This window comes from Metabacillus sp. RB-C-LZQ-3-1 (assembly GCF_058315175.1).
The window spans coordinates 1-230,686 of record NZ_JBZFLI010000005.1; the positions used below are offsets into that span (position 1 = coordinate 1).

A 230,686-nucleotide genomic window follows, 5' to 3' on the forward strand; every position below is an offset into this window, starting at 1 on the left:
ATTCCGCAGTAGCTCAGTGGTAGAGCTATCGGCTGTTAACCGATCGGTCGCAGGTTCGAATCCTGCCTGCGGAGCCATTTTGGAGAGCTGTCCGAGTGGCCGAAGGAGCACGATTGGAAATCGTGTATACGCTAACCGCGTATCAAGGGTTCAAATCCCTTGCTCTCCGCCACTATTTATATCATATATGGCCCATTGGTCAAGCGGTTAAGACACCGCCCTTTCACGGCGGTAACACGGGTTCGAATCCCGTATGGGTCACCATTTTAAATTGATGGCATGTTAAGGACGCGACGGCCTGTTGCAACACATGCACTTGTACGTCCTATACTTTGGAGGATTAGCTCAGCTGGGAGAGCACCTGCCTTACAAGCAGGGGGTCGGCGGTTCGATCCCGTCATCCTCCACCATATAATTTTATTATCGCGGGGTGGAGCAGTCTGGTAGCTCGTCGGGCTCATAACCCGAAGGTCGCAGGTTCAAATCCTGTCCCCGCAACCAAATAAATCAGAATAAATGGTCCGGTAGTTCAGTTGGTTAGAATGCCTGCCTGTCACGCAGGAGGTCGCGGGTTCGAGTCCCGTCCGGACCGCCATTTATTTTGGCTCGGTAGCTCAGTTGGTAGAGCAATGGACTGAAAATCCATGTGTCGGCGGTTCGATTCCGTCCCGAGCCACCTTTTATTTTAAATATAATGCCGGTGTAGCTCAATTGGTAGAGCACGATCGAATAAGCTTCGAAGCAAATGCTTCAGCACACAAATCGAGCTGCTGCTTGAATAATCTCTCTGAGATTTGGGTGACTGGTAAGTAAGATAAACTAAATATTTAAAATTAAATAATACGCCGGTGTAGCTCAATTGGTAGAGCAACTGACTTGTAATCAGTAGGTTGGGGGTTCAAGTCCTCTCGCCGGCACTCTCTTATCTGGAGGGGTAGCGAAGTGGCTAAACGCGGCGGACTGTAAATCCGCTCCTTAGGGTTCGGCAGTTCGAATCTGCCCCCCTCCACCATTTGTTTTTTTATATAATAGATTATGTTTAGGGGCATAGTTTAACGGTAGAATAGAGGTCTCCAAAACCTTTGGTGTGGGTTCGATTCCTACTGCCCCTGCCAATCTTATATAGTGGCGGTTGTGGCGAAGTGGTTAACGCATCGGATTGTGGTTCCGACATTCGTGGGTTCGATTCCCATCAGCCGCCCCATTTATATATCAAAAGAAACTAAGGACTTATCATTTAGATATAAAAAGTACTTAGTTGTCGACGATATTTCGTAATATTTCCTTCAGAAATATTCCAAAATATCCTCTTGCGGTGAGGATTCATGAAGCATAATCGAGGAAGAATTTCTTGAAGCCTACTCAATGGGCTATAGCCAAGCGGTAAGGCAACGGACTTTGACTCCGTCATGCGTTGGTTCGAATCCAGCTAGCCCAGCCATTTTTACTAACACATTTTTAGTTCTATTGCATAGGCTAAACCATATAAATAAAGTAAGATCGCGGAAGTAGTTCAGTGGTAGAACACCACCTTGCCAAGGTGGGGGTCGCGGGTTCGAATCCCGTCTTCCGCTCCATTCCTAAAATGGCGGCATAGCCAAGTGGTAAGGCAGAGGTCTGCAAAACCTTTATCACCGGTTCAAATCCGGTTGCCGCCTCCATTTTAACACCCTTGCCGGGGTGGCGGAACTGGCAGACGCACAGGACTTAAAATCCTGCGGTAGGTGACTACCGTACCGGTTCGATTCCGGTCCTCGGCACCAATTGTACTTAATCCTTTGCCAGTGTGGCGGAATTGGCAGACGCGCACGACTCAAAATCGTGTTCCTTCGGGAGTGTCGGTTCGACCCCGACCACTGGTATCTCTAAGTAAATTTTAAATAATTTATAATAAACGTTACAACTCATAAGTGTTGATTTATCAGCATTTATGAGTTTTTTCTTTTTTATAGAACAAGATAGATGAAGATAGAAATTGATTTAGTTTTACACAGTTTTTACACACTCATTTGTTCGAAGACATTAATGGTTCCTAATTCGTCTCTTTCACGCAATTCCTTAATAACGTGAGTATATTCTTTTAAAGTGGTTTCAATATCACTATGACCTAAACGTTCGCTTACATAATAAACAGATACTTTCTTGTAAAGTAGTACACTTGCATGAGTATGCCTTAATCCGTGCATAGTTATTGGATCAATACCTAGATCACTTAATAAATTTCTTAGTATCTTATTTGCAGCAGTATTGCTTATTACTTTGTATTTAGAACTCGGGCTATGAAATACTAATTGATGTAAATTATTAGGTGTAGAACTAAACAAATTCTTAAAGTGATTCATTGTGATGTTATCAATTTTAATTTTGCGATTGGATTGTTCATTTTTTGTAGGTCCGAACCCTTCAGGACTTCTCTTCATATATCCCCAAGTCTTATTAATTGAGATAGTACTATTATCAAAATCAAAATCATTCCTTGTTAACCCTACTAACTCTCCAAAACGCATGCCGGATGTTAATCCCAAGAGTAACAATGAATAGCTTAGTCCTTTGTCGATCCTCTTCCGTATTTCCTTTAACAGCAATTCACTCTCTTTAAAATTCAAATATTTCTCATCAGGTTTTTTTGCAGGTGTAGTCCATGTCAGTACAGCTTTTCGTGTAAAGTCATGATGAATAATTTGTTCTTCAACGGCATCTCTTACACATGCACGAATATGGGAGTTTACCTTTTCTATGGTTTCCTTTGACTTGTTAGATCCGAATTCGTTTAAAAATTGCTGATAATCATGTCTATTAATTTCTTGCAATGGTTTACTACCAAAATGTGCCTTGATTGCCTTTAGTGTATATGAATAATGTTGCTGGGTAGTAAGTGTTACATTACTTTTATAAAGTTTAAACCATTTGAAAAAATACTCATCAATTGGAACAGGTTTTAAATGAGGTACTATTCCTTTGTGTAACTGTGCCTCAATCTCAGAAGCTGCTATCTTTGCTTCTTTTTTTGTACGGAATCCTCCTCTTCTAATTGGTTTTGATTGTCCATTTATCATTCGACTAACTGTGTATTGGTATGTATTACCTCTTTTTTGAATGCTTGCCATTGATACTCTCCCCTAAATAAGATTTATAAGATAAGAGTGGCCAGCGGGTCATTCTTATCTTAACTAATCTTTGTGAAATTTACTATAGTTTATATAACTTGTAGTTTAGGCAGAAAAAATCCTATGAAAATTCTTATCTAGAAACTCACTCATTTTAATTGCGTGAAAGGACCAAGTTTGACCTTTCGATTTAGGGTAAAAGACAAAACCTCCTGATTCTGCATCAAGGGAATTTCGAAACTTTGATGGAAAAAGAATATTATCTTTGATCCATTCATTTTTGCGGTTAATTCTTTTTTCCAGGTCTTGCATTGACCAATAGACTCCAGACAACTGTTGCTGCTTTAATTCATTTAGTTCAATTTTTGAAATAAGTACTGAATCAGTAGGGATAGGAATGGTTAGATTAACTGATAGTTGTTGCATGTTATGAATCCTCCAAGCTGTATTAAATTATGATGTATTATACTTACCATTTGTTTTACATTGCTTAAAATTCTATTCTAGAGTGATCTATAGTGATTTCAGCTGATCTCTAATGAAAATTATAGCTTCAACATCTGATTTCTACTAATTCGATTAGGGCTAGTTTGCAAGAATGTATGATTATTAGTGAATAAGTGCTTATCAAATATCCCCTCAACTATAATAATCCTTATTTTTTCTTTAAATTCCCTTAAATTTCTGTGAAATACACAATAAATTCCTTATATAGAGAAAAAAATTCAAAAAAATTTTCTAAGGTAGTACCTCATCTATACACCTTCGGCTACTAAAGTTCCTCGCCCCACCCACCTACTATGCTTTGAATTATTGTTTGTTTGAATGGCAAAGTGTGTAGGTTAAAGACTCCTCATTAACGTAAATCATGCACAATGTACAGAGGTAATTCATAGAATTCTGCTGGAATTTAAAAAAGACAAGCAACCTTGATTAGGGTTCCTTGTCTTAAAGGTGGGGTAATACTGCTAAGTTTTAAGTTTAATTTTACTCCATGTCCTGCAGTGTATTAATTGCTTCGGATAATGAATATTCGTTAATGATAATAAATCCAGCAACTTCATCAAAAACTTCCCTTGATGTTTGATTAGAGCAGTTTAGAAGGTTATGCTGCTTTATGAATATATCAGCTTCTTCATCCCAATAAACGGTTGGTTGTGTAAGGTTACTATATAATAGTCAAGGGTGCTCTTTAAGAATATTGCTATCTATTGACTTGTGATAAGTGCTAGTAAGAGTTGTAATGTGGCTTTCTAAGTAGAAAAAATCATAAAATAACTCATCTCCCCAAATATTTTGAAAAAATTCTATTTCTTCTTCCTCCGAGATAGTATCCCCTAAGATTAATAATGATTCATGGATACTTATATCTGTAATTAACAGAATGTTTGCTTCCTGTTCATAATCTTCAGAAGGTAATTCTGCTACAGCTAAATATTTTATATCTTTGCGCCTAATAAGGTTTTGTAGATGGACAATAAATGAATTAAGTTTGTCATGAGCATTTTCATATTTGTTTAAATCCATTCTGAGATGAAAATATGTTTGTAGCTCTTTCTTCTTAAAGTTAGTTAAGAGAAGTCTTTTCAAGAAGATAGTGTTTGCCCTAGGTCCCTTTTCAAACCCCAGCACAGGAGCTCTTTTTTTGCTAACAAAATCATAAACAAATACCTTAGAATTGCAGTTTATTAGTTTTGTTCTTCTTCTAGTCATAGTGACTTATCTCCTTCAAGCCAAGTAATTAGTACACTTTTTGACACTTTGATACGTTTTCCTATATTTATTACATGGAAGTTTCCTGAATGAACAAGCTCATATGCCTGCTTTCTTCCGATTCCTAGCAATTTTTGGACGTCTGATACATTTAGAATGTCTGGATAATCGTTAAATTTCTTGTACATAGTCGTGTAACTCCTTTGCATTCTCAACATAGTATTCTTCATATTTAGATTCCCCGGTATATCGTGATAGATAGGTTTCACCATATTGTTTACTAGCATTGCATTTATAGAGATGGTCATAAAATTCTGGTAGATTTTTAATTTCAAGAGTTATAGGTTGTTTCAGGCCATGTGAATGGAAATATCTTTTATGACCATTAAGTCTGGGGTCTGTGATTCCTTTATTTAGATATAAGGCAATCTTTTTATTATCAACTGCATTTGATGTGGTAATACTTTTGCTGACCCAACCGTGCTTCCAAAGGTCTTGTAAGTCTACTACTGAAACCTCTGTTAGGTTACAGATTAGATGATAATGAATGGTACCTTCACGATTATTATCTTGGAATTCTGTAACACCTAGGTATTTAAAGCGTGGTAGATTATTGGTCTTTAGATAGTAAGTAAGTCTTTTTTTAAAGTCAGTAAACACCTTATTACAGCTTTTGATGTCGGTAACATCTATCTCTTCAGTCGATCTAAATGTAAGAGTGACAAATGCATACTGGTCAGTAAAGTTACACTCTAGTAATCTTCGAATTTTTTTACGTGCACGGTTGATGCTTATTTTTTGGTTGGTTTCGTAATTATCAACACCTCCATTAGAGGAAAGTTTACGCCCTCCAAGAGACTGTTTGATAGTAGGTGGTTGAATAGACTGGTGTGTTATTTCTACTAGTTTGTTGCTGATGTAAGCTTTAGTATATTGTGTGTCCATGTTTCCTCCTTATAAGTTAGGTCTATAGTTTTAGTCAAATTAATCACTATTTATCAAGTTATATTTGTTGAATATTTTTTAATGATGACTAGTACACTGATGTGCTTTCAAAGGATAAGTGTATGGTTTTATTTTATCTCTAGTGATCGTGAAAAAACAAAGTCAGTCTCAAGCTTTACAGGTGCATTACGTTCATTGCAAGAAAGAATTTGGTCGGAATAACTATAGACACTTTCTAATTTCGGGAAATTCCATGCAATTGCTTCAAATGTCTTGATGAAATGAAATGCGTTTCAAAAATTTCAAATATTTACCAATTATTTAAAGCGTAGTATGATGTGTATAAGTAATTTTTTTAACAGTTACAAATGAGGAGGAAAAACAATTGATAGATAAGCCTACAAAGGATCTGAAAGAAAAATCGTTTTTAAGTAAAAATGCAAAAGATGTTAATACTTATCACCTTAATTCTCTATTTGAAGCACAGGATTACGGTGGAGGTCATAGGAGGACTGATTTAAGGAGAGTACCAATTGATAATATAAATAAGGAGTTGAAACTTCTTTTAGAACTACAGGAATCTGAACGGCTTGATGCTATGATGAAAGGTCAATCTTCATTAGAAACTTTGGACAGGGTTTGTTCTGAGATAGATGAATTGAGAAAAACATTACAAAATTTGAAGGCTTCTTATAAACAATTAGAAAGAAAAGAGAAAAAATCTTTTATATCCTATCGAGATTATTTAGACTCTCAAGACTTATCCTGTTTTAAATATCAAATATTGACTGATTTGGTGCAAACACTTATTTCAGTAAACGCTATTTCTTACGACAATTCAAAGGTTTCTGCGAGTGATGCACTTGAAACAATTCGAATCATTACACATTCAGCACTATGGCTCATAAGTGATTTCGGAGGCTACCATGCTATTTTGTCAGAAACTTTAACAAGAAAAGAGATACTAGAGGTATTAAAAATAAAGTATAATTGTCGACTCTTTAAAAATGAATATTCTATAGAGGACTTTTGTGTGGAGTATTGGTTTACAAATTTCTATAAAAAAAGATAGTAACTCGGTATTGGTATACTATCTTTGTACAAATGCTAATTTATGAATGTACATAAAGGATCGTTAAAGTATATCCACTTTTTAAATTAAAACCTATTACAACTTTACTTGGAGTGTTAGTCATGATCGGCTTATCAGCACTTGATAAGGCAAGGCTTTGGCTAGAAAGCGATGCCCGCAGAGGTTCCATGTCATGTTGTAATAGTCTCCCAAACTGTTATCAAGAAAGTGTTAAGATCAATTTGATACATTATTATTTTTTCATTTGTACCTTAGAGTGAGTATAGCAATAGATCGAGTTGTATTTATTTTTATCGTCTCTATTGGTTTGTATTATTGATATTAGGGAGGGAGAAAATGAAAAAAATTAATATTAATCTTAATAGAGATAAGAATAACTATAAAATATTAACGAAATTATTAGTAGTTTTGAGAGCTAAAAAGGTAGCTAGAGAAAATGCAGAACTAATAAATAGTATTATTGATTTAGATAGTTTAGATATTGATCCAAAGGATGTCCCCAAATTAAATAAAGAGGGGTATATGATATTAACACCAGAGAAAAACGAAATACATCGTAAATGGTTAGAGGATGATTGATATACAAGGTCAAATGGAGACTATATTCTGGTATGTATCAAAGTACCCTGCAGCAACTAATTACACCAAATGAAATAGAGAGAGTGCATGATGTGGAGCTTTTGCATTAGAATGTACCTTTAAAAGTGGCAGATTTATGCTGAGTGGTTGCTCTCTTGTCACAGATAACATTATTAGTAGTGTTAAGTCTGCAAACAGACTTTTATAGTACACCGAGCTATTCGAATTTAGTGTAATCCCAAATCCCACATAGCAGATGTAATCTCCATAATAAAGTGAATCAAGGTGTTTGCCTTTACTAAGTGTATACTATCTTTATATATGGTAAAACTTTGCTTGTGATGTCCCAAATTTGTTAACATAACATTCAATTTACTGTTCAGTGTGTTAGATATATTCAATTTATTTAATGAAGGGGACTTAATAAATTGAATATAGTCTTTTGATGATTTGTATGTGTAAAGTTTTAAATGTTTACTTCATTGATTAACATTACTGTTATGTATAATAGGAGTGAGAGCCATGAAAATTGTATATGAACCATGTACGCAAGAGGAAGCAACTCATGTAAGAATTTTAGATGGAGGTATACCTGAATTAAAATATAATGGTATTTATGAATATCTTTACGATGATGATCCTTCAGAGGAAACACATTTTATTACTCAGAGTGGTATTCATTATTATGACTTTGAACTTGTTGTGAAAGTAGAATACATAAAATTGATAATGACATAAAGCCTTTTATATAGTGTTCTTATGTTAGAAATCTATCTATTTTTACTTATACTACTCTGTAAACACTAAGCTAAATCTTGTATTTGGATAATTATGTTTGATAGTTTTATGGCATATTTGTAGCGGGAGGTCAAAGTAGAAATTCTGAATGTGAAGATTTGCTACACTAAGACCAATTTTTGATGTTGTAGGTAAGCTAAATAACTTAAGTCCTTATAATAAAGAATAATTTGCACTAAGATAGTTCGTACTTGTTATGATTACTCTTTCTCCAACTTAATAACCCCTAAATAAATAGAAGGTTTTGAACTTGAACTTTGCCGTTAGGATGGTCCTTTTAAAAAGGGCAGACCTATGCTCGGGTGTTGCTCTCTTCTCACAGATGTCATTGGTGGAATGTCTGCAACTTAACACCGTGTGATTCCTAGCTATACGCTCACCAGATGGAAGCCTCCAGTCTCTCATGGCAGTCTCCCATTTTGATCATCCTTATTTCTTTCTTTTAAAAGAATCTCTACGTGCTTAAAGATTCTTTACAAGAAGGATAATCAAAGGTGTTTTCTTTCACTAAGTGCTCACTATCTTTATATACCGGGAAAACCTGGGGAAATTCTACCTTGGTCGGAAACTGTCGCATAATAGACACATGGTGTTCGTTTGTTTATTCGCAATTATGACACAATTATTTCCTGAATAGTAAACAATTGATTGAAAAAGATCAAATATTTAATATAAAAGATAATAGAGTTAAGAAGCAGTCAATAAAGGTTTTTATATTAAAGATCTAAAATTATGATCCCTATTTTTCTCTCTCCAAAAACGTTCATCATCCAACGATTTTCACTGTTGTAAAATGAGACATACACATCTTTATAGTTACTTATAATTTACTGACTCATCAACTCCTAAAGATAACAATACATTTTCTAATCCTATCCACTGTTTTTTCATATTTAAATTGGAATAACTATCTTCGATATTCACGCTTATATCAAGGTTATCATTGCCTTCTTTGAATGCAATTGCTTCCTCGTTAGTGTTGTTAATATATTGTGAAGCATTCTTTTAATGATAGCTAGCTCTTGATCATGAGTAGCTATACATCCACTTAATATCTATTAATCAAAGGTTAAAAAAATAAGTGTAACAATTAGTTTCTTCATGTTAGTTTCTCCTAGTAAAATGTATTTCTGGGAATATTGTACAATATATAAGAACTGGAATTTGGTAATCGAATCGCTATTAAACAGGTTAGAAATGTTGAGTCAACTTGCGATTAAATTTCCCAAAGTAGATATTATTACTTCATCAAATGGTGTAGTGGGGAAGGTTGGAAAAAAATTGAAGGATACGGAGTAGAAGAATTTGCAAAAGGTTTAGTATTATTTGGTTCCTATGGCAAAGGAACAGCATTTGCTTTAGATACAAGATCAAATGAGACAATTATATTATCAGTTCCCTATATCGGAATGGATTATGGAGGGAAATGCTTACAGATGCTCAGTAAGCATTTTTACTTATTCAATATAACATTAAGTAAATTGAAATTAGTATCTCTTTGAATATTCTGAGTGTTAGAATATTAAAGGGTTAACATGTTTTAGTTCCAGAAATTTCAGAGTTTATTCATGGATATTAAATTGATGGCAGGTGTTTTTTATGGAGGAAATCGGAAAAAAACTCAGTAATTCATATTCAACTGGAGGTGGTGGAACACATTTTGAAAATCGTGTTCAGGCTTCCTTTGTTGTTCTTATGTTAACGGGAGGATATTCACCTTGTTTACCATCTTGGCCAATATACGAAGTCAAATTGCAAGGAAAATATCTAGGTTTTGATACCGATGATCTTATTGTATATGTAAAACAAACTAACCAAGATCGAAAAGCAAAACTAATAGGACAAATCAAACACTCAATAAAAATCACCTTAAATGATAAAGTCTTTGGAGAGGTAATTCAGGCAGCTTGGAATGATTTTAATAACGACAAAGTCTTTAATGAGGGTTTGGATGTGATAGCACTTATAACAGGTCCACTAAGTGCTGTTGATACTGTTCATGTGAGAGGCCTACTAGGACAAGCATATAACTCAAAAGATGAAGAAGATTTCATTGACCGGATATCACTTGGTAAATTTACGAGTAACGATCAAAGAAAAAAACTTGAGGTATTTAAACATCATTTAAGGGTAGCAAATAATGGTGTTGATCTATCCGATAGCCAATTATGGCGCTTTCTAAAAAGTTTTCACTTATTACAATATGATTTGGACATAAAAGGGGTAACACTGTCTCTCCTTCATACCTTAATTGGACAGTTTGCTCATGATCGCAGTGAAGATATATTGGCATTGATAGAAAAGGATATTACATATAGAAGCGAAAATGCAGGTTCAATTACTTTTGAGACAATTCCAGAAAACATTCTTGCAGTCTTTAGCAACCCAATTAAAAGGGTAATTCCTAACGAGTATGTTGAAGTTGATGTAACGGTTGATACTGATTGGAACAGTCATGAATATGCCTCGAAATTAGTTATAGCTAGTCTATTAGGATCTTGGAATGAAAGTCAATCCAATGATAAAGAAATCGTTTCTATCTTGGCAAGAGAAGAGTATTTAGATTGGATAAGTAATCTGAAGGAAATACTGCAATATTCTGATAGTCCGATAAAAATAAAAAATGGCACATGGTTTATTGAAGATCGGACAGGATTATGGGGGGATTTGGGATCTCGAGTTTTTGATGATATGCTAGATAGATTTAAGGCATGTGCAATAACTGTCTTGTCTGAGCGTGACCCTAAATTTGAATTAGAACCAGACCAAAGATTTGCATCTAGTGTATACGGTAAAGATTTAAGATACTCAGATTCTTTACGTAAAAACATAGCTGAGACACTTGCTTTGCTTTCTAATAATTCTCATAATCTAAGAAATTGCTCATTAAATAAACCAGATACAATTTCTGTTGTGGTAGTACGAGAGATTCTTAAAAATGCAGATTGGGTAGTATGGGGAAGTTTAAATAGCATTCTACCGATACTTGCTGAGGCAGCTCCTGAAGAGTTTTTAAGAGCGGTTGAATATTCATTGAATCAGGAAGTATCTCCGTTTGATCAGCTTTTTGCACAAGAAGGACATGGTTTCGGTGGTGCAAACTATTTAACTGGTCTCCTTTGGGGATTAGAAACGCTAGCATGGGATGAAAAATATTTAGTTAGAGTTTCAATAATTCTTGGGGAACTATCATTACGTGATCCTGGAGGAAATTGGGCAAATAGACCAAGAAATTCACTAGTTTCGATCTATCTTCCATGGTTTCCCCAGACCACAGCAACAATAAATAAGCGAAAAGTTGCTGTTAAGACATTATTAATTGAGCTACCAGAAGTAGGATGGGAATTATTATTGAATTTACTTCCGAATCAACGTCAAAACTCCTCGGGTACCCACAGGCCAATTTGGAGGAGAATAATAAATGAAGAATGGACCAATCATGTAGAACGGAAAGAATATTGGGAACAGATAACAATTTATTCTGAAATGGCAATTGATGTCGCAAAAGATGATTATAAAAAAATCACTGAACTTATAGGCTATCTCGATCATCTACCATTACCTTCATTTGAAAAAGTATTAGAATATAGTACAACGAGTGAGATTATTAATAAAGGGGAAAGTGAACGAATTGCTTTATGGACTGAATTAGTAAAGTTTGCACTTAAGCATAGAAGATTTGCAGATGCTAAATGGGCACTAAATACAGATTTAGTTGAAAAAGTTGAAAAATCAGCGAAAAAGATAGCCCCTGAAAATCCCTTATACCTCCATCGAATATTATTTAGTGACCGTGATTCAGATCTTTTTGAAGTAAAAGGTAACTGGAAAGAACAGCAGGAACAACTTGATTTGCGGAGAAGAAATGCAATAAGAGATATTTTTGATTACGGTGGTATAAAGGCAGTCATAAGTTTTTCAATAAATGTAGAATCACCAAGTTTAGTTGGATATGCTCTAGGTAAATTAGAAGACTTGGAAGTCTCAGATAAAATCCTTCCAAATTTGATAGATTCACCTAATGGTGCTCTTATAAGATTTGTGAGTGCTTATGTAAATGGGAGGCAATCAACCAAAGGCAATGATTGGGTAAAAGAAATCAGGATGGATAACTGGACGGAATCACAAAAAGGTCAATTTTTAGGATGGCTTCCCTTTACTCTAGACACATGGGATATTGTGTCGGAGATATTGGGGGATAAGGAGGAGGAATACTGGAATAAAACTAGTGTAAACCCTTATAGTTCTTACGAAGGATTAGATTATGCTGCTAAGAAACTAATTAAGTATGGAAGACCTAATATGGCCATATATTGCCTGCATGCTATGAGTTATAATAAACAAAATCTAGACAATTCTTTAGTTATAACAGCTCTACTTAGCGCACTTTCAACAATGGAGTCTGAATCCTTAAGAAATGCATATTACTACACTGAACTAATAAAAGCACTTCAGGAAAATCCTGATACTCCAACAGATGCACTTTATCAGGTTGAATGGGCATATCTACCTCTTCTTGATAGAGAAGAAGGAATTTCACCAAAGCTATTAGAGGAAAAGTTAGCTTCAGACCCATATTTCTTCTTAGAGATGATTCGTATTGTATATAGGTCCAAAAAAGATAAAAAACCTAAGGAATTAACTACAGAACAAAAAGAAAGAGCTAAGTATGTATATGGTTTATTGGACAGATGGAAAACCTCTCCTGGTGTAAAAAAGGAGGGTAGCTTTTCAAGTGAAGAGTTCAAAAATTGGCTCGAGGTAATAAAAACTGGTAGTAGTGAGTCAGGTCATTATGAAGTTGCATTAAATCATGTAGGAAAGGTTCTCTTTTATTGTCCACCTGATTCAGATGGTCTTTGGATAAATCGCACAGCAGCTGAAGCACTTAATTCCAGGGATGCAGAAAAGATGAGATCTGGTTTTAGTACGAATATATTTAACTCCCGAGGAGTGTATTGGGTCGATCCCTCGGGTTTAGAAGAAAGTAAACTAGCTATAAAATATAGGAAGCTTGCAAATGATATTGAAGATGCTGGATATCACCGTTTTGCATCGACACTTATATCTGTAGCAGAATCATATGATAATGAGGCAATAAGAGTAAAAATTGAACATAAAGAGTAATATGAATCAACCTCTTATGATATGTTGTTTATGTTCGAAATCCTTAGGGAAAACGAAGGCTGGGCTACCTTCACCTAAGGATTTTTCCGACTATGTGAAATTAGAAAGCATTGTAAGCTAACGGGAAAGGATAGTGGAAACAGGATTACGTGGATGGAGCAGTTGTCAGTGGCTTGTTAGTTAAGTGGGTTGTTAATTGAAACAAACCCCCAAAAACAAGTTTTTTAGTGAAAGTTTCCGAAATCGTCTATAATACTTTTTTACCTGACAAACAAATTTGAAGTTACTCGGAAATGAGGATTCTCATATGACACATATTTCCTCTAGAGAAAAATAGAATGAAAATTTTGTTATACTATAAGAGTGGTTATAATTGTGGGGAAAGAGCACTTGCTGCGCAGTACAAGAATACTATGCAATTGAAAATCTATTCACGATCTAAGCGCTATAGAGGAATAGAAGATAAAATAAAAAGAGTAAACCATTTATTTCTAGATTTACTCTTCTTTTAGTGATCGATATAAAGTTGCAGCTGAAATTCCGGTCGCGTTCTGAATCTCTTTTATTGTCATTCGCTTAGACTGATACATGGCAATGGCTTGGTTTAAATTCTGTTGATTAACTTTTGGTCTTCTCCTTTTACGTCCTCGGGCTCTGGCTGCCTTGAGGTCGGCCATTGTACGTTCTCGGATAATGTCTCGTTCAAATTCCGCCAATACAGAAAGCATTCCAAACATAGCCTTTCCTGCAGCAGTACTTGTATCAATCTTATCTTGGATACTTACGAATTCCACTTCTTTTTCTATAAGTACATCTGCAATTTCGATTAGTCGTTCTGTAGACCTAGCTAAACGATCTAATTTGTAAACCACAAACTTATCTCCGGTAGGTAACATTCTTAAAGCTTGCACTAATTCCTCGCTGTTTTCCTTTGCACCTGAAACTTTTTCCTTGAAAATTTCATCACACCCAAATTTATATAGTGCATCTAATTGTAAATCTAAAGACTAATCAACAGTACTGACTCTCGCATACCCAATTATCATAAAATTTCCTCACTTGTTATTTATTCCAAGACATAGATTGTATCAAAAATATCCCTTATTGATACATAGATTTTGAGATAAGTTTGATATGAATATCGTAAAAAAATAATAGATTTACAGTGTTTTTTTTACTTCATCTCAAAAACCATAGTTTTTTAGATTGTATATATGTACTATCATGCTTATAAGGTAACAAGTCCAACATATTTAACTAAGTGCTGTTCATATGTTTTTTGGGTATACATAAACTTAGGAAAAAGTCCCTTGACAAATTACTAATAATATCAAGATTTGATTAAAGTTTAATTAACACAGCTAATGACCTACGAAACTTAATTAAAAACTTAATTGTTTAATTTATGTACTGATGGATATATAAATACAAAAGAATTTCGAAGTACTGTATAGACTTACTTAATTAAACCCATACTGACTAGTAATAAAAAGGGAATAAAAAAATATAATATTAATGGGAAATACTTTGCTAATTTCTTCCTTATAATTAATTAAATATGATAGAATAGGAGTTGATTACTATACATATGGATAAAGGAGTGATTAGAATGAGCTATCGCTTCACTGTTAAAACCACTAATTATGAATGGATAAGTGTATTTAAAAGTTATTATAGAAATGAGCTTAATCAATATACTGAAGAGCATCTAGATCTGAAATTAAGGTTTCAAAATCTCCTTACAAAAGCAAAGGAAGCTTATACATTCGCTAATAAATTATTTGATACCATTCCTAATAGTGAGATAGACCTATACGATGAAGTAGATACTAAATTAAATAATTGTAGATATTTTATGGAATATAAATTTGACGAAAAAGCCCAGCAGCTTATTAAGGGAATACAATTCTCTGAAGATACCTATGAAAGAAATGTGGAAATATTAAATGCATATACTGATGTTACAATTCGAGGATACGAAGAGACTATGCAAGACACTTTAAATCAAGTTGGAAGAATAGTTACAGGTTTGACTGGGTTATTAGACGACTTGCAATTTACTCTTGAACTTAATGGATTGTTTGATCATAAAACACTTAAAAATAGTTCTCCGGAGTTATTAAAGGTGAACCATTTACCAAATGAAAAAGTAAGAAAGGAAATAGCAGAAGTTACTTCTCTTGATAGAAGCTTAAAAGAATTAATTTGTGCTTAGGTATACAGATGAGTTTAGATTCAACCAAATATCAAGAATTAATTAGTAATATAGAAATCCTAGAAGTAAATTTGAAAGATCTTACAGTTAGAAGCGCTGATAATAAATATCAAAAGAATATTGAAATCTCAGCAAAACATGAAGTAACTTCTTTTAAAAGAGAAAATGACCTATTTTTGGTGAAAACAAAATTTGACATTGAGGGTTTTGTAGAAGATCAGAGTGTGTTTAGTATTAACTTTATATTAGAGTTAGTGTATTCATTAGATTCCAGTCTTTCATTTGAAGAACAGTATATTGAATTGTTTACGAAAAATAATGTCCCAGTAAATGCTTGGCCTTATGCAAGAGAATTAGTGAGTAGCCTAACTTTAAGATTGGGGCTCTCTGCTTTAATATTACCTGTTCTAAAGGTATAAATAAGTTATGTCTGCTACAAAAGTGAATAGCGTATTATATAGTCCTAAAAATGGGACATCTTGGGACGATTATAAAATAAGTACATTTATTCAGGACTTGTTAACAATAGTTGAGAAAAATAGTCAATATTTTTTAGTAATAGCAAATATCTTGGAAAGATATAAAGATCCTGATAACGATGAAGAAACTAAGAAAAACAGAAATTTAGATTTAATGAGCATTATTAAATTGTATCCTCAGACAAAGGATAATCAAGAAGAAACACAAAAATTATTAGTTGCATTAGATAATCTTTATTCTAAGAGTAGTCAAGATATTGGAGATATTAGAGGTAAAGTCCTTGAGGCAATAATTTATAAATATGCACCAAGAAATTTTTCTGTATCATCCAACACTGTTAAATGTATAGAGGCAATAATATCTTATGGTGTAGATACAAATGTACTAGGTGGAAATGACTGTGATTTTGATTTTACTTACCATGATAACAATGGAAGTGCATCTACTATACCAGATTACTTTGAATGTAAGGCTACAATAGATGGAATGGTAAAGATAAACGAACCTATGAATCAATTAAAACCCAAAAAACTGAATAAATGGGAATATGCCAAAGGAATTAATAGGGATCTAATAGCTCAGGCAGGTATTAAACCAAATATATACTTTGCGTGTTTTAATTCGAGAACAGAGGATATCCAAAAACATGTAGATAATGAAGGGTATGGTTGTGTCAGTATTTTAAATAATAAAGATGTTTTTAAAATGATAGTTTAATATTTTTCATTAAACTATAAAATACTTCTTAAGTGATTAATACGCCACTTAAAATACTTATACTCAATCAACTCGTGTGTTTCATACTCTACATGTTTGAGAGTAAGGACACATAGAACATCTTGTTAAGTTAATGATAAGAGTCTAAGTGGAGAATTTAGTTATGAATACAAATTTAAATATATTTATATATTTATATATTTAAATTTTAAAGTTGAAGATTTATTTTACACAAATTTTACACATTGCTTCCATAAATCTTATAAATCGAATGTTATAACGATATTTTCGACCCCGACCACTGGTATCTAAAAAGATCTATAATCGTTAAATTTAAAGGCTTTCTAACTATATGTTAGGAGGTCTTTTTTTGTTGTTAAAAAATAATCAAACGAAACAAAATTGTACGAGAAAGGTTGTGTGATATGACTAGGAGAAATAACGTTTTAACCGATATTGATCATGAAAAAATGATTAGATTTTCAAAGTCCTATGTAACAAGTTTTGATGAAGCATTAAGAATATTCCTAAATGATTGCGAGTTACGAAATTTAAGGGAACACACAATTAAATATAATCGAAGTGAATTAGGAATTACTTACAAGTATTTAAGAGAACAGGAGGTAGATACAAATCCTTCAAAGATAACCAGTGTTTATACCACAATAGTAACATAGGAGTCTTAGTGTTATTAACTCGGTATTAAGCATTTCGTTATTCCGTTGTACTGCTCACAAGTAATGTTTTCATTTGTAAATAAGTGTTCATATTCCCCACTAAAAATAATTGAAAAGTCTCGCTTATTCATTTCTAACCTACCTTTTTATTTTTACTTTTAGGAAATATTCTACGATATGCAAGGAATATCCTCCTCTCTATTTCTCTGAGTATCTATAATTTGATAATGGTGTATTGTTTTTAGACTGTTAGTAGCTAAGTCATTATGTTACTTTCAAATAAAGAGTATAAACTGATTGGACAAAAAGGGAGGAAGCCAATGAGTAAAACACCGTCTCAAGGGTTCATGTGTGGCACTCTTCTGAGGATGGCAACAATTATTTTAAGGTTCATGTTCTGCAGCCAAAGAGCCACCAGAAAATTAAAGAATGGTATGAGTCGGATGAACCAGAGAATACCCCTATTTTGTTTTCCGGTGAGGAGCTGGCTCGTAAAAATAGTTTTGTTGAATTTACAAGAATTAAGTCATAATTTGCAATCACAAACCCCAATAAGTAGGATATATATGGTAAAATATAGACTGAAATACTTAGGGGGGATGATGGGTGAAATTAATTAAATTTAGTGTTACGAATTATAAGGTGTTTAAAGATACCTTTACCATTGATTTTTCAAAAGACTCAATTGCTATTTTAACTGGTAGAAATAATACAGGTAAATCTACTATATTAGAAGCTATCAACTGTTTCTTTCAAAAAGCGTCTAAAACAAATGCTATTTCTAATGATTGCTTCTCGGAAGCGAATAAAGAAATTGTACTACAAGCTGTATTTGAGTCTGGTGAAGATAAAGTCACCATCAAAAAGAAATATAACGAGGGAACAGCTCCTAAATTTTATGATGAAACTGATGTTGAAATTAAAGCAAGTCATGAACTGAAAGATAAACTAGATGAGATTTTAAACAATCAACCTTTTTACATAACCCCTGCTATGTTACCAGATGATATTAACGATTTAATTCAAAATATATATTCAGAGATACTTAAAAATAATTTAGAAAAACTTGAGGGAAATGAAGGCAACGCTGAAGAAAAAGAATTAGCGGAAGAGTATGCTCAACTCAAAAAGTCGTACCCAGAGTTTTTAAGAAAACTTAAATTAAATACAGATAGAGTACTTGAACAAGTAAGTGGTGATGTTTCTGATAACTTGAAAACTTTATTTTCAAATGAACATTTATCTTTAAAGGTAGTAGGTGGAGAAAGTAGCGGATTTTCTTCATCTGACATACTAAAGTCTACAAATTCAAGTGTTCATATTGATAATTCAAAGCAAACTGAAATGCCATTATCAAATCAAGGAACCGGCTTGCAGAGGATGAGTTTAATATATCTCATTCAAAACATGATAGAGAAAAAACTTATGGGTGAAGGTGACAATAAGTTATTATTGATAGATGAGCCAGAAGCTTTCTTACACCCAGAAGCGGTTCGAGCACTAAGTCGTTCTCTTTATAAAATTGGTGAAAAAATGCCACTCATGATTTCTACCCATTCACCAATACTTATAGATTTATCAGAGAACCATACGTCTATTCAAGTTTTCCGAGTTGGTGAGAAAGAAGCGATTCAATTATATAAGTCTGAAAGAGACAAGTTTGATGATGATGATATTAAAAATATGAAAATTTTAAACTATGTAGACTCTTATGTGAATGAATTTTTCTTTGCAGATAGAATTATTATTGTTGAAGGGGATACTGAGTATATTGCTTTTAAACATCTGGCAAAGGTAAAGAATGAAAACTTGCATATAATTCGTGCTAGAGGTAAAGATACAATTGGAACCTTGATGAAAATTCTTAACCAGTTTAATTCTAATTATGATGTTTTACATGATGTAGATAATCATAGAAAGCATTCCTCTTCAACATTAAAAGGTCAACTCACGAAGTGTAAAAAAATATTTAAACTTAAAGAAGGCAGTAATATAAGGGTTTTCGGTTCAATAGCAAACTTTGAAAATGCCATAGGTATTGGAGACGTTTCAAATGATAAAAAAACGCAAACTATATATAAAATATTACATGGGACCTCTGATACAGATGAATTTGCTAAAGCTAGACGGATAGTGGGGAATTTATTTGAACAAATAATAAACCGAGATAGTGAGAAAACTTTACATGATGGATTCCGTAGAATAAACAGTGAAGAAGATTATGAGGAATTATTTGCTTTGTTGATAGAACAAAAAATTGATGAAGAAATGGAAGAGAAGAAAAAAGAAGCGGAGAAGAAAAAACAAGAAGAAGAGAAAGTGGTTTCTCAATAATAAGAAGGCTCTACAGTTCATTCATTCTGTAGGGTCTTTTTATTTTTTCTACACACTACAACATAAACTCTAATAATAAGCTGAGGTAGTGTGCTGTAAGCAACAAAAGAATATTATTCTAGTATGCTTCTACTCCATGAAAAAGAGAATGAAAAGTGAGTGGAATTATGAAACGAAGATAAACATCTGACTTTGCGCAAATACATAATAGAGCATTACAAACTCTTGAAGATTTTAGGTCCATCGGTTTAATATCTCATTTGATGCCGCTACCTGAAACTTGGGAAATTAAAAAAATCCAGCTGTATAAAAAATTTGGTAGAGCTCCAATAACTAACGCAATTGCAGAGTTGGAAGATAAGAAGTATTGGGTTATAATTCAATATCGAGAAGGTGAAAAGCCTTTGTAATTGCCCGTGCAACATAAATTAAACGAAACTACCGTACAGAATTCTATCAAATGACATTTACCATGATCAAAAGTTGATAGCAGCAATGGAGGCAGTTTCCTATCGTAAGGATCATTATTTCATTGAACTTGATGAACAAGATTAAATCTAAAGGAGCTAGAAATTGAAAATAAAAGATTTTACTTTAACTACTATTTTTTTATCTATTATATTATTATGTGCTTTTACGCCATTTGGGTTTATACATTTAGGTGTAATTAAGGCGACTATCATTCATATTCCAATCATTATAGCTTCCATTATTTTAGGGCCGAAAATTGGTGCTTTTCTAGGATTTGTGTTTGGAATCACTAGTATTGCAACAAATACTATCGCTCCAACATTACTGTCATTTGCATTTTCTCCAGCAATTCCTGTTTTAGGGACAAGCCAAGGGAGTTTTTGGGCTTTATTTGTTGCAATCGTTCCAAGAGTAATAATTGGTTTTATTCCTTACTATATTTTTAAAGTTGTTCATAAATTTATAACAAAGAAAAAGGCCAGTCAGAAACCGGCTTTCTTTTTAACTGGGCTCCTTACAACTTTTATTCATACCTTTTTAGTCATGGGGTCTATTTCATTATTATTTCAGGATGCTTATGCACAAGCTATTAATGCGGACAGCACGAGTGCAATTTTTAAAGCGGTTTTAACTGTGTTTTTTACAAATGGAGTTGTTGAGGCATTGCTTGCTGCATTTGTAACAGCGACAGTTGTTCCGCCTCTATTTAAGCTATCAAAAGGTAATCGAAAAGAAATGGGTTAGGATTTAATTACCTAGTTCTAATTTTTTAGATGGTAGCTTACTTTACCGGATATAAAAAAGCAGCAAGATTAATAATGTTTAAAATTTTCTATAGTTTGATAAATAGTGCTTAAGCATGGTATAAGTGTTAAAGAATCAAGAATATTTATGCTTTTAATTTTGGGACGAGAGTTTGCTTAGTATCCCATAATGAAAGGATTTGAATTTGAATATGATAGATAATTTTTGGCGAGATTTACCACGTCCATTTTTTGTACTTGCACCAATGGAAGATGTGACAGATGTTGTGTTTCGCCATGTCGTGAGTGAAGCAGCAAGACCTGATGTGTTTTTTACAGAGTTTACAAACACGGAGAGTTATTGTCACCCAGAGGGAAAACAAAGTGTACGTGGACGCTTGACTTTTACAGAAGATGAACAACCAATGGTTGCACATATATGGGGAGATAAGCCCGAATATTTCCGACAAATGAGTATTGGTATGGCGGAACTTGGGTTTAAGGGAATTGATATTAATATGGGCTGTCCTGTACCTAATGTGGCATCCCGAGGAAAGGGAAGCGGTCTTATCCTTCGTCCAGAAGTCGCTGCAGAAATCATACAAGCAGCAAAAGCGGGCGGATTGCCCGTAAGTGTGAAGACAAGGCTTGGTTACACGGAAGTAGATGAGTGGCAGGACTGGCTAACACATATATTGAAACAAGACATCGCGAATCTTTCTATTCATTTGCGTACAAGAAAGGAAATGAGCCAAGTAGATGCTCATTGGGAGCTGATTCCGGACATTAAGAAACTTCGGGACGAGATAGCACCAGATACACTTTTGACGATTAATGGAGATATTCTTGACCGTCAAGCTGGTTTGAAGCTCGCCAGTCAATATGGTGTTGACGGAGTTATGATTGGCCGTGGTATTTTTAAAAATCCATTTGCCTTTGAAAAAGAGCCGAAAGATCATAGCAGTCAGGAATTGCTTGATCTCTTAAGATTGCATCTTGATCTTCATGATAAATATTCAAAAGAATTAGAGCCACGTCCATTTAAAGCTCTTCATCGCTTCTTTAAGATATATGTCAAAGGATTTCGAGGAGCAGGTGAGTTAAGAAATCAATTGATGAACACAGATTCAACAGATGAAGTACGTGCATTGCTTGATAACTTTGAGTTAAAAGAAGATTGATGAGACAGGCAGTCTCCAAAAGTTAGAGTTTATATTATATACTTAATTGGCTGGTGTGAGTGATATGAAACAAAACTCATTCCCGCCAATTTTTTGCTTTTTACGCCTGCCGAAATCTCGGTTACATGTTAAAGATTAGGTATCGACTGCTATGGGGTGGAGATGGTGAAGTGTCTTGATTAATTAGCTAGTGAATCTAATTATTTGATTTTCAGCCAAAGAAGAATTAACCCAGAATACAACTAAGTAGTTACTACTACCTCGATGGTGGAATTAAAGAAAGGGAATTTTGAGTATATTCACCCGACCACTGATATCCTAAACCTATTAAAATGAAGACTTCAACAATTATGTTGAGGTCTTTTTATATTGGAGGTTGTTCTTGTGGAAAGACGTAAAAAAGTAACAGAGTAAACAGAATTATAAAACCCAGCAACACTTGTAACGGTATATTTAATAGAAAGGATGTAATACCGAAGCTCTTGACATAGACTTTGGCAATAAATAACATTGTTATCGAAAGGGGGATTGAATTTGTTTAATAAAATCAAGGAGAAAACTTTAGAACTTGGTTGGAAAAAACTTATTCTTTGGTTGATAGTTTCTGTTATCGGAATTATCAGCTTGATGTTTACCGTTTCCCTAGTATCTTTAATATTAATGCAAAAATTCGATAACAGATATATTGATTCGGAAAAAGCTAAAGCAGAACAAATCAAACAGACTAAAGAAGTAATTGATTCAATTGAAAAACCAGAAGAGAGACCAAAGAAAAATCCTGACATCATTACGCATCCTGAATTCAGCTCACCTCAAAGATTTATAGAATACTACTCCGAAGAATTCTTCAAAGATAAACAATCTGCAGTAGATAAATATGGGGTTATGGTTGCTTATATTAAACATTTTCAAGCAACAGGATCTATTCCGAACCAGTTAAAAGACAAATTTAAAACTCTTGAAAAATACGCAAATGATAAACAGTATGAAAAAGTAAAAGAGTTATTAGAACAGATTAAAAGCGAATTTAAAAAGAGCTAGTCTAATATTTATTAGTTAAAAGTACTTATTTTTTTGATGCTTTTTATTTTCGGTAAATAAATTCCATAATCTATAATGGAAAATAATTTTCTATTCAATACAATTCATTAAGTATCAACTATTGGAGGTTTAGAGAGATATCCAGTGAGAAATGAAAACAATAATAAAAGGTTAGATTGAGCATCCTTTTTTAGGGTGCTTTTTATTTCCTGTAAGTATAGGTGTTTATATTAGCCATATTACATTAGAAGTCAATTACAATTTTTATACCCATATGGATAAAATTTCAAAAATACCTACGAAGGTCTTTAGAATAATAGTAAAATAGCCGATATACAAAATAGATATATATATAGGGGGATATAAATGAAAAGGTTTACAATTTTATTGGTATTATTGTCACTATTATCGATTCAAAACATTGTTGAAGCTCATTCTGGGCGAACTGACAGTTCCGGAGGGCATAATTGTTCTGAAAAATCACAAGCTAAAGGGTTATGTACGGGATACCATTACCACAATGGCGGTGGAGAATCCTCATCTTCAAGTAGTAGTAGTTCTTCATCAAGTTCACCTGCATCTAGCCAGTCTTGGGATAAAGATTGTTCTGATTTTGGTTCATATGAAGAAGTAGTCGAGTATTGGAATTCAAAAGGGTATAGCAAAACAAATGATCCAGAAAAGTTAGATGGATGGGGAAATGCTGTTGATGATGGAATTCCATGTGAAGCTCCAAGTGGATATGACACTTCCAAGATTAATGGCAGTGATGCACGGTTAGCTAAAGTACAAGCTGAAAAAGACAGTTCAAATGGTGAAAAGGAAGGATATACAGCGGGTTTAAATGATGGATCAAACGGAAAAGAAGAGAATCTAAATGTTGATGGTTCAGAAGCTTATGTAGGAAGCTATAAAACTAGTTATCAAAAAGGGTATGCAGAAGGATTGAAACAGTTTGAAGCAGAAAAGAATAAAGCTACTGAAGCTGGACAAGCTCTAGGAAGTAAACAGGATAAGCTTGTAGTTCCAAAAAGCTACCAGAAAAATGAACAATTAAAAACAGCATTTGAAGAAGGTTTTAACAAAGGTGTTGCAATTAGAGATGAAGCCAAAAAGAAAGAGTATGAAGACAAGGGTTACAATGATGGTAAAAAAGATATAAATAATGAGCCAAAAGATATTAAGGATATCTACATAAAGGCATATAAATCTGGTTTTGAAAATGGTCAAATTGAGTTAAAGGATAGTTATATAAAAAAGGGATACGAAGCTGCTTTTACTATGTTAGATTACAAAGAACCAGATTATGAGAATGAAAAATATATAGAATGGTATAAAGAAGGTTTTGAGTCCAACAAAGAGATTAAAAATATTCAAGAAGATGCATACAATCAAGGGTTAAATGGAGAAAAATATTCTGTTCCTAAAACCTATTTGAAGTCGGAAGTCATTTATAAACACTATTATGAACAGGGATATGAAGTTTATGAAGAAGAGAAAAAAGAGGATACTGCTACTACTGTAGGTGGGTTAGGTATTATTATTTTTGGTTGGCTAGCACGTCGTTTTTATGTAGCGAAAAAAATGGTGGGGTAAGGAGGTTTAGAGAATGGGAGTCTATAGATCAATATGTTATAAGGTTGAAGATGCTTTCGTAAAATTAATTACAAAAAAGGAAGAACCTGAGCAAGTTAAAGAAAAGGTAGAAAAGTATAGAATTGAAAAAGAAGCTGGAAAAACACGTAAGAAAAAAGAAACTGCTGAGAAAATGGAGAAGTTAAAAAAGGAACAAGCAGAAAAAAGAGCAGAGAATGAAAGAATTAGACAAGAGAAGGAAGCTAACGAGAAACAAGAGGTTCTTACCTTACTAGCAAAAGTAGTAGATATAGATAACATGAGTTATACTCAGTACGAATTCAATGAGGTAAAAAGAAATAAGCAGTTTTTTAATGCATTATATGAAAGAGTGTTTGAGTCAAATGAGAAGGGACTTACTTTTCTTTTTTGCGAATATGACAAATCCAGCAAGAAGGAAATAAAAGGGTATTTAATTGTTACAAATAAGAGAGTGTTGTTCTTAACAAGGGACTTCAACCACATGGAAAAGTTCCGCTATCAAACAATCATCAATGTTAATTGGTTCAAAGATGGGTTACTTGAAAGAGGACTTCGCATTCAATATGGGAAAAGAAAATTAGAGTTTGATGAGATATTTGATGTGGATCAGATAAAGCGTGTAGGAGACTTAATTTTAAATTTGTCTAGTAAGAAGTAAGAAACAGCAGGTACTTGAAGAGTATCCCTCATTTATCAAAAAGTAGATAAACTTTAATAAGCTATACCAAACCGACAATCTACTTTATAAATATCAACCTTTATTATATAAGGGGAACATAAATGGACAGGTCGTACGGTACAAATTTAGGAAATGTTGGAGAAAATAGCGATGTGCCAATGGTTCAAGTGATCGAACTTTAAAACGCAATTCAAAATCTATTTCCTTCGGGAATGTCTTTTCGACTTGACCACTTATATCTTAAAACTTATGCTCCTTAAGGCCCCAACTACTTTGTTGGGGGCTTTTTTAAATTGAGGAAATGTGTACAAAACAGAAAAGAAATGGCCAAGGCCAACCACGTAATTCCTGTAACTTTGCAAAGAAGAGGAGATCTTTATATTTTATGATCAATCCTAAAACCCTTCAGTTCCCTATTCAATACTCAATACTCAATCCAAAACCCCGCAATATTTAATCCCTTCATTTCATCAACACTTCCATCTTCATTTGCAAGCTTCATAGAACCTTTTGCAAATAAGTAGTAAAAATCATATGAGTAATCTTCAACTGATAAAATTTCCACCTTAGTTGTTAAGGTGTCATCAGAAGTTGTAACAGAAGTCATTTTCACACATTCAAAACTCTGAACACACTGGTACATGTCCTTGCTGCTTATGTAATCTTGGAATGAATTTAGATGGCTGGGAATTCTAAGTATATTAAAAACCAAGAGTATAAGGATAATGAATATGAAATTCCTCCAAAATTGATTTTCTTCCTTTTTGGGTTTTAAACATAGAACCAATCCTATCATGGAATAGAGAGCAATCCACATCACCCAATATATATCATAGATAATGACAATAAAGATGGATATCATTGTTCCGAAGTGCAAGTAGCGGGCTAAGTTTGTGAGTGATTCAGAACGAAATCTGCTCCAGTCGTCTTTTTTAGCTTTAATAAATATTCGATAATAGCACATAATCACAATGATGATCATAAATGCAATATCCATCAAAAAAATCACCTCTATTTATAACTTCCTAATCTTATCTCCTGCCTGTATGATGATGTTCACATATGATGCTGTGCCATTTTCAACATGATTATTTATATTTGAAACATCAATCATCGTCTTGATTTTTACTTGTTTGCTTTCTTTAGCCTCCATGTTTACCCTGAAGGGTGCCTTCATTCCTAAGAGTGAAATCATTTTTGCATCTTCCTCGAATGGATATGTTTCATAAAAATTGATGTAAAATGTCACGTTATTGTTGCTGTTATTCTTAAATGAGAAATTGCATATAGCTTGCATTGTATTGTCAGTAATCATGTCAAAATTGCATTCACTTGTTACTTCTTCATAGGAAATGGCATAGATCCCTGTTGCGAATGTTTTTTGATAAATACCTGCAACGAATAGAGGCAAAATCATAGCTAATACAATGGCAAGCAGAACAAATCGCCCCTTATGCTTTTTTAATGATTTTGAAAGGAAGACAAGGCTGGCGATTAGGAAAAGTAACGAAGTGATTCCAACAACTTGTAATCCATGTGTAGTTTGAATTGGGATATTCAATATTGAGAAAAGTACTCTACCGTATGGATATTTATGTGGAAAAGGAAAATTTAAACTAATTGAAATCACAAAGAGAATTAGAGAAACAAATAGGAGTTTTTTATTCTTTAACATAATAGCCTCTCAGAAATTTAGATTTATAAAAAGAAACTCAAGATAGATCTGTGTTGAGTAGTTCATTTGATTATGTATATTTTTATGGAATAAAAGGGATATTCATTATATTACCACAAATATCCAAATGTGAATTTGACCTTAATGTAAAACGTTGAATTTTCTATATTCAGTCAGGAGTGAGTTAGATGAATCATTAAACTCGAGTCTCATACTCAGTTTGCATCTTGTAAGGAATATCACTAATTTTGAAACTTATAACATTTTTGTACGTATAATAGGAAGAAGTAACATATAACCATGAAAAAGGTGGTCTTCATGAATAGACAAACAGTAAAAACGTTAAAGTGGATTTCAGGTGGACTTGAAGCGCTTTTAGGTATACCAATTATAGGCGGAAGTATTGTAATAGGGTTTGCTTGGACACCATTACTCATTATGCTGGTTTTTCATATCGTAGTATTGGTATTCTCGAATAAGGTTGGAGTTAAAGCGAACGGTAATATCCTCGGAATTGTAACATCAGCTATCGGCTGGATTCCTATTGTCGGTATGATTATGCATATTTTATCGGCGATATTTATTCTTGTGGATGCGGCAAGTAAGGATAAAAATCCGGACATCATCGAAATGAAAGAATAAAGAAAAGCCCCTGCTTTTAAATGAAGAGCTGTACAAAGTTGAAAAAGCAATAATATACTATTACCATCCAATCCTAAGATGTAAAATTCGATGAGAATACCTCATGAATTTTACATCTTTTTTAATATATTGTAATGTTTACTCCAGGACCCATGAAGATCGTATGCTTTAAAAGAGTATATGGAACGAAGGCGTTTGAATATATGTCACATTTATAAACATTAATCAAAGACCAATATATTTTATGGTCTTTTTCATTTGATAAAATAACAACAATGCTTCGTCACAATATGTTCACATTTTTCTGGTAAATCTACGCTCCCTTTCCGTCATTTAACCCTATATAGATGGTGAAAAGAACATTTTCTAAAAGGAAAGGGCAGTGATCAAATATGGCAAAATATCGAATGGTGCGTACTAGTTTTTGGGAGAATCCAATTGTTATAGAAGAGATGACCCAGGAGGAAATGTTATTTTACCTCTATCTCCTTACGAATCCACGTACGACTCAAATTGGAATCTATCGCATTACGAAGAGAAAGATGGCGTTTGATTTGAAGTGTTCGGTGGAGATTATTCAGTCGATAATGGAGCGATTTATCGAGGAATACAAATTGATTCGTTACAATTCAGAAACAAGAGAACTCGCTATTAAATACTGGGGGAAAGATAATCTTCATAAAGGCGGGAAGCCGATAATGGATTGTATTTTTTCTGAATTAAAAGAGGTCGAGGACACCTCGCTTATTTCGTATGTGTTGGAATCTATTCAAAAACAGGAAATTCGTAGTCTTTATGAATCTTTTTGTGAGTCAGAGGATTGCGGTGAAAATGATATAGATAAAGACTCTGAATACGGAGAGGTTGACGATACGTCTGTATCATGTAAAACGTCACGCGGGCAAAAACAAAAAGAAGAAGAAAAAGAAAAACAACAACAAAAACAACAACAAAAAGCTTTTTACTCAAATATAGAGAATCATTCATACATAGAGGATCATTCACAAAGTCAGAAAACAAACGATGCGAAAGAACTCGTTGAGTTTTGGGATAACAATGGATTTGGTTTTTCAAACGTGAATGCAAAAGAGCGGTTGTTAGCTTGGCTAGATCATTCTAGCTTTTTACAACCGAAAGACGTGATCTTAAAAGCTATGAGTATTGCCTGTGCTAATAATAAGCGTAAACTGAACTATGTACTTGGGATTCTGAAAAACTGGGAAAGTGAATCCTTGCTGACTGTTGAAGAAATTGATGCTTATCAAGAGAATCAAAAGCATAGGCATAACCAATCACCAGAATCCATACCTGCTGGAAGGGATATTCCGAGAGGAGTTGATCTTGATATAACGGCAGGTGAAGATTGGTGAGCATAAAGGAGAATCAGCTTAATACCTTTTCAATCCAGAACTAATAAATGGCCAATGATGTCTGATATTCGGGAATCGGGAGGTGTTGAACAAGACGCTGATGCCATTTTTATCCTAAAAATAACGACGCACTCTATTCATATACGTTATATAATCTTTTCCAAATTTTTTGATACACCATCTTTCTTCTGAAAGAATAATCCAATGGGATGATATTTGGAAGATGATTAATAACCCTAACAATATCCATGATTGTGTAAGCAATACACAACCCAAAAAGCAAATGAAATATGCAATGTACATAGGGTTGCGGGATATTCGGTATAACCCGTTTACATTTATCCCATTTATTTTAGGATTAGCATAATTTACTATTGATACCGCGTATAAAACGATTCCTGAAATATAAATGATCAAGCCCGTATAAAACCATACAGAGTCTGTTTTAATTTCGAGTAGTAATAAAAATAATAGGATAAGAAGGGTCGTCATTTGATAAATCCAGTAAGCAAGTTTTTCTTTTCGATGTAATGGAGCAAAGAAAGCTGCACGTTTAGAACCTTCTTTACTTATTGTGCTCATTAGACCATACCTTATGAGTAAAATTGGTATAACTGTCAAAAATGCATTCATTTTATCCCACCTTATTATAGTGGTGTTTATTTGCTACTTTATTTATATTACGATTACGCCAATATATGTAGAAGTTCATTCTAATACTAGTATATTTTGATGGACACAACTTAGTTTTGTTTTGAAATGTTTCACTAGGTTGTGTCCATAACGGTAATAAAAATACAGGCAAACATAAAGGGTCTACATAGATTATTTAATTGTTCCTTTTTATTAATAATTTTCTATTTTGCTCTTTTAAGTACTGCAATTCCATTTTTAAGTATGAAATTTCAGTCGTGATTTTATCAAGTTTTTGAGATAAAGATGAAAGCTCGAATAAGATATCATTAGTGGAATTCTCTTGATTTTGCGTTTCTGCAGTAGTAGTTTCTTGTTCCGTAACTTTAGAAACTGGATTTTTAGCACTCTGATTGACTGCAGCTCGATCCATAATAGAATTTAGGAGGGAATCATTTTTTAAAAGATTTGTTGCTAACTGCATGACAGAACCTAATGATTTTTCATTTTTTAACAAGTTGCTTGCCAGGTTCTTGAAGGCCTCATTGTTTACAGTCTTATTCGTATTCATTACATTTTTCTCATCATTATTTTCATTCATAATTTTACCACCTTTTTAATTAATCAATAGGAAAGCTATGGAACTCCTTTTATATCTTATTTCCATGAGGTGAAAAGTAGTGTGTTACTGTCATAGAAAAGTGAATATTTTTCTTTTAGATCTAAAATAAAAAAAAACCTAGAAGATCATTACATCATCTTCTAGGTTTAAACATACAAGATTAGGAGCTTTACTAATCAGTTACTAGTTTTCTTTTGATTAGCAACCTTGACTAGCAATATCTTCGGCAAGCGCTCTAATCATATCTCCAGTATCTGTGCCTATTAATAAGTCTGCAAGAAGAGCTACAACAATTAGAAGTAAAAACACTAAAAATCTTCCAAGCAGACAAAGAAGAGTACCAAGAGTATCACCAGGGGTTTGTTGAATAGAAACAGCCATTAAACTTTCCCTCCCTCTTTCATTTAGTTTCTATAAGAGGCCTCTTATATCATTCATTCTATGAAATAAAAAATTGAAGTAATAAAGCAAATATAACGAAAATAAAAAAAGGGCAGTCCCAATTTATTAATAAATAGGAAACTAGTTTAGTTTAAACTATGTTTTCTAGTTGAAGGAACCAGCCGATAGAGGTGAAAATTGGGGGAGGAAATTGGAAGTTACATAAATCATTTAGGAAATGAATATGAAAAGGAGAAGGTTTTTAAAAGAGGAAATGGCAAAAGGGGTATTATATCTTGCGTCTGATGATTTTCTTACATGACCAGTAATACCTTAACACTTGATGGTGGATATATGGCGCAATAATGAATAAAGGTTTTTAGAATAAAACCTTTATAGTCTTTTTAATAAGAATTATCAATTTTGAACATAATCATTAAGCTAAAAACCTCTAAATCACCATGGATATTATCTCTAATAATTAGGGTATTTGTACGGCAGATTTCAATGGTATCTTAAAGATAACAATTATGTATCCGCTTTCTTAAAAGTGATAAAACAAAGATAAAGGGGTGGGCTAAAAATGAAATCCGCAGACAGCCTAAAAACAGAAACAAAAGGAGTAGTGTTACACTTTTTAAACAAAGACCTTCCACTAGAGACAAGGGTAAATGACCTCATTTCTCGTTTAACATTAGATGAAAAAGTAGAGTTAATGTGCCAGTATCAGCCCGCTATTCCTAGACTTGGGATTAGGGCGCATAAGCAGGGAACAGAGGCAGCACATGGGATGGCATGGTTAGGGGAGGCGACTTCTTTTCCACAGCCTATTGGGTTAGCTTGTTCTTGGAATTCCGAGCTTATGAAAGAAATAGGAGATGTGATCGGAACAGAGGCCCGTGCTTTTCATAAAAAGAATCCTGAGGTAAATGGGTTAACATTATGGGCTCCAACGGTTGATATGGAAAGAGATCCTCGTTGGGGAAGAACAGAAGAAGCATATGGAGAGGATCCTTATCTTACTGGAAAACTATCAGCAGCGTTAGTGAAGGGAATTCAGGGTGAACATCCTTTTTTCTTTAAAGCTGTGGCAACGCTTAAACATTTTCTAGCTAATAACAACGAAATAGATCGTGGAACATGCTCAGCAAGTATTGATCCAAGAAATATGCATGAATACTATTTAAAGCCATTTGAGCTTCCATTTAAAGAAGGTGGAGCCTATTCTATGATGACCGCCTACAATTCAATAAATGGAACTCCTGCACTTCTTCACCCATATGTAAAAGAAATCGTAAAGGAAAAATGGGGGATGAATGGATTTATTGTCAGTGATGCAGCCGATTTATTAGGGGTCGTAAATGATCATGGATATTATGACAACCATGCTGACTCAGTAGCACATGCGATTAAAAACGGAATCGATAGTATGACAGATGATTTTCATACAACAACACAAGCGATTCGTGAAGCGCTGGAGAGAAATCTGATAACGGAAAATGATGTGGAGCATGCCCTGCGAAATACGTTCAGAGTCCGTTTTCTTCTTGGTGAATTTGATCCTGAAGAACTTAATCCATATGCAAGCATAACAGAGTCTGTCATTTGTGATCCAAAACATAGTGAGCTAGAGCAGCAAAGGAATCGATTGTGTTGCTCAAAAATGACAACAATATGTTGCCATTAAATAAAGAAACATTAAGTAAAGTAGCCGTGATTGGACCATTAGGCAATATCGTTTATCGTGATTGGTATTCTGGGAACCATCCGTACCAGGTTACTCCTTTTGAAGGCATAAAAAAGAAATTACAAGAAAAGAAAGTTTCATTTCATAGTGGAAATGATAAGGTCCTATTCAAATCCAAGGATCAATATATCGGATATAGCAACAAATCAGACAATTCTTTAGTAGCAGATAAAGCTAGTAAGGATGAGGCGGCAAAATTTGAATTATCCGATTGGGGCTGGGATAACTACACGTTAAGAAGCGTAGATAATGGGAAATATTTGACCACAGAAGATGATGTTCATGTTTCAGCATCAGCGGATGAAGTGTACGGATGGTTTGTTAAAGAAGCTTTTCATCTGGTGCCAGGGGAAAACAATGATCTCAAACTAACAACATGGAATCACCAAGCCATTAAACTAGATGAAGAGAATAAATTATTGGTAACAGATTCAAAGGATGTGTCTGAAAGTACTTCTTTTACAAAGGAAGTTCTTGAAAATGGGTTAATAGAAGCAGTAGAAGCGGCCAAAAATTCGGAAATAGCGATTGTTTTTGTTGGAAATAATCCGGTTATCAACGGTAAAGAAGAGATTGATCGTCCTGATATTACGCTAGCTGAATCACAAGAAAGATTGATTAAAGAAGTGTATAACGTAAACCCAAATACGATTGTTGTCATAGTGGGAAGCTATCCGTTTGCGATTAATTGGGTAGAGGAGAACATTCCAGCCGTCCTTTACACATCCCATGCAGGTCAAGAGCTTGGAAATGCGATCAGTGATGTCTTATTTGGGGACTACAATCCAGCAGGTCGATTAAGCATGACATGGTACCGTTCTGTTGAGCAACTGCCTGATTTATTGGATTACGACATTATTAAAGGAAAGCGGACATATCAATATTTTGATGGTGAAGCTTTATACCCATTTGGCCATGGAAAATCGTATAGCGAGTTTGACTATCATGAAGTAAAGCTAAGCTCAAAAGAAATTGAAGCAAACGGAGAAGTAACGGTATCTGTGAAGGTGAAAAATACGAGTGATTTGCCTGGAGATGAAGTAGTCCAGCTATATGTTCATGCAAAACAATCTAGATATAAAAGGCCGCTGAAACAATTAATAGGTTTTAAGAGAACATATATTAGAGCTGGAGAAACAAAAGAAATACAGTTTCAAGTTCCAGCACAACAATTAGCAGTTTGGGATGTGACAAGAGAGAAATATACAGTTGAAACAGGAGCATATACATTGATGGTTGGTCAATCCTCATCAGATATCAAGTTTACAGAGGACCTATTCGTTCAAGGTGAGGTTATCCCTCCCCGTAATTTATACGAAGTAACGCGGGCGGAAAATTACGATGATTACCATGATGTGTTAATTGATGAAGGAGAAAAGGGGAAACATTCTGTTTATGCAAAAAAAGAAGGCTCTTGGATCAACTTTTCTAATGTGAACCTAATGCAAGGTGTTCAATCCTTAGAAGCACGTGTCAAAAATGCATCTACTATCGAAATCCGTCTCGGCAGCCCAGACGGCGACCTAATCGGAACTTTAAAAGCCCATTCACCAACAAAAACATGGTCTACAATAACCTGTACAATTGTTACAGAGAAATTAATTGAAAATGAAGAAATCTACTTCGTTTTCAAAGACTCACTTTTGATCAGCCACTTTCGTTTTATTGCCTAGTTTTAAAGATAAAAGATTCGTAAACAAAACTGTTTAGGTTGATTGGAGGGGAAGGTGCGAGACTCCTGTGGGAGCTGAGACCCCGCAGGCGCAAAGCGTCGAGGAGGCTCACCGCCCGCCCCGCGGAAAGCGAGCATCCTGGAGCTCTAATCAACTGGCACAATACTTATTTCATAGCAACAAAGTTATACAAAGCAGTCTAAAGAAAAGCCCAACAAGCGCATAGATTTCCATGCGCTTGTTACCGTTTAATCGACAGGAGTGAAAACATGCAAAACAATAACCCGATGAGATTATGGTATAAACAACCTGCAAACAAATGGGAAGAGGCGTTGCCAATCGGAAATGGCCGTTTAGGCGGAATGATATTCGGAGGTATCCAAAAAGAACAAATTCAATTAAACGAAGACACCCTATGGTCAGGTACTCCTAGAGACAAAGCCAACAAAGAAACACATCAATACTTGCAAACAGTTCGAAACCTTATTTTTGAAGGAAAATATGCTGAAGCTGAAAAGATCATTGAAACAAACATGGTTGGAGAGGACACGGAAGCCTATCAGCCACTTGGGGACCTCTATATTGAACATCACCTTGAAGGAGAGCCCTCATTCTATGAAAGAGAACTAGACTTAGAGACAGGAGTGGCAACAACCGAGTACAAAATTGGTAACACCACATTCACAAGAGAAACATTTACTAGCATGCCAAACCAAGTCATTGCCGTTCGAATTCAATCAGATCACCAGCCGATTCATATCACGGCATCGATCCACTCATTATTACGTCATACTATCGAAGAAGCAGAGCACAACAAACTGATTGTCCATGGGCGGAGTCCGATCTCTGTCAAAGTCCCCGAAATCATTGAGTATGATGAAACACGTGGATTACAATTTCAAATTCATCTTCAAGCAAATGTGAATGGAGGAACAATCAAGCTTAAAGATGGAAAACTTGAGATTTCAAACACACAATCTGTGACATTATTACTGACCGCAAAAACTAATTTTACAAAGTTTCATCAAGATCCTGACGAGAATATGGATTCAACCTGCAGAAAATGGATAGATCAAGCGGCTCAGATTCCATTTGAAACCTTAAAAGAAGCTCATATCCACGATCATCGATCACTTTTTAACCGGGTTGATCTCAAGCTTGGAAACGCTAAGTGTCGTGACCTGCCAACTGACGAACGATTAGCGAAGTATAAGCAGGAAAAGAACGACCCAGAGCTTGAAGCTTTGTATGTTCAATATGGCAGATACTTGCTTATTACAAGCTCGCGACCTGGAACACAGCCTGCCAATCTGCAAGGGATTTGGAATCCATTTATTCAGCCGCCATGGAACAGTGATTATACAACAAATATTAATACAGAGATGAATTACTGGTTAGCCGAAAGCTGCAACCTAAGTGAATGCCATGAACCTCTCTTTTCAATGATCGAAGATTTGAGTATTTCTGGTGAAAAAACAGCCTCATCCTTGTATGGTGCCAGAGGGTGGGCGGTTCATCATAATGTAGATTTGTGGAGAATGAGCACCCCGTCGTCCGGTCAAGCTTCATGGGCGTTTTGGCCAATGGCTGGAGCATGGTTAACAAGTCATTTATGGGAGCATTATCTCTATACCTTAGACAAACAATTTTTAAAAGAAACAGCGTATCCGCTCATGAAAGGTGCTGCAGAGTTTTGCTTTGATTGGTTGATTGAAAGTCCTGATGGATATTTGGTTACAAATCCTTCTACATCACCGGAAAATAAGTTTTTAACGGCAAAAGGCGAACCCTGCAGCATCTCAATGGCTTCCACGATGGACATGTCTTTAATTAGAGAATTATTCACAAATTGCATCGAAGCAAGCCAGATATTGAACCTTGATGAAGATTTTAGAAATGAACTAAAGAATGCAATAACACGACTTGTACCATTCCAAGTAAATAAAGAAGGTAGATTACAAGAATGGTATAAAGATTTTCCAGAGCATGAGCCTGGCCATCGTCATGTCTCCCATTTGTATGGGCTATACCCTGGCAATCAAATCAATGAAATAGAGACACCTGAACTTGTAGATGCTGCGAGAAAAACATTAGAGTATCGGATTGCAAATGGCGGCGGTCATACTGGCTGGAGCTGTGCTTGGCTCATTAACTTATTCGCAAGACTTCACGATCACAAAAAAGCCCATTCCTATGTTCAGACCTTGTTAGCTCGATCCACACATCCTAATCTTTTTGATGATCACCCTCCATTTCAAATCGATGGTAATTTTGGTGGGGCGGCAGGTATCGTCGAAATGCTGCTACAAAGTCATTTAGGAAAACTGGAGTTACTCCCAGCACTTGCACAAGCTTGGCCAAATGGCTTTATAAGAGGGATTAGAGCCAGAGGCGGATTCATCGTAAATATCGAGTGGGAAAAAGGACAACTAAAGCAAGCGGAAATTCTAGCAACGGTTAAAAGCAGTTTACAAGTTTTCTATAAAAACCAACCTTTACTAGTAGAAAAAGAAGATGGAACACTCCGATCAAATATAGAAGCCATCTCCATGAATGAGAATGAAAGAGTCCTTATTAAACGAAATGTAAGAGAGGAGCTAAACCATGATTAGCACAAAAATACCAAAAATGATTTATGGCGGAGACTATAACCCGGAACAATATGATCGTGAAACAATGTTAGAAGATATGCGGCTGTTTAGAAAAGCAAACATCGATTTTGTACGTGTGAATATTTTCGCTTGGGCTACAAGTCAAAAGGATGAGGTCACATATGATTTTGCATGGCTTGATGAAGTAATAGACACACTTCATCAAAATGAGATCAAAGTAGGGATAGGAACAGGGACAGCGGCACACCCTGCGTGGATGGCTAAGAAATACCCGGATATTCTGCGAACGGAGTTTGATGGAAAAAGGAGAAAGTTCGGAGGCAGACATAACTCATGTCCAAACAGCCCTAATTATCGAAAATATGCATCCTTATTTGTAGAGAAATTAGTTAATCAATATAAGGAGCATCCGGCTGTTTTATTATGGAATATTTCGAATGAATGGGGTGGTGTGTGCTATTGTGACAATTGCGAAAAGGAATTCCGTGTGTGGCTGAAAAAGAAATATGAAACACTAGAGAAGGTAAATAAAGCGTGGAATACGAGATTCTGGGGCCATACGTTTTATGATTGGGATGAAATCGTCGTACCGAATCTATTAAGTGAACATTTCGGTGAAAGGCAAACGATGTTCCAAGGGATTTCACTTGATTATGCTCGTTTTAATTCTGATAGTATGCTAGAATGCCATAAAATCGAATATGAAATCATAAAAAAGGCAATGCCTGATTCAGTTGTTACAACGAATATTATGGGAGCTTACAAACCATTAGATTATCAAAAATGGGCAAAATACATGGATGTCATTGCATGGGACAATTATCCGGGAATTGATACACCGATCAGCTACACGGCGATGAGCCATGATTTAATGAGAGGATTAAAAGACGGTGAGCCTTTCATGCTGATGGAGCAAACGCCGAGTCAACAAAACTGGCAAGCATACAATGCATTGAAACGTCCTGGTGTGATGCGTCTATGGAGTTATCAAGCTATTGCACATGGTTCAGATACGGTATTATTTTTCCAAATGAGACGTTCCCAAGGAGCCTGCGAGAAATTTCATGGGGCGGTAATTGAACATGTAGGCCATGAACAGACAAGAGTATTCCGGGAAGTGGCTGAACTGGGAGAGGAGCTTGTTGAGCTATCTGATACACTATTAAATTCCCGTGTGAAATCAAGAGTTGCGATTTTGTTCGATTGGGATAATTGGTGGGCAACAGAATTCTCAAGCGGACCTTCTGTTTCGTTAAAATATGTAGATGAGGTTCACAAATACTATCAAGCATTATTTAACCAACACATTCAAGTTGATATGATTAGTGTTGATACAGATTTATCAGCTTATGACCTTGTCATTGCTCCTGTTCTTTATATGGTGAAGCAAGGCTATGCTGAGAAAATAGAAAACTATGTTGAAAGTGGCGGGACCTTCCTTACGACGTTCTTCAGCGGGATTGTAGATGAACATGATCTTGTTACACTTGGGGGATACCCAGGAGAACTGCGATGTGTTTTAGGTATTTGGTCAGAAGAAATTGATGCACTTGCCCCAGAACATACGAATAAAATCGTGATGGAAAAAGAGCTTGGGAACTTAAACGGTGAGTACAGCTGTCATCTACTGTTTGATCTCATTCATTCTGAAGGAGCAGAAGTGCTCGCAACTTATGGTGAAGATTTTTATAAAGGAATGCCCGTACTAACAAGACATACATTTGGAAAAGGGCAGGCTTGGTATGTCGCTTCAAGTGCTGATGCTGAATTTTTACAAGATTTAGTTGGTCATATAGCTGAAGAAAAAGGATTTAAACCTGAATTCACAGCACCATCAGGTGTGGAGATTACGGAACGTATCAAAGAAGGCAAACATTATCTTTTTGTCCTAAATCATACGAAACAAGCTGTTCAAGTTCAGCTATCTCATGTATCCGGCTATAACCTGTTAACAAAAGAGCAAGTAAATGAATTAGTAGAAATGCCAGCACACGGGGTGGCAATTATTGAGAGAAAATAAAGACAGAACTAGATGAAAGATCCTTTGCAGAGGTCTTTCATCTAGATGGTAGAAAGATGTTATTGCACAACAAAATGTTTACGCTTACAATGAAATTTATCCCACTCTCAACGGGCAGTAATCCGCCTCTCAAGCTTCTGATTTTACAAAGTAGGCAGGTGGGGACAACTGCCCGTAAAGGTCCGATTGGTTCAACTAACCATCAGTGGTGGATGAAGAAAACCCCCCACTGATGGAAGTTTCACTTTATATAAAATTTTAATTTTTTTCAGAAATCGATCAATTATTGGCTGGTGTAATCATGAGATCCCTTATTCACTTCTTTAACGATATGAAAATACAATCAAAAATGGTTGTTTCCTTTATGGTTGCTGTCATGATTCCACTATTAATGGTTGGAATCTTTTTAACACATGAGCTAAGATCAACAGCACTTGATGATGCAAAGGAGCAATCTGCGGCTAATGTTGAACGTGTGAAAAAGCGAACAGCGGAAGCATTGGAAAAGGCGATTTATGTATCAGATAATTTAACGCTGGATCATCAGTTAAAAAGAATTGTCAATACACCGTATCAAACAACACAGGAAGTGTTCATCGCCTATCAGTCTTACACTAGGTTTGCAGAATATAAAGAAACATTTAAAGAAATCACAAACATAAGGTTATATACGAAAAATACAACGATGCTTAATAACTGGGAGTTCATCCCTCAATCACCTGATGACACAAAGCCGTTTTGGTACCGTTCTGCTGAAGAAGCGAATGGGTTAATTGGTTGGTTCTATATATCAGATGAAACACGGAATAATAGGAAGTATTTAAGCTTAGTGCGTAACATTAAGTATTCCAATTACAAATCAAACGCAGTCCTGGTGATTAATATAAGTAATGACTATCTATATGAAATATTAAGTCAGGAACAATCGCCAATTATGGTTGTGGATGATAACAATTATATTGTTGTTTCCAATCGTAAAGAGTATATTGGCAGGAAGCTTGAAAACATAGTCGAAAGTGAAATCCCTTTTGATGGAGCAACAGGTTCTTACAATGGAAAAGTAAATGGTGAGGATTCAGAAGTTTTAATCGATACCTTGCTAACAGAGGATAGCCAGAATGAATTAAAATTTGTTTCTGCTATCCCAAATAAAGCTATTATGGCTGATGCAAACCGATTTGTAAAACATGGCCTTTTGGTGATGGGAATGAGCTTAGTTGTTGCTTTATTATTAATTACCTTTTTTACGAAGATTTTATCAAACAGGATTATCTCGTTAAATAAACAGATAAAAAAGGTTGGCGAGGGAAATTTAGATGCAACCATTCACGTCCAAGGTTCAGATGAAATCGGACTTTTATCAGATCAGATCAATAAAATGGTCACCAATATCAAGGAATTAATAGAAGAGGTTGAAAAGGTCCATATTGAAAAAAATATATTAGAAAAACGCCAGCAAGAAATTAAGTTGAAAATGATGGCTAGTCAGATCAATCCGCATTTTTTATTTAATGCATTAGAGTCGATTCGCATGAAGGCGCATATAAAAGGAGAAAAAGAGATTGCAAGTGTTGTAAAGATATTAGGTAAATTAATGAGAAAAAGCATTTCTGTTACGGGAGAAATGGTTCAGTTAAAAAGTGAAATCGAACTAATAAAATGCTACCTGGATATTCAAAAGTTCCGTTACGGCGACAGGCTTGATTATCAATTAATAATCGATCCTGAATCAGAAAATATATATATTAATCCTCTCATTATTCAACCGCTAGTCGAAAATGCTGTCATCCATGGTCTTGAAAACAAAGAGAAAGACGGAAAAGTGATAATTGAAACAAAAATCATAGATCATTTTTTATATGTTTGTGTCCTTGATAATGGTGTAGGCATGAGTGAGGAAAAGCTTCATTTAATTAAGGAGACATTAAAAAAGGTCGATGATAATCGAGAGAATCGAATTGGACTACTTAATGTTCATCAAAGGTTAATTTTAACGTTTGGAGAGCAAAGCGGCCTTCAGATTGAGAGTAATCCGTCAAAGGGAACGAAGATATGTTTTGTCATCGATACAAGGGGGGATCATCATGTATAATGTGTTAATTGTTGACGATGAACCGATGATTAGAGAAGGGTTAACAACATTAATTCCTTGGACAAGTTATGGCTTCAACGTAATTGATTCTGCTTCCAACGGGAAAGAAGCGCTAGAAAAGTATCATAGCCATCATATTGACCTCATGATAGCTGATATCCGGATGCCGGAAATGAATGGGATTACACTTATTGAAACAATCCGTCAAACGGATAAAGATGTTCATTTTATTATTTTAAGCGGGTACGCAGACTTTGAATATGCAAAAAAGGCGATAAGTGCCAGAGTGACAGGCTATTTATTAAAACCGGTTGATGAGGATGAACTAGTCGAATATTTAGAGAAACTAAAAAAGAAATTAGATCAACAACAATCACTGAACCAGCTAAAAAAAAGCAATCATACACTCCTTAAAAATAAATTTATTTTGTCACTCTTGCAAGAAGAATACTCTGTATATGAACAGGAAGAATTGGATTATTGGCAGCTAACATCAAAGGAATACCAAATCATTTTAGTAAAATTCTTATCTAGCAATAACATAGATATAGAAGAAATCAAACAGGCGCTCGCGCAATCATTTGAACCAGACAGAGGCGCACTTTTTATCAATGACTCAACGATTGGAATGATCGTAAAGGATAGACCAAAAACTCCAGAATCCTCTCAATATCTTTTTGAAACGATTAAAAAGATCATCCATATCTATGACCCAATTATGAGTATGAGTGAAGTCGTTACTAGCATAGAAGAATTATCAACTGCCTATAGGCAAGCAAAGGAGTTACTTGAAAATCATTTCTATTATGAGGAAAAAGCCTTCTTGAACAAGGATTCTAAGCCATTCATAGCTAGACAACAGGTGAGAATGGAAAGTGACGAAGATTATGAAGCGTTATTAGACACTTTTGCTGAAAAGATTTACTTTGCCATTGACATCACCAGTCATAAAGGAATCGAAGAACGTTTAATAGAAATGGCCCAATTACTCGTTAATGAAGGATGCACGGAAGACGAAATAAAAAGATATTACTTCCGATTGATTTCGACTGTATTGAATAAATGCTCCGCCGAAAAACCAGAAATCCAATCTGTTTTGTCAGATGTCTCAGAAGGTATGATGGACATTTATAAACAAATAAATTTGCCGCAACTCATGAAATATAGTGAAAAACTTTTCACAAAAATTATGAGCAGTTTAGAATATGGAGACCAGCATGATCAAATGAAAAGGCTGGAGGACTTCATATTGAGAAATTACCATAAACATCTAAAGCTTGAAATGCTAGCGGAAATTTTTAATTATAATAGCGCTTACTTAGGGAAATTATTTAAAAATCATACAGGTGAATACTTTAATACCTACCTCGATAAAGTCCGCATCGAAAATGCAAAAAAGCTACTTAACAAAGGCTTAAAAGTATACCAAGTCGCCGAACAAGTTGGCTTCACAAATGTCGACTATTTTCATAATAAATTTAAAAAATATGTTGGTGCATCTCCTTCTGCTTATCGGAAGAAAGTGAAGTAGTACTTTGTTAGTTAATGTCCTTTATCGGTGGTATGAAGGGCATTTAAATAATTCTAAAATAACTAGTTGTTCAAAAGAAATCGGCCATTAAAGATGCCGATTTCTTTTATTTTCTGGAGACGTAAAGGTACTGATGTGAATTTTAGCTTTGTTCAAAAGTAAGAAAGGATATGTTTTTACTTAGGTTTTGTGTCTAGCTCCAACGCCTATCAAACATCAGATTATATCCCTGCGATAAGTCAACACCTGTTCAATACGCTTACCCTATTCTTTTATCACACTCGATGTTCCTTCAGTTTGTACAGCATGACGAAGGCGCTAGCGCTTTTCTTCATAATCCCTTTACAAAAGCTCTACAAACTTAATCATTTTTTTACGCTCACTTACTTGGCAACAAGATAGAGTAAAACATGTGGAGTAAAGTCATACGGAGGACTTTAGGTAAGCCACATAATCTAAATTAAAAAGGAGTGTTTTTTAGGTATTCATTTTGTTGAAGTAAATTTATTAGGAGGGACTTTATGATGAAATCAAAGAAAAAAATTGGAGCAATAGTAGCAACCATCACATTTGGGCTAATAACCTCTGTATCTAGTGTACAAGCTTTCTCTGAATCATCCAATCTAGAAAATCATCATCGTAAACCAGAACTTGTTTTTCCTGTGATTAGTGATGTACATATTGATAATGGATCAACTGCTGATATGGAAAAGTTTACATCAGCAATGGATCAATTGAACAAAGTTGCACCTGATCAGGATGCTTTTGTTGTTGTAGGAGATTTGACCGATTACGGATATGCAACAGAGTATGATAAATTTTTCTCTATTTACAATGCAAAGAAACAAGCTGGCGTCAATTCTATGTTTACAATGGGAAACCATGATTATTGGAATGGTTTATCGGTTAAGGATGCCCAAGCTCGCTTTCTAGAAAAAACCGGGATGGAATCAATCTATTATCACGAAGAAGTAAATGGCTATCATTTTATTGCATTAAGTCCTGAAAATAGCAATACTCACGGTTTGTATACCGTTGAGCAAATTAACTGGCTGGCTGAACAGCTGGAAGCGGCAGAAAAAGACAACCCAGGAGAACCGATCTTTGTTTTCCTTCATCAGCATATTAAAGAAACAGTGTATGGAAGTGATTTGTGGGGAACACAGGAAAATAAAGAACTTTTATATAATACATTAAAGGATTATCCTCAAGTTATTACTTTCTCTGGACATTCTCATTACCCGCTTGAAGATCCAAGAACAATTCATCAAAAAGACTTTACATCTGTTGGAACTTCATCGGTAAGTTATTTAGAATTGGAGCCAGGTAAGCTTCAAGGGATTCATCCACCAGGAAATCGAGATATTAGTCAAGGGATGGTTGTAGAGGTCTATAATAATGAAGTTGTTATTAAGAAACGTGATTTCCATAAGGATGATTGGGCAGGAGATCCATGGGTGATCGAATTCCCGGCTAAGAAAAAGGACTTTAAATATACAGAAGACCGTGATCAGAAACATCCAACATTTAAGACTAAAGACGAGGCCTCGATCATAAAGGAGAAATCAACATTAAGAAGTTTAACCATCGAGTTTCCGCAGGCAACTGATAACCTGCTTGTTCATTCATATCATATTAAGGCAAAAAATAAAGCCACTGGTGAAATAGATGCAGACTTCAAAGTATTTTCTGATTTCTATTATGATCCTGTGCCTGAGAAATTAGAGTTCCCAGTGAATGGACTTCAGCCAGGCACTGCTTATGAAATTGAGGTGCAAGCATTGGATTCATTCGGGAATCCAAGTAATACAAATGTAAAAGCTGAAGGAACAACGAAAGCGTTAGAAATGGTTTCAGCACAAGCCTCTCCAGCTTTAATCACGAATGGTGAAGCGACTTCGATTCATGTAAAGATGAAAAATTATGGGAATAAAACTGTAAACGGTAAAATTAAGATTGATGCACCTGCTGGCTGGGCGCTGGAAAATAATGAGGTACTATACGAGCTTACAGGAAATGAAGAAAAAACGTATACTGTCCAAGCTGCACCTTCAGAAGAACTTTCTGGTGCTTCAGAATTAACCATTACAGCTTATGAAGGTGAACAAATAATCGGATCAAAGAAAATCCAAGTCCTAGTAAATATGATGCTTGGCCAAGACTTTGAAAGTTTGCAGACATCATTAAAACCTGCCGTTAATGAGAATATTTCCAGCTCCATTCTTGGGTGGACACAAGAAACTCCAAATGACTGGACGATTACGAATAGCTCTAATATGCCTGCAGGGACAACCGAATGGCAGGGCTGGAGCTTTACAACAAAAGATTTTTGGACAAAGGCTGATGGACAAGATCGTGAAGATTTTGATCTTGGACAAGGTGTTATTGCTGTAGCAGATCCAGACGAATGGGATGATTTTGGTTCACCTGCTTCCAAAGGGTATTTTGATAGTACGTTAACGTCTCCCTCTGTAAAAGTTGAAGGCGGTCAAACCTTATCCTTGGGATTTGCATCTCATTATAAACAAGAAGGAATTCAAACAGCAGAAGTAACAGCAGTTTTTGATAATGGTGAAAAGCAGCAAGTTCTTATTTATGATAACCAAAGCACTTCTGATAATAAAAATGGTCATGTTTTAAATAAGTATGAAGTGAAACCGATACACGTTCCTGAAGGGGTTACGTCTATGAAACTACAATGGAGAATGTATAATGCCAAAAATAACTGGTACTGGGCAATTGATGATATCAGACTCGATGATCAGGTAATTGTTGCACCAAACTAAAAGAGAAATGCGGTACAAGTACTTAAGAGTAGATGGAAGAATTAAACAATAAAGTCAATGACTCATAAGAAAAACTAAAAGGATTGAGTCCTGTACAATACAGGACTCAATCCTTGATAACTGCTTAAAATATTTCTTGCTTTTTTTGTCTCTTAATTTCTAAATGAATCTATTTAACTGTTTGCGTTAACGCCTAATTGACGGAGAATGTCATGTGCATCAACATTGTGATCTTTTCTTAATATTCTTGCCATCTTCAATCCGAAACAGCATCATAAGAGAGAAATTGACGGTATTACCAGTAACAGAAGTCTTTAAATGTCTCATAGTTTTCTTGTTCAATCGTTACATAAGAACAACGAACTAGTTCTTTATTTAGCCTCTACCGGCATTGGTTACCTCAGCTTAAGGTATGTCCGCTTTTATCTAAAATGTGTAAGATTCACCGTCATCTGGTACTAATACATTAGACGTGATACCTTTTTCATTTGCAAAGCTCTTTAATTCATCTCTGGATAATCCCCAGTGGTTTACGGCTTCCATGTGGACAGCAATAATTTTTGCGTTAGGAGCAGCCTTATAAACTTCATAGACATCATCTTTCCCCATAACTAGTGAACCGCCTTCAAGGAATTGATTGTCTCCAGCATTTACGACAACGATTTCTGGTTTGTGTGTATCGATTACTTCTTGAACTGCTTCATACCACACTGTATCCCCGGCAACATATAATGTTTTCTCGGTTTGGTGCTTAAATACAACGCCGCACACTAGTCCAGCAAGCTTTAAGATCTCGCCTCTTCCATGCTCGCCTTTTGTTTTAATGAATTGGATACCTTCAAAGACTGTATCCTCTTGTAAAACCTCTACATTTTTGAAACCAGCCTTTCGAATTTCTGTTGCATCTTCTTCATTTTGGGAAAATATTTTCATCTCTTTTGGCAATGCTTCTTTAGCTGCCTCATCCCAATGATCTAGATGAAGATGTGTCACGATGACTGCGTCAATATCCTGAACAATATTGTCAAGGGAGGTTGGCAAGCTTACCAAAGGATTATTTTGATCTTGTCTTGGTGCATTTGGGAAGGGAGGATAAGCTCCTTTTTCCGCTAACATTGGGTCGATTAAAAACTTTTTCCCTGCATATTCAACAACAATTGTTGCATTGCGAATTTGATGTATATTCATATATATTAACTCCTTTTCATTGAAAATTCCTTTGAACAATGTATATTCTAAACTATGGCCAATATATGGATACATAGTTTAAATAAAGTGTTTTGGACGTTTGACTTTATTTATGAAAGGAGTTAACTAAATGTTAGATAATACGGATCTGCTTATCCTAGATGAACTATCCAAAAACAGCCGGATTAAAATGAAAGAGTTGGGCGAGAAAGTCCATTTGACCGGACCAGCTGCAACGGCTAGAGTGGCAAAACTAGAGGATCACGGCATTATTGAGGGCTATACCATCAAAGTGAACCAAGTCAAATTGGGATTTTATATTCATGCATTTATTACGATCATGACACAAAGCATTTATCACCAGCCATATTTGGCATTCATAAAAACACAAGCGCAATATCTAATAAATAACTATAAAATCAGCGGGGAAGGTTGTTATCTCCTCGAATGCAAATTTCCATCCAATGAGGAAATGAATCAATTTTTAGAGGAATTAAATGAGCATGCAAATTATAAATTATCGATTGTAATTAATAAATAGCACGGAAGACAAAAAAACTGGCCCTAAGGGAGTAACTTATTAGTTTAATAGAACAAGTTCATAAGGTACGATACCGGGTTGAGGTGATATGAATGATCTTAGTAAGTTCTTGTTTAGCAGGGTTAAAGGTAAGGTATAACGGTACACATAGTTTAGATCATAAGATATGTAAACTAATAGAAGAGAATAAAGCAATGACTGTCTGTCCTGAATTGCTAGGAGGTTTTTCCACGCCTAGAGAACCTGCTGAGATAATAGGCGGTAACGGAGAAGACGTATTGGATGGGAAAGCAAAAGTGGTTGAGAAAACGGGCAGAGACGTTACGGATTTATACATTAAAGGAGCTTACGTTACTTTAAAAAAGGCTAAAGAGGTGAGAGCAACAATAGTTATTCTTAAAGAGTATAGCCCTTCCTGCGGCAGTTCAATGATCTATAATGGCGAATTTATAGGTAAGAAAATGATTGGAAACGGAGTCACTGCTGCTTTACTTAAGCGAAACGGAATACAAGTCATTTCCGAAGAACAGTTTTCCGATAAAATCATTTAACATGATTTTCAATTTATAATCCTCCAAAGCAAAAAACTACAAGTGAAATGCCTTAAGCCCTTGTAATTAAGGGACTTAAGGCATTTTTTGTTGCTAGAAGACACGAAAAGGAAAATTATCTGAAACTGTATAAGGATACACATAATAGCCTCAATCAGGCCAGATCGACTATAAAAACAATGAGATTTTTATGTCAAAATATATTGAGTCAGGTTTGATGAAGGAATAGTTATTTGTTTAGAGAATAGCTATTGAGTATGTAATTTATGAAAAAACGTAAAGGGGTTGTTAGTTATGTCATTTAGCCATAAAGAAATTCCTTTTGTCTATTTGAAGGTCATTAAAGCACGATTTGAAGAAATGAAAAGTATTGCTGAAAAAACATTTGAACAGCTTAATGAAGAATCTTTATTTTGGGCACCTAACGAAAATTCTAATAGCATAGCTGTGATCGTAAAGCATATGAGTGGGCATATGGTTTCACGCTGGACTGATTTTTTAATTTCAGATGGTGAAAAACCTTTTAGAGATAGAGATGGAGAATTTGAAAACTCAGTATGTACTCGTGAAATGTTATACCAGATATGGAATAAGGGATGGGATGTTCTTATTGATGAATTAGATTCGCTAAATGAGGAACATCTTCTTCAAGAAATATACATTAGCAATAACCCCCTTACTGTGATAGAAGCGATTGAAAAAAGCATGTACCATTATTCTTATCATATAGGACAAATCGTTTATATGGGTAAACAAATTAAGTCCGATGATTGGAAGAGTCTAACAATACCTAAAAAAATCAAATAAAATAATTTACCTTTGCTTGAACGAAGAGATTACAGGAAAAGGAGTACACATATGAAGGATACCCTAAGAAATCTCAAAGCTTTAGAAGGACCATTTCCCCAATTTGACCCTGCAAATGTTCCTTCAAATCCAAATGAGCTCTTTCAAGAATGGTTTCATCTTGCTATAAAAAATGGAGTTCATGAACCTCACTCCATGACACTTTCTACTATCAATAGTTTTGGGCATCCTGATGCAAGAGTACTTATTTTAAAAGATATGGATGAAGATGGATGGTATTTTGCCTCTAGTTCAACCAGTATGAAGGGACAACAATTGAAGATGAACTCAAACGTTTCTTTAACCTTTTATTGGTCTTTGATTGGCAGACAAGTTCGAATACGAGGAACCTCATTGAGGGTAGGAAAAGAGCAAAGTGCAGAGGATTTTTTAGAAAGAGGGGAAGTTGCACGAGCCATTGCTCTTCTAGGAAAACAAAGTAAAGTTTTGCCCGACAGTAAAGTCTTAGAGGAATCATTTATTAAGCAAATTGAGCGAGTGAAAAGCGAACCGAATACAGTAGACCCTCATTGGTGTTTATATAAAGTAGCAGCAAGTGAGGTGGAATTTTGGCAAGGAGATAGAGAAAGGAAGCATATACGCTTATTGTATCGAAGGGAAAATAACGTATGGATCAAAGAACTTCTGTGGCCATAGTTTACAACAATTTAAGAAATAATATTTGGGACAAATCTCCCGAAAGTTTATTCCATAAAAGGGTGCTTATCCTGAAAAAGGATAACACGTGCAATCCTTCAAGATCAACGTTATTAAATATATAAGGGGGAGAATAATGTTTATACATAAAATTGATGAGGATTTAGCTTTAAAATTGATAGAATTAAGAGATGCCGAAAAGGTTTTTGATTTAACAAATAACTCTAGGGATTATCTTAGAGAATGGCTTCCTTGGCTGGATGCGACAACTAAACTTGATGATACAAAAGAATATATAACTTTGAGTTTAAAAGGTTTTGCTGAAAATAGAAGCATAACGACTGTTATTTTATATAAGGGGCAAATTGTTGGTGTTGCGAGTTATAACTCAATAGATTGGACAAATAAAGTAGCGTATATTGGGTATTGGCTTGGGAAACAGTTTCAAGGAAATGGGATTATGACAAGAGTTGCGAAGGCTTTAACTGATTATGCGTTTAATGAGCTAAAGATAAACAAAGTTGAAATTAGGGCTGCTGTTGAAAATAAGAAAAGCAGGGGGATTCCTGAAAGATTAGGGTTTGTAAACGAAGGGTGTATTAGACAAGCAGAATGGCTGTATGATCATTATGTTGATCATGCTGTTTATGGAATGTTAGCGGAAGAATGGAAAGAAAAATAGATCACTAGATTCAGCAATCAGGCGCATTTCCATTATACGGATCTGCGCTTATTTTCATGAAAAAGAGCGATCATTTTTGAATAAAGAAGTAAAGATTAAATAAGCAAAAGAACATCTTTCATCATTCATTTTACTGTTATAACAAGTTCTTGTATTTCACATTATATGTTTTATAGAGGGAGTGAAGCTTCATTGGTACTTTTATAGAATAATTGCGGACAGAACGGGAGAAGTTTGATAGGTAAGAGTATTTAAAGCAGCGGCTTAAGTGAAAAATTTTCTCTGGGTGCTAGAGGTACAGTGAATAACTGTAGCTAATCAAGATCAACATTATTTGGTTCTAACGGCCGCTGCTTAAGGGAAGTATAAGCATAATCTCTCTTTTAAACCTTCTAAGACTTCTTTGGGTACTTCCCTGACCTTGATATCCCCACCTAGGAAAAGGAGCCAGTTTGTTATTTCGGTCAATTCTTCGGGATTATTCACATTGATAAAAGTCTTTAAAATGGCTGTAGTTTGGTAAGGATTCGTATAGGCTATTGAGACTTTTAAAGGGTGGTATTTTTTGAACTGGGCAATCGCTTTTGGACCAAGTTCAAGGACAAGGTTGATGACTTCTTCCTGCTTACTTAGTTTTTCTGAAATCCTTTTCTTACTTAATCTTTTTGTCGTCTGGTAGGGTTTGATATTTGTGAGATGATCGACAGGAATAATCTGCTTCTTCTCTTCCTTTAAGTCAAAGCCTTCAATCAGCCATAGACCTTTTTCTTGATAAAGGTGCAAGAGATAAATTGGATATGATTTTATTTCCTTCTCTTCCTTAACGGTAATCAATAAATACCGATCCAGAAGTAGGATTTGAATGAGTTTTTCCAGCATGGGGTGGGGAAGATCTGATAATTCAAGTAAGTCAGGATTATTCGGGTTCGTCCCTTCAAATAGCAAGATTTGATTTAATAGAACAAGGTCATCTTGCTGGTTTTCTGAGATTAAGCCGAGTAATTTTTCAGCTAAAGACTGACGGCTCTTTAGATAGGGAAGTTGTTGATTTCTTGTGGCCATAAACGCAATAAAAAGAGCTTTGACCTCATTATCGGTAAAGCGAACTTCAGGAAGGACAGAGTTGTGCATCACAGCATAGCCCCCATCCCTTCCAACTTCAGCGACAAGCGGCATCCCCATGGCCTCGATTTCTTTGATATCTCGAATAGCTGTCGAACGGGAGATGTTAAATTCCTGCATGATTTCAGAAATTGTAAAATGGGCGCGGTTGTTTATATACCGCATGATGGTATTAATACGTTCAACTTTTTTCATCTGGGCTCCTAAACAGTATCATTTTTTGACATGATTTAAGATTATGATATACCTATCAAGTGAATGAGTTCAAATCATTTGATTAATTTTAAAAAAAGGAAGGTTTTGGATATGGCGAATTATACCTTAGAAGAAAAAGACAGCTTTACCGTTTTAGGTTTTGGAACTGAGCTTAAGAGTCATTACACAGACTTTGCCGGCTTAAACAAGGAAAAGGCAGATTTTTGGGAGGCTTTCAGCCAAGATGGAAGGCTTGACGCTTTAAAAGCCATAGCCTCAAATGACTATGTTTTTGCCGTGAACGAAGCGGTGAATAACAAGATGATGCATTATGCCGGCGTCATGACAGAGGCATCGGCACCAGAACTAGGAGAATCTAGACTTATCCAGTTCCCTAAAGGGGAATACCTAGTTGTGAAAGGGGAAGGGCAGACGGCTGATGAATTGAATAATCATCTTGCTGGCATTGCCTTTGGCCAAGTCTTGCCAGAAGCAAAGAATTTTGCCTATGTTGGCGGGCCAAATACATCGGTTGTGATGGGGCAGAGAAACGGTATAGTGTTTGGTGAAATGTGGATTCCTGTTGTGAGGAAATAAAGGATGTGTCCATTTAGAGGTTAAATATTTTGAAGGTTTTTAATATTTGATATTTCTCCTTGAAACAATGAGGAGGATGAGTCAAATGAGCAAAGTTGTTGGTGCGGAAACAACCGCGAAGGTAGAAACCCCGCTCAAAGGAACATTGATTGCATATTGGTCAGTCACATTACTACTCGCAGGATCGATGACGTTAAGTGGTATCGGGCAACTGATGCAATTGGGGGGGAACGTTGAGTTAGTGACGAATATGGGTTACCCATTATACATCACAACTATTCTCGGGATTTGGAAAATACTTGGAGTCATCGCTATCGTCGTGCCACGCTTTCCTCGACTTAAAGAATGGGCTCACGCTGGTTTCTTCTTTTTAATGACTGGTGCGGCTTTGTCTCATGTGTTTGCTAAAGATTATGGTGAATACGGGTTTTATGTTATCCTTCCTCTTTTATATGCTGCACTCAATATTGCTTCATGGGCGCTACGTCCGAAGAGCCGCAAACTATAATGAGGGTTGGACTTTTGGTGAAATGCGGATTCCTGTTGTGAGGAAATAAAGTGATAACCGGAGGGATGGAAATGTCCTATATCGTTGATTTTAAAAATGTGTCTACGGCTGGTTTTGAGTCTTCACCTGTCGTCGAAGCACTTGCTGGTTTACGTGCTAATGAAGCCCGTTACTTTATGAACAAATACAAGCATGAATTTACCGTTATACCAGCTAGTGAAAGCGAGGAGACTCTTGATTATGTGAAGCGAGTTTTAAAAGAAGAACGTGAGATTGAGTTTGCGGCCAAACCTTTAGAAACATCGCGATTTCAAGTGGAAAATATCAAATTTGCCTACGTTTTTTATGAGGACGGTCTTGAGGTCAATGTTATGTATACGGTTGATGACCCTAAAAAGCGGGCAGTTGGTTTTAAGCTTTCTGAGGGAATGGAGGTACCAAAGGAATTAGAAGGGAAGTTTAAGTTTGCCAGACAGAAGTCAAAACTAGCTGGAACAATTCGCGGATCATTTTTTGTGATTAAAGGAGAATATTAGAATAGGCAAAAGCTGAAGTCAAAAAGGAATCCATCCATTTTTTCTTCATTATTGTACTGTTAAACAAGCAAAACCCCTTCAAATAGAAGGGGTTCTTAATGCTTTTTTTTCTCTATCATAACGAATAAAACACCAGTAAGTATTCCTGGGCACAGGAAGATGTTTTGGCAGCCATTAGTTTTATTAAAAAGCATCCGGCAGTGGAAGAAAACACTTAGGATTGTGGGAGACATTGCTTGGCAAGGACTAGTAATTTCTATTGCATTGAAGAAATAAAAAAAGTAAGGAAAGAAGCAACCTTACTTTTAAGAAATGGGGAATTCATTATGCTCCGGAAGAATTAGTGTTAGAAATCACTTTTTCCACTGTGGACTGATAAAAGTATAGGAAGATTGCCAAAAGTACAGTTATAAACCAATAAATGAAAGGACTCATCCTTTTAAATTTAAAAAAGCCTATTCTTTTCCATAAGCCTGCAATAGGGAATGCGTTAATCCAATCCAATACTATGTTTGTTATTAAATATAAAGGAAATGACCCATACGTTAGTTTAAATACCCATAATGTTGATATAAAATGAGCCCCTAAAATATATGTAAAATCAATAGGAGTATTTGGAAACAAAGGGTTTTTATTTTTCCACCATCTTTTTCTATTCGCAATTACGCTAAGAACTATTATAGATAAGTTCGCGAAGCTCGCAACAGGTAAAAAACGGACAAAGGATTTATTACTTAAAAAGGGGACGGTAAACCAGGGGATAATTAACATACTTAAAGCAGCTGCTTTTTTATAATTCATAAGAACCTCCAAACAGAATGTTATAGTAAGTAATATTTCCAGTACTTATATAAAGTATGAAGGAAGGTTCTCTTAAAAGTGATGCCTCAATTCACTTAGACACTGCATTCATAAGTGCTTTTTTACTTTTTTACATATTTAAATAATGGACTGGAAGAATAAAGATAAAATAATAACAAAAATTTTTTGCATTAACAAAAAGCAAGTTTTTGAAGGGAATGATTCTTATGAATGGATTAAAGAAAGATGGAGAAATATCACATAACGTAAGACTAACGGCGCCAGAGATTGCAAATATTTGGACTCAGTTTCAAAATGACTCGATGGCTATTTGTGTGTTTACATACATGCTTAAAATTGTTGAGGATGTTTCGATTCGCCCTATTTTAGAACTAGCTTTAAACTTAGCGAAGGGGCATATTGTAAAGGCTAAGGAATATTTTCAAGCAGAAAAATTCCCTATTCCGCATGGATTTACTGAGGAAGATGTAAATTTAGAAGCTCCTCGTTTATTTTCAGACGAATTTTGTGTAACCTATACCTACATAGCGAGTATTCACGGTTTAGCTGGATATGCTGCTGCATTATCCTGTAATATGCGACGTGATATACGGGATTATTTTGTTCAATGTCAAACTGAAACAATGGAACTTTTTAACCGCTCTCTAGATCTGCTTTTAGAAAAAGGAATTGTGTCAAGACCACCATTTATTAATCCGCCTAATAATTATGAGTTTATAGAGACAACGAACTTCCTGCATGGGATTCTCGGAGGAGAAAGGACATTAAACTGTATTGAGATTAGCAATATTTATTGGGATTTGAAAAAAGCACAGTTGGACAAAGCACTGTGTGTGGGGTTTGCTCAGGTGGCTAAATCGCAAGAGGTTAAGGATTTTTTATGGCGTGGGGTAAGGATAGCGAATAAGCATATTGAAACGCTGGAAACTTTATTGTCTCATGACCAACTACCTTACCCAAAATCAGAAGACTCTGAAGTTACTAATTCAACGATTTCCCCTTTCTCTGATCGTCTTATTATGTACCATAAATTGTTAATAGGGTCTACTCAAATAGGGGTGTATGGAACAGCCTTTGCGACAAGTCAGCGATATGATTTGGGATTACATTTTTCCAGACTTATGTTGGAGCTTGCAGATTTACTGAAAGATGGATATAAGCTTATGATTAAACATAAATGGGCTGAACAAGTCCCATTAACGGATGATCGAAAAAAACTATCTGGACAAAGAAAGGATTTTTTTCAATAAATTCTTTTTTAAAAAGATAAGAAAGTATGTAAATTCTATCTGGTGTTGGTGTCTAGCTCCAGGAGCCAGCGGCTCGAGGTCATAAGTCAAACAGGAATAGAAGGTAAAGAACACCTTCTATTCCTGTTTGACGTATGCTTGTCGCCGATAGGCGGGCGCCTTGCGCTTTTCTATTAACGACTACTTTTAGGGGTTGAATATTTGTTTTCTTAGCTGTTATTAAGAAATTTTGTGAAGAAATGTATTTAAACTGTGCTTTGCTCAATAAGGAGTAAGGCATTTTTTTTATTGACTAACGGTGCAGGATAGTGTTAAAAGGAAGGAGGGCTTTCATAAGGAATCTTCAAAACGCATTAGCTTGTTTATCTCCAATAGACAGGAATGATTGAATGGTGTTTTTAATGAGAGTGAGGTTGATTTGATGAAAAAATATCTGGGCTTGATTTCATTTGTATTGATAATTATTTTTATAATCTTAAGTTTTATTATCCCGCAAGTATTGAATCCCTTACCTGAATCCTTGGACTTATTGTTATTATTACTACTATTGCTGGGTTCATTTTTTACTGCATTTTTTAGTTTGAAAGGATGCTTAAAAACAATTACTCTATCTATTTCTTCTATTGGTATGTTAATTTTATTAGTCGTATTTATTTTCGTTATTAGTCTGATGTTGTTTGGTAATTTTGGGACATAGACAAATTGTTTATACAAAGAAAGGTTTAAGAATACATTTAATGCTTTGCGCCCTTTTTTGGAAAAAAAGTTGACACCCCTGCTACTTGGTGTTACGATATACCTGTAATAAGCAATACTGAATAGCGTGGTTTCCTAATAGCTATTCAGTAAAAATTTCCCTTAGTACTAAGTACTACTGAATATAAGTCAGACAAAATAGGGAGGCTATGAATATGGAGAATTTAACAGAAATGAGGCTATGAGCATGGAAAATTTAACTGAAATGCTGAAAGGTTCGTTAGAAGGCTGCGTATTGGAAATCATCAGCCGCCATGAAACCTATGGCTATGAGATTACCCGCCGTCTGAACGACCTTGGGTTTACCGAAGTCGTGGAAGGGACGGTCTATACCATCCTTGTGCGATTAGAAAAGAAAAAACTGGTGAACATAGAAAAAAAACCGTCAGATATGGGACCGCCCCGCAAATTTTATACACTTAATGAGGCTGGCCGCAAGGAACTTGAATTGTTTTGGAAAAGATGGGATTTTGTATCATCAAAAATCAACGTCTTGAAATCAAACTGACTGCATAAGATATTCTGTTAGATATCATAGGAGTGTCTTGTTCAGCTTTATAAAAAAGGAGGAAAAATAACATGTTGGAAATGTTCAAAAAAATGATTGGTGATAAAAAAGAGTACAAAATGATGATGGCACGGGTTGAAGCCCTGCCAGAGGACTACCAATTTGTATTTAAGAAAATACAAAACTACATGTGGAATTTTTCATCGGGTAACGGGATGGATATGCTGCACATGCAGTATGAATTAATCGAATTGTTCGAAGAAGGTGCAGCGGAAGGCAGACAGGTGCTGGAGATTACTGGGGACGATGTGGCATCCTTTGCTGACGAACTAGTGGCAAACGCTAAAACCTATGTCGCCAAGTATCGCGAAGATTTGAATCAGAGTATCATGAAGCGCTTGGGAAAAAATAAATGAAATAAACTCAATAGATAATACCGACTGAATAGCTGGATACAAATGTGAATGATTACCTTCGTTATTCAGTTATATTTTTAACCTGGTACTAAGTTATACAGATTATCAGTAAGACTGAATAGAGAGGTATAAGCAATCTAGCTCCGCAAGGCTCTTGACCCAATAATGACTCCACTTTGTCTGAATGCGAGCAACCCGCTCACTTATCAGACAAAACTCAGCAATCTCATGATCTCGCAAGAAGCCTTGCTGCACATTTTATAAGGAGGAAAAAAATATGAGTAATGCAGCGATTTCTGTAAAAGGGTTAAAAAAATCTTTTAAAGACAAGAACGTCTTAAAGGGGGTGGATTTTGAAGTGCGGCGCGGCGAAATTTTTGCACTGTTGGGCTCAAATGGAGCGGGCAAGACGACGACAGTCAACATTATCTCGACGCTGATGAAACCTGATGGCGGCGAAGCACGTATTTGCGGTTTTGACGTCCAGCGTCAACCGGATCATGTTCGTCAGAGCATCAGCCTGACAGGCCAGTTCGCAGCTTTAGACGGCATGCTTAGCGGGCGCGAAAACCTGATCATGATCGCAAAGTTGCGGGGAGTTTCCAATCCAGCTCAAGTCGCCGACAATCTGCTTGCAAGATTCAGCCTGACAGATGCGGCCAATCGCAGGGCGGATCAGTATTCAGGCGGGATGAAGCGCAGGCTTGACATTGCCATGAGTCTGATTGGGACGCCAGCAGTCATTTTTCTCGACGAACCGACGACAGGGCTTGACCCCGAAGCGCGGATTGAAGTCTGGGATACAGTCAAGGAGCTTGCCGACGGCGGTACAACCATCTTGCTGACGACCCAGTATTTAGAGGAAGCCGAGCAACTGGCGGACCGTATCGCCATTTTGCATGGCGGAAAAATCATCACGACTGGTACCCTTACCGAACTCAAAGAGATGTTCCCGCCAACAAAAGTGGAGTACATCGAGAAGCAGCCGACATTAGAGGAAATTTTCCTCGCAATCATTGGCAAAAAGGAGGAGATGTAAATGAAAAGCAAAACAGGAGTATTGCTAGGACGTTTAATGCGCAGCATCATGCGCAGCCCGGATACGATTATCACGGTGGCGATTACGCCGATTATGATGATGCTGCTGTTTGTTTACGTATTTGGAGGTGCAATAGAGACAGGTACTGATCATTATGTCAATTATTTATTGCCGGGAATTTTGCTGATGGCTATCGCATCCGGTGTCGCTTACACTTCACTGCGGCTGTTTAATGATGTAAAGAGCGGGCTGATGGCGCGTTTCATTACCATGCCTATCAAGCGCTCGTCGGTATTGTGGGCTCACGTGTTGACCTCGCTTGTTTCCAATGCGCTTACTGTTGTGGTGGTTATTCTCGCCGCACTCTTGATGGGATTCCGTTCCAGCGCCGATATCCTGGATTGGCTCGCGGTAGCTGGGATACTCGGTCTGTTTACGATGGCGCTGACATGGCTAGCGGTCATTCCCGGATTGACAGCGAAGTCTATGGAAGGGGCGACAGCCTACTCGTACCCGCTGATTTTCCTGCCGTTTATCAGTTCGGCCTTTGTTCCAACCGAAACCATGCCTAAAATTGTCCGTGCGTTCGCCGAGAACCAGCCCGTGACTTCAATCGTGAATACAATTCGTGCCCTCTTGTATGAGGGATCTGTTGGAAACGGTATCTGGATCGCGCTTGCCTGGTGCTTTGGCATCATGGTCATTGCTTACTTCTTCGCCAATAAACAATTTAAACGCCAGTTAGGATAAGTACACTATTATGGGATGGCCATTTCATAAGTCAGCAGCTGTGAGGAATGCATTTGCTAAGGTAAGAGGAATAATTAAATAAAAAATGGTTGTAAACTGTGATTTTTTTGTGAATGTATCTTAGGAATTGTAGGTTATCTCCTTCTGATAGAAAGATTTCATTTTGAAGGTAAAAATCAAGCAAACGAAGAAGTACTAAATGGCGTGGGTACTACTGAAACAAAATGATATTCAGGGAGAGGTTTATTGTGGTGGAAGTAAGTGCATTTCCTATACTTGAAACGGATCGATTGATTTTACGACAAGTAACGAAAGATGATGCGAGCAGTCTTTTAAAGTATTTGTCTGATAAAGACGTAATGAAATACGTTGGATTAGAACCATTTAAGTCCATTGATGACGTATTGGATGAGATTTCGTGGTATCAATCAATATTTGAAAAAGGAACAGGGATAAGATGGGGGATTACATTGAAGGACCAAGGCGCGGTAATTGGCAGTTGTGGTTTTCTTAACATGGTTTCAAAGCATTATCGATCTGAAATTGGTGTTGAGTTAAGTAGAGAACAATGGGGAAAAGGAATAGCAAGTGAGGCTTTTGAAGCAGTTATTAGATATGGATTTGAACAGTTAGAATTACAACGGATAGAAGCGTTGATAGAGCCTCCTAATCTACCATCACAAAAGCTGGTAGAAAGAAAGGGGTTTATTAGAGAAGGACTTTTAAGAAGCTATGAGTTTACTCGCGGGAAATTTGATGACTTATATATGTATTCATTGTTAAAGCAAGACTGCAAAATAAAACAATAAATACACTTAAAGTAAAGAGTGCTTGCGTTGAAAAATAGGGTTGCTGCGGCAGCCTTTTTCTTATTTGACTAACGGAACAGGATACTTGAAGAGGGGGAACTGGAATATGATGTTGAATGGAAAGGAGGAGTTTTAGATGCTCCAAGTGAAGATTAGAAGGCCTAGGATTGAGGACATAAAAGAGTTAAATTCATTTTTTAGAACAGTGATTACTGATACGTTTATTAAAGAAGGTTTAGGGGAGAGATTGAGTGATCTTAATGATGAAGTCGAAGTTAAGGAAAAATATTTAAAAAGTGATTTTGAAAGCAATGGTGTGAAACGATATTTTTTGATTGCTTTGGATGGTGATAAAATGATTGGTTCAATTGAATATGGCTCAGCAAGTAAACTCATAAAATATTGTACAAACAACGCTTACAAAGAGCTAATGGAGGTAGGTACAGTATTTGTTCATCCTGACTACCAGAGAATGGGGGTAGGGAATTTACTATTAAATACAATGTATTCTACTTTAAAGGATAAAGGGATAGAAGAATTTTGTTTAGATAGTGGATATATTCATGCACAAAAAATCTGGAAAAAGAAATTCGGGAACCCTAATTATTTGTTAAAGGATTATTGGGGCAAAGGATATGATCATATGATATGGAGAATCAAGGTCAGCGATTGGGTAGGCTGAGAAATAAGAAAATAAGTTTTTCTCTAAAATGAAGACGTGTCATTTTCCTATTTAACCAATTTATGAGTTTGTTAATAATTCTACTTAAAGCATCAGGTGCGATTGTTCAAGAGGAGCAGTCGCTTTTTTACTATTTTCGACAGACATGATTACTTACAATTTCTAAAATCTTTTTATTAAATATTTGCCATTTTAGTGGATAAATTCCTCTTTACCGAGAATCTTAACTATATAGAGATCTGTATTTTGTTTACTAGCGATATCTTTGTTAATCCAAGTTCACTGTGTTGCAGGAGATTAGCTGATTTGAAATATACAGAAAGTGTTCATTAAGGGGGATTTGACAATGAATATAGCCAATGTGTTGACGATTATTGGATTTGTTTTTATTGCGTTGTTTGTATTGTCCTTAATAGTTGTTGGATTATATTTATTTTTTATTGATCGAACACAAAAACAGCATCCGATTCTTCGTAATTATCCAGTCATTGGGAGAGTTAGATACTTTTTGGAGACGATCGGTCCAGAGCTGCGTCAGTATCTATTTAACAATAATGATGAAGGAAAACCTTTTTCACGGAATGACTTTCAACATATTGTAAAAAGTGCAAAGTATAAACGCGATGTGATTGGGTATGGTTCACAACGGGATTTTGAAGCGCCGGGTTTTTATATAAGAAATTCTATGTTTCCTAAATTAACGGAAGAGTTAAAAATGGATCAACATACAAAAGTAACAACAAATAGATACTTGTTGTTAAAAGAACCTCTATTTACACAGAAAAAAGAAGTGTTGGAGAAACATGAATCGTCTGCCTATTTATTGGACGATAAGGATGCTATCGTGATCGGAAAAAATACGAGGCACCCTTTCATTGTAAAAGGACAAATTGGTATGTCGGCCATGAGCTATGGTTCCTTGGGGAATCATGCTATTACTGCACTCTCAGAAGGATTAGGAATTGCAAAAGGAACATGGATGAATACAGGGGAAGGCGGGATTTCTGACTATCATCTAAAGGGCGGAGTAGATATCATTATGCAAATTGGTCCAGGATTATTTGGGGTGAGAGATAGAGAAGGAAATTTCAGCTGGGAAGCATTAAAAGAAAAAAGTCAAATCCCGGAAGTGAAAGCATTTGAAATTAAATTGGCTCAAGGAGCAAAGACACGCGGCGGTCATATTGATGGTGAAAAAGTAACAGAGGAAATTGCGAAGATTCGGATGGTGGAGCCGTTTAAATCGATTGATAGTCCAAATCGTTTTAAAGAATTTAGTGATTTGCCTTCATTATTTCATTTTATTGAACGTATTCGTGAGCAATCCGGGAAACCGGTTGGCATGAAAGTGGTGATTGGAAGTCGTCATGAAGCCGATGAATTGGCAAAAGCAATAAAAGAGACAGGTAAGGGACCAGATTTTATCACCGTCGATGGTGGTGAAGGCGGGACAGGTGCTTCTTATCAGGAACTGGCCGACAGTGTTGGATTACCAATAAAAGCTGCACTGCCTTTAGTAAACAATGCTCTTATACAATATGGCGTTCGTGATCAAGTAAAACTCATCGCTTCAGGTAAACTTTTTTCACCCGATCGAATTGCTATTGCTTTAGCAATGGGGGCAGATCTTGTGAATGTCGCACGGGCATTTATGATTACAGTTGGGTGTATCCAAGCATTAAAATGTGAATCGAATGCTTGTCCGGTCGGTGTGGCAACAACGGACCCCGAATTACAAAAGGCTCTTGTGATTGATGAAAAGAAGCATCGTACGGCAAACTATTTAATTACCATGCGTAAAGGTTTGTTTCGACTAGCTGCCGCCGCAGGTTTGGATTCTCCAGCTGATTTTAAACCGGAGCATATTGTCTATAAAGACGAAAAAGATAAAGTTTATTCATTAGCGGAGATCTATCAATCCATCGTCAAGGCTGAATAGGTAACAACATAAAAACGTAAAAGGGTGTATGAAAATGAAAGTTGCTGAATTATTAATAAAGTGTCTAGAAGAAGAGGGAGTAAACTATATCTTTGGTGTGCCAGGTGAAGAGAATATCGATATTATGGATGCTCTTCTTGATTCAAGGATAGAGTTTATCGTAACCAGACATGAAACGAGTGCGGCTTTTATGGCTGGGACGTACGGCAGGTTAACTGGAAAACCGGGTGTCTGCTTAGCTACTTTAGGTCCAGGAGCGACAAATCTGTTAACAGGTGTAGCAAATGCCAACATGGATCTCAATCCAATTGTTGCGATTACTGGTCAAGCTAGTTTAGATCGCCAACATAAAATTAGTCATCAGTACTATGATTTGATTCATATTTATGAACCTGTGACCAAGTGGAATGCTCAAATTAAAAAGGGAGAAATCGTACCTGAAGTAGTCCGAAAAGCGTTTCAAGTATCGACTCAGGAAAAACCAGGTGCAACCCATATTGATCTTCCGGAAGATGTTGCTGAGATGGAGGTTGACAGTTCTCCATTAAAAGTAACAAGCCATAGTTTATCAGAAGCAGGTGATCAGGTCATAGAAGCGGCAGCAAAGCTCATTGAACAAGCCGAGCGCCCGCTTATTTTAGCTGGTAACGGGATTACTAGATCTAACGCCTCCGAACAATTAAGAGCGCTAGTTGATAAGATGAAAATTCCGGTAGTCCACACTTTTATGGGAAAAGGAGCTCTTCCATGGACAAATGAGCTGAGTTTATTTACAGCTGGCCTAGGAGGGAATGATTACATTACTTGTGGATTTAAAGGATCTGATTTAATTTTAGCTATTGGTTTTGATATTGCCGAATATTCTCCAGTAAATTGGAATCCTGATGGTGCAACCCCGATATTACATATTGATACAGAGGAAGCGGAGACAGATGAAAATTATCCAGTCGAGCTAAACGTACTTGGAGATATAAAAAGGAATTTGCAAAAATTACACCAAGTTCTTTCTCCTAAAGAAAGAGATAATTCATGGGTATCGACTGTTCGCACCAATGCTCTTACTGAGCTGGAGCAATTTAAAAACGACACTAGTTTTCCGGTCAAACCTCAAAAAATCGTAGCCGATTTACGTGCTGTTTTAAAAGAAGAAGATATCGTTATTTCAGATGTTGGTGCACATAAGATGTGGATGGCGAGAATGTATCATACGTATGAACCAAATACATGTCTTATTTCCAATGGTCTGGCATCAATGGGGATTGCTGTTCCAGGAGCAATTGGAGCGAAACTGGCACACCCAGAGCGTACGGTTGTTGCGGTTTGTGGAGACGGTTCCTTTCAAATGACAGGAGCCGAGCTGGAAACAGCAAAAAGACTTAACCTTCCAATTATTGTTTTATTATGGAGAGACGACGGCTATGGCTTAATCGAATGGCACCAGATGAAAAAGTTTAAACGCCCTTCCCATATTAAATTTGGAAACCCTGATTTTGTACAGCTTGCATCATCCTATGGATTTGAAGCATTTCAAATTAAAGAAGCAGAGGAACTTAAACCGACTCTAGAAAAAGCAATTGCAATGAACAAACCAGTCTTAATTGATTGCCCGGTTGATTATCGTGAAAATATGAAATTAACAAAAAAATTAGGAAATATCCATTGCTAAGAAAAAGGAGGATCTAATATGAGGCTTGGTTCCATTATCAATGGTCAAGAGCGAAATGAAAATAATCGGGATACATTAGAGGTAATAAATCCGTATAATCAAGAAAAAGTAGCGGATATAGCCTTAGCAAAAGAAGCCGATCTGAATGAGGCAGTAGAAAATAGCTTTGAAACATTCCATTCCACGATGAAGGAAATGTCTGCTCATCGACGGAGTGACATTTTGCGAAAAGCTGCAGATCTATTAGAAGAAAATGCGGAGGATTTTGCAAATACAATCGTCCAGGAGGCTGGTAAACCAATCAAATATAGCAGGGATGAAGTGAAACGGTCTATACAAGTTATTCGTTTCGCATCTGAACTCGCCAAAAATATTACTGGAGAGGTCCTCCCAATGGATGCTGCCATTGGCGGGGAAAACCGAATGGGACTTGTTAAACGAAAACCATTGGGTGTTGTTGGAGCAATAACTCCCTTTAACTTCCCGCTAAATCTGTCTTTACATAAAATTGCACCAGCGATTGCAGCCGGAAATACGATTGTTTTTAAACCTGCCGAAAAAACGCCGGTTTCGGCATATAAGTTAGTAAAGTTATTTCAAAAAGCGGGACTTCCGAACGGGGTATTAAATTTGTTAATGGGAACAGGGGAAGAGGTAGGAGGCCCACTTGTCACCCACGAAAATGTCCATAAAATTACTTTTACAGGCAGCCTGCCAGTTGGAAGGAAAATTCGTGAAACAGCTGGCTTTAAGAAAGTTACCTTAGAGTTAGGTTCCAATTCTCCAAATATTATTTTCGAAGATGGTCATATTCAATCCGCTGTAACAGGATTAGTAACAGGCGCATTTGCTTTTTCAGGGCAAGTTTGTATCTCGGCACAACGAATCTATGTACAAAAGAGTATTTATGAAAAATTTCTAGAGCAATTTATAAAAGAAACAAAGGCTTTAAAAATTGGGGATCCAACTGAGGAAGAAACCGATATCGGGCCAATGATTGATGAGAAAGAAGCAGAGCGGGCTAAGCTTTGGATTAATGACGCTGTCGAAAATGGCGCGAAAATAGAAGTGGGCGGAGAACAAAACGGGACGATTCTTTCACCGACCATTATGACAAATGTTGATCGTAATATGAAAATAGTCGCCGAAGAAGTTTTTGCCCCTATTGTATCTGTCATTCCGTTTGACACAGAAGAAGAGGTCATTGGATTTGCGAATGACTCCATTTACGGATTGCAAGCGGGTGTTTTCACCAAAGATATTGATCGAGCGATAAGAGTAGCGGATCAATTAGAAATGGGTGGTGTATGGATTAATGAAGTCTCTACCTACCGGCAAGACAATCATCCATATGGCGGCGTTAAACAAAGTGGTATTGGAAAAGAAGGGGTTAAATATGCCATTGAGGATATGACCGAAATGAAATTTATTGGAATAAAATTATCACCAAAGGAATAGGTCCAGATGAGATCAAGTTTTGTCTTAATTAGCGATTCTCAGGAGCAGGGAAAAACACTCCTTTATATGCAATGAAAAACAGTTAAAATGGTAAAAAGCCGATATTAAAGTTCGGCTTTTTTAGATTAAAATCTATTTTATGTTATAAGAATACTTTTCGTCTTTCTAAGCAGTGTAATCCCCTTTTTCCAAGGTGGATCATCTGAATAGGTCAAAACGATATTTTCCTACATAATAGATAAAACTCCTTAATCTGTAGCAGATGTATACAACGTACCTGTTGAACGAATATTTACTCTAGCCTCTACCTTGATCCTTTCTATCCTCAATTCGTCCGAATCTCCTGCCTGATAAACGTAAGATAAGCAACCGCAAAACAAATAAGTGTTGCAGCAACAAGTCCGGTTAGCTGCGGCCAAATTAATAATAGGCTCTGACTTAATGGCAGGGGACCAGCGATTGCACCAGCTGTTTGTTCCATTGTCAACGGTCCCAAGTTACGAACCGATGGTGATAACATGATGGTTGTCGATTCATTAAACAAATAGTTTGGTGATAAGCGCATGAGATTAAGGACTGCACCTTGTCGTTCAAGCGCCTGCGTTACATTCGTTATTTTTTCTGGATTAATGATGGATTTAGATACTAGATTAATGATCATCGAATAGAAAATGTTATAAAAGATCCATACAGCAATACTCGATAAAGCCGATGTTGCTTGGTTTTTAAAGAGTACCGAAAACAAAATCCCTAGGTTTAGCCAAAACGCAATATAGACAATGCAAACGCAAAGAAAGAAAAAGATCCTAAAAAACTCTTCAACCGTTGGCGGAATTCCTAGAATGAGAATACCAAAAGCCATCACCAAAAATCCAAGCGAAAAGAAAAGAAGGATATTTAGTAAAAGAGCTGCTACAAACTTGGCATTAATCAAGTAATCTCTTGGAATTGGCTGTGATAACAATCGGCTTAAAGTGCCTCGATTTCGCTCAGAATTAATGGCATCAAAGCCTAATGCAACCCCAAACAATGGTCCAAGAAAACCCACAAATGTGATGAACGACGGCAATGAACCATCTGATACGGTAAATAGCTTCAGGAATAAAAATAAATCCCCTCCAATTGCTTCTACCTCTTCATCAGCTTGATTAATTGCATCTGATATCGATGTAATGGCCGTGTATAGCGATCCAATACATGCTAATAGAATGATGGTACCTAAAATCAATATTCGCCAGCTTCGAATATAATCGGTGAATTCTTTTCGAACAATGGCCAAGAATGCAGACGGATTTGATTGCTCGACTCCAGCTGTCTCGACAGCCTCTGATTGGGAAGAAAGGAATTTAAGTTTATCTTTTACACTAGCGAGATTCATTCTGCTCACGTCCTTCAAAATAGCGATGATAGATTTCATCCAGACCAAAATATTTATGACTAATATGGGTGAGTGCTGCTCCCGATTCGACGATGATTCTACTAATATCAGCCGAAACATCTCTATCACAGGTTATCTCAAGTCCTGAATCGATTGTTTTAATATGCTTAACGTGTTCGATGGATTGCAGCTTTTCGATTAATCCCTCATTAATAGGTGAGGCTTGAACATGAATGACAAGTGTAGCATCGGGAAATAACTGTTTAGCCAGACTTTCCATACTTCCTTGGGCAAGGAGGTTTCCTTTCACAAAAATTCCAACACGATCACAAATTTGTTGTACTTGATGCAAATGGTGCGAGGATAAGAGAACCGTTATTTTTTCTTCTTTTCCTAATTCCTTAATCATCTTAAGTAATTCTCGTACACCTTCCGGGTCGATTCCTAGTGTAGGCTCGTCAAGTATGATCACTTCTGGATTTTTCATTAATACATCCGCTAAACCAAGACGCTGCTTCATTCCACGTGAATACTTTCCTGTTTTTTTATTCGCAGCCTCCAGTAAATTCACTTTTGTAAGTAAGTATTCCGCTCGTTCTTTTGCTATTTCTTTTGGGATATTGTTTAATTCTGCGGTGTACAGCAAGTTCTCCATACCTGTCATATGCTGGTAAAATCCGATGTTATCAGGTAAATAACCTACTTTACGCTTTACCTCAATCGGTCTTGTTACAGAATCTATACCGCAAACTCGAACGATTCCTGAAGTTGGTTCACTTAATCCAAGCAGCATAAGTATTGTCGTTGTTTTACCCGCTCCGTTAGGCCCAAGTAATCCAAAGATTTCACCCTTTGAAATGGTGAGAGACAGGTCTTTGACAGCGTACTGGTCATCATATTGCTTGCTTACCTGCTCCAGTTCGATGATTGCTTGATCCACAGTTATCTCCTCCCATATTTTTTAACCACATAATAGAAACCAGCTATGACAGCAAGGATAATGATTACCCCGATAACCCCCCAAAGGGTTGATGTTTCCACAGAAATACGAAATTGTCCTTCAGAGGAAGTCTCATTTGCTGATGCAGTAAAAGTGGTGACGTAATCTCCTGCAATTACCTCATCGGATGCTTTAATGGACGCTTTGACTGTCGCTTTTTCACCAGCCGCTAATTCTGGAATGGTACTTGGTTCAAATTTTGCTTCCCAATCAGGTGGTGCAGTTGCTGATAATTTGACATTTGTTAATGGTGCTGTACCAGTATTTTCTACAACTAAGTCTAAAGTTTTTTCACTTCCTGATTGGAGATCTGTACTTAGCTTTCCAGTTGGAGTTGTTACGGCTAAATCATACGAACCAGTAATGACTGCTTCCAGGTTCGTCTTAGCTGATGTTCCTTTCCCGGCAGCTAACATCTCAATTTTATAGGTATCTGCACTTGCTTTTTCCGGAGGTGTGACATCAATCGTGATAGCTGCTTCACTATTTGCTTCGACTGCTACTGAGGTTACATTATCTCCACCAGATTTAAATTGGACTCCCCAGCCTTCAGGTGCTTTTGCCGTTAAAGCATAGGTCTGTTTTTCCGCGGTACGATTTCGAAGTGTTGCGGAATAAGAAAAGGAAGAATTCGTTTGACCTTGCAAATTCGATTGGTCAACTGTTAATTCCGTTTTGAATGTTCCTTTTTCTGCTAATGTGACAAGAAACGGCAGTTCAGATGTTGTTCCATTCTCGTCCTTTGCAGCTAAGGTAAATCGATAGTCTGCTTGGTCAATTTCTAATGGAACAGTGACTTCTAGGTTAATCTGCTGTTCATTATTACCCCGAACAGTTAACTGCTTTATCGGACTTCCGTTTGCAGTAAGGCTATGTGTCCATCCTTCTGGCAAGCCTTCTACATCAAAGGTTACAGTCCTAATGCTTGATTCGTTATTGATGACATCGACAGAATAAGAAATCGTTTCACCTGGAGTTGCCGTAATTCCAGTATACGGAGTATACAATGAAACATTTGCTAGTGCAGGGCTGATCCATGCAAAAGTAGATAGAGTTAGTACCAAAGTAAGTAGAGTGATGGCTTTTTTTACCACCTTCATCATCCTCCTTAAATATTTTTCATTTTTGATACGCAGTAATTTGCAAATTGGATTTGTTTTCTGAGAAATTTTTTAATAAAATTTTTCGTGAAAGTAAAAGATGAATAGAATAAGAGAGTTACATAAGGGGTGCATAACATGGATGATCATCAAAAAAGTCTCCAGTTATTGCAGGATGTCGAAAGTGGAACGCGAGAGGCCTTTGACCGGTTTTATGAGGAGCATATTGAGTTTGTCTTCAATATTGCTCTTCATATTGTCAAAGATCGAGCTGAAGCAGAGGACGTTTGCCATGATGTTTTTCTCGAAGTGTATCAAAAAACGTCCCAATACGAGTCTGCAAGGGGAAGTGTAAAAGCGTGGCTAGCAGTCAAAACAAAAAGTCGTTCACTTGATCGATTACGGAAAAAGAAACCGATCCTCTCTGGGAATCAAGTAGACTTGGAGTTTGGTAGTGAGGAATTAGGGGCTGACCTTCTGGCGTATAAAAAGATGGAGGGAAAAGCAGTACGTGATGCTCTAAAACATATCCCCACTGATCAAAGGGAGGCTATTTATCGTTCTTATTTTCAAGAGGAGTCGCATAAAGAAATAGCGAAAACAATGCAAAAGCCACTAGGTTCAGTGAAATCATTGATTCGTTACGGAATAAATAATTTACGGAAACAAAAATCGCTCTTATCCTGGACTAAATATAGTGGGGGTGGAAACCATAATGAATAATAAAAACCATATTCGTGAAGAGCAATTGATCGATTTTGTCCTCGAAAATACTTCAAAGGAGCTTCAGCAGGAAATTCAGCAGCATATTAATCAATGCAATTCGTGTGCGAAGCAGCTTATGGTTTGGTCCCACCTATTAAATCAACCTAATAGCACCAAGCCGTCCGCAGAACTTAAGAATAAAGTATGGGAGAGTGTCAGGCACCAGCGCCCACTAAACAGGAAGAGAAAAAAGGGATGGGCAGTTGCTATTAGTAGTGTTGCGGCTATTTTTCTTCTTTTTATTGGAATGCTAGATTATTACCAGTCAAATGTGGAAAGCTATGAAGTAGCACGAAATAATGAAATAACCGTTAACACCATTCAAAGTGAACCACAGACTCAACAGATGGCTATCATTCCAGTTGCCGATTACCGTGACATCACGGGTAACGTCTGGATTAATGATGTTACACAGGAAATGCTTTTAGAAGTGGAAGGACTAGCAAACATCTCGAATCGCGACCATCAATTATGGATAATCTATGAAAATAATGAGATAAAGGGAGAAATACTTCCTACAATGGACGGCTCTTCAAGAGTGTTGATAAAAGGAAAAGGTGTAAATAAATTCAAAGTCATAAAAGCAAGCATTGAGCCCCTCGGCGGGAGTAGAGAACCAACAGGACCAGAAACGTTTGTTGTTCCAATAAAAAATAATTGATTAGAGAAAAATACTCTTCTGCAATTAGACTCTTCAATTGAACATGAATGGACTGTTGCAGAACCTGATAATAATGTATCTCTTCCAAATATAAAGTAAACTCAAAAAGTTAGACATATATTTTAAGCAGCTATCAAGGATTGAATTCTAAGGCTCAATCCTTTTAGTTTTGCCTTAATTCTTTTGTTCATATAATGTTATAAGGGAAAAGATTAAAAAGTACAGAAACAGGGGTGGTTCGTGTGAAACTGGCAACAAAAATTATTATTGGTTTAGTACTGGGGGCAATTGTTGGGTTAATGTTAAACATTGTTTCACCTGATTTATTTACAACACTAAATACGTGGTTATTTACTCCGTTAGGGAAGATATTTTTAAATTTAATTAATATGCTTGTTGTCCCAATTGTATTTTTTTCCATTACAATCGGGGTTGCCGGTTTAGGAGACCCAAAAAAGCTGGGTAGAATTGGAGCTAAAACAATCTCATACTTTTTAGTAACCACTGCTGTTGCCATTATAATTGGTCTAACTCTTGCAAGCATGATCCAACCGGGTAATGCAGGAAACTTTGAAACCGAGGGTGTTACATTTGAGGCAAGTGAAGCACCATCAACAGCTGATACATTACTGAATATTATTCCAACAAATCCGATTAAAGCTTTCGCTGAAGGAAACATGCTTCAAATCATTGCATTTTCTATCTTTATAGGTTTTGGGATTACGATGCTTGGGAAAAAAGCGAATTCATTACGAACGGTTGTTGAGCAGGGAAATGACCTCATGATGTATTTAGTCAATTTGGTTATGAAGTTTGCTCCGTACGGAACTTTTGGATTAATTGCAACAGCAGTTGGTAGTCAAGGATACTCAGCAATTAAAGCTATGGGATTATATATGATTGTAGTTGTATTGGCACTTGTTATTCATGCAATTGTTACATACGGGTCTTCCGTTTTCTTGCTAGCCAAGTACAATCCATTAACATTTTTTAAGAAATTTGCTCCAGCAATGAGTGTTGCCTTTAGTACATCGAGTAGTAATGCAACATTACCTGTTTCAATGGAAACGGCACAAAAGGAGCTAAAAGTACCAGAGTCAATTAGTAGTTTCGTTCAACCTCTAGGCGCAACCATTAATATGGACGGAACAGCGATTATGCAAGGAGTTGCAGTCGTTTTTATTGCACAAGTTTATGGTGTAGAATTAACTACAATGGAACTTGTTACTGTTGTATTAACAGCCGTATTCGCAAGTATTGGAACGGCTGGTGTACCGGGAGTTGGATTAATCTTACTAGCGATGGTTTTAAACTCTGTAAACTTACCTGTAGCTGGTATAGGTTTAATTTTAGGTATTGATCGTTTATTAGATATGACACGTACTGCGGTTAATATTACTGGTGATGCAGCATGTGCATTAATTGTAGCTGAAACAGAGAAGAAGCATATGGCAACGAAAGAGGAAAATATATAAAAATAGTTCAAAGAGAGAATGTTAGCCCCAAGGACGTCGGGCTAACATTTTTTTTATTACTTTTTAGGGGAAAGGATAGTTGGTTTCTTCGCCTTGATTCTCTTCATTTCTATTTATCTTTTAATAATCAAGATCATGATGAAGTTCAGTCGCAGGAACTTTAGATTTTGGTATCTGTCCTTTTGCTATTGGATTGGAAACATATTCGAACTGGCCGGTGCCGTCTGGGGCACTTCCTCTTGCCCAAGGGCCTTCACTGGATGCTTCACCTTCTGATAAATCCCAGAATTTATATGCTTCTTCCTGGGCTTCTTTTTCAGCCTCTGGTGGAAATGAAGCTGGTACAACAACACCGTTTTTACTTTCGAGCTCCTCAATTGCTGCTAGCCACTGATATTGATGATACCGATCTCGTGCTAGCATTTTTCGAAATGTTGTACGCACACCTTCATCATTGGACATATGGTATAACCTTGCTACTTGAAGGCGTCCTTGGGATTCTGCATGAAGATTTGAACGCATATCTGCTAATAAATTTCCACTTGCAACGATATATGAACCATTCCAAGGAACCCCATTTGAGTTGGCAGGCAATCCGCCTAGACCACTAACAAGCAGGTGCTGGGGATTAATTCCGCCCATAATAGAAGCTGTTACTGGATCCTTTGCTGCTTCCGCTTGATCCTCTGGAGAAGCGCCATCTAGCAATTGAGAAATTAGGGAACAGAGCATTTCCACATGGCCAATTTCTTCAGTACCTATATCCATAAGCATATCCTTATATTTTTCTTCCCCGCGGCAGTTAAACCCTTGGAAAAGATACTGCATCATAACAGTCATTTCTCCAAACTGTCCACCTAATACTTCTTGTATTTGACGGGCAAGCATGGGATCTGGGCGCTCAACCTTTACTTCAAACTGCAATTCTTTTTGATGTCGAAACAAACGAATCTCCTCCTATGAATTTGAATTGATAGATATTTAAAACGTTGATTTTCTAATACCCGCATTAGTTGCTATAAAACAAATTAGAAAAATTTAAGGAGAAAGAACTAGTAGAGAAATCAGAAGAAATGTAGGGGGGATTTGTTTAGTTTTCAGGTACTATTCCTTCAATAACGATCTTCTATTATGTTGATGAAAAGGGAAAATGCGAAGAAATTCGTGAGAGATCAATCGAGTTGGGAGGACTTAGTTCAACAATGGGGGATGAGTAATGGATAATATTACTATATAAGTTTAAATTTGGTAATTAAGAATGATGAAAAAATGAGTGATTTTAAAACTTTACTATTAATCAGATTAAATGTGGAACTAGAGGATAGTTAAGGGTAGCTAATTATTACATTAGTTCGTAGTTCAATCATCATGCCTTCTTCTTTTTCAAATTCTTTATTTCATTTTTGTTTAGAATTATAATATTTATTAAATGAATAGGGGGAGTAACATGGAAAGTGTCAATCAAATATCATGTGAGAAAAGGTCATATTCTAGAGAGTTTCATTCACACCACCATGAGTATGGGCAATTTCTTTTTCCATTACAAGGTTCTTTAGAGATAAAAACGAAGTGGCAAGAGATAAATCTTAACTCAGATTATTGTTTTTATCTTCCTCCAAGGTTGGAACATAACTATCGATCCCTTGACAGAAATGAATTTTTAATCTTAGATATCCCCTTACAATATTTGCCGTATGAAACAAGTAATATGTTTATCCGGATGGATAAACACTGGGATTCGATCCGCTATTTGCTTTTAGAAGAGTCAAAGAGTAAGGAGAGTACATCCGCTTTAATAGATTTAACTAGATATGTGACTAATAAACTTCAAAGTGCCAATCCTCCTTCTATTGACTATATTCATAAACATTTTAAGGAGTCAATAAGATTAGAAACCTTAGCTAAAATCGAACATTATCATCCAGTATATTTTTCAACATGGTTTAAGAAAAAGACAGGAAAAAGCCTGAAAGATTATATAGCTGAACTTCGTTTGCAAGAGGCTAGAAATCTACTAAATTCAACAGTATGGTCTATTTCAAGAATTAGTGAGGAGTTAGGTTTTGAGAATTCTTCATCGTTTACAAGATGGTTTGTAAAATCAGAGGGAATATCTCCGCAAAAGTATCGACTTCTTAATAAAGGATAAAAAGGATATTAAACTTGGTAAAGAAATTTTTTTGGGAATTTTCTACTATAAGTTTACATATCCTTTTTATTTTTTTTACGAGGTGAGCAAAAGTGAAAGGAAAAGTGGCGCCTTTTTTCATATTACTTGCAGCAATACTCTGGGGGACCACAGGTACAACTCAGGCACTTGCGCCGGAAGCAGCACACCCGATTGCTATTGGTGCTACGCGCTTAGCAGTAGGAGGTCTATTTTTATTATGTATTGTTCTCGTAACAGGAAAATTCAACTTGAAAAATTGGCCAATTAAGACAACTATAGTGGCTTCTGTAAGTATGGCATTGTATCAACCATTCTTTTTCTCTGCAGTAACAATAACAGGGGTGGCCATTGGGACAGTGGTCGCAATAGGCAGTGCACCTATCTTATCTGGATTCATTGAATGGGTTTATTTAAAAAAACGTCCGGATACACTTTGGTGGTGTTCTACATTTTTATCCATTTTAGGTTGTCTCTTGCTTTTTATGAATAAAGAATCAGTTAATGTTGATCCTGTTGGAATATTAATGGCTTTGGGAGCTGGTTTATCGTTTGCTAGTTATACGCTTGTAAGTAGAGAGTTGGTTGAAAAATATTCACCTCTATCAGTAGTAGCGGTTGTTTTCACTCTTAGTGCAATAATTTTATCTCCATTGCTATTTGTCTTTGATATGTCTTGGATGATGAGTGTGCGAGGTTTGAGTGCAAGTCTTCATCTTGGGATAATGGCTACTGGGATAGCATATTTGCTTTTTGTTAAAGGTCTTTCCAATGTCTCTTCATCAACTGCAGTGACACTTGCGTTAGCAGAACCTTTAACAGCAGCATTATTAGGGGTTTTCATATTAGGAGAATCCTTAAACGTAATTTCATGGGTAGGAATTTTCCTCTTACTACTAGGTATTGGATTATTAATTTGGTCGCCAAAAAATTCTGGTATCAAAAAGGAACTTAGGATAGCTCAAAAACATTAAATATTGTAAAAAAGGTGGTTAAATTATTATGGCAAAAATTGAAGATTTTATAAAACTAGATATCCGTGTTGGCACGATCATCAATGCAAGACCTTTTCCTGAAGCAAGAAAACCGGCGATAAAACTAGAAATTGATTTTGGAGAAGAGATTGGGATAAAATATTCATCAGCTCAAATTACGCGTAGGTATTCTCCTGAACAACTTTGTAGACGTCAAGTAGTAGGGATAGTTAATTTTCCACCAATGCGAATTGCAGGGTTTAAATCTGAGGTATTGGTAATAGGTGGGGTTCCGGAAGAGGGGGATGTTGTTCTGTTAAAGCCGGATGAGCCCATTAGGAATGGAACACGTATCTCATAAAACAAAAGAGATTATAATTTTTGGATAAAAGAACACTCACCAGATAAATCGTAAGGTCTATGTAATTTCAAATCCGTCACTTCCCAATGTGTACCGCTGCTATAAGTAATGTAGGTCAAATGAATATAATACGAAATGAGAAAGGTCCTTCATCAGTGGTATGAAGGACTTTTCTATGTAAATCAAATTGAGTTTTGTCCTTCGCAAGATCATTTGTCCCCAGTTTCACTTCACGCCTCTTTTTAAAATTTTCACATGATTTTAAGTGTAATTTGTTAGGTACTTTCTTATTTTTGTATGCGTTATCATTTAGCTATAGATAAGGGGGGGACGGAAATGAAAGCTGTTGTTAAAAATACAGATACGGGTTTAAAAGAAGTGTCCTTACAAAGAAATAAGAAAAGCTTCTGGAAAACATTTGTCCAGCAAAAGTACTTATATATGATGTCTATTCCATTTGTGATATTAGTTCTGATTTTTAATTATTTCCCGTTATGGGGATGGACGATGGCTTTTCAAAACTATAAGCCTGCACGATCATTTTTTGAGCAAGAGTGGGTCGGTTTTGAACATTTTATCCAATTATTTAGTGATGAGAGGTTCTATCTAGTCCTTCGAAATACATTAGGGATGAGCCTGCTCGGATTAACCATCGGCTTTGTAATGCCGATCATTTTTGCGGTTTTAATAAATGAGGTCCGGATAAATTTTTTAAAAAGAACGGTGCAAACGGTTACTTATTTGCCTCACTTTGTCTCTTGGGTCGTAGTCGCTGGAATTGTCACGAAAATGCTATCTATTGATGGCGGTGTGATCAATGAATTACTAGTGAGCTGGGGCCTTGTTGATAAACCGATTCAATTTATGGCTAAGGGTGAGTATTTTTGGGGGATTGTTGTAGCGGCTGATATTTGGAAGGAGATGGGCTGGAATGCGATTATCTTTTTAGCTGCCATCGCTGGAATCGACCCACAATTATACGAGGCAGCAAAAGTAGATGGTGCCGGAAGACTAAGAAGAATTTGGCATGTAACATTGCCGGGTATCCGTCCTACCATTCTAGTTCTTCTTATCTTAAACATTGGTCACTTAACAACAATTGGCTTTGAAAAGCAATTGTTACTTGGGAATCCATTAGTGGTTGACTATGCTGAAGTTTTAGATCTCTATGCACTGAATTATGGGATTGGATTGGGCCGATTCTCTTACGGTACTGCAATCGGGATTTTTAACTCTGTTGTCAGCATCATTCTACTATTTATTGCAAATGGCATTTTTAAACGGTTTGCAAATCAAAGTGTGATGTAAGGGAGGAGAAATCATGGCTAGAAAAATGACAACATTCAGTAGAACAAAACTCAATGATCGAATGTTTGATACATTCATTTATGTATATTTAACCTTAATAACAATCGTGACCCTTTATCCGTTCTTAAATGTATTGGCTGTTTCGTTAAATGAATCGGTCGATACTGTAAGGGGAGGCGTCCATATTTGGCCAAGAGAATTTACTCTCGATAACTATAAAGAAATCTTTAAGTATGACAATTTGATTACCGGGTTTATTAACTCGGCTTCAAGAACGGTCATAGGAACGGTTCTAGGTGTGCTATCATCTGCAATGGTTGCCTACACATTAAGTCGCCCTGACTTTCAAGGGAGAAAGTTGTTCTCTACCATTCTCGTTTTAACAATGTATTTTTCCGGAGGACTAATTCCTGGATACATGTTAATTAGAGATTTAGGGTTAATCAACAGCTACTATGTTTATATTATTCCAGGCATCGTAAATGCCTTTAATATCATCATTGTTCGTTCGTTTATAGACGGGCTTCCGTATTCCTTACAAGAATCAGCGAAAATTGATGGAGCGAATGATTTTACGATTTTTTGGAAAATTATTTTGCCATTATGTAAACCGGTATTAGCAACAGTTGCTTTATTCGTGGCTGTTGGCCATTGGAATTCCTGGTTTGATACGTATCTATATAACAGCATGAATGAGAGTTTAACAACTTTACAGTATGAACTAATGAAAATCCTCCAAAACACTTCAATGGGAAGCACTGATCCAGACGCGATGAAAGGCTTATCAGGTGAACAGTTGAAGAATGTTGTATCACCGGAATCTATTAAAATGGCTATTTCAATGGTTACAATCGTACCAATTTTGGTCGTTTATCCATTCGTTCAGAAGTATTTTGTCCAAGGGATGACGATTGGGGCAGTGAAGAGTTAAATAGCTAAAGAATAAGCGGTTGCCGTGAACTTAGTTTTGATGAAAATTTGTATCGGACTGGTTGATTTCAGCTACAGGGTGCTCGCTTTCCGTGGGGCGGGCGCTGAGCCGCAATCAACCTAAACAAAGATTTCACACATTTTAAGGAGGTGAACCTTGAAGATTTATCTTGTATAAACTGATCATTTTCCTTAAACGATAAAAACATTAGGGGGGACATTTATGAAGAAGCGTTCAATGAACATCATGCTATTTATGTTACTGAGTTTAATGCTTGTTATTTCAGGCTGTAGCAGTAAGGATTCTTCCTCAGAAGAGAGCGATGGAAAAAAGGAGGGTGTAACAGAGCTTACATTATTTAGTGCTGATCCTCATTCACAATGGGATGACATGCAGAGCCCGGTTAGTAAAATTGTAACAGAAAAAACAGGTGTCACATTAAAGCCGGAATTTGATGTAAATGGTGGAACACAAAAAATCGCTTTAATGGTCGCAAGTGGTGAATACCCAGATTTAATCGCTCCAAAGGGTGGAGCTGGTACACTTGTTGAAGCAGGTGCACTGATCGATCTTACAGATTTAATTGAAGAACATGCCCCGAACTTAAAGAAAATTTATGGAGAGTATTTAAGTCGTTTAAAATGGAGTAATGAAGATGAAAGCATCTATATTCTACCTACAGCCGCGATTGATCAAGAATATTTTAGTCCAAGTCATGGCGTAGGATTGCAGCATGCAGTCGTAAAAGAATTGGGATATCCAGAAATTAGAACGTTAAAAGATTTTGAGAACGCTATCAGAGAGTATAAAGAAGCGAATCCAACAATTGATGGGCAGCCTACTCTTGGTTTATCTCTTTTAGCGGATGATTGGCGTATTATGATTTCCACAACGAACCCGGCCTTCTGGTCTACAGGAGCATCAGATGATGGTGAGTTTTATGTGGATCCAAAAACGTATGAAGCAACGTTCCATTATAAACGTCCGGAGGAAAGAGAATACTTCCGTTGGTTGAACCATATGAATGATGAAGGTTTACTTGACCCTGAAAGTTTTGTCCAAAAATATGATCAATATTTAGCGAAGCTATCATCAGGTCGTGTACTAGGGATTATTGATGACGACTGGGAATTTGCTGATGCCCAACGTTCATTACGTGAACAAGGAAAGGCAGAAAGAATGTACGGTTTATACCCTGCAACACTTTCCGAAGATATTAAACATGCAAACTTCCAAAGCGCTGGTTACTTAGCAGGGTGGGGAATTGGGATTTCAGTTGATGCAGAAGACCCTGTAGCAGCCATTAAATTCCTTGATTTCCTAGCATCAGAAGAAGGACAGATCCTACAAAACTGGGGTATTGAAGGAGAAAACCATGAAATTGTTGATGGAAAACGAGTGATTCCTGAAGAAGAAATGAATGAAAGAAATAACAATGCAAATTATGTGAAAGAAACAGGTGTAGGTGTATTAAAAGGATTTGCTCCTGCATATGGAGATGGAGTTGTTGATTCAACAGGTCAAACATATACGATTGCATCACCAGAACAAGTCAAGGATTCATATACTGATGTTGAAAAAGAAGTCCTAAGTAATTATGGAGTTGAATCTTGGAAAGAGCTTTACCCACAAGAAGATGAGTTCCCTGTTAAGCCTTGGGGAGCAGCATTCAACATCACAGTACCGAGTGACTCGGAACTAGCATTAATTGAACAAAGAATATTGGATATCGTGAAAAAACGTATTCCGGAAGTGATTCTTGCTGACCCTGCAGATTTTGATAAACTGTATGACAATTTCTTAGCTGAAATTGATAAAGCAGGTGCAAAAGACGCTGAGAAAATGCGTACAGAATTAATTAAAGAAAGAGTTGAGCTTTGGAATAACTAAAGCAAAATAAGGACGGTATACTGCACTTAATTTAAGGCAGTGTACCGTCTTTTATTAGGTGAGTAAAATCTTGTGTGTAGTTAGATTCGGCTAAATTAGATAGATTTCATTAATAGTTCCTTTTAGTAAGAATAGGATAGATGACATTTATAAAACACATTATTGTCATTCCTGATAGAAAATCAATCTTTCTTAAACGAATACATCATCCAAAAACCGATATCTTCAAATCCAATCCGTTTGTAAATAGCTCCTGCACTCGGATTATCATAAAACAAGCATAATTCTTTATTTTCTTCTAGCAATTGATTGCAAAGCTTTACCATACATTGCGTCGCATATCCTTTTTTCTTATATGCTTCTAAGGTTGCTACACCTACTACCATGGCTGATAGAGAGTTTTCTGCAGCGGTGGATGCTGTGGATACTATTTTTTTGTTTTCCATAATAAAGAATGAACGGGAAACACCTTCTTCTAATCCACGGCGCTTGCGTTCAACAGTAATGATAGAATCACTAAATTCAGGAATGGAATTTAATAATTGGACAAGCTCTTCTGCATCCTCAGGTACTGCTTGTTTTACTAGGGTGGTACTTACATCAGTTGTAACGGGATTTAATTTTGTACATTTAGCATAATATGTTTGTCTTTTTCTTTTTAAACGATGACTTAAGTAGGGTTCTATTTTTTCTGTGACATCTTTTAAACCAGACAACATCGCAAAATCTGGATCACTTAACATAATTTCTGCGAATCCTTTAGCGTTAAAATCTCCTTTCGCATAGGGGATGTAGTTTTCTTGATATTTTAGTAGAACAGCAATTAATTCGTCATTATCATTAAAATCGCCCCAAAGCTTTTGGAAATCCTGTTCATACCCATAGGCCTCAATATCACCGAGTATAAATAAATTTTCAGCTGGTTGTTGCTTTAAGAGTTGGAAGCAATGGGCATGGTCATTTTCCGTTAATCTTCTAATCATTATGAACTCTCCCCCTTAAGGTTAGAAAATTCTAACCAAAAAGAATTTTCCCATATTTTACTTTAAATAGTATGAATTTGGAAGATGGAATTAGAGTATTTTCCTATTTTTATATTTCACAAGGCCGGTAGGAAGGGAAAATCCTCCTCTAAAATCAGAAAATCCCCCTTTTTATTTGAGAAGGGGGATTTCATGTAATCGCTTAATCAAAGGTTAACAATTTGCTGATCTGACACCGCACGGCGGCGTTCAAGTTCTTCACTCATTGCTTTACGCTCACCATCAAGTTTATAGAACCATGTTGCTACTCCAATAAGCACACAAAGAACCAATGGTGTCCAAATAAAGCTTATTTCAATAAATTGCAATGCTGTTGCTGTTTGAGTTGCATTTGGAACATACCCACCAATACTTAATAGAAGACCGATAAAAGCACTAGCAAGTCCCATGCTACCTTTTACGAAGAAGCCTTGGAAAGCAGCGATCATACCGGAAATACTTCTTTTCTTTTTGTATTCAGAGTAATCAATAACATCTGGTTGGATTGCAAATACTGTACCAAAGATTCCGTAGATGCCTAGCCCTGTAATCGCAAGACCTGCAATAAGCATCACAGCAGATGAGTTTCCGAAATAAATCATAAGGTCTCCAACAATATAAATGGCTGTACTTAATAATAAAACGTTTTTCTTAGACATTCTCTTCTGTAACGCTGGTAAGAAAAGTAGCATCGGTAGACCGGATAGAATTCCGAATAAGCCTACAAATGTTAGCCAATCTGTGCGTCCCAGGTTATAGGTGAAGTAATAAATAACTGTTGTATTTCTAATAACAAATAGTGCGAAATAAAGGAAATTTAAAATTAAGAAAATAAATGTTTGATCTGTCATTCCTTTTAAATCTTCTTTAATAGAGGTTTTTCCAGGTTGGACTGTGGGGGGTATAACCTCTTTGGTATTCATAAAGGTAAAAACAAATAGTAGCATCGCAATGACACCATAGATACTCATTGTGATTAGAAATCCTTTTTGCGTATCTCCTTGTCCGAAGAACTCGACTAATGGCATTGTAATAGACATTACTAAAGCGGTTCCAATTAAGGCGCAAACCATTCTCGATGATACTAAAACGTTTCGTTCATGAAGATTTGATGTTAACCTTGGGACGATTGTATTTAAGGGTATATTTACAACCGTATAAGCTGTACATAGTAAGGTATACGTAACATATGCCCAGATGATTTTTCCATTCAAACTGAAATCAGGAACAATAAACGTCATCACTGTAAAGATAGCGAAAGGAAGGGCTCCAATCAGAAAATAAGGCCGCCCTTGTCCCCATCTAGTTTTTGTTCGGTCAACCAATATTCCCATCCCTGTATCTGTTAAAGCATCAACTATTTTTGTCACTAACATTAAAGTACCTGCAGCAGCGGCTGTGATCCCAAAGACATCAGTATAGAAAAACATTAAGTAAGATGCCATTGTACTAAAAACGAGGTTACACCCTAAGTCGCCAACTCCATATCCAATTCTTTTTGTCCATTTATTCATGTAAATCCCATCCCTTTTTCGTTAAGTACATTTAAAAGTTAAGAGAGAGCTGTTAACATTTTCATATCTTGCTTTAAATGTTGATAAACAGATTTATATACTTTGTAATACTCATTATATTTTTCATGATTTTGCTTATTTGGCATAAGCTTCTCATCTAATACCTGCCATTTCTTCACATCATCATATGAGAGAAGACCTGTTCCAATTCCGGCCAGCATCACATCACCCATATTCGCTTCAACGTCATGAACGGGGCAAACAACTGGGTAACCTGTCACATCAGCAAAGATTTGTCTCCATAATGTTGATTTTGTTACACCGCCTGCAAGGAGGATATATTCTCCAAGGTTTTCTCCTGTCGCTTCCATTGCATCACGGAGTGAATAGGCAACCGCTTCTAAAAATGCTCGATAAATATGTGCTTTTGAGTGAGCTAGTGAGAGTCCGACAATTGTTCCTTTTGCATCTGAATCCCAAATTGGACTTCTTTCTCCCATAAAGTATGGCAGGACAATCAACCCTTCACTTCCGGCTGGGATGCTGGCTGCTTGCTCATTTAGCACATCATAGGCATTTTTTCCGCCAGCTTTTTCTGCTTCTATTTCAAATTGACACATTGTTTGGCGGAACCATTTCACAATCGCTCCTGCTGTTGCACCACCTGCAAAATAATAGGACAATCTTTTAGCATCATAAAGATAAGGCCAAACGATCAAATCCTTTCCTTTTACTGGTTGATCAGATATTAAGGCTGCACACATAGAGGTACCAATTGCTGCTGCATAAATACCAGATTCAAAGACACCGAGACCTATATTGGCGGCACCACAGTCGATCCCGCTTGCAATGACTGGCATTCCTTCAGATAAACCTAGTTCTGTTGATGCTTCTTTGGTTAATCCGCCAACAATATCAGTGGATTCTACGATTCTTTCCGGCATCATTGAAAGAGGAATTCCCATTTCATCCATCATTTCTTTTGACCATGTTCTGTTATTCATATCGAAAATACCGCCGATGTTTCCTGCAGAAGAATAATCAATGGCGATTTCACCAGTCAGTTTATAAATGACATAATCATTTGGTGGCAGAAAGAGCCTTGTCTTCGTCCAGTTTTCCGGTTCATTGTTTTTCATCCATAATATTTTCGTATAGCCATAGTAGGGGTCAGCGCCATTATGAGTAATATCTTGCAGCCTTTCTTCGCCAATATGATCTAACACCCACTTTGTTTCTTTATCAGCTCTACGGTCCATCCAAATCATACAAGGTCGAACAGGTTCCATGTTTTCGTCCAGTGGAATTCCAGAACCGCCATAAAGACCGCTAATGGCAATTCCGCGAATGTTTTCTGCTGGAATTCCTGATTTTTGCACAGTATTTTTAATGGACGTTTTCGCTGCATGTAACCACACATCAGGCCATTGCTCAGCCCATAATGGTTTAGGAGTCAAGACATCGTATTCTTGTAAATCCTGAGAAATCAGATTGCCATCTGTGTCCATTAAGATCGTTTTAGTACCAGATGTTCCGATATCTGTTCCAAGTAAGTAATTCATAGATAGTTAGTCTCCTTTACAACAATTCTTTTGGTCTATTAAATACTCGTAAATGCTCCATCTATAACAAAGTCAGAACCTGTCGTAAAGCTGCTTGTGTCTCCTGCAAGATATACACAAATAGATTGAAGCTCTTCTGGTTTACCCATTCGTTTAAGCGGTGCCATTTCATTCCACTGCTCAATCAAAGGTTGTAAGCTAGGGGAATTTAATGTAAGTTCTGTTCCGATATATCCTGGACTGATACAGTTCACTCGTACATTTCTTTGAGCCCATTCAACAGCAAGTGATTTTGTTAGTTGAATAACACCTGCTTTAGAAGCATTATAGGAGCATTGCGGTTGAGGAACATTCACAATATGTCCTGACATTGAAGCAGTGTTAATAATCGATCCGCCACCTTGCTTTAGCATGACTTTTCCTGCTGCTTGTGCCGTTAAAAAGACTCCCGTTAAGTTAATATCGATCACTTTCTTCCATTGATCAAAGGTCATTTCTTCAGCGGGAATATTCATACAAATTCCTGCATTACAGAAGGCAACATCTAAACGACCAAAAGTATCAAGGATTTTTTCGATCATGTTGTCAACATCTTCAGGCTTCGTTACATCTGCTTGAATTGCAATCGCTTTAATTTGATTGTTTTTTTCCAGTTCGGCAGCTGTTTTAACGGCTTCTTCAATATCCAAGTCTACAATCGCTAAATCTGCTCCAGCTTCAGCAAAAGCAGTTGCTACACTTTTACCAATACCTCTTGCGCCTCCAGTGACAAAAATCTTCTTTCCATCTAATCGCATTTTTTCAATAATACCCATTTTAATTGCCCCTCTCAACTTATATAAAATCATTTTGTAAAAACACTTTATAAAATTAATTTATATAATATAGGCTTTTTCTTTTGGCGTCAATACGAACAAAATAAAAAATGACAAGATACATCTTGCCAAAGTTGTTTTTGTATGAACCCGTGTGATATATTTTAAACAAAATTAAAGAAAGTATTTTTATAAAAATATTTTGTATAATGAGGTATTTTCATGGATCAGAGCATCACACTTAAAGATATAAAAAAAGGTAATTATTCATCGATTTACCATCTCATTTATCAAAATGGGAAACTCTCTAAACAAGAAATTGCGAATCTGCTTCATTTGAGTTTACCGACTGTAACTCAGAATTTGGTTCGCTTAGAGAAAGAAAACTTGATAGAGAAAAGTGGGCAGTTTGAATCATCTGTTGGCAGGAGAGCAACAGCGTATGCAATATGTCCAAAGGCTCGGATTAGCATTGGGGTAGAGATTCAAAAAAAGACAGTAAGAATGTTAGCGATAAATCTGCTTGGTGATCCATTTGAGCAAACAGAACTATCACTTGCTTTTTCGAATGAAGAGGTCTATTACAAAGAGCTTAGCCAAGCAGTACAAACCTTTATCCATTCCCTTGATGTAACAAAGGAGCAGGTTCTTGGAATTGGCTTTGCTGTACAAGCCCTCACTTCAATAGATGGACACAGCATTACGTACGGAAAAATACTGAATTGTACAGGGTTGGATATTTCCGTTTTTTCGCAATATCTTGATTACCCTTGTATGTTTGTCCATGATGCGAAGGGGGCTGCAACAACAGAGCTTTGGATGAGAAATGATATTGGGGACGCTGTCTATTTGTCGATTGGTATGCATCTTGGAGGAGCCATTATTATAAATAATCAAATCGAAATGGGAAAAGAAGGTCATAGTGGCACGGTTGAACATATGACAATAGATCCGAATGGTCCATCTTGTTATTGCGGAAAGAAAGGATGTATGGAGACCTACTGCTCAGTTAATGCACTTATAGAAGAAGGTGAATCCTTAGATTTTTTCTTTCAACAACTACGTTCAGAAGAACTTTCCTATGTTGAAAGATGGGAGGCGTTTTTAGATTCTCTTGCCTATTCCATCAACAATATTCACCTTGTCATTAACAGAGAATTTATTTTAGGCGGACATATTTCTCCGTATTTACAACAAAGTGATATTGACCGTCTCCATAAAAAAGTCAATGAAAGAACAGCTTTTCCAAGTAAAGATCCTTTTATCCATATCAGTCGTTCACCTGGAAATGGGGTTCCCATAGGTGCAGCCATACCATTTATTCAGGCGTTTTTAAATAGTATTTAAATGGATGATTAATGTGTTTTCGCTCAATCATATCCTATTAAAAAAGGCTTCGACTATCATGTTGAAGTCTTTTTGTTATGAAGATAAAGGACTTTTACAGTAATATTTTAATTCTTACAACTAATAAAACATTTCAGTAAAACAGTTGATTTTTCTTCCAAATGTATTACGATATACGAAGGGTCATTAGAAAGGATGTCAAAAATTGAGAAATAAAATCATACTAGGATCTATTGCTATCATAATAATTGGTGTTAGTTTGTATTTGTTAAATCCTTCTAAAGATAATGGGGAGTTAGCTGCAGAGCAGGCTCAAGGTTCGACAGGGGCGGACGTAGAGACACTCGCTGAAGTGGACAAGGCATCGGAAGCAACAGAGGCTGTTTCAGAAGAAGATGCTAAAGAACTTGTAGCCAATCAATTCGAATATTTCCAGCAAATTGTCAACGGTAGTTATTTTAAAAACGCTAGAAAAAATGGACCACAAGATAATTACTCGGATAGCTGGGTTACAGAAAGTGTAAAGGAAGAACTCCATCAGCGAGCAGTTGAAATTGATGAGCTTTTACCTGAACAAGTAAATTCTAATGATTCTTTAAGCCAAGATTTGTTACAGGTATTAATTCGGATTAACCAAGCTTCAAGTCCTGTAGAGAGTCAGAAGAATATCTATCATGTATACAAGACGCTTCTTGAACTTCATGTTATCTTGAATAATTATACTCTTGAAGAGGGGATGTTCGACCCTAAAGAAGATTGGGACCAAGTGTTCACTCAAAAAGAAGAAGATGAAGAGGTCAAAAGTGAAGCCGAATTACAGGCTGAGCTTGAAAAAGCCTCAGAAGTTGAGATACCTGAGGAATAAATACAATTTTTTAATTTGGTAGATAAGTAGAGGATGTGCTTCATGCACATCCTCTTTTACTAGTTAAGATCTAACAGCCTCAACTTTCTTTTCTTCGGTTTCTTCCTCATCATTGTTTGTTGTTTTAAGAGGGATTTCCTTTAAGAAAAGAGTCACAATAAAGGCTAATCCTATAATTGCAGCACTCACAATAAATACCGTTGTGAGTGAGGTGTTTAATGCTTCTTTTAGAATCTGGATAAATTGTTCAAAGAACGGTGTCATGTCAGAAGGTAATTCTGTACGAATCCTTTCTAATTGCTCGGAATCCATTAAAACCTGTGGATTTTGCAGTTGTGACATCGTCTCTGCCATTTCTGGCGGTGGAGATGGAATATTTTCTCCTTGAGAGGATGCCGAAAGCTCATTTGCCATCTTGTTCCCCATAACAGAGCCAAGTAATGCAACCCCGATTGTTCCGCCGATTTGCCTGAATGTTTGCATAGCGGAGGTTGCCACTCCAAGATACTTATGACTTACTGCGTTTTGAACAGTAATGTTAAAGACAGGCATATTTACACCAAGACCAATTCCGACAACAATAAGTTGGATGATCAATCTTGTTAAGGAGGACTCCACTTGTAAAGTTGAATTCAAAATGAGTCCGACTGCCATGACGATCAAACCTAGTAAGGCAAAAATTTTATATTTACCTGTTTTCGTAATTAAATTACCAACAACGATACTTGAGATCACCATGAAGATCGTCATAACCATTTCAACAAGACCTGAAACAGTTGCTGATTCGCCTTGCACTCCTTGAACGTAAAACGGAACATACATAATGGTTCCGAACATTCCCATCCCCATTAGCATCCCCGCTATATTTGAAACAGTGAATACGCTGTTCTTAAAAAGATATAGTGGTAAAACAGGACTTTTTGCTTTTAGTTCAATAAAAATAAACGCAATTAGTGAAATAAGCGTCAAACCAAATAAGCCAATGATTTGAAAAGAAGCCCATTCAAACTTATCTCCAGCCCATGTAAAACCTAATAATAACGAGACGATCGTAATAGTTAGGGTAATAGAACCAAGAAAATCGATAGGTTCCTTTTCCTTTGCCTTTTGTGATGGATATAATTTTAAGATTAAAGCGAACGCGAAGAAACCAATTGGCAGGAACACCCAAAAGATCCAATGCCAATCGAAGTTATCGACAATATAGCCGCCTAGGGTTGGCCCAAATAAGCTAGACAAACCGAACATAGCACCGAGTAATCCTTGCCATCTTCCTCTTTCACGAGGGCTAAATAAATCGCCAACAGTTGTAAACGCAGATGACATTATCATTCCTCCGCCAAATCCTTGAAGACCGCGGTACAGAATAAGTTGGATGATGTTGTCAGATGTACCACATAAAAATGCACCGGTCATAAAAATACCGATACCTATTAAAATAAAGATTTTTCTTCCATAAATATCAGAAAGTTTACCAACTAACATCGCAGTAATCGTAGAAGTTAACATATAGACGGTGAATACCCAGTCAAAGTACTCCATTCCGCCAATTTGAGATACGATTTTTGGCAAAGCTGTACCAACAATTGTCATATTCACAGCAGCGAAAAACATCGCAGACATAATGGCAATCATGATCAGAACCTTTTGTCTATGTTCCAAATGTTCCATAACATTCCTCCTCTTTTTTCTATATTTGATATAGGGTGCAGTGCATTAAGTGAATTCTTAGATGTGATGGTTTTAGATTCTCCTAAAAAATGCAGAGGATGCTATTAGATTGTGTTTTAATCAACAAGTATGTATGCATGCATCTCTGACAAAATTTACTAATAGTGACAACCTTGGCATTCTGATATTAGAAGAGATTGTTCACGAAGTCAACAATATTTTTCGTTGCTTAAGAATTTATAAAATTCTTGTACTGTGGATAAGTGTTGGCATCCACCTCCAGCGCCTAGCCCCGAAGCACAGGACGTGCAAGTGTAGTCAATGCGACAGGACGTCGCGATTTTGACTATCTCGAGGTCATAAGCCAATTTAGAATTGAAGGCAAAGAACGCCTTCTATTCTAAATCGTCTTATTTGCCTTAGGCTTTTCAAGGCGCTTGCGCTTTTGTTCCGTACATTTCAATTGTGATGATTTTGAATTAATACACTAGCTCATTCCTTTTTCGAATACTTGAATAACATAATAGAAAAGCTAGAGAAGGATGGAAAGTATGAAGGACACAGAGAGGTTATGGGAGCTTGAACAAAGGATCATTGAATTAGAACAGCAACTTGCGCATTTAGAGGAGTTTCATTCGAATCATCTTGATGAAAATGACGTAAGAGTTGTCGTGGACAAAATATTTATAGAAAAAAAGATTGCTTCACAAGAAGAGATTGACAGCAAAATCGTCAAAAGCCATTTGCAGCTAGTAAAGTGGATTATTGCGACAGGGATTAGTATCGGGGCAGTCATTATCAGTATGATTCGATTTTTTTAATAAAAACTGCTGAGAACCGCTTGCTATCAGTGATTTGACGATAACTGAAAGTCAAGCGTCTCAAGCAGTTAAATACATATGAATTATCTATAGTAATAGTAACCACGGAATGGACCGTTATTAGTCAGGAATGCTCCGCCAAGAAGACCTGCCCCAAAGCCTAAAAGGCCTGTCGTAAGCGGATTAAATGCATAAGCTCCAAAACCAGGACCTCCGAAACCAGGACCTCCGAAACCAGGACCTCCAAATCCTGGCCCATATCCATAACCGGTACCAGGATATCCGCTTCCATAGCCTATACCGCCAAAACCTGGACCCGGGGCTTTATATCCTTTTACAGGATAGCCTTGACCAACATTATAGCCATATCCTGCTCCCGGATACTTATAGTCAGCAGGAACAGGGGTTCCAAATCCACCACCAAATCCATAGCGTTCATTTCTATATCTCATGCTACCATCCTTCCCAAATGTTAAATGCTTTTCTCTGTACTATATGTGGTAATCAAGAGAATTGGGAATGTATTTAGGAATGATGGGCTAAAGTTTAAATTAACGAAAAATGAGATTCGAAAATGGTTTAGAGATAGGATGCAATTAAGTCGGCTTGACCTTTCAGGGTATATTCACCAAACCCATCTGGTAATAGAAAATGGTCACCTTTTTTAAATGAATAGGAAGTCTCCTGGTGAATGAGTTGTCCTTCACCAGCAATGACACTTACTAACTTAAACGGTTTTTGCAGGGTGTGTGTTACTTGGCCCTTCAAACACCATTTTTGAACAGTAAAATATGGACATTCTATAAATGTTGTCACTTCTGCATCATCTATATGTTGTGTGAATGGTAAGACGTCTGTGTGTGAGGATGGTGTTTCTGTTACTTCGATGCTTTTTTGGATATGGAGTTCACGTAAATTTCCTTTAGCATCTTTTCGATTAAAATCAAAAACACGATAGGTTGTATCTGAGTTCTGTTGTGTTTCTAATATAATGGTGCCAGCTCCTATAGCGTGAATCGTTCCGCTTGGTACAAAGAAGAAATCACCCGGTTTTATTTTAACGCGACGGAGAAGATGATCCCATTGGTCATTTTGAATCATACTCGTTAAATCTGCTTTTGAATTAGCATGATGTCCATAAATAATTTCCGCATCATCTTCACAATCTACAATATACCAGCATTCGGTTTTACCTAGCTCACCATTTTCATACTTATTGGCATAATGATCATTAGGGTGGACTTGTACGGAAAGATCTTGTTTAGCATCAAGTATTTTTGTTAATAGTGGAAAACGATCACCTTCTATATTTCCAAACAAGTGCTTGTGGTTTTCCCATAGCTCACCTAATGTTAAACCTTTATAACGGCCATTTTTTACGATACTTTGTCCATTTGGATGTGCAGAAATAGCCCAGCATTCACCAGTTGTATTGGAAGGGATTTCATAATTGAAGCTGGCAAGCTTCGATCCACCCCAAATGCGTTCTTTGAAAATAGGATTAAAAAACAATGGTTCATTATAACTCAAGTTCATAGCCTCCTAGATTGTTTTTAGCAAGCGCTTTCAATACTTAGTAAAATGTATCTATTACCATGGGTAATCTTCTCTCTATACGGAAGGTGTTAGTCTACTAACTTTTCCGAAAAGCCATTTCCAGTCGCCAAATTTTATGGGGTTTATTTATGTTTATTATTCTAGCAAATTTTGTATAAATTTGATATGTATCTTGCAAAACAAAACTACTCTAATGAAAGGTTGAGGTCGTTTTTATATTCAAAACAAATAGATTCTTTTCATGAAGAAGGATAAGTGCTTAGAGAAAATACCTTTTTTCAGTATCTAAAAGCACATGAGGTAAACTAAAAAGTATTTATTAATGTCTTTTAATCAACTAGCAAGGATAATTAAATGAAAATAAGGGAAGCTAATCAAAAAAAGGAATTTTTTACATGATCGGACTTGTAATTGCCATTATTATTTATAATTTTATTGCCTTCAAAACGAATAAACGCCTTACAAAAAATCAAATTTTACATATCTGGCTTTTTACGATTGCTTTGCAGGGGATTGTCGATTTGTACATTGACTGTAAATATTCAGCTTATTGGTATTTTGAAAAAGGAGTGGATTGGACTTCTCTTCCTGCACTTACCTTGCTGATTCCACCTGTAAATATGATGTTTTTAAATTGGTATCCTTTTGGATCAACATTACGAAAACGTGTGATGTATTATTTTTATTGGGTACTATTCATGCTTATTTATGAAATGATAGCTATGCTGCCAGAACCATGGGGTTATTTTCATTATGGGTGGTGGAGCATATGGCATTCCGCATTTGTAGATCCTTTCTTATTAATGTTGGTCTCAAAATTTTATAAATGGGTACGTAAACTTGAAGGAATGAACTAATTCATTATTTATATAGATATTGTACATAAAGGAATAAATGATTTGGCAAGCACAAAAGGATCTTCATTGGAGATCCTTTTTCAATTTTTCATATTAGACCTTATCTTGTGAAAGGAGAGAACATATTTCCTGGATGCTCTCCAATTCTGCTTGAAATGAATAGTGAAAATAATCCAAGAATTAGAAGAAAAGTACCAATATAGAGTGAGTTTATCTCAATAAATGCCCATAAGAATAGATAAAAACTAAAGGTTAAAAATAGCCAGCCCGCAATTAACAAAATGTTTGAATAAACTTCACGCATAGGGTTTCTTCCTTTCTATTAAACTTTTCTTTTATTTTAATTCATTTACAAAAAATTGGAAAGTGTATAGAGTTTACACCAATGTTTTCAATGATAAAAAAAAGGTGGTCATTTACATTTCATTTCGAGGTTTCATATGAAGCCATGTTAGCGATCTGTAAAAATTGTCTAATAAAACATAAATTTGTAGAAAGGAAAAATGAATAAAAATTAAGAAAAAGGAAATAAATTAATAAAAACCCCTTGATTATTCTCAGTACAGCATATATACTAATTAAGTAACTTTTTCCGACTGATGTCGACTTATTTCGACAAATACCTTCAAAATTCATCTTGTTTTTTGAAAAGATATTTGTTATAATTAATAACGTGTTTTGCGGGTGTAGTTTAGTGGTAAAACCTCAGCCTTCCAAGCTGATGATGAGGGTTCGATTCCCTTCACCCGCTCCATTACATATTGCTTGCAACGCAGTGTCTCGTTTCTTAGATAAACGATGCATTGCGTTTTTTATTTATGCAGATAAAAAAGAACTCGCCGCTTAAAGGGAGTTCCTTTGTTTCTTATTTATAGATCTGATAAGAAGCTGTACCGCCATGTATTTGTGTAAACATAGTAGATAATGCTTGTAAAAGTTGATCAGATTCTTCATGATCCATTGAAGGTTGTAAGTAAATAATATGTAGTGCTTGTGTGGCAGTTGGTGTAACAGCAGACCTTTTTGAATCAACATAAGGGCTGCCAAAGGCTCCTTCGTTATCAGATGACAGAAGTTTTTTAGATAAATGAACTTCCCGTTCGTTAATCGCTAGGTAGGAATCCTCATCTGAACCAATTCTGATTGTCACATGACCCGAAAGCTTGTCTAGATCATAAATTCCTAGTGGAATGCGATATTGAAGAGATAGAAAATTATTCAAGTCAACAGCAGAATTAACAGGATGAAGAAATTGTTGTTTTTGCACACGCCGATATAGTGCCTCATTTGATGGACGATATCGGTTAGGGTCTGTTCCTATCGTTTTAAAGATTTTTCGCCATTCACTAATTCCTGGGATCTCTGTGACTTTTTTATCCTCGAAATCAAAGAAAAGCGATTCTTGGAACAATTGTAATCTTCCTTTCAACATTTGCGGGGAGTCACCTACTTGGATATCTTGATAATGTACAATACCAACTTTAAAATCAGGAATGAGTTGTTTTAATTGGTCCTGAACGATAATATCCATCATTTTATACCTCCACAACTTAGTCTAGTTATTTTACCATAGTGTAAGTGGATGTTTCTGTAAATAAGTCTTAATAAAGGAGGGGAAGGGCAATGAATATAGCGATAGAAAAATTAAAAAAAGAAGTAATTGAATATAGTAAAGAAATTGGAATTGATAAAATTGGGTTTACTTCTGCAGATATGTTTGAAGAACTAAAACAGCGTTTAGTGACACAGCAGGAACTAGGCTACCAATCAGGTTTTGAAGAGCCAGACATCGAAAAACGTGTGAATCCAATCAAGCTTTTACCGAAAGCAAGCTCGATTATATCCATTGCTCTGGCCTATCCTTCGAAAATGAAAAATGCTCCTAGAAGTACTAAAGAAGACAGGCGGGGAATTTTTTGCCGAGCTTCATGGGGAAAAGATTATCATGATGTATTACGTGATCGTTTAACAAAATTAGAAGCCTTTTTAAAGGAGAAATTACCTGAAGTACAGGTAAAATCAATGGTGGATACAGGGGAACTTTCTGACCGTGCTGTTGCTGAAAGAGCAGGTATTGGCTGGAGCGGAAAAAACTGTTCGATCATTACACCTGAATTTGGTTCTTATGTGTATTTAGGAGAAATGATTACAAATATACCATTCCCTCCGGATCAACCGATAGAGGATCAATGTGGAAGCTGTACAAAATGCCTTGATGTTTGTCCAACAGGTGCGCTTGTTCAAGGTGGACAGCTTGATTCAACAAAATGTATTGCGTTTCTTACTCAAACAAAAGGGTTTCTTCCTGAACAATATCGGACAAAAATCGGTAACCGAATATATGGGTGTGACACATGTCAAACTGTTTGTCCGAAAAATAAAGGAAAGGATTTTCATTTTCACGAAGAAATGGAGCCGGATCCTGAAATTGCGAAACCAAAGTTGAAGCCGTTATTAACGATTAGTAATCGTGAATTTAAGGAGAAATTTGGCCATATCTCGGGTTCATGGAGAGGCAAAAAACCTTTGCAGCGAAATGCGATTTTAGCTCTTGCACATTTTAAAGATACGACAGCCCTAGATGATTTAATTCACGTCATGCACAACGATCCAAGACCTGTTATAAGAGGTACAGCAGCATGGGCAATTGGAAAGATTGGCGACACCAATACAGAACCTGAATTAAGAAAGGCCTACGAAAAAGAACAAGATGACCAAGCAAAACAAGAAATTCAAAAAGGTTTATCATTTCTAGCTGAAAAAACTAATACGTAAGGTGGAATACTCTATTTGATGTAGATATTCCACCTTATTTTGTTTTTAGGAGGCTCTTTTCTAACGTTTATTTTTAAATAGGATCTTTTAAAAAACAGTTTAGGTTGATTGGAGCGGCAGGTGCGAGACTCCTGTTAGATATGCGGAAGCGCCTTGGTCAGCCTAGGGCAAATAAGACGATTGATAATAGAAGGCGTTTTTTGCCTTCAATTCTAAATTGGCTAGACCCTAGAGGGGCTAGGCGCTGGAGCAAGACAGGTGAGCAGCGGGACAGGTGAGATCCCACAGGCGCGCAGCAAGGAGAAAGCTCACCACCCGGTAAAAGTCCGATCAGTCCCGCTATCCATTAGGATAAAACCCCTAATGGAAGTCTCGCTTTATCTCAGTGGATGCTCCTCTTAGTTTGTACGGCGATGATCAAGGCACTTGCGCTTTTCTATAAGAAACATGACTATTTTCAAATGGTGTCCTCATATCCTGTAATAAATACGGGATATGGTGGTGACCAAAAATGAAACAAATTCTCACAGAGATAAATGAAGCGAAATTACAAATGCTCATAAATGCTAAATATATAAAAAATCAACGAAACGATCAGGAACTGCAAGCCATGGAGAGGAAGCTTCAATCTGCTCAAAAAAGGAAAACGGAAATTATTAAAGGAAGCTCAAAGATCCAAATTATCAATCTAGACAAAAGAACCGAACACTTAAAGGAAGCTACATATGCATGCCACAATAAATGGTTAAATAAGCAAAAGGATTTCTTTTATCTTGAAGAAAGAATCGAATACCGAAAAGCTAGCTTTTATCATGATGAGCTTGTTGACGATCAACTTTTAACGTCTGAAGGAGATAAGGAAGTTCAAGATGTTCCATTGTCAGATGACGCGAGAAATAAGGGATCAGACTTTCTTTATGATCGCTTGGCTGCTGTACAATATGCTGAGCGGTGGTGGAACAGTCAAAATCCTGCATACAAAAACTTTGATGTAAACTGTACGAATTTTATCTCTCAATGCTTGCATGCTGGTGGAGCGAAGATGAGGGGGTATCCTAATCGGTCAAACGGTTGGTGGATGCAATCAAATAATTGGAGCTACAGCTGGGCTGTTGCGCATTCTATGAAGATCTTTTTGTCAAATTCTAAAACAGGTTTGAGGGCAGAAACCGTTCAATCTCCTGATCAGCTTATGCCTGGAGATGTGATTTGCTATGACTTTCAAGGTGATGGGCGTTTTGATCATACTACATTTGTTGTAGCTAAGGATGAAGAGAATATGCCGCTAGTAAATGCACAAACTTATAATAGTCGAATGCGCTATTGGGCCTATGAGGATTCCACTGCATATACGCCGAATATTAAATATGCATTTTTTCGGATTCTCGATGATACCAGTTCGAAGTAACAATGGTATAATGTCTAGTGGATAAATATCTAGAGTGCAAAGACACTATTAATTTTTGTACTTAGATTTGTGTCTAGCTACAGTGCCCAGCGACTAGTGAACTTCACCCTCCTTCTTACGATAAGTCAACATCGAATCGCTAGCGCTCTTCGTGTTTCCTTTTCCTGACATTAAGGGGGAGATAAAGTGAACTGCTTTTAGAAGTGGAGTCGGATAAGTCTCGCTATTCATTAGAGGAAAAAACATCTCTAATGAAAGTCTCGCTGTATCTCATACGGAGTGCTCCAGTTCATACGTCGCTAAACAGGCACTTCCGCTTTTCTAATAGAATCAGATGAGGTGAATAAATTGGCTTTACATGTCGTACTATATCAACCAGAGATTCCAGCAAACACTGGGAATATTGCACGTTCTTGTGCTGCAACAAATACAACATTACATTTAATTCGTCCGTTAGGCTTTTCAACAGATGATAAGATGTTAAAAAGAGCTGGATTAGATTATTGGGAATTTGTTAATGTGGTATACCATGATTCACTTGATGAATTGTTTGAAAAATACGCATCAGGCAAGTTTTTCTTCCTAACAAAATTCGGTCAACAACCACATACAACGTTTGATTACAGTGATGTAGAGAAGGATTATTTCTTTGTTTTTGGAAGGGAAACAACAGGGTTGCCGAAAGATTTAATACAAGCAAATATGGATAAATGCTTACGTCTTCCAATGACAGAGCATGTCCGTTCATTAAACCTATCAAACACTGCTGCAATCCTAATTTATGAAGCATTAAGACAACAAAATTATCCTGGACTATCTTAAAAAATAAAGGAGATTCATTTGTTTGATCTTTAAAAAAGGTCAGACAAGTGAATCTCCCTATTTGTGTTCATTATTTTTTTACGCCTGGCTTTGACTCATAGCCAGCTGTAAAAATAGCCGTAAGGAATGCTAAGCTAACACCTAGAATTAGAATGAAACCCATTGGTTTACCTCCTTGAATTGTTCAGGTTAAGGGCAACATGAAGGACCTATTATGTATAGTTTCCCTCTAATAGCTAGTATTATTATAACGCAATCAGAAGTTGATGTGAATGCGTATCCATTTTTTTCACTGAACTTTTTCCTTCCAATGATGAATGTTAAAGGACATCCTCGCATAAAGTGTATTAATCTGCACGAGTTAGTTTCAAGTACGACCAATGATGAAGGAGGTCCTTATGGATATCTTAAAAAAAATTGAAAAGTACAGGGAAGATGAACAGCGCTTAAAGTGGGAAGGAACCTTCGTAGAATATTTGGATATTGTAAAAGAAAAACCGTGGGTTGCCCAATCAGCACATTCCAGGGTTTACAATATGATAAAAGATGCTGGGATTGAAGAGGTTGATGGGAAACGTAAGTATAAGTTTTTTGATCATCAGCTATATGGATTAGAAGATGCACTTGAAAGATTAGTGGAGGAATATTTTCATCCTGCAGCAAAACGTCTAGATGTAAGAAAGAGAATTTTACTTTTAATGGGACCAGTAAGTGGTGGTAAATCAACATTGGTAACCATGTTGAAAAGAGGACTAGAATCTTATTCTTTAACAGATCGCGGTGCTGTGTATGCCATTAAAGGCTGTCCAATGCATGAAGATCCGCTTCATTTGATTCCACATCATTTACGAGAGGATTTCTATCAAGAATATGGAATCAGAATTGAAGGTAACCTATCACCTCTAAATGTGATGAGATTAGAACAAGAGTACGGCGGGCGTATTGAAGATGTTCGAGTTGAACGGGTATTCCTATCAGAGGATAAACGGACCGGGATTGGTACATTCAGTCCTTCAGATCCAAAATCACAGGATATTGCTGACTTAACAGGTAGTATTGACTTCTCAACAATAGCAGAATATGGTTCAGAATCTGACCCACGTGCATACCGTTTTGATGGAGAGCTGAACAAAGCGAACCGTGGGATGATGGAATTCCAAGAGATGTTAAAATGTGATGAGAAATTTTTATGGCATTTACTTTCGCTTACACAGGAAGGAAATTTCAAAGCAGGTCGTTTTGCCCTAATATCTGCAGATGAACTCATTGTTGCTCACACGAATGAAACCGAATATCGTTCTTTTATTTCCAATAAAAAGAATGAGGCTCTTCACTCTCGGATTATTGTTATGCCAGTTCCATACAATCTGAAGGTCACAGAAGAAGAGCGCATTTACGAAAAAATGATCGGAGAAAGTGATGTATCAGATGTTCATATTGCCCCGCACACTCTGAAGGTGGCAGCAATGTTTACAATCTTAACTCGTTTAAAGGAACCAAAGCGCGGAGACATCGATCTTGTGAAAAAAATGAGATTGTATGATGGTGAAAGTGTAGAAGGGTTTAACTCAGTTGATGTAAATGAGCTTAGAAAGGAATACAATGATGAGGGAATGTCTGGTATAGACCCGCGTTATGTGATTAACCGTATTTCTTCGACAATCATTCGTAAAGAAGTACCATCTATCAACGCTCTGGACGTATTAAGAGCATTAAAAGAAGGTCTTGATCAGCATGCCTCAATCTCAACTGAAGATCGTGAAAGATACTTAAACTTTATTTCAGTTGCTCGTCAGCTTTATGATGACATGGCAAAAAAAGAAGTTCAAAAAGCATTTGTTTATTCGTATGAAGAATCCGCTAAAACACTTATGGATAACTATTTAGACAATGTGGAAGCGTATTGTAATAAAAACAAACTCCGCGATCCATTAACTGGTGAAGAAATGAATCCAGATGAAAAATTAATGAGATCAATTGAGGAGCAAATTGGTATTTCAGAAAATGCTAAGAAAGCATTCCGTGAAGAAATCCTGATCCGAATTTCGGCTTATGCTAGAAAAGGAAAGAGATTTGACTACAATTCACATGAACGTTTACGTGAAGCTATTCAAAAGAAACTATTTGCAGATCTAAAAGATGTGGTGAAAATTACAACCTCATCGAAAACACCAGACGAGCAACAGCTTAAGAAAATTAACGAAGTTGTCGCACGCCTCATTGATGAGCACGGTTACAACTCAACGTCTGCTAATGAATTGCTCCGTTATGTAGGAAGCTTATTAAATAGATAAAGCACATGACCATTACGGCTGGCATTTTATTGTCAGCTTTTTTGTCTTTAAGAGTTGGAAAGAGGGATTGGTAGACAATGAATCTTGATGGAAAAAAACAACTTTGCATATTAAAAAATATAAATGTAATAGCTTGTCCTAAATAGGCTTGGGAACTTGTCTTATTTTTAAAGATTCCAGTTTAATTTTCTAAATTATTTGTCAATAAATCAATTCTCTTGCATAGGATAGAGTAATCCACAGAATTCAAATATAGCTGGTAATAGACTTTTTATTCATCCACGTTAATGTATGCTGATTATTTGAAAAATGTGACACTTTTTTTGCACTAACTGAAAGTTGAACGGTTTATGGTTGATAGGATAAGAGAAACTAAGGCTTTCGCCATTAAGGCGCTTGATGATAAGCCAAGTTTTTCTAAACAAGCACCTGGAATTTTGAAAAACACAAGTCACTATCTTAAGAATCCGAAAAAATTATTGGAGGGGGAATTGTTCATATGTCTAGTCAAGATCAGAATTTTGTTATCTCACAAGAAGATTGGACCCTCCATCGCAAAGGCCATGATGATCAAACACGCCATCAAGAAAAAGTACAAGAAGCTATTCGTAACAACCTTCCAGATCTTATCACAGAAGAAAGTATTATCATGTCAAATGGGAAGGATGTTGTGAAAATCCCAATTCGTTCACTCGACGAATATAAAATTCGCTATAACTATGATAAAAATAAGCATGTTGGCCAAGGTGATGGGGAGAGTCAGGTCGGTGATGTCGTAGCGAGAGATGGGTCACAAGCGGATGCAAAGGGTCCTGGCAAGGGTCAGGGAGCTGGAGATCAAGCTGGAGAGGATTACTATGAAGCCGAAGTTTCAATACTAGAACTAGAGGCGGCATTATTTAAGGAATTAGAGCTTCCGAATTTAAAACAAAAAGAGCGAGACAATATTGTCATTGAAAATATAGAATTTAATGACATCAGAAGAACAGGACTTATGGGAAATGTTGATAAGAAGCGTACAATGCTTTCAGCATATAAACGTAATGCTATGGCAGGGAAATCTAAATTTCATCCAATCTATCCTGAAGACTTAAAATTTAAAACATGGAATGAGGTTGTGAAACCAGAATCTAAAGCCGTTGTCATTGCGATGATGGATACGAGCGGCTCGATGGGTCTTTGGGAAAAATATATGGCTCGAAGCTTTTTCTTCTGGATGACAAGATTCCTAAGAACAAAGTATGAAAAGGTAGACATTGAATTTATTGCACATCATACAGAAGCAAAAATCGTTTCGGAAGAGGATTTCTTTTCAAAAGGAGAAAGCGGAGGAACCATTTGTTCTTCAGCCTATCGAAAAGCACTTGAAGTCATTGAAGAGAAGTATAATCCATCAAGATATAATATTTATCCATTTCATTTTTCAGACGGTGATAACTTAACATCTGATAACGCACGCTGTGTCAAACTTGTAGGAGAATTAATGAAGGTTTCCAATATTTTTGGTTATGGTGAAGTAAATCAGTATAATCGTACACCATCTACACTAATGAGCGCATTCAAAAATATCAAAGATGAAGCTTTTAGATATCACATAATAAAAAATAAACCAGGCGTTATCGAAGCGTTGCAAACATTCTTTAGTAATGAAAACGCAAAAGAGAAGGCTGTTTAAATCATACAGCCTTCTATATTTTGGGGTAAATTTGAATGGTAAATTGATCTTTCTTTTTCCAGTCTTGTTTACGAAGATAGGTTGCCTTTTCAAGAATCGATTTTAATAATCGGTTTTTCTTTTCGATGTCCGATGTTTCATAGTAGGCTTCAATAACTCGTTTTACTTTTGGAACATATTCTGTGACGTTTTTCATATACATTTCTTCCTGGAGAATATCCTTTTTCAATTCTTCAATACTTGCCTCTAATTGCTTAATTTCGGTATTAACAATTTGTTGTCTTTCCAAGAATGTATCCACATCATAAACCTTACGTTCCAAAAGAGTATGAAGGTTATTTTTTTGACCAGTTAATTCATTTAATTCTTTTTCTTTCTTTTGGATTGCCTTTTTCTTTAAAGGAATAACAGAATTATTTTGTTGTTTACTTCTTTCATCTTCCTTTACTTCCATACTACGTACTATTTCGTTTAACCCTTGCAGAATACGTTCTTCCACTAGGTTTATTGCGGCTCCTTTTTGGACTCCCTTACAATGAGACTGCGCACACCGAATAATGTCATTTGGTCTATCTTTTCTTGGTTGGTAAAGCATAGTGTATCCACATACTTCACACTGAAGTATACCAGCCAATGGATTAGAAAGAGATTTACTTTTGATTGTAGACGGCCTCCATCTTCCAGTATGTGCTCGATTGGCTGCTTCCCAAAGCTCAGGTGAGACAATGGGTTCATGTGCGTTTTCTTTAATGATCCATTGATCACGGTCCACTTTCTTACGTTTGTACTTCCCATTTTGTTTTTGGTATTTAATCTTTCCCCAAATAATATGACCAAGATAAACCTCGTTTTTAATAATGGCTGTAATAGTGGAGGGAGCCCAGGAATCTTTAAAAGGTGGTTTAATACCTAACTTGTCCAGTTCTAATGCGATTGCTTGCCTCCCATGACCATCACGCATCATCTCAAACATTCGTTCAACAACCCATGCAGTGTCGGGATCAGGATAAAGCTTTAATTTTTCATCACGCAAATAGCCATATGGAGGCTTCTTAGAGACAGATTTACCTTCTGATACAGAATTCCTTCTGCCACCTTGTAAACGTCTTGTAATGGCCTTAAGCTCTTGTCTAGCCACAAGTGATTTTACACCAAATACCAGTTCCCAAGATTCTTCGTTTGGATCATAGATTTCTGTTGGTGTAAGTATTTTCGTTCCCGAGTAGCGAAAAGCACGATCAAGTAACCCCTGATCTAACATATCGCCACGACCTAAACGATCAAGGTCCATCACTAATACAGCATCGACTAGACCTGATTCAACTCTTCTAATAAGTTCTTGAATTTTAGGACGTTCGGATATAAATTCTCCAGATACAATCTCTTCGTGGACCTCTATAATGTTATGATTTTCTTTATTTGCAATAGCTAATAATTGTTTTCGATGTTTCGAGAGGGTATCATAATCCACTCCATCATTAGCAGCTGAACGTTCTTCTTCGATGTCTTTACGACTTTTCCTTAAATAAATATCTATGTCTAATTTAGTGGGCCTGTACATATCACTCACCTCTACACAATTATATAAATATCTGTACACGAAAAAAAGCCCAAATATTGGGCTATTAGATTGTTCATATAGAAATAGCTTGTAAATTAGGACTTTTCCGTTTCTGAATCTGAATAAGTCTTTCTGTGCACAACTCGGGTGTCACCTTAAAAAGTTGTACCATTTGATCAATGACTAACGGATCATTCAAATCGATATATTCAATCATGTGAGTAGGAATAGCAGCATACTTTACAAAGTTTCTTGCATCCCATTCTTGAAGTTCACGGAATGCTTCTGGCATCATCCCTTGTCTTCCAGAGTGACGTAAGATATGGCAAAGCTCATGAAAAAAGACTTCACGTTGAATAAGTTTGTCCTTTCGAATGTCGAGGGTAATTGATCGAAAACGACCCACCACATCATATCGTGAGGGGATCTTATCTTTTTTAATATAGATTTCACATTTTCTTGCAATATAGGTTTCAGAAATATCTATAGGATTTTTAATACCTATTCGTAAATAAAAAGAAGTTACCCAGTCCTCTAAGGCTGTGGTCATGTACGTTTTACTCATATTACCAACTCCTTAGGACTATTATAAGAATGTATGTTCGTAAAATGCAATAAAAAAATAACCCAATATTAGGTTATTTTTTAAGTAGTAACTTCAACATAAACCTTTGCCCACTCATCTGGAGATGAATTTTGACTATCTAGTTTAACGATCTTAGCAGTATATCCAACTTTATCTAAAACCATCTTTTTGAATTCAGACGAGTAGTACTTTGGGACGTACCCCAATTTAGTACCGCATGACGAAAGAACCATTATTGCATTAATATCGTAATCATTATCTGGATCTATCTCCAATATAATGTCATCCCCAATGTTTAAGTCATGAGAAACCTTTTGAAATCCTGCATAACGAGCACCAGCTAAATCAAAAGTAACTTCAAACGGTTCGCCTTTTCTATATCCAATAGCTTTTACAAATTCAAAAGTATCTGTAGCTAGTCTGCCTCTAGTAGCCTCAAGTATTTCCATATCTGTACTAGCATTATTCAAACCAAACTCTATTAGGATTTCTCCATAATCAGGTCGTTTTGGCTGGGGTAAACGTTTTTTAATACTAGGAAAAATACTACCCTTAACTTCGTAATGTTGCTTTAGATTAGGAAAGTTTGGATAGTTTTGAAAACGATGTTTTACTGCTTCTGAAAGTTCAGGATCCTTATAATTAAATTTATAAATATCATTTTCTTTATTATAAGAAAGTTTACCTACAGTAAATCGCTGACGGGTTTCAGGGTCCTTCCAAATCAATAACAAGTCTGTTATTTCGCTTTTCATATCATCACCCATTTTTATTAATATGTCTCTTCTGATCTTTATGAAATTTTTTAGAAACTCTTTATGTATATTACTAATAAACTCATTTGGCAGCTTATCTACAATTAAATTAATAGAAGAATCCGTTAACAAAATGAGTTGATTTATAAGTATTGAATATTCTTCTGTATATTGACTAAAAACCTTCCGGACTAAAGAGAAATGATTCTCTTGCCTTTTATCTAAAAAACCGATCTTTGACTTCCCTTTAAATATGTATCTTATCAGATTATCTCTTTTTTTCAATAGAGTTTCTAAAGTTGTAATATTTAAGTCTCTTCCTAATGAAGCACTGTTGTCATAAAGTGGAGAAATGAATTTTTTGTGTGTTCCTTCGTGTCTAGTTATTCCCCAATTATCTTGGTGCCTATCACCATTAGCGATAAGTGCATCGAACAAAACACAAAAGAAGAAGTCTTGTAACATTAAATCTTGCTCATTTAAAACTTGGTTTATAAGCTGAATATTGTAGCCCCTGTTTTTTTCATGATCATAATCGTAAGGGAAGAAGGTCCCACCATCATAGTGTGAAAATCCATTCTTTTCATCGACAAAATGGTAACTAATTGAGCCTAGCCTACCATTTCTAGTAGCTAAATCAACTTCTGCACAGGGGAAATCAATTACATTTGCAATTTCATAGCAAAGTTTTTCTGCCCAATGCTCTCCTCGATCTTCACGCGGAAGTTTAAACATGACACTCCTTCCTGACTTAGGATCGATTAACCATATTTTTTCACGGTTCCCAGTCCCTTTCCCTCTCTTTGCATCTACTTTCCATTCCGATACGTCTATGATTGGATATGCATCCATATGGTAATAAAATCCCCCTGTCCCAATTTATAAAAAAATGAATTTTATTAAAAATTACCATCATAAATTAAAGGAAAAGACACCTTTAAAAGTGTCTCATTAAGAATTTTCTTTATTAAGTTCCTTAACCTTCTTGGGAACCCATTCAATGTGTTTCTTTATCTTAACTGAATTTATCCTACTTCAACCTCATTACTATATTCACTTCCACAATGTTTGCATATGGTTGCTTCAACTTTTATTTTCTCAGCACATCTAGGACATTTTTTTCTAAACTTAGGTAGAAATAAAATAATTAAGATTCCAATTCCGCCAAGGAGCAACCCCCACAAGCCCCAATTGAAGATAGGTCTATCTTTCCATTTAGCTAACAGCATACATAAAGCTGATGAAAATATAGCTCCGACAATGAAATCCGTAAATGTCATATTAATTACCTCTAATCATTTTCTTTATTACGTTCCTTAGCTTTTTGAGCTACCCACTCAAAGTGCTTTTTTATCTCAATCATGTCTTCTGGTGATAGGTTCTTCCATTCTTCAATATCAAAGAAACCTGAGTCTTCAACTCCAGCTTCTTTCATAAGGTCAATTATTTCAGTTAGAGAATCATTATTATCTTTCTTTTGTTGGTTTTTTATCATTGCATTTTCTAAAATATCAGCAAAATATTCTCCCTTACTTTCAGAAATGTTGTTCATACGTAAAACAGGTATTCCCGTTTGAAGTGATGATGTCTGATTTTCAAGTGCTTGCCGATATCTTTCAGAGAAATTCGAAAAAACTTCGTTTATACTTTCAACTTCTTTTTCACTTAGTCTTATTTTACCTGATTCCCATTTATCAATAAGGTCTTCACTTACATTTAACTCATTAGCTAACTCATTAGGAGTCAATCCACAGAATTCACGTGCTCTTTTTAGGTTTTGACGAATAAGTAATTGAGGAGTGAAGTGTCCTTCACCCTTTATTAAAAAATCAATTGAAACATTAAAATACTCTGCTAATTTTTCAAGTATTTCTAAATCTGGTTCTACTCTATTATTTTCATAGTGCGAGTATCTCGCTCTTGAAACGTCTAGCGCTTTTGATACTTCTTCTTGTGTTCTTTTGCCTCTTAATTTTTTTAAACGATCTCCAAGAGTCGAATCTTTCAAATTAATCACCACCAATGTTTTCACCTCCAATTATAAACAAGTAGTGATAACTTTTGTATCGTTGATAAAAAATTTTTCAAAAACGTATTGACGATAAAAAAGTTATCATTTATATTTGTGTTAACGATAAAAAACTTATCAAGAAAGGAGAGTAAAAATGGAAAGAATCCTTTTAAAAGAACTTAGAGAAAAAAAGAAACTAACTCAACAAGGACTGGCTGAAGATATAGGGATTTCAACTATCTATGTCCGTAAACTTGAAAAAGGCGTGGTTAATCCAGGAAGAACTACGATGATAAAATATGAAAAATATTTTAACAAAAGTATGAAAGAGCTATTTCCTGATCTTTTTTTTGAAGGTGATGATAAAAAATTTATCAATGCTAATTTAGCTTAAGAAGATCATTATGAATGACATAAAAGAAATGCTCCGAATCTCAGATATTCGTACTGACATTCTAACCATTGCTTTTTGTCTTATAGATGATCCTAAGTATTCCAAAGAAGATGCAGCAGAATCTCTAGTTAAATTCCTAGAAAAAACACGAATTGTAATGAGGTGAACAGAATGCCTGCAAGCGCATTGATCCACCCGCATAAACATATCCCAAGGGGGAATGCGGGCATGGATAAACCAAAAAAAGAATATCATTACGGCAACTCAATAGTGATTATCCACTCACCACTTGTCAACATGAGCAATAAAGAGCAAAAGCAATGGTTCGATGAAGAATGGGAGAAAGGTAATCCTATCTTAAAGGAAATTGCAGCTGCTGTTCATGATTGTTATCAAAATTAACTTTAATAAAAATTTTACATTCTACAACTGAATAAAAATGGAGGAGAACATATGTCGAACAAACCATATTCTTTACACAACCTAAATTTCGAAATGAGAGATGTAAGAATTCAAACAGGGTTCAGCCAAAACGCTCTAGGTAAGGTAATCAATCGTACTCAAAAGCAAATTAGCGAAATTGAAAATGGGTTGGTTGAACCATCGCCTGATTTAGCCATTAAGTGGTTTACAGCTTTAGGTGCTTTTGAACACGTTGATCTAGTTCACTACATATACAACTTGCATCCACTTGCAGCTGCACCTGTTGATCCAAGACTAAATGAAGATTTGGATAGAGCAATTTTAAATCTAAAACAACAAATCAAACATGCTTTAAACTCGATTGACAAAATTGAAGAATGGATATCTGAGCTTAGACCTGGAAGTGTAACGGAAGTACCTATGCATGAATTTAAAGAAATTTATGATTTGGGACCAGGCATGAGAACAACATTATATGCCTTAAATCGAGAATTCGGTATTGATCTAAAATCACTTTCAGATGATTGGACAATAAAATCCTTAGCAACAAGAGTTGCCATGCCAAGATATGAAGAACGAAAACTAGTCAATATTTAGGAGGAAATCATGAAGGAAACTATTAAACTAACAAAATTCCAAAAAGATATGATCACCATCTCAATGAGAAATTTCCGCAACACTCAAAACGGTATTGGTAAAAAGCTGTTTGATATCAGTTATCTAAAAATACAAGACATGAATGAACAAGTAGAGCTTGATGGAATGGAAATGATTTATATTGCTCAATCATTAAGGTTTCAAAGTAAGCAATTTGCTCAAACAGGAAGAAATGAACTTGCAAGGTTATATCGTGGTTACGGTGATCAAATTGAAGAGGTTAGAAAGGCTTTTCAAATGAGGAACATGCCTGAAATTCTAAAAAATAAAAAAGCAGCAAGTGCTGGCACACTCACTGCTTAAATCAAATTCACTACTATGCTTAGGTTGATATAAGTTTATCATTTCTTTGATAATTCGACAAGATCTTTCTAGTTCTTGTCGTCATAGTTAGGAGTGTACTCTACCCCCTTTACCCCAAAAAGAGTATTCATTCCACTCCTGGCTATGACGATGCGAACTTGTTATTAATACATATGCCATTTAAGGACAAGCTATGCATCAATTTTATAAAAAGGAGGTTTTGTTTATGAGCACTCCAGCAGTGTGTGTGTTGTTTTTCGTTGTTGGAAGTTCTTTAATCATGTGGTTTTTAGTTAATGGTTTTAGAAGGAGGAAAGTATGATCTACGAAGTTGATTTTGCAGTAAAAGAAAAAAGCAATATCAAAACGATTTTCTCTACATTAGTGTTTGCCCACACTGTTAGTCAATGTAAAGAACGAGCGTTTGAAATTGCTGAAGAAAGAAATTTAAAAAACTCACAGGTTTATATTCAAGAATTAATTATTCCACAAGACTAGAAATCTGTAAAGGAAGTGAATGGAACAAAATGGAGTTTAGACAGCAGATTCTAGACACTGTCACTGCATTTACAGGACAGAACAATGTAATTACCATCAATGTGGTTTTCGTTGATTTTCTTGGAGATATTGAGTCAGCACTAATGTTATCTCAAATACTCTATTGGTCTGATCGCACTAAATCTAAGGATGGGTATTTCTATAAATCAGACAGCGATTGGTCAAATGAAATAAAACTTAGTAAGTATTCCATCCGAAAAGCACGTTCAAAATTAGAAAAATTAAAAATTATTGACACAAAAGTGAAAAAGGCTGAAGGAAATCCAACTGTACATTACCTGTTGAATAAAAACATCTTTGTTGAACTTTTCATTTCCTTTTTGCGAAATCGAAAAAACAGGATTTCGAAATCAGAAAATGAAAAGTTTGAATCCAAAAGATCTTTAACAGAGATTACTACAGAGATTACTACAGATTATACCACTACTAATAACGCACACATGGGAGAAAGTGACGGGGTGCCTACAACCGACCTTTTACATGGTGATCCTACACACATAACCGTAGGAGAAATATCACATACTCCTGAAAACGAAGGTGAATTATTAGATTATTATATTCATCTTCGCGCAAATGGCTTTTCTTACTCACCTAACGATGTATCGGCTGCTAAAGAGATTCTAAGTGCTGGTGTCCCAGTAGAGAAAGCGAAAGTATGGTTATCTGAATGTTTTTCTGCATACAAGCCCAAACATCCTAGGGATAAGATCAACGGATTGAGCTATTGTGTTGGCTACATCTTAGACAAGCATCAATTGGAACAGAGCTTTAGGGAGGAGGCAGGAAATGAAGCCAAGGTTCACAAGCATCGATCAGGCAATGGAGCATCTTCTAGAAAAAGCAAATCATATGAGGATGCAATGCGAGAGCTTAAATCAGACAGAGACGCTTGGTCATGATTATAAGTGCTCAAAGTGTCAGGATAAGCAATTCATCCTAAAAAAGACTGCTGTATACGGAGAAGATGGAGAGCAACTTAAATGGCCTAATGGAACCTTACGTTTTGAAGAAACTGCTTCGGAATGCGAATGTTTAGAACAAAGCAGAATAAAGACCCGATTCAAAAATGCTCTTATCCCAAACGAATTCCAAGATGCTAGATTTGATAATTTCATTAGGGACTCATTAGTACAAACAACTATGTACAACACCATGACAGATTATCTCAAAAACTTCCAGGAACTGAATAAATCACCGATTAACAGTCTTGGTTTCATAGCTGTATTTGGAGAACAAAGATTAAAACAACTTCCAAGTGATCAAAGACTGATTGCTAAGAGAGAACACAATAATTTTGGTCTCGGAAAGACTCATTTACAGATCGCAGCTGCCAAATGGTTAATGAAAAAAGCTCGAATAGAGGAAAAACTTACTGAATTTGGTGAAGTGAGAATAACCGTAAGAGGTTGTAGGGTCCTTTGTGTATCGGATGTTACTTTCATGGAAGATCTAACGGCAGCCAAAATGGCTGGTGACGGAGGCTTAGAGTTTCGGAGATTGATAGATACAGCTAGTAAATGGGCAGACGTCCTTATATGGGATGATATCGGAAAGAGTAAATGGACTGAAACAAGAGAAGGGTTATACTACCAAATTATCAATGAGCGATACCGAAATAATAAACCCATTATTTTCAGCAGTAATGAAGATAAGGGAACGTTAAGTGAAAAAATCGGTTATGCAGCATCCAGTAGACTGTTCAGCATGACTGATAAGTATTTACTTGAGGTTGAAGGAGAAGATCAGCGATTGAAAAGAAAGGAGAAAGTACATGTGTAAATTATGTAATGGCACAAGAGTTGTTCATGACGATAATCATTCATCAATCACCTTCCATACATGCCCAAACTGTGGACCGTATAAGGAAGGCGCTGAACGAAATGAGAGATACAGACAGGTTAGACATTTAATTGAAATGCACAAGATCCGGTTGGGCATGAAATCAGCATGAACTATCCTCTTTGGATTAGGTTGCATTACACAATGTTTTATCGTTCTAAAAAAACCATTGGTTACACAAAATCAGTTACCAGCGAACAGGATTTTATCAATTTCATCAATCGAATTCCTCTAGAACAATCGATGATCATTAAGTTAGAAGTTAATGGTCGGGAGTACACCATCGATAAACTAGATAAAATTTTTAAAAAAGCAATCTCTCAAAGGGAGGAAGCAATATGAAACAAGGAAAACGTCCAACTAGGGCGCAGAAGAAAATATTAGTTTCAGCAGGTTTAAATCCAAATAATTGGTTAGTTGAAAAAAATCTTATCCACGATCAAAAGTTGCATTTAGTTCATCGTGAAACAGGAAAGCCAAGAGTGATTGTGGTGTGAAGAAATGAAATTAGCCGAAAAATATTTACTTAGTCTTATCAAGAAAGAACCAGTTAAGGTAAGACAAATGATTTCAACAATGGACACTTTGGATCTGAAAACAAAATCTCAAATAACAGCATTAACGTATATGTACGAAAAACCAGAAGATCATGAGCTAAGGAAAGTAATTCCTGTTCATAAATTGGAGGAGAAGATATGAGTATAGGCAAACTTGCTAGGTTCTTTTATAAGTCTGCTAGGTTCCTAGGAGATGTAAATGCAGCACGTAAAGGTACTCTCCATAAGCGCATTGCAAATAGAACCATTAAGAAAAAATTCTTCTAGGAGGGGATCAGCTTGGGAAAAAAAATCCCGTAATTGTAAAGGCTCGCCAAGAAGGATATAACGATGGTTTTAAGATTGGGTTTGAGCAAAGCGCTACATCAGGGAGGAATACTGCAGTACAAATATTAGCTGCAAGATTTAGTGGATTAGAAAACGTCCCAGGTATTGGTCCTAAATTATTAGATAAAATCGTAAAGCATTTCGGCCATGAATATTTTCAGGAGGTACCAGATGAATATAAAGAAATTGTTCGAGATGCAGAAGGTTCTCGATGATCATATTTTACAAGAACAAGGATTAAAGGAAGCACCTTTTGAGAAACGTTGTCTAGCTTTAATTGTAGAACTTGGGGAATGTGCCAATGAGGAAAAGTCCTTTAAATACTGGAAAGTTCCTGAGAAAAGGAAACCTAATATTAGAGCTCTTAGAAATCCAGCTATGATGCCAGAGGATCAAGAATGGTACAATCCCTTGCTTGATGAATACGTTGACTGTCTTCATTTCATTGTTTCTCTTGGTATAACAATTGGTATTGTTCAAGAAAAAGTATTACCAGTAAGTATTGATTGGGAAAATTTGAAAGAGAAACATTTAACCGATTATATCCTAAATTTAATTCGAAAGGTTACTAATTTAATTTATAGAAGAACAAGAACATCTTGGTTTGAAATCTACAAGGATTTCTACATCTTAGGTATCATGCTTGGATTTACTTCTGAGGAGATTGAACAAGCGTATATGGCTAAAAATAAGATTAACCATGAACGCCAGGAATCCGGTTATTAAAATTATGCAGCAACTATCAATCTTTGATGTTATTGAAACTATCCCTCAAGCTGGTGATCGGATTGAAACCAAGCATGGAATGATTAGAATCATTGGCACTCGAAAAGTTTGGAAAACAGATACAGAAATAATTTTATTTGCAGACTCTAAAAAAACCTTATTAGGAATGACGCTAAGTGAATTGCACAGGTACATTGAAGGTGGAGAAATAAGCTAGGGAATTGATGAAAATAGCGAAGGAGGAATAAAATTGGGAATTAATTTTCTTGAAGAAGCTAAAGAAGAAATCAAAAATGAGTGGTTTGAAAACCATGTAGCAGAAATAGAAGGCGAAGAAGGTCTACAAGTCATTCACTGGGGAGAACCAGGAACAAGTATGTATAGAGCTAAGTATGTGTTATCTGGTTACAATGTTTTCATTTCAGGTGATATTGGTGAAGCTGTTTATTCCCTTACATGTGCAGCAACCTTAAAAAATCTTAAGGGATTTAATTTAAGTTATTTCACAGGCAAACTATCTGCTTACTGTGAAGATCGATGGGACTTCAATGGTGAATTAGCAAAGAAACAACTTAAAGATCATTGGGAAGAGTACGATATGTTCGATACTGAAGATGGTCAAGAAATTTATGACGGTATCTTAAATGCTATTAATGAAAGTACATCAATGGATGCTTATCACGCTTGGTTAATGCCTGTTTACAATGATACTTCTGCAGATTCAGAGACAATGGAATGTGTGTGGGATTTTGGTCAAAGAATGCCATATCGTTTAATCGGGTATTGGGTTGGTTTGCAAATGGCTATTGAGCAATTGTTAAGTAAAAAAGAAATGGAGATGGTGAAATGAATAAACAATGGATTGTTTATTGCAGCTCCGTTGATTTGTATTACTTTGACACCTATGAAGAAGCATTAAAAGAATATGAATCTTTAAAAAAAGAATTGATGGCTGAGGGTCATGAAGCAGGTACACAAGTGCATCTTTTAGAGTCAATTAAAGTCGCTACTTCTGTAGTCGATGAAGAAAAAACGAAAAAAGAGGGCAGCCCAAAAGACAACGGTTTTGACTTTGATAATTGGGCGAAATGGGAAGAATTAAATAGCACGATTGAATGGGAAAAATCTTATGAAAAGGAATCATTGCGACAAGGGATGGTTATTAAAACTTTAACGGAAATTATAGCCAGGAATTTAGTTGCTTGGGATACTTCGAAAGATAAACGAGAAGGTTTGCTTCCTGAAATATATTTATGGAACAAGCATTGGTATAAGAAGCTGACTGGTGAAGATTATTTCCAGCATAAAGCCATTAAAAAATTCGGCTTAGATTAATTCGCAATCCAAATAAATACCGAAGGAGTTGAAGGGAATGAAAGAAATAATAACAGTAGAGGAATTCTCGGATTTTGTTAAATTTATGAGAGAATCTACAGGTATGGAGCGAAGAGTATTTGCTGAGGCAGTAGGTGTTAATTACAACACAATTAAGAATTGGGAACAGGCAAAAAGATTACCAAGAGATGTCTATCCGATTATAAACACGATAAGAACTATTGTGAAAACAAGACTTCAAAATAAAAGATTAATAGCATAAAAAAAGCCAAGATCTCTCTCAGCTCGACCTAATCCTATTATAACACGGGAGGGATCTTGGTGAACGGAAATATAGAAAAAATGACAGCTGAAATTGATTTAATGAAAAACGCTACTTATGTTGTAAGAGATGGTAAGTTAACAATTGTAGATGCCCTTCCAACGGGATTCGGCAAACAAATAATTACCTATCAAAACGGAAAGTGGTCCCATTACGACATATCATATTCAAAAAAATAAAGCTTACTGGAACAACCAGGAGCACTAAATGGACGTGTAATAACGTTTATTTAGTGCTCTTTTTATTTTATTCAGGAGGGATAAGAATGATTGCTAAACAGATCACTAAATTTACTCAAGAACTTAATGAAAAAGAAGTAATCAATTTAACCATTAATGAATTAAAGAATTATAGAGCACTTAAAGTTCAAATCGAAAACAAAATCGAACAAAAGAACGCTGGTGTAATCAACCTTTTTCCTTCAGTAAGAAAAGAAGATCAAATGAAAAATGAACTTAAAGTAAAGCAGGTTGAGAGAGCGTTGGAAAATAGTCTTGATTATACAGAAAGAAAGATTGTTGATATGAAATATCTTTCTTCACACGAAGTTAACGATATTAATATATATCTTGAACTTGGTTTGAAGAAAGGGAAATTTTACGAAAAGAAACGGACCGCAATTCTAACGATAGCTACTGCATTAGGAATAATTTAACAGACAAATTTCGAACAAAAACCGGACAAAAAAGGTACCAAATTGGGGACCTTTTTATTTTTTTGTAAAAGTTAACATTTGATTATAAGAAAATATCTCGGAGATGCACCAACTCCATTAACAAGGTGTACTCGAGTGTATCGAATGACTTTGAAGGTTACCGGTTGATTTTACAGGGGGAATAACTGGAGTCTAGCAGTATTGCGCACGATAGCTACGGGGATGCAAAGTGTGAAAGTCCTTTGCAAAGGATGCTGTGAATTGCAGCTGCCTTTCCTATAATCATTGGCCATTCCTCCTGGGTGATTAATTAGGATAGGATAAACCTAAAAATGAACAAGCAAATAGCATAAGGTGGTGCTTAATTTATAAAAGCGTGGTGATTAAATGAATATTGTACAACCAATACGTGATAAAGAATTAATCCAAGAAATAAAGGATTATTTAAAAGAACAGAGCGAACGAAATTATATTCTTTTTCTGTTAGGGATCAACACAGGATTAAGGATAAAAGATATATTATCTTTACGTGTTCGTGATGTAGAAGGTTGGAGCATTTACATCAAAGAAGCTAAAACAGATAAATACAATGAAATTTTTATGCCACCTAAAACTAAGAAAGCAGTACGTGAATATGTAAAAGGCAAGGACAAAAATGAATTTTTATTCAAGAGTCGTCAAGGAAAGAATAAACCAATTAGTGTCAGTATGGCGTATATTATTTTAAGACAAGTTGCTGAAGAATTTGGTTTAGAAAGAATTGGCTGCCATTCATTGAGAAAGACATATGGATATCATCATTATAGAACCCATAATAATGTAGTTGCATTAATGAAAATGCTCAATCATAGCGATCCAGAAATCACTTTACGGTATATCGGAGTGGTCCAAGATGACCTAAATAAGCTACAGAAGAAGTTAGATATTTAAACTTCTCTTTTTTTATGTCTTTTTTCAGTTCATTACAAAAGTATTTATTCAAACTCAATTTTAAAAAGTGGATTGAACATAGATGTTTAAAGGCTTCTAGGAGATCATATGAGTTTGCTTCCCTATGTATTGTAGTGAACTCATTATCATGAAATTAGAGTCGAAATTGAATCGGAACAGGGCTGAAAAGGTTAAATAAGTGTTGTGTAAATAAATTAATTTATATAAGGAGTTGTGATAAAATGGAATAAGAAATAAATGGAAGGGTTGGGGGAGCAATGGAATTTAATCAAAAGGAAATAAAAAGGGCATTAAGAGATTTAGAGAAATCAATAACTTCATTACAGATTTCTGGAGTTAAAGTCTACCATACTAGAGTTAAAGAGTTAATTCAATTAATTACACATAATAAAGTTTTAAGCTATATCGTAGGACCATATTTAGTTATGAAAGTTGATTTTGAAAGTATAGAAAATGCTCCACATGGTGATTGGTTTGACCTTCAACTTCCTGTAGAAAAAGATTTACAAATAGCTTACGCTTTGCAAATAATGAAACGAGCATCAGAAGGAGAATTCCCTATTGAGAATTATGCGTTACAAATATTTGTTGAAAAACGATTTATTGATAATATCAATAAATGGAATGAGCAAATTCTTTTCCCTTGTCTGGATATTTTAATGGACAAGCTAAATGATTTGGTTGAGGATGAGGTTGAGGGGAAGCAAAATGTAGAGGCTGCCTCTTTACAAATTATAAATTATGGCAACATAACTGCTGATCATGGTAATGTTGCTTTAGGGAAAGATATCTCTCAAAGATTAACTATAGGAGAACTTTCAGGTAAAATAGTGAAACAAGCATTAGAACAAGGGGTAATAAATGAAACCCAAGTTGACCAAGTTAAAGCTATAACAGATGAGATCGAGACAGAATTACAGAGTAGCAATCCTTCGGAAGGTAAACTTAAACAATTGGCAACTAGGATTTATGAGACAGGTTCTAAAGGTTTATTAACCCTCACAACTAATGTTATTACAAACCCCAAATGGGGAGAGGCAGTTACTGCATTTTTGATGGGGTTAATACCATGAAAAAATTAAGAATTATTTATAAAATATTAAAAAGTCTTGATGAGGGTAAGGAAGTTAATAAAGGGGATTATGATGTAAAAAACGAAGAATGGGGAGAAATTGCAGAATTAATTCTTGATGAAGAACTGGCAAAAGGAATAACAGTTACTAGAGGAGGACGTGGTAATAAACCTCTAATAGTCTGGTACAATGGTGCAAAGATTACAATAAAGGGACTACAATTCTTGGAAGATAATGATGCACTTGCTTAATTACAATAAATATATGTTTAGAAAAGCATCTCTTAGGATGCTTTTTTTATGGGGTGAATGACAGTTGATTATTGAAGAGTTAACAAGATTTATAAAAAACGGAAATCTAATGAAATTTTATAAGTCGAGAGAGTGGATTTCACTTAGGAAAGAAGCATTGAGAAGAGACAATAATGAATGTCAATTGTGTAAACATAACGGAAAGTATAAGAGAGCTGAAAACGTTCATCACATAAAAGAAGTAAAGACTTATCCACATCTTGCTCTTACATTAGATAACCTGCAATGTCTTTGTATTAGATGTCATAACGAAGTACATGACCGATTGGACCAAGAGAAAAATAAGTTACCTAAATTTATGAACAAGGAACGATGGTAATACCCCCCGGTCAAAAAATTCATCATTTATTTGGGGAACCTTTCAACGGGGAAGGGTGAGGATTATTTAGCTGCGAGCAGTTTTCACTATTAAATTTTAGGAGGTAATTGGAAATAAAGTGGAAGGAGGGAGTGGAAATTGGCGAGAAATAGTAAAGCACAAAGAAAGCGAATCGAAAAAGATTTGTTGAGTCAATTAGAAGAGAAATGGATAACTGGTTCTCACTACACCGATCTTGTCCAAGACTATTTATCTCTTTGGGATGTAAAGAACGAATTGATTGAAGATATCAAAACAAAGGGAATAAAAGTTTCTGGAATGCACGGACCTAAATCTAATCCTTCTATTAATGAATTAAACAAGACAAATGCTCAAATGTTGAAAATTTTATCTGAGCTCGGGTTAAAGGCATCTGCCGAACAGAAAGATGATGACGATGACTTCTAACATAATTTTCAACGAGCATATCGATGCTTATATGCAGCAAGTGAAAATCGGAAAAATTAAAGCATCAAAAGAAGTAAAGCTATTGATTCTATACCTTGAGAAAAAACTAACAGAAGAAAATGACTTAATTTACATCGACCATAATGAGATAAATGCAGCAATCAATCACATTGAAAAATATTTTCCTTTTAAACTCCTACTCTGGCAGAAATTTGTTACTGCATTTGTTGTAGGAATTTTTTATAAAGAAGATGACTCATTAGTATTTAATGAGTTTTTTTTAATGATGGGTCGTGGAGCTGGAAAGAATGGTTTCATTGCAGCACTTTGTTTCTATCTAATCTCCAAGCAGAAAATTAGAAAATATGATGTTGCGATTGTTGCAACTAACCAGAAGCAAGCAAAGACCTCATTTATGGATGTTTGGGAAGTTCTTGATGACCACTGGAAAAAACTAAGTAAATACTTCAAGCGTACTTTAGAAGTAATTGGATTTTATAAAACGAAATCTAAACTTGAATATTTTACAAATAACGCGAAAACAAAAGATGGTCTAAGACCAGGTGCTGTAATCTTTGATGAAGTACATGCTTATGAGAGTGAAGATAATATTAAAGTATTTACTTCTGCATTAGGTAAAGTACCTAGACCTCGTCGTTTTTACATTACAACAGATGGAAATATACGTGACGGTTTTCTTGATCATATGAAAGAGGAAGCAAAAATGCTATTAAAGGGTGAAATAAAAAACAGTCGTTTATTTCCTTTCATATGCAAACTTGATTCTCCAGAAGAAGTTCATGATAAAAGCAATTGGGAAAAAGCTAACCCATCGATAAATTATTTTCCACATCTAAGATTGGAAATGGAAACAGAGTATAATAACATTGAACATAGAAAATCTGCAAAGCTTGAGTTCATGACAAAGAGGATGAACATACCATCACAAGATGCATATGATCTTGTTGCGGAATGGGAAAAGATTGCTGCAACAAATCAAGAAATACCAGATTTAAGAGGAATGGAATCTATAGGTGCTGTTGACTATGCAGATACAACAGACTTTGCTGGAGTAGGATTACTCTTTAAAAAAGGAGAAAAGCGTTATTGGATCCATCACACATTCATTAACAAAAAGTCACTAGACCTGAACAATTTCAAAGTGGATATTGAACTTGCTAAAGAACAAGGCTTAGTAACTATCGTTAAGGATGAAACTATTAAGCCAGAATATATTGTCAATTGGTTCGCTGAGCAAGCTAAAAAATATAAGATAAAAATGATTGCTGGTGATATGTACCGGATCAATTATTTAAAAGAGGCATTTGAAAAGGCTGGTTATTCTAATCTTGTTATGGCAAGAAGTGGTTCTAAAACCCACACGCAATTACAGCCAATTGTAGAAGACCTTTTTGCCTATGGGAACCTTGTTTATGGCGATGATTTGATGATGAGGTGGTACACAAATAACGTCTACATCAAAAGAGATCCTAAACAAAATATTACGTATGAAAAAATTGAGCCACGTCTTAGAAAGACTGATGGCTTTTTTGCGTTTCTCCATGCTTTGCAATTTGATGGAGAACTAAAAGAACAAAAAAATGTAAAGCCGATGAAAGCTATGGTTTTTTAAAGGGGGTGTGAAATATTGGGTCTATTTAGTTTCTTTAAAAGCTGGTTCTCTCCAGAAGGAAATCTCAATGAAGGAATATTTATTGATCTAACTGTGGAATATCATGTTAGAAAATTAGCTGTACAAACTTGTGTGAATTTAATAGCTAATACTTTAACACGTTCTCAATTCAGGACATATGAAAATGGAAAAGAAACTATAGGGAACAATCATTATCTTTTTAATGTACAACCTAACCAGAATCAAAACTCAAGTCAGTTTTTTCATGAATTTGTATCAAAATTAGTTTATGAAAATGAATGTCTAGTAATTATGTGGAGAGATCAGCTCTATGTAGCGGATTCGTTTGAATGTAAAAAATATGCGTTTTTTGAAAACGTATATAGCAATATCGTTGTGAATGGTTACCAATTAAATAAAAGTTTTTCAGAGAGTGAAGTATTATTTTTTAAACTAAACAATCAAAGCATTCGAAGAGTAATAGATGATTTGTATGCAAGCTACGGAAAATTAATTACTGCTTCCATGAATTATTATAAGCGTTCGAATGCTATGAGAGTAAAACTAGGCATGGAGGGTAATTTCTCACAAACAGATGAAGATCAGGAAGTTCGAGAAGAAATGTTCAACGCACAGCTGAAACGTTTCTTAGAAGCAGAAGGAGCTGCTGCATTACCTTTACAAGATGGTATCTCATTGGATGAACTGACCAATTTATCTAATAGTGGTAGAACTAGTCGTGATGTTAGAGCATTAGTTGATGATATTTTTGATTTTGTAAGTATGGGTTTTCATGTACCAAAGGGATTACTCAAAGGGGATTTAGCCGATGTTGGGGCACAAACAGATAATTTTATCATGTTCTGTATTGCACCGATAGCTGAGTTAATTGAAGATGAGGTCAACAGAAAGGTTTATACAAAAGCTGATTATATAAAACGGACATACTTTAAAGTTGATACCAGGTTTATAAAATATATAGATATTGTTCAATTAGCTAACGCACTCGACAAGTTATTATCAAGTGGAACTCATTCAGTAAATGAAAATAGATTTTTGATTGGAGATGAGCCAATTGATGAAGAATGGGCTGATAAACATCATATTACAAAGAACTATATGGAAGTTGAAGAATATATGAGAGGAGGTGAGCGTACATGAAGTTGAAACGTTTTAAGAATGAAAAGTACAACAACATTGCTTCTAGTATTGAACATGAGTTTAAAGCTGAAGCTGTTGGTGATTCCACTGAAATTACCATTTATGGTGATATTGGAGAATCATGGTGGGGAGAATCAATTTCTGCAAACGATATAAAAGAAGCATTATCAAATGTAACAACTGACACTATTGTTGTTCATTTGAACAGTCCAGGTGGAGATGCTTTTGATGGTATTACAATTTACAATCAACTAAAGAATCATGATGCAAAAGTAACGATTTATGTAGATGGTTTAGCTGCAAGTGCTGCGTCTATTATTGCAATGGCAGCTGATGAACTAATTATGAATACTGGATCGATGTTAATGATCCATGAGGCATCAACTTTCACATGGGGAACTAAAACAGATATCAAGAAAACGTTAAACGCTTTGGAAGGCATTGACAAATCTTTAGCTGACATTTATATGACTCGTTATCAAGGGGATCGTTCAGAGATAGAAACAATGATTCAAAATGAAACTTGGTTCACTTCTAACGAAGCAGTTGAATTTGGACTTGCTGATAGAGTTAATGAAGTTGATGAAAATGAAGATGATGAAATTGATTCAGAAGAATTTAAAAATAAGGTTTTAAATAAATTCCGAAATAATAGATCAAAGCAGCCAATCGTTACTAATAAAAACAATCTAATGGGAAAGTTCAAGCGCCAATAAAAGGCGTTTTTAATTTGCCTAAAAACAGGAGGAATAACAAATGAAATATAAAGTTATGAAGTCACCAGAATCTTTACTAACAGTCGATCTTCAACATTTCGCTGTAAAAAATTTAGATAAACTAAAAGCACCTCTCATCGACAATAAAGATGAGCAAGTAAAGGCAATGCAAGACGCATTTGAAAGTGGAGATGCAAAAGAAGTAGCCGAAAAAATAGTTAATAATTTTGAAAACAATCTTGTTAAATTCCAAACAATTATGGAAGACACTATTAAGGAAGCTAACCAAGCAAAGGATGAAAATTGGGATGCACAGGTTTTAGCTTCCCGTGGTGTACGCATTTTGACTACAGAGGAAAAGAAGTTTTACAATGCTGCCATTGAAGTTCAATCATTTGATCAGGTAGATCAGCTAATGCCTCCAACTGTATTCGAACGAGTTTTTGAGGATCTACAAAAAGATCATCCGTTACTTTCTCTTGTAAACTTTACAAGAACAGGTGCATCAACAGCATGGGTATTACGGAAACCAGGAGCGCCTGCTGCATTCTGGGGAGAGGTAACAAGTGCAATTCAAGAAATGGTTGATGAAGGATTTCGAACTATTGAACAAGGTATGTTTAAACTTAGCGGTTTCTTAGTTGTTTCTAAGGCAATGTTTGAACTTGGACCTGAATGGTTAGATCGTTATGTCCGGACATTCATGAAGGAAGTCGTATCGGATGAATTAGAAAATGCAATTGTAAACGGTACTGGATTAAAAATGCCAATTGGTATGTTGAAAAATCCAGTAAGCGCATTAGATCCTGTAAATGGATATGCAGATAAAACACCAGTAGTTTTACCTGACTTTTCACCAGCTACAATAGGTCAAAAAATTCTAGCTCCAACGACAAAAGGCGGTACTCGTCGATATAAAGGAGTAACATTAATCGTTAATCCATTAGATTATGCGACAAAATTCTTTGCACTAGGAGCAAAACAGAAGGATGACGGTAGTTGGACATATGATAATTATTCAGTACCAGGTCTTACAATTGTTCAAGTTCCAGCCGTTCCACTTAATCGAATGATAGCAGGAAACCCGAAGGACTATTTTATGGGAGTAGCAGCCAAACAGACATTAGAGACAACGGATGTATTAAGAATGATTGAGGACCAACGTCTTTACTTAATCCGTCAACTTGCAAATGGTCGCCCGTTAGATGAAGACTCATTCACAGTTTACGATATTAGCGCTCTTGAGCCAGCCCCAACAGTTTGATATTAATCAATAAGATATAAACATTAAATTTTAAAAATAGAGGAGAGATTTACAATGCCATACAAAGTAATCAATTCATTTAGAGACAAGGAACAAGACAATGAGTTATATATGCCTGGTGAAGAGTATCCGAAAGGAGATCACAAGGCTACAAAAGAACGTATTAAAGAATTATCTTCAGTGCATCCCGAGTACAAATATGCATTTATTGAAGAAGTAAAAGAGGAAAATAATACAACGAAATCATCTCCTGAAAAATAATAGGAGGTGATTTTTTGATTACTGATTCCTTAAAAGAGACCCTTAAAGAAGAATTAAAAAGCTACTTAAAGGTTACGTGGAACGATGAGGATACTACAGTTTTTTTGCCACTTATCTCAAGAGGGGTTTCTTACCTAAATGATATTGCTGGCACTCAGTTAGATTATGAAAAAGATGAAAATGTAAAACAATTGTTATTAGATTATGGCAGGTATGTATATAATCATTCATTCGAGATGTTTGAATTTAATTTCAAAAGAGAGCTTTTAAAGTTATCTATTAGAGAAGGGGTAAAGGCTCATGTTGCAGCAAGTACAGAGACCACCTCATGAGACTTTCAATGACGGATTCTTAACATATGGACGCAAAACAACACTACGTTCTCCAACTGGTAAACGGACTGGAGAATCCTTTGCAGCAGAAGGAAAACTAGCATACAAAGAAATGTCATGTCGTGATAGTGATTACCAAATGGCTGGATTGATGGATGCTAGTCTAGATTTAAAAGTAAAAACTTTTTATCCCCCATCTTTTCGAAACATCTCTAAAAGTAAATTAAAGGTAAGAATAGAAGGCGTTGAATTTGATGTTATCAAAGTAGATCCTGATGGGAATAAATATCTTTATTTTTATCTGCAGGAAGTAGGGGTAATACAGTGAATGAGAAACAGAAAGTTAATCTTAAAAAGCAGAATACCTTACTTTATGATAGTTTGTCGTCTCATTTTAATTTACCAATCTATCAAGACGATCTTGCTGAGGATGAATATCCCACAGAATATAATTATTTCCTATTAATTTATGGAGATTGGGAATCAACAGAATCAGTTGGTTCAATATATCAAGAAATATATGTTGTATTCATTTCGGAAGGAAATGATACGGTCGATGAAGATACTTTAGATATCATATCTTTAATTGATTCAAAAGTTCCTGGAACTACATTTAATCGTGCTTTAAAGCAGCGGCTACAAAAGAAGGATACTGACGAGTTTCTTGATCAAGTAACAGTGATTTTTAGAAGGAAGATGTCTTATGAGTGCAAAATATGGGATTGATTATTCAGAGGTCATCCAACTTCATGAAAAGTTTAAGAAAATACCTAATGATGTAGAAAGAACAATTAACGAATTTCTCCATCGAACAGGTGTAGAGATAGTGGTAAAGGAAATCACAAAATTCATTCCGGTGTCTTCAAGAAGAAAGATACATGCTAAAACGAGTAAATGGTCAAAAAGTGAAAAGCATAATTTAGCTATTACCATTAAGGCAAAAGGTGGAGTTGCTAGGAATAAAGGTAGCTTTGGTTATCTTGTCTTTCCAAATGAAGGACGGGGACCTAGTAATCCAATCGAACAACGTTTTATGGAAAAAGGATTAGAAAAAGCAACTCCTAAGATTATAGAGGAGCTAAATGAAAGAATAGATCAAAAAATAAAGGAGGCGTTTGGATAATGCCTACAGTTGTAGAAACATTTGACCCAATGGCCATAAGAAATTCAAGTGTACAATTTAGACAAAATGATGGATCATTTGCACCTGGTACTAAATTCGGTTGTGTTGGGAGTGTAGAAGGAGAAACTACCTTGAAAGAAATCATCAAGATGTGCGAAGGACAAGAAGTAGCAAAGAAAAGCAAACCAGAAAAAATTGATTTAACGATTTCTGCACATATACCTTTGAAGGTAGTTAGAGACTTTTTTGGACTAAAAACAGACAATTTAAAACCAGGTGTTTATTCTTATTCGAAGGATTCCAAAGGAAAGGAGTTTATCCTTACTGCAGATGTAATTGATGAATTTGAAGATGTGACAAAATTAATCGCCTTTCCCAAAGCAGTAAGTGCAACTGGTTTTAAATTCGCAATTGAAAATGGAGCAGATGAAGTTGCGGAAATGGAAGTGGAAATTACTTGTTATCCCGATGAACAAGGTAATTTATATTACGAAGCATTAGTCTCTGAATTATCAGATCCAACTATTGCAGACACATGGCATTCGCAATTTACTTACACACTAGTAGAGGTTCCAATTGTTTAAGAGTAGGTTCTATCCTACTCTTTTTTACGTCGATTTGAGAAGAGAGGAAATGAAGAATGAAAATACAAACAATTACATTAAAAAAGTTTGAAATAGTTAAAGAAAATAATCAATTTAAGCATAAGGTTATCAGCTCTAAGAATGTACCAGCAGCACTTACAAACAAGTCATTGCAACTAGGTAAGGATTTAGGAATCTTACAATCATCTACAATAGCAGATCTTTTGGGATTTAGTGATATCTCATCTGTAAGCCAGAATAGAGAGGAAGTAAAAAAAAGTGTCGCTAACGAATTTGACCCTCTTTGTCTATTCTTGGGTTTAATAAAGACTTTAATATGAGCTTCGATGAGTTCTTAGAAGAATACAATGAGCCTATCGAAAAAACAATGGACACGTTCGGGAAACTTATTGAGGGTTATTTATCAGATGGAACAAATAATTTTGCGAAAGGTTTTCAAAATAGTACTAAAAAAAAGCAGAAAAAGGGCAACAAAAAATATCACCACCAAAGATAAATATTGAATGTGTTGAAGATAAATATGTTCTTTATTGTCTTATATACGGGATAGATAGTGATACTTTTTGGTATAGCCCACTTCAAAATGTAGAGCGGATATTTGAAGGGAAACAAGCTTATGATGGCTGGAAAAATAACCCCAAATAGGAAGGAGGGGGAGTATGGCTAATCAACCAGAAACAAAAGTTAAGTTTAGTATCTTTAACAAAGAGTTTAATGAAGGCATGCGTGAAATGGGACAGAAAAGCGCAACCCTTAGAAAAGAATTTAAGCTACAAGAAGCACAACTTCAAGAAAATGGATCTGAGACAGATAAATTAAAAAATAAATTGAATTATCTGTCACAAGAACAAGAAATCGCAAAGAAAAGAGTTCAAGCAACAGCTGATCAATTAGCAAAAGCCAAAAGTACTTATGGTGAAAATTCAAAAGAAGTTGGCTCATTGACTAATAAATTACTAGATCTTCAAATAAAGGAACAAAGACTGCTTAATGATATTTCTAGGACCAACAAGAAGCTAAACGAGCAAGGAAGTGAAATGTTAGACACAAGCAAGGATGCTAATAAGCTTTCTAGTGCTCTTAAAGATCTAGGAGAGAAGTCAAAAGATGTCGCGAAAAATGTATCTGGTGTCGCAGCAGTTGGGGTTGGTGTAGTTGGGGCTTCAGTAGGAAGAATGGCCTCCGAATTTGATTCTGCAAACAAGAAACTTCAAAGGACAACCCAGTTAACTCAAAAAGAGGTTGAAGAGCTTGGTGAGGTTGCGGAGGATGTTTGGAAAAATGGATTTGGAGATAGCTTGGACACGGTCACTGATGCTGTAGGTCAGGTAAGACGTACTTTAGGAGATTTGAATAAAGACGAACTAAGGGATACTTCAAAAATCGCTATTCAGTTAGAAAAAGATTGGGGCGACGGTGTAAACGAACAATTAAGAGCAGCAAAGGCTCTAATGGATCGCTTTGGATTAAGTAGTTCTGAAGCTTTTGATTATATCGTCCGAGGATATCAAAACAACCTAAATTATTCTGATGATTTTTTAGATACGATTTCAGAGTATTCTACCCAATTTGATGAAGCCGGTTTTAGTGTTGAAGAAATGTTCAACATATTAGCTCAAGGTGAAGAAAATGGTTCTTGGAATTTAGATCAATTAGCTGATGCTGTTAAAGAATTCCGAATTGAAGCAATGCAAGCAAGTGAACGTACAAATGAAGGTTTTAAAAAGATCGGATTAAACGCTGATGAAATGTCTGCTAAGTTCGCAAAAGGCGGAAGTTCGGCTAAAGAAGCATTTGATTTAACTATTTCGAAACTAAAAGAAATTGATGATCCATTATTAAGAACTCAAGCTGGTGTTGAAATATTCGGCACGAAATTTGAAGATGTTGGTGCGGAAGTACTACTTGCCCTAGACCCCACTGTTAAGAAATTAGGTGATATTGAAGGAGCTAGTAAAGCCGTTGCGGATTCAGCTGAAGAGGATTTCGGCCAAAGATTTCAAAGTACAATGCGAAGCGCTTCCGAATCTGTTAAACCTTTAGGCGATATCCTACTAGATGTAGCAGATAGAATACTCCCTAAAATTGACCAATATATTGATCGTTTTTCAACTTGGTTTGAGGAATTAGATCCCAAGGTACAAGAAGCCATTATTAGTATTGGTCTGTTTGTGGCAGCACTTGGACCTTTATTAATGATATTAACTCCGATATTAAATTTATTATTAAAGGTAGGGAAGTTTTTTATAGGAATTCCTGGGTTGATCACTGGGGGAATTAAAGCTTTTGAGCTTTTTAAAGCCCAGATGGAAGAGTGGCGTGACAAAACGGTTATGAAAGTTATTGAAGGTTTTGTATTAATGACTGCTGCATATACAACCGGAAAAAACAAAATGAAGGAACTTGTTAGGAACTTTGTAAGTGAACAAGTTACAAAGTACGAGGAATTTAAACTAAAGGTTAAACAAAAAATTGCCGAAACAGCAGTTGGAGCAGTTTTAGAATTACATCAAATGAAAGTAAAAGCAGAAACAAAAATTCAAGAATTAGTTAATTCAGGAGTTTCTAAGTTTAATGATTTAAAAACAAAAGCAAAAACTAAGTTTAATGAGGTCAAGGAAAATATCTTATCACCAATCGAAGAGGCGAAGGATAGAGTAAGTGAAAAAATCGAGGCTATTAAAGGATTCTTCAGTAATCTAAAGTTAAAAATACCAAAACCTTCACTTCCTAAAATGCCTAAGTTTTCCCTGTCAACAGGCTCAAAAACTGTATTTGGTAAAACCATAACTTACCCAAACGGACTAGATATTACATGGCATAAAACTGGTGGAGTATTTACTGACCCTGTAGTTGCTGGAAATGCTGGATTTGGTGATGTGGAAGAAGGGATTGTTCCCTTTGAAGGACCGCATGCTATGAGAATAGCAAAATTAATTGCCTCAGCACAAAATAAGCTATCTGGAATTTCTAATGGTTTGGTTGACCGATTAATCAGTAATGAGATCTCAATTAAATTATCGGGGAATGTTGAGTTGGATGGAAGAACTGTTGGGAAGCTAATCTGGAAAGATGTAAAAGATGCTATGGATCATAACCAAAATAGAAACATGAGATTCAGAGGGATTATTAATGAAGAGTGAGTTAAACTTCAAAATTGAATATAGTAACGGTACATTCATAGATATGAATGACATTGGTTTGTGGGTTGATTCATTTCGTATTTATTCTCCCGATCTTTCGAGAACTGCACTCGAAATACCAAACGTAGACGGTTCCAAATTAATGTCTACAAAAATTAAGGAAAGAAAAATTGAGATTTCCTTTCAGGTAGAGGCAGATAATCTAAAAGATATGGACAGATTAAAACATTTAATTTTTCAAACATTTTATTGTAAAACAACTTACAAAATCATTCGTGATATTAGACCAGATACTTATTTTTATGCTATTCAGGACGGAGAATACAGTATTGACCATATCACACCAACTGATGGTGAATTCTCAATAACATTAAGCATGCTAGATCCTTTTATTTACGGAAATATAATATCAGTTCCATTTAATCCAGACGGATCTGTTTCAACTCAAATATTAGGTACTGATGAATCTTTTCCAATCTTAAGGGCAACCTTTAATCAAGATTCTACGTTTTTTAACGTAGTTGTTGATGATAAAGATGATTATGTTTTAATTGGCCAACCGGAAACAGTTGAACAAACACTCGTACAAGGGTGGCAAAACGTTCTATATCTTAACGGTGAAACAATGACTGGTTGGGCTAACGGCACATATGTAGACGGTGGAGTTGTTGGTGGAAATATTGTTTCTGATGGTAATCAGTATGTTACGGATGGTTGGGGAACAGGTAATGATTGGCATGGACCAGCAAAAATAATCGGTTTACCTAGGAGTCTAAAAAACTTTCGAATTGATTCTCTAGTTAACTTTGGGGTAAATAACCCAAATCAAGTAGGTCGAGTAGAAATTTATTTACTAGACATAAATGGAGCAGTCATTGGCAAGCTTGCTTTAAAAGATATGCATGGGTACCAATCTCTTGTTTATGGTGAAGCTCGAGTAGGGAATTTTACTAATGGGAAACACATCATTAATTCTTCAGGTCGAAGAAAAGGCGATTGGAATGATTTTAGTGGTATCTTGAGAATCGAGCGACATGATGATCGTTGGGATGCTTACATTGCTCAATTCAACTATGAAACTAGAAAATATGAAAGAACGGTTTACGGTACTACCTACTATGATACAGCTAAGAGTTTTTCTGCAAACCTTGCTCAAATTCAAATCCATTTCGGACAGTGGAAAGCTTATACAACACCTTACCGTTATGGTATTGACTATATCCGTATTATGGAGAAAAATAACACCGATTCAAGTGATGTTGCTGATCTCATTATCAAAGCTGGGGATGAACTAATCCTAGACTTTGAAGAAGGAAAGGTTTATCTAAATGGTATTAGAGCTATGAAACATTTCACTCCAGGAGGGAAGTTTTTTGGTTTGTCACCAGGGATAAGAACCATAGGTACATCACCACAAGGAATAGCAGACATAGAAATGAGATATAGACCTCGTTGGTTGTAGGAGGTGATAAATTTGATATATATCCTTAATAAACTAGGTGAATTAAAGACAATATTATCTAACGATAATCCAAAAGCTTGTCCGTATTCTGGAGATTTATTAATAGAAAAGATTGAATACGGAGAAATGCGTTTTGATTTCGAGGTACCAGCTAATCACGACGATGCAGCTCTTATTGAGCTAGATGATATTGCAGCAACACTTGATTCAAAAAATCAGCTCGTACCATTGAAAATAACGTATATTGATTCTGGTATAGATACTAATGGACAGAAATTAATCATTTTAGAATCAGACAATCAGAGTTCAGAGTTACTTAAACACCCTGTTCGACCAATGACATTGAATGGTGTAACTCAGCGACAAGCTCTAGAACAAGTGCTTGCTGGTTCTGGATGGGAAGCTGGAATAGTTGAATACAGCAATGCGAAGGACTTTGAGGTCTCAGATTATTCTAACGGTGTAAAAGAAGTACATAATATCGTTGATACCTGGGGTGGAGAAGTCCGTTTTCATGTAGAAATAAGTGATGGACGAATTGTAAGAAAAACAGTTGATCTGTATCAAATTCGGGGCAATCAAGAAAGTTATGGTGTAAGAAGGTTTGAATCAGGAAGAGACCTTTTGCAGATCCGAAAACAAACTTCTTCAAGGCAGATTTACACAGCCATAATCGGACTTGGGAAACAAGATGAATCAGGTAGGGCTACTACCTTCACTGAAATCAGTAAGACATTTACGAATGAGAATGGAACCAAAGTGACAAAACCCGTTGGACAAGATTGGATCGGGGATCCTGATGCATTACAGGAATGGGGTTTAAATGGGAAGCATGCTTTTGGATACTACATCAATAGTGAAGAGTCTAACCCTTCTGTCATTCTTGATGAATCTTGGAAATTCCTTCAGCAGAATAATAAACCAAATCCTGTTTTTGTTACAGACGTTGCTTATTTCAAACAGAAAGCTAGGTATGCAGAAGATGACGAGGTTCAAATTGGTGATAAAGTAACGGTATCTGTGCTTGATTTTAACCCTCCTTTAGTTCTTTCAGCTAGAGTATTAGAATTACAGACTTCTAAGTCAGACCCTACAAAAAATAAGGTTGTTTTAGGTGAATATCAGGAATTAAAGATTAAGAGATTTGATAGCATCACAGCTTTACAAAAAGCTATTAAAGATAAACAAGCAAGAATTCCATATCAACCTACACCACCTAACCCTTATGAATCACCTTATTGGGTAAACGATTCTCAAAAACCTAATGTCTTAATGAGATATGACTTTGATAATAAGGTTTGGGTAAAAGCTTCCCCGACAGAAGCTAGTGAAATTGGAGCAGAGACTCCAGAAGGTGCGCAACAAAAAGCTAACAGTGCAAAAGCTGATGCTATTGAGTACACGAATGATCAGATAATCGTAGTAGATGAAAAGATAACAGATGTCCAACAAGAAGTGTGGACAAGAGAACTAGCTATTATTAAGCAAGATACACAGCCAACAGGTACAAATTTTACTGTTGGACAATTGTGGCTACGAACTACAGATGATGTTTATTTTAAGTGGACAGGTACTTCATGGAAACAACTAACACCTAGCTTAACGGACCTGGCAAGTAAAGTTCCTCAATCAACTTATGATAGTAAGGTAGCCGAGTTACAAGCTTTAATTGACGACAAAGCAGATGCTAATACGACCTATACTAAAACAGAAGTTGAAAACAAATTGGAAAGCAAAGTAAATGTAACTACCTATACTACTGATCAAAATGCTGTTATTTCAAGATTGAATAGTGCAGAGACAAGAATTTCACAGACTGAGACTGATATCACTTTTAAGGCAAATCAAACTGATCTAGATACAGTTGCAGGAAGGGTAACAGAGGCTGAATCACAACTAAGTATACAAGCAGATGAAATTGCCACAAAAGTATCATTAACAATCTTCAATGATCTGGAAGGCAGAGTTGATGCAGCAGAAACCAGAATCACACAAACAGAAAGTGATATTAGTTTAAAGGCTGATAAAACTACTGTATACACAAGAACTGAAACAGATACTAAATTAAGTGGTAAAGCAAATCAAAGTTCCCTTGATACTACAAATAGTAATTTAAGTAATTTAGCAACGAGGGTTACAAGTGCAGAAGCAGAAATAAGTGTTAATGCGGAAGCAATAAGTTTAAAAGTAAACCAATCGGATTTTAATTTATTAACAGGTAGAGTAAGTAGCGTAGAGTCAACATTAACCGTACATGGTGATGAGATTGAGGCAAGAGTAACTAAAACTGAATTTGAAAATTTAATTAATTCAGGTAACAATTTAGTTATTGATGGAGGTTTTGAAAAGGATAGTGTATGGGAAGGTTCTATTTGGGGGAATAGCTTAACTACCGAAGAATATTATACAGGTAGTAAATCTTTAAAATTAACATCAACTGGTAGAATACAAGATATACAAGTTGCTAAGATAAAAACAACACCTGGAAGAACTTATTATTGCGAAGTTTATGTAAAGGCAGGTCAAACTTCTTGGACAGGTCAAATTGGCTTGCAAACTTCAATACGAAACACTAGAACTGGCGCTTTAACATATCCTTCTGTACAAAACTTATCTAATGGTGGAGCCCAAACGTGGACTAAATTGTCTGGGTATATTACAATTCCGAACGGTTATGATCAACTATTAGTTAGGTTATCCATAAGAGACACAGTTCCTAGCGGATATATATTCTATTGGGACGATGCTTTTGTAATGGATGTAACGGACTCCAAAAGCGGTTATGATGAATTAGATTCTAGACTAACAACAGCAGAAAGTTCCATAACTCAAAATGCTGAAGATATAACATTAAAAGTGTCTCAAACAACTTACGATACAGATGTTAATAATTTAAAATCCAGAATGGCTTCTGCAGAAAGTTCCATAACTCAAAATGCCAATAACATAACTAGTAAAGTATCTAACACCGATTATAACGGTTCAACTATTGTTTCTAAAATTACTCAATCTGCAACCGATTTAGATGTGCTTGTACAAAACATTAACCTTAGAGGAAAAGTTACAATAAGCGCTTTTGATTCAACACTAGCTACAAAAGTTAATAATGGTGATTCTGCTAAGTCTACAATTGACAGTAATAAATTAGTTTGGGATAGATCAAGCAACATCAATAGTAATGGAACATTCAGCACATCTAAGTTAAGTGGGACTGTTTCCGACACACAAATAGCTAGTGCATCTAAATGGAATAATGCAGAATCGTTATTGAACAGTTGGAAATCTGGCACCACTTTAATTGATGGTGGGATGATTGCAAACGATTCTATCTTTACAAAAAGTTTAGTAGTAGGAAATTTTGAGAATTTATATGTAAATGGAAGTTTTGAAAAAGGAACTGCAGGGTGGAGTGCTACTTCTGTTGCAGAAGTTGTCACAGATGCAACTGCACCGCATGGAACTAAAGTGTTTAGAATTAAATGGAATGGTGGATATAATGACGTAAGACAAGATAGCAATATAGAAGTTGCCGAAGGACAACGATATTATTTTGAAGGATGGTTTAAAGCGTCTACCACAAAAACAGTAAGAACATTCTTTATACAATTCATGGATAAAGATTACAACCATTTAATGTACTCTATTCCAACAGCTACACTAAATACTACATGGAAAAAACTAACTCATCAAATTGTAGTTCCATCTGGTGCTTTATATATGAGAATTGGAGTAAGCGTTTCTGGGCTAGAAAACACAGCAGGATATTATACTTACTTTGATGGCTTATATTGTAGGAGAATGGCAGATAGTAGTTTAATTGTGGATGGAGCTATTACTGCAGACCATTTAAATGTTAACTCTATACAAGCCATACAGGATACTATTGTTGGAGATAATTTGTATGTCGGTAGAAATGCCGCAGAAGGACAATATAGAGGTATTATATTTGGTCAAGGTGGAGTAGGGTTATCAAATTCAGGTGGAACAAATTTAGATTTTGATGGAAGTTTATTTAGTGTACATTCTGAATTATTTATTGGTGGAAATACAGATGCAACAGGTTTTATAAAATCGAGGGTTGGACTTCGTGCTGAAGGTACAGGAAACCCTAGTATTGAACTACGAAGCACATCTGGCGGAACACCTTATATTGATTTCTCAAATGACGCAACTATTGATTACGATGCAAGGATTATTTTAAACAATGATTCTACATTAGAAGTAAAGAATGCTAATCTATTAGTTGCTCAATTATTAACAGTTAACAATATAGTTACAATTAACAGGTCAGGCGATGGTGCTACACTTTTGCATCTCAATTCAGAACGTGGTTGGAGATTCATGCAAAGTGGTGCTGGAGCATCTGCACAATTAGGTCTGAAAGCAGATTCAGATGAAAAGTCCTTCTCTATACTAAATAGTGCCGGTGGAGAAATTGCAAGGTTTCATGGACGTTCTACTGGTGACAACGAAGTAATATTCGGTGGCACTAATGTTAGAGTAAATCCTACAGGCGGAGTAGCTAGATGGATGCGAGATAGTAACGACTATATCCGTCAGGATGCCGGTGGAAGAATTACCTTCTATATGGGTGGTACTGTAAGGCATGCATTCAACGCTGATGGTACAAAAACAGGTGGTACAATTGATATCGATGGAGAAACATTAGGAATGTCACCAGTCGATAGTCCACAAGTTTTATTAACCACTTTAATTACCAATGTTGAGATTGTCGCAAATCAAAAACATGCCATATTTATTGAAGACAGATTTGCAAAAGCAATTACTGAATACGGTGTATTTCCAAGTTGTAATGTGAGAATTGTTGGGAAGGAAAAAGGAATGTTCTATGTAGAAAGTGATACAAATTGCATCTGTGATTTTGTAGTTTATGGCAAACGTGTAGGTTACGAACAAACATATTGGATGGATATATAAAATTAGAATGTAGGAGATGCTAGTATGATCATTAAAATTAATAACAATAAAATCGCACAGGTTATGAATTTGTTATATGATTTTTCTTTAAAAGGAAAACAGTCAAGGCATAGAACAAAATTTATTAATAAGTTAAATGAAGGATTACAAGAGTACCAAGAGGATGTTAAAACTTTGTTAAAAGAACATTGTCATTTAGACGAAGAAGGCAACCCAAAAACAAAAGATAATGGACAAAGTTGGGATGTAAAAGATGTTGATGCTTATGTAAAAGAAAAGAAGGAATTGGATAGCGAAGAGTTTGTAATCGAGGGTGGAAATTACACTGGAGTGTTAAAAACAGTTAAAGAAATTTTGTTTAATTGTGAAAAAGAATTTAGTGGTGATGAGGCGCACATTTACGATTATATCTGTGAAAAATTTGAGGAAGCTGAGGAGGAAAACGAATGATTATTCAAATAACCAATGTAAGTATTAAGTACACCGATGGAAATGTTGAGGGTGCTCAGGTTTATTTTAATGGGTATGACCAGGAAAGAACATTAAATGTAAACGGAAATTTTTCATTAACTAATGAAGAATATGCTGGTAATGAATCGATAGCTGCTCTAACTACAATTGTAAAGCAACGTGTAATTGAAAAAATATCAACTCCAAGCGCTGTATAAGGGCTTTTTTATTTTGCCTAGAAAGGTGGTTTTACCGGTTGGAACAAAAAGATTACGAACGTATAGCCACATTAGAAACCCAACTTGTTACACTAACAAAGACAATTGAGCGTATTGAAACGAAGCTCGATGCTTATAGTGCTAACTTTATTACAAGGACTGAGGCAGATCTTCGTTTTGGTCAAATTGAGAAGGAAATGGATGAAACTAAAAATAATAAACGTTCCAATATAGCATTATGGATAAGTGGCGCAGCTGTTGCAGTCACTTTTTTATTTGGAGTACTAAATTACTTAAAATAATGGAGGATGAATTAGATGAAAAAAGATATTGCTACTTTAATAGGTGGATTTTTAACGGCTTTACTCATGTTTTTCGGAACAATAGGAGTATCATTTGATTGGTTTACTGTGGACAGTATTAATGCATTTGTAGTCTTAATTAGCGCATTTGTTGCTCTGGTCATTAACGGTTATGCCGTATGGAAAAATACATTCGTCACTAAAAAATCACAACAATTTAAAGAAAATGCTTTGAAAGCTCAAGGGATAATCAAAAAATAAGCTACCTAACGGTGGCTTTTTATTTTGTCCAAAGGAGGAAGTAGAATGGCTATTAAAGATATACCAAAATATAAGGATATTCGTAACTCAATTCGTAGAAAAGGTCGTTATCCGTTTGTTGGTACAGCTGTTAAAGATACTCATGTCATTCATCATTCCATGACAGCTCAACATTTAAAAGGATCTAACCCACACTCATTTGCCAATACACATATAGATACAAATGGCTGGCATGGTTGTGCATATCCTTTTGTGATAATGCCTGATGGAACTATTTATCAAACTGATGATTTAGATAGACGTACCTATCATGCAGGTAATACAAATACACGCTCTATAGGAACGTGTCTAGTAGGCGATTTTCGTAAAGAGGGTGCTAATGAAAAACCTACTATGGAACAAATGGTTTCACTGCACCTATTGAACAAAGAGTTATTTAAAGTGCTCCCTAATATGAAGTACGTAAAAGGTCATCAAGAGTGCCCAGGTTACTCATGGAAGAACTGCCCTGGCGATACTTGGAACTTCAAGGATGTAATTGCTGGCAAGGGGATAGACCTAAACAGCAAAAATAAAACTGTGACTTCTTCTAACCTAAAGACAGAAAAAGAACCACGTAAAGTTTGGTATCCATCAAGTGTTGTAGATTATAAATACGGTGTGTATGGCCAACCTGGCACTGATTCATGGAAGGCAAAAGCTTCTGAGTATAAAGGATTTATTCTTGCTGCACGATTCGAACAAATTGTGAAAGGAACTGAATGGGTAAATATCTGGAATGGCCATGAAAACATTGGTTGGATTGATAAAAAGCAATTGTCTATTTTGGAATTTGGGTGGCTGACTGCCTTGCAAGACATTCAAGGCTATTCATATAAGGATCTTACATCTCCATACGGTACAATTAAAAAAGGTGAGCGATTTGCTTTCTTAGAAGAGCATGATAATAAGTACTTGGTCATGTGTTTTAACAAAGCTCTTTGGGTAGAAAAACTGTTTGTTAAAAATGGTTAAATAAAAAAAGAGCTCACTTTTTAGTGGGCTCTAACTGTTCTAACATTTCTAAAATGCCTTTTAACATTTCATATCCTCTAATTCTCTTGTTTGCTTCCTCTGGTGTAATACCGTCTTTCTTTAATTGCTCAATTAACTCTAACCATTTATCATTCATAAAAAACACTCCTATTGTTATTCAGCGAAATCCACTTTCAAAATATCTTCAACTTTTAAATAAAATCTATCACCATGTATATCCAACAATCGGAGTTCTTTTCTTTTATTGTCGACATAATGAATTTTACCAATAAAAAATTTTATATCTCCATGTTCAAAGTAAGTAAAGACAAGTTCTTTATTATATTCCATTGCTTCACAAATTAAAAAGTTTATCTCTTCAAGTTGATGATCATCTAAAATTGGTTTTTCCAATTTATCTAGACTTTTATCAAAATCCCTTAAATTCTGAACATGTTCGGGCATCATAAATGCAGTCCACTTCTTTGTACCTCGATCGCGAATCATAAAATCATCCCTTTTGTATTATCGTGTTACTATTATACGAAAATACGTTCGTGTTATCAATTGAAATCGAACATGCGTTCCTATATAATTTAAGAATACAGAAAAGGAGCTGATAAGATGAATGGTTTATTGAAAACTTCTAGGGAAGAAAAGTTACCAATTGAAATAATGTATATCTCTGGAAAAGGAGACATTTCACATAGAACAATTATTGTAAAACAAATACAAGATGAATATATTAGAGCTTATTGTATTTCTAAGCAACAACCAAGGATATTCAATAAGTCCAATATCTTATCGGTTGCAAAACCAAGAATACGGGATAAAATCAACTATGCATAAAAAGAAACCGCCAATGATGGCGGTTATTTATTTGAACAACTTCCCTAATAAATTTTCCTGTAGCTTTACTAGCTGCTCTTCTTGCAACAGGTTTACCTATAGTTCCCTTTTTTACTGCATTCACATCTCCCAGGAATTTAGAAACCTTATATAAAATACTTCGAATTTTATTGATTGACATCCTCTTCCTCCAATCTTTCATAAAGATCATCTACCGCACAATCTAAATGTAGTGCCAAATCAAACAATATCTTTGCGGAAGGGTAGCTTTTTCCCGTACACCAATTTGATACAGTGTTTAAAGAACACCTATACCTTTCTTTAAAAAATGACCTCGTATACGGAGACTTTTCAATAAGCCATCCAATGTTACTTTTTAACTTATTCATTCTCATCACCAATTAATACATTCTACAAAAGTCAGTTATGACCTTTCAAAAACTCATTTAAATCTTTCACAATTAATTTTGGAGAGACAAGCAAATTTTCCTAAATCATTCATAGGCTATTAACATGAAACCTAAACAGTAGTTTTCATGAAGGGATTATGTATGTGATAAGAAACTACATGAATCCTACCATTTAATTAATGCACCAACAACACAGAATCTAATTAAATAGGGCTAATGCATAAGTACAAGAAATACACCAATTATCAAAAGAAAAACAAAACATGTTAAGAACTTGAAGGGGTGAGAGATAGGTATGAGAGGGAGCGCGAGGGAGAGAAAGGAAAGAGAGAGGGGAAACGATGTGAGGTTGTATTCAGGTCTTTTGCCATCAGTAACGATTAGTGGTCTGTTTGATTTAACACCTCAAATGACAGGTTTGTATGGGGTTGTTTTGGGTGTCGGAGGCTTGGCTATACTTTCACACCTAATTGAAATTAACTCAGCTAAAAATGGCTATAGCAAGCTTGCTTACATCGTTGAATCGATTACTCGTTTTATTTTACCTGTAGGAGCATTTAGTTTTATGGTTTGGGCTTTATTTAAGATTGTATAGGAGGGTTATCAGATGATTAGCGAGTTTATTCAGCGTCAGAAGGCAAAAAGTGACTTGAACAAATGCTTTATGAATGCAGGTCTTTTCCAAACTTATAAAAACAGTGGCGGCAGGCAATTCCATACCACTCCTAAAATACAGTCCATTGAACTTAAAGAAGATTCTACCAAGTATGTTTTTACCCTTTTAAATGGAATGGATCCAAAAGAGGTTATGAAAAAAGAGTATGTTTTTATGCAGTCGTTTGGTTCAAATATCGAATTAGAAGGTGATTTTAAATGCTTCTTTTTGACTATTCACAAAAAGCAAATGCCAAAAGAGTTGATTTATAAGGAAAAAGAGGTATTTGATAACATAAGGAAAATTAAGTTAGGTATTATTTGCGGTCAAGATAGACATGGTCAGTACGTATCTTTCGATATGCTTAAACAACCTCATATTTTAATTGCTGGTGAAACTGGTTCTGGAAAATCTACTCAATTACGATCCATCCTCACAACCTTGATTCTAGCCAAGAACCCGAGTGAATTAGAGCTGTACCTTGGTGATTGCAAAAAGTCAGAGTTTCATATTTTCCGTAAGGTTGAACACGTTAAATGCGTGCTAAGTAATGCTAAGGATATAAAGAAGATGCTGCTACATGTTAAACAAGAATTAGACGAACGAAGTGATTTGACTGAGATTTACGAGGTCAGTCACGTTGATGATCTTCCAGAAGAACATAAGCGACCCTATATTGTGGTCTGTATCGATGAATTTGTTATGCTTCGCAAGGATGAAGAGATCATGGAGATTCTAACGGAGTTAGTAGCAATAGGAAGAACACTTGGAGTTTTTGCTATTCTTTCAATGCAGCGCCCTAACGCAAAGGTACTTGATACTACAATAAGAGCAAATTTGACCGTAAGTATGGGATTCAAATTGCGAGATATAACCGAATCAAGGATTGTAAATACACCATTAGCTCATGAAATTGATGTGAGTGGGCGTTTTATTATGAATAGTGACAAATTATATGAGCTACAAGCACCATTTCTTACTTTAGAAAAAGCTAAACAACTTTTGGATCCGTTTATGGTTGCTAAGGAAGTAAAGGAAGTCTTTTCGGAAGAAAAACTACAAGAAGAAATACCACCACTATATGAAAAGGATGTGTTTTTTGATGCTGACGAAGCGTGACAAAACCATTATTGCTGATTTAAACAGGTTTAGAGTAATGGATCGTGATTCTGTAGCAGAAATTCATTTCAGCAACTTGAAAAATCCTATTTTAGCAGCAAATAACGTGTTATTGCGTTTAGTTCGTGACGGAAAAATACAGCGTTCAAAGGCTTTTACTCCATTTGTTTATTTTGGCCCAGATGTAAATATGAAAAAGAATAGTGCAAAGATTGGTCATTTTCTTGCTATCCTGTCTGTTTATAAGGAGATTCTTCAACAGGGGAAAATTGATACATTCCTTGTTGAACCTAAATACGGTAAAAAAGGTATAGCAGAACCAGATGTCTTCTGTATTTACAGACGAACGCCTTTCTTTATAGAGGTTCAAAAGACAATCTATAGTGAAAAACAAATGTCAGATAAACTGGAAAGGTATGTAGATCTATACCAAAGTGGTGTGATCGCAACTGAATCTTGGCAAAATCCTGAAAAGAGAATTTTTCCACATATTCTAATTATTTCAGAGCAACGTTATGCCGTGGAGAACAATTATCCGTTTCGAATCATTCAAGCCCCATCTTTTACACACTTTTTACAATCCCTAAAACCTAGAGAAAGCAATCAAACAAACCCTAAAATAAGGACTAAATCAAATAATAATGGAACAATAAGAGTAAATATAGGTAATTAATCACCTCCTTATTGTATTTAAAAGTACTAACAGGCAAGCCTTGCTAGTAAATAAAGCCTTTGTTTTTCAGACGGAGGCTTTATTATTAAGTAATTCTTCCTAATAAAATCCCCTAAAAGTTTTATTTTTCATTGACAAGTATTTACAAAATAGAATATGTTCTTTTTATAGACAAGAAATAGAGGGGGGAACTGCATTGAGCTTAAAAGATGTTCTAATCATGGAAGTACCTTCAGGAGCATTAAAAAAAGTAGTTAAAGACAAAAAGGTCGAAGCTAAACTAAGTTCAATTGAGGACATGGCAAACGCATTATCTGACAGCTTGCCTGATGCGGGGAATAAGTTAGCTGACGAGTATAAATTTGCTGGAAGCACGTCTGTTAATTTGAACATTATGATGAAGGGGTTAAGTCAAGAATGGCAAAATCGAGATTTCTTTATTGCACATCTTAAAAAGAAATATACTCCTGCTATTTTTGGACCTGGAATTAGACCTGTTTTGGACACTACTCCAAAATTAATAAATGCTTATGAACATCAAAATAAATTAGTTTTGGCTTTTTCGTTTTTGGGACCGCCAAGACGGGTATTAGAAAACTTCCAGATTGTTGTCAGACGTCCACAATTTGTTGAGTATGTTATTATTCACTTCTCACCCTTTGCAGTGGAAATTCGTTCTAATCCTGATAAAAATAAATTGTTTAGAGATGCAGTGTTAGACATTATGAATGTTAAAGATAAAGAAGATGTTATCTGGGATAGAGCAACGAAACTTACGGATGGACAAGCTAATGAATTAGCTCGAAAATTAGGCGCTAAACTAAGAGCTGCGAAGCATAAAATGATCGTTGGACCTTACGCAACGAAAGAGGTAACAGCGAATACTCAAGTCGATGATTTAGAATCAACGGAGGAGTATCAAAAGGAATTTATAAATCAACCAATGAAGAAGAAGACACTGGTTTTTGAACATACCTATAGCTTTGGGTACACTGAAACGGTTTCTTATGTTGTTACTGATCAAGGGCTGTGGATAAGGTCGAAATCTGGCGAAGAAGTTATTAGGCATATTCTTGACCAGATAATTCAAATAAGATATCCTTCAGATATAGAAACAGATCCGGAAGAATTAATAGAAGATGAAGAATCATTAATAGATTCACCAGAAAATGAAGAAAACATGAATGATAGAGAAGAACTGGTAATAAATATTAAATAAAAGTTCGGAGGTGACCTACTGTGTTATACATCGTTGATGATATTTTGGAAGAAATGGCTATACAAAATGTAAAGCACTTTGCTCCACATTATGTATGCCAACTAGCTGGCACAAATGATCTTAAGGCTGTAACCGATCATTTATTTGAGTTAGTTGGAAAAAAGCTCAAAGTGTACTTTGAGGTTGAATGTCCTGATGGTGATAGTGATTACACAGTAGGTTCACCAAATGAAGTAGAAACGGAGCCTCGAAGATGTTCTATTTGTGACCTGGAATACATTCCAGATCCTGAAAGAATATGGGTGGCCTTTGATTTCCTGCCAGGATATCTAGAGCATGTAAAAAAAAAGTCAGTAAAAATGCACAACCTCAAAGAATTAGTCATGGCGTAAATGGTAAAGAAGAAGTATATGTTAATTCCTCAACTTTAGCAGATCTAATGAATGCTGGAGTTAATTTTAATTTAATTTTTAATAATGGAGATGTGTTAATGGATAGTAGTCAAAAAACTGGTCATCTAATTGGTAATACTTTTGGAGACAATACAGCTTTTCAAAGTAAAGATGTTACTCAGACAAAAACAACAACCACTAATGAATTTTCAAGTGCCTATGCTAATCTAATAAAAGATATACAAGCTATTAACAATGAAGTTCAAAGAGAGCAAGCTACATTTATTGCTGAACAAATAAAATCTGCTTATGAAAACAATAAGAAACCCGAAGCAAAGAAACCCCTAGAACTTTTGAGAAAAGTTCTAGGCGATGTAGGATCAATTGCTTCCATAGCGAGCATTTGTGGAGTTACTTTACTTTAAATTAAAACGAACCTCTGAAAAAGGGTTCGTTTTTTATATATTTAGTTTGTGTATAGGGTACATAAGTGTACCAATATAATCGTCACTCAACCCTAATGTCCGCATATAAAAATGTCAATGATGAGAAGTTCCGCTATTATATCCTCAAGCAAAAAGCAGATGTTTTCCAAGCAATGAAAAGTTTCTTTAGAAAAGATGACAATAAAATGTATGCTTAGCAAGGAAGCCCCAAAAGAAATTGGGGCTCTTTTCATTTTGCCTGCTCGTTTTATAAAAAGGATAGGGGCCCCCTTCACTAAGATGGATCATTTACCATTTGTCATACCAATTATGGGTGTATAATAGGATGTAAGGGTTATTCACATAACTGATTGTCTCTTATGAGGGGGATCACGATGAAAACGGGAGAATTATACAGAACACTTATTGTGGACGATGAAACATTAATAAGGCAAGGGATAAAACATTATATAAATTGGGAACAAGAAGGCTTTCAAGTGATAGGAGAAGCATCGAATGGCCAAGAGGCACTTGAATTAATTGAGTTCACAAATCCGCATATTATCTTAACTGATATTGTTATGCCAATCATGGATGGAGAAGAATTGACGAGAATAGTGAAAGAGAAATATCCCCATATCCAAATCATCATCTTGAGTAGCTTTGGAGAATTCGATTATGTTCGCTCAACTTTCCAAAATGGGGCTATAGACTATATCTTAAAGCCAAAGCTTGATTCTGAAGGGTTGTTAAAGGTATTAAGAACAGCAGTGAGCAAAATACCTGCTTTTCTTGAAACGAAAAAAAGGAATGACAGCTCTCTTTCAGTCACCTATCTAATTGATAAGTTAATTTCGGGTTATCATGATGTTCCTGATTCCGAAATCATTTCTGAGGTTTTTCCACATTCCACTTTTTATTTAATGGGAGTGGATTTTAAGAACCACCTTTCTAACGAGGCTGAGGGCTTTGGTCAATCTTTAAAGGAAAGGCTTTCATCTGCCATTGATGAACAGCTGGAGGATGCTGTTCATTATTGCTTTAATGGTGAGAAAAATGTCTTTGTATTTCTTATTAACATTAATACAAACCATTTTTCAAAGATTCTTACCCTAGCAAACGATTTAGCAAATATCGAGACTGGAACTAGTTTTGCAATAAGCAAAGGCTTCACAGACTTCTCTGAAATTGGACAAGTGTATAAAGAAGGAATAAGAAGTATGCTGCAATATCGTTTTTATTTTCCAGATGAAAAAGTACTAGATCAGAAAAAAATGCCGACAGAGTCTAGCAAGTGTTCCTCATTTAATCTAGATTGGTTTACAGATGAAATAAAGAATGAACGCTTTGAATTTGCTTTCGATTATTTACAGAAGTATGTAACTGAGTTATCAACAAACTTTACAACAGATGTTTTTGAATACAAATCTTTTTTTGAAAACATGATCTTTACCATTACAGTTCTATTGAACAATATGGAGTACGATGTAAAGGAATTAGAAAATAGAAAATTCTCGTATTTTAACTCAATCGATGAAGCAAGCTCTGCAAATGATGTTATTGAACTGTTAAATCAATTTCTTCAAGAAGTTAAAACTATTATTCATGTAAAGGATAAACATTCTTCCAATTCAAATATGAAAATGATTCTAAAATATATCCAAGAACATTATGCTGAACCACTTACTCTTACCGGTGTAGCAAACCACTTTCATTTTAATCCTTCTTATCTATCAAACTATTTTTCAACAAATAATAATGAGGGATTTAATGAATATTTAAATAGAGTACGAATTGAAGAAGCGACAAAGCTATTAATTCATAATACGTTGCCGATTGCAGAAATAAGTGAAACTGTGGGGTATTCAGATCATAGTTATTTTTGTAAAGTGTTTAAAAAGGTAAAGGGAGTATCTCCTAGTCAATATAGAAGAAAACAGTATATGAAGTAGGAGATGTGAATAGACGTGAAGGTATTTCAAAATCATTTTAAACATAACGGGTTATTTATTATTATGTTTTTTGTAACCGTTGTCACGATTATTTCCGTGTCTGTCATTATTACGTGGACGACATTTAAAATGTCTGAGAAATTTTTTATCGACAAGTTTAGTATTACAAATGCAAAAGTGATGGACCAAGTGAAGAAAAACTTTGAGTCCTTTCATTATGCCATTGTCATTGCCTCAAACAATATCTCACAAAGCGGCACGATCAAAAGGATCCTTACAGAAGAACAGAGTAATGCTCAAAAAATGAAGTCTATTTATGATATGGGGCAACAAATAAATTATATTCAATCACCTCTAGAAACGTATGAGGTAGAGATCCTGATTACAGGGATAAATGATTTTAATTTCTCAACTGGACAAACCTATTGGCCGATTACATTTGAAGAATTAAGAACAAATAAGCTTACCGAAAATACGTTAAAGGAACCAAATCGATTGATCTATCAAATCGGTCAAAAAAAAGCTCGGAACTATGAAGCGGCAGACGGCCAATTTATTGTTGTTTCTAAAGCATTAATGGACAGTATTTCTGGAAAAGTATATGGCACAATGTACTTTGTCATTGAAGAAAGTGAATTTAAAACATTCTATAATAGTTTTACAAGTGCTGGAAATGATGTGTTTGTGTTAAATAAATCGGGTGACATCGTTTCTAGTAATCAAACGGATCTCATTGGTCAAAAAGCAGAAGAGTTATCAGCCTATTTAACATCAAATCAAGATGTGACACACAACTATACCATAGGAAAAATTATGGGGGAAGATCAAATTATTTTTACCAAATATCTTCCCTCACTTGATTTATATTTAGTTAATTTAATCGATAAGAAAACAGCAATAAACGGTTTGTTTAATAAAAAACAAATTGTTTTGTTATCAATAGGCATCGTGCTAGTTGCTCTTGTTATTGTCTTTCTTGTATCCAGAAGGGTAACAAATTCGTTATCAACTTTAGTTAAGCAAATCGAAAATACTTCAAAGTACAACTTTGATCAGTATGTATCAATAACAGGCACGTATGAAACAAGACAAATAGGCATGGCTTTTAACTCTATGTTAGATGAGCTTCATGAATACCTGGAAAAGCTTGTATTATATCAAAAAGAAAAACGTCATGCTGAACTTGCAGCCTTACAGCAACAGATAAATCCGCATTTCCTTTATAATACACTCACTTCGATTAAATTTATGGTTCAACAAGGCGGGAAAGCGAAGGCTGAAGAAACAATTAATTCATTAATTTCCTTGCTTCAAAATACGTTAGGGAATGTTAGTGAAACGATTACAATTAAACAAGAAGTAGACAATTTAAAGGCCTATGTATACATTAATCAAATGCGTTACGGTGATCGGATTAAAGTAAACTATTTCGTTTCATCTGATTGTAACCAATACCATATTCCAAAACTGATTTTGCAGCCTTTTATAGAAAACGCCTTTTTTCATGGATTTAATATAAAAACGAATGGATTTATTAATCTAATGATATGGAGGGAAGGAAATACAATAGTATGTGAAGTGATGGATAACGGTGACGGGATGAAGGTTTCATCTGAACATCATCTCCCAATGACAAAACAAAAACAACAACATTTTACTGGAATTGGTGTTCGAAATGTACATGAACGTTTACAGCTCATCTATGGAGATAAATACGGGGTTGAAATTTTTAGTAAGCCAGGTGAAGGGACGAGCGTGAAAATTAGAATTCCTATTGATTTAGAAGATAAATTTACAAATATCTAAAGAAATTACAAATCCCCAACCAGGAAAACGCATACAATTCATAAAAATATCACAAATTTATAAAAATATCTTCCTATAAGTAAAATCTCTAAAAATGCTAATATAAGAATGTAAGTTAGATAGCGCTTACATTCTTGTAAACTAAAGAGATGGGGGTACATGTATGAAGAAGGTATTTGCATTATTTTTAGTTAGTCTTTTGTTGTTAACAGCTTGCTCATCAGGATCGAATGAACAGGCACAAACAGAATCCAGTGGTTCATCAGATCCAAATGAATTAACGATTTGGACATGGGATCCGAATTTTAACGTCAAGGCAATGAATTTAGCAGCAGAGTCATATCAAGCTGAAAATCCGGATTTTAAAATTAACATTATTGAAAATGCTCAGGAAGATGTTGTTCAAAAGCTAAACACAAGTCTAAGCTCTGGTACTACCAAAGGATTGCCGAATATTGTATTAATTGAAGATTTTCGTGCACAAGGCTTTCTTCAAGCTTATCCAGATGCTTTTCTTGAGTTAACGGATTCTTTTAATTCAGAAGATTTTGCTCCATATAAACTTGAACCAACAAGTCTGGATGGAAAAAATTATGGTATTCCGTTTGACTCAGGTGTAACAGGATTATATGTAAGAACGGATTATTTAGAAGAAGCAGGCTACACATTAGAAGATCTTCAAAATATTGATTGGGATAAATATATTGAGATTGGAAAAGCAGTAAAAGAAAAAACTGGGAAATACATGTTATCTCTAGACCCCAACGATATGGGAATCGTTCGGATCATGGTTCAATCAGCAGGCACTTGGTTTACAGAAGAAGATGGTGTTACACCTCAATTAGCTGGTAATGAAGCATTAAAGAAATCATTTGAAGTCTATAAGAAACTTGTTGAAGCAGATATTGTAAGACCTATTTCAGATTGGAATCAATTGTTAGAAGGATTTAATGGTGGAGAAGTTGCTTCAATACCTACAGGAAACTGGATTACAGCATCTGTTAAGGCTGAAGCCTCACAATCAGGTAAGTGGGCAATTGCTCCAATTCCAAGAATTCCGGGTATGGATAGCTCTGTTAATGCTTCCAACTTAGGTGGTAGTTCATGGTATGTACTTGATGTTCCTGGTAAAGAAAAAGCAGCTGATTTCCTTGCAAAAACATTTGGTTCAAATGTTGATTTCTACCAAGATTTAGTCACTGAAATCGGTGCAATTGGGACATATATTCCAGCTACAGAGGGGGAAGCGTACAAGGCAGCAGATGAATATTTTGGAGGTCAAAAAACGATCTCTGATTTATCAAAATGGATGGAGGAAATTCCTCAAATCAACTACGGTTTACACACATACGCAATTGAGGATATCTTAGTTGTCGAAATGCAAAACTACCTTAACGGCAAAGATATTGATCAAGTGCTAGAAGATGCACAAGCTCAAGCAGAAGCACAACTCAAGTAATTTCTAAATAAGCCTTAGGAACTCCCTGCTTCTTCTAGGACAGATTCATGAAGTTTCAGGCGAGAGCTTAAGGCTTTTTCTAACAGAATAAGAAAGTATAAAATTTTGTACTTAGTTTTGGTGTCTAGTTCAAGCGCCTATCGCCTATCAAGCAGGTCATCTCCCTACGATAAGTCAACATCGGTTTGCTTGCGTTTACCGTATTTCCTTTGTCCCCACTTAAACGGGCAGTAAAAAACGACTCAAGGGAGAACAAAGTGTGAGAGTTCACTGCCAGGTAAAAGTCCGATAAGTCAGCTTTATCTCAGGCGATGCTCCTCTTAGTTTGTACGGCGAGACCAAGGCGCTTGCGCTTTTCTAACCATATGTTAAGGAGTGAAAGCAGTTGATACCGACAAAAACGACTCAGACTCAATCTGTTCCAGTGATAAAGCCAAGAAGGAATATTCGCATAAAAAATGCTGTTATTGGCTGGTCTTTTATAGCAGTTGCTACGCTAATGATTGTGGTGTTTTATTTTTACCCAATGCTTCAAGCTTTACTGTTGTCTTTTCAATCAGGTGCCGGCACTAATTTGACTTTTATCGGCATAGATAATTATGTTCGATTAATTAAGGATCCTACATTCCTTACAGCTGTGAAAAATACCGTTTTTTATCTTATTATTCAAGTTCCATTAATGATTCTCTTAGCATTATTTATTTCGGTGCTGTTGAATGATAAAACCCTGAAAATGAAAGGATTCTTTCGTACAGCTATCTTTTTACCGTGTGTGACCTCACTTGTTGCTTACTCCGTTGTCTTTAAATATTTATTTGGTACAGATGGCATTATTAATCTGTTTCTCATGAAGGTTTCGATTATCGATGCACCTATTCAATGGCTGACAGATCCATTATGGGCGAAAATAGCTATCGTTATTGCGATTACATGGCGTTGGACCGGATACAATATGATCTTTTATTTATCAGCCTTACAAAATATTGATCAATCCATTTATGAGGCAGCAAAAATTGATGGGGCCTCTTCACTTCAGCAATTCTTTAAAATTACGATTCCGATGTTAAAACCTATTATTCTATTTACTTCTATTACGTCAACAATTGGTACATTACAGTTATTTGATGAAGTTATGAACATTACAAAAGGCGGACCCGGTAATGCAACAATGACCATTTCTCAGTACATTTACAATTTATCCTTTAAATACACACCAGATTTTGGGTATGCAGCAACAGTCTCCTATGCAATTGTGATCATGATCGTGATCTTCTCTATTATTCAATTCAAAGTGGCAGGTGATCGAAATGGCTAAACTGAAGCGAATTTTAAGCTATGTTTTCTTAGCGTTAGCTACAATCGTCTCTGTATTCCCATTTATATGGATGATTGTTAGTGCTACAAACAAATCTGTTGACGTTACACAAGGAAGATTATTACCTGGTAGTCATTTAATACAAAACTTTCAAAACCTATTAAATACAGTTGATCTTGTACCAGCGTTAGTGAACTCAGCGAAAATTTCAATTACAACAACTATACTATCCTTACTGATTGCTTCTCTTGCTGGATATGGATTTGAGATTTTTAAAAGTAAAGCAAAGGATGTTGTGTTTAATATTTTGCTACTTTCCATGATGATTCCATTTGCAGCTTTAATGGTTCCGTTATTTCGGATGTTCGGTACCATTTCACAAACAGCACCTTTCATGGGGATTGATACTTTAACGGCAGCTGTTTTGCCATCTGTGACAACAGCCTTTCTGATTTTTTTCTTTCGCCAAAGCACAAAAATGTTTCCTAAGGACATTCTTGAAGCTGGTCGTATAGATGGGCTAAGTGAATTGGGTGTGTTTTTTAGAATTTATGTACCAACAATGAAAACAACCTATGCCGCTGCTGCGATTATTACATTTATGGGTAGCTGGAATAATTATTTGTGGCCGCTTGTTGTGTTACAATCACCGGAAAATCAAACAATCCCATTGCTTATTTCAAATCTAGGCTCAGGGTATTCACCGGACTTTGGAGTGATTATGACGGCCATTGTTATCGCTACATTACCGGCAGCGATCATTTTCTTTATCATGCAAAAGCACTTTGTTGCTGGAATGATGGGTTCTGTGAAATAAACATCATTATATGTTGAAAGGAAGAGAGAGTTTATGGCGACAACAACTATTAAAACGAGCACAAAACCAGATATTGGCTGGCTTACGGATTTAAATGTGTTTGCGGTTAATCGACTCCCTGCGCATTCAGTTCATGTTTACTATGAGACGATGGAGGAGGCTGAAAAGTTTTCTGCAATGAGGATGAGATATAACTTAAACGGAAATTGGAAATTTCATTATTCAGTAAATCCGCAAAGTCGTCCAGAGCATTTTTACAAACTAGATGTTGAGTGTCAGGGGTGGGGGGATATTGAGGTCCCTGGACATATCCAGCTACAAGGGTATGGAAAGCCCCAATATGTTAATACCATTTATCCTTGGGATGGACATAATGAAATTCGTCCCCCAGCGATACCGGAAGACCATAATCCGGTAGGAAGCTATGTAAAGTATTTTCATATTCCTGATCATATGAAAAATAAGCAAATTTTTATTTCTTTTCAAGGAGTAGAGTCTGCATTTTATGTGTGGTTAAACGGGGAATTTGTTGGGTACAGTGAAGACAGCTTCACTCCGGCAGAATTTGAACTTACTCCTTATTTAAAAGATGGGGAAAACAAATTAGCTGTTGAGGTATACCAGAGAAGTACTGGCAGTTGGCTGGAGGATCAAGATTTCTGGCGTTTTTCAGGAATTTTCCGTGATGTGTATCTTTACACTATCCCAAAACTCCATGTTTATGATGCCGATATACGTGCAGAGCTAGATGAGACATATACGAAAGGGGCTCTTAAGGCTGATCTTACCTTCATGTCATCTATACCTAGCCATTCAACTGTTGTAGTAGATCTATATGATTCCCAAAATAAATTAGTAGAATCGAAAAAAGAAAATATTGTTGGTGAGGCGCATAACTTTACAATGACTGTGGATGACCCGATGCTTTGGAGTGCAGAAGCCCCATATTTATATACATTATATATTCAGCTGTACAATGAAGCCGGAAAACTTGTAGAAGTCATTCCGCAAAAAGTTGGTTTTAGAAGGTTTGAGCTTATTGACAAGATAATGTGTATTAATGGAAAGCGTATTGTTTTTAAAGGTGTGAATCGCCATGAATTTAATTGTCATAGAGGGCGCGCGATTACAAAGGAGGATATGCTGTGGGATATTAAAACCTTGAAACGTAATAATATCAATGCAGTACGTACCTCTCATTACCCTAATCAAAGCTATTGGTATCAGCTTTGTGATGAATATGGTATTTATGTAATCGATGAGATGAATCTAGAAACCCATGGATCATGGCAAAAAATGGGGAAGGTTGAACCATCATGGAATATTCCAGGGAATAAGCCTGAATGGCAGGACATTGTATTAGACCGTGCGATTTCAATGTATGAGAGGGATAAAAATCACCCATCCATCCTTATCTGGTCATGTGGAAATGAATCATATGCAGGTGAAGTCATATTAAATGTAACACGATATTTCAAATCCGTTGATTCTAGCCGTCTCGTTCACTATGAAGGAGTATTTCACAATCGTGAATACAATGACACAAGTGATATGGAAAGCCGTATGTATGCAAAGCCGGCAGATATTGAGAAATATTTAACAGAAAATCCAGAAAAGCCCTATATAAGCTGTGAATATATGCATGCAATGGGAAATTCACTTGGCGGAATGTATAAATATACTGACTTGGAAATGAAATTCCAGATGTACCAAGGTGGATTTATTTGGGATTATATTGACCAATCACTTATGAAAAAGGATCGCTATGGGAACAAATACTTAGCATATGGCGGTGATTTTGATGATCGTCCATCTGATTATGGATTCTGTACAAATGGAATTGTTTATGCAAATCGAGAGGAATCTCCGAAAATGCAGGAAGTGAAGTTCCTGTATCAAAATATAAAGCTAACTCCAGATCAGGCTGGTGTGACAATCACAAATGAAAATCTATTTTTAGATACATCTGCTTATGATTTAGAGTATATCCTTTTCTTGGAAGGGAAGGAATTGTACAGTAATAAGCTTGATGTGAGTGTAGAACCACAAAGTAAAGGTCGAGTAGAGTTTGATTTTCCTGCGAATTTATTAAAAGATTCAGGCGAGTATTGCATTCATGCTTCATTAAAATTAAAAGAACACACTCTCTGGGCAGATGCCGATTATGAAATCGCATTTGGACAGCATGTATTTACCATGAACAATAACAAAGAAATTGAAATAGAAACAACTGGTGAACTAAGAGTTGCTCATGGTGATGTGAACATTGGTGTTCACGGCAGAGATTTTACGATCATGTTTTCAAAGCAGTTTGGTAGTCTTATATCCTTAAACTATGCAGGAAGAGAAATGATCGCCGTTCCACCTTCACCACTATTTTGGAGAGCAACAACTGATAATGATAGGGGATATCACCAAGATTATCATTCTGGAATTTGGCTTGCAGCCAGCTTAGCACGTAAATGTGTTGGAATGGAAATCGTAGAAGAAAATGAGAGTGTAAATGTAAACTTCACTTATAAATTTTCGATACATGATGAACTTGTAGTGAACATCTCTTATTTTGTTTATCAAGATGGAAGCATCCGCGTTAAATCGGTTTATCATGGTGCAGAAGGTCTCCCGCAGCTTCCAATCTTTGCAGTATCCTTTAAGGTTCCAGCAGATTATAACCAACTCGAATGGTATGCAATGGGACCTGAAGAGAATTATTCAGATCGTTCAAAGGGTGCAAGATTAGGAATCTTTAAAAATAAAGTCGCTGATAATGTGTCAGGATATGTGATGCCACAAGAATCAGGAAATCGAACAGGAGTCCGTCGTGTAAACGTGACAAACAGTAATGGAAAAGGTATTCAAATATCCAACCCGGATAAACCTTTTGAATGTACTATCTCACCATATACAGCATTTGAGCTTGAGAATGCTAGACATCATTTTGAGCTTCCTAATATACATTATACCGTTGTGACAATCACAGGTAAGCAAATGGGTGTTGGTGGAGATGACAGTTGGGGTGCTCCTGTTCATGATGAACACTTATTAATGGCAAATGAAGAGATGGAATTTGAGTTTATGATACAACGAATCTGATCGTATAGAATTCTTAGAGCTTGGATTACCAAGCTCTTTTTTAAAATGATGATGTGACGATGAAAAATAAATAGGAATAAGGTAGAATGTAGACAGTTGAATTGAAAGGGGATACATAACATGACATACAAGGCGAGTGAGAATCGCTATAAGGAAATGAAATATAATCGTGTCGGGAGATCGGGTCTGCTGCTTCCTGCCATTTCTTTAGGATTATGGCATAACTTTGGCGGGGTGGATTCTTTTGAAAATGGGAGAGCAATGTTGCGCAGGGCGTTCGATTTAGGTATCACTCATTTTGATTTAGCAAATAATTATGGCCCTCCTCCAGGAAGTGCGGAGGAAATGTTTGGGAAAATCTTAAAAACTGATTTCGCACCATACCGAGATGAATTAATCATTTCAACTAAGGCTGGCTATCATATGTGGGATGGACCTTATGGTGAATGGGGATCTAAAAAGTATTTAATTGCTAGCCTTGATCAAAGCCTTAAAAGGATGGGCCTTGATTATGTTGATATTTTTTACTCACATCGACCAGATCCAAATACACCGCTAGAAGAGACTATGGGGGCTCTTGATCAAATTGTCCGTCAAGGAAAAGCCTTATATGTCGGGATTTCTAGTTATAATGCGGAACAAACAGCTGAAGCTGTAAAAATATTAAATGATCTGGGAACACCGCTATTAATCCATCAACCTAGTTATTCGATGTTCAATCGCTGGATCGAAAATGGACTTCAGGATGTACTTCAGGAAAATGGAGTAGGTTCGATAGCGTTCTGTCCATTAGAACAAGGGTTATTAACGAATAAATATCTTTCAGGAATTCCTGCTGATTCAAGAGCAGCGAAAGAGAATACGTTTTTAAGTGAAGATCGAGTAACAGGGGATGTAATTAGCAAAGTAAAACAATTAAATGAGATTGCCCAAAACCGCGGTCAAAATCTCGCACAGATGGCTTTAGCTTGGGTACTTCGTGAAGGCAGAGTGACATCTGCATTAATTGGCGCAAGCAAAGTAAGGCAAATAGAAGAAAACGTCGAAGCTCTAAAATCTCTTGAATTTACCCAAGATGAGCTATCACAGATTGAGAGAATACTAGAGGGGTAAAGCTACACTTTGAAACCAGCATAATGCCTGGTTTCTTTTTTTCTATTTAATTAAACGTTTGTTTAAGTGGTTTCTATCATTCAATTCTAAAATTAATTTACAACGGTTTCAGAAAAAAGTATGATTTTTAGAGAAACATAAGACATCATATGAAAACAGGTTACAGGAGTGAAACGATGAAGGAATTGACATTCAAATCTTACGACCAATTTCAACAGTTTATCGAGCATAAAGCTATGGAAAAAGGAATCATGAAGGGACTTCAAGGTGAGGAATTAACGAAATTTAAACTTGATTTTCAAGAGAGAGCTAATGCGATGTGGAAAGAGAATGATTGTGATCATTGGGTGAAAAAGCATGGATATGTCATTATTAATGTATGGAAAGACGGCATCGGTAAAAGAAAAGTTACAAGAGGAAGACCTAGAAAATTGGATTCTGATAAATATTTACATTCCGTTCATGTAAGGCTTGATGATGAGGCTTATCGAAAGTTAACGAATCATTGCCAAGAAAATCAAATTGATGTCTCGGAGGCTATTAGACGTCTAATTAAAACATTATAGAAGAAATCACAAAGGAGATTCAAACAAAATATTTGTTGAATCTCCTTTGTGATTTCATATGAAATTGAAAATGCCTTCAACTATAAGAACTGCCTCGACATCCAGCTTCGAAGACAGGACGTGCAAGTGCAGTCGTTGTGGCAGGGAGACGTGATTTTAGACTGCCAGCGCCTAGCCACAAATGAATTGAAGACAAAGAACGTCTTCTATTCATTTGCCTCTTGTTAGCCTAAGGCTGATCAAGCCGATTACGCTTTTGAATTTATGAAGAAATTGTGAATAAATTTAGACAAATGCCATAATTTGAAAATTACCTCTTTTCTCGGTTTATTTTTTGTGATACATTAATTATTGTAGTTGATAATCAATCTCAACAATTGGAAAAGGCAGATCCAGCAAGCGTCTTTTTTTTGTTATTTGATGATAATGATTATCAATAATTTGTTTACCATTTTGTAGGGCATGTTTATTAAGCTTTATACATATGTGATCACAAACATTTAAATGAAATAGGGCCTTTTGTTTTAGATGATTAAAGTCGGCTTAGAATGATCATTGTTTTTAAGAATATTCACGTTATGAGGGTTATAAATGAGACTATGGATTTTAGGAATTGCAGCTATAGTCCTGTCTTTTATATCGCTATTTATCGGAGCAATTGATATAAAACCGAGTGATTTATTAGATTGGGAATCAGATGAAACACAAATTTTCTTAATAAGTCGGCTACCTCGGTTAATAGCCATTATATTAGCAGGTGCTGGAATGAGTATTGCGGGCTTAATTATGCAGTCTTTAAGCCGAAATAAGTTTGTATCGCCAACAACTGCTGGAACATTAGATGCAGCAAAACTAGGAATCTTAATTTCTATGCTATTCTTTACGAATGTCACATATACGCAGCAAGTGATTTTTAGTTTTGCCTTTGCTTTAGCAGGAACATTCATTTTTATGCAAATATTAGATCGTATCAAATTTAAGGATGTCATTTTTGTCCCATTAATTGGAATTATGTATGGGAATATTCTGTCTTCCATTACAACTTTCTTTGGATATGAAGCCGACCTTCTGCAAAATATATCTTCTTGGCTGATGGGAAGTTTTACTTTAGTTATTGCTGGCCGTTATGAGCTGTTATATGTAAGTATTCCAGCGGTCATCATCGCGTATCTTTATGCGAATAAATTCACAGTCGCCGGAATGGGAGAAGATTTTGCGAAAAATCTGGGTTTAAGTTATAAGCTGGTGCTAAATATTGGCCTTATTCTTGTCGCAATTATTTCTACAACTGTTGTGCTTACTGTTGGGGTTATTCCCTTTTTAGGTCTGATTGTTCCAAATATTGTCTCCCTTTATTTAGGTGATAATTTACGTAAAACCATTCCGCATACAGCAGTGTTAGGGATTGTCTTCTTATTAATATGTGACATTCTTGGACGTATTATTATTCACCCTTACGAGATTCCAGTTAATGTAACGGTGGCAGTGATAGGCAGTGCGATCTTCTTAACTATGCTACTTAGGGGGAGAGCATATGCGAAATAGTACGAAACTAATTTTGTTAGCGGCAATAGCGATAGTGTGTATTTTACTCTATGGCTTTTATGATATAAAAGGCGGCTTTGATTATGCATTTCCAAAGCGTATGCTCCGTGTTTCAGCGATGGTTGTAACAGGGATTGCGATTGCCTATTCGACTGTCGTGTTCCAAACCATTACACATAATCGAATTTTAACCCCTTCAGTTATGGGCCTTGATTCTATGTATCAAGTAGTGCAAACACTCATCTACTTTTTTGCAGGATCTATGTCAGTTTGGGTGTTAAATAAATATCTAAACTTTGGTGCCGCAATTGTTGCGATGGTTGCTTTTGCCATGATTTTATATCGATTCTTGTTCAGAGCGGATAAGCATCCAATTTATTTTCTACTATTAATTGGGATGATTATTGGAACACTCCTGGGAAGCTTTGTCACATTCTTGCAAGTACTGATTGATCCTGTGGAGTATTTAAGTCTCCAAAACCGTTTATTCGCGACCTTCACGAATGTAAAGGCTGAATTATTATATATCTCGATTGGCATTTTGCTCATTGCGTTTATTTACGGGTACCTCATTATGGGGAAGCTGGATGTGATGTCACTTGGCCGTGAAAATGCGATGAACCTTGGCATCAATTATGACGGTATGGTGATGAGGATTTTAATTTTGTCATCTGTACTGATTGCAACGTCTACAGCACTTGTTGGGCCAATTACGTTTTTTGGATTAATTGTTGCCAATCTTGCGTATCAGTATTTGGTGACATATAAGCATTCTATTCTCATATTAGGAGCAAGTTTAATCAGTATTATCGCATTAGTCGGCGGTCAGTTCCTTGTTGAGCATATTTTTGAATTACGCACAACATTAAGCGTTATTATTAACTTTATTGGCGGTATTTACTTTATTTATCTATTACTAAAGGAAAGTAGGGCAGCAGGATGATTGAAATCAAAGGATTAACAAAGCAATTTGGTAAAAAACCTGTTGTAGAAGATGTTACTGTCACAATCGAGCCGGGAACAATTACATCGTTTATCGGGCCGAATGGTGCTGGTAAGTCAACACTTCTTTCTATGGTGAGTCGTTTATTAGAAGCAGATACAGGTGAAGTATTACTGGATCAAAATAATGTGAAAAAGTGGAAATCCTCTGAATTTGCCAAACGTGTATCGATTTTGAAACAAGCGAACTACCTTAATGTCCGACTAACGGTACGTGAGCTTATTGCATTTGGTCGCTATCCTTATTCAAGAGGGCGTCTGACAGCTGAAGATGAAAAATTTATTGATCAAGCAATTGATTATATGAATTTAGTCGAGATGCAAGACAAGTTTTTAGATGAATTATCAGGTGGTCAAAGACAACGTGCTTTTATTGCAATGGTCATTGCACAGGATACAGATTATGTTTTGCTTGATGAGCCTTTAAATAATTTAGATATGAAACACTCTGTTCAAATTATGAAAATTTTACGGAAGCTTGTGGATGAGCTTGGAAAAACAGTTGTCATCGTATTGCATGACATAAACTTTGCGTCTGTTTATTCAGATCGTATCGTTGCATTGAAAAATGGCAGGCTTATGAAAAACGGACCAACCCATGAAATTATTAACTCTGATGCGTTACGTGAAATTTATGATATGGATATTCCGATACAAGAGCAGAATGGATGCAGAATATGTGTGTACTTTAACTCACATACGTAAAAACAAAAGCAGCCTAGAGAAACGAATGAACATGTTAAATGGCTTTCTCTAGGTAATCTTCTAAAAAGTTACAATGTTTTTAATTTTTTACATTTATGTTAAAAAGGTTACAAATACATATTGACTTTAAATCTTTAATGGAGCATAATGATAATGGTTATCATTAACAATAAAAAGATAAAAAGAGGGAGAGAAAACATATGAAAAAAAGCAATTTATTTGTCGCATTGCTAGCAGCTATGGTATTAATGCTTGCTGCGTGTGGTTCAAACGAAGAGGCTACAACAGAAGAATCAACTGAAACAACTGCAGCTGAAGGTCAAGCTGAAGAAACAAGTTCAGCTTCATCGGAAGATGGCCCTGTTTATCCTATGACTGTATCGCCAACAGTTGCTTCAACTGAAAGTGAAGAAGCTGGTTCAATTAATTTTGAAGACGTAACATTTGAAACAATGCCAGAAAAAATGGTCGTATTTGATTATGGCTTCTTAGATACATTAGATGCACTAGGTGTTGAAGGAGTTGTAGGAGTTCCTAAAGACACTTCATTACCATCTCATCTAGAGAAATATTCTTCTGATGAGTATAAAAGTGTTGGTAACTTAAAAGAACCTCTTCTTGAGGATATCGCTGAACTTGCTCCTGATGTCATCTTTATCTCTGGTCGTCAGTCAGCATACTATGAAGAATTAAAAGAAATCGCACCTGTTGTGTTTGTTGGTACTTCTCAGGATGACTATTGGAACACATTCTTATCTTCAGTAGATTTGGCAGCAAAAATGTTTGGTAAAGAAGCAGAAGCTAAAGAATACACTGCAAAGTTTGATTCAGCTTTAGAAGAGATCAAAGCTTTAGCTGGAAACTATGAAACATCTTTAGTAACGATGTACAATGAAGGCAAATTATCAGGTTTCGCAAAAGACTCTCGCTTTGGATACATTTATGATATTTATGGATTCAAGCCAGTAACAGAAGATATCGAATCATCCTCTCACGGTTCTAATTTCGGTTTCGAAGCCATCTTAGAATTCAATCCACAAGTGTTATTTGTGATTGACCGTACAGCAGCTGTTGGAGGAGACTCTAATATTGAGGCTGATATGGAAAATGATATTATTAAGAAAACAGAAGCGTATCAAAATGAAAGAGTCGTTTATTTAGATGGACCACTATGGTATATAAGTGGTGGCGGTTTACAATCTGAGCTTGCAAAAATCGAAGAAATTTTAGCAGAATTAAAATAGAACAATAAATGAGAAAGAGACTGTCTTGAAAGTCGATGATCCATCACCTTCAGACAGTCTTTTCTCATTTTAATAGGCCACTTTACCTAAATAAAGAAAAAATATACGAACTTTTGTTCACCAGTTTATTCCATATGGTATAATGTGAGAAAACAGCTTGGAGTGGTTTCTATTTTTAAGCTAGAGGAAATATTCAAAGGAAAGAGCTCCTCTTTTTTAGAAAAGGAAGAGAGGAGATTAATAGAATTATATAGTCTTAATCTCATCCATACTCCAGATGAAAAATCCTTTGACCGTATTGCGGAATTGGCTAGCCGGATATTTCAAGTGCCAGTTTCTCTTGTTACGGTTATTACAGAGGATAAACAATGGTTTAAGTCATGTGTAGGTCTGACAGGAGATTTATTAAAGGAAAGATCAACAAGACGAGATGAATCAATATGTCAGTATGTTGTTTTAGATGGAAGTCCATTAGTAATTGAAGATACGATGAAAGATAGTCGTTTTATGCATAATCCACTCGTTAAGCAATATAATGTTCGATTTTACGCAGGGGCACCGATTGTGACAAAGCGTAACAATATTATAGGTTCATTTTGTATTATTGATGTCAAGCCGCGCTCTTTTTCTGATGCTGAATTAAAAACATTAGTTGACTTAAGTAAATGGGTCAATACTGAATTAGAGCTTAGGGCAGATTTAATTGAAAGAACAATGAATGAACAATCGATTCGTACTCTATATGAAGTTACGAGCAATAATTCCCTAACGTTTGATGAAAAATTAAAGAGACTACTAAAAATTGGTTGTGACCGCTTTCAATTACCGGAAGGAAATATTTCGAGGATTACCGGAGAAGATTATAAAGTTCTCCAAACGATCACTGAGATGCCAAGTATAAGGAAAAAAGGGGATATCATTCCTCTTAATGAAACCTGTGCGAGAAAGGTATTTGAAAGTCTCGAGCCTGTTCATCTTAGAAAACCTTTTGCTGGGAAAAATCAACCAACCATTATAAGTGAATATGTTGGAGCACCAATTTTTGTCAACAACAATTTTTATGGAACAATTTGCTTTTTTTCGTTGAATCACACATACCGGGTTATTACTAATTCCGATCTTGAGTTTTTACAATTAATGACGCAATGGGTTGGTTTTGAGATTGAACGTTTGCAGGCGGAGACCAAATTAAGGGAAAGCCAGGAGCGGTTCAACCAAATTGCCAATAATATTAAAGAAGCGTTTTGGATATTTGATTTGGAGAAAAAAAAGACCATATATATTAGTTCAGCCTGGGAGGAGATCTCTGGGAGAACGGGTGAGCAATACTATGAAGATGGAACATTGTGGGTAAACACGATATTACCTGAAGATCGCGAAGTTGTAAATGAAAAATTCAGAAATATTAAAAAGAATGAGGAGTTTGAACATAGGATTATTCATACAGATGGTTCGATTCGGTGGATACGGAATCGTGTCGTTCCAATTATGAATAAGGAAGGTAAGATATACAGGCTGGTAGGGGTGGCAGAGGATATAACTGATGCCAAATTAAATGAGGATTTAATAAGGAAATCTGATAAACTCGCTGCTGTTAGCCAGCTAGCAGCAAGTATTGCTCATGAAATACGGAATCCATTGACAAGTGTGAAGGGATTTATGCAACTAAAGCATGATGATATCTGTCCTTTTAAAGACCTTATCTTATCAGAGTTGGGTCAAATGGAGGACTTTATCAATGAAATGCTGATTCTTGCAAATTCTCATCTTGGGATTGAACGTAGTTTTTATCATGTTAATGAGATGATGTCAGATGTATTACTTGCTAATGAGGAACTATGTCAACTTTTTAATATTACTTTTTATTTTGATCCGCGGGTTAATGTGAAGGTTTTATGTGATGAAAATCAAATAAAGCAGGTGTTTCAGAACATCATTAGTAATGCGATAGAATCGATGGCAAATGGCGGGACAATTCATATCCAGATTGGAATGGAAAATGAAGAATCGATTTATATTTTAGTGAAAGACCAGGGGGTTGGAATCGCCCAAGAAAGGATCGCTAAGCTCGGAGAACCGTATTACTCAAACAAAGAAAAAGGCAGCGGACTGGGCTTAATGATTAGTTATAAAATCATTCAAAACCACAAGGGGAACATCTTTTTCACAAGTGAACTTGGAAAGGGAACAACAGTTAAGATCATTCTCCCGCTTGAACATCAAGTATGATAAAACAACAAAAGAGGAGCGAGATAATCGCTCCTTTTGAATACCTCATTAAAGCGTCATTTTCATAATGCGTTCTAAAAAAGAACTCTTTATGAGTTTCAACCACAAATGATAACTGATACCATTATAAATATATCCCATCATTGTTCGGTAAGTTTTTTAGGTAGGCTCTTTTCTAAATGATTGTTGTTTTAAGCTTCTTTACACAAAAACTATTTAGGCTTATTGGAGCTAAAGGTACAAGACTCCTGTGGGAGAAGCGACCCGCAGACACTGGCTTCGAGGAGGCACACCTCACGCCCCACGGAAAGAGAGTATCTGTAGTGGAAATCAACCACTCCAATACTTCTTATAAGGCAACAACATTTATGAAAACAGCCTTTAGGTAAAAAGGCGAAATCTTACGTAAAAAAGATACATTCAATATATTCCTTTTAGCTAACAGGAAATTACTGGCATTTGTCGAATAAGATTTATTGGCAATGTTTAAGGGAGGATCATAGATGTCACATGCACGAGAAGGGAAAGTTGAAATAGATAGTAGAAAAACTTCATCTGAAGTTCCTTATATAGTAGGAATTGGTGCTTCTGCTGGAGGACTTGAAGCCATCGAACAATTTTTCCAAAATATGGATCATCACATCAATGCCGTATTCGTTATTGTCCAGCACATATCACCGAAGTACAAAAGCTTTATACCGGAATTATTATCAAAATCCACTAACATGCAAATAATCTTAGCAGAAGAAGGTTTACGGCTTACAGAAAAAACAGTGTATTTATGTCCGCCAAATCATTACATAACCATAAATGATCAAGGAATTGTTCACCTGGAAGAATATGATATTAGTCAGCCTGTACATAACCCTATAGATACATTTTTAACTTCAATCGCAGCTTATGCACAAACAAAAGCAATTGGGGTTATTTTATCGGGAAAAGGAACGGATGGTACAAAAGGACTCAATGATATACATGAAAAAAGCGGACTTTGTCTTATTCAGAATGAAACAGCTAAATTTATTGATATGCCTGAAAGTGCCATTAAATCAGGGGCGGCAGATTACATACTAAGTCCAAAAGCAATGTCTGAGCAAATTAGACATTATATTGCAGCAAAGCCAATTGATTATACTGATACTGCTTTAAAACAAGTGTTAATGATGATTCATAAAAAAAGCGGGATCGATTTTTCAATGTACAAAAAAAATACCCTGTTAAGAAGAATCGAACGCAGAATGAGCCTAATAGAGGAATCAGTACCGTCACTAGAAGCCTATAAAAATTATCTATTAGAAAACCCGATGGAGATCAGGTATTTACAAGAAGATTTACTTATTGGGGTCACTCATTTTTTTAGAGATATAGAAGCATTTAACTATTTACAGCAATACCTTATTCCCAAAATGGTAGATGAGAATATTCAAAGAGGACGAAATAAAATAAGGATTTGGGTCGCAGGTTGTTCATTAGGGCAAGAAGCATATTCTCTTGCGATATTATTTCATGATGAAATAGAAAAAAGAGGGTGTGATATCGACCTGCAGGTTTTTGCGACAGATATTGATCGTGATGCAGTGAAATTTGCAAGCCAAGGCTGTTATTCAGAGCAAATTGTTTCAACCATCCCGAAACATCTTTTAGTGAAATATTTCGATAAAGAAGGAAGCGATTATCAAGTAAAGAGAGAGATTAGGCATAAAATAGTTTTTGCTCCCCACAACATGGCAAAGGATTCACCTTTTGTCAATTTAGATTTGATAAGCTGTCGGAATGTCATGATATATTTTCAAACTGAGCTTCAGCAACAAGTATTGTCCCTTTTTCATTTTGCACTAAAAGAGAAAGGTTATTTGTTCCTAGGACCAAGTGAAACTATTGGTAAACTATCCAATCTGTTTACTTCAATTAATAATAAATGGAAGATCTTTAGCAATGAAGTGTCAGACATTCAACATGTCTCTCAAGCTTTTCTTACTCCTAAAGAATCTCCTAATCAACAAGGGAAGGATAGAAGAAATTTGGAGCATCTTCGTGAATTGAATCGGTTTCAACACCCAGATGAGCTATACGTTTCTTTAATGGATGAGATATTGCCGCCATGCATTGTGATTAATGAGCATAATGAGGTTCTGTTAGTGTCAGGTGATGCCGGGGAGTATTTGAATCTACCAAAGGGAAAAGTAAACTATAATATCTTCAATATGGTTCCTACTAATTTATCAGTCGCAATCGGGACAGCTATCAAAAAGGCAAGAGAGGAATTAAAAGAAATTAAGTATAATAACCTCCTTATTAATAAAAATGAGAGCAAACAAGTAAAGTTAGTTGTAAAGCCTTTGGAGAGTGCAGGAAAGGGATATATCGCGTTATTTTTAGAGGTTTATCAACCAGACTCTTCTACACCGTTTAAGGTGGATTCATTGATGTTCGATCATGACTCAGCTTATAACCAAAAAATATTTGAACTAGAGCAAGAGCTTTATTATACAAAACAAAGTCTGCAGACAACGATCGAAGAGCTTGAAACGTCAAATGAAGAGCTGCAGTCTACAAATGAAGAATTGATTGCAGCGAATGAAGAATTGCAAAGCACAAATGAAGAAATGCAATCGGTTAATGAAGAGCTTATTACGGTCAATACCGAGTATGAAAAGAAAATTAAAGAATTAACAAATTTAAATAATGATATGGACAATTTGCTTATTAATACGAATATCGCCACAATTTTCTTAGATAAAAACCTTAACATTAAGCTGTATACACCAGAAGCGGTGAAAATATTTCATCTAATAGAGCACGATAAAGGAAGGCCTATATATCATATTACACATCGACTTGATTATGATTCGATTATACAAGATATAGAGAATGTGTTAGTAACAACGAAAGCGATTATCAAGGAATTGCCTTCAAAGGACGAAAAGTGGTACAGCATTAAAATCATGCCATACAGAACAAGTGAAAATTTAATCGATGGCATTGTGATGACCTTTATCGATATATCTGACATTAAGAAAGTAAATCGCGAGCTGCAATTAAGTAAGCAAGCGATTGAGCTTGGACCTGCGAATACTGTCTTTACAGATTTTCAAGGCAATATTGAATATGCTAACAGTAAGTTTGCTAAGCAGCTTGGCTTAGAAGTACAACAAGTAATTGGACGGAAATTAAAGGATATCTATTCTGAATACTTTCAAGACAGTGACTTTGAATTGTATTGGAAAAAAGTCCGTGCTGGTGAAAAGTGGACAGGTGAATTGTCTTATAAAGGGAAAGACGGTAAAGAATATTGGGAGTATCTCTCTTTAATACCTGTTGAGAATGAGGACCATGATGTTGTGCAAATCCTGCGAGTTGGCGAGGACATTACAAGCAGGAAAAGCTCTGAACAAATGCTTATTAAATCTGAAATGCTCTCAGGTATTGGTCAGCTGGCAGCAGGAATTGCCCATGAAATTAGAAACCCTCTAACATCTCTACGGGGATTTCTTCAATTAATGATCCAGACCAACACTTACAGTAAAGAATATGCGGAAGTCATGATGACAGAGTTTATTCGACTCGAGGAAATCATCAATGAATTCCTTGTGCTCTCAAGACAGAAAACAGCTGAATTTAAAGACGTCAATATTAACAAAATTATTCACGATGTATCAAAAATCTGGGAAACACAAGCTATTTTAAATGATGTTACCATTGCAACATCAATAGAACCAATAAATTTTACAGTTAAAGGAATCGAAAATGAACTAAAGCAAGTGTTTATTAATATTGTGAAAAATGGAATAGAAGCAATGGAAGGACGTACAGGTCAGCTCAAGATTGAAACGAAAAAAATAGAAGATAATAGAGTCCTTATACGTTTTCAAGATCAAGGAAAAGGCATACCTAAGGAACAACTCGAAAAAATGGGTGAACCATTTTTTACAACAAAAGAAAAAGGAACAGGTTTAGGGTTAATGGTCAGCTTTAAGATTATTGAAAGTCATAATGGAAAACTAGTTTTTACTAGTGAATTAGACAAAGGCACGACAGTTGAAATTACGTTGCCTTTATCCCACTCTTAAAGGACAGTAAGCTTCAAGATTCCAGAGAAACAAAGAAGATAAGTGGGAACTGCCCGTAAAGGTCCGATAGGTTTCGCTAACCACCAGTGGGTGATGAAGACACCCCCCACTGATGGAAGCCTCACTTCATTCATCTCATTCAGTCGAAACGGTCTAGAAGAGGTATTAACGTCATATAGAAATCAATTGAAGAACGAAGCGCATGTAGTTCGTCAAGAATGACTTCAAAGTGGACGCTTTTTCCACTTTCGATAATGTCTGGTCTGAGAAGGCTTAATAAATCTTGAATTTTGTCCAATTTTCTTGGTAAGTCCTTCATATTGTCTGATGAACTAATTAAATGATAAAGGTCTGAATCTGTTAAAGAGGATTGAAATAACGAGATAATTTCCTTTCTTTGATGCGGTTGTAATCTATTCTTGTCAGTCGCCATTAATTGTTCGCGTAACAATTGAATATGGTGACTGGCCTTTTTTTGATCCTCTTTAATCGGGATGCAAACCACGTACAAATAACCTTCACGGTTTTGAGTAATATACAAATCAAAAGGCTCTAACTTGTTTTCTGCTGTTATCATAGTTGCTTCAAATTTTGTTTTCTCATTAGTAGACAGAAAGTAATGGACTTTGTTTTTACTATCCTGGTCAACTAGATCTAAGAAATTTTTACGTATAGAAAACAGTGTATTTGAGATGGATGAACAAACGAGTATGTTAAGTTCGGAATCAAGGATAAAAGCAGGAACAGGTAAATTGTCTAGAGTAAACATATTGTCCTCCATATCTTCTTCGTAAATTAGGATCCTTAGTGGACAACCTCTTTAAAACGATGAAATTCTTACTCTTTATTCCCTTATAAACCCTTAATTAAACGTTTGTTTAAGAGAAAATGTATTTGTTGATTTACAAAATTTTAACAAAAATCAGGTGGATTCTACTAACTTGCTTCAAATTGTAAAATTCTTCTGTGATATAATGAGGATATGAAATCAATAGAAAGCGTGGATGGTTAATGAAGAAGCTTTCCTATCTATTTATCATTGTAGGTCTTTGTATAGTAGGCTACGCCATTTGGGAAATACTTGATACGAAAATGCAGACATCTCATTCATTAGCAGAAGCTCAAGCAATTGTGAAGTCACCGCCAGATAAAGAAGTATACAAGGAAAAGGACGGGACATTTAAACCGCCAATTGGTGAAGCGATTGGTATTTTACATATTCCAAGATTAGAGGCGGACCTGCCAATTGTAGAAGGAACTGATCCTGATGATCTTGAAAAAGGTGTTGGTCACTATAAAGGCAGCTATTACCCTAATGAACGTGGGCAGATTGTCTTATCCGGCCACAGAGATACAGTGTTTCGTAAAGCAGGGGAGCTGGAAATTGGAGATTCCTTAGAAATTAAGTTACCGTATGGGGATTTTGAATATGATATCATTGATACAAAAATAGTGGAAGCAGATGATGTAAGCATTATTACACTTCAAAATGAAAGGGAAGAACTTCTTCTCACAACATGCTATCCCTTTAGTTATGTGGGCAATGCTCCGCAAAGGTATATTATTTATGCAAAAAGAATATAAAAACAACGATTTAGCTTTGGGTCAACCATCAAGCTAGGTCGTTGTTTTTTTGTTTGGTTTGATTGCAATTTGTATAATTTATGCGGCCACTGCTTCCTTCATAGAAAGCTTTTTCTTATAGACGATTTTAGATAACGTAATACTAAATTCATAGAGTAGAATTAAAGGGATCATAACTAAAATGTCTGATATAAAATCAGGAGGTGTGATAAGAACGGATACAACGATTAGAATAAAGTAAGATAGTTTTCTTGATTTTGCAAGCAGATGTGGATTAATAATCCCGAGTCTTGTTAAAAACATTACAACAGCAGGCATTTCAAACAAAAAACCAAAAGGAAGAGTAAGGTTGATTAAGAAGCTGAAGTACTTTTCAACGGTAAAGAATGTTTCGAATTGAGACCCTGCTAGATTTTGCAAAAAAGATAGAACAATAGGAAATACTAAAAAGTAACCAAAGGCAATTCCTGATACGAACAAAAGAAAAATGCCTGGAATAAACGCTAGTGTTATTTTTTGCTCTTCCTTTTTTAAACCAGGTTTCACAAAAAGCCAAACCTGAAGAGCTGCAATAGGAAGTGTAAAGGTAATGGCTGCTATTCCAGCAAGGGCCATATAGATCCAAAGGATGTCACCAGGCCCTAAAATAGCCAGTTTATCATCTAAATCTTTTACTAAGAAATCATGAATATCTTGAACGAAGAGAAAAGATAGGATAAGAAAAAGAATAAAAGAGCATAGGGTAATGATGATTCTTTTTCGAAGTTCAGATAAATGATCAACCAGATTCATTTCGGTTAAATCCATGTACATAACTCCTTTCTTTGGAAAAGGTGAATACTAAGAAAAAATGCAAGCAGGATTGAACCTGCCCGCATTCATAACGTTTAGCTGCCAGTATGACTTTTGGTCCTATCAATAGCTTGAAGCTTTTTATCCTCAGGTGATGCTGTGTTATCCTTTGAATCATTATTAACTAAATCATTGGTTGCCTTCTTAAATTCCTTTAAGGTTGAACCAAAGGCTTTTCCGATTTCAGGAAGTTTAGATGGACCGAAAATAATTAACGCGATGACGAGAATTAATATTAGACCAGGAATCCCTATGTTTTGTAGCATCTATTTCATTCCTCCTAAAAATAAGTTAAACGATTGGCATTCCGTTTCGTTGAAATGCAGCCGCTTCTAGAATTGACATGCCTTGGCGTTCAGCAAATTCAACTAGCTTGTCCGAGACCGCTGGTGCAAAGGTAGTTGGAGGTGCAGCATGGCCCATTAATCGTTGTCTAGCAGAATTTCGTCGAGCAAAAGGTCCCCAGATGGCGAATGTAATACCCGGAGATTGACAATTAACGAAAAAGGTATTTCCATCTGGTGAAAAGGTAGGACCTGCTAATTCACTGCCATTCAGCCGGTTCTCAGCAAATACATAGACCTCACCCTCAGGAGTTAACCCGATCATTCGATCTGATGCATTTCCGTCTTCTGCAATCCATAAATCTCCCCAAGGTGTAATACAAATATTATCTGGTGATTCTAGATTGTTTGCATCAGAAGATTCATAGAACAGTTCAAGCGTGTTTGTAGCTGGAATATAACGATAGACTCTTCCTTTTCTACTTGTTCCGGCTGATGTGTCATCAAACCAGAAAACACCGCCTGCAAAGTAAGCACCCTCTAAGCGGCTGAAGATAATACATCCTTTTTGCTCAGCTTCAAGAGTTGGTTTTTCTGGATCGACATCCTTCCAAACGATACCGAACTTCTGACCTGGATTAAAGCCGCTAGCATTTGTTCTTCCAACTTCCTCAATAGCAGCAGCTTGAAGCTTACCGCCTTTTTGAAGAGCACCAGGTTTTTGGCTTGTATCATTAGGAATAAATCGATATAAGAAGCTTTTAGAAGCATCTTCTGTGAGATATACATACCCGGTAGCTGGGTCAATGGCCGTAGCTTCATGAGAAAATGCACCCATATCTCTAATAGGTGTTTTGGAAAGCTCATTTTCTGGATCGTTAGGGTCGACCTCAAAAACATACCCATGGCCTTGATTCATCGTCTCTTCACAAGTTAACCAAGTACCCCATGGAGTTGCTCCTCCTGCACAATTGCGAATTGTACCTGAAGAGGATACGTATTCCTTTATCACTTCTCGTTCAGGTGTGACAAGAAGGGTTGTTGTACCACCTGTTTTGTTTTTATCATAAGGATTTTTCCCTTCAACAGGATATTTCGAGTTTTCACTTAATTCATGATTTCTAACGAGAATAGTAGAGTTATGTGGACCGGAAAATGCTGCCATTCCATCAAACATAGCAGGAACAGGACGTCCATCTGAAAGGCTTTCACCTTCTCGAGAAATAATCTTGTAATGGAATCCTTGAGGTAAATCTAATATTCCATTTGGATCTTTTACTAATGGACCATATCCGCCAAAGCCGCTGGTTGCATTACCAGATGCTGCAAAACTCTTATTAGCATTTGCAAAAGAAAAAACACCTGTAGCGCCTAAGGACAATGCAACAGTACTCATTCCTCCAACCTTCAAAAAGTCTCTTCGGTTCATTCTTTTTAGGTTTTTTTCCCCAGTCATGTTAAAAATCACTCCCTATATTTTTGAGGTGATGTCAATGCTGTTTCGTCTATGTACAAGCTATCAATTAGACGTTAATAAAATATAAATATTATGTAAATATTTCATTAACGCAGGAAAACGGGAAAAAAGCACCAATATCGAGGACGTGTCATAGTCCTGAAAAGGTGCTTTTATCCTGCTCTTAACGGGCAGTAAGACCCGCATGAAGCTTCTGATTTTACAAAGAAGGTAGATGGGGCAGTGGGGGATGAAAAAAACCCCCTTGACGGAAGTTTCACTTTATCGAAGTAAAGATAGGATATCTGTAGGAATATCTGCTTCCACTTCAATATTTTCATGTGTTAGAGGGTGGGGAAGAGCAATTTGTTTTGCATGTAATGCCTGTCTTTTTATAAGGTCCTGACTTCCGCCATAAAGGGTATCACCAAGAATTGGATGGTTAATCGAACTTAAATGTACACGAATTTGATGTGTGCGTCCTGTTTCTAATTGTAATGACAAAATAGAAAGATTTGATTTCGGGTCATATTTTTCCACTTTGTAATGCGTAACGGCTTTTTGACCTTGTGGAGAAACTCTTCTTCGTGTGGCATGATGACGGTCACGTCCAATTGGTTTATCTATGGTTCCATTTAATGGTGAAAGTTTTCCTTTTACTATCGCGAGGTATGTTCTTTTGATTTTCTTTACTTGTAAATCCTGATCTAAAATTGATTGTGCTAAAGCATGCTTTGCAAATATGACAGCACCAGAGGTATCCCGATCAAGACGGTGAATGTGCCTGACGCGAATTTGCATCCCTTTTAGTTGATAATAAAAAGCAACCGCATTTGCTAATGTTCCTTTTTGGTCAGGTTCATTTGGATGTGTATCCATTCCAGCTGGCTTATTGACAATCATCAAATGATCATCTTCGTAAAGGGTGTCTACTGACACATTTTCTGGTAATACTCCATATTCTTCTTCTTTAAACAAGTGTAAATATAATCGATCCTTATCCTCTAGTTTATGGTTAACATCGGCGATTGTGTTATTTCTTTTAATAGCTGTTGATCGATTCCATTTTTGGATGAGCGCTTTAGATGCACCAAGTTTCTTGGAAAGAAAAGAAAAAACGGTTTCATTTGCCCATTCCTTAGGAACTGTAACCTCAAGCCATTCACCTATTCGTTTCAACAAAACATCATTCCTTCATCATATTGTGTGTAAAGAAAAGTATACAGAACATCGAATGGATGTACAATCTAGTTCCGGTAACACTTTCCTCTGCAATCTTGAAATCTACTGTGGTATGCTTAGTGAAGTTAAACAGAAGGAAAGAGAAAGGTGATAGAATGAAGGTTGTTGTGGCATCAACGAACGAACAGGAAAATCATATTGCTGAGTTGGTTGAGCAATTATATACAGATATTTTTCCACGATTCTTCCCGGATGAAAAAATAATGGAATTAAAGAACCTTAACGTCCTCCAACCACAGGCTTCTGATCAAATGTATAATGCGACATTAAAGGACGCATTCCAGATTATCTCTAGTCTTCAAGCTTTAATTGCTGTACTGGATTTACTACATGAGGGTAAACATGAAGTCGAGTATAAAGACATATTTGAACGCAATACTCAGAACTTAAATGATTACGGATATTTCTTTCCATTAACATTTTCTCAGTTTAAAGATGCGGAAAGCCAAGAAGGGCAATTTAGTCAATTTATCAGACCGGCAAATCGATATATGATCTAAGTAAAACGAACAGTTTGCTTTGGATGTGAAAAAAATAGACGGGTTTCCCCGTCTATTTTTTTCAAACAACAGATTTATTTTCTTTTTGTTCAACAGATGGTAATTCAGGCTTTTTTTCTTCTTCTTTCTTTTCATCTGACACTAATCCTTTTGTTGCACTCTTGAATTCTGTTAAGGTGCGTCCAAAAGCCCGGCCGATTTCTGGAAGTTTGGAAGGGCCGAAAATGATCAATGCGATAATAAGGATGAGAATTAGGCCTGGAATTCCAATATTAGATATCATCCTGACACTCCTAAGCAATTATTGATCATTCATATAATGGATTAATTCATCACTTTTTCGCGATTTTTTCTCTTTTGCTTATCATGAGCACGGCTATGTGCACGGTTACGGTCTTCCTCAACTTCATTTGATCTTTTTACACCTTGCGGAACTTCATTTGCCTCAACTTTTTTCAAGCCTAAGCCGTCTTTTTCATAAACAAATGAGGCTCTAGTTGAAATAGCGGCACCTGGTTCAGTCACAAATGGGATAACTCGATAATCAGCTTGCCATTTATCCGGAGTAACTGTACAACGGACATAACCGCGATAATTATTAAAGAACTTAATATGAGGGTTTTCCCCTAAAATATGATCGGTATCAGCTCTTTCATCAGACCCATTTCCGCCTGAGGTAATGGAGGTACCGACAAACTCTGCACCGATTTTCTTGGAGTTTGGATTGTTGAAATCTTCCAAAAGATTGGACGCCCAGCTTGCATGAACATCTCCTGTAATAACAATTAAATTGTTCATGTTCTTGCTCATAACGTAATCAATAATTCTTTTGCGTGCTGCCGGATAGCCATCCCAGGAATCCATGCTATAGATTGGGGCGGAGCTTGTCCCAAAATTCCATTTAGCGAAGAAAATCTGCTGTGCAAGTACATTCCAGTGTGATTTTGAACGACCCAGATTACGCAGAAGCCAATCTTCCTGATCCTTTCCAAGCAACGTGCGATTAGGATTTGTTGATTCTTCAGAAGGTGCTTTGTTACCATCACCATTTGCCTGATCATCACGATACTGGCGTGTATCTAATACATTAAATGATGCTAAATTGCCATACGAAAATTCACGATATAGCTGCATGTCCGCACCATTCGGTAAAGAAGATCTGCGAAGCGGCATATGCTCGTAATAGGCTTGATAGGCAGCCGCACGGCGCTTAATAAATTCTTCAACAGACTGGTCTTTTTCAGGAATAATATTCGCATAGTTGTTTTCAACTTCATGGTCATCCCATGTTACAACCCAAGGAAAAGCAGCATGTGCAGCTTTAAGATTCGCATCTGAGCGGTATTGGGCATGACGATTTCGGTAGTCCTCTAGGGTGATGATCTCTGGACCGCTATGAGTCCGAACATTTCCTGTTCCAGATACATATTCATTTGGACCATATTCATAAATATAATCCCCTAAATGGAAGACAAGGTCGAGATCTTCTTTCGCCATATGCTCATATGCTGTATAGTAACCATGCTCATACTGCTGACAGGAAGCAAATGCAAATGTCATGCTTTTTACATTAGCACCAGCTTCAGGAAGTGTTTTCGTTCTTCCAACAGGGCTTAGTTCATGCCCTGATTTAAAACGGTAATAGTAGATATTATTTGGTTTAAGTCCATCCACTTCGACATGAACAGAATGGGCAAGCTCCGGACTAGCAATTTCTGTTCCTTGTTTTACAATTTTACGAAAATCTTCATCTTTGGCAATTTCCCATTTAACACTTACCGGTTCATCTGACATTCCTCCGCCGTTCAGAGGGTCTGGAGCTAGTCTTGTCCATAAAACAACACTATCTGAAAGCGGGTCACCAGAAGCTACACCAAGTGTAAACGGATAGCTTTTAAATTTAGGTGCGGCATTAACTTTTGAATCTCCCAGTCCAATCGAATTTGCAATTGTTAGCCCAAGAGATAGACCAGCAATCTTACCGGCTCCCTGTAGAAAGTTGCGGCGATTAAACTCCTTCTTCTCTAAAATGTCCAAATTCATTTTCTTAATCAATTCATCAATTGGTCTTTCCGTCATCCTTATTTCCCCTTTCTGATAAAAGTATTAAATGGAACATACGAAATTTATTATAGTTTGCTTTTATTAAGGGTTGATAAAGAATTGTTAAGAGTCCCGTTTATACCTTTCAAAAAAATAAGCTATATGAAACGGAACTTTTATACTAAAAAAATTTAATATCTCAAAATATGGAAAGGGGAAATGAGATTATTTTATAAATAGTGACAAAATTCTTAATTATTCTCGGTATTTCACTCCTATATTTTTTTACATTATCTTTAAAAAAAGTTAATACTAAATCGAAAATACGTCATATCCAGTTTTCCTTTTTAGTAAAACATGAACTAAATTTATGAAACATCAAAATGAATTACAGTTTAGCGGAAAAACTATTTTGAAAGAGTAGAAAGTGGTATAGATACATATCGTTATTGAAAGTGTGGTAAAGATTGAGTTTGGATTTTATATAGGGAAAGTTGTTGGAGTCCTGTTGAGAAAGTTGGATGGAAAGAATAGATGATAATTCATTAATAAGTTTCTTTCATTTAGATTGAGATAATATGTAGTAGGTTAAGTGAACATTGGGTTATAAGCCAAACAAGGAATAGAAGAAAAGAACCTCTTCTATTCCTGTTTCCATTCATTTAATAGAGTACGGAGTGCTTCCTGATCTGTATTTCCGCCTTCTGCACGTGCTACTTCTTTTCCATCTTGATAGTGAACAAGTGTTGGTGTTCCAGTGATGCCATATTGATCCCATGCATCTTCATATTCTAATAAATTTAATTGATCAATTTCGACGCCTAATTCCTCAGCAACTGGCATTAAAACAGGTGTTGTGGCTTTACAATGAGAACATTCCGGGCTGAAGAAATAAACAATTGTCTCCTCTTTATTCTCCAGTTTTGTTTCGAGTTCATCTGGAAGGATAATATTCTGGTAATTAGGATCGTCAAGCAGATCAATTGTAGATGGTCTAAGGTCATCCTTCCCATACACATTTCCTTCAGCTTGCTGTTTGTTCTGATAAGTTGTTACAAAGGCTAGTCCGCCAAAAAGGATAAGAATAACTGCTCCAAAAATAAGTAATTTCTTCATTTTACTTACCTGCTTTCTTTAAAATTAAAAGACTTGTGATAAAAACAATCGAAAAACCGATTAACGCTAAAAATGGAATCGTAATAAACCCTAACCAGTTTATGTATTCCCCCGTACATGGCACAATTCCGCAAGAGACAGAATTTTCTCCTAAGAAGTCTATCTTTTGCACACCATAATGATAAATCGAAATACAGCCTCCAATAGCCGAAAGAACGAGTGTATAAAGGGCAATTTTATCATCCTTTTTAAAAACGCCGATTCCTAAAATGATGACAAGCGGATACATGAAAATTCGTTGATACCAGCATAGATCACAAGGTGTATATTGCATAATTTCCGAAAAATAAAGGCTTCCTAATGTGGAGATAAAAGCTGCAGCCCATCCTATTGAAAGTAAATTCTCCATTTGTTTTTCATTTGAGCCTGACATAACATCCCTCATTTTTATTCATATATATTCTAAATTATAATCGTAAGGGTTTTTACTGTAAAAGAATACATATGAAAATGCTAATGTTTTTGAACATTTTTTGAAAATTGGAAATGATTGATGGTTCTTCTTTCAATTATTTTTTGTAATCACCAGCCGCTTTTATCCTAAATAAAATTTTCTAATTATAAAGGAGTCATCCTTTTCTCATACTATATTCGAAAGGGGAGGATGATCTTGAATACATCAACAATTCAAGAATGTATGACAACAAACATAGCGACTGTTTCTTCTACACAATCAATTAAAGAGGCCGCAGCGCTCATGAGTCAAAACAATGTTGGGTCGATTCCAGTTGTTGATAATGGTCAATTAAGAGGGATTATTACTGACCGTGATATTACACTGCGATCAACAGCAGAAGGACTTGATAGCAACACACCAGTATCACAGGTTATGTCAACAAACCTTGTCTCAGGGCACACGAATATGTCTGCTGCTGAAGCAGCAAAAGTGATGGCACAGCATCAAATTCGTCGCCTGCCAATTGTTGAAAACAATCAATTAGTAGGGATTGTCGCATTAGGTGACTTAGCAACAAACCAAATGTCTGACGAAGCAGCTGGACACGCCCTAACAAATATCTCTGAGCACAACAAAACTCAATAACATCTTGAAGAGGTTTGACGTTACTACGTCAAACCTCTTTTGAAATTTATGGATTATTGTATGGAAGTCATTTTAATTATAGGTTCTTTTGCACAAAAACAGTTTAGGTTGATTGGAACAGAAATCAACCAATCCAAACTCTTAATTAAATAGCAACAAAGGTTCAGAAATAAATTTGAAATATATTCCATGTACCTATATATATATTATAATACATACATAGATTATTCAGAGGAGTTGCATGATTAATGATTAAGGCGATTATATTTGATTTTGATGGGCTAATCTTGGATACGGAAACACATGAATATGAAGTATTATCTGAAATTTTTCGTGAGCATGAATGTGAATTGCCTATGGATATTTGGGGGAAATTGATTGGAACAAAGTCTGATTTTAATCCCTATACATATTTAGAGGAACAGGCTCAAAAAAAGATTAACCATTCTGAATTAAAAATCGTTGAAAAAGAGCGTTTTAACAAAAGAATTCAACAAGAAAACGCTAGACCGGGCGTTGTTGACTATTTAGATGCTGCAAAAGAACTTGGTTTAAAGGTCGGTCTTGCTTCAAGTTCAAATTATGAATGGGTTTCCTCACATTTAAGTAGACTAAACTTATTAGAGCGCTTTGAATGTATTCGCACCTCTGATTATGTTGAGCATGTGAAACCAGATCCTTCCTTATATTTGGAGACAGCAAAATGCTTGGGTGTGAAGCCTGAGGAATGTATCGCTTTTGAAGATTCGGCAAATGGTGCACTAGCTGCGAAAAGAGCTGGAATGAAATGTGTTACAGTACCGAATTCAGTAACAAAGGGACTTGAGTTTTGTGAAGTAGATCACCGTGTAGAATCAATGGCTCAAATGGAGCTTAAGGAATTACTTGTCCTATTAGAAGGATAATATATTATGGACAATAGTATAAGAAAAACTAAGCTTTTGCCATTAGGACTTAGCGATAAGCCAAGTTTTTCTAAAAAGGTAAGAAAGTATAAAAGTTTGTACTTAGTTATAGTGTCTAGCTCCAGGCGCCATCGGGGAAGCACAGGACGTCCAAGTGCAGTCAATGCGACAGGACGTCGCGTCTTTGACCTCCTCTAGGGTCTAGTTAAATATGGAATTGAAGGTAAAAAGCACCTTCTATTCCTATTCGCCTTATGCTTGTCGCCTTGCGCTTTTCTAATGTTTCTAGATCGGGAATAAAGGGTAATAACGTACTATTATTGCTAAAAGGAGAACCACTATGTCTGAGAAACTTGATTTATCGAAATTTGAGAAAAAAATGATCATCCGGAATATCCAGGAAAGTGATATTGAGGCCATTATTAATCTTCAAGCAAAATGCTTTCCAGGTATGGAACCGTGGAAAAGAGAGCATTTGGAAAGCCATCTAGATCACTTTCCAGAAGGTCAATTTTGTGCAGAGTTTGAAGGGGAAATTATCGGATCATGCTCAAGTCTCTTACTGAATTTTGATGAATATGATGATCGTCATACATGGGATGATATTACTGATAATGGATACATTACAAATCATGATCCAGATGGATACAATATGTATGGAATAGAAGTAATGGTCCATCCTGATTATCGTCGAATGAAAATCGGTCACCGGCTGTATGAAGCGCGGAAGGATTTAGCTAGAAGATTAAATTTAAAAAGTATTATTATTGGCGGAAGAATCCCGAATTATTATAAATATGCTCATGAATTATCTGCAAGAGAATATGTACAGCAGGTTAGCTTACATAAAATTTATGATCCAGTTTTGTCCTTTCAGCTTTTAAATGGCTTTACCCTTATGAGAATTAATCCAAACTATTTATCAGATGACTTAGCATCCTATCAATACGCAACACTCATGGAATGGAATAATGTAGATTATCAACCGAACACAAAGAGATTTTACAAAACCTCAAATCCAGTTCGTATTTGTGTTGTCCAGTATATGATGAAACAAATTAGTTCTTTTGAAGAATTTGCAAAGCAAGTAGAATATTATACAAATGTTGCCTCAGATGCAGGATCAGACTTTGCTGTTTTCCCTGAAATTTTCACAACACAGCTAATGTCATTTTTAGATGAAAAAGTTCCTAGTATGGCTATCCAGCGTTTAACTGAATTTACAGAGGAATATATTGAATTATTTACAGAGCTTGCAGTCAAGTACAATGTAAACATTATTGGTGGATCACATGTAGTAGAGGAAGAAGAGCAGATTTATAATATTGCCTACTTATTCAGACGTGATGGAACAATTGAGAAGCAATATAAGCTCCATATTACACCAAATGAAAGAAAATGGTGGGGAATTAGCCGCGGTGACCAGGTGAAGGTGTTTAATACAGACTGTGGAAAAATCGCCATTCAAATATGCTATGATATTGAATTCCCAGAGCTGGCGCGAATTGCAACTGACAAAGGAGCAAAAATTATCTTTACTCCTTTCTGTACAGAGGATCGTCAAGGATATTTACGAGTACGCTACTGTGCACAGGCACGTGCTGTAGAGAATCAAATTTACACGGTTATCGCCGGGACTGTCGGAAATCTTCCTCAAACGAAAAATATGGACATTCAATATGCACAATCTGCTATTTTTGCACCATCAGATTTTGAATTTGCCAGAGACGGAATCGTAGGAGAATGTGATCCAAATATTGAAATGGTCATTATCGGTGATGTTGACCTTGAAATTCTCAGACGTCAACGTCAATCAGGCACAGTGAATCAATTAAAAGATCGCAGGAAAGATATATACTCGATACAATATAAGAAATAATAGTGGAAAGCCAACACAGATTAATGAATGAGTTGGCTTTTTTCCATTCATAATGGCGGGAACTCGTGCTAAAATGGCTGAAAAAACGCCAGCAATAGAGGGAAACCGGAGTGGTATGATCCTGTACATTGCAAAAAATCCTATGAAAATATCCTGAAATTTGAAAGTCTTGTCGAATTAAAAATATATTAATAAAGTAAATAAACTAGTTTTATTTCTTCACGCAGTTACAATAAATTGTTTCAAAATAATGTCTTACATTAAATTTAGGTGAATTGCTCGGAATTTGTAGAAATTCAATTATGTGGAAAGTTGTATAATATGCTAAAATTAAGATGAAATTTTAGTATAACTTCTGAAAATATACTCCTAGGAGGTAAAGATGAGCTGGGAACAAAGCTATCAACGTTGGAATAATAAACAAGATTTAGATCAAGAACTACGAACTCTATTAACTAACTTAGAAGGAAATGAAAAGGCTTTAGAAGATTGCTTCTATAAAGAATTAGAGTTTGGAACAGGCGGGATGCGTGGTGAAATCGGACCAGGTACCAACCGTATGAACATATATACAATTCGGAAAGCATCTGAAGGCTTAGCCACTTACATAAATTCTTTCGGTGATGAAGCGAAAAAGCGTGGAGTAGCCATTGCTTATGATTCTCGCCATAAATCACCTGAGTTTGCAATGGAAGCTGCAAAAACATTAGCTTCTCATGGCATTCAAACCTATGTATTTGAAGAGTTGCGTCCAACTCCTGAATTATCATTTGCTGTACGTCACCTTAATGCATTTTCAGGTATTGTTATCACAGCCAGCCACAATCCGCCTGAATATAATGGATATAAAGTATATGGTGAAGATGGTGGACAATTACCTCCGGCTGCTGCAGATACGGTCATTTCCTATGTTAATGACGTAGAAGACGAACTGCAAATCAAGGTTAAGGACGAAAGTGAATTAAAGGCTCAAGGGCTTATCAAAATGATAGGCGAGGAAATTGACCAAGCCTATACAGAAAAACTAACGACAATATCAGTTAACCCTTCCCTATCAGAAGAGGTTGATCTGAAGGTTGTGTTCACACCATTACATGGAACTGCTAATAAACCTGTACGTCGCGGTTTAGAAGCATTAGGTTATAAAAATGTAACAGTAGTAAAGGAACAGGAGCTGCCAGATCCAAACTTCTCAACTGTAAAATCTCCTAACCCGGAAGAACACGATGCATTTACTCTAGCAATTCGTGATGGACAAGCTGTTGATGCAGATGTTCTAATCGGTACTGATCCAGATGCAGACCGACTAGGGGTAGCTGTTAAAAACAATGATGGACAATACGTTGTCCTAACTGGAAACCAAACAGGTGCATTGCTTCTCCACTATCTATTATCAGAGAAAAAAGAAAAAGGGGCATTGCCTAATAATGGTGTCGTCCTAAAAACAATTGTTACGTCTGAAATCGGTAGAGAAATCGCAAGATCATTTGGTCTTGACACAATTGATACATTAACAGGCTTCAAATTTATTGGAGAGAAAATCAATGAATATGAGCGTACAGGTCAGTATCAATTTCAGTTTGGCTATGAAGAAAGCTATGGTTATTTAATTGGTGATTTTGCTCGTGATAAAGATGCTGTGCAGGCTGCATTATTATCAGTTGAAGTAGCAGCTTATTATAAAAAGAAAGGCCTTACTATGTATCAAGGCTTACTTGAAATTTTTAAAGAGTATGGCTATTACAAGGAAGGGCTGCAGTCTCTGACTTTAAAAGGAAAAGAAGGGGCCGAGCAAATTCAAAGCATTCTTCAATCATTTAGAACAAACCCACCTGCAGAAGTAGCAGGTAAAAAGATTGTTGCAATTGAGGATTATAAGAGCAGTGAGCGTCAAGATGTGGTATCAGGTACTAAAGAGGAAATCAACTTACCTGGTTCAAACGTATTAAAATATATCCTTGATGATCAGTCATGGTTCTGTGTAAGACCATCCGGAACTGAACCGAAAGCTAAGTTCTATTTTGGAGTGAAAGGTGAAACACTTGAACAAAGTGAACAAGAATTAGCAGCATTAGAAGCAGGCGTAATGGATAAGGTAAATGAATTAATTGCAGCATTAACAAACTAAATTTCTTACAAAAGCGGACATCACATCATGTCCGCTTTTTTTAACAGATAAGAAAATATAAAATTTTGTACTCAGTTTTAGTAGTAGCTCCGAAGCACAGGACGGCAACTTCAGTCGTTGCATCAGGATGTTGCGGTTTTAGACTGCTAACGCCTATCGCCTATCAAACTTTAGATCATCTCCCTAGGATAAGTCAACATCGGTTCGCTGCGCTTACCGTGTTTCCTAAATCTTTAGTCGATGCTCCTCTTAGTTTGTAAGGCGATGGCCAAGGCGCTTACGCTTTTCTTAAGGAGAGATCATAGTATGAACCCTATTCAACATCAAATAGGTACCATTTTTATCCCCGTTTCTAATATTGAAAAAGCAAGAGATTGGTATTGTCGTGTATTTGACTTTCCAAATGATCATGAGATTTTATTTAACCATCTATTCGTATTGCCCATGACAAACGGAACAGATATCGTCCTCGATAGTAAGATTTTTTCTCATGAAGCCGTTTATAAAACCCCGGCATGCCATTTTAATACAAAGGATATTAAAGCGGCGTATAATTATCTTAAGGCCAAAGATGTGAACATCATTACTGAAATTGAACATAATCATTGGTTTAACTTTAAAGACCCGGATGGAAATGTCCTTATGGTTTGCCAGTGTTAAATGATTAAATAGCCTAGGGCTATTTTTTTTGCCTTGGAAATTTATCATTTTAAGAATCATGGATGTTCTCTGACATCCAGCTGAAGCACTGGAAGTGGTGACAGGACGTCCAGATTTTAGACTGCCTCTAGGGTCTAGAAGACAAAGAACGTCTTCTTATTCATTTTGCGTCTTATTTGCCTGAGGCTGTTCAAGGCGCTTGCGCTTTTCTTATAATATCAGAATTTATAAGTTTTGTACTTAGTTTCGGTGTCTAGCTCCAGCGCCCAGCAACTAGTGAACTTCACACTCCTCCTTACGATAAGTCAACATCGAATCGCTATCGCTCTTCGTGTTTCCTTTATCTCATACGGAGTGCTCCAGTTCATACGTTGCTGAACGGGCGCTTGCGCTTTTCTTAAGTACTCCAAAGGTCGTAGAAAAAATTCAGTCAGAAAGAGAAGTTCGCGGGGAAAGAGTTGTTGATATAATAGTAATAAGAAAAATAGGGAGCAGAGTCAATGACTGGAAAAGATAATCGAATACATGAGCTTAATACACTAAAAACAATTGCAGAAAAATTAAATGAAGCTACGGATATAAAGGATATGTTGAATGAAGTGTTAAAGGAGTTACTTCATGTAACAGATCTCTCAACAGGGTGGATTTTTTTGATTGATGAAAAAGGGCATTACAAATTAGCAGCTGATTATGATTTGCCTTCAGGGTTAACATGGAAGAACAAGAAGCCTATGTGTGAGGGCGGTTGTTGGTGTATTGATCGGTATCAGGATGGTCGCCTAAAAAAAGCGATCAATATTATTTCCTGTAAGCGAATTGATGAAGCAATTGAACAGAATTGGGGAGAGACGAGCGGAATTACCCATCATGCAACAGTACCTCTACGAGCAGGAAAGGAAAAGTTCGGACTGCTGAATGTTGCTTCACCGAATAAAAAACAATTTACAGAAGAAGAGCTGGCCTTATTAGAATCGGTTGCATTTCAAATTGGAACGGCGATCAAACGAATCCAATTAGTTGAAAAGGAAAGAACTCATGCATTAATTAAAGAACGAAATAGACTTGCACAAGATTTGCATGATTCAGTCAATCAATTATTGTTTTCCATTATGTTGACAGCTAGAGGGACAAAGGAAATGACTGATCAGATAGAAGTAAAAGAGATGTTAACGTATATGCAGGAATTATCACAGGAAGCTTTGAACGAAATGAAAGGGCTGATTTGGCAGCTTAGACCACAAGGGTTAGAAGATGGTATGACGATAGCTCTTATTCATTATGCGAATGTTCTTGGACTAAACATATCCTGTGATATTGAGGGGATTTGTACATTACCTAATTATATCGAAGAAGAGCTGTGGCGAATTGCTCAAGAGGCTCTTAATAATTGCAAAAAACATGCAGAAACAACAGAGGTGAACGTTTCCCTTTCTAAGACTGATTCATTAGTGAAAATGATCATAGAGGACCAAGGAATAGGGTTTCATTATGATGAAAGTGCCGCCATTCCTTCTTTAGGGTTAAGAGGAATGAAGGAACGTGTTGTACGTTTAGATGGCGATTTTAAATTGAAAAGCACTCCAGGTAAAGGAACAAGGATTGACATAACAATTCCATTAAAAAAGGAGGTTAACTAGATGTCCAAAATTAAGGTGTTAATCGCAGACGATCATCATGTTGTGCGCAGAGGCTTACTTTTTTTTCTAAAAACACAAAAAGATATTGAAATAATAGGGGAAGCGGCTAATGGAAAGGAAGCTGTAAAGCTAGTCTCACAACTAAATCCGGATGTCGTTTTAATGGATTTATCCATGCCCGAAATGGATGGAGCGATGGCAACGAAGGCGATTAGAGAAACAAATAAAGATGTGAAAATCATCATTTTAACGAGTTATGCTGATCAAGATCATGTAATTCCTGCATTGCGGGCAGGCGCTTCAGGATATCAACTAAAGGATATTGAGCCTGATGATCTTGTTCAAACAATTAGAGATGTCCTAAATGGACAGAGTAAGCTGCATCCAAAAGTTACCTTACATGTAATGGATCATTTATCTAAACCACCAACTCAGCCTCAGACCAAAATAGACGAATTGACCAAACGAGAAAAGGAAGTTTTAAACGAGCTGGCAAAAGGGAAAAGCAATAAAGAGATAGCCAGTGCATTATTTATCACAGAAAAAACAGTAAAAACACATATTTCAAATATTCTATCCAAACTACAATTATCCGATCGGACACAAGCTGCCATTTATGCGGTGAAAAATGGATTTATAGAAAATAATTAAAAAGGAGAATGAGGAAATGAATGTATTAGTACTAAACGGTGGTCCCAGGAAAACAGGACGAACAAAAATCGCAGCCACTTATATCGCAAAGGTTTATCAAGCGAAACACTTTGATTTAAGTGAAAAGGAAATGCCTCTATTTAATGGAGAAGAAACAACCTCACATCATCCAAATGTACAAGAACTAAGAAAGTTAGTAACAGATGCAGAAGCTATTGTCTTACTATCACCTGAGTATCATAATGCAATGAGCGGTGCTTTAAAAAATGCATTAGACTTTTTAAGTAGTGAACATTTTTCCCATAAGCCAGTTGCATTAGTCGCTGTAGCAGGAGGCGGAAAAGGTGGAATTAATGCCTTAAATACTATGAGGACCGTGATGAGAGGCCTGTATGCTCACGCAATTCCAAAACAAGTTGTACTTGATCCCCATTGCTTTGACTATGAGCGTAAGGAACTAAACACAGAATCAGCTTCACTTATAGAACAATTAATGAATGAGCTATCGGTTTACAAAGAAGTTATCCAAAAAAATCATCAATAAAGGCTGAGCTAGGGTAGTTTTGGTACATACTATCCTAGTCAGCCTTTTTTGGTCTTGGAATTATAAAATTTTTTTACTGTAGATAAGCGCACGGCATCCAGCTCCGAAGCACAGGACGTGCAAGTGCAGTCAATGCGACAGGACGTCGCGTTATTGGCTGCCTCTAGGGTCTAGTCAAATAGGAATTGAAGGTAAAAAACACCTTCTATTCCTATTCGCCTTATGCTTGTCGCCGAATGCTTAGCGCCTTGCGCTTTTCTTATTAATGTAAAGCTTCGATTGCGTGAGGTTCTTCCTCAACTGCATGATCAATATATCGCAATAGTGAATACAATTGTTTTTCGACTTCTTTATAATCATGTTCAAAATTATAGGCATGCAAGAAATGTTCAATTTTCTTGGACAAAAAATCGTCTTTTGTTCGAACCATTAAGATAAGAAGGTTATCCCACTGTGAACGATGTGTGTAATACAATGCCTTGTCATAATCAACATGGTTCATGATCAATTCCCTCCCTTAAGGAGATAGGATTATTGTATGTGTTTTTCGTTTTTTTTTTACTGTGAAAAACTTGGTGTTGTTGTCATGAAAGGAATGGTAGTCATTCCCCTAATAAAAAATCGGTGAATTGGTAACCTAAAAGCAAAAAGGATAATAAGAATGAAAAAGAGATGGATTATATTATTATGCTTGATCATATTTGGACATCCTGTACAAGCGCATGAATCTGAGCAGCAAATGTATACATACAAACTTATGAAAAAAGATCTTCTAGACATCTCCGATCAGTACAACCTGGAGGTAAGGAAATTCGGGCAATCCGAATTTGGCCGAGACCTTCTTGCCATCAAAATTGGAAACGGTGAGAATTCTGTTTTTGTTACAGGGAGCCACCATGGACGAGAATGGCTCTCTACACATATCATCATGGAAATGATAATGCAATATGCGGATGCCTATAAAAATGAGAAAACTTTATACGGACATTCTACGGATATCTTTGATGAAGTTTCAATTTGGTTTATCCCGATGGTGAATCCTGATGGCGTTCAGATTCAACAAAAAGGAATAAGCTCTTTTCCTTTTGTCTTACAAGAGATCTATGTTGATTTAAATGAAGGTAATGGAGACTTTTCACGATGGAAAGCAAATGGATTAGGAGTAGATTTAAATAGGCAGTATCCTGCTGGATGGCATGCAATTGAGGGAGATACACCATATGCATCATACTCCCATTTTAAGGGGGAAAAGCCGTTGGAATCAAAGGAAGCAAGGGCGTTGGCACTGTTTACAAAGCAAATGAATCCCCTTACTGCCGCTGCTTATCATACTTCTGGGCAGGAGCTTTATTGGTATTATTTTAATCATTACCATCATCTTCAACGAGATTATCTCCTTGTAGAAAAAATTGCAGAAAAGACAGGCTATGACATTTCTTATCCGCCTTTTGATGCAATAGGCGGGGGATATACGGATTGGTTTATTCAAACCTATGAAAGACCTGCGGTTACGATTGAGCTTAGTTATCTTGTTGAGGATACAAATCCTCCATTGGGAGTGTTTGATATAGAGTGGAACCGCAATAAGGAAATAGGCTTTATTTTATGTGAATATGCGAAAAAAGAGTTGTTATTTGAAAAATAAATGGCTGCTTAAGGAATATGAACGAAATGTCGGGGCAAATTAATTTGGGAGAAAAGAGTTATGGAGGTCTGTATGAAAACATTATCGAAGTTTTTTTTCGCGTTCATCGCTCTATCCATTATTTTTACTGCAGGAATAAAAGCATATGGTGAACAAAATGTCGAAGAAGTTGATTACAAAAAGTGGAGTCGAATTGCCATCTCTTCTGTCAAAGAGAAATACCCAGAAGCTGAACTAGTCGATTACAAGTATGATGGAAGAGAATCTGTTAATGAAGAAGAGTCAAAAGACGTTTTTCATGTGAGAGGGAAGCAAAACAATAAACCCTTCATTGTAAAGGTTGATGTTGTGTTTAACCCTAAAACAGGGCAACTGATTACAGTGAATATTTCTGAAATGAGAGAAGGCAACCTTTAAAGGTCGCCTTTCATTTGTGTCTTAACTTGTCTGACCTAAAACGAGGCACTTCGGCTTTTGGTCATTTATTCATCAGAAAATATGACAATAAAGCAGATTGATTTTTTGTTACATCGGCTAATGTATATTGATCCAGGACTTCTAAATATGCTTGCAAGGCTTTATTTAATACATGTTTTAAACCACATGCTGGAGAGATAACACATTGATTGTTTTCCTTATCAAAACATTCAACAAGGTGGAAGTCTTCTTCAGTCTTTCGAACAATATCACCAATAATAATTTTCTCTGGTGGAAGTGCTAATCGAATGCCGCCGTTTCGTCCGCGGATCGTCTCGATGACATTCATCTTACCAAGTTCATATGTAACCTTCATTAAATGGTTTTTTGAAATATTATAGGCCTCTGCAATTTCTTTTATATTTGACAATTCTTCTTTAGGTTTTGTCGCTAGATATACTAAGACTCTTAACGAGTAGTCTGTATAAAGGGTTATCCGCATAAAGCATACCTCACATTATTTGTTAGTAGAATATTTGAAATCGAATCGATGAAAGAGTAAAAGTAACTTTAGAATTATCTTAACACAGGGAATCAAAAATTTAATTATTATTGTAGGAAAATGTGACATCTTTTTAAAAGATGTATTTTGTATATTGCTTTTAATTTATGGATTCCTTATGATAAAGATGTATTCAAAATACTTCTTTAGGAGTTGGATTAGATGTTATCAAATAAAACAATTGAAATTGTTAAATCAACGGCACCAATATTAGCTGAACGTGGAGTAGAAATAACATCTTACTTTTATAAAAGCATGTTTGAAGCACATCCGGAATTGCTTAATATTTTTAACCATGCAAATCAAAAAAAGGGTCGTCAGCAAACAGCTTTAGCCAATACGGTTTATGCAGCAGCTACATATATTGATCAACTAGAAGTATTATTACCTGCAGTTAAGCAAATTGCGCATAAGCATAGAAGTTTAAATGTGAAAAAAGAGCATTACCCGATTGTTGGAGAATTTTTACTAAAAGCAATTAAAGATGTATTAGGAGACGCAGCAACACCCGATATTATCGAAGCTTGGGGAGAAGCGTACCAAGTAATAGCTCAAGTCTTTATCGACGTTGAAGAAGAAATGTATAATCAAGTGAAAGCAGAAGCTTGGGAAGAATTTAAAGCATTTAAAGTTGTCAAAAAAGAAAAAGAAAGCTCAGTTATTACATCATTCTATCTTGAGGCCGCAGATGGTCAACCAGCTCCAAACTTTCAAGCAGGTCAGTATATTACAATAAGATTGTCAATTCCAGGGGAAGAGTTTTTGCTCAATCGTCAGTACAGCCTATCTGATTCTCCAGGAAAAAACACATTAAGAATTTCTGTCAAAAGAGAAACAGGAGAATATATAGATCAAAATGGAAAGGTGTCAAATTATTTACATGATGCTGTTAATGTAGGTGATGAAGTAGAAATTACTGCGCCAGCTGGTGATTTTGTCCTAAATGATTCACTGAACTCACCACTTTACCTCATTAGTGGTGGAGTCGGAATAACACCAATGCTTAGCATGCTAAAAACAGTATCTGATAACCAACCAGATCGAATGGTGACATTTATACATGCTGCAAAAGATGGAGATGTTCAAGCGTTTGATCGTGAAGTAAACGAAGCGATTGCATCGATGTCAAATGCGAAAAACTATGTCGTTTTTGAAAGTCCAACTGATTCTGATAGAGAAGAAAATAAATTTGATTTTGAGGGATATTTAGATTTACAAAAGCTTGAACAAATTGTTAAAGAAAAGGATGCTGCCTTCTTTGTATGTGGTCCGGTATCCTTTATGGGAAGTGTCATAGAAAACCTGCAAAAGCTTGGTATACAATCAGAGAATATCAATTATGAATTTTTCGGTCCTGCCATGGATTTAAAGCAATATCAAGAAGCTTAAATAGTATTGAAAAAACCACTCAATCTTATTGAAAACTAAGATGAGTGGTTTTCATTTTTCCGCAGTTATCCTAAACTTTAGAGTAGCTTTCACTAAGAAAGGGAAAATACTAAACCAATCAATAAGTATAGGATGGATGTCATGTTAAAGGAAAATAACAAAGCGAAACATAAAACGATTGATTCGAAGTATATACAGCAACACTTAGCAAATGAGCGTACATATTTAGCTTGGATACGAACAGCGATTGCGATCATAGGTGTGGGTTTTCTTGTTGCTAACTTCCATGAAAATATGGAGCCAAATCTTTCACAGACAAGTGATTATTTAGCGGATTTTATCGGTTTATCCTCAGTTGGTATAGGGATCTTAACCATTATATTGGCGGCCATATCATATTTTAAAAAATACAAAGCGATTAACGAACAAACATTTCGCACCCCGAAAATTACGGTCATTACACTCGGGATCTTCGTTATCATTATCGCGTTTGTTTTTGGGATTTATTTTTTATTGATGTAGGATTTTTAATGAGTAACTGTAAAGTTTTGCACACTTCATATTAGATCGGTTTAGCATCTTTTCCAACTAAGGCTCATACATTATTGTAAGAATTGCTTTAGGGGGGAGACGATGAAAGCGGCTGATCAAAAGGCTCTTGAATATGCAATAAGTGAAATAACAGAGGTAGCTAAAGGGTTCGGACTGGATTTTTATCCGATGAGATATGAAATATGCCCCGCTGATATTATTTATACATTTGGTGCATATGGTATGCCAACAAGGTTTTCACATTGGAGCTTTGGGAAACAATTTTATAAAATGAAGCTTCAATACGATTTAGGGTTAAGTAAGATCTATGAACTTGTCATTAATTCAAACCCTTGTTATGCATTTCTTTTGGATACAAATTCTTTGATTCAAAATAAATTGATTGTGGCCCATGTTTTAGCGCATTGTGACTTCTTTAAAAATAATTCCCGATTTAGCAATACGAAACGAGAAATGGTTGAGAGTATGTCTGCAACAGCTGAGCGCATCAAGAAATATGAAATTATTCATGGGAGACAAGAAGTAGAAACCTTCCTGGATGCAGTCCTTTCTATACAGGAACATATTGATCCTTCACTTGTTCGTCCAAAACTTTCTTGGTCGATCGATGATATTGAGTTTGAGGAAGATGAAGAGGAACAAAGGGTAACTCCGTATGATGATCTTTGGAATCTGGATAAAAAGCGTGAATCTAAGCCTACAACTAAAAAGAAGAAAAAGAAATTTCCGCCTGCACCTGAGAAAGATATCTTGTTATTTATCGAAGAATATAGCCGTGAATTAGATGATTGGCAACGAGACATTTTAACGATGATGCGAGAAGAAATGCTCTATTTTTGGCCACAGCTTGAAACAAAAATCATGAACGAAGGCTGGGCTTCCTACTGGCATCAACGTATCATTCGAGAGCTTGATTTAACTTCTGATGAAGCTGTTGAGTTTGCCAAGCTAAATGCAGGTGTTGTGCAGCCATCAAAAACAAGCATTAATCCATATTATTTAGGACTTAAAATTTTCGAGGACATTGAAGAGAGGTACAATAACCCTACAGAGGAAATGAAAAGGTTCGGTGCCAAACCTGGCTCTGGACGGGAAAAAATGTTTGAAGTTCGTGAAGTAGAATCAGATATCTCTTTTATTCGTAATTATTTAACTAAGGACCTTGTCATGCGTGAAGATATGTATTTATTCCAGAAACAAGGGCGAGACTACAAAATCGTTGATAAGAGCTGGGAATCGGTCCGTGATCAGCTAGTTAGCATGAGGGTAAATGGCGGGTTCCCATATATTACGGTCAATGACGGGGACTATTTGAAAAACAATGAACTCTATTTAAAGCATTGGTACGAGGATATTGAACTGGATTTAAAATACTTAGAGAAGGTTCTTCCTTATATTTATCAATTATGGGGCCGGCCTGTTCATATGGAAAGTGTACTAGAAGGAAAAAATGTGTTGTTCTCATATGATGGAAAAAGTGTGTCGAGGAGATACTTGTAAAAATAGCATTTTCGATTATGTATGGGGCTAAGGATGAAAAACTAAGAAACAACACACCGACTTTTTAGTGTGTTGTTTTTATTTGGTACTGATTAGAATGAAATTTATCTATTAAGATGTCAGCAGGATAAATATTTCTACAATGCAACCGATATTTCAAAAGTTTTTATTAGAAAAGGCTATATTATTCCTGTTCAATAATGCAATCTCATGCATTTATTAAAGAACGAATTGATACTTCATTCTACGTATTCCAATAACCTAAGTTAAATTCCATTGAAATAATATATGAGGGCTTTCTTGTTGACAATTTTTAAAATATGGAATATCTTATACTTACCTTAATAATCGGCAGATGTTTATTTTCGCTTTTATAAATAATTAGGCCTTTAGCATTCTTTTAATATTTAATATTGACTGGATGAAAAAGTATCCTAATTTAAAAAAGGGAAGGTAACATAAATCGATTTATTTCATAGCCAAGGGAAAAATTAACCTTATACCGATGCTTTCTTTAAAAGGATTATAATAAAAACATAAAGTATAAAGTAAAATGATTTATAAAAAGGTAGCTCTTCAAAAAGTTTCGCTGAAATTAGTTGAAGTGAAGCCGACAATTTTCAAGATTCAATGATTTAAAATCATCATTGAATTATTGAAGTTGTCGGCTTTTTTATTGGGAAAATACCATTTAACGATTAATGAAAGAAAAAGAGTTTTTAGTAAAAAGAATTCTTGTTACGTTAACGCCATTTGAAAAGGGAGAATTTGGAATGTTGGTTTCGCTGAGTTTATCATCATTGTTAACATTATTTTTTATTGTGCTTATTGTTTCTGGGCTAAGTGGACTATTGTTTTTACATCCACGAGTACCCTTGAGTTTTGTTCGTATTCATATTGGTATCGTGGCTTTACCGCCTTTGGTTTCCTTAGTAGCTTTTGCTAATAGTAGTGTGAATGGAAATGTTGGTCCTTGGTACTTAGATTCCTTAGCTTGGTTAATGGCTTTCTTTGTTCTTGCAATTGGTTTAATCATTCAGCGTTTTTCTGTACGTTACTTAATGGGAGATCGCTATTATCGTAAGTATTTTACTCTTTTTACATTCACTACAGGTGTTGCTTCAATTACATGGTTAAGTGCTGATCTCCGCTTGATGGTCATATCTTGGGGAGCAACTCTCATCTGTTTAACCTTACTGATAAGGTTAAACAGTGCCTGGAAAGTTACTAGTGAAGCTGCTAAGGTTTCTGGTCGATTATTTATATTAAGTTGGTTTTCTTTGTTATTTGCGATAATTTGGCTTTTTCAAGTCACGGGTCAATGGCAGTTATCATTAGCTCTCAGTACTGAAAATTTAGTACAACTTGGATCATGGGAGAGAACAGGGATTAATTTATTGATTATATTAGCAGTGATAATTCCCGCAGCTCAGTGGCCATTCCAACGGTGGTTAATTGAGTCTGTTGTTGCTCCGACTCCTGTTTCTGCGATTATGCACGCAGGTTTAGTAAATGCCGGTGGGATTATGCTAACTCGATTTTCATCTCTTTTTAATGGTGATATAGCTTCGATTATTTTACTTATTCTTGCAAGTATATCTGTATTGATTGGTTCTGGAATTAGTATAGTCCAGGTTGACTATAAACGTCAGTTAATAGGCTCCACGATTGGACAAATGGGATTTATGCTTATTCAGTGTGCATTAGGTGCGTATATTGCTGCTATTATTCATCTTATTTTACATGGTTTGTTCAAGGCTACGCTGTTTTTACAGGCTGGTTCAGCAGTACGTCGTTACGAAGGTTCGACTCGCGTTAATGAAAAACCATCCTATTTATGGGTCGTTGCTGGTTGGTCTTTAGGATTAGTTGTAGGGGTTGCTTTTTGGCTCATGGCTCCTTTAGAGGGGTATCAATTGATTAGTGCGTTAATCTTAGCGTGGTCATTGTCCGTTTCTTGGACACAGCTCGTAGCTTCTGGAGAGGGGAGAATTGGTCGAATTGCTGGCTTATCAATTTTAGGAGGAGCTGTCCTCATTTATTTTATCATTCATAATTTGTTCTATGAGTGGCTGCATACAACCGTTTTTCAGAGTGTTCAACCTCCAATGGCTGTAGTCATCATTGTCGTATGTTTCCTACTATTTGGTAGCGGAATAGGGATGTGGGTTGCTCGTAATCGTTCTTCTGTTTCCTTCGCAGTACTTTATATTTGGTTAGTACGATTAGGTGAAGCAAAACCAAAGTCAGTAGAAAGTCATCCAAACTACCTTAAACAATATTTATCTCAAGGAGGTAATCAGTGATGAACGGAACATCTGTATTAACGAAAGAAATCGTAAAAAAGATAGATAAAAATATTAAACTTCAAGAAAGTGATATTAAGGGTTTAATTGAATCTGCTAGTAGAGTAATTGCACCACTTTGGCCAATTTCTACATTTGCAGCTCGAAATCCATGGTTGGGACTTGAAAAGCAATCTTTTGAACAGGTTGCAGGTTGGTTAAAAAACACTCGTGATATTGATATCTACCCTAGTGCTTCTATGATTCTTTCGGCAAAGAGTAAAGGTGAGATTGATGAAGCTTTTGTGAAAATGGGTCTACAGCGTTGGCTTGATTCACATTCTTATAATATCCCACGGGATGTGGCAGAGCGATTTTGTCATGCTGCACTGAAATTAGATCCATTACCTTCTAACCTTATATTATCACTTAAACTTGAGAAATTGGCAGATGAATTTAGTGGACTGAATACGGATAGTATCGCCAATTTTTTTATGCAACCAATAAGTTCAAATATAAAGAATCAAGATGGTGAAAGGTTAGTCAATATTCTCGATCATCATGTCATCAAGTGGTGTAAATTATTTCTTGATGACTCTCAGGCAGGTTGGCAGATGCCTAATCGTGAGGAAGGTTTCTATCGTGCTTGGCAGCGTCTCATTCAATATGATCCGGCACTTGGTAAAAAGCAGCGTGAAAGTTTGAGAGATTTGCCACAAGAGGCACATTTGGCTTTACAGGAAGTGTTATTCGCACTAGAAATCCCAGAATCAGAAATAAAGACTTATCTTGAAGGTCATTTACTTTCCTTACCTGGATGGGCAGGGATGATGCTTTGGCGTTCTCGACAATCGAGCCACGAGCATGCACTCCTAACAGAATATTTAGCAGTTCGAATTTCAATGGAGTGGGCGCTAATAAAGCCTTACTTACCTTTGACAAATAAACAACCTGAGAAAAAAGTTTCGATTACTTCCCTTTTAGCTTCTTGGATCCATTGGGGGGACCTTACAATTGAGGAATGGTCCCAGATGTCAGCGACTGAACAAAACGAGTATTTATCATTTGCCTACAGCTTTGATGAGAAGCTTCGCAGGAAACTTTGGTTAGAAGCTTGGGAACAAACGTACACAGATCGATTAAGTCAGAAGATTATCTCTAAACAATGTGAGATCAACAATAAAAAATCTGCAGTTGCTCAATTTGCATTTTGCATTGATGTACGGTCAGAACCTTTTCGTCGTCAACTTGAAAAAGCAGGTCCGTTTGAAACGATTGGAATTGCCGGTTTCTTTGGCTTACCAATTGCAACTAGTGAACTCGGGAGTAACCACAGTCATTATTCCTTGCCGGTTATACTAAAGCCCCAGCATAAAATAAAAGAGTCTGCAGATGAAAATGAACTCAAATCATATCAACAACGTAAACAGACAGTTAATTCCTTAAGTAATACATTTAAAACGATGAAACAGAATGTACTTGCGAGCTTACTTTTACCTGAGCTAAGCGGACCTTGGCTAAGTCTACAAATGGTAGGACGTAGTTTTGTGCCAAGAGCAGCAGATCGTTTTATGCGTAACCTTCGTGAGACTTGGTTACGCAAACCTAATACAACGCTCTCACTTAATCATGTTCATAATACAGAAGCGGAGATACCTGTTGGTTTTTCTAAAGAAGAAAAAGTGAATTATGCGTGCCAAGCTCTGAAAATGATGGGGTTAACAAAGAATTTCGCACCATTAGTCGTAATATGCGGACATGGAAGTAAAAGTACCAACAATCCCTATGCTGCTTCTCTTGAATGTGGAGCGTGCGGTGGAGCAGCAGGTGGGTTCAATGCTAGGGTTTTAGCTGCTTTATGCAATCTCCCTGAGGTAAGAGAAGTGCTTTCTTCAAAAGGAATTAAAATCCCTGAGGACACTGTTTTCGTAGCCGCTGAGCATAAAACAACAGTTGATGAATTACACTGGATTTATGTTCCCGAGCTTTCCGAAGCTGCACAACAAGCATTTGATCGTATCGAAGCTATTATGCCTAAAGTGAGCCATAAAGCAAATGCAGAACGTCTAGCCCAATTACCGAATTTCCGAAAGAAACCTAAAAACCCGAAGGCAGAGGCACATCGATTTGCGGAAGATTGGAGTGAGATACGTCCGGAATGGGGATTAGCTCGTAATGCCGCTTTTATTATCGGCCAACGTGAACTAACTCAGGGTTGTGACTTGGAAGGTAGAGTCTTCCTTCATAATTATGATTGGAATCAGGATGAAAGTGGTGATCTCCTAGCTAACATCATTGCAGGACCAGGAACGGTGGCCCAATGGATTAATCTTCAATATTACGCTTCAACGGTTGCACCTCATTATTATGGTAGTGGAAATAAAGCAACTCAAACCGTTACAGCAGGTCTCGGTGTAATGCAAGGGAATGCAAGTGACTTGTTAGACGGACTACCTTGGCAATCGGTCATGCAATCAGATTACGAGGCTTATCATTCTCCCCTTCGTCTGTTGATTGTCATCCAAGCGCCTTCCGAATATGTAGAACGGTTATTAAATATCGATTCAGTATTTCGAGAAAAAGTTCAAAATGGATGGGTTCGACTTGCAAGTGTTGATCCAGAAGGACGCTGGGAAAATTGGTAACTCCTATCAACTATTTGCAACTTAAATAACAATTGATAAATAAAATAGAAAGGGGCCTTTTATATGAACTTAGATAAAAATAAAAAATCACTATTTTTAATGGATATTGAAAACGGATTGGAGCCTATTTTAGAAGAAGTAACTAATATTCGAGCAGAAAACATGCTGACTATACAGAGCTATGGTACTGTAATCTCACATCCTTACGGAGATATAATGAGGTCAGTTCTCATTGCTATTTATGAAGAAAATATTGAGGAGATTTTTATTGTAGGTACAAAAGATAAGAGGACTTCCACAATTAATGTACTAACTCAACTTGAAACAATGAAAGACAAAATACAAACATTGAATTATCTATTTCAAAATAGTAGACCTGAATTTTCAGGTGGTACGGTTGATGAATGGCTAAATGGAAAAGAAAATGAAGGTGACAATATCGAAAAAATTGTTGATACCATTCGTCATCATCCATTAGTGCCATCATATGTTAAAGTTCGAGGTTTAATAATCAATAAAAATGATGGAAAACCCTCAATTGTTGAGGTTTAAAAGGAACAAACTAGGGAGTGATAGATGTGTTTCGGGGGTTACCTTGCGAAGCTTGTGGACTTAAGACGAAACAGATTGCTCCAGAAGTTTATGGATGTCCTGGTTGCAATTTTTTTAAAAAAGAACCTCGTCAATATAGGGTTACAACATCATCTCCTGCTAATTGTGTTGGTGTAACCTTTAAGAATTAGAAGCTAGAGTAATCAATATTTCAGCTTTATACTAGTTTTTATATATTGTGAATCACTTCTTTTTTTTCTTTCATATTAGAATAAAAATAATAGGGATAAAGTTTTCATGGTTAAAAGGATTTTATTGGACTCTAATTTAACTGATTTTATAATGAAGACAATAGAAGAAATGAGTATATTTGATAGTGAAAATATTGAATGTATTAAAAAAGTAAGTAGTAAAGCAATTGAGTTTTATCATTTAAAATCTTATGAAGAAGTTGAGGAAAACCATTTAAGAAGTGTTCGATTTTTGCATGTACACTCTATTATGGAATAAAATAAAATATCTTATCCAAAATTGTAGAGGTCTTAAGAAACAGTAAAACTGATTTGGATATTGGAATAGTATATGAAGGACATGTTATTAGAGATTATAAATATTTAAGCTAAAAGAAACTAAATTGTATATCTAGGACGGAAATTTTTTGAATTCAGAATTGGAGACGGGGAATTTCAATAAGGAAGAAATCGTATTAGAGACATAAAAAACATATGGAATAGACCGATTTATTGTTCAGGAGATGTATTATAAATGAAAATTTCTAAAGGTTCTATTGAATCAGAGATAAGTAAGTCAATTACTCAATGGGAAAAAGACTATCTTGGGCGTGGGCCTGTATCTGTAAAGACAGATATATTACGGGATATGATAATTGTAAATTTAAAAGGTATTTTAACAACAGCTGAACATACCGTTTGTGAAACAAAAGAGGGAATGTTAACGATTAAAAAAACTCGTTCGGAGTTAGTTGAATCAGGTATAGAAGATCTTAAGGATATTATACTAACTATAACTGGAGAAAAAGTAATAAGTTTTCATACAGATATAAGCACTCGTACAGGTGAACGATTGATGGTGTTTAAATTGTTTAATGATCTTGAGAAAAGTCTTTCAATATAAGGAAATAAAGGGATGTTATCCTGAGAATGATAATATTTTAGTAAACATTATAGTTATAGGGATAAGCGGAAGTGTTTAACTTTCGCTTATTTTGTTTTATTCAGTACGAAGAAGTGATCTTCAGCAATCGAGGCGCATTTCTTGAAAAGAGAATGCGAAGTTTACAAGTTACTCCGGAATATGGCTCGATTAGAAGAATATTTATATTTAAACGACTTTATCGTTATATTCTTAAGTACAGTGAAGTATCTTACATCAAAAATTAAACAACTATAAGTAAAGGCTTCCGTTTTCGGGTGCATTCTTAATAAATGACATAAGAAATGACGTGTAAATTGGTTCAAAGTCATTTTCTTTATTTATCAATTGTAATGAATATTTATGATCGTACTGACATTACAATTGACATTATTTTTTATAATGAATAACAATCATTGTACAAATAAAAAAACTGCCAAATTAACTGTCAATGTGACTGCAGATTAAGCTGTAAATTTTATGTTTATTAATTCCCAAGTGGTTCGGGTTGATGGAACAAATGGCATTTGTTATAAAATTATTTCTTCTATTTTTTCGAAGAGATTTGACCTTTATCGCCTTAATGAAGACCATTTCCCCTGATTTTCCGAAGAGACTTGGTCATCATCGCCTTAATGAAGACCATTTTCGTTGGTTTTCCGAAGGGATTAGGTCATCATCGCCTTAATGAAGACCATTTTCGTTGGTTTTCCGAAGGGATTAGGTCATCATCGCCTTAATGAAGACCATTTCCCCTGATTTTCCGAAGAGAAATGGTCATCATCGCCTTTATGAAGACCATTTCCTCTGATTTTCTGAAGCCATCATCGCCTTAATGAAGACCATTTCCCCTGATTTTCCAAAGAGAAATGATCATCATCGCCTTTATGAAGACCATTTTCGTTGGTTTTCCGAAGGGATTAGGTCATCATCGCCTTAATGAAGACCATTTTCTTTGGTTTTCCGAAGGGATTAGGTCATCATCGCCCTTAATGAAAACCATTTCCCCTGATTTTCCGAAGAGAAATGGTCATCATCGCCTTTATGAAGACCATTTCCTCTGATTTTCTGAAAGGATTTGGTCTTCATCACTTTTATGAAGACCACTTTTCTTCCTTTTCCAAAAGCGATTTGGTCCTTATAGGCCTTATAAAGAAAACTCATCATGGGGGAAACTTAGTCACCTTAAACTGAGTAAAAAACCTCTACTTCTACTTGGAGGAGAAGAGATACTTGTAAAAATAACAAATAAACACCCTTCCAATTATTAAAAGGGCTCATTAAAGAAACATTAGTAATTAGAAGGGTATTTTTCATTATACAACAACTAACTCCTTTTATTGTTTTTAAGTCTAATTGTCTGTAACGACTGATTATTTGTTACTGAAATATGCTTGCTTTTTGAGACACCAATTTGCTGAGAGGTATAAATTCCACTGTGACCAGAGAAAAGATAACTAATAATACAAACTAGAAATAAATACAAGCTAGCTTCAGATCCAAAAAGCTCAATCCCCATAAGAAAACATGCAATCGGAGTATTTGTTGCCCCGCAAAAGACTCCGATAAATCCTAGGGCGGCTAAGAATGGGATGGAAACATGTAATAGATCTCCTAATGAACTGCCAAGAGTTGAACCGATTGCAAATAATGGAGTAACCTCTCCGCCTTGATATCCTGCCCCTAAGGTTAGAGTTGTAAAGAGCAGCTTTGTGATAAAGGTAAGAGGAGAAACCTCTCCTTCAAAAGCATCATCAATTAGCGGTAGTCCTAAACCAAGATATTTCCTCGTTCCTAAAAGATAGACAAGCCCAATAATGACAAGTCCTCCGACAAAGCTTTTCATCATTGGGTTAGGAAACAGCTTTGTATATTGTTTTTTTAACCAGTGGGTTAATTCTGAAAATAATGTACTTGTAAGGCCAAATAATATGGCAGCAAAGATAACTTTTAATAATAAGGCAAAAGATAAAACAGGTATTGACCCAATCTCATAATGCTGATGTCCGACTCCCCAAAGTGAGGTTGTCACATAATCTCCTACAAACGCAGCAACAAAGGCTGGAAAAATGGCTTCATGTCTAATTAAGCCTAGTGCTAATACTTCTAAACCAAAAACAGTACCAGCTAAAGGTGTTCCAAAAACTGAACCAAACCCGCTGCTAATCCCGCAAATAATGATGATTTTTCGATCTGCTTCATCTAATTTAAATAATTTCCCTATAAACTCTGAGAAAGCTCCGCCCATTTGAACAGCTGTACCTTCTCGGCCGGCAGATCCGCCAAAAAGGTGAGTGACGATGGTGCCGAATAACACGAAAGGTGCCATTCGAAATGGAATGCTTTCCTTTGCTCCATGTGCTTGCTCAATTAATAGGTTATTCCCTTTTGCGGAATTTAGGCCGTATTTCCAATACAAAAAGCTGACCAGCATCCCGCCAAATGGGAGTAGAAAGAGAAGCCAAGAATAGGTTTCGCGGGTTTTTGCCGCCCATTCCAAACTTACAAGGAAAAAAGCAGAGGCAGAACCCGCAAGTAACCCAACTAACCCTGCTAGTATGGTCCATTTGATAATATAGAATAATAAATACGGATACATGTTTTGATTACGAAGCATCTTTGACTCCTTTCTTTTATAGGTTATGTAATGAAACAAAATAGACTCCTCCCAGAAAAGATCATTTCAGATCCAGACTGGAAGGAGTCATTAGCTCTTAGGCGGTTAATGGCGAACTCCATCGCCTCTTTGTTTTTATTTATTGTATCATTATATAAAGAAATTGCCAATTTTTATATATAAACGTTTTTAGTTGTGATTGGTGGGTAATAAGAAATAATAGAAAATAATAAGGTGTTTTTACAAACTTTGTTGCTTTGTAGTGAGTCCCTGAGAATGGTTGATTGGAGCTCCAGGATGCTCATCTTAAGTGGGGCGTGCGGTGAGCTTCCTCGGTGCAAGCACCTGTGGGATCTCATCTGTCACGCTGCTCCCCTGTCTTGCTCCAGCGCCTAACGCCTAACGCCTTCTATTCTAAATCGCCTTATTTGCCCTAGGCCGATCAAGGCGCTTCCGCATTTCTAACAGGAGTCTCGCATATCCGCTCCAATCAACCTAATTAGTTTATGTTCAATGAACTTATAAAAAATAACATCTTTTATAAAAGAATCAATAATAAAAATCGAAAATGGACATAATGTTGGTTTGCTGGTAAACCAAGGAGTTGAGCGTGTGTTTAATGAAATGACAGAGGATCAGATTGTTCTGCAAGTTATAAAAACATTAAAAGAAGGTAAAAAATCGGACTTTCAAGCAATTATTGAAGAGCTTCAGCCTTATGATATCGCAAGAATATTTGAGAAATTACATGAAAAGCATTATACAAGATTTCTTTTGTACCTTTCTTCCGTCCAAATCGCTGAGTTAATTCAGGAACTAGAGGAAGAGTATCAATTAAAAGTATTAGTGAAATTAGGAATTGAAAAATCCGGTCAAGTTATGGATTTGATGGACAATGATGATTTAGCTTCTTTGTTAGGGAATCTATCTTCAGACAAAATTGAAGAATTGCTGTCAGGTATGAAAGAAGAAGAATCAACCATTGTTCAAAATATTATGAATTACCCTCCAGAAACAGCAGGGCGCTTAATGACAAATCGCTTTGTTTGGATTTCACAACATTATACAGTACGTGATGCCGTCAATAAATTAAAAACATTTGCAGAATACTCCGCAACAATTAATTATCTATATGTTATCGATGATGATAAAAAGCTTGTTGGTGTTGTTTCTTATAGAGATTTAATAATCGGTGATGAGTCAGATAAAATCCAAGATATTATGTACAGCAGAGTCATTTCAATCCCGGCAAGTGCGGACCAGGAAGAAGTTGCTCGGTTAATCGAAAGATATGATTTTCTGGCGATTCCCGTTGTTGAAAAAAACAATGAACTTGTCGGAATCGTTACAGTAGATGATGTTATTGATGTTGTTATTAAAGAAGCAAATGAAGATATAGAAAAACTATCTGCATCGGGTAAAGCGATTGACTTTGATACTAAATCTTTAGTCGCTGCATATCGCAGGCTTCCTTGGCTAATTTTACTTTTATTTATCGGTGTTGTTTCTGGAACAATTATTAGTGGATTTGAGGAAACATTATCAAGAGTTGTTGCGTTAGCCTTTTTTATGCCAATGATTGCCGGAATGACGGGGAATACTGGAACACAATCTTTGGCTGTCGTTGTTAGGGGACTGATTACACAGGATATTGATAAGGGTGTTGCCTTTAAGTTAATTATGAGGGAATTAAGGGTAGGTATCATTATCGGAGTGATATGTGGAATATTAATTTTTGTTATTGCGCTCATTTGGCAAGGGGATCCTATATTAGGAGTCGTTGTTGGCAGTTCGTTGATTATTACCTTGATTATTGGAACAATGGCCGGTACAGTCATTCCTTTGATATTATTTAGGTTTAATATTGATCCTGCAGTGGCTTCGGGTCCATTAATTACGACGTTAAATGACATTTTGTCCCTGCTTATCTATTTTGGCATTGCAACAATGTTTATTTCAAGGCTAATGTAATGTTTTGCTAGCACAGGGTTCAATTTGGATATTGTGTATATCATGATAAGTCACTGTTTCACGGTGGCTTTTTCAATTTATCTACGAATGAAAAAACTTGTATTTGACATCAAACAGGTCATTAGATATAATTTATCTTGAATTAAGAATATATTAAATAGAGATATATGATTTAATACTATAATGGATGGGTATAATCTAGTAAGACCCTATTTTTAATAGCAGCTAAAAGACAAAACAACAAGAGAAATCAGGTGATGGTCAAATGAGTTTTTTATCAAAATTGTTTAAAAAACATTCGAAAAAGGAGATGGAAGAAATGTCAAACGTGAAATTAGCAGTCATTTATTACAGCTCTTCAGGTACAAACTATCAATTAGCTCAATGGGCAGAAGAAGGGGCGAAAGAAGTTGGCGCTGAGGTAAAAGTGTTAAAGGTACCAGAAACAGCTCCACAATCAGCAATTGAATCTAATCCAGCATGGAAAAAACATTATGCCGAAACAGTAAATGTACCAGAAGTAAAACTAGAAGACTTAGAATGGGCAGATGCAATTATTTTTAGCGTTCCAACTCGTTTTGGTAATATGCCATCTCAAATGAAAGCATTTTTAGATACGACAGGTGGTTTATGGTTTAATGGAAAGCTTGTAAATAAAGTAGTGAGTGCAATGTCTTCTGCACAAAATTCTCATGGTGGACAAGAAGCAACAATCCTTTCATTATATACAACGATGTATCATTGGGGAGCAATTGTGGCAGCTCCAGGCTATACAGATCCAGTCACATTTGGAGCCGGTGGAAATCCTTATGGTACAAGTGTAACAGTTGATCAAGATGGAAACATGATTGAAGATGTTCAAGCTGCAGTTAAGCACCAAGCGAAACGTACTGTTTCAGTAGCGGAAATGGTGAAAAAAAGTCATCATTAAGTAAATAATATGTTAATAATCGGGACTATCCCCGATTACAGGACAAATAAGTAAACTTTCCTGATGTCTGGGGAGAGTCCTTTTTTGGAAGGAAGGAAAAACAATGTCATTTCACCAAAAGCCAAATGTATATGTATCTAAAGTGAATTTAAAAGTTTTGGATTTACAACGATCATTAGGATTTTATCAAGATGTAATTGGTTTTCAAATTCTTGAGCAATCAGAGAAAAGCGCTGTTTTAACAGCTGATGGAAAGTCAGCACTTTTAGAGATTGAACAACCTGATGATGTGATCCCGAAACAACCTCGTACAACGGGCTTATATCATTTCGCAATCCTGTTACCTTCACGCTCTGATTTAGGAAGTGTATTAAAGCATCTTTTGAAACTTCAATATCCGTTACAAGGCGGCTCTGATCATCTAGTTAGTGAAGCACTTTATTTAGCTGACCCGGATGGAAATGGCATTGAAATATATGCTGACCGATCACCTACACAGTGGAATTGGAAAAATGGCGAAGTAGAAATGTCAACAGATCCTATTGATGTGGAAGGGTTATTGGCAGAAGGACATGATGAATGGAGTAAGCTCCCTGAAGGAACTATTATGGGGCATATTCACTTACATGTATCAGAGCTTGAAAAAACAAAGGAATTCTATTGCCAAGGTCTTGGATTTGAAATTGTGTGCAAGTATGGGAACCAGGCATTGTTTATTTCTACAGGAGGGTACCATCATCATATTGGATTAAACATATGGAATGGACTTGGAGCTCCACAGCCTTCAGAGAACAGTGTTGGTTTAATTGATTATACGCTAGTATATCCTAGCGAAAATGAAAGAGAAAAAGTTTCCCAAAGATTAAAAGAATTGAGTTTTCATGTGACAGCGAAAGAAACAGGTTATGTTACAACAGACCCTTCAGGTAATAACATCATGTTGACCGTTAACTGACTATATGAAAACTCCTCTCTATAATATGATGATACTAAATAGAAAAGGACAGTCGAAAAACTGTCCTTTTTGTCTTTTGTACTTAGTTTTAGTGTCTAGCTCCAGCGCCTAGCCCAAAAGCAATGGATGTGCAAATGGTGCAAATCATTCATGTTTAATTAACTTGATAAAAATAACATATTTGATTTGAATCGAACATGTTAAAATATAGAGAGAATTCATAGGTCATCATATGTGAGGTGTAAATAAATGAATAGACGATACATGATTGCCTTTTCCTTAATAGGCGGAATATTAGTAGGATGCTCAAATACAAATAGTCAGGAAGACACTCATGATCAGCATACAGAACATCAGGTGTTAAATGATATTCGAGAGGAAACAGCGAGTATAGAAGTTTTGCCTGCTTTTTTAACCGAGAAATCAGAAAATATTCAAACGATCTATCAGGCGGCAGCAAGACATAAGGAGTTATTAGAAAATATACCCTGTTACTGTGGATGTGGTGAAACTGCAAACCATACTAGCAGTTATGATTGCTTTGTTCATGAAAATAAAGAGAATGGGTCCATTGTTTGGGACGATCATGGGACGAAATGTGGTGTTTGCTTAGAAATTGCTGCACAGTCGATCGTAGAATATCAGGAAGGTAAATCGATGAAGGAAATACGCTCAAACATAGATGATAAATACAAAGAAGGATATGCTGAGCCTACACCAACTCCTAAGATCTAATAGATTTAAATAAAAAACAGGAATAGATGGATGGTACCTTCTATTCCTGTTTATATATTATTTAGTATTTAAAATATATTTTTCAATGGCATGAGCAACACCATGTTCATTGTTTGTAAGTGTCACAACATCTGCCATTTCTTTAACGGTAGGGTCTGCATTTCCCATTGCAACCGATAACCCAGCTGTTTCAAGCATTGGGACATCATTGAAATTATCTCCAATTGCAACAGTATCTTCAATCGGAATATTGAAGTACTCCGCCATAACACGGATCCCGTTTCCTTTATGTCCGTTGGTGTCCATAATTTCAATATTGAATGGACCTGACGTTGTAATAGAAATGCCTTCAAGGTGTTGGAGGGAAGCAATTAATTCTTCTTTACCAGAAATGGTAGGAATAAAGAATTTTTGAATGGTAATGCCTTCAACTTTTAATACTTCCTCAAGATCTTCAAAGATTTTAATACTTTCCGTTTCTTTTGGTTGCTCTGTCATAAGTTTGTATTCTTTTTCTGTCAGGTGATTCAAGACATCCTTGTTATTATCCAAAAACGAGTGCATGCGTTCAGACCAAGTAGATGCAACAAAAATCCCTTTATTTGTGTAAATCTTAAAAGGGTATTCTTTTTTATTTAGAATGTTTGCAACAGTCGCAACTGTTTCCTTTTGTATCGAAATTTGACTTAATAGCTTACCATCAGCAATAACCATCGTCCCATTACTGCCTGCAACAGGACATTGAAGAGGTGTCTTATTAAGAACATTTTTAATATCTTCTGGAGCACGACCAGAACAAATCATCACGATGTGACCTGCATCTTGAGCAGCCTGAATCGCTTTGACATTTTCAGGTGAAATGTCAATATTGGAAGATAGTAAGGTTCCGTCAAGGTCAATTGCAATCAGTTTTTTCATCATCATTTCTCCTTTATAAAAACTTGTATATGTATTTGCAAATTCATTTCTCAATTATCTATTATGACATACTTTTCACAAATCCATTAGAAAAAGGTTTTAAAAACGACTGAAATTGACAAATGCTTTTTCTTTTTTGAAAAAAAAGATATACTTGCACGTAGAAGATTATACATTTGGAGGTTGGTTAATATGGTTCGATTCGGTATTATCGGAACAAATTGGATTACAGAAAGCTTCATTCAAGCTGCAAGTAAGATAGAGGACTTTTCACTAACGGCTGTTTATTCGCGAACAAGTGAAAAAGCTGGTGAGTTTGCAGATAAATATGGTGCTACACATACATATACAGATTTAAATGAGTTTGCCAGCAGTCCCGAATTTGATGCGGTTTATATTGCAAGTCCAAATTCATTGCATGCATCACAAGCAATTCTTTGTATGCAAAATGGAAAGCATGTATTATGTGAAAAGCCTATTGCCTCCAATACAGACGAAGTAAGTCAAATGATTGCAGCGGCCAAGGAACATCATGTTGTCTTAATGGAAGCATTAAAAACAACACAATTACCTAACTTCCTTGCGATCAAAGAGAATTTACATAAGATTGGAAAAGTTAGAAGATATTTTGCAAGCTATTGCCAATACTCTTCCCGTTACGATAAATACAAGGAAGGTACTGTGTTAAATGCTTTTAAGCCAGAGTTTTCAAATGGTTCTTTAATGGATATTGGGATCTATTGTGTGTATCCGGCTGTTGCATTATTCGGAGAACCAAAGGAAGTAAAGGCGTCCAGCTATATGCTTGAATCAGGGGTAGATGGTGAAGGGAGTATCCTTCTAACATATGACGACATGGATGCTGTCATCATGTATTCGAAGATTACGAATTCTTATGTTCCGTCTGAGATTCAAGGGGAGAACGGCAGCATCATTATTGATAAGATTCATACGCCTGAAAGTGTAAAAATACAGTATAAAGATGGCACAATAGAAGATATCACAAGAGAGCAAGAATCAGAGAGCATGTATTATGAAGCCAAAGAGTTTATCTCTTTAGTCTCACAAAACAAACAACAATCTGAACTAAATTCTCATCAAAATTCAATCATGACTGCAACTATTTTGGAAAAAGCTCGTAAACAAATTGGGCTTGTTTATCCTGCCGATCAAAAATAATACAAAGGACAGTTCATGTGAGAACTGTCCTTTGTTCTTCTAAGGGATGTCGTATTAGCTGGTAATATGTATTTTTTCTCTGTCACTGTAGACAATAAAAGATGAAAAAAATGTCTTTAGAAAAGAGGGAATAACATATGGCTGAAAGAGATAGTCATAAAAATCAACAAAAAAAAATGAAGAAAGCTAGTGATGCCATAAATACAGATAAAGACTTTGGCAATGACTTAGCTGAAAGAAAGCATAATGAAAAAAGATCGAAATAAGTTCCAATGTAATATGAATCCCCGGGTTTATGACTAAAGCGTTCAGTGTATTTATTAAGCGATAAGAAAGTGACGTGTGAATAGGTATACGTCACTTTCTTTTATTTTTAAGGCTGTTTTCGCAAACTTTGTTGCTACAGTAATAAGAATTGTGCATGGTTGATTGCAGCTCCAGGATGCTCGTTTTCCATGGGGCATGCAGTGAGCCTCCACGACGCACAAGTGCTGCATGAGTCTCGCATATCCGTTTCAATCAACCTAATTAATGTTTATTTCTAGAACTTATTAAAAAACAACAATTTTTTCAAAAAGAACCATTCTTAAAGGTGTTGAGTATGATGCTCTTTTACTCAGGTTTCCAAAAGGGGAATGGTCATCATCGCCAAAATGAAGACCAATTCCTCAGATTTTCAGAAGAGGAATGGTCATCATCGCCGAAATGAAGACCAATTCCTCAGGTTTTCAAAAGGGCTAAAGCTCTGCATGAACATCCTGCGTAAAAATTCCAATTTTTAAATCCACTACGTTATAATAAAGAAATACAGTATGGCATAATATGCTATATACAACATGGACAGAGACAAGCTTCTTTTGTACTTGCTATAAAGGAGGAGTTTTATGACAGAAATTCCAATTGAAATACAAAAACAAATGAAAAAGCATCAAGGGTTATCAAAGTCAAAAATATTCAAACGAGCACTTTTTATTTTTATTGGCGCTGTATTAATGGCAGTAGGATTAGAGATTTTTTTAGTACCTAATCAGGTTATTGATGGCGGGATTGTTGGGATCTCAATTATCCTTTCTCACTTACTTGGAATAAAGCTGGGCTTATTTATCTTTCTTTTAAATATCCCATTTTTCTTTATTGGATATAAACAGATAGGGAAGACATTTGCTCTTTCCACTTTGTTCGGAATTGCTGTTCTATCCATTACAACAGTCCTCTTACATCCGGTTCCGGCATTCACAGAGGATGTTCTTCTTGCTACGGTATTTGGCGGAATTATTTTAGGGATTGGTGTTGGAATTGTCATTCGATATGGAGGCTCACTTGATGGTACAGAGATTTTAGCTATTCTTGCAAATAAAAAACTTCCATTCTCTGTGGGTGAAATTATTATGTTTTTTAATATTTTTATCCTGGGAAGTGCAGGTTTTGTGTTCGGCTGGAACAGAGCTATGTACTCATTGATAGCATACTTCGTGGCGTTTAAAACAATAGATATTGTGATTGAGGGGCTTGATGAATCGAAATCAGCCTGGATCATTAGTGAACATTATCAAGAAATTGGTGATGCCATTTTAGCCAGGTTAGGTCGTGGAGTAACTTATCTTAATGGTGAGGGTGCTTATACAGGAGAGAATAAAAAAGTCATATTCTGTGTGATTACACGTCTAGAAGAAGCGAAGTTAAAATCGATTGTTGAAGATCTAGATGAATCTGCCTTTTTAGCAGTGGCAAACATAGCGGAAGTAAGAGGCGGAAGGTTTAAGAAAAGAGATATTCACTAAAAAACTTGTGGCAGATTCCACAGGTTTTTTTAGTAGCTTAACATACTATTTATCGATTTCTATTCATACCTATTACTAATGGACAGGAAGTACAAGTCAAGAGGAGGGGATGAATAGATGGAAAGCGTCATCTTAGATATATTAGATTGGTTAACAAATCTCGGTTACGTTGGAATTGCGATTGGATTAATGCTTGAGGTGATTCCGAGTGAAATTGTATTAGGATATGGCGGTTATATGATTGTGCTTGGGAAAATTGGGTTTCTAGGGGCCGTACTTGCAGGCGTAATAGGAGGAACAATTGCCCAACTAATTTTATACTGGATAGGAAGTTTAGGAGGAAGGCCCTTTCTTGAAAAGTATGGAAAATACTTGTTTATAAAAAAGCATCATATTGAGCTATCAGAATTATGGTTCGAGAAATATGGGGCTGGGGTTATTTTTGGTGCTAGGTTTATACCAGTGGTGCGGCACGCCATTAGCATACCGGCGGGAATTTCAAAAATGTCATTGTGGAAATTCACATTGTATACAGTAGCGGCAATGGTACCATGGACAATTTTTTTCGTGTATTTAGGTATCGAGCTCGGCAGCAACTGGATATACATCAAAGAAATCGCAAAACCATATTTCATACCGATCACCTGCACTGCACTTTTGCTTGCAACAATCTATTATTTAGTCAAGAAATACAAACGACCAAAGGAAAGTTGAAAAATAGTTGATTGCACCCAATTTTGTGCATGTGTAAGAATGAATTGGTGGAAAATGGTATGATTCAGGTGAAAAGTCAGGGGAGAGACGAATTGAGAGCAGTGTTTTTCGATTTAGATGGGACATTATTAAATAGAGACCAATCTGTTCTTCACTTTATTAAAGATCAGTATTCCCGTTTAAAGCCGTCAATAGAAGCTTCTATGGACAGGTATGTAAAAAGATTTGTGGAGCTAGATAACCATGGATCTGTTTGGAAGGATCAAGTGTATGATACACTGGTGAAAGAGTTTAATATTCAGAACATTTCTGCTGAGGAGCTGCTACAAGACTATCTTTCTTATTTTCCAAATCATTGTGTTCCTTTCCAACATTTAGAACAGATGCTCCAAGTATTAAAGGAAAAACAAATCAAGCTTGGAATAATCTCAAATGGATTCGGGAAGTTTCAGATGGATAATATGAAAGCTTTAAAAATTGAGTCATATTTTCAATGTATCTTGATTTCTGAAAATGAAGGATTGAGAAAACCGGATAAAGAAATTTTTCTAAGGGGTCTATCTTTGCTAGAGGTACCTGCACATAAATGCATATTTATTGGTGATCATCCTATCAATGATATTGAAGCTGCTAGTAAAGTAGGGATGAAAACAATATGGAAAAAGAACAATCTATTTTCGCAAACTCCGAAAGCTGATTATGTGATTGAAGATCTATTAGAAATAGTAGAAATTCTTGAAAAAGAAGAAGACAGCTTCATATTATAAAACAGAAAGGTTGGCTAAAAAAGGCCAACCTTCTACATATTTCTAATTAATTTTTCTAAGTTGTTTTTCTATTATTTGTCGTTTGTGAAGACCTCTTTCCCTTATCTCTGCCTCAAGCATCCTAATAAATTCAATATTAATCTTTAACTTTTTTGCTTCTTTTAAGCTATCTAACAAGGTCTTGTCTGAAAGTGTTGAAAACCTCATTTTCATCATCCTCTACCAATACAATACTTGTATATGTCTAATATACCTTTACCACTAGTAAATCTGCGTTAAACAAATTTGTGTAAAAATGTATAATGAATGATTTTAATAGGTGAGAATAACAAAGAAGCAATGATCTGACAAGAGAAGGGGAAGGGGGCAAATCTACCCTTCTTCATTTAACATGTTTGTTTAAGTATTATAAGTCATCAAATCCGTTATCAACATGGTTAACCTTCGTATATTGTCTTGACTTCTGCTCAAAGAAGTCAGATTTCCCAAGATCAACTTCCTCATATGCTTTAATCCATTTTAATGGATTTGTGCGGTATCCTTCAAATGGACGCTCATATCCTAATTGATTACATCGAACATTTGCGTAGAACTTAATATAATCCTCAACATCCTTTATATTAATTCCATCAATTTTATTTCCGATGATGAAATGGCCCCATTCAATTTCAAGCTCTGCTGCTTGAACAAATGTTTCCTTTACGAAAGTGGAAAGTTCTTTAGTGTCGTATTCTGGGTATTGTTTTAGTACTTCTTTAAAAATTTGAACAAATAAATCAACATGAATTTGTTCATCACGATTTATATAATTGATCATTGTACTTGTAGCGACCATTTTTTGATTACGGGCCAAATTATAAAAGAAAGCAAATCCAGAGTAAAAGAAGAGGCCCTCTAAAATAACATCATATACGATTGATTTTAATAGGTTCTCAACATTAGGTTGTTCAGCAAAAGCCTGGTATCCATTTGTAACAAACTCATTTCGCTTTCTTAAGATCGGTTCACTTCTCCAGTATTCAAAAACCTCATCCTGCACATGCTTCGGTACTAAGCTTGAAAGAACGTAGGAGTAAGAGTGGTTATGAATCACTTCTTGCTGTGCAAGCATAATCATCAAGGCATTAATGCTTGAATCTGTTATATAGTCTGAGACCTTCCCGGCATAATCCGTTTGAATACTATCTAAAAGAGCCAGTAGTCCAATGATTTTTAGGAAGGCATCTTTTTCATCCTCTGTTAACTCAGGGTATTGCTTTATATCTTGAGCCATATTGATTTCAAAGGGTGTCCAAAAATTTGCCAGCATTTTTTTATAGCGAGGATATGCCCAAGGAAATGAAACATCATCCCAATTTAATACATTTGAGCTTTCACCGTTAATAATACCTGTTGACCGGTTTGGTGCGGCCGCATCCATTATTTTTCGCTTACTTAGAGTAGTAGTGGTTTCCATATACATTCTCCTTTTTACCGATAAAAAATTGTGAGAATGACTTAGAAAAAGTCATTCTCTAAAAAATTAGGCTGTTACGCATACTTTGTTGTTTTTTAATGCAGTTAAAGGTAAAAACAAGTTGGTTTCATTGCGCTTTTAGACACTTGCTTTCCTCTACTTCCTGCAGGAGTCAAGTGTCTTTCGCACCATTACCACTAATGCAACAATCTTTGTGAAAACAGCCAAATATTAACTAGCACAAGAATCGCATTCTTCAATCGTACTAGAAGTTGAGCGTAGATAATACGTTGTTTTTAATCCTTCTTTCCATGCAGATAAATGAAGATCAAGCAGATCTTTAGCTTTAATCGTATTTTGTACATAAAGATTGAAAGAGATTGATTGATCTATATGGCGTTGGCGCGCTGCATTTTGTTTAATGCTCCAATGCTGGTCAATAAAATAAGCAGACTTATAATACCAGGTTGTTGTTGAGTTAAGATCTGGAACGGTAACCGGAATTTTATAATCTTTCTTTTCTTCTGAATATACTTTTTGGAAAATTGGATCAATACTTGCTGTGCTTCCTGCAATAATAGATGTGGAAGCATTCGGTGCAACTGCCATTAAATAGCCGTTTCTAACTCCATGAGCCCCAACATCACGCTGTAGAGCATCCCAATCATAGTTGCTTTCCTGTGTGTGGTATCCTCGTTTGTCAAAATAGGCACCAGTTTCCCAATCAGAGCCTTTAAACACAGAGTAGGCCCCTTTTTCTTTCGCAAGCTCCATGCTTGCAGAAATCGTTAAGAAGGAGATTTTTTCGTATAAATGATCTGCGAACTCAACGGCTTCTTCGTGTTCCCATTTAAGCTGCTTTAGAGCTAATAAATGGTGCCAGCCAAAGGTTCCTAACCCAATCGCCCGATATTTTTCATTTGTTAACCTTGCTTGAAGGACAGGGATTGTATTTAAATCGATCACATTGTCCAACATTCTAACCTGAATAGGGATAAGCTTTTCTAACACATCATCTGTAACGGCTTTAGCAAGATTAATAGATGAGAGATTACAAACAACAAAATCACCCGGTGTTTTGACCGTAATAATTTTTCCATCCTCGGTATATTGCTCTTCGACAGTAGTTGGACTTTGGTTTTGTGTAATTTCTGTGCAAAGATTGCTGCAATAGATCATACCTTGATGGGAGTTTGCGTTTTTACGGTTCACCTCATCACGATAGAACATATAAGGAGTTCCTGCTTCTAATTGGCTAATCATGATTCGTTTCATAATCTCAATTGCAGGCACCTTTTCCTTTGAAAGTTGTTCATTTTGGACACATGCCCAATAACGCTCTCTAAAGCTTCCATTTCCTTTTTCCTCGTCGTAAAAATCTTCAATACTGAAGCCCATAACGGTACGAACCTCATGTGGATCAAATAAGTACCAATCAGCCCGTGCTTCAACCTGCTCCATGAAAAGATCCGGAATACAAACTCCTGTAAAAATATCATGTGTTCGCATTCTTTCATCACCGTTATTTAGTTTTGCATCAAGGAAGGAAAAGATATCTTTATGCCACACATCAAGATAGACTGCGATCGCTCCTTTACGCTGCCCAAGCTGGTCAACACTGACAGCCGTATTGTTCAGCTGCTTCATCCATGGAATGATTCCTGAGGAAACCCCTTTAAATCCGCGAATATCACTTCCGCGGCTTCGGATTTTACCGAGATAAGCCCCAACACCGCCACCAGATTTCGATAGATTGGCGATGTCTGTATTGCTATCAAAAATTCCTTGAAGACTGTCATCAATCGTATCGATAAAACAGCTTGATAGCTGTCCTACAGGTTTTCCGGCATTTGAAAGAGTTGGTGTTGCTACTGTCATATAAAGATTACTCATAGCCCAGTAAGCTTGCTTAATGAGTTCAAGACGGTTAGCTTTGTTTTCCTTTGCCATTAATGTCATAGCAATCACTAAAAATCGTTCCTGCGGCAGCTCATATACTTGTTTCGAAAAATCTTTTGTTAGATAGCGATCTGCTAATGTTCGTAGGCCAATATATGTAAATAAATAGTCGTTTTCCGGCTTAAGAAAGGATCCAATTTGGGTTATCTCATCCTTTGAATAATTTTCTAATAAGCTTGAGCTATAAAGTCCTTTTGAGATAAGTGTTGAAATAAGCTCGTAAAAATCTCCATATTTTTGCTCTTTCTTATATCCTCGATTTGCTGCCGCTTCTTTATAAAGTTTTGATAAATAAATGTGTGCACAGAAGTAGGTCCATTCGGGCTCTTGTTCATTAATATTAGATAATCCTTCTAAAATAAGAAGATTAATTAGCTGTTCAGAGGTATAGGATTCTCTTTGAAGGATCGTATTTTCTATACGATTAAGATATTCGTCAATATTTAGTGTTGGAAAATGTTGATGAATGCTTTTGATAAAGGTTGTTAGTTTTCCGAGATCAAATGCTTCTGTTCCATTTTGCTGATCCAGGATCATTGGGGATAATGTTGTCTTGCTCATGTATATTCCTCCGTCTGTACGTTTTTTAGCGGGGGAAAGATAAAACGACAGAAAGAGAGCAAGTCATTGAAGTTGAATAGCTCAAGAGATTTACTATCGTTTCATCTTCTCAGTCCCCGAAGAAATTGAAACTTTCACAAGGTTTAGGTAGGTCTCCTGACTTATGTTCTTCCTACTATGAGTCCTTCCCATACATGAGGTACAGTGGTAATCTCAATTCGTCACACTTACAGTTGCGGGGACAGTTCTGGATTTTCACCAGATTCCCTATTAAGCTAACAAAGCGCCTAACTCTCGTAAAGATACAATATATAGTTTTTCATTAGAAGTTAAAATCAATATATAGTTGATTTAACGATATGATTCCATGATAAATCAGTTGGATCAAATTAGCAATAGCTATTTTAAAAAGAAACTAGAATAATAGATTTAGATTATTCAGAAGTGATATAGAACAAAGATAACAGGAAAATGAATTGAACTCCAAATAAAAACCTTCTTCTAAAAAGATTGTTGTTTGGTCTGTTGATATTTTCCAATTGCTATAGGGAATTGTTGTTTGATCGAAAGGTGTGAGATTCCACGGGAACAAAGCTGGAAAGGTATCCCTACGGGAGTTTAATGAATATAACAATTGAAAAAACTGGTAATGTACGATTTTTTTGGTTGTTTAACCAAGCAGAAAATACATTAATTTTTAGTTATTTACTGGTCCTGTTTCTAAAGGGGACTTTTACCTTAAATATATGGGAGTAAATAACAAGTTTTTTACCTTTATTAAAAGCAGTTTTCAGTCCATTTAAGAACAAGTAAAAATCGAGTTAATCGACAAATTTTTCGGAAGAGCTTGTTTATAATGACATTAGCTTTTAAGGAAGGGAGTTGAAAATACCCTATCATTAATTGCTTGTGATGATCACTTGATAATATGAAGGAGGAATCAAAATGGTATTCAAAACATCCTGGAAATTATCGGCTCCTATTCTAGCCGTGATGCTTGCTGCAGCATGCAGTGATGGTCAAGACATGCAGGAAGATATTCAAGAACAGCCTGTAAATGGTGAAATGGACACAGAGGAACCAATGGGTGGAGAGACAGATTCTGAAGTACCTGAAAGTGAAGAAATGGTTCCAGAAGAGCCTGCAAGTGATGAGATGAATCCGGAAGAACCTGCTGATGAAGAAACAAATACAGAAGATCCTTCTAACCAATAATGTGGGATTTTTCTTTAAAGTATTTAGCTAAAATCGATTAATGTAATCAAATGAAAAATTTAATCCCAATCTATTATTCATTGTATTTGATATTCCATTTAGAAGTTACAATGTAGTTATTAATCAACATTAATATTAATATCGATTAGGAACTAAGTTTGTATCTTAAAGGTACATTGTCAAACCCTAATGCTAATATATAAAGTTATTTTGATCACGATTAAAAGGTTTACACCAAAAATAAGCGACCTGTTATTCCTCCTAATCAGAATAACAAGGTCGCTTATCTTATTTCCTTATTCATTATTTTTACAACTCTTTCATACAACAGAATCTTATTTTAATGCTTAATTCATAATGAACCAAACTAATAGAAAGTGTAAATATAAATACCCCTTTTTCTTCTATGGAAATTATATCAAAATATGGCCATTAATCATGTTGGGGGACATCTTCATATTTTTGGCTTTGACATCAGAGCATGAAGTGGCTATTATAAATATGGTTGTTTGTGAAAAATAATAAAAGGCTACTAAATATTTTGTGAAAAAAAACAATTACAAGACAATAATTAAATTTTATGATAGTACTACATAGGTGAAAGCGCTAACAATTGGAGGGGTGTACAACAAAATGATGGACATAATAGGGAAAATCAATGGGGTTCTATGGGGAACGCCCAGTTTAATTTTGTTATTTGGGACAGGCTTATTTTTAACAGTTGCTTTGAAAGGTTTACAGTTTAGAAGATTGCTATATGCCTTTAAATTGGGATTTGGTAGAGAAGAAGAATCTTCAGCAGCAGAAGGGGATGTAAGTAACTTTAAGGCCCTAATGACGGCGTTGGCTGCTACAATCGGGAACGGAAATATTGCCGGTGTGGCTACAGCGATTACGCTTGGCGGTCCCGGAGCAATATTCTGGATGTGGATTGTCGGATTGTTAGGGATGGCAACGAAATATTCAGAAGCTTTGCTGGCGATGAAATATCGTGTGAAAAATGAAAATGGAGAATATTCCGGTGGCCCGATGTATTATGTAGAAAAGGGATTGGGTAAAAAATGGAAGTTTCTTGGGGTTGCTTTTGCGCTGTTTGGCGCATTTGCCGCTTTAGGTATTGGAAATAGTGTGCAGTCGAATACAATCGCAGAAGTGATGAATAATAGTTTTAGTGTCAGCGGACTAACAACAGGCATCATTCTTGCCGTTTTAACAAGCTTGATCATTTTTGGGGGTATTCAACGCATTAGTACGGTTGCAAGTTTTTTTGTGCCAATTATGGCTTTCCTGTATGTTGGAGGAGCATTGTTAATATTAGCAATTAATTTTGATCAAATTATCCCTGCTTTTCAATTAATTTTCCACTATGCCTTCAATCCTGTTGCAGCTGCCGGAGGATTTGTCGGGGTGGCGGTGGTCGAAGCGATCAGAAGCGGCGTCTCCCGTGGGATTTTTTCAAATGAAGCTGGTTTAGGTACAGCTGCATTAATTGCGGGAAATGCTAAAACAGATCATCCTGTTAAACAAGCATTGGTTGCCATGACAGGTACATTCATCGTAACGATCATCGTTTGTACTATGACTGGATTAGTGTTAATTATCACTGGTTTCTGGGATTCCTCAGGTGGATTGTTATCAGGAGTACAGCATGATCCAAGTCTTGATGGGGGAGCTTTAACATCTGCTGCTTTTGCATCAACACTCGGTATTGTTGGTGAATATATTGTGGCCTTTTCGGTCATCTTCTTCGGTTTTTCAACGATTGTTGGATGGTACGTTTACGGTGAAAAATGCTTTGAATACCTTGTAGGACAAAAAGGAATTCTTGGGTATCGCTTTGTTTATATTATAGCCTGCGGTTTAGGCGCAGTGGCAAACTTATCAGTTGTTTGGGCATTTGCAGACATGGCGAACGCTTTAATGATGATTCCTAACTTAGTAGCTTTGTTACTATTATGGAAAGTCATTGTCAATGAAACAAACGACTTTTTTGAAAATCACTACAAATTAACAGAATATAAAAAAGCGAGTTAATCGTGAACCGCGAAACCTCTAGAGAAATCTGGGGGTTTTTCTTTAAATTTTTTTACCGCTTCAGCCTGGCATGTGGTAAATATAGAGGTGCAAAAAGAAATCATTTACTTTTCAGCAAAAAACATCATTTTAATACATTCCATATGAATGAGTTAAGAAAATACCGTCTCCTTAAGAGATAGTACGGCGATCCTTCATCAATCAAGTCAATATTCAATTGAAATTCATTCTCCCGGTGATCAATTAAACATTTGCCTTTCCATTAGCTTGAAAATCAAAAAAGAACAGCTCCCTTTGAGCTGTTCTTTAGTGTGTAACATCCTAAATCTTAATATCAATCTTCGCATTTTCCTTTAATTCTTCAACTTGCTGAGCGAGTTTTTCTTGCTGTTTTTGCTGTTGAAGTGATTGTTCGATTTGCGGTTTTACTTCTTCAAGCTTTGGAACTTCTTGTCCATTGCTCTTTCCTTGTTCGGCATATTGATTATACGTTTTTTGAATTTCTTCATCAGTTATTTCACCAGCCGGTAATTCTTTCTCAACGTACTGTTTAAATTTAATATCGTCAGCTATTTGAGTTTCAAGTGTTTTTATATCCATGCCCGATTTTTTAAGAGCGGCTTCGAATTCTTTTTCTGTTTTAAACTGTTTTTTCGTTTCGTCCAGCTGCTTATTAATATCTGCCTCTGAAGCTTTATAACCTTTTTTATCTGCATCTTGAATAAGAAGAGTTTGTCCTACTAAGCTGTCAATTGTTTGGGTTTTCACTTGCTCTGCAGCTTCTTTAGAAGTCGGATCTTGTCCCATTTGCTGCATTTGTCCTTGTATCGTTGCTAAGATGCTATTATAGTCGCTTCCTAAAATTTCTTTATCATTCACAATGGCAACAGTTTTCTTTTCATCTACTTGCTGCGCTTCTAATTTCTTTTGCATTTCTTCCATTAGCTTTTGCTGTTCCTTCTGCTGATCGGTTTCCGCCGTTTTTGCTTTATCATCATTTTTAGCTTCTTTACTTTCTTCATTTCCTCCACATGCTGCTAAAACAACGGCCATTAGACCGGTTATTAATGTAAACATCATTTTGTTCATAATCGATCTCCTTTCTTAAGCTAGAAGTATAATTTTCCGCTAAGAAAATCATCTAGTGCGCATTATAAAGTAAATCCTATGAAAAAGAAACATGTTACGGTCTTTTTTAAGATTTGTAATATGATTGAAACGATAATGATAGTAGTTACATTACAATCTCCACAACTTGGAGTATAGTAGAAGGAAAAATTCCCCTTTATATCTAAGGGGTGGGAGGATGCTATGGAAAAGTTAGAATATCAATGGGTACAACAAACACGCCAGATTTTATTAGACCAGTGCAGAGAATTGAATGAAGCTGACTTTACTAAAGAGTTTGGATTTGGTTTACAGAGTATTAGAGATTCCTTAGTTCATGTAGCAGGCTGCTATCATGCTTGGCTAGGTTCTTTTGTCCTGTCAGAAACAACATCACCATTATTTACGAAGGAAGTAATTAAAAGTATGAATATAGATGATATTCAACGCTATTTTCAACAAGCTGATCTATATGTTGAGAGTGTATTTGAACAATTCAAAAATAAATTTGATGAGATGATCGAAAAAGAGCCTTCTTGGAAAGCGGGCAGTGGGATTGTAAGAAAAACGCCACATCAACTACTAATCCATTCAATTACTCATGAATCGCATCATAAAGGGCAAATTGTAGCAATGCTACGTCTGCTTGGCCATACACCTAAAAATACAGATATATTAGGGTTGCCTGAAAGGGATTTGTTAAATAATAATAAGGAGATCTTCCAAGAACGGCAGTGAGCTCAGACACAATTTACTTTGCTTAAGGCATAATGACTTTTTGAAGCAAGGGAGCTAGCTGTTCAATGGAGAGGTTGTACTCGTAAGCTCTCGATATGAGCGGCATCAATTTTAATTGGAGGAATTTATATGCTTTTTATTGATAATAAAGGAATCACGGACCCAAGAATAAATTTAGCAATTGAGGAGTATGCAGTAAAACATTTAGACCCAAATGAAACGTATTTATTGTTTTACATAAATGAACCATCGATCATTATCGGAAAAAATCAAAATACAATTGAAGAAATAAATACTTCTTATGTTGAAGAAAAAAATATTCATGTTGTCAGAAGGCTGTCAGGTGGCGGGGCTGTTTACCATGATGAAGGGAACTTGAATTTTAGTTTTATTACGAAGGATGACGGAGAAAGTTTTCATAACTTTAAAAAGTTTACCGAGCCTGTCGTTCAAGCCCTTGAAAAACTTGGTGTAAAAGCAGAATTGAGTGGACGAAACGATATTATTGCAAGTGATGGTCGCAAGATTTCCGGAAATGCTCAATTTTCGACAAAAGGAAGAATGTTTTCTCATGGTACATTATTATTTGATTCAGAAATTGATAGTGTAGTTAATGCATTGAAAGTTAAAAAAGATAAAATTGAGTCAAAGGGGATTAAATCCATTAGGAGTCGAGTAGCAAATATTAGCGAATATTTAACTGACAGCATTACAATTAAACAATTTAGAGAGCTTTTGCTTCGCTATATATTCAATGGAACTGATTCAATTCCAACCTATGACCTTACTGAGGATGATTGGAAAAAGATTAACGAAATTTCAAAGGAACGTTACCAAAACTGGGAGTGGAATTTTGGAAAATCACCGAAATTTAACTACCAGCACTCACACAGATTTCCAGTTGGTCAAATTGATTTACGACTTGAAGTCCAAAAGGGCATCATAAAGAATTGTAAAATATATGGGGACTTTTTCGGTGCAGTTGATGTTGAAGAAGTAGAGAATGCGTTAATTGGTGCACGTTATGAAAAAGAAGCAATTGAAAAAGTATTTGAGAACATTGATGTGAAAAAATATTTCGGAAATATTGAAAAAGCTGATTTGATCCATCTATTTTATTAGATAGATGGATATATTTTTTGCCGGTTCAGTCACTAGAAAGGTAATAACTAGAAATTATAATAATTAATGGTATAATTTGGATATTGGTAGGGCGGTATATTACTAAGCTTATATGAGGTGCCAAAAGATAATGAAAAATTTATTGTTAGTTTCATTTTCATTACAAATCCTTTTTTTTCTTCTTTTTTAAGTACCTTACTAGCAAGATTACCGGAGCCATTTCCATCAGTTATTAGCCTTTTCATTGCTTGTATGGGTTTATTTACTTCGGTATTTTCTATTATTAAAGGACAAACATCGAAGTTGACTATAATAGTATTTGGAGCATCATTTTTGATATTTCTCATGTTTGTATTCGCAATGTTTTTATCAGGGATGTAATGGAATCGTTCTTAAACTAAAAGGCGTTTCTTTTAAGAAAAAACAAACGATTCAATATATAATCTTTCGGAATCGGGTGCTATTGAGCAAGAATGATTAGGTTTTCTAACTGTTATAAAGGAGACACCGCAAATTGAAATCAAATAGTTATCTAAAAGAACATATTAAGCAGTTAGAGGAAAAGTTATTAACCCCAGAAGTTCGTTTATCAAGAAGAGAGTTAAAAAAATTATTGGCTGATGATTTCTTTGAATTCGGAAGTTCAGGTAAGGTTTTGTATAAGGATGAAGGTATTGCTGATGGTGGAATAGGGACAGTTAGGATGACTTTGAGCGATTTTGAACTCCATCCTTTATCAGAAACCGTAGTGCTGGCAACATACAGAATTTTTAATGATGTTAGTAAACAGCATTCTTTACGTAGCTCTATATGGAAACGTAGCGAGGGTAAATGGAGAATGGTCTTTCACCAGGGAACAAAGACAGATCCTTCGGTTTGAAATTCTTTTTTAATAAACAATCACTTACTAATAATATATTTTTGATGAAGAATAAATATCTTTAAGGATCTTAGAGTATGTTTTGATTACACAAAACATACTTTTTTTCTTTACACTATATTAGAATCAAAAATAATTTAGAAAAAATGAAAAAATTGAAACTTATTGTATGTCTAGATCACTCTAAATAGTGAGAGGAGGGAGTGATGACAAAATGAAACATGATCTTCATACAGTAAAAAGAGCAATTAATGGAGATGCTGAAGCATTTGAAGCATTGCTTTTTAAAGAAGAAAAAATGCTCTATTACAAGGCGCTTTCTTACGTTGGTAATAAAGAAGATGCGTTGGATGCTATACAGGAAACCGCGTACAATGCATTCCTTGCGATAAGACAATTGCGAAATCCGGAGTATTTTTCCACTTGGTTGTTTAGAATTTTAATACGTGAATGTTATCGGCAGTTAAGAGAACGGGACCAAATGATTCCTTATGAGGAAAGCGAATTGTTGAAGAGATTAGATCGCAAGCAGGATGAAGAGATAGATTCTTTTCTTTTAAATGAGGCATTGTCGAGGCTGAATTCGTCCTATCAAACTTCAATTATTCTATTTTACTATCATGACTTGTCTATTAAGGATATTTCTGAGGTTATGGAGAAGCCGGTTGGCACAGTAAAAACAAATTTACGTAGAGCGAGGAAAAAATTGAAAAGTGAGTTAGAAAGGAGCTATAAATTAAATGAAAAAGTTACATGATCCTTTCGAGGAGTTTCCACAAGATCAAGTTCGTTCAGCGATCCGCTCGGGAATTGTTCAAGCTAAAGAGCAACTTGATACGCCTCGTCTAAGAATGAACAAAGGGAAAAGAAAAATAATCTATGCTTTGTGCAGTGTGGCAGCTGTTTTTGGAATATTGGTTTGTTCATCTTATTATTCTCCAGCGTTGGCAAGCAGTTTATCTCAAATACCGATTATCGGGTCTGTTTTTGGGAATTCTAATCTGATTGGATTACAACAAGCCCAAAAAAGTGGATTAACGAATGAAATTGGGGAGACACAGACAGTCAATGGAATTTCCGTTACACTTGATGAAATTTTATATGACCAAAATAATATTACTATAGGTCTTTTCATTGAATCCGAGAAGGAACTTGATGAATTTTATTTTGGTGCTGGGATGGATTTTACGATTAATGGGAAAAATCCTGATGCAGCGACTGGCAGTTACGGTGAAGATATCCTTTCAGAAACAACTCGGACTGCCATTCAGGAAATAAATGTGACTGAGGATATGCCGGAAGAGTTCGAACTAGGATTAATCCTACATGGAGAAAATGGGGAAAAGTGGTATTTCTCAACTCCCGTTGAAAAAATCACTGATATTCATAAAATACCTGTTCATCATTCACAGACGGTTGATGGATTGACCCTTACTGTAACAGAAATGTCTTTTAGTGAAACAGGAGTAAGTATAGCTTATAAGAGTTCTGAAGAGGAAACAGATTTTGAATTAAGTCGCGGAGGAAATATAGAATTCAAGGTAGTTGATGAAAATGGAAATGAAATTACAGGTCGATCAGGTGGAGCTACAGGAGAATTGGTTAAGGATAGAATAGAATTCAAGAGTAGTAAGCAATTTGATCCCATTGATTCTAAAGTTACTGAATTAACAATTACTCCTTATCTAGTCATTCCGTCGGACGGAGGAGGAGTGGAAATTGACGAAAATGGAAAGGAAAAAGAGTTAGAATTTAAAGGGAATCTTATAAAGCCGATTGAGTTTGACTCTTTTAAAGTGAAAATTCCACAATAAATTCATTATTTAAAAAGAGCTGATAGTGAATTTCGATAAACTTTTGTGAGGTTTTAAAGCAAACATAGAATTAATTAATATGATGATGACATATAAAAACTATCCGAAATAATGAAAAAGTTATGACTACTACTATTTTTAGATCCTATGAGAATCTAATCCTAAGCCAAAGTAAAAACCGTCTCATTATGAGACGGTTCTTCGATCTTTCATATAACCATATAAAATAGTAAAAGCAGGGGACAGATAAAGGAAAAACGCAAAAGGTAAAAATGATAAAACAGGTACACCTAAAGTTTGAGCAAAGAAAGCACCGCTGACTCCCCATGGAATAAGAGGGTTGATTAATGTTCCTGCATCTTCCAAAGTCCTAGATAAATATTTTCGATCTAATTGCATCTTTTCATAAAGTCCCTTAAAAGACTGACCCGGTATTAAAATGGACAAATATTGTTCACCAGTAAGTAAATTAACTCCAAACGAAGAAGACGCAGTTGAAAGAATTAACTGTCCTTTCGAATGAATTCTATCAATTAGTCCATTTAATAGAGTAGGAATGATTTTAAGTGAATCAAGCAATCCTCCAAAAGCAAATGCAATCAGGATGAGGGAAATTGACCACATCATAGATTGTAAGCCGCCACGATTTATCATATTGCTTACTTGTTCATTTTCAATTGGAAAGGAAGTACCGTTTTGCAGAACATTTAGAAACTGACTAAGCGAAATTCCTTGTAAGCTGACTGCTGTTAGGCCTGCGGTCATAATTCCTACAATTAAAGAGGGGATAACGGGTATCCTTTTCACGGCCAGGATAATCACGATAATTGGTGATAACAGCGTTAAGCTGCTAACATGAACCTGTGACTCAATCATCAGGATCATATTTTTCATCTCAGATAGGGAAGCAGCATCGATTGGTGTCATTCTTCCTAAAATGAAGAAAATCACAGTTGTAATGAGTATACTTGGAATAGTTGTGAAAAACATATGCCTTATATGAGTAAATAAATCAACAGCTGCAACACCAGAGGCAAAATTGGTTGTGTCTGACATAGGAGACATTTTATCGCCAAAGCAAGCTCCAGAAATAATAGCCCCTGCCAACCATTCAATTGGCAAACCGATTGCCATACCAGCACCCATAAGAGCAACCCCGATTGTACTAACAGTTGTAAAAGAACTGCCGACTAAACTTGATATGACCATACAAGAAAAAAGTGTTGTGGTAAGCAAGTAATGGGGATTAATAACGGTTAAAGCATACGCCATGATCGTTGGAATCGTCCCGCTGCTCATCCAGGCACCAATTAGCATCCCAATTAGCCCTAAAATAATAATTGGCTGCACACCATTTTGGATGCCTTTTACCAGGCCAGTTTCTAACTGTTTCCATTTAAAGCCTCTAATCAGTCCAATGATTAAAATAACCATCAAGCAATTGAGTAAAGCAATATGTGGTTCAGTTTTTAATATAAATAAACTTGAAAAGATAACCGCTAAAATGAGAAGTAAAAGCACGACGGCTTCCTTAAAACGAAACATTTCTTTTTCTTTATTCATGAAAGACTCCTTTATCCTGCTCTTAACGGGCAGTAAGACCCTGACCTCAAGCTTCCCGAGTTTACAAAGAGGGGAGATGGGGGGATAACTGCCCGTAAAGGTCCGATTGGTTCAACTATCAGTGGGAGAGGAAGAAAACCTACACTGATGGAAGTTTCACTGTATAACTTAAACGCTTTTACGCTTTTTCGTACAAAAGTATTATACCAGTCTAATTTTTTGTGTCAATTAGAATTATATTTATTAATAATTTCGTTATTATGTATTTTGTTGGAATAATATTACAACAAAAAAATCAGTGAGTTTTCTCACTGATTTTATAAAAAGATCGTCAGATGATATTAGATTGTTTTTGCGATATTTTTTAATTGGTCAGATGTATCTGCGATCGAATGGATAGCATTTGAGACTTCATGAATGACATTTGTAAATTCGGTTAAGTCTGTTTTGGATTGCTCGCTTTGCTCTTTATGTTTATTCATAATGCCTAGAATCGTATCAAAGAATGAGTTCATATCATTCATTTGATCAGATCCTTTTGTTGTTAAGTCTGCTACACTATTAATGGAGTCAGAGATACTGTCAATTTGAGTATGAATATTTGTAATTAAGCTTGATACGCCTTGTACAGAATTTTTTGTTTCCTCTGCAAGCTTGCGAACCTCACTAGCTACAACCGCAAAGCCCTTTCCGTATTCGCCTGCACGTGCGGATTCAATGGCTGCATTTAAAGCTAGTAAATTTGTTTGTTCTGCAATCGAAGTAACGATGGAAACTACTTGATTGATTTTCTCGGATGTTTGTTCGAGAGACTTCATTTTTTGCAAGATTTCTACTGTGCTCTGTTCAATGAATGTCATTAATTTACTTTGTTTTTCTAAATCACTTTTTCCATTATGAGCCTGATCTTCTGCGGTTGCAGCGGCTTCGAAACGATCAATGGAGTATGAAGCAATTTCCTGGGATTGGGCGAGAATTTCTTGGATGAAGGCCTTTGTATGTTCCGTTGTCTCTGCTAATTTTGCTGCCAGGTGGTTCACTTCTTCTCGAATTTGGTCCTTTTCACGTTCATTTTCAGCACGAACTGCGGCATACTCATGATCATATGCCTCTAAGACAATCTGCTGTTCTAAACTAAATAATTTACTAATACTCTGAATAGCCTGGATAACTTCACCTTTTGTATTGAAATGAGGTTCAATTGTATTGATGATTGAAGTAAGGAGTTGTTGGAATCCTGCCATATACCATTTTGCTTCAAGGCCAATCTTTACATGAATATGTGCAATTCTTCTCATTCTCTTAACATCTTCCAAGTCTATTTTTCCGTTAAACATCTTTAATACATGTGCTTTGAGCGTTTCTTTTAGACGGTCAACAGAACTATGTTCGTTGATAATATCGATGAGACCTTGTCCAGCTTCAAACGAACCGTAAAAAGTTCGAACAATTTCTTCAATGTTTTCTTCAACATATGGTTTAACTTTCAAGGCAATAGCAAGGTCATGCTTTGTAATCCCAAGCATGTTGATTTGAGAAAGCAGTTCTGGTTCATCTATTCTTAACACAACTTTTGATAAAAGGGCTTCTAGTTCTTCTTTGTTTGTTGAAGCAGCCGCTTTTTTCTCTTTTCTTAATGATAAGATACCCATGAAAAATATACCCCATTTCGTAAATATATACTCACTAGGTATATCGGCATGGAATTTAGAGAATTTAGTTTTTGGAAAAATAAAAATTAGAAAATCTTGGATAGCAGAAAGGTCTAAGTTCTCTTTTTCATGTCCTATTATTCATAGACATGAAAAAAGAGGTAGAAAGTTGAATTCTACCTCTAGAAAAAAAGACTACTTCGCTATTAATACTGGAATGGTCGATAATTGTGAAACCTTTTCACTTACACTGCCAAAAATTAATTTTTTCAAACCGCTAATATTACGGTTTCCGACAATAATCAAATCCCCATTGTTTTCTTGGGCATAGGAGACGATGGCATCAGATGGTTCACCGTACGATATTGCTACATTTGCTTTCATATGATGATGTTGTAAAATACGTTTTGCTTCTGTTTCTAATTCGATTTCTTCCTGACTTTTATCCTCTTGAACCTGTGAAGAAGCTTCATCCTGTGCAACAGGAACAACAGGATAATTTCTCATTTCTCCAACAGTGTGTGCAGGAGACATTATAGATGTTTGATCCAGATGATGAAGCGGCTTTTCTTTTTGGATATAAATCACGGACAAATGAGATTCCAATTTCTTGCTCATACTTATTCCTAATTCGAGAGCTTCTTTACTATCTTTTGTACCATCAAATGCTACAATTAGGTGGTTAAGGTTCTTCATGTATCATCATCCTTTCAAATGGGTTTTTATTTGATTTAACGGCAAACTGTTTTAAAATTGGAACCAATTGATTCCAAAGCCAACAAACTAAAAAATTAGATTAAGTAAGAAACTTATAATGACAATGGCTCCAATAATCATCAAAATGGTTCTTAACATTCAGAACTCCTCCAATTTAGATCATTAAATTTTTGCTTTTACGATTGCCTGCATCATTGGTTTTTTCATTGATCTTGATTTGGATGAGATGATCTCCCTTAAATCATTAAGTTTTAAATGTGGAAATGGTCCATCAATAATTAAACTTATCTCTTGTCCATTTTTTGTTGTTAATAAATAAGTAAAAAAGGTTGAGAAATTTTCAGTATTGATAACGCTTTTATTATTTTTGACTAAGTAGATGCTTCCATTGTAGGACTTGGCTAATTGACTTATTTTTATCACCTGATCAATTCGTAATTGATTTTCGAACGTACATTTTAACGTAATGGGTTTATTCATATGAATTCCTCCATAGAAAATTATTGTATGTTGTTTTCTGATTACTTACCTCCACCTGTCAGTTGAGAAACCTATTATGAGAAAAACACGACAAAAGTCCTTATGTAGTTTTGGCTTCTATGACTCGCATAATGTCGGATAAAAAGCATTCATCTTTTAAGGTAATCAAGGTATAGTAGAAGGAGAAGAAATGGAAGGAAGTTGGGGATGGAAAAGCTAAAGTACATAAGCATGCTGTCTGCGGTTGTAACACAGATTGCAGGAATCATTTTTTTATTCATTAACATAAAAATTGCCATTGGGTTATTTTTTGTGTATTTTCTTTCATTGCTTATTTTAGTTATAGCGTTCATAAAAATTCGATTAGATGAGAAAAAGGAGGATGACAAGAATGATTATCGTGACTACTGAGACTGTTCCAGGAAAAGAGACAAAGGAATATAAGGGCTTTGTTAGGGGAAGCACTGTTCAATCTAAACATATAGGAAAGGATTTAATGGCGGGGTTGAAAACCATTGTTGGTGGTGAACTAAAAGAGTACACAGAAATGATGGAGGAAGCTCGTCAAAAAGCAATTGGGCGAATGGTAGAAGATGCGAAGGCAAAAGGTGCTAATGCAATTGTATGCATGAGGCTTGAATCATCAGCTGTTATGCAGAATGCTTCAGAAATCATTGCTTATGGAACAGCAGTAACGGTAGAGGAATAAGGACGCAAGGGAAGAGGGGCTGGTGAATTCCAGCCCTTTTTATATTGTTGTTAAGAATGGATTTTGTTGTTACTAAGTAAAGATTGTTAATCAAACTTTTTCTTTACTTGGTCCCAATAGTATATTTGTGGAAAACGGACATATAGTATATATTCATGAAATATGGTATAACCAACAAATCCAACTTGCTTCCAATCAATTGCATCAAACATATTATTCAGCTCCTTTTCATAAGAAAGGTATATGAATAGGGAAGGACATAAAAAGATGCTTTGGTAAAGTATGAGGAAAGATTGAAGGATAGTATTTTATTCAAATGAAGATTTACTTTACTATATGGTCATAAGAACTTGTTTGATACATATTTCTGTATAATAAAAAGAGAAGAGACCAACACAAAGTGTTGGTCTCTAGCCAATTATATGAAATTGTTATTGTTGAGAAAAACCGCTCATAGATTGTTGAGCCATTGATACTAAACGCTTAGTGATTTCTCCACCTACAGAACCGTTTGCACGTGAAGTAGTTTCTGCACCAAGGTTTACACCAAACTCAGAAGCGATCTCATACTTCATTTGATCAATTGCCTGAGCTGCTCCAGGTACTACTAATTGATTTGACGAATTGCTGTTTGAACTGTTTTGTGCCATCTTACATTCATCTCCTCATAATAGATTTTTAATGGTTGGGTTAGCTGGATTTGCACCAACATATGAAGGAGGTTTGTCCCTCATAGCCTAACTCGGCGTAACCCATTGATGTAAATGTTTTGTATTATTGTTGATACTAGTATTATGGATAAATTTTTGAGCGATATTCATTTTTTTTATGGTATTTTTTTCATCTTTTCGATCAAACTGACCAAATAAAGATGTTTGATTAATTGTTAGTATTTTGAGTAAGTAAGATTGAAATTATGCATTAAATTTAAGCTTAAAAAGACTTTCCTAGATTACATAAATGGTCATTTATTTTGGGATTCTAACGTTATGAGATGATAAAAGGGGATGAAACGATGCATCTATGTCCTTTGTGTAATGGTCTTGGAACAACAACAATTCAGTGTCCAAATTGTCAAACAATCATGGAAGATGTAGGAAAGGTTACAGATTATTTTGATGATTATAGTGCCTATATGGATATTGATATCATGAAGCTATATGACGGTCATGTAACTTCATTAGAAGACCACCTATGTTTTCATTATTTTTATTGTCAGAATTGTCAGCATCAAGAAACAAAACCTATTCAGGAATAAGAAAAAGAGGGCCTATATAGACCCTCTTTTACCAGATATTTATTTTTCGCCAGCAGGACGAATACGTAATTCAGTTTCATTATCGAAGAAGTGAGCTTTGTTCATATCTAAAGCTAAGTCAAGTGACTGACCAGGTTTAACATCAGTACGAGAGTCAACACGAGCGACAAATGATTGACCGTCGATTTCAGAATAAAGCATTGTTTCAGCACCCATTAACTCAGCAACTTCAATTGTAGCTGTGATTTTAGAACCTTGAGAAGACTCGATAAATACCGGCTCATCATGGATTTCTTCAGGACGTACACCCATTAAGATTTCTTTATTCACATAGCCTTGTTCACGAAGATATTTCATTTTTCCTTCTGGTACAGCTACAGACGTTTTTCCGAATGAGAATTTACCGTCTGTTAACGTTCCTTTGAAGAAGTTCATTGCAGGTGATCCGATGAATCCGCCAACGAATGCATTTTCAGGCTTGTCATAAACTTCTTTTGGTGAACCGACTTGTTGGATAATACCATCTTTAAGTACAACAAGACGAGTAGCCATTGTCATCGCTTCAGTTTGGTCATGTGTTACGTAAATAGTTGTTGTTTGTAAGCGTTGGTGAAGTTTTGTGATTTCAGCACGCATTTGTACACGAAGCTTAGCATCAAGGTTAGATAACGGCTCATCCATTAAGAATACTTTTGCATCACGAACGATTGCACGACCTAATGCAACACGCTGACGTTGACCACCAGATAATGCTTTTGGCTTACGTTGTAAGTATTGTTCAAGACCTAAGATTTTAGCTGCTTCGTTTACACGACGATCAATTTCGTCTTTTGGTAATTTACGAAGTTTTAAACCGAATGCCATGTTATCATATACATTCATATGCGGATAAAGAGCATAGTTTTGGAATACCATCGCGATGTCACGATCTTTTGGTGCAACATCATTCATACGTTTTCCGTCGATGTAGAAATCTCCTTTTGAAATTTCCTCTAATCCTGCTACCATACGAAGTGTAGTAGATTTACCACAACCAGATGGTCCAACGAATACGATAAATTCTTTATCTTGAATATGAAGATTGAAATCTTCTACTGCTGTTACTTTATTATCATAGATTTTATAAATATTTTCTAATTTTAACTCTGCCATTTTGAATTCCTCCCCATTTTTGAAAGCGTTTTAACTTGGTTTAATTGTAAGGGATTTCAATAGAAGAAGTAAACGTACAAGTTGCACGAAAAATACTAGGCTCATTTGTGCAACTTGTAAACGCTATCCTAGTTTTCATTCTTAACAAGTACGATTGATAGAAATATAAAGACAGCATTTGAGAATGTACGGATATCTAACCCTGTTTTTTCTAGTAATTTCTCTAGTCTATATTGAAGGCTATTTCGGTGAATAAATAATCTTTTTGCTGTCGAAGAAGCATTTAAATTGGAGTGGAAAAATGCTTCGATAGTATGAAGAAGTTCTTTATCTTCGATTGCATCTATTAAATGATTGGATAATATTTTTCTCTTACTAAAAGCAGGTGCTTTCATGATGAGAAGTGGAAGTGCTTCGTAAAAACTCATAACTTTTTCTCGATTACTAGATCGATGTAATGTATGAAAACAGCTTTGTTCTAACAGAAACTTCGCCTTTAGTTCTTCATCGTTTTTCTGAAGCTGTCCAATATATATAAAGGGTTCAACATAGAAGTCTGTTGTTAGTGTATCACTTAAGTCTTTTAGTATTTCTACTTCAAGTGTAGACTGAGGCTTGTCTTCAATGATAATCCCATGTGATAAGCTTAACCAAATGATAAGCTCGGAGTTTATAATCCCTTTAACGGCTTCCTCAAAATTTTGTTTATCATCAATCGGCTGCTTTAAGAAAAAATAATAAAAACGGACAGTTGGATTCTCATCAGGAAGTGGTGAAGACAGCTCACTATCTTCTGTAAATAAAAATTTATACCATTTTTGCTGGCTGATTGTAAAAGTATCTTCACTTACATTTTCTAATGGTTGAAAAAGGGATGAGAGTAATTCCTTTTCACTAGTATTCAAAGCTGTTTTTAGAATCCCGAAAACTTGACCTACATCTGTTTGAAACCATTCATAAGTCGTATCATGAGGGATATATGTAGAAGTCATTGCTTCTTTAAAGTATTTCATCAGATTATCTAGCATGAGATTGCTCCTTTTGTACGTTGTCCATATATCCATTATAAGAAAGAAACGAAATGCATAAAAGGAAAATGTAAGATGTTCATTCATAAAAATAGAGAAGGGACAGTTTACCTGAAACTGTCTCTTCCCTCTGATTACTCACCTGCATTATATGGTGGATCTTCCTCAATAAGTTCACGGGCTTCTTCAATATTTGCAGATTTTTCTCTCATGTGAACAGAGCCACCTGATAGCCCTTCATTAATGATCCGATCTATATCTAAATAGGCCTTGTCTTTTCCTTCATAATTAAGATCCTGTTTAACACCTAACTCTTTGTCTGGCATGTATCAACCCTCCTTTTGCACATTAGTTTGTGCAAGGGAAGAATTGATCATTCAAGTTTACCCCACTCTTAATGGACAATAGAACCCACGCTGATGGAAGTCTCGCTTTATTCATACACATGAAATAGCATTAGGTCGTGGATTTGTGATTGAAGATCTGTTTCCGCTTCTTTTGGTGGTTTTTGGGATCCCCATTCAATCTGTCCATTTTTATGATATACACCATCATAGTGTGCACCTCTAAAGTAAAAGGAAATCCGCCAACCAGGTAAATTTGCTTGTTTAAACAATGGTTTATATTGAAAATGTGTAATCAACTGTATCGCTCCTTTCCTAGATTCTCGTTTTGTCCTTCATATGTTATATAAAAAATAATACGGCAAAACCAGGAAAAATCCTTCTACCTAATATTGGGATTTCGGGAAAGGGAAAGGAATAGTTCAACTAGCTGAACAATCCGTTTCTGTTGTATATCATTCTCATCAAAAATCATTGGCTTTGAATTTATTTCAAAAAGATATAGTGAAGAATCTGTTGCTACTCCAATGTCCATTGAAAATTCTCCAATAAACCCAAACTTCTCTGTTAAAATTGCTCCAACTTGATTTGCCAACAAGTCAATTTGTTCAATTGAGCAGCGATCTTGGACTTTTTGAAAGGAAAGAATCTCCCCGCCATTTGGTACATGTGTGACAATCGAGCCCTTAGGAGCTTTGCGGACTCCAACACCTACAATTGAATAGCCGCCTTTTTTGTACATACAAAGGACTCGTAAATCATATTTACATCCGTCAAACTTGTCCGTTTCGATTTCCTCTTGAATAATATAAGAATGGCTTTGAAGAGAGTTTTCTATCCAAGTTTTCAATTCGGAAGTGGATATCATTAATTGTTCCTGCTTCGTTTGAATTGTAAAATGATGATCGTGTTTCATCATCCTAACGATTCCGCTTCCTTTATACCCATTTACAGGCTTGAGATAAAGAGAAGGGTAAGTATAAATAAGGTTATCCAGATCTACTTCTTTCGTGTAAATCCATGTTTTGGGTAAATATGGCTCAAGGTTTTTCTGCTTAGACAAAGCTAAGTGACAATCCCATTTGTTAAAGAAGCCTGGGTTAAAGAAAGGCTTTTCTTGCTGTTTGTATAATTCGTAAAGATGCTGAAATTCAGAGGAAGTTTCTTCAGATCTCGTTGAAATCTTATTATAAATAAGATCTGGGAAAGGGAAAGAGACCTTTCCCCATCGATTATAGCCTTCAAAATAGACATAGCCTGATATACGATCTGCATGAATATTATCATTCGTAAAAACAAATGATTGAGCTCCGAAATTCTTCATTTCCTTTTGAATGGACTTAAAAACGGTTATATCTCCACGGAATGTATCTTTTTTTCGACCTTTGCTTGCATAGATACCAACTAAAGGGTAGTTATAGATCTCCATTTACAATTTCCTCAGGTTGAAGAATGGCCTTTTTGGATAAATATAGTCCATATTGTAATGAAGCTTTGCGGGTGATGAGATCAGCATCCTTAAGCTCAGGGTGTGAAAAAATTGATCTTCCGGGCTTTGAATT

226 protein-coding genes, 17 tRNA genes, 4 pseudogenes and 2 riboswitches (1 of these 249 cut by a window edge) are annotated in these 230,686 nt (G+C 35.9%); of the genes and pseudogenes, 179 read left to right on the forward strand and 68 right to left on the reverse strand.

Features of this window, described 5'->3' with window-relative positions:
• The first annotated feature begins 2 nt into the window (after positions 1-2).
• The 16 genes from AC4GZ8_RS09300 (at position 3) to AC4GZ8_RS09375 (ending at position 1,862) form a co-directional block, all read left to right on the forward strand.
• Positions 3-77, forward strand: a tRNA-Asn gene (locus tag AC4GZ8_RS09300).
• Positions 78-81: 4 nt separating this feature from the next.
• Positions 82-172, forward strand: a tRNA-Ser gene (locus AC4GZ8_RS09305).
• Positions 173-189: 17 nt separating this feature from the next.
• Positions 190-264 (forward strand) — tRNA-Glu (locus AC4GZ8_RS09310).
• A 70-nt stretch (positions 265-334) separates the two neighbouring features.
• Positions 335-410, forward strand: a tRNA-Val gene (locus tag AC4GZ8_RS09315).
• Positions 411-424: 14 nt separating this feature from the next.
• Positions 425-501: transfer RNA gene (locus tag AC4GZ8_RS09320), tRNA-Met, on the forward strand.
• A gap of 17 nt (positions 502-518) precedes the next feature.
• Positions 519-595: transfer RNA gene (locus AC4GZ8_RS09325), tRNA-Asp, on the forward strand.
• Between the two features lie 8 nt (positions 596-603).
• A tRNA-Phe gene (locus AC4GZ8_RS09330) sits at positions 604-676 on the forward strand.
• A 168-nt stretch (positions 677-844) separates the two neighbouring features.
• Positions 845-917, forward strand: a tRNA-Thr gene (locus tag AC4GZ8_RS09335).
• 11 nt (positions 918-928) lie between these two features.
• A tRNA-Tyr gene (locus AC4GZ8_RS09340) sits at positions 929-1,012 on the forward strand.
• A gap of 29 nt (positions 1,013-1,041) precedes the next feature.
• A tRNA-Trp gene (locus AC4GZ8_RS09345) sits at positions 1,042-1,115 on the forward strand.
• A gap of 13 nt (positions 1,116-1,128) precedes the next feature.
• Positions 1,129-1,204 (forward strand) — tRNA-His (locus tag AC4GZ8_RS09350).
• 162 nt (positions 1,205-1,366) lie between these two features.
• A tRNA-Gln gene (locus tag AC4GZ8_RS09355) sits at positions 1,367-1,441 on the forward strand.
• Positions 1,442-1,502: 61 nt separating this feature from the next.
• A tRNA-Gly gene (locus tag AC4GZ8_RS09360) sits at positions 1,503-1,577 on the forward strand.
• Positions 1,578-1,587: 10 nt separating this feature from the next.
• A tRNA-Cys gene (locus tag AC4GZ8_RS09365) sits at positions 1,588-1,661 on the forward strand.
• A gap of 13 nt (positions 1,662-1,674) precedes the next feature.
• A tRNA-Leu gene (locus AC4GZ8_RS09370) sits at positions 1,675-1,763 on the forward strand.
• 17 nt (positions 1,764-1,780) lie between these two features.
• Positions 1,781-1,862 (forward strand) — tRNA-Leu (locus tag AC4GZ8_RS09375).
• 135 nt (positions 1,863-1,997) lie between these two features.
• Here AC4GZ8_RS09375 and AC4GZ8_RS09380 read toward each other — a convergent pair.
• The 5 genes from AC4GZ8_RS09380 to AC4GZ8_RS09400 form a co-directional block, all read right to left on the reverse strand.
• Positions 1,998-3,107, reverse strand: coding sequence for a site-specific integrase (locus AC4GZ8_RS09380; RefSeq protein ID WP_491081591.1), 1,110 nt, complete (start codon positions 3,105-3,107; stop codon positions 1,998-2,000).
• Positions 3,108-3,212: 105 nt separating this feature from the next.
• Positions 3,213-3,533, reverse strand: coding sequence for a DUF771 domain-containing protein (locus AC4GZ8_RS09385; protein WP_491081592.1), 321 nt, complete (start codon positions 3,531-3,533; stop codon positions 3,213-3,215).
• A gap of 753 nt (positions 3,534-4,286) precedes the next feature.
• The gene (locus AC4GZ8_RS09390) at positions 4,287-4,820 is read right to left on the reverse strand and encodes a hypothetical protein (RefSeq protein ID WP_491081593.1); all 534 of its coding nucleotides are present in this window, start codon (positions 4,818-4,820) and stop codon (positions 4,287-4,289) included.
• On the reverse strand, positions 4,817-5,008 hold the full coding sequence (locus tag AC4GZ8_RS09395; protein WP_491081594.1) for a helix-turn-helix domain-containing protein: 192 nt from the start codon (positions 5,006-5,008) through the stop codon (positions 4,817-4,819). Before AC4GZ8_RS09395 ends, AC4GZ8_RS09390 begins: the two co-directional genes overlap by 4 nt.
• Complete coding sequence (locus AC4GZ8_RS09400; protein WP_491081595.1) at positions 4,992-5,765, reverse strand: rolling circle replication-associated protein; 774 nt, start codon at positions 5,763-5,765, stop codon at positions 4,992-4,994. Before AC4GZ8_RS09400 ends, AC4GZ8_RS09395 begins: the two co-directional genes overlap by 17 nt.
• Before the next feature lie 385 nt (positions 5,766-6,150).
• Here AC4GZ8_RS09400 and AC4GZ8_RS09405 point away from each other — a divergent pair, with 385 nt between their 5' ends.
• From AC4GZ8_RS09405 to AC4GZ8_RS09420, 4 genes are all read left to right on the forward strand, one after another.
• Positions 6,151-6,837 carry a hypothetical protein gene (locus AC4GZ8_RS09405; protein ID WP_491081596.1) on the forward strand — a complete coding sequence of 229 codons (687 nt, stop codon included), beginning with the start codon at positions 6,151-6,153 and terminating at the stop codon, positions 6,835-6,837.
• 357 nt (positions 6,838-7,194) lie between these two features.
• The gene (locus tag AC4GZ8_RS09410; RefSeq protein WP_491081597.1) at positions 7,195-7,437 is read left to right on the forward strand and encodes a hypothetical protein; all 243 of its coding nucleotides are present in this window, start codon (positions 7,195-7,197) and stop codon (positions 7,435-7,437) included.
• A gap of 522 nt (positions 7,438-7,959) precedes the next feature.
• Positions 7,960-8,175 (forward strand): hypothetical protein, encoded by a 216-nt coding sequence (locus AC4GZ8_RS09415; RefSeq protein ID WP_491081598.1) that lies wholly within the window; start codon positions 7,960-7,962, stop codon positions 8,173-8,175.
• Between the two features lie 1,659 nt (positions 8,176-9,834).
• Positions 9,835-13,362, forward strand: coding sequence for a hypothetical protein (locus AC4GZ8_RS09420; RefSeq protein ID WP_491081599.1), 3,528 nt, complete (start codon positions 9,835-9,837; stop codon positions 13,360-13,362).
• 497 nt (positions 13,363-13,859) lie between these two features.
• Here AC4GZ8_RS09420 and AC4GZ8_RS09425 read toward each other — a convergent pair whose 3' ends face one another.
• Together AC4GZ8_RS09425 and AC4GZ8_RS09430 are read right to left on the reverse strand one after the other, a co-directional pair.
• On the reverse strand, positions 13,860-14,039 hold the full coding sequence (locus AC4GZ8_RS09425; RefSeq protein ID WP_491081906.1) for a helix-turn-helix domain-containing protein: 180 nt from the start codon (positions 14,037-14,039) through the stop codon (positions 13,860-13,862).
• Positions 14,016-14,357, reverse strand: a pseudogene (locus AC4GZ8_RS09430) (recombinase family protein); the annotation flags it as partial. The pseudogene AC4GZ8_RS09430 and the gene AC4GZ8_RS09425, both read right to left, overlap by 24 nt.
• Positions 14,358-14,971: 614 nt before the next feature.
• Here AC4GZ8_RS09430 and AC4GZ8_RS09435 point away from each other — a divergent pair.
• The 9 genes from AC4GZ8_RS09435 to AC4GZ8_RS09475 all read left to right on the forward strand — a co-directional run bounded on the left by AC4GZ8_RS09435 (position 14,972) and on the right by AC4GZ8_RS09475 (position 25,496).
• Positions 14,972-15,577 (forward strand): hypothetical protein, encoded by a 606-nt coding sequence (locus AC4GZ8_RS09435; protein ID WP_491081600.1) that lies wholly within the window; start codon positions 14,972-14,974, stop codon positions 15,575-15,577.
• 8 nt (positions 15,578-15,585) lie between these two features.
• The gene (locus tag AC4GZ8_RS09440) at positions 15,586-15,996 is read left to right on the forward strand and encodes a protein-export chaperone SecB (protein ID WP_491081601.1); all 411 of its coding nucleotides are present in this window, start codon (positions 15,586-15,588) and stop codon (positions 15,994-15,996) included.
• Between the two features lie 7 nt (positions 15,997-16,003).
• Entirely contained in the window at positions 16,004-16,774 is a 771-nt protein-coding gene (locus AC4GZ8_RS09445) for a hypothetical protein (RefSeq protein WP_491081602.1), read from the forward strand.
• 1,283 nt (positions 16,775-18,057) lie between these two features.
• The gene (locus AC4GZ8_RS09450) at positions 18,058-19,785 is read left to right on the forward strand and encodes an ATP-dependent nuclease (RefSeq protein ID WP_491081603.1); all 1,728 of its coding nucleotides are present in this window, start codon (positions 18,058-18,060) and stop codon (positions 19,783-19,785) included.
• A gap of 573 nt (positions 19,786-20,358) precedes the next feature.
• Positions 20,359-21,000 carry an ECF transporter S component gene (locus tag AC4GZ8_RS09455; RefSeq protein WP_491081604.1) on the forward strand — a complete coding sequence of 214 codons (642 nt, stop codon included), beginning with the start codon at positions 20,359-20,361 and terminating at the stop codon, positions 20,998-21,000.
• Between the two features lie 211 nt (positions 21,001-21,211).
• Positions 21,212-22,180, forward strand: coding sequence for a tRNA dihydrouridine synthase (locus tag AC4GZ8_RS09460; protein ID WP_491081605.1), 969 nt, complete (start codon positions 21,212-21,214; stop codon positions 22,178-22,180).
• Between the two features lie 534 nt (positions 22,181-22,714).
• Positions 22,715-23,221, forward strand: a complete 507-nt coding sequence (locus tag AC4GZ8_RS09465; protein ID WP_491081606.1) for a hypothetical protein — start codon at positions 22,715-22,717, stop codon at positions 23,219-23,221.
• Between the two features lie 366 nt (positions 23,222-23,587).
• Positions 23,588-24,817 carry a YHYH domain-containing protein gene (locus AC4GZ8_RS09470; RefSeq protein ID WP_491081607.1) on the forward strand — a complete coding sequence of 410 codons (1,230 nt, stop codon included), beginning with the start codon at positions 23,588-23,590 and terminating at the stop codon, positions 24,815-24,817.
• A gap of 13 nt (positions 24,818-24,830) precedes the next feature.
• Complete coding sequence (locus AC4GZ8_RS09475; RefSeq protein WP_491081608.1) at positions 24,831-25,496, forward strand: PH domain-containing protein; 666 nt, start codon at positions 24,831-24,833, stop codon at positions 25,494-25,496.
• A gap of 445 nt (positions 25,497-25,941) precedes the next feature.
• On the opposite strand, the gene AC4GZ8_RS09480 is transcribed toward AC4GZ8_RS09475, so the two are convergent.
• Together AC4GZ8_RS09480 and AC4GZ8_RS09485 are read right to left on the reverse strand one after the other, a co-directional pair.
• Positions 25,942-26,514, reverse strand: coding sequence for a hypothetical protein (locus AC4GZ8_RS09480; protein WP_491081609.1), 573 nt, complete (start codon positions 26,512-26,514; stop codon positions 25,942-25,944).
• Between the two features lie 18 nt (positions 26,515-26,532).
• Entirely contained in the window at positions 26,533-27,192 is a 660-nt protein-coding gene (locus AC4GZ8_RS09485) for a hypothetical protein (protein WP_491081610.1), read from the reverse strand.
• A 318-nt stretch (positions 27,193-27,510) separates the two neighbouring features.
• Here AC4GZ8_RS09485 and AC4GZ8_RS09490 point away from each other — a divergent pair, with 318 nt between their 5' ends.
• Both AC4GZ8_RS09490 and AC4GZ8_RS09495 read left to right on the forward strand, forming a co-directional pair.
• Entirely contained in the window at positions 27,511-27,834 is a 324-nt protein-coding gene (locus tag AC4GZ8_RS09490; RefSeq protein ID WP_491081611.1) for a hypothetical protein, read from the forward strand.
• A gap of 392 nt (positions 27,835-28,226) precedes the next feature.
• On the forward strand, positions 28,227-29,204 hold the full coding sequence (locus AC4GZ8_RS09495; RefSeq protein WP_491081612.1) for a DnaD domain-containing protein: 978 nt from the start codon (positions 28,227-28,229) through the stop codon (positions 29,202-29,204).
• A gap of 114 nt (positions 29,205-29,318) precedes the next feature.
• On the opposite strand, the gene AC4GZ8_RS09500 is transcribed toward AC4GZ8_RS09495, so the two are convergent.
• The 3 genes from AC4GZ8_RS09500 to AC4GZ8_RS09510 form a co-directional block, all read right to left on the reverse strand.
• The gene (locus AC4GZ8_RS09500) at positions 29,319-29,837 is read right to left on the reverse strand and encodes a methyltransferase family protein (protein WP_491081613.1); all 519 of its coding nucleotides are present in this window, start codon (positions 29,835-29,837) and stop codon (positions 29,319-29,321) included.
• A gap of 196 nt (positions 29,838-30,033) precedes the next feature.
• On the reverse strand, positions 30,034-30,438 hold the full coding sequence (locus AC4GZ8_RS09505; protein ID WP_491081614.1) for a hypothetical protein: 405 nt from the start codon (positions 30,436-30,438) through the stop codon (positions 30,034-30,036).
• 219 nt (positions 30,439-30,657) lie between these two features.
• Positions 30,658-30,840 (reverse strand): hypothetical protein, encoded by a 183-nt coding sequence (locus tag AC4GZ8_RS09510; RefSeq protein WP_491081615.1) that lies wholly within the window; start codon positions 30,838-30,840, stop codon positions 30,658-30,660.
• A 583-nt stretch (positions 30,841-31,423) separates the two neighbouring features.
• On the opposite strand from AC4GZ8_RS09510, the gene AC4GZ8_RS09515 reads away from it, so the two are divergent.
• The 7 genes from AC4GZ8_RS09515 (at position 31,424) to AC4GZ8_RS09545 (ending at position 45,301) form a co-directional block, all read left to right on the forward strand.
• Positions 31,424-32,527 (forward strand): glycoside hydrolase family 3 protein, encoded by a 1,104-nt coding sequence (locus AC4GZ8_RS09515; protein ID WP_491081616.1) that lies wholly within the window; start codon positions 31,424-31,426, stop codon positions 32,525-32,527.
• Positions 32,491-34,260, forward strand: coding sequence for a glycoside hydrolase family 3 C-terminal domain-containing protein (locus tag AC4GZ8_RS09520; RefSeq protein WP_491081617.1), 1,770 nt, complete (start codon positions 32,491-32,493; stop codon positions 34,258-34,260). The genes AC4GZ8_RS09515 and AC4GZ8_RS09520 overlap by 37 nt, the downstream gene beginning before the upstream one ends.
• A gap of 269 nt (positions 34,261-34,529) precedes the next feature.
• Positions 34,530-36,872 (forward strand): glycoside hydrolase family 95 protein, encoded by a 2,343-nt coding sequence (locus AC4GZ8_RS09525; RefSeq protein WP_491081618.1) that lies wholly within the window; start codon positions 34,530-34,532, stop codon positions 36,870-36,872.
• Entirely contained in the window at positions 36,865-38,892 is a 2,028-nt protein-coding gene (locus AC4GZ8_RS09530) for a beta-galactosidase (RefSeq protein ID WP_491081619.1), read from the forward strand. The genes AC4GZ8_RS09525 and AC4GZ8_RS09530 overlap by 8 nt, the downstream gene beginning before the upstream one ends.
• A gap of 301 nt (positions 38,893-39,193) precedes the next feature.
• Positions 39,194-40,984, forward strand: coding sequence for a cache domain-containing sensor histidine kinase (locus AC4GZ8_RS09535; RefSeq protein WP_491081620.1), 1,791 nt, complete (start codon positions 39,194-39,196; stop codon positions 40,982-40,984).
• The gene (locus tag AC4GZ8_RS09540; protein ID WP_491081621.1) at positions 40,977-42,515 is read left to right on the forward strand and encodes a response regulator transcription factor; all 1,539 of its coding nucleotides are present in this window, start codon (positions 40,977-40,979) and stop codon (positions 42,513-42,515) included. The genes AC4GZ8_RS09535 and AC4GZ8_RS09540 overlap by 8 nt, the downstream gene beginning before the upstream one ends.
• 524 nt (positions 42,516-43,039) lie before the next feature.
• Positions 43,040-45,301 (forward strand): metallophosphoesterase, encoded by a 2,262-nt coding sequence (locus AC4GZ8_RS09545; RefSeq protein WP_491081622.1) that lies wholly within the window; start codon positions 43,040-43,042, stop codon positions 45,299-45,301.
• A 426-nt stretch (positions 45,302-45,727) separates the two neighbouring features.
• Here AC4GZ8_RS09545 and AC4GZ8_RS09550 read toward each other — a convergent pair whose 3' ends face one another.
• Positions 45,728-46,489 carry an MBL fold metallo-hydrolase gene (locus AC4GZ8_RS09550; protein ID WP_491081623.1) on the reverse strand — a complete coding sequence of 254 codons (762 nt, stop codon included), beginning with the start codon at positions 46,487-46,489 and terminating at the stop codon, positions 45,728-45,730.
• A gap of 130 nt (positions 46,490-46,619) precedes the next feature.
• Here AC4GZ8_RS09550 and AC4GZ8_RS09555 point away from each other — a divergent pair, with 130 nt between their 5' ends.
• The 5 genes from AC4GZ8_RS09555 (at position 46,620) to AC4GZ8_RS09575 (ending at position 49,766) form a co-directional block, all read left to right on the forward strand.
• Positions 46,620-47,030, forward strand: coding sequence for an Lrp/AsnC family transcriptional regulator (locus AC4GZ8_RS09555; RefSeq protein ID WP_491081624.1), 411 nt, complete (start codon positions 46,620-46,622; stop codon positions 47,028-47,030).
• A gap of 92 nt (positions 47,031-47,122) precedes the next feature.
• Positions 47,123-47,581 (forward strand): 2-thiouracil desulfurase family protein, encoded by a 459-nt coding sequence (locus tag AC4GZ8_RS09560; protein WP_491081625.1) that lies wholly within the window; start codon positions 47,123-47,125, stop codon positions 47,579-47,581.
• Positions 47,582-47,875: 294 nt separating this feature from the next.
• Positions 47,876-48,388 (forward strand): DUF1572 family protein, encoded by a 513-nt coding sequence (locus AC4GZ8_RS09565; RefSeq protein ID WP_491081626.1) that lies wholly within the window; start codon positions 47,876-47,878, stop codon positions 48,386-48,388.
• A gap of 51 nt (positions 48,389-48,439) precedes the next feature.
• The gene (locus tag AC4GZ8_RS09570; RefSeq protein WP_491081627.1) at positions 48,440-49,084 is read left to right on the forward strand and encodes a pyridoxine/pyridoxamine 5'-phosphate oxidase; all 645 of its coding nucleotides are present in this window, start codon (positions 48,440-48,442) and stop codon (positions 49,082-49,084) included.
• Positions 49,085-49,220: 136 nt separating this feature from the next.
• Positions 49,221-49,766: a GNAT family N-acetyltransferase gene (locus AC4GZ8_RS09575; protein ID WP_491081628.1), complete on the forward strand. Its 546-nt coding sequence runs from the start codon at positions 49,221-49,223 to the stop codon at positions 49,764-49,766.
• A gap of 354 nt (positions 49,767-50,120) precedes the next feature.
• Here AC4GZ8_RS09575 and AC4GZ8_RS09580 read toward each other — a convergent pair whose 3' ends face one another.
• A complete protein-coding gene (locus AC4GZ8_RS09580; protein ID WP_491081629.1) occupies positions 50,121-51,083 on the reverse strand; it encodes a helix-turn-helix transcriptional regulator in 963 nt (320 codons plus the stop codon).
• 111 nt (positions 51,084-51,194) lie between these two features.
• Between AC4GZ8_RS09580 and AC4GZ8_RS09585 the strand changes: the two genes are divergently transcribed.
• The 3 genes from AC4GZ8_RS09585 to AC4GZ8_RS09595 all read left to right on the forward strand — a co-directional run bounded on the left by AC4GZ8_RS09585 (position 51,195) and on the right by AC4GZ8_RS09595 (position 52,724).
• Positions 51,195-51,680, forward strand: coding sequence for a GyrI-like domain-containing protein (locus tag AC4GZ8_RS09585; RefSeq protein WP_491081630.1), 486 nt, complete (start codon positions 51,195-51,197; stop codon positions 51,678-51,680).
• 85 nt (positions 51,681-51,765) lie between these two features.
• The gene (locus tag AC4GZ8_RS09590; RefSeq protein ID WP_491081631.1) at positions 51,766-52,188 is read left to right on the forward strand and encodes a DoxX family protein; all 423 of its coding nucleotides are present in this window, start codon (positions 51,766-51,768) and stop codon (positions 52,186-52,188) included.
• Between the two features lie 71 nt (positions 52,189-52,259).
• Positions 52,260-52,724: a DUF8821 family protein gene (locus AC4GZ8_RS09595; RefSeq protein ID WP_491081632.1), complete on the forward strand. Its 465-nt coding sequence runs from the start codon at positions 52,260-52,262 to the stop codon at positions 52,722-52,724.
• Positions 52,725-53,048: 324 nt separating this feature from the next.
• Here AC4GZ8_RS09595 and AC4GZ8_RS09600 read toward each other — a convergent pair whose 3' ends face one another.
• Positions 53,049-53,525 carry a hypothetical protein gene (locus tag AC4GZ8_RS09600; protein WP_491081633.1) on the reverse strand — a complete coding sequence of 159 codons (477 nt, stop codon included), beginning with the start codon at positions 53,523-53,525 and terminating at the stop codon, positions 53,049-53,051.
• Positions 53,526-53,752: 227 nt separating this feature from the next.
• Here AC4GZ8_RS09600 and AC4GZ8_RS09605 point away from each other — a divergent pair, with 227 nt between their 5' ends.
• The 10 genes from AC4GZ8_RS09605 to AC4GZ8_RS09650 all read left to right on the forward strand — a co-directional run bounded on the left by AC4GZ8_RS09605 (position 53,753) and on the right by AC4GZ8_RS09650 (position 64,819).
• The gene (locus tag AC4GZ8_RS09605) at positions 53,753-54,796 is read left to right on the forward strand and encodes a DUF3231 family protein (RefSeq protein ID WP_491081634.1); all 1,044 of its coding nucleotides are present in this window, start codon (positions 53,753-53,755) and stop codon (positions 54,794-54,796) included.
• A gap of 943 nt (positions 54,797-55,739) precedes the next feature.
• Positions 55,740-56,060, forward strand: a complete 321-nt coding sequence (locus AC4GZ8_RS09610) for a PadR family transcriptional regulator (RefSeq protein ID WP_491081635.1) — start codon at positions 55,740-55,742, stop codon at positions 56,058-56,060.
• A gap of 71 nt (positions 56,061-56,131) precedes the next feature.
• On the forward strand, positions 56,132-56,476 hold the full coding sequence (locus tag AC4GZ8_RS09615) for a DUF1048 domain-containing protein (RefSeq protein ID WP_491081636.1): 345 nt from the start codon (positions 56,132-56,134) through the stop codon (positions 56,474-56,476).
• Positions 56,477-56,753: 277 nt separating this feature from the next.
• Positions 56,754-57,515 carry an ABC transporter ATP-binding protein gene (locus AC4GZ8_RS09620; protein WP_491081637.1) on the forward strand — a complete coding sequence of 254 codons (762 nt, stop codon included), beginning with the start codon at positions 56,754-56,756 and terminating at the stop codon, positions 57,513-57,515.
• Positions 57,516-58,265 carry an ABC transporter permease gene (locus tag AC4GZ8_RS09625; RefSeq protein ID WP_491081638.1) on the forward strand — a complete coding sequence of 250 codons (750 nt, stop codon included), beginning with the start codon at positions 57,516-57,518 and terminating at the stop codon, positions 58,263-58,265.
• Between the two features lie 248 nt (positions 58,266-58,513).
• On the forward strand, positions 58,514-59,074 hold the full coding sequence (locus AC4GZ8_RS09630; RefSeq protein ID WP_491081639.1) for a GNAT family N-acetyltransferase: 561 nt from the start codon (positions 58,514-58,516) through the stop codon (positions 59,072-59,074).
• Positions 59,075-59,210: 136 nt separating this feature from the next.
• Positions 59,211-59,756, forward strand: a complete 546-nt coding sequence (locus tag AC4GZ8_RS09635) for a GNAT family N-acetyltransferase (RefSeq protein WP_491081640.1) — start codon at positions 59,211-59,213, stop codon at positions 59,754-59,756.
• Positions 59,757-60,102: 346 nt separating this feature from the next.
• Positions 60,103-61,695 (forward strand): FMN-binding glutamate synthase family protein, encoded by a 1,593-nt coding sequence (locus AC4GZ8_RS09640; RefSeq protein WP_491081641.1) that lies wholly within the window; start codon positions 60,103-60,105, stop codon positions 61,693-61,695.
• A 34-nt stretch (positions 61,696-61,729) separates the two neighbouring features.
• Positions 61,730-63,361, forward strand: coding sequence for an acetolactate synthase large subunit (locus AC4GZ8_RS09645; RefSeq protein ID WP_491081642.1), 1,632 nt, complete (start codon positions 61,730-61,732; stop codon positions 63,359-63,361).
• 18 nt (positions 63,362-63,379) lie between these two features.
• Entirely contained in the window at positions 63,380-64,819 is a 1,440-nt protein-coding gene (locus tag AC4GZ8_RS09650; RefSeq protein ID WP_491081643.1) for an aldehyde dehydrogenase family protein, read from the forward strand.
• 325 nt (positions 64,820-65,144) lie between these two features.
• Here the strand turns inward: AC4GZ8_RS09650 and AC4GZ8_RS09655 are convergent, their stop codons facing one another.
• Genes AC4GZ8_RS09655 through AC4GZ8_RS09665 form a run of 3 tightly spaced genes read right to left on the reverse strand, consistent with a single transcriptional unit; the run spans position 65,145 to position 68,297 of the window.
• The gene (locus AC4GZ8_RS09655; RefSeq protein WP_491081644.1) at positions 65,145-66,197 is read right to left on the reverse strand and encodes an ABC transporter permease; all 1,053 of its coding nucleotides are present in this window, start codon (positions 66,195-66,197) and stop codon (positions 65,145-65,147) included.
• Positions 66,184-67,137, reverse strand: coding sequence for an ABC transporter ATP-binding protein (locus tag AC4GZ8_RS09660; protein ID WP_491081645.1), 954 nt, complete (start codon positions 67,135-67,137; stop codon positions 66,184-66,186). Before AC4GZ8_RS09660 ends, AC4GZ8_RS09655 begins: the two co-directional genes overlap by 14 nt.
• Before the next feature lie 2 nt (positions 67,138-67,139).
• Complete coding sequence (locus AC4GZ8_RS09665) at positions 67,140-68,297, reverse strand: NEW3 domain-containing protein (protein WP_491081646.1); 1,158 nt, start codon at positions 68,295-68,297, stop codon at positions 67,140-67,142.
• A gap of 138 nt (positions 68,298-68,435) precedes the next feature.
• Between AC4GZ8_RS09665 and AC4GZ8_RS09670 the strand changes: the two genes are divergently transcribed.
• The 3 genes from AC4GZ8_RS09670 to AC4GZ8_RS09680 all read left to right on the forward strand — a co-directional run bounded on the left by AC4GZ8_RS09670 (position 68,436) and on the right by AC4GZ8_RS09680 (position 71,198).
• On the forward strand, positions 68,436-69,020 hold the full coding sequence (locus AC4GZ8_RS09670) for an RNA polymerase sigma factor (RefSeq protein WP_491081647.1): 585 nt from the start codon (positions 68,436-68,438) through the stop codon (positions 69,018-69,020).
• The gene (locus AC4GZ8_RS09675; protein ID WP_491081648.1) at positions 69,013-69,723 is read left to right on the forward strand and encodes an anti-sigma factor domain-containing protein; all 711 of its coding nucleotides are present in this window, start codon (positions 69,013-69,015) and stop codon (positions 69,721-69,723) included. The genes AC4GZ8_RS09670 and AC4GZ8_RS09675 overlap by 8 nt, the downstream gene beginning before the upstream one ends.
• Positions 69,724-69,965: 242 nt before the next feature.
• Complete coding sequence (locus AC4GZ8_RS09680) at positions 69,966-71,198, forward strand: dicarboxylate/amino acid:cation symporter (RefSeq protein WP_491081649.1); 1,233 nt, start codon at positions 69,966-69,968, stop codon at positions 71,196-71,198.
• A gap of 120 nt (positions 71,199-71,318) precedes the next feature.
• Here AC4GZ8_RS09680 and AC4GZ8_RS09685 read toward each other — a convergent pair whose 3' ends face one another.
• On the reverse strand, positions 71,319-72,143 hold the full coding sequence (locus AC4GZ8_RS09685; protein ID WP_491081650.1) for a manganese catalase: 825 nt from the start codon (positions 72,141-72,143) through the stop codon (positions 71,319-71,321).
• Positions 72,144-72,645: 502 nt separating this feature from the next.
• Here AC4GZ8_RS09685 and AC4GZ8_RS09690 point away from each other — a divergent pair.
• The 6 genes from AC4GZ8_RS09690 to AC4GZ8_RS09715 all read left to right on the forward strand — a co-directional run bounded on the left by AC4GZ8_RS09690 (position 72,646) and on the right by AC4GZ8_RS09715 (position 78,829).
• Positions 72,646-73,347 carry a helix-turn-helix domain-containing protein gene (locus tag AC4GZ8_RS09690; RefSeq protein WP_491081651.1) on the forward strand — a complete coding sequence of 234 codons (702 nt, stop codon included), beginning with the start codon at positions 72,646-72,648 and terminating at the stop codon, positions 73,345-73,347.
• Positions 73,348-73,439: 92 nt separating this feature from the next.
• Complete coding sequence (locus tag AC4GZ8_RS09695) at positions 73,440-74,339, forward strand: EamA family transporter (RefSeq protein WP_491081652.1); 900 nt, start codon at positions 73,440-73,442, stop codon at positions 74,337-74,339.
• A 28-nt stretch (positions 74,340-74,367) separates the two neighbouring features.
• A complete protein-coding gene (gene csaA, locus AC4GZ8_RS09700) occupies positions 74,368-74,700 on the forward strand; it encodes a chaperone CsaA (RefSeq protein WP_491081653.1) in 333 nt (110 codons plus the stop codon).
• Between the two features lie 336 nt (positions 74,701-75,036).
• Positions 75,037-76,008, forward strand: a complete 972-nt coding sequence (locus tag AC4GZ8_RS09705; RefSeq protein ID WP_491081654.1) for an ABC transporter permease — start codon at positions 75,037-75,039, stop codon at positions 76,006-76,008.
• Positions 76,009-76,021: 13 nt separating this feature from the next.
• Positions 76,022-76,939, forward strand: a complete 918-nt coding sequence (locus AC4GZ8_RS09710; protein WP_491081655.1) for a carbohydrate ABC transporter permease — start codon at positions 76,022-76,024, stop codon at positions 76,937-76,939.
• Between the two features lie 222 nt (positions 76,940-77,161).
• Positions 77,162-78,829: an ABC transporter substrate-binding protein gene (locus tag AC4GZ8_RS09715; protein WP_491081656.1), complete on the forward strand. Its 1,668-nt coding sequence runs from the start codon at positions 77,162-77,164 to the stop codon at positions 78,827-78,829.
• Between the two features lie 182 nt (positions 78,830-79,011).
• Here the strand turns inward: AC4GZ8_RS09715 and AC4GZ8_RS09720 are convergent, their stop codons facing one another.
• The 4 genes from AC4GZ8_RS09720 to AC4GZ8_RS09735 form a co-directional block, all read right to left on the reverse strand.
• A complete protein-coding gene (locus AC4GZ8_RS09720; RefSeq protein WP_491081657.1) occupies positions 79,012-79,812 on the reverse strand; it encodes a GNAT family N-acetyltransferase in 801 nt (266 codons plus the stop codon).
• Positions 79,813-80,018: 206 nt separating this feature from the next.
• Entirely contained in the window at positions 80,019-81,365 is a 1,347-nt protein-coding gene (locus AC4GZ8_RS09725) for a glycoside-pentoside-hexuronide (GPH):cation symporter (RefSeq protein ID WP_491081658.1), read from the reverse strand.
• A gap of 38 nt (positions 81,366-81,403) precedes the next feature.
• Complete coding sequence (locus AC4GZ8_RS09730; RefSeq protein WP_491081659.1) at positions 81,404-82,927, reverse strand: FGGY-family carbohydrate kinase; 1,524 nt, start codon at positions 82,925-82,927, stop codon at positions 81,404-81,406.
• Between the two features lie 38 nt (positions 82,928-82,965).
• Complete coding sequence (locus AC4GZ8_RS09735) at positions 82,966-83,742, reverse strand: SDR family oxidoreductase (RefSeq protein ID WP_491081660.1); 777 nt, start codon at positions 83,740-83,742, stop codon at positions 82,966-82,968.
• Positions 83,743-83,964: 222 nt separating this feature from the next.
• On the opposite strand from AC4GZ8_RS09735, the gene AC4GZ8_RS09740 reads away from it, so the two are divergent.
• Both AC4GZ8_RS09740 and AC4GZ8_RS09745 read left to right on the forward strand, forming a co-directional pair.
• Entirely contained in the window at positions 83,965-85,089 is a 1,125-nt protein-coding gene (locus tag AC4GZ8_RS09740) for an ROK family transcriptional regulator (RefSeq protein ID WP_491081661.1), read from the forward strand.
• A 205-nt stretch (positions 85,090-85,294) separates the two neighbouring features.
• Positions 85,295-85,954, forward strand: a complete 660-nt coding sequence (locus AC4GZ8_RS09745) for a hypothetical protein (RefSeq protein ID WP_491081662.1) — start codon at positions 85,295-85,297, stop codon at positions 85,952-85,954.
• Between the two features lie 63 nt (positions 85,955-86,017).
• Here the strand turns inward: AC4GZ8_RS09745 and AC4GZ8_RS09750 are convergent, their stop codons facing one another.
• Positions 86,018-87,625, reverse strand: coding sequence for an MDR family MFS transporter (locus AC4GZ8_RS09750; protein ID WP_491081663.1), 1,608 nt, complete (start codon positions 87,623-87,625; stop codon positions 86,018-86,020).
• A 551-nt stretch (positions 87,626-88,176) separates the two neighbouring features.
• Between AC4GZ8_RS09750 and AC4GZ8_RS09755 the strand changes: the two genes are divergently transcribed.
• The gene (locus tag AC4GZ8_RS09755) at positions 88,177-88,446 is read left to right on the forward strand and encodes a hypothetical protein (protein WP_491081664.1); all 270 of its coding nucleotides are present in this window, start codon (positions 88,177-88,179) and stop codon (positions 88,444-88,446) included.
• An 83-nt stretch (positions 88,447-88,529) separates the two neighbouring features.
• Here the strand turns inward: AC4GZ8_RS09755 and AC4GZ8_RS09760 are convergent, their stop codons facing one another.
• Entirely contained in the window at positions 88,530-88,898 is a 369-nt protein-coding gene (locus AC4GZ8_RS09760) for a hypothetical protein (protein ID WP_491081665.1), read from the reverse strand.
• 127 nt (positions 88,899-89,025) lie between these two features.
• Positions 89,026-89,976 (reverse strand): mannose-6-phosphate isomerase, class I, encoded by a 951-nt coding sequence (gene manA / locus AC4GZ8_RS09765; protein ID WP_491081666.1) that lies wholly within the window; start codon positions 89,974-89,976, stop codon positions 89,026-89,028.
• 422 nt (positions 89,977-90,398) lie between these two features.
• Here manA and AC4GZ8_RS09770 point away from each other — a divergent pair, with 422 nt between their 5' ends.
• Positions 90,399-90,860, forward strand: a complete 462-nt coding sequence (locus AC4GZ8_RS09770; protein WP_491081667.1) for a hypothetical protein — start codon at positions 90,399-90,401, stop codon at positions 90,858-90,860.
• 100 nt (positions 90,861-90,960) lie between these two features.
• Here AC4GZ8_RS09770 and AC4GZ8_RS09775 read toward each other — a convergent pair whose 3' ends face one another.
• Entirely contained in the window at positions 90,961-91,164 is a 204-nt protein-coding gene (locus AC4GZ8_RS09775) for a hypothetical protein (protein WP_491081668.1), read from the reverse strand.
• A 376-nt stretch (positions 91,165-91,540) separates the two neighbouring features.
• Here AC4GZ8_RS09775 and AC4GZ8_RS09780 point away from each other — a divergent pair.
• Positions 91,541-91,614 (forward strand) — tRNA-Gly (locus AC4GZ8_RS09780).
• A 111-nt stretch (positions 91,615-91,725) separates the two neighbouring features.
• Here AC4GZ8_RS09780 and AC4GZ8_RS09785 read toward each other — a convergent pair.
• Positions 91,726-92,391 carry a B3/B4 domain-containing protein gene (locus AC4GZ8_RS09785; RefSeq protein ID WP_491081669.1) on the reverse strand — a complete coding sequence of 222 codons (666 nt, stop codon included), beginning with the start codon at positions 92,389-92,391 and terminating at the stop codon, positions 91,726-91,728.
• Between the two features lie 98 nt (positions 92,392-92,489).
• Here AC4GZ8_RS09785 and queG point away from each other — a divergent pair, with 98 nt between their 5' ends.
• The 5 genes from queG to yhbH all read left to right on the forward strand — a co-directional run bounded on the left by queG (position 92,490) and on the right by yhbH (position 99,834).
• A complete protein-coding gene (gene queG, locus AC4GZ8_RS09790) occupies positions 92,490-93,635 on the forward strand; it encodes a tRNA epoxyqueuosine(34) reductase QueG (protein ID WP_491081907.1) in 1,146 nt (381 codons plus the stop codon).
• 511 nt (positions 93,636-94,146) lie between these two features.
• Positions 94,147-95,043, forward strand: coding sequence for an amidase domain-containing protein (locus tag AC4GZ8_RS09795; RefSeq protein ID WP_491081670.1), 897 nt, complete (start codon positions 94,147-94,149; stop codon positions 95,041-95,043).
• 339 nt (positions 95,044-95,382) lie between these two features.
• Positions 95,383-95,865: a tRNA (uridine(34)/cytosine(34)/5-carboxymethylaminomethyluridine(34)-2'-O)-methyltransferase TrmL gene (gene trmL, locus AC4GZ8_RS09800; RefSeq protein ID WP_491081671.1), complete on the forward strand. Its 483-nt coding sequence runs from the start codon at positions 95,383-95,385 to the stop codon at positions 95,863-95,865.
• A 398-nt stretch (positions 95,866-96,263) separates the two neighbouring features.
• Positions 96,264-98,159, forward strand: a complete 1,896-nt coding sequence (locus AC4GZ8_RS09805) for a PrkA family serine protein kinase (RefSeq protein ID WP_491081672.1) — start codon at positions 96,264-96,266, stop codon at positions 98,157-98,159.
• A 499-nt stretch (positions 98,160-98,658) separates the two neighbouring features.
• Positions 98,659-99,834 carry a sporulation protein YhbH gene (yhbH, locus tag AC4GZ8_RS09810; RefSeq protein WP_491081673.1) on the forward strand — a complete coding sequence of 392 codons (1,176 nt, stop codon included), beginning with the start codon at positions 98,659-98,661 and terminating at the stop codon, positions 99,832-99,834.
• A 13-nt stretch (positions 99,835-99,847) separates the two neighbouring features.
• Here yhbH and AC4GZ8_RS09815 read toward each other — a convergent pair whose 3' ends face one another.
• The 6 genes and pseudogenes from AC4GZ8_RS09815 to AC4GZ8_RS09840 all read right to left on the reverse strand — a co-directional run.
• Positions 99,848-101,395 (reverse strand): recombinase family protein, encoded by a 1,548-nt coding sequence (locus tag AC4GZ8_RS09815; protein WP_491081674.1) that lies wholly within the window; start codon positions 101,393-101,395, stop codon positions 99,848-99,850.
• A gap of 73 nt (positions 101,396-101,468) precedes the next feature.
• The gene (locus AC4GZ8_RS09820) at positions 101,469-101,960 is read right to left on the reverse strand and encodes an ImmA/IrrE family metallo-endopeptidase (RefSeq protein WP_491081675.1); all 492 of its coding nucleotides are present in this window, start codon (positions 101,958-101,960) and stop codon (positions 101,469-101,471) included.
• Positions 101,961-102,040: 80 nt separating this feature from the next.
• On the reverse strand, positions 102,041-103,588 hold the full coding sequence (locus AC4GZ8_RS09825) for an HIRAN domain-containing protein (protein ID WP_491081676.1): 1,548 nt from the start codon (positions 103,586-103,588) through the stop codon (positions 102,041-102,043).
• Between the two features lie 173 nt (positions 103,589-103,761).
• Positions 103,762-104,016: a hypothetical protein gene (locus tag AC4GZ8_RS09830; protein ID WP_491081677.1), complete on the reverse strand. Its 255-nt coding sequence runs from the start codon at positions 104,014-104,016 to the stop codon at positions 103,762-103,764.
• An 11-nt stretch (positions 104,017-104,027) separates the two neighbouring features.
• The gene (locus tag AC4GZ8_RS09835; RefSeq protein WP_491081908.1) at positions 104,028-104,570 is read right to left on the reverse strand and encodes a helix-turn-helix domain-containing protein; all 543 of its coding nucleotides are present in this window, start codon (positions 104,568-104,570) and stop codon (positions 104,028-104,030) included.
• A pseudogene (locus AC4GZ8_RS09840) lies at positions 104,547-104,744 on the reverse strand (helix-turn-helix domain-containing protein); the annotation flags it as partial. The gene AC4GZ8_RS09835 and the pseudogene AC4GZ8_RS09840, both read right to left, overlap by 24 nt.
• A 157-nt stretch (positions 104,745-104,901) precedes the next feature.
• On the opposite strand from AC4GZ8_RS09840, the gene AC4GZ8_RS09845 reads away from it, so the two are divergent.
• The 43 genes from AC4GZ8_RS09845 to AC4GZ8_RS10055 all read left to right on the forward strand — a co-directional run bounded on the left by AC4GZ8_RS09845 (position 104,902) and on the right by AC4GZ8_RS10055 (position 134,827).
• Complete coding sequence (locus AC4GZ8_RS09845; protein ID WP_491081678.1) at positions 104,902-105,141, forward strand: helix-turn-helix transcriptional regulator; 240 nt, start codon at positions 104,902-104,904, stop codon at positions 105,139-105,141.
• A 10-nt stretch (positions 105,142-105,151) separates the two neighbouring features.
• Positions 105,152-105,307: a hypothetical protein gene (locus AC4GZ8_RS09850; RefSeq protein ID WP_491081679.1), complete on the forward strand. Its 156-nt coding sequence runs from the start codon at positions 105,152-105,154 to the stop codon at positions 105,305-105,307.
• Between the two features lie 62 nt (positions 105,308-105,369).
• On the forward strand, positions 105,370-105,543 hold the full coding sequence (locus AC4GZ8_RS09855) for a hypothetical protein (RefSeq protein ID WP_491081680.1): 174 nt from the start codon (positions 105,370-105,372) through the stop codon (positions 105,541-105,543).
• A 51-nt stretch (positions 105,544-105,594) separates the two neighbouring features.
• A complete protein-coding gene (locus tag AC4GZ8_RS09860; RefSeq protein WP_491081681.1) occupies positions 105,595-106,161 on the forward strand; it encodes a helix-turn-helix domain-containing protein in 567 nt (188 codons plus the stop codon).
• A gap of 9 nt (positions 106,162-106,170) precedes the next feature.
• The gene (locus AC4GZ8_RS09865) at positions 106,171-106,524 is read left to right on the forward strand and encodes a hypothetical protein (protein WP_491081682.1); all 354 of its coding nucleotides are present in this window, start codon (positions 106,171-106,173) and stop codon (positions 106,522-106,524) included.
• A gap of 318 nt (positions 106,525-106,842) precedes the next feature.
• On the forward strand, positions 106,843-107,022 hold the full coding sequence (locus AC4GZ8_RS09870) for a hypothetical protein (protein ID WP_491081683.1): 180 nt from the start codon (positions 106,843-106,845) through the stop codon (positions 107,020-107,022).
• 29 nt (positions 107,023-107,051) lie between these two features.
• Complete coding sequence (locus AC4GZ8_RS09875) at positions 107,052-107,981, forward strand: hypothetical protein (RefSeq protein WP_491081684.1); 930 nt, start codon at positions 107,052-107,054, stop codon at positions 107,979-107,981.
• Positions 107,869-108,861, forward strand: coding sequence for an ATP-binding protein (locus AC4GZ8_RS09880; protein ID WP_491081685.1), 993 nt, complete (start codon positions 107,869-107,871; stop codon positions 108,859-108,861). The genes AC4GZ8_RS09875 and AC4GZ8_RS09880 overlap by 113 nt, the downstream gene beginning before the upstream one ends.
• Positions 108,854-109,033 carry a hypothetical protein gene (locus AC4GZ8_RS09885; RefSeq protein WP_491081686.1) on the forward strand — a complete coding sequence of 60 codons (180 nt, stop codon included), beginning with the start codon at positions 108,854-108,856 and terminating at the stop codon, positions 109,031-109,033. Before AC4GZ8_RS09880 ends, AC4GZ8_RS09885 begins: the two co-directional genes overlap by 8 nt.
• 226 nt (positions 109,034-109,259) lie before the next feature.
• Positions 109,260-109,418 carry a DUF6906 family protein gene (locus AC4GZ8_RS09890; RefSeq protein ID WP_491081687.1) on the forward strand — a complete coding sequence of 53 codons (159 nt, stop codon included), beginning with the start codon at positions 109,260-109,262 and terminating at the stop codon, positions 109,416-109,418.
• A 4-nt stretch (positions 109,419-109,422) separates the two neighbouring features.
• Entirely contained in the window at positions 109,423-109,620 is a 198-nt protein-coding gene (locus AC4GZ8_RS09895) for a hypothetical protein (RefSeq protein WP_491081688.1), read from the forward strand.
• On the forward strand, positions 109,617-109,745 hold the full coding sequence (locus tag AC4GZ8_RS09900) for a hypothetical protein (protein ID WP_491081689.1): 129 nt from the start codon (positions 109,617-109,619) through the stop codon (positions 109,743-109,745). Before AC4GZ8_RS09895 ends, AC4GZ8_RS09900 begins: the two co-directional genes overlap by 4 nt.
• Before the next feature lie 231 nt (positions 109,746-109,976).
• On the forward strand, positions 109,977-110,531 hold the full coding sequence (locus tag AC4GZ8_RS09905) for a dUTP diphosphatase (RefSeq protein ID WP_491081690.1): 555 nt from the start codon (positions 109,977-109,979) through the stop codon (positions 110,529-110,531).
• Between the two features lie 4 nt (positions 110,532-110,535).
• A complete protein-coding gene (locus AC4GZ8_RS09910) occupies positions 110,536-110,748 on the forward strand; it encodes a hypothetical protein (protein WP_491081691.1) in 213 nt (70 codons plus the stop codon).
• A gap of 39 nt (positions 110,749-110,787) precedes the next feature.
• Entirely contained in the window at positions 110,788-111,381 is a 594-nt protein-coding gene (locus AC4GZ8_RS09915; protein ID WP_491081909.1) for a hypothetical protein, read from the forward strand.
• Positions 111,378-111,866, forward strand: a complete 489-nt coding sequence (locus AC4GZ8_RS09920; protein WP_491081692.1) for a hypothetical protein — start codon at positions 111,378-111,380, stop codon at positions 111,864-111,866. Before AC4GZ8_RS09915 ends, AC4GZ8_RS09920 begins: the two co-directional genes overlap by 4 nt.
• 37 nt (positions 111,867-111,903) lie before the next feature.
• Positions 111,904-112,128: a helix-turn-helix domain-containing protein gene (locus AC4GZ8_RS09925; protein WP_491081693.1), complete on the forward strand. Its 225-nt coding sequence runs from the start codon at positions 111,904-111,906 to the stop codon at positions 112,126-112,128.
• A 59-nt stretch (positions 112,129-112,187) separates the two neighbouring features.
• A complete protein-coding gene (locus AC4GZ8_RS09930; RefSeq protein ID WP_491081694.1) occupies positions 112,188-112,367 on the forward strand; it encodes a DUF3954 domain-containing protein in 180 nt (59 codons plus the stop codon).
• Between the two features lie 86 nt (positions 112,368-112,453).
• A complete protein-coding gene (locus tag AC4GZ8_RS09935) occupies positions 112,454-112,843 on the forward strand; it encodes an ArpU family phage packaging/lysis transcriptional regulator (protein WP_491081695.1) in 390 nt (129 codons plus the stop codon).
• 387 nt (positions 112,844-113,230) lie between these two features.
• The gene (locus tag AC4GZ8_RS09940) at positions 113,231-113,773 is read left to right on the forward strand and encodes a site-specific integrase (protein ID WP_491081696.1); all 543 of its coding nucleotides are present in this window, start codon (positions 113,231-113,233) and stop codon (positions 113,771-113,773) included.
• A 278-nt stretch (positions 113,774-114,051) separates the two neighbouring features.
• Positions 114,052-114,867, forward strand: coding sequence for a hypothetical protein (locus tag AC4GZ8_RS09945; protein WP_491081697.1), 816 nt, complete (start codon positions 114,052-114,054; stop codon positions 114,865-114,867).
• Positions 114,864-115,118 (forward strand): YjcQ family protein, encoded by a 255-nt coding sequence (locus AC4GZ8_RS09950; RefSeq protein WP_491081698.1) that lies wholly within the window; start codon positions 114,864-114,866, stop codon positions 115,116-115,118. Before AC4GZ8_RS09945 ends, AC4GZ8_RS09950 begins: the two co-directional genes overlap by 4 nt.
• A 109-nt stretch (positions 115,119-115,227) precedes the next feature.
• Positions 115,228-115,497, forward strand: coding sequence for an HNH endonuclease (locus AC4GZ8_RS09955; RefSeq protein ID WP_491081910.1), 270 nt, complete (start codon positions 115,228-115,230; stop codon positions 115,495-115,497).
• Positions 115,498-115,635: 138 nt separating this feature from the next.
• Positions 115,636-115,944: a P27 family phage terminase small subunit gene (locus AC4GZ8_RS09960; protein ID WP_491081699.1), complete on the forward strand. Its 309-nt coding sequence runs from the start codon at positions 115,636-115,638 to the stop codon at positions 115,942-115,944.
• Entirely contained in the window at positions 115,934-117,577 is a 1,644-nt protein-coding gene (locus AC4GZ8_RS09965; protein WP_491081700.1) for a terminase TerL endonuclease subunit, read from the forward strand. Before AC4GZ8_RS09960 ends, AC4GZ8_RS09965 begins: the two co-directional genes overlap by 11 nt.
• A gap of 15 nt (positions 117,578-117,592) precedes the next feature.
• Positions 117,593-118,738: a phage portal protein gene (locus AC4GZ8_RS09970; RefSeq protein WP_491081701.1), complete on the forward strand. Its 1,146-nt coding sequence runs from the start codon at positions 117,593-117,595 to the stop codon at positions 118,736-118,738.
• Positions 118,735-119,454, forward strand: a complete 720-nt coding sequence (locus AC4GZ8_RS09975; RefSeq protein ID WP_491081702.1) for a head maturation protease, ClpP-related — start codon at positions 118,735-118,737, stop codon at positions 119,452-119,454. The genes AC4GZ8_RS09970 and AC4GZ8_RS09975 overlap by 4 nt, the downstream gene beginning before the upstream one ends.
• Before the next feature lie 40 nt (positions 119,455-119,494).
• Complete coding sequence (locus AC4GZ8_RS09980; protein ID WP_491081703.1) at positions 119,495-120,718, forward strand: phage major capsid protein; 1,224 nt, start codon at positions 119,495-119,497, stop codon at positions 120,716-120,718.
• Positions 120,719-120,772: 54 nt separating this feature from the next.
• Positions 120,773-120,979 carry a hypothetical protein gene (locus AC4GZ8_RS09985; protein WP_491081704.1) on the forward strand — a complete coding sequence of 69 codons (207 nt, stop codon included), beginning with the start codon at positions 120,773-120,775 and terminating at the stop codon, positions 120,977-120,979.
• A gap of 14 nt (positions 120,980-120,993) precedes the next feature.
• Positions 120,994-121,311 carry a hypothetical protein gene (locus tag AC4GZ8_RS09990; protein WP_491081705.1) on the forward strand — a complete coding sequence of 106 codons (318 nt, stop codon included), beginning with the start codon at positions 120,994-120,996 and terminating at the stop codon, positions 121,309-121,311.
• A complete protein-coding gene (locus AC4GZ8_RS09995; protein ID WP_491081706.1) occupies positions 121,280-121,639 on the forward strand; it encodes a hypothetical protein in 360 nt (119 codons plus the stop codon). Before AC4GZ8_RS09990 ends, AC4GZ8_RS09995 begins: the two co-directional genes overlap by 32 nt.
• Positions 121,636-122,037 (forward strand): hypothetical protein, encoded by a 402-nt coding sequence (locus AC4GZ8_RS10000; protein ID WP_491081707.1) that lies wholly within the window; start codon positions 121,636-121,638, stop codon positions 122,035-122,037. Before AC4GZ8_RS09995 ends, AC4GZ8_RS10000 begins: the two co-directional genes overlap by 4 nt.
• Positions 122,015-122,434: a hypothetical protein gene (locus AC4GZ8_RS10005; protein ID WP_491081708.1), complete on the forward strand. Its 420-nt coding sequence runs from the start codon at positions 122,015-122,017 to the stop codon at positions 122,432-122,434. Before AC4GZ8_RS10000 ends, AC4GZ8_RS10005 begins: the two co-directional genes overlap by 23 nt.
• Positions 122,434-123,018: a phage tail protein gene (locus AC4GZ8_RS10010; RefSeq protein ID WP_491081709.1), complete on the forward strand. Its 585-nt coding sequence runs from the start codon at positions 122,434-122,436 to the stop codon at positions 123,016-123,018. The genes AC4GZ8_RS10005 and AC4GZ8_RS10010 overlap by 1 nt, the downstream gene beginning before the upstream one ends.
• A 56-nt stretch (positions 123,019-123,074) precedes the next feature.
• Complete coding sequence (locus AC4GZ8_RS10015; protein ID WP_491081710.1) at positions 123,075-123,359, forward strand: hypothetical protein; 285 nt, start codon at positions 123,075-123,077, stop codon at positions 123,357-123,359.
• Positions 123,360-123,698: 339 nt separating this feature from the next.
• The gene (locus AC4GZ8_RS10020) at positions 123,699-126,182 is read left to right on the forward strand and encodes a phage tail tape measure protein (RefSeq protein WP_491081711.1); all 2,484 of its coding nucleotides are present in this window, start codon (positions 123,699-123,701) and stop codon (positions 126,180-126,182) included.
• On the forward strand, positions 126,172-127,644 hold the full coding sequence (locus AC4GZ8_RS10025; RefSeq protein WP_491081712.1) for a distal tail protein Dit: 1,473 nt from the start codon (positions 126,172-126,174) through the stop codon (positions 127,642-127,644). The genes AC4GZ8_RS10020 and AC4GZ8_RS10025 overlap by 11 nt, the downstream gene beginning before the upstream one ends.
• Positions 127,645-127,656: 12 nt before the next feature.
• Positions 127,657-132,582 (forward strand): phage tail protein, encoded by a 4,926-nt coding sequence (locus tag AC4GZ8_RS10030; protein ID WP_491081713.1) that lies wholly within the window; start codon positions 127,657-127,659, stop codon positions 132,580-132,582.
• Between the two features lie 24 nt (positions 132,583-132,606).
• Positions 132,607-133,032 carry a DUF1617 family protein gene (locus AC4GZ8_RS10035; RefSeq protein ID WP_491081714.1) on the forward strand — a complete coding sequence of 142 codons (426 nt, stop codon included), beginning with the start codon at positions 132,607-132,609 and terminating at the stop codon, positions 133,030-133,032.
• Positions 133,029-133,250: a hypothetical protein gene (locus AC4GZ8_RS10040; RefSeq protein WP_491081715.1), complete on the forward strand. Its 222-nt coding sequence runs from the start codon at positions 133,029-133,031 to the stop codon at positions 133,248-133,250. Before AC4GZ8_RS10035 ends, AC4GZ8_RS10040 begins: the two co-directional genes overlap by 4 nt.
• Positions 133,251-133,288: 38 nt before the next feature.
• Positions 133,289-133,552: a hypothetical protein gene (locus tag AC4GZ8_RS10045; RefSeq protein WP_491081716.1), complete on the forward strand. Its 264-nt coding sequence runs from the start codon at positions 133,289-133,291 to the stop codon at positions 133,550-133,552.
• Between the two features lie 15 nt (positions 133,553-133,567).
• Positions 133,568-133,813: a hypothetical protein gene (locus AC4GZ8_RS10050; RefSeq protein WP_491081717.1), complete on the forward strand. Its 246-nt coding sequence runs from the start codon at positions 133,568-133,570 to the stop codon at positions 133,811-133,813.
• A 45-nt stretch (positions 133,814-133,858) separates the two neighbouring features.
• The gene (locus AC4GZ8_RS10055) at positions 133,859-134,827 is read left to right on the forward strand and encodes a peptidoglycan recognition protein family protein (protein WP_491081718.1); all 969 of its coding nucleotides are present in this window, start codon (positions 133,859-133,861) and stop codon (positions 134,825-134,827) included.
• A gap of 13 nt (positions 134,828-134,840) precedes the next feature.
• On the opposite strand, the gene AC4GZ8_RS10060 is transcribed toward AC4GZ8_RS10055, so the two are convergent.
• Complete coding sequence (locus AC4GZ8_RS10060; RefSeq protein WP_491081719.1) at positions 134,841-134,984, reverse strand: hypothetical protein; 144 nt, start codon at positions 134,982-134,984, stop codon at positions 134,841-134,843.
• A gap of 17 nt (positions 134,985-135,001) precedes the next feature.
• Positions 135,002-135,334: a YolD-like family protein gene (locus AC4GZ8_RS10065; protein WP_491081720.1), complete on the reverse strand. Its 333-nt coding sequence runs from the start codon at positions 135,332-135,334 to the stop codon at positions 135,002-135,004.
• 117 nt (positions 135,335-135,451) lie between these two features.
• Between AC4GZ8_RS10065 and AC4GZ8_RS10070 the strand changes: the two genes are divergently transcribed.
• Positions 135,452-135,676 carry a hypothetical protein gene (locus AC4GZ8_RS10070; protein ID WP_491081721.1) on the forward strand — a complete coding sequence of 75 codons (225 nt, stop codon included), beginning with the start codon at positions 135,452-135,454 and terminating at the stop codon, positions 135,674-135,676.
• Here AC4GZ8_RS10070 and AC4GZ8_RS10075 read toward each other — a convergent pair.
• Together AC4GZ8_RS10075 and AC4GZ8_RS10080 are read right to left on the reverse strand one after the other, a co-directional pair.
• The gene (locus AC4GZ8_RS10075; protein WP_491081722.1) at positions 135,663-135,857 is read right to left on the reverse strand and encodes a hypothetical protein; all 195 of its coding nucleotides are present in this window, start codon (positions 135,855-135,857) and stop codon (positions 135,663-135,665) included. The two genes, AC4GZ8_RS10070 and AC4GZ8_RS10075, sit on opposite strands and share 14 nt — an antisense overlap.
• Positions 135,844-136,065 carry a helix-turn-helix domain-containing protein gene (locus AC4GZ8_RS10080; protein ID WP_491081723.1) on the reverse strand — a complete coding sequence of 74 codons (222 nt, stop codon included), beginning with the start codon at positions 136,063-136,065 and terminating at the stop codon, positions 135,844-135,846. The genes AC4GZ8_RS10075 and AC4GZ8_RS10080 overlap by 14 nt, the downstream gene beginning before the upstream one ends.
• A gap of 364 nt (positions 136,066-136,429) precedes the next feature.
• Here AC4GZ8_RS10080 and AC4GZ8_RS10085 point away from each other — a divergent pair, with 364 nt between their 5' ends.
• The 21 genes and pseudogenes from AC4GZ8_RS10085 (at position 136,430) to AC4GZ8_RS10185 (ending at position 163,485) form a co-directional block, all read left to right on the forward strand.
• Positions 136,430-136,681 (forward strand): hypothetical protein, encoded by a 252-nt coding sequence (locus AC4GZ8_RS10085; RefSeq protein ID WP_491081724.1) that lies wholly within the window; start codon positions 136,430-136,432, stop codon positions 136,679-136,681.
• A gap of 12 nt (positions 136,682-136,693) precedes the next feature.
• Positions 136,694-137,860, forward strand: coding sequence for an FtsK/SpoIIIE domain-containing protein (locus AC4GZ8_RS10090; protein ID WP_491081725.1), 1,167 nt, complete (start codon positions 136,694-136,696; stop codon positions 137,858-137,860).
• Positions 137,844-138,533: a hypothetical protein gene (locus AC4GZ8_RS10095; RefSeq protein WP_491081726.1), complete on the forward strand. Its 690-nt coding sequence runs from the start codon at positions 137,844-137,846 to the stop codon at positions 138,531-138,533. Before AC4GZ8_RS10090 ends, AC4GZ8_RS10095 begins: the two co-directional genes overlap by 17 nt.
• A gap of 196 nt (positions 138,534-138,729) precedes the next feature.
• The gene (locus tag AC4GZ8_RS10100; protein ID WP_491081727.1) at positions 138,730-139,752 is read left to right on the forward strand and encodes a hypothetical protein; all 1,023 of its coding nucleotides are present in this window, start codon (positions 138,730-138,732) and stop codon (positions 139,750-139,752) included.
• 20 nt (positions 139,753-139,772) lie between these two features.
• Entirely contained in the window at positions 139,773-140,144 is a 372-nt protein-coding gene (locus tag AC4GZ8_RS10105) for a hypothetical protein (RefSeq protein WP_491081728.1), read from the forward strand.
• A 98-nt stretch (positions 140,145-140,242) separates the two neighbouring features.
• The gene (locus tag AC4GZ8_RS10110) at positions 140,243-140,569 is read left to right on the forward strand and encodes a hypothetical protein (RefSeq protein WP_491081729.1); all 327 of its coding nucleotides are present in this window, start codon (positions 140,243-140,245) and stop codon (positions 140,567-140,569) included.
• Between the two features lie 65 nt (positions 140,570-140,634).
• Positions 140,635-140,787: pseudogene (locus tag AC4GZ8_RS10115) on the forward strand (sporulation protein YhbH); the annotation flags it as partial.
• Positions 140,788-140,964: 177 nt separating this feature from the next.
• Entirely contained in the window at positions 140,965-142,521 is a 1,557-nt protein-coding gene (locus tag AC4GZ8_RS10120) for a response regulator transcription factor (protein WP_491081730.1), read from the forward strand.
• 15 nt (positions 142,522-142,536) lie between these two features.
• A complete protein-coding gene (locus AC4GZ8_RS10125) occupies positions 142,537-144,327 on the forward strand; it encodes a cache domain-containing sensor histidine kinase (RefSeq protein ID WP_491081731.1) in 1,791 nt (596 codons plus the stop codon).
• A 163-nt stretch (positions 144,328-144,490) separates the two neighbouring features.
• The gene (locus tag AC4GZ8_RS10130) at positions 144,491-145,786 is read left to right on the forward strand and encodes an ABC transporter substrate-binding protein (RefSeq protein ID WP_491081732.1); all 1,296 of its coding nucleotides are present in this window, start codon (positions 144,491-144,493) and stop codon (positions 145,784-145,786) included.
• A 424-nt stretch (positions 145,787-146,210) separates the two neighbouring features.
• Entirely contained in the window at positions 146,211-147,101 is an 891-nt protein-coding gene (locus AC4GZ8_RS10135) for a carbohydrate ABC transporter permease (RefSeq protein ID WP_491081911.1), read from the forward strand.
• Positions 147,094-147,918, forward strand: a complete 825-nt coding sequence (locus tag AC4GZ8_RS10140; protein WP_491081733.1) for a carbohydrate ABC transporter permease — start codon at positions 147,094-147,096, stop codon at positions 147,916-147,918. Before AC4GZ8_RS10135 ends, AC4GZ8_RS10140 begins: the two co-directional genes overlap by 8 nt.
• 33 nt (positions 147,919-147,951) lie before the next feature.
• Positions 147,952-151,011 carry a beta-galactosidase, LacZ type gene (gene lacZ / locus AC4GZ8_RS10145; protein WP_491081734.1) on the forward strand — a complete coding sequence of 1,020 codons (3,060 nt, stop codon included), beginning with the start codon at positions 147,952-147,954 and terminating at the stop codon, positions 151,009-151,011.
• A gap of 120 nt (positions 151,012-151,131) precedes the next feature.
• Positions 151,132-152,124, forward strand: a complete 993-nt coding sequence (gene mgrA, locus AC4GZ8_RS10150; RefSeq protein ID WP_491081735.1) for an L-glyceraldehyde 3-phosphate reductase — start codon at positions 151,132-151,134, stop codon at positions 152,122-152,124.
• A gap of 176 nt (positions 152,125-152,300) precedes the next feature.
• Positions 152,301-152,690 (forward strand): ribbon-helix-helix protein, CopG family, encoded by a 390-nt coding sequence (locus AC4GZ8_RS10155; RefSeq protein ID WP_491081736.1) that lies wholly within the window; start codon positions 152,301-152,303, stop codon positions 152,688-152,690.
• 591 nt (positions 152,691-153,281) lie between these two features.
• Positions 153,282-154,235, forward strand: coding sequence for an ABC transporter permease (locus AC4GZ8_RS10160; protein WP_491081737.1), 954 nt, complete (start codon positions 153,282-153,284; stop codon positions 154,233-154,235).
• On the forward strand, positions 154,225-155,178 hold the full coding sequence (locus tag AC4GZ8_RS10165; protein WP_491081738.1) for an iron chelate uptake ABC transporter family permease subunit: 954 nt from the start codon (positions 154,225-154,227) through the stop codon (positions 155,176-155,178). The genes AC4GZ8_RS10160 and AC4GZ8_RS10165 overlap by 11 nt, the downstream gene beginning before the upstream one ends.
• On the forward strand, positions 155,175-155,942 hold the full coding sequence (locus tag AC4GZ8_RS10170; RefSeq protein ID WP_491081739.1) for an iron ABC transporter ATP-binding protein: 768 nt from the start codon (positions 155,175-155,177) through the stop codon (positions 155,940-155,942). Before AC4GZ8_RS10165 ends, AC4GZ8_RS10170 begins: the two co-directional genes overlap by 4 nt.
• Positions 155,943-156,142: 200 nt before the next feature.
• Positions 156,143-157,186, forward strand: coding sequence for a siderophore ABC transporter substrate-binding protein (locus AC4GZ8_RS10175; RefSeq protein WP_491081740.1), 1,044 nt, complete (start codon positions 156,143-156,145; stop codon positions 157,184-157,186).
• Positions 157,187-157,330: 144 nt separating this feature from the next.
• Positions 157,331-159,415 (forward strand): ATP-binding protein, encoded by a 2,085-nt coding sequence (locus AC4GZ8_RS10180; RefSeq protein WP_491081741.1) that lies wholly within the window; start codon positions 157,331-157,333, stop codon positions 159,413-159,415.
• A 503-nt stretch (positions 159,416-159,918) separates the two neighbouring features.
• The gene (locus AC4GZ8_RS10185) at positions 159,919-163,485 is read left to right on the forward strand and encodes a CheR family methyltransferase (RefSeq protein WP_491081742.1); all 3,567 of its coding nucleotides are present in this window, start codon (positions 159,919-159,921) and stop codon (positions 163,483-163,485) included.
• A gap of 139 nt (positions 163,486-163,624) precedes the next feature.
• Here the strand turns inward: AC4GZ8_RS10185 and AC4GZ8_RS10190 are convergent, their stop codons facing one another.
• The gene (locus tag AC4GZ8_RS10190) at positions 163,625-164,254 is read right to left on the reverse strand and encodes a hypothetical protein (protein ID WP_491081743.1); all 630 of its coding nucleotides are present in this window, start codon (positions 164,252-164,254) and stop codon (positions 163,625-163,627) included.
• A 242-nt stretch (positions 164,255-164,496) separates the two neighbouring features.
• On the opposite strand from AC4GZ8_RS10190, the gene AC4GZ8_RS10195 reads away from it, so the two are divergent.
• Positions 164,497-165,069 carry a class D sortase gene (locus AC4GZ8_RS10195; RefSeq protein WP_491081744.1) on the forward strand — a complete coding sequence of 191 codons (573 nt, stop codon included), beginning with the start codon at positions 164,497-164,499 and terminating at the stop codon, positions 165,067-165,069.
• Between the two features lie 78 nt (positions 165,070-165,147).
• Here the strand turns inward: AC4GZ8_RS10195 and tatC are convergent, their stop codons facing one another.
• The 4 genes from tatC to AC4GZ8_RS10215 form a co-directional block, all read right to left on the reverse strand.
• A complete protein-coding gene (gene tatC, locus AC4GZ8_RS10200; RefSeq protein WP_491081745.1) occupies positions 165,148-165,876 on the reverse strand; it encodes a twin-arginine translocase subunit TatC in 729 nt (242 codons plus the stop codon).
• 80 nt (positions 165,877-165,956) lie between these two features.
• On the reverse strand, positions 165,957-166,187 hold the full coding sequence (gene tatA, locus AC4GZ8_RS10205) for a twin-arginine translocase TatA/TatE family subunit (protein ID WP_491081746.1): 231 nt from the start codon (positions 166,185-166,187) through the stop codon (positions 165,957-165,959).
• A gap of 25 nt (positions 166,188-166,212) precedes the next feature.
• Positions 166,213-167,661 (reverse strand): alkaline phosphatase PhoX, encoded by a 1,449-nt coding sequence (locus tag AC4GZ8_RS10210; protein WP_491081747.1) that lies wholly within the window; start codon positions 167,659-167,661, stop codon positions 166,213-166,215.
• A 282-nt stretch (positions 167,662-167,943) separates the two neighbouring features.
• Positions 167,944-168,840 carry an RluA family pseudouridine synthase gene (locus AC4GZ8_RS10215; RefSeq protein ID WP_491081912.1) on the reverse strand — a complete coding sequence of 299 codons (897 nt, stop codon included), beginning with the start codon at positions 168,838-168,840 and terminating at the stop codon, positions 167,944-167,946.
• A 158-nt stretch (positions 168,841-168,998) separates the two neighbouring features.
• Between AC4GZ8_RS10215 and AC4GZ8_RS10220 the strand changes: the two genes are divergently transcribed.
• Positions 168,999-169,403 carry a DUF5365 family protein gene (locus AC4GZ8_RS10220; protein ID WP_491081748.1) on the forward strand — a complete coding sequence of 135 codons (405 nt, stop codon included), beginning with the start codon at positions 168,999-169,001 and terminating at the stop codon, positions 169,401-169,403.
• Positions 169,404-169,464: 61 nt separating this feature from the next.
• On the opposite strand, the gene tatA (AC4GZ8_RS10225) is transcribed toward AC4GZ8_RS10220, so the two are convergent.
• The 4 genes from tatA (AC4GZ8_RS10225) to AC4GZ8_RS10240 form a co-directional block, all read right to left on the reverse strand.
• A complete protein-coding gene (gene tatA / locus AC4GZ8_RS10225) occupies positions 169,465-169,686 on the reverse strand; it encodes a twin-arginine translocase TatA/TatE family subunit (protein ID WP_491081749.1) in 222 nt (73 codons plus the stop codon).
• A gap of 41 nt (positions 169,687-169,727) precedes the next feature.
• Entirely contained in the window at positions 169,728-171,482 is a 1,755-nt protein-coding gene (phoD, locus tag AC4GZ8_RS10230; protein WP_491081750.1) for an alkaline phosphatase PhoD, read from the reverse strand.
• A gap of 606 nt (positions 171,483-172,088) precedes the next feature.
• The gene (locus AC4GZ8_RS10235; protein WP_491081751.1) at positions 172,089-172,562 is read right to left on the reverse strand and encodes a thioredoxin family protein; all 474 of its coding nucleotides are present in this window, start codon (positions 172,560-172,562) and stop codon (positions 172,089-172,091) included.
• Position 172,563: 1 nt separating this feature from the next.
• Positions 172,564-172,995: a disulfide oxidoreductase gene (locus AC4GZ8_RS10240; RefSeq protein WP_491081752.1), complete on the reverse strand. Its 432-nt coding sequence runs from the start codon at positions 172,993-172,995 to the stop codon at positions 172,564-172,566.
• Between the two features lie 231 nt (positions 172,996-173,226).
• Here AC4GZ8_RS10240 and AC4GZ8_RS10245 point away from each other — a divergent pair, with 231 nt between their 5' ends.
• The 8 genes from AC4GZ8_RS10245 (at position 173,227) to AC4GZ8_RS10280 (ending at position 182,068) form a co-directional block, all read left to right on the forward strand.
• Complete coding sequence (locus AC4GZ8_RS10245; RefSeq protein WP_491081753.1) at positions 173,227-173,664, forward strand: CBS domain-containing protein; 438 nt, start codon at positions 173,227-173,229, stop codon at positions 173,662-173,664.
• A gap of 248 nt (positions 173,665-173,912) precedes the next feature.
• A complete protein-coding gene (locus AC4GZ8_RS10250) occupies positions 173,913-174,569 on the forward strand; it encodes an HAD family hydrolase (protein WP_491081754.1) in 657 nt (218 codons plus the stop codon).
• Positions 174,570-174,909: 340 nt separating this feature from the next.
• On the forward strand, positions 174,910-176,448 hold the full coding sequence (locus tag AC4GZ8_RS10255) for a GNAT family N-acetyltransferase (protein WP_491081755.1): 1,539 nt from the start codon (positions 174,910-174,912) through the stop codon (positions 176,446-176,448).
• 382 nt (positions 176,449-176,830) lie between these two features.
• Positions 176,831-178,576: a phospho-sugar mutase gene (locus tag AC4GZ8_RS10260; RefSeq protein ID WP_491081756.1), complete on the forward strand. Its 1,746-nt coding sequence runs from the start codon at positions 176,831-176,833 to the stop codon at positions 178,574-178,576.
• Between the two features lie 306 nt (positions 178,577-178,882).
• Complete coding sequence (locus tag AC4GZ8_RS10265; protein WP_491081757.1) at positions 178,883-179,236, forward strand: VOC family protein; 354 nt, start codon at positions 178,883-178,885, stop codon at positions 179,234-179,236.
• A 500-nt stretch (positions 179,237-179,736) separates the two neighbouring features.
• Positions 179,737-180,873, forward strand: coding sequence for a GAF domain-containing sensor histidine kinase (locus AC4GZ8_RS10270; protein WP_491081758.1), 1,137 nt, complete (start codon positions 179,737-179,739; stop codon positions 180,871-180,873).
• On the forward strand, positions 180,874-181,524 hold the full coding sequence (locus AC4GZ8_RS10275) for a response regulator (protein ID WP_491081759.1): 651 nt from the start codon (positions 180,874-180,876) through the stop codon (positions 181,522-181,524).
• A 16-nt stretch (positions 181,525-181,540) separates the two neighbouring features.
• The gene (locus AC4GZ8_RS10280) at positions 181,541-182,068 is read left to right on the forward strand and encodes an NADPH-dependent FMN reductase (protein WP_491081760.1); all 528 of its coding nucleotides are present in this window, start codon (positions 181,541-181,543) and stop codon (positions 182,066-182,068) included.
• Between the two features lie 262 nt (positions 182,069-182,330).
• Here the strand turns inward: AC4GZ8_RS10280 and AC4GZ8_RS10285 are convergent, their stop codons facing one another.
• Positions 182,331-182,570 carry a YhdB family protein gene (locus AC4GZ8_RS10285; protein WP_491081761.1) on the reverse strand — a complete coding sequence of 80 codons (240 nt, stop codon included), beginning with the start codon at positions 182,568-182,570 and terminating at the stop codon, positions 182,331-182,333.
• Positions 182,571-182,729: 159 nt separating this feature from the next.
• Between AC4GZ8_RS10285 and AC4GZ8_RS10290 the strand changes: the two genes are divergently transcribed.
• Complete coding sequence (locus AC4GZ8_RS10290) at positions 182,730-183,713, forward strand: M14 family zinc carboxypeptidase (protein WP_491081762.1); 984 nt, start codon at positions 182,730-182,732, stop codon at positions 183,711-183,713.
• A gap of 72 nt (positions 183,714-183,785) precedes the next feature.
• Positions 183,786-184,130 (forward strand): DUF3889 domain-containing protein, encoded by a 345-nt coding sequence (locus tag AC4GZ8_RS10295; protein WP_491081763.1) that lies wholly within the window; start codon positions 183,786-183,788, stop codon positions 184,128-184,130.
• Positions 184,131-184,191: 61 nt separating this feature from the next.
• On the opposite strand, the gene AC4GZ8_RS10300 is transcribed toward AC4GZ8_RS10295, so the two are convergent.
• Positions 184,192-184,632 (reverse strand): RrF2 family transcriptional regulator, encoded by a 441-nt coding sequence (locus AC4GZ8_RS10300; protein WP_491081764.1) that lies wholly within the window; start codon positions 184,630-184,632, stop codon positions 184,192-184,194.
• A gap of 222 nt (positions 184,633-184,854) precedes the next feature.
• On the opposite strand from AC4GZ8_RS10300, the gene hmpA reads away from it, so the two are divergent.
• The 8 genes and pseudogenes from hmpA to AC4GZ8_RS10340 all read left to right on the forward strand — a co-directional run bounded on the left by hmpA (position 184,855) and on the right by AC4GZ8_RS10340 (position 194,749).
• A complete protein-coding gene (gene hmpA, locus AC4GZ8_RS10305) occupies positions 184,855-186,081 on the forward strand; it encodes an NO-inducible flavohemoprotein (protein WP_491081765.1) in 1,227 nt (408 codons plus the stop codon).
• A 141-nt stretch (positions 186,082-186,222) separates the two neighbouring features.
• Complete coding sequence (locus AC4GZ8_RS10310; protein ID WP_491081766.1) at positions 186,223-186,603, forward strand: YidH family protein; 381 nt, start codon at positions 186,223-186,225, stop codon at positions 186,601-186,603.
• 111 nt (positions 186,604-186,714) lie between these two features.
• Entirely contained in the window at positions 186,715-188,133 is a 1,419-nt protein-coding gene (locus tag AC4GZ8_RS10315) for a SpoVR family protein (RefSeq protein ID WP_491081767.1), read from the forward strand.
• Positions 188,134-188,906: 773 nt separating this feature from the next.
• Positions 188,907-190,439, forward strand: a complete 1,533-nt coding sequence (locus AC4GZ8_RS10320) for an NADH dehydrogenase subunit 5 (protein WP_491081768.1) — start codon at positions 188,907-188,909, stop codon at positions 190,437-190,439.
• Positions 190,439-193,063, forward strand: coding sequence for a DUF2309 domain-containing protein (locus AC4GZ8_RS10325; protein WP_491081769.1), 2,625 nt, complete (start codon positions 190,439-190,441; stop codon positions 193,061-193,063). The genes AC4GZ8_RS10320 and AC4GZ8_RS10325 overlap by 1 nt, the downstream gene beginning before the upstream one ends.
• A gap of 63 nt (positions 193,064-193,126) precedes the next feature.
• The gene (locus AC4GZ8_RS10330; RefSeq protein WP_491081770.1) at positions 193,127-193,615 is read left to right on the forward strand and encodes a carbonic anhydrase; all 489 of its coding nucleotides are present in this window, start codon (positions 193,127-193,129) and stop codon (positions 193,613-193,615) included.
• Positions 193,616-193,930: 315 nt separating this feature from the next.
• A pseudogene (locus AC4GZ8_RS10335) lies at positions 193,931-194,238 on the forward strand (DUF6407 family protein).
• Positions 194,239-194,380: 142 nt separating this feature from the next.
• On the forward strand, positions 194,381-194,749 hold the full coding sequence (locus AC4GZ8_RS10340; RefSeq protein WP_491081771.1) for a Na-translocating system protein MpsC family protein: 369 nt from the start codon (positions 194,381-194,383) through the stop codon (positions 194,747-194,749).
• Positions 194,750-196,094: 1,345 nt separating this feature from the next.
• Here AC4GZ8_RS10340 and AC4GZ8_RS10345 read toward each other — a convergent pair.
• Positions 196,095-197,384, reverse strand: a complete 1,290-nt coding sequence (locus AC4GZ8_RS10345) for a voltage-gated chloride channel family protein (protein WP_491081913.1) — start codon at positions 197,382-197,384, stop codon at positions 196,095-196,097.
• 74 nt (positions 197,385-197,458) lie between these two features.
• A riboswitch (Fluoride riboswitch) is annotated at positions 197,459-197,519 on the reverse strand.
• A gap of 477 nt (positions 197,520-197,996) precedes the next feature.
• Here AC4GZ8_RS10345 and mgtE point away from each other — a divergent pair.
• The 4 genes from mgtE (at position 197,997) to AC4GZ8_RS10365 (ending at position 201,976) form a co-directional block, all read left to right on the forward strand.
• Positions 197,997-199,355: a magnesium transporter gene (mgtE, locus tag AC4GZ8_RS10350; RefSeq protein WP_491081772.1), complete on the forward strand. Its 1,359-nt coding sequence runs from the start codon at positions 197,997-197,999 to the stop codon at positions 199,353-199,355.
• 265 nt (positions 199,356-199,620) lie between these two features.
• Complete coding sequence (gene wrbA, locus AC4GZ8_RS10355) at positions 199,621-200,286, forward strand: NAD(P)H:quinone oxidoreductase (RefSeq protein ID WP_491081773.1); 666 nt, start codon at positions 199,621-199,623, stop codon at positions 200,284-200,286.
• A 103-nt stretch (positions 200,287-200,389) separates the two neighbouring features.
• Positions 200,390-201,241 carry a VOC family protein gene (locus AC4GZ8_RS10360; RefSeq protein WP_491081774.1) on the forward strand — a complete coding sequence of 284 codons (852 nt, stop codon included), beginning with the start codon at positions 200,390-200,392 and terminating at the stop codon, positions 201,239-201,241.
• Between the two features lie 249 nt (positions 201,242-201,490).
• Positions 201,491-201,976, forward strand: coding sequence for a PCYCGC motif-containing (lipo)protein (locus AC4GZ8_RS10365; protein WP_491081775.1), 486 nt, complete (start codon positions 201,491-201,493; stop codon positions 201,974-201,976).
• Positions 201,977-202,033: 57 nt separating this feature from the next.
• Here AC4GZ8_RS10365 and AC4GZ8_RS10370 read toward each other — a convergent pair whose 3' ends face one another.
• Positions 202,034-202,894, reverse strand: coding sequence for a Cof-type HAD-IIB family hydrolase (locus AC4GZ8_RS10370; RefSeq protein ID WP_491081776.1), 861 nt, complete (start codon positions 202,892-202,894; stop codon positions 202,034-202,036).
• Positions 202,895-203,086: 192 nt separating this feature from the next.
• On the opposite strand from AC4GZ8_RS10370, the gene AC4GZ8_RS10375 reads away from it, so the two are divergent.
• The 5 genes from AC4GZ8_RS10375 to AC4GZ8_RS10395 all read left to right on the forward strand — a co-directional run bounded on the left by AC4GZ8_RS10375 (position 203,087) and on the right by AC4GZ8_RS10395 (position 207,335).
• Positions 203,087-204,073, forward strand: coding sequence for a Gfo/Idh/MocA family protein (locus AC4GZ8_RS10375; RefSeq protein ID WP_491081777.1), 987 nt, complete (start codon positions 203,087-203,089; stop codon positions 204,071-204,073).
• Positions 204,074-204,210: 137 nt separating this feature from the next.
• On the forward strand, positions 204,211-204,339 hold the full coding sequence (locus AC4GZ8_RS10380; protein ID WP_286158776.1) for a hypothetical protein: 129 nt from the start codon (positions 204,211-204,213) through the stop codon (positions 204,337-204,339).
• 618 nt (positions 204,340-204,957) lie between these two features.
• The gene (locus AC4GZ8_RS10385) at positions 204,958-205,854 is read left to right on the forward strand and encodes a YitT family protein (RefSeq protein ID WP_491081778.1); all 897 of its coding nucleotides are present in this window, start codon (positions 204,958-204,960) and stop codon (positions 205,852-205,854) included.
• 117 nt (positions 205,855-205,971) lie between these two features.
• Positions 205,972-206,568 carry an undecaprenyl phosphate transporter UptA gene (gene uptA, locus AC4GZ8_RS10390; protein ID WP_491081779.1) on the forward strand — a complete coding sequence of 199 codons (597 nt, stop codon included), beginning with the start codon at positions 205,972-205,974 and terminating at the stop codon, positions 206,566-206,568.
• 59 nt (positions 206,569-206,627) lie between these two features.
• Positions 206,628-207,335 (forward strand): HAD family hydrolase, encoded by a 708-nt coding sequence (locus tag AC4GZ8_RS10395; RefSeq protein ID WP_491081780.1) that lies wholly within the window; start codon positions 206,628-206,630, stop codon positions 207,333-207,335.
• A gap of 42 nt (positions 207,336-207,377) precedes the next feature.
• Here the strand turns inward: AC4GZ8_RS10395 and sda are convergent, their stop codons facing one another.
• From sda to AC4GZ8_RS10410, 3 genes are all read right to left on the reverse strand, one after another.
• Positions 207,378-207,542: a sporulation histidine kinase inhibitor Sda gene (sda, locus tag AC4GZ8_RS10400; RefSeq protein ID WP_491081781.1), complete on the reverse strand. Its 165-nt coding sequence runs from the start codon at positions 207,540-207,542 to the stop codon at positions 207,378-207,380.
• Positions 207,543-207,741: 199 nt separating this feature from the next.
• Complete coding sequence (locus tag AC4GZ8_RS10405; protein WP_491081782.1) at positions 207,742-208,791, reverse strand: ribonucleotide-diphosphate reductase subunit beta; 1,050 nt, start codon at positions 208,789-208,791, stop codon at positions 207,742-207,744.
• Between the two features lie 231 nt (positions 208,792-209,022).
• On the reverse strand, positions 209,023-211,311 hold the full coding sequence (locus tag AC4GZ8_RS10410) for a ribonucleoside-diphosphate reductase subunit alpha (protein ID WP_491081783.1): 2,289 nt from the start codon (positions 211,309-211,311) through the stop codon (positions 209,023-209,025).
• A 129-nt stretch (positions 211,312-211,440) separates the two neighbouring features.
• A riboswitch (cobalamin riboswitch) is annotated at positions 211,441-211,617 on the reverse strand.
• A gap of 639 nt (positions 211,618-212,256) precedes the next feature.
• Here AC4GZ8_RS10410 and AC4GZ8_RS10415 point away from each other — a divergent pair.
• Both AC4GZ8_RS10415 and AC4GZ8_RS10420 read left to right on the forward strand, forming a co-directional pair.
• On the forward strand, positions 212,257-212,526 hold the full coding sequence (locus tag AC4GZ8_RS10415; RefSeq protein WP_491081784.1) for a hypothetical protein: 270 nt from the start codon (positions 212,257-212,259) through the stop codon (positions 212,524-212,526).
• Positions 212,527-213,162: 636 nt separating this feature from the next.
• Complete coding sequence (locus AC4GZ8_RS10420; RefSeq protein ID WP_491081914.1) at positions 213,163-214,560, forward strand: alanine/glycine:cation symporter family protein; 1,398 nt, start codon at positions 213,163-213,165, stop codon at positions 214,558-214,560.
• 321 nt (positions 214,561-214,881) lie between these two features.
• On the opposite strand, the gene AC4GZ8_RS10425 is transcribed toward AC4GZ8_RS10420, so the two are convergent.
• Positions 214,882-215,649 (reverse strand): SurA N-terminal domain-containing protein, encoded by a 768-nt coding sequence (locus tag AC4GZ8_RS10425; protein WP_491081785.1) that lies wholly within the window; start codon positions 215,647-215,649, stop codon positions 214,882-214,884.
• Positions 215,650-215,871: 222 nt separating this feature from the next.
• Here AC4GZ8_RS10425 and AC4GZ8_RS10430 point away from each other — a divergent pair, with 222 nt between their 5' ends.
• Both AC4GZ8_RS10430 and lplA read left to right on the forward strand, forming a co-directional pair.
• Positions 215,872-216,405, forward strand: coding sequence for a DinB family protein (locus AC4GZ8_RS10430; protein ID WP_491081786.1), 534 nt, complete (start codon positions 215,872-215,874; stop codon positions 216,403-216,405).
• Between the two features lie 129 nt (positions 216,406-216,534).
• Positions 216,535-217,527 carry a lipoate--protein ligase gene (lplA, locus tag AC4GZ8_RS10435; protein WP_491081787.1) on the forward strand — a complete coding sequence of 331 codons (993 nt, stop codon included), beginning with the start codon at positions 216,535-216,537 and terminating at the stop codon, positions 217,525-217,527.
• A gap of 47 nt (positions 217,528-217,574) precedes the next feature.
• Here the strand turns inward: lplA and AC4GZ8_RS10440 are convergent, their stop codons facing one another.
• Positions 217,575-217,874, reverse strand: coding sequence for a hypothetical protein (locus tag AC4GZ8_RS10440; protein ID WP_491081788.1), 300 nt, complete (start codon positions 217,872-217,874; stop codon positions 217,575-217,577).
• Positions 217,875-218,041: 167 nt separating this feature from the next.
• Between AC4GZ8_RS10440 and AC4GZ8_RS10445 the strand changes: the two genes are divergently transcribed.
• The 3 genes from AC4GZ8_RS10445 to AC4GZ8_RS10455 all read left to right on the forward strand — a co-directional run bounded on the left by AC4GZ8_RS10445 (position 218,042) and on the right by AC4GZ8_RS10455 (position 220,221).
• Complete coding sequence (locus AC4GZ8_RS10445) at positions 218,042-218,407, forward strand: nuclear transport factor 2 family protein (RefSeq protein ID WP_491081789.1); 366 nt, start codon at positions 218,042-218,044, stop codon at positions 218,405-218,407.
• Positions 218,408-218,621: 214 nt separating this feature from the next.
• Positions 218,622-219,164, forward strand: coding sequence for a sigma-70 family RNA polymerase sigma factor (locus tag AC4GZ8_RS10450; RefSeq protein ID WP_491081790.1), 543 nt, complete (start codon positions 218,622-218,624; stop codon positions 219,162-219,164).
• Complete coding sequence (locus AC4GZ8_RS10455) at positions 219,148-220,221, forward strand: DUF4179 domain-containing protein (RefSeq protein ID WP_491081791.1); 1,074 nt, start codon at positions 219,148-219,150, stop codon at positions 220,219-220,221. The genes AC4GZ8_RS10450 and AC4GZ8_RS10455 overlap by 17 nt, the downstream gene beginning before the upstream one ends.
• Positions 220,222-220,407: 186 nt before the next feature.
• Here AC4GZ8_RS10455 and nhaC read toward each other — a convergent pair whose 3' ends face one another.
• From nhaC to AC4GZ8_RS10475, 4 genes are all read right to left on the reverse strand, one after another.
• On the reverse strand, positions 220,408-221,784 hold the full coding sequence (gene nhaC / locus AC4GZ8_RS10460) for a Na+/H+ antiporter NhaC (RefSeq protein ID WP_491081792.1): 1,377 nt from the start codon (positions 221,782-221,784) through the stop codon (positions 220,408-220,410).
• A gap of 341 nt (positions 221,785-222,125) precedes the next feature.
• Positions 222,126-223,436 carry a globin-coupled sensor protein gene (locus tag AC4GZ8_RS10465; protein ID WP_491081793.1) on the reverse strand — a complete coding sequence of 437 codons (1,311 nt, stop codon included), beginning with the start codon at positions 223,434-223,436 and terminating at the stop codon, positions 222,126-222,128.
• A 195-nt stretch (positions 223,437-223,631) separates the two neighbouring features.
• Positions 223,632-224,132 carry a universal stress protein gene (locus tag AC4GZ8_RS10470; RefSeq protein ID WP_491081794.1) on the reverse strand — a complete coding sequence of 167 codons (501 nt, stop codon included), beginning with the start codon at positions 224,130-224,132 and terminating at the stop codon, positions 223,632-223,634.
• Positions 224,133-224,315: 183 nt separating this feature from the next.
• On the reverse strand, positions 224,316-224,633 hold the full coding sequence (locus tag AC4GZ8_RS10475; protein WP_491081795.1) for a hypothetical protein: 318 nt from the start codon (positions 224,631-224,633) through the stop codon (positions 224,316-224,318).
• A 207-nt stretch (positions 224,634-224,840) separates the two neighbouring features.
• On the opposite strand from AC4GZ8_RS10475, the gene AC4GZ8_RS10480 reads away from it, so the two are divergent.
• Positions 224,841-225,044 carry a hypothetical protein gene (locus AC4GZ8_RS10480; RefSeq protein ID WP_491081796.1) on the forward strand — a complete coding sequence of 68 codons (204 nt, stop codon included), beginning with the start codon at positions 224,841-224,843 and terminating at the stop codon, positions 225,042-225,044.
• A complete protein-coding gene (locus AC4GZ8_RS10485; RefSeq protein WP_491081797.1) occupies positions 225,025-225,342 on the forward strand; it encodes a YbjQ family protein in 318 nt (105 codons plus the stop codon). The genes AC4GZ8_RS10480 and AC4GZ8_RS10485 overlap by 20 nt, the downstream gene beginning before the upstream one ends.
• An 86-nt stretch (positions 225,343-225,428) precedes the next feature.
• Here the strand turns inward: AC4GZ8_RS10485 and AC4GZ8_RS10490 are convergent, their stop codons facing one another.
• Positions 225,429-225,554: a hypothetical protein gene (locus AC4GZ8_RS10490; RefSeq protein WP_491081798.1), complete on the reverse strand. Its 126-nt coding sequence runs from the start codon at positions 225,552-225,554 to the stop codon at positions 225,429-225,431.
• Positions 225,555-225,773: 219 nt separating this feature from the next.
• On the reverse strand, positions 225,774-225,992 hold the full coding sequence (locus AC4GZ8_RS10495) for an alpha/beta-type small acid-soluble spore protein (RefSeq protein WP_491081799.1): 219 nt from the start codon (positions 225,990-225,992) through the stop codon (positions 225,774-225,776).
• 365 nt (positions 225,993-226,357) lie between these two features.
• Here AC4GZ8_RS10495 and AC4GZ8_RS10500 point away from each other — a divergent pair, with 365 nt between their 5' ends.
• Complete coding sequence (locus tag AC4GZ8_RS10500) at positions 226,358-226,600, forward strand: hypothetical protein (RefSeq protein ID WP_491081800.1); 243 nt, start codon at positions 226,358-226,360, stop codon at positions 226,598-226,600.
• A gap of 39 nt (positions 226,601-226,639) precedes the next feature.
• Here the strand turns inward: AC4GZ8_RS10500 and AC4GZ8_RS10505 are convergent, their stop codons facing one another.
• The 6 genes from AC4GZ8_RS10505 to AC4GZ8_RS10530 all read right to left on the reverse strand — a co-directional run.
• Complete coding sequence (locus AC4GZ8_RS10505; RefSeq protein ID WP_491081801.1) at positions 226,640-227,752, reverse strand: ABC transporter ATP-binding protein; 1,113 nt, start codon at positions 227,750-227,752, stop codon at positions 226,640-226,642.
• A 128-nt stretch (positions 227,753-227,880) separates the two neighbouring features.
• A complete protein-coding gene (locus tag AC4GZ8_RS10510) occupies positions 227,881-228,780 on the reverse strand; it encodes a PucR family transcriptional regulator (protein ID WP_491081802.1) in 900 nt (299 codons plus the stop codon).
• Between the two features lie 134 nt (positions 228,781-228,914).
• Positions 228,915-229,106: a hypothetical protein gene (locus AC4GZ8_RS10515; RefSeq protein WP_491081803.1), complete on the reverse strand. Its 192-nt coding sequence runs from the start codon at positions 229,104-229,106 to the stop codon at positions 228,915-228,917.
• 107 nt (positions 229,107-229,213) lie between these two features.
• Positions 229,214-229,423 (reverse strand): YheE family protein, encoded by a 210-nt coding sequence (locus AC4GZ8_RS10520; RefSeq protein WP_491081804.1) that lies wholly within the window; start codon positions 229,421-229,423, stop codon positions 229,214-229,216.
• Positions 229,424-229,506: 83 nt separating this feature from the next.
• Positions 229,507-230,553 (reverse strand): YheC/YheD family endospore coat-associated protein, encoded by a 1,047-nt coding sequence (locus tag AC4GZ8_RS10525; RefSeq protein WP_491081805.1) that lies wholly within the window; start codon positions 230,551-230,553, stop codon positions 229,507-229,509.
• On the reverse strand, positions 230,540-230,686 hold the final stretch of the coding sequence (locus tag AC4GZ8_RS10530) for a YheC/YheD family endospore coat-associated protein (protein WP_491081806.1). The gene runs 1,227 nt beyond the window's last position; only the last 147 of its 1,374 coding nucleotides appear in the window; the start codon falls outside the window, past its right edge; it ends in the stop codon at positions 230,540-230,542. The genes AC4GZ8_RS10525 and AC4GZ8_RS10530 overlap by 14 nt, the downstream gene beginning before the upstream one ends.

Coding starts and splice junctions, on each gene's coding strand:
- AC4GZ8_RS09510 (WP_491081615.1), bottom strand. CDS start 30,840: ATGGCTGTTTCTATTCAACAAACCCCTGGTGATACTCTTGGTACTCTT.
- AC4GZ8_RS09425 (WP_491081906.1), bottom strand. CDS start 14,039: ATGGCCGACCTCAAGGCAGCCAGAGCCCGAGGACGTAAAAGGAGAAGA.
- AC4GZ8_RS09535 (WP_491081620.1), top strand. CDS start 39,194: ATGAGATCCCTTATTCACTTCTTTAACGATATGAAAATACAATCAAAA.
- AC4GZ8_RS10130 (WP_491081732.1), top strand. CDS start 144,491: ATGAAGAAGGTATTTGCATTATTTTTAGTTAGTCTTTTGTTGTTAACA.
- AC4GZ8_RS09420 (WP_491081599.1), top strand. CDS start 9,835: ATGGAGGAAATCGGAAAAAAACTCAGTAATTCATATTCAACTGGAGGT.
- AC4GZ8_RS09880 (WP_491081685.1), top strand. CDS start 107,869: ATGAAGCCAAGGTTCACAAGCATCGATCAGGCAATGGAGCATCTTCTA.
- AC4GZ8_RS09485 (WP_491081610.1), bottom strand. CDS start 27,192: ATGTTAAAGAATAAAAAACTCCTATTTGTTTCTCTAATTCTCTTTGTG.
- AC4GZ8_RS10290 (WP_491081762.1), top strand. CDS start 182,730: ATGAAAAAGAGATGGATTATATTATTATGCTTGATCATATTTGGACAT.
- AC4GZ8_RS10360 (WP_491081774.1), top strand. CDS start 200,390: ATGTCATTTCACCAAAAGCCAAATGTATATGTATCTAAAGTGAATTTA.
- lplA (WP_491081787.1), top strand. CDS start 216,535: ATGCTTTTTATTGATAATAAAGGAATCACGGACCCAAGAATAAATTTA.
- AC4GZ8_RS09895 (WP_491081688.1), top strand. CDS start 109,423: ATGAAATTAGCCGAAAAATATTTACTTAGTCTTATCAAGAAAGAACCA.
- AC4GZ8_RS09590 (WP_491081631.1), top strand. CDS start 51,766: ATGAGCAAAGTTGTTGGTGCGGAAACAACCGCGAAGGTAGAAACCCCG.
- AC4GZ8_RS09570 (WP_491081627.1), top strand. CDS start 48,440: ATGAAGGATACCCTAAGAAATCTCAAAGCTTTAGAAGGACCATTTCCC.
- AC4GZ8_RS10345 (WP_491081913.1), bottom strand. CDS start 197,384: ATGCTTCGTAATCAAAACATGTATCCGTATTTATTATTCTATATTATC.
- tatA (WP_491081749.1), bottom strand. CDS start 169,686: ATGATATCTAATATTGGAATTCCAGGCCTAATTCTCATCCTTATTATC.
- AC4GZ8_RS10175 (WP_491081740.1), top strand. CDS start 156,143: ATGAAAAAAAGCAATTTATTTGTCGCATTGCTAGCAGCTATGGTATTA.
- AC4GZ8_RS09850 (WP_491081679.1), top strand. CDS start 105,152: ATGAATGACATAAAAGAAATGCTCCGAATCTCAGATATTCGTACTGAC.
- AC4GZ8_RS09945 (WP_491081697.1), top strand. CDS start 114,052: ATGGAATTTAATCAAAAGGAAATAAAAAGGGCATTAAGAGATTTAGAG.
- AC4GZ8_RS10270 (WP_491081758.1), top strand. CDS start 179,737: ATGACTGGAAAAGATAATCGAATACATGAGCTTAATACACTAAAAACA.
- AC4GZ8_RS09740 (WP_491081661.1), top strand. CDS start 83,965: ATGGATCAGAGCATCACACTTAAAGATATAAAAAAAGGTAATTATTCA.
- AC4GZ8_RS09890 (WP_491081687.1), top strand. CDS start 109,260: ATGAAACAAGGAAAACGTCCAACTAGGGCGCAGAAGAAAATATTAGTT.
- AC4GZ8_RS10050 (WP_491081717.1), top strand. CDS start 133,568: ATGAAAAAAGATATTGCTACTTTAATAGGTGGATTTTTAACGGCTTTA.
- AC4GZ8_RS09910 (WP_491081691.1), top strand. CDS start 110,536: ATGCAGCAACTATCAATCTTTGATGTTATTGAAACTATCCCTCAAGCT.
- AC4GZ8_RS09440 (WP_491081601.1), top strand. CDS start 15,586: ATGAGTTTAGATTCAACCAAATATCAAGAATTAATTAGTAATATAGAA.
- AC4GZ8_RS10110 (WP_491081729.1), top strand. CDS start 140,243: ATGGATAGTAGTCAAAAAACTGGTCATCTAATTGGTAATACTTTTGGA.
- AC4GZ8_RS09875 (WP_491081684.1), top strand. CDS start 107,052: ATGGAGTTTAGACAGCAGATTCTAGACACTGTCACTGCATTTACAGGA.
- AC4GZ8_RS10515 (WP_491081803.1), bottom strand. CDS start 229,106: ATGCCAGACAAAGAGTTAGGTGTTAAACAGGATCTTAATTATGAAGGA.
- AC4GZ8_RS10450 (WP_491081790.1), top strand. CDS start 218,622: ATGAAACATGATCTTCATACAGTAAAAAGAGCAATTAATGGAGATGCT.
- AC4GZ8_RS09755 (WP_491081664.1), top strand. CDS start 88,177: ATGAAGGACACAGAGAGGTTATGGGAGCTTGAACAAAGGATCATTGAA.
- AC4GZ8_RS09615 (WP_491081636.1), top strand. CDS start 56,132: ATGTTGGAAATGTTCAAAAAAATGATTGGTGATAAAAAAGAGTACAAA.
- AC4GZ8_RS10005 (WP_491081708.1), top strand. CDS start 122,015: ATGAGTGCAAAATATGGGATTGATTATTCAGAGGTCATCCAACTTCAT.
- AC4GZ8_RS10500 (WP_491081800.1), top strand. CDS start 226,358: ATGCATCTATGTCCTTTGTGTAATGGTCTTGGAACAACAACAATTCAG.
- AC4GZ8_RS10420 (WP_491081914.1), top strand. CDS start 213,163: ATGGACATAATAGGGAAAATCAATGGGGTTCTATGGGGAACGCCCAGT.
- AC4GZ8_RS09650 (WP_491081643.1), top strand. CDS start 63,380: ATGAGGCTTGGTTCCATTATCAATGGTCAAGAGCGAAATGAAAATAAT.
- AC4GZ8_RS10510 (WP_491081802.1), bottom strand. CDS start 228,780: ATGCTAGATAATCTGATGAAATACTTTAAAGAAGCAATGACTTCTACA.
- AC4GZ8_RS10440 (WP_491081788.1), bottom strand. CDS start 217,874: ATGAGAAATATCAAAAATGATGCTCCAAATACTATTATAGTCAACTTC.
- AC4GZ8_RS09965 (WP_491081700.1), top strand. CDS start 115,934: ATGACTTCTAACATAATTTTCAACGAGCATATCGATGCTTATATGCAG.
- AC4GZ8_RS09770 (WP_491081667.1), top strand. CDS start 90,399: ATGATCGGACTTGTAATTGCCATTATTATTTATAATTTTATTGCCTTC.
- AC4GZ8_RS09380 (WP_491081591.1), bottom strand. CDS start 3,107: ATGGCAAGCATTCAAAAAAGAGGTAATACATACCAATACACAGTTAGT.
- AC4GZ8_RS09750 (WP_491081663.1), bottom strand. CDS start 87,625: ATGGAACATTTGGAACATAGACAAAAGGTTCTGATCATGATTGCCATT.
- AC4GZ8_RS10250 (WP_491081754.1), top strand. CDS start 173,913: ATGATTAAGGCGATTATATTTGATTTTGATGGGCTAATCTTGGATACG.
- AC4GZ8_RS09795 (WP_491081670.1), top strand. CDS start 94,147: ATGAAACAAATTCTCACAGAGATAAATGAAGCGAAATTACAAATGCTC.
- sda (WP_491081781.1), bottom strand. CDS start 207,542: ATGAGGTTTTCAACACTTTCAGACAAGACCTTGTTAGATAGCTTAAAA.
- AC4GZ8_RS10380 (WP_286158776.1), top strand. CDS start 204,211: ATGGCTGAAAGAGATAGTCATAAAAATCAACAAAAAAAAATGAAGAAA.
- AC4GZ8_RS09735 (WP_491081660.1), bottom strand. CDS start 83,742: ATGGGTATTATTGAAAAAATGCGATTAGATGGAAAGAAGATTTTTGTC.
- AC4GZ8_RS10455 (WP_491081791.1), top strand. CDS start 219,148: ATGAAAAAGTTACATGATCCTTTCGAGGAGTTTCCACAAGATCAAGTT.
- AC4GZ8_RS10525 (WP_491081805.1), bottom strand. CDS start 230,553: ATGGAGATCTATAACTACCCTTTAGTTGGTATCTATGCAAGCAAAGGT.
- AC4GZ8_RS10090 (WP_491081725.1), top strand. CDS start 136,694: ATGATTAGCGAGTTTATTCAGCGTCAGAAGGCAAAAAGTGACTTGAAC.
- uptA (WP_491081779.1), top strand. CDS start 205,972: ATGGAAAGCGTCATCTTAGATATATTAGATTGGTTAACAAATCTCGGT.
- AC4GZ8_RS10080 (WP_491081723.1), bottom strand. CDS start 136,065: ATGAATAAGTTAAAAAGTAACATTGGATGGCTTATTGAAAAGTCTCCG.
- AC4GZ8_RS09725 (WP_491081658.1), bottom strand. CDS start 81,365: ATGAATAAATGGACAAAAAGAATTGGATATGGAGTTGGCGACTTAGGG.
- AC4GZ8_RS10340 (WP_491081771.1), top strand. CDS start 194,381: ATGAAAATTTCTAAAGGTTCTATTGAATCAGAGATAAGTAAGTCAATT.
- AC4GZ8_RS09870 (WP_491081683.1), top strand. CDS start 106,843: ATGATCTACGAAGTTGATTTTGCAGTAAAAGAAAAAAGCAATATCAAA.
- AC4GZ8_RS10320 (WP_491081768.1), top strand. CDS start 188,907: ATGTTGGTTTCGCTGAGTTTATCATCATTGTTAACATTATTTTTTATT.
- AC4GZ8_RS09385 (WP_491081592.1), bottom strand. CDS start 3,533: ATGCAACAACTATCAGTTAATCTAACCATTCCTATCCCTACTGATTCA.
- AC4GZ8_RS09400 (WP_491081595.1), bottom strand. CDS start 5,765: ATGGACACACAATATACTAAAGCTTACATCAGCAACAAACTAGTAGAA.
- AC4GZ8_RS09830 (WP_491081677.1), bottom strand. CDS start 104,016: ATGACATTTACGGATTTCATTGTCGGAGCTATATTTTCATCAGCTTTA.
- AC4GZ8_RS09490 (WP_491081611.1), top strand. CDS start 27,511: ATGAATAGACAAACAGTAAAAACGTTAAAGTGGATTTCAGGTGGACTT.
- AC4GZ8_RS09595 (WP_491081632.1), top strand. CDS start 52,260: ATGTCCTATATCGTTGATTTTAAAAATGTGTCTACGGCTGGTTTTGAG.
- AC4GZ8_RS09815 (WP_491081674.1), bottom strand. CDS start 101,395: ATGTACAGGCCCACTAAATTAGACATAGATATTTATTTAAGGAAAAGT.
- AC4GZ8_RS10370 (WP_491081776.1), bottom strand. CDS start 202,894: ATGAAAAAACTGATTGCAATTGACCTTGACGGAACCTTACTATCTTCC.
- AC4GZ8_RS09525 (WP_491081618.1), top strand. CDS start 34,530: ATGCAAAACAATAACCCGATGAGATTATGGTATAAACAACCTGCAAAC.
- AC4GZ8_RS10480 (WP_491081796.1), top strand. CDS start 224,841: ATGGAAAAGCTAAAGTACATAAGCATGCTGTCTGCGGTTGTAACACAG.
- AC4GZ8_RS09500 (WP_491081613.1), bottom strand. CDS start 29,837: ATGAATGCATTTTTGACAGTTATACCAATTTTACTCATAAGGTATGGT.
- AC4GZ8_RS09950 (WP_491081698.1), top strand. CDS start 114,864: ATGAAAAAATTAAGAATTATTTATAAAATATTAAAAAGTCTTGATGAG.
- AC4GZ8_RS10185 (WP_491081742.1), top strand. CDS start 159,919: ATGTCACATGCACGAGAAGGGAAAGTTGAAATAGATAGTAGAAAAACT.
- AC4GZ8_RS09635 (WP_491081640.1), top strand. CDS start 59,211: ATGCTCCAAGTGAAGATTAGAAGGCCTAGGATTGAGGACATAAAAGAG.
- AC4GZ8_RS09645 (WP_491081642.1), top strand. CDS start 61,730: ATGAAAGTTGCTGAATTATTAATAAAGTGTCTAGAAGAAGAGGGAGTA.
- AC4GZ8_RS10505 (WP_491081801.1), bottom strand. CDS start 227,752: ATGGCAGAGTTAAAATTAGAAAATATTTATAAAATCTATGATAATAAA.
- AC4GZ8_RS10065 (WP_491081720.1), bottom strand. CDS start 135,334: ATGATTCGCGATCGAGGTACAAAGAAGTGGACTGCATTTATGATGCCC.
- AC4GZ8_RS09975 (WP_491081702.1), top strand. CDS start 118,735: ATGAAGTTGAAACGTTTTAAGAATGAAAAGTACAACAACATTGCTTCT.
- AC4GZ8_RS10170 (WP_491081739.1), top strand. CDS start 155,175: ATGATTGAAATCAAAGGATTAACAAAGCAATTTGGTAAAAAACCTGTT.
- wrbA (WP_491081773.1), top strand. CDS start 199,621: ATGAGTTTTTTATCAAAATTGTTTAAAAAACATTCGAAAAAGGAGATG.
- AC4GZ8_RS09640 (WP_491081641.1), top strand. CDS start 60,103: ATGAATATAGCCAATGTGTTGACGATTATTGGATTTGTTTTTATTGCG.
- AC4GZ8_RS10495 (WP_491081799.1), bottom strand. CDS start 225,992: ATGGCACAAAACAGTTCAAACAGCAATTCGTCAAATCAATTAGTAGTA.
- AC4GZ8_RS09900 (WP_491081689.1), top strand. CDS start 109,617: ATGAGTATAGGCAAACTTGCTAGGTTCTTTTATAAGTCTGCTAGGTTC.
- AC4GZ8_RS10375 (WP_491081777.1), top strand. CDS start 203,087: ATGGTTCGATTCGGTATTATCGGAACAAATTGGATTACAGAAAGCTTC.
- AC4GZ8_RS10475 (WP_491081795.1), bottom strand. CDS start 224,633: ATGAATAAACCCATTACGTTAAAATGTACGTTCGAAAATCAATTACGA.
- AC4GZ8_RS10425 (WP_491081785.1), bottom strand. CDS start 215,649: ATGAACAAAATGATGTTTACATTAATAACCGGTCTAATGGCCGTTGTT.
- AC4GZ8_RS10330 (WP_491081770.1), top strand. CDS start 193,127: ATGAACTTAGATAAAAATAAAAAATCACTATTTTTAATGGATATTGAA.
- AC4GZ8_RS10300 (WP_491081764.1), bottom strand. CDS start 184,632: ATGCGGATAACCCTTTATACAGACTACTCGTTAAGAGTCTTAGTATAT.
- AC4GZ8_RS09620 (WP_491081637.1), top strand. CDS start 56,754: ATGAGTAATGCAGCGATTTCTGTAAAAGGGTTAAAAAAATCTTTTAAA.
- AC4GZ8_RS10035 (WP_491081714.1), top strand. CDS start 132,607: ATGATCATTAAAATTAATAACAATAAAATCGCACAGGTTATGAATTTG.
- AC4GZ8_RS10325 (WP_491081769.1), top strand. CDS start 190,439: ATGAACGGAACATCTGTATTAACGAAAGAAATCGTAAAAAAGATAGAT.
- AC4GZ8_RS10195 (WP_491081744.1), top strand. CDS start 164,497: ATGAAGAAGCTTTCCTATCTATTTATCATTGTAGGTCTTTGTATAGTA.
- AC4GZ8_RS10430 (WP_491081786.1), top strand. CDS start 215,872: ATGGAAAAGTTAGAATATCAATGGGTACAACAAACACGCCAGATTTTA.
- AC4GZ8_RS09625 (WP_491081638.1), top strand. CDS start 57,516: ATGAAAAGCAAAACAGGAGTATTGCTAGGACGTTTAATGCGCAGCATC.
- AC4GZ8_RS10120 (WP_491081730.1), top strand. CDS start 140,965: ATGAAAACGGGAGAATTATACAGAACACTTATTGTGGACGATGAAACA.
- AC4GZ8_RS09955 (WP_491081910.1), top strand. CDS start 115,228: ATGAAATTTTATAAGTCGAGAGAGTGGATTTCACTTAGGAAAGAAGCA.
- AC4GZ8_RS09865 (WP_491081682.1), top strand. CDS start 106,171: ATGAAGGAAACTATTAAACTAACAAAATTCCAAAAAGATATGATCACC.
- AC4GZ8_RS09555 (WP_491081624.1), top strand. CDS start 46,620: ATGTTAGATAATACGGATCTGCTTATCCTAGATGAACTATCCAAAAAC.
- csaA (WP_491081653.1), top strand. CDS start 74,368: ATGGCAAAAATTGAAGATTTTATAAAACTAGATATCCGTGTTGGCACG.
- AC4GZ8_RS10405 (WP_491081782.1), bottom strand. CDS start 208,791: ATGGAAACCACTACTACTCTAAGTAAGCGAAAAATAATGGATGCGGCC.
- AC4GZ8_RS10165 (WP_491081738.1), top strand. CDS start 154,225: ATGCGAAATAGTACGAAACTAATTTTGTTAGCGGCAATAGCGATAGTG.
- AC4GZ8_RS10140 (WP_491081733.1), top strand. CDS start 147,094: ATGGCTAAACTGAAGCGAATTTTAAGCTATGTTTTCTTAGCGTTAGCT.
- AC4GZ8_RS09720 (WP_491081657.1), bottom strand. CDS start 79,812: ATGATTAGAAGATTAACGGAAAATGACCATGCCCATTGCTTCCAACTC.
- AC4GZ8_RS10055 (WP_491081718.1), top strand. CDS start 133,859: ATGGCTATTAAAGATATACCAAAATATAAGGATATTCGTAACTCAATT.
- AC4GZ8_RS09885 (WP_491081686.1), top strand. CDS start 108,854: ATGTGTAAATTATGTAATGGCACAAGAGTTGTTCATGACGATAATCAT.
- AC4GZ8_RS09665 (WP_491081646.1), bottom strand. CDS start 68,297: ATGAAGGTGGTAAAAAAAGCCATCACTCTACTTACTTTGGTACTAACT.
- AC4GZ8_RS10285 (WP_491081761.1), bottom strand. CDS start 182,570: ATGAACCATGTTGATTATGACAAGGCATTGTATTACACACATCGTTCA.
- AC4GZ8_RS10315 (WP_491081767.1), top strand. CDS start 186,715: ATGAAAGCGGCTGATCAAAAGGCTCTTGAATATGCAATAAGTGAAATA.
- AC4GZ8_RS10410 (WP_491081783.1), bottom strand. CDS start 211,311: ATGAGCAAGACAACATTATCCCCAATGATCCTGGATCAGCAAAATGGA.
- AC4GZ8_RS10240 (WP_491081752.1), bottom strand. CDS start 172,995: ATGTCAGGCTCAAATGAAAAACAAATGGAGAATTTACTTTCAATAGGA.
- AC4GZ8_RS09445 (WP_491081602.1), top strand. CDS start 16,004: ATGTCTGCTACAAAAGTGAATAGCGTATTATATAGTCCTAAAAATGGG.
- AC4GZ8_RS09585 (WP_491081630.1), top strand. CDS start 51,195: ATGGCGAATTATACCTTAGAAGAAAAAGACAGCTTTACCGTTTTAGGT.
- AC4GZ8_RS09940 (WP_491081696.1), top strand. CDS start 113,231: ATGAATATTGTACAACCAATACGTGATAAAGAATTAATCCAAGAAATA.
- AC4GZ8_RS10095 (WP_491081726.1), top strand. CDS start 137,844: ATGCTGACGAAGCGTGACAAAACCATTATTGCTGATTTAAACAGGTTT.
- AC4GZ8_RS10160 (WP_491081737.1), top strand. CDS start 153,282: ATGAGACTATGGATTTTAGGAATTGCAGCTATAGTCCTGTCTTTTATA.
- AC4GZ8_RS10220 (WP_491081748.1), top strand. CDS start 168,999: ATGAAGGTTGTTGTGGCATCAACGAACGAACAGGAAAATCATATTGCT.
- AC4GZ8_RS10070 (WP_491081721.1), top strand. CDS start 135,452: ATGAATGGTTTATTGAAAACTTCTAGGGAAGAAAAGTTACCAATTGAA.
- AC4GZ8_RS10265 (WP_491081757.1), top strand. CDS start 178,883: ATGAACCCTATTCAACATCAAATAGGTACCATTTTTATCCCCGTTTCT.
- AC4GZ8_RS09540 (WP_491081621.1), top strand. CDS start 40,977: ATGTATAATGTGTTAATTGTTGACGATGAACCGATGATTAGAGAAGGG.
- AC4GZ8_RS10260 (WP_491081756.1), top strand. CDS start 176,831: ATGAGCTGGGAACAAAGCTATCAACGTTGGAATAATAAACAAGATTTA.
- AC4GZ8_RS09495 (WP_491081612.1), top strand. CDS start 28,227: ATGGCAAAATATCGAATGGTGCGTACTAGTTTTTGGGAGAATCCAATT.
- AC4GZ8_RS09690 (WP_491081651.1), top strand. CDS start 72,646: ATGGAAAGTGTCAATCAAATATCATGTGAGAAAAGGTCATATTCTAGA.
- AC4GZ8_RS09530 (WP_491081619.1), top strand. CDS start 36,865: ATGATTAGCACAAAAATACCAAAAATGATTTATGGCGGAGACTATAAC.
- AC4GZ8_RS09675 (WP_491081648.1), top strand. CDS start 69,013: ATGAATAATAAAAACCATATTCGTGAAGAGCAATTGATCGATTTTGTC.
- AC4GZ8_RS10025 (WP_491081712.1), top strand. CDS start 126,172: ATGAAGAGTGAGTTAAACTTCAAAATTGAATATAGTAACGGTACATTC.
- AC4GZ8_RS09925 (WP_491081693.1), top strand. CDS start 111,904: ATGAAAGAAATAATAACAGTAGAGGAATTCTCGGATTTTGTTAAATTT.
- AC4GZ8_RS09560 (WP_491081625.1), top strand. CDS start 47,123: ATGATCTTAGTAAGTTCTTGTTTAGCAGGGTTAAAGGTAAGGTATAAC.
- AC4GZ8_RS09980 (WP_491081703.1), top strand. CDS start 119,495: ATGAAATATAAAGTTATGAAGTCACCAGAATCTTTACTAACAGTCGAT.
- AC4GZ8_RS10155 (WP_491081736.1), top strand. CDS start 152,301: ATGAAGGAATTGACATTCAAATCTTACGACCAATTTCAACAGTTTATC.
- AC4GZ8_RS10415 (WP_491081784.1), top strand. CDS start 212,257: ATGGTATTCAAAACATCCTGGAAATTATCGGCTCCTATTCTAGCCGTG.
- mgrA (WP_491081735.1), top strand. CDS start 151,132: ATGACATACAAGGCGAGTGAGAATCGCTATAAGGAAATGAAATATAAT.
- phoD (WP_491081750.1), bottom strand. CDS start 171,482: ATGACGGAAAGACCAATTGATGAATTGATTAAGAAAATGAATTTGGAC.
- yhbH (WP_491081673.1), top strand. CDS start 98,659: ATGTCTAGTCAAGATCAGAATTTTGTTATCTCACAAGAAGATTGGACC.
- AC4GZ8_RS10060 (WP_491081719.1), bottom strand. CDS start 134,984: ATGAATGATAAATGGTTAGAGTTAATTGAGCAATTAAAGAAAGACGGT.
- AC4GZ8_RS09395 (WP_491081594.1), bottom strand. CDS start 5,008: ATGTACAAGAAATTTAACGATTATCCAGACATTCTAAATGTATCAGAC.
- AC4GZ8_RS10020 (WP_491081711.1), top strand. CDS start 123,699: ATGGCTAATCAACCAGAAACAAAAGTTAAGTTTAGTATCTTTAACAAA.
- tatA (WP_491081746.1), bottom strand. CDS start 166,187: ATGCTACAAAACATAGGGATTCCTGGTCTAATATTAATTCTCGTCATC.
- AC4GZ8_RS10210 (WP_491081747.1), bottom strand. CDS start 167,661: ATGACTGGGGAAAAAAACCTAAAAAGAATGAACCGAAGAGACTTTTTG.
- nhaC (WP_491081792.1), bottom strand. CDS start 221,784: ATGAATAAAGAAAAAGAAATGTTTCGTTTTAAGGAAGCCGTCGTGCTT.
- AC4GZ8_RS09705 (WP_491081654.1), top strand. CDS start 75,037: ATGAAAGCTGTTGTTAAAAATACAGATACGGGTTTAAAAGAAGTGTCC.
- AC4GZ8_RS09505 (WP_491081614.1), bottom strand. CDS start 30,438: ATGAATGAAAATAATGATGAGAAAAATGTAATGAATACGAATAAGACT.
- AC4GZ8_RS10280 (WP_491081760.1), top strand. CDS start 181,541: ATGAATGTATTAGTACTAAACGGTGGTCCCAGGAAAACAGGACGAACA.
- AC4GZ8_RS10295 (WP_491081763.1), top strand. CDS start 183,786: ATGAAAACATTATCGAAGTTTTTTTTCGCGTTCATCGCTCTATCCATT.
- AC4GZ8_RS09730 (WP_491081659.1), bottom strand. CDS start 82,927: ATGAATTACTTACTTGGAACAGATATCGGAACATCTGGTACTAAAACG.
- AC4GZ8_RS09855 (WP_491081680.1), top strand. CDS start 105,370: ATGGATAAACCAAAAAAAGAATATCATTACGGCAACTCAATAGTGATT.
- AC4GZ8_RS09710 (WP_491081655.1), top strand. CDS start 76,022: ATGGCTAGAAAAATGACAACATTCAGTAGAACAAAACTCAATGATCGA.
- AC4GZ8_RS09905 (WP_491081690.1), top strand. CDS start 109,977: ATGAATATAAAGAAATTGTTCGAGATGCAGAAGGTTCTCGATGATCAT.
- AC4GZ8_RS09825 (WP_491081676.1), bottom strand. CDS start 103,588: ATGGATGCATATCCAATCATAGACGTATCGGAATGGAAAGTAGATGCA.
- AC4GZ8_RS09460 (WP_491081605.1), top strand. CDS start 21,212: ATGATAGATAATTTTTGGCGAGATTTACCACGTCCATTTTTTGTACTT.
- AC4GZ8_RS10395 (WP_491081780.1), top strand. CDS start 206,628: ATGATTCAGGTGAAAAGTCAGGGGAGAGACGAATTGAGAGCAGTGTTT.
- tatC (WP_491081745.1), bottom strand. CDS start 165,876: ATGGATTTAACCGAAATGAATCTGGTTGATCATTTATCTGAACTTCGA.
- AC4GZ8_RS10465 (WP_491081793.1), bottom strand. CDS start 223,436: ATGGGTATCTTATCATTAAGAAAAGAGAAAAAAGCGGCTGCTTCAACA.
- AC4GZ8_RS10245 (WP_491081753.1), top strand. CDS start 173,227: ATGATCTTGAATACATCAACAATTCAAGAATGTATGACAACAAACATA.
- AC4GZ8_RS09600 (WP_491081633.1), bottom strand. CDS start 53,525: ATGAATTATAAAAAAGCAGCTGCTTTAAGTATGTTAATTATCCCCTGG.
- AC4GZ8_RS09545 (WP_491081622.1), top strand. CDS start 43,040: ATGAAATCAAAGAAAAAAATTGGAGCAATAGTAGCAACCATCACATTT.
- AC4GZ8_RS09760 (WP_491081665.1), bottom strand. CDS start 88,898: ATGAGATATAGAAATGAACGCTATGGATTTGGTGGTGGATTTGGAACC.
- AC4GZ8_RS10235 (WP_491081751.1), bottom strand. CDS start 172,562: ATGAAGAAATTACTTATTTTTGGAGCAGTTATTCTTATCCTTTTTGGC.
- AC4GZ8_RS09390 (WP_491081593.1), bottom strand. CDS start 4,820: ATGACTAGAAGAAGAACAAAACTAATAAACTGCAATTCTAAGGTATTT.
- AC4GZ8_RS10040 (WP_491081715.1), top strand. CDS start 133,029: ATGATTATTCAAATAACCAATGTAAGTATTAAGTACACCGATGGAAAT.
- AC4GZ8_RS10310 (WP_491081766.1), top strand. CDS start 186,223: ATGTTAAAGGAAAATAACAAAGCGAAACATAAAACGATTGATTCGAAG.
- AC4GZ8_RS09480 (WP_491081609.1), bottom strand. CDS start 26,514: ATGGATATTGCATTTATGATCATCATTGTGATTATGTGCTATTATCGA.
- AC4GZ8_RS09935 (WP_491081695.1), top strand. CDS start 112,454: ATGATTGCTAAACAGATCACTAAATTTACTCAAGAACTTAATGAAAAA.
- AC4GZ8_RS09575 (WP_491081628.1), top strand. CDS start 49,221: ATGTTTATACATAAAATTGATGAGGATTTAGCTTTAAAATTGATAGAA.
- AC4GZ8_RS09845 (WP_491081678.1), top strand. CDS start 104,902: ATGGAAAGAATCCTTTTAAAAGAACTTAGAGAAAAAAAGAAACTAACT.
- AC4GZ8_RS09470 (WP_491081607.1), top strand. CDS start 23,588: ATGAAAAGGTTTACAATTTTATTGGTATTATTGTCACTATTATCGATT.
- AC4GZ8_RS09920 (WP_491081692.1), top strand. CDS start 111,378: ATGAATAAACAATGGATTGTTTATTGCAGCTCCGTTGATTTGTATTAC.
- AC4GZ8_RS09995 (WP_491081706.1), top strand. CDS start 121,280: ATGTTGCAGCAAGTACAGAGACCACCTCATGAGACTTTCAATGACGGA.
- AC4GZ8_RS10255 (WP_491081755.1), top strand. CDS start 174,910: ATGTCTGAGAAACTTGATTTATCGAAATTTGAGAAAAAAATGATCATC.
- AC4GZ8_RS10015 (WP_491081710.1), top strand. CDS start 123,075: ATGAAAATACAAACAATTACATTAAAAAAGTTTGAAATAGTTAAAGAA.
- AC4GZ8_RS09985 (WP_491081704.1), top strand. CDS start 120,773: ATGCCATACAAAGTAATCAATTCATTTAGAGACAAGGAACAAGACAAT.
- AC4GZ8_RS09775 (WP_491081668.1), bottom strand. CDS start 91,164: ATGCGTGAAGTTTATTCAAACATTTTGTTAATTGCGGGCTGGCTATTT.
- AC4GZ8_RS10275 (WP_491081759.1), top strand. CDS start 180,874: ATGTCCAAAATTAAGGTGTTAATCGCAGACGATCATCATGTTGTGCGC.
- AC4GZ8_RS09670 (WP_491081647.1), top strand. CDS start 68,436: ATGGATGATCATCAAAAAAGTCTCCAGTTATTGCAGGATGTCGAAAGT.
- AC4GZ8_RS09435 (WP_491081600.1), top strand. CDS start 14,972: ATGAGCTATCGCTTCACTGTTAAAACCACTAATTATGAATGGATAAGT.
- AC4GZ8_RS09655 (WP_491081644.1), bottom strand. CDS start 66,197: ATGAATCTCGCTAGTGTAAAAGATAAACTTAAATTCCTTTCTTCCCAA.
- AC4GZ8_RS09805 (WP_491081672.1), top strand. CDS start 96,264: ATGGATATCTTAAAAAAAATTGAAAAGTACAGGGAAGATGAACAGCGC.
- hmpA (WP_491081765.1), top strand. CDS start 184,855: ATGTTATCAAATAAAACAATTGAAATTGTTAAATCAACGGCACCAATA.
- AC4GZ8_RS09860 (WP_491081681.1), top strand. CDS start 105,595: ATGTCGAACAAACCATATTCTTTACACAACCTAAATTTCGAAATGAGA.
- AC4GZ8_RS09410 (WP_491081597.1), top strand. CDS start 7,195: ATGAAAAAAATTAATATTAATCTTAATAGAGATAAGAATAACTATAAA.
- AC4GZ8_RS10485 (WP_491081797.1), top strand. CDS start 225,025: ATGATTATCGTGACTACTGAGACTGTTCCAGGAAAAGAGACAAAGGAA.
- AC4GZ8_RS09610 (WP_491081635.1), top strand. CDS start 55,740: ATGGAAAATTTAACTGAAATGCTGAAAGGTTCGTTAGAAGGCTGCGTA.
- AC4GZ8_RS09550 (WP_491081623.1), bottom strand. CDS start 46,489: ATGAATATACATCAAATTCGCAATGCAACAATTGTTGTTGAATATGCA.
- AC4GZ8_RS10075 (WP_491081722.1), bottom strand. CDS start 135,857: ATGTCAATCAATAAAATTCGAAGTATTTTATATAAGGTTTCTAAATTC.
- AC4GZ8_RS10365 (WP_491081775.1), top strand. CDS start 201,491: ATGAATAGACGATACATGATTGCCTTTTCCTTAATAGGCGGAATATTA.
- AC4GZ8_RS10490 (WP_491081798.1), bottom strand. CDS start 225,554: ATGTTTGATGCAATTGATTGGAAGCAAGTTGGATTTGTTGGTTATACC.
- AC4GZ8_RS09820 (WP_491081675.1), bottom strand. CDS start 101,960: ATGAGTAAAACGTACATGACCACAGCCTTAGAGGACTGGGTAACTTCT.
- AC4GZ8_RS10385 (WP_491081778.1), top strand. CDS start 204,958: ATGACAGAAATTCCAATTGAAATACAAAAACAAATGAAAAAGCATCAA.
- AC4GZ8_RS09415 (WP_491081598.1), top strand. CDS start 7,960: ATGAAAATTGTATATGAACCATGTACGCAAGAGGAAGCAACTCATGTA.
- AC4GZ8_RS09605 (WP_491081634.1), top strand. CDS start 53,753: ATGAATGGATTAAAGAAAGATGGAGAAATATCACATAACGTAAGACTA.
- AC4GZ8_RS09565 (WP_491081626.1), top strand. CDS start 47,876: ATGTCATTTAGCCATAAAGAAATTCCTTTTGTCTATTTGAAGGTCATT.
- AC4GZ8_RS10010 (WP_491081709.1), top strand. CDS start 122,434: ATGCCTACAGTTGTAGAAACATTTGACCCAATGGCCATAAGAAATTCA.
- AC4GZ8_RS09515 (WP_491081616.1), top strand. CDS start 31,424: ATGAAATCCGCAGACAGCCTAAAAACAGAAACAAAAGGAGTAGTGTTA.
- AC4GZ8_RS09475 (WP_491081608.1), top strand. CDS start 24,831: ATGGGAGTCTATAGATCAATATGTTATAAGGTTGAAGATGCTTTCGTA.
- AC4GZ8_RS09715 (WP_491081656.1), top strand. CDS start 77,162: ATGAAGAAGCGTTCAATGAACATCATGCTATTTATGTTACTGAGTTTA.
- lacZ (WP_491081734.1), top strand. CDS start 147,952: ATGGCGACAACAACTATTAAAACGAGCACAAAACCAGATATTGGCTGG.
- AC4GZ8_RS10470 (WP_491081794.1), bottom strand. CDS start 224,132: ATGAAGAACCTTAACCACCTAATTGTAGCATTTGATGGTACAAAAGAT.
- AC4GZ8_RS09580 (WP_491081629.1), bottom strand. CDS start 51,083: ATGAAAAAAGTTGAACGTATTAATACCATCATGCGGTATATAAACAAC.
- AC4GZ8_RS09785 (WP_491081669.1), bottom strand. CDS start 92,391: ATGGATATTATCGTTCAGGACCAATTAAAACAACTCATTCCTGATTTT.
- AC4GZ8_RS10190 (WP_491081743.1), bottom strand. CDS start 164,254: ATGTTTACTCTAGACAATTTACCTGTTCCTGCTTTTATCCTTGATTCC.